The following is a 230686-nucleotide window of genomic DNA, read 5'->3' on the forward strand; positions in this document are numbered from 1 at the left end:
ACGTCGATGGACTCGGCGATGGTCCAACCTTTCATGGCCACGCCGATGGCGAACCCGCCGACGATGTTGACGACGGTGATGATGATGCCGGCGATGGCGTCGCCTCGGACGAACTTGGCTGCACCGTCCATGGCCCCGTAGAAGTCGGCTTCCTGAGAGATGGTGTCGCGTCTGTCGCGGGCTTGTTGTTCGGTGATGAGTCCTGCGTTGAGGTCGGCATCGATGGCCATCTGCTTGCCCGGCATGGCGTCGAGGGTGAATCGTGCGGCGACCTCGGAGATTCGGGTGGCACCTTTGGTGATCACGACGAACTGCACGATGACGAGGATGACGAAGAGGATGGTCCCGACGACGGGTGAGGAGCCGGCGACGAACTCGGCGAAGGCCTGGATGACTTTGCCGGCGGCCCCGGAGGCTTCTTCAGCGGTGGTGGCGTCGCTGCCGAGGATGAGTCGGGTGGTGGCGATGTTGAGGACGAGTCGGAGCAGGGTGGTGCCCAGGAGCAGCGAGGGGAAGACGGAGAAGTCGAGAGGTTTCTCGACGAAGATGGTGGTCATGAGGATGAGCGAGGCGATGGCGAGGTTGGCGGCGAGCAGGAGGTCCATGACCGCGGGCGGCAACGGAACAACGATCACTGCGAGGAGTGAGATGAACCCGATAGGGACGAGGAATGTCTGGTAGGCCTTGAGGCCGAGGACCCATGCGGGCACGACGGATTGTGCAGCGGGTTGTTTCGCCATCCTTGGCTCTTGCTTGGCAGGCGCATCCATGCACCCGGGTCGGTAGACCTTACAGGGTCATCGGCGGTTGTGGGCTGTGGGTTTGATTTTGGTGGTGGATGAGTTGTGGAGAGGTGAGTCAGGCGGTTTGTTTGGCGAGTCGATAGACGTAGGCGAGGATTTCGGCGACGGCGGTGTAGTGTTCGGCGGGGATTTCCATACCAGGTTCGACATCGCGGTAGAGGGCTCTGGCGAGTTCTTTGCGTTCGAGGATGGGGACGCCGTGGATGGCGGCGAGTTGCCTGATGCGCATGGCGAGGAGATCGGCGCCTTTGGCGATGACTTTGGGGGCTTTCATGGTATCGGCGTCGTAGCGGAGGGCGACGGCGTAGTGGGTGGGGTTGGTGACGATGACGTCGGCACCGGGGATGGCTTGGCCGATACGTTGCATGGCGAGTTGTCTGGCGACGCGGGCGCGGCGCTGTTTCATCATGGGATCGCCGTCCATGGAACGCATTTCCTCTTTGACGTCCTGTTTGGACATTTTGAGGTCTTCTTCGTGCTGCCACTTCTGGTAGGTGTAGTCGAGGATTCCGAGGACCAGTAGCATGATGGCGAGTTTGAGAGCGAGGTCGAAGGCGAGTTCGGAGGCGGCGAGGAAGGCGGGTGCGACTTCGAGATGGGCGAGGTGCTGGAGCTGTTCGAGGTCGAGGTAGACGAGGATTCCGCCAAGGCCCAGGAGTGCGATGACCTTAGCCATGCTCTGGATGAGTCGGACGAAGGCGCGGAGGTTGACCATCTGCTGCGCGCCTTTGATCAGATTGAAGCGGCTGAGTTTGGGTTCGAGAACTTTGGTGGTGAGGAGGGGACCAACCTGATAGAGGGTTGAGACCAAGGCGACGAAGGCGAGTCCGGCCATGAAGGGCGTGATGAGCCAGAGGAGGACGTAGATGCCGTCGAGGAGCATGGCGGGGAGGTCCCCGGTGCGCGCGGGGTTGTTGCTGAAGGCCTGATTGAGTGAGCGTTCGACGTGGTCAATGAGGCCGGTGAAGATCTGTCGGCCGAGGATATAGAGCAGGACGATGCCGAGGAGAAGGGCGACGGCGGCGGTGAGGTCCATGGACTTGGCGATGTTGCCGTCTTCGCGGGCTTTTTGGCGCTTCTTGGGTGTTGCGGGTTCGGTTCGTTCGGCGGCGCTCTCGGCCATGGTTCAGGTCCTGTGGGTTGGCTTTAGAGGGCGACGAAGGTCATGAGCTTCTTGAGGATGAGTTCCGCGGTTTCCTGGTAGACAGCGGCCATGGTGCCGACGATCAGGGCGATGAAGACGAGACCGACGACGATCCGGAGGGCGAAACCGACGGAGAGGATGTTCATCTGGGGGACGGTGCGGGCAACGAAGCCCATGGCGATGGTTTCCAGGAAGATGAGGCAGAGAAGCGGAGCGGCGACGCGCATGGTGAGCTCGGTGATGAGGATGACGCAGGCGGCGGCGAGTTCGAAGATGGCCTGGAAGCTCGTGAACCCGCCTGGTGGGAACTTGTCGAAGCTGCCGGCGAGGATGGAGATCAGGACGAGATGCCCGCCCATGAGCAGAAAGAGGGCGAGTGCCATGACGAAGAGGAACTCGCCGAGGACGCCTGACTGTTCGCCGAGTTCGGGGTTGAGGACCTGCGCGAGTCCCATGCCGAGTTGCTGGTCCATGGTGTGGCCGGCCATCTGGACGCCTATGAGCGGGAGACTGGCGCACCAACCGACGACGTAGCCGACGAGGAGTTCGAGAAAAATGAGGGGGAGGAGGACCCAGAGGTCGAGGCCGTTGTCGATGACGGGATTGAGGAAGCTGGCGGCGCTGCGGCCGGGGGCGAGGAGCATAGGATAGATGGCGAGGGTGAAGGAGAAGGCGAAGAAGACGCGGATGCTTCTGGGGACTGCGTTGGAGCCGAACATGGGTGCGAAGATGAAGAGCCCGGTCATCCTGGCGAGGACGAGGACGAAGGCGGGAACGTGGATCAGGAGCCAGGTGAGGTCGATCATGTCTTGTGATCAGAGGGTGGAGATCAGCCCTGTCCGGAGAACATTCTGGCGGAGAACTCCATGATTTTGAGGGCCATCCAGGGCATGGCCATGATGGTGACGGCGCCCATGGCGAGGATTTTGGGGACAAAGGTGAGGGTCTGTTCCTGGATCTGTGTCATGGCCTGGAGGATGGAGATGGAGAGGCCGACGATCAGGGCGATGGCGAGGACCGGCAGGCTCAGGAGAAGCGTGAGCATGAGGGCTTCGCGGACGACATCAATGGCGTATTCGGAGGTCATCGGGCTGGTCCTTGGGCGTTACATAAAGCCGGTGAGGTCGTAACTGTTGAGGAGACTCCCCGCGACGAGCATCCAGCCATCGACCATGACGAAGAGCAGAAGCTTGAAGGGCAGAGAGATCAGGACGGGCGGGAGCATGAGCATGCCCATGGAGATCAGGACGGAGGCGACAACCATGTCGATGATGAGGAAGGGGAGATAGAGTCGGAATCCGATGAGGAAGGCGACTTTGAGTTCCGAGAGCATGAAGGCGGGGATGAGGGATAGGGTGTCGACGTCGGCGCGGGTGAGTGAGGAGGGGTCGGAAGTATCGACGCCCCGGTAGTTGAGGATCATGTAGACGTGGGACCAGTTGTCGGCGTATTCGATCTGGTCGAACATGAACTGCCGGACGGGGGCTTTGCCGCGTTCCCAGGCCTGCCATTGATCGACGTCGCCGGTTTGATAGGGAACAACCGCGTCGGTCCAGATGCGTTCAAAGACGGGGGCCATGGTCATCAGGGTGAAGAAGAGGGCGAGTCCCGTGATGACTTGGGAGGGCGGTAGCTGCTGGGTGCCAAGGGCTTGTCGGAGGAGTGCGAAGACGACAACGGCCCTCGTGAAGCTCGTGCACATGATGAGAAACGATGGCGCGAGGGAGATGAGGGTGAGCAGGAGGATGATGGAGAGCGAGGCGGAGAGGTCGCCTCGGGGCGCATCGTCCGAGGGGTCGGAGCGGTTGGCTGGGATCGCGCGGCTGGCGTCTTCGAGCAACTGGAGAGGGTTGAACTGGTCGATGCCGGGCGGAGAGTCGGGAGAAGATTGCGCGTGGATGGGCGCGGGAAGGATGAGCGTGAAGAGAATGGTCAGGATGAATGTCAGACGCTTCATGCCACCCACCCCCCCACTCCCCCCGCGGCTTTGCTGCTTGGCTTGGACGGTTGATGGCGGTTGCGGACGCGACTGAGGAGCCTTGAGAGGTCTTCGCGGGCACGGTCGAGGGAAAGTTCCTGCGTGGTTTGATCGTCGTCGTCGTTTTCGAGTTCGGCGAGGACATGATTGAAGGTGTTGGAGGGTTGGAGGTCGGGGTCGCGGGCGGAGCGGCCGAGGAGTTGGGCGACTTCGCTGGGGTCTGAGATCTCGGAGAGGCAGTTCATGCCTTGGGGCGAGTCGGCGCAGACGAGGACGCGACCGGCGATGCGGAGGAGGAGGACCTGTGAGCGAGGCGCGACGGTGGTGCGGGAGAGGACTTCGACAGTGGCGGTGGAGCGGGTTGGTGAGAAGCTCTGGCCAGAGATTTTCTGATAGCCCCATCGCGCGATGAAGATGAGGGCGATGACGCAGCCCAAGGCGGCGGCGGTTTCGAGGAGCCACCAGGAGGACTGGCCAGCGTCGGTTGTCGGGAGGGGTTGCTGTTGCTCGGAGGTTGTACCGAGCGGCTGATCGTCAGAGCGGAGTGACTCGGTGGGAGCCAGGAGCGTGGCTTCGGGCTGGGCGGATGCTGCTTGATCGCGTGATGGCGATTCGCTGGTCCCGGGCTCGGTGAGTTGGATGGCGAGGGTGGCCAGCCGATCGGCGGAGGCTGGCGCGGAGAGCGCAGTCAGCAGAGTGAGTGCTGCTGTGGCAAGGGCGAGGGTTTTGTTGCGGCTCCGCCGCATGCGTGGTCCTCCGTGACCGATGAACGCCGGCTCCGCCGGCGTGTTGGGGCGATGTTGTGGGCGTCAGGCTTCTGCGGGCTGGGTTTCCTCCTGATCCTGACGCTGGGTGAGTTCGACGGCGGCTTCCTGCGCTTCTTCGGCGAGGTTGGCGACGATTTCGCTGATGCGGATACAGAAGTTGTCGTTGAGGACGAGGACTTCGCCGCGGGCGACGAGTCGACCGTTGACGAAGACATCGACGGGGTCGCCAGCGAGTTTGTCGAGTTCGACGACGGAGCCTTCGGCGAGTCGGAGGACGTCTTCGACGAGCATCTCGGTGCGGCCGAGTTCGATGGAGCACTCGAGGTCGACGTCGCCAAGGAGTTCGATCGCGTGGCCTGTGGCGGGATCGATTTCGGTGTCGAAGTCTGGTGTTTGGGGCTGGACGATGTCGGCGATTTCATCGACCGAGGCCTGGGCCTGGGCGAGGGCGTCCTGAACGTCGTCTGCGGGATTGTTGGTTTGATCGTTGGCCATGGCGTCCTTGCCGGGGCTTGGTGTGACCGGGATGTTACCCGTCGGACCGGAACTGTGTGCACTTGGGGATGAGGACCTGCTGGATGTATGACTTTCCGGTTTCCTCATCGTTGCCGAAGCGCTCGTCGAGGGCAGCGTGGATCTGTCGTCGGAGGGTGGAGAGGTCGGGTTCGAGGAGGAAGGAGGGTTCGGCGCGTCGGAAGATGGTGGCGAGGGCGGTGCCGATCTGGGCGCGGAAGGTGTCGATTTTGTCTTCGATGATGCCCACATCGCGGGCTTTGATGACGACGTAGACCTCGGTGTCGTAGAGGTAGGCTCTGCCGGTGCGGGTGTTCTGGAACTTTTCGGAGATGACGAGCACTTCGGTGGGAAGTTCGGCCATCGCGGCGGCGTCGGCGGCCCGGATGTCGGCCTCGACGGTCTGCGGACCGGAGTTGAACCAGAAGACGCCGATGATGACGACGGCTTCGATGACCAGGACGGCGGCGACAGCGATGAGGGTCTTGATGGGCAGACCCTTTTTCGGTGTTTCCTGCTGATTGGCTTCTTCGGCCATGAGTGAACTCGGTTCTTGCTTGATGAAGTCGGGCTACGGGCCAGCGACGGCTTCTGGCTTGAGGTAATCATCGACAATTGAAGAAGAGACGATCACTTCGACTCGTCGATTGGATTGCTGGTCTTCGAGGGAGTAGGCGCGCTGGACGACGGGTTCCATGTCGGCGACACCTACGAGCCGGAAGCGATCTTTTCGGAGCTTGCCTTCATCGATGAGATAATCGAAGACGGACTTAGCCCTAGCGTAACTCAGTTGCCATAGGTCATCGTATTCGGTGTGGACGCCGGTGAGCTCGAGTCGGGCGGCGTGGCCGCGGACCATGATGAGGTTGTTGTAGCCGTGGACCTGATCGATAACGGGCTGGAGGGCGCGTTTGGCCTCATCGGAGAGCGTGGCGGAGCCGGGTTCGAAGGTGATTCGCCCGCCAACGGCGTAGAGCTCGCCATCGCGGATGGTTTTGACCGCGGGTTCCTTGCCTTCGATGCCGGGGTCATCGACTTGGGCTCGGGTGGGGGTTTTGACCTGGAAGAGCTCGATGGTTTCGAGCTTCTGGATGAGTGAGAGTTCGGGGTCGTCGTCGGTGGGGAGTTTACCGCCCCCGCCCTTCATGCCGAAGGCTTTTTTGATTTCCTCGACGACGGCCTGGAACGCGTCTTCGCGTTTGATTTCCGAGAAGGAGACGATGAGCACGAAGAAGCAGAGGAGAAGAGTGACCATGTCGCCGTAGGTCACCATCCATTCGGGGGCGCCAGCGGCTTGTTTTTTAGGTCGTTTCTTGGGCATGGCTCAGGCTGCCTTCTCTTCGTCATCGCTCATCTTGCGGAGGTGCGGCGGGAGGAAGGTTTTGAGCTTTTGTTCGACGATTCTGGGGTTATCGCCAGACTGGATGGCCATGACGCCCTTGATGATGATGGTCTTGTAAATGACTTCCTCGGCGGACCGTGTGCCGAGACGGTCTGCCATGGGTAGGGCGAAGGCGTTGGCGACGACGGAGCCGTAGAGCGTGGTGAGCAGGGCGACAGCGAGTCCAGCTCCGATGGAGGCGGGGTCGGAGAGGTCGTTGAGCATGGCGACAAGGCCGATGAGGGTGCCAATCATGCCCATGGCGGGTGCGTACTTACCCATGGCCTCGAACATGGCCTTGTTGCTCTCGTGTCGCTCCATGAGGGATTCGAGTTCGGTATCCATGATCTGTTCGATGAGTTCGGGGTCGGTGCCATCGACGGCCATCTGGATTCCGCGGACGATGAAGGGGTCATCGACGTCACGGATGGAGTTTTCGAGGGAGAGGATGCCATCGCGTCGGGCGACCTCGGCGAAGGCGACCATCTGATCGATGACGCCATCGACGGGTGGGGCCTTGTAAAAGAAGAGCCTCTTCATGGAGGGGAAGAGACTTTTGAGCCTGCTGGCAGGGGCGACGAAGAAGAGGACGGTGAGGGAGGCACCGACGACGAGTACAACGGAAGGGATATTGACGTAGGTGAGGAGGCTGCCGCCCAGGACGAGCGTCCAGAAGATCAGCAGCCATGTGCCGATAAGACCGAAGATGATGCCTAAATCCATGTCATACCCCTGGGCGCGGAGCGTCCGTCGTGATATTTATCGGAGGGTTGGGGTTGGGGAGTTGAGAGGAAGCTGAGTTCAGCTCGGGGGGAGGAGTCTACGGAGGCTGCGGCCGTATTCTACGGCGAGTTCGATGACGCGATCGAGCGACTCCTGGACGATGACGTGATCGCCGTTGATGAGCTTGATGGTGGTGTCGGGATTGGCCTCGATGGTGCGGATGAGGTCGGCGTTGACGACCATGGCTTGTCCGTTGAGTCGTGTGACCTTGATCATGGGCGTTCACCTGGTGGCGGAACGGTGTTCTCAGACTTTCTCTTTATCGGATAATGCTGAGCAGTTCGTCGAGAAGCTGGTTGGACGTGGTGATGACCCGGGAGTTGGCGGAGAACCCGGTGGAAGCGGCGATGATGTTGACGAACTCCTCGGTGAGCTCGACGTTGGAGGTTTCGAGTTGGCGTCCCATGATCTGGCCGGAACCCGCCGTGCCAGCGGTGACGATGTTGGCCGTGCCGGAGTTGTTGGAGGCTCTGAACAGCGATCCGCCTAGTTCTTCGAGCCCCTCATTGTTGGAGAACATGGCGAGGGGGACTCTTCCGAGGGTGCGGAGCAAGCCGTTGGAGAAGATCCCCTCGATGGTTCCATCGGTCGAGAGGTTGAAATCCTGGAGGGTGCCGATGGCGATGCCGTCCTGGCTGATTGATGAAAGCGAAGAGATGCCATCATTAAAGAAGCTATTGGTTGAAGAGAAGTCCAGCTCGACCTGAAGGGGCGTGCCAGCGCCGGTAAGGTCGCGATCAATGCTAATGGTGGCATTGTTGGCTGCGATGAACCTGCCATCGTTATCGAACTGGAGGAGACCTGACCCGACTCTGCGATCGAGGGATGTGTCATCTTCGGATTCAGCGAAGAAGCGCCAGGTGGTGCCACCGTTGTCTGAGTTTTCGTAGACGACGTTAAGGTTGACGGTGAGGGGTGTACCAAGGCTGTCGTAGACGACGAAGGTGGTCTGTATGGATTCGCCAATGGGCGGGTTGTTGATGTTGTCAGTGGTGAAGCTCAGGGGCGAAACGGGGGTGGCTGTTCCGTCGCCGACGACGAGGTTGGAGAGTTGCAGGTCGATGGCGTTGCCTGTGCCGTAGTTGGCGTCGATGCGTATTTCGCCTGCGGGGGTGATGGAAAGGGCTCCGCCGGGCTGGGTGGTGTCGATGCCCATAATGTCTTCGAGGAAGTCGAGGAAGTCCTGGACGGTGGTGCCGTTGTCGTCGGCGGCAGGGTCGAGGGCGGTGGTGACCTCGAAGGATTTGTCGCCGATGAGCACGCCGCCCTTACGAGCCTCGGTGATGGTCACGATGTCGGAGTCGGCGAAGATGGGTGTTCCGCCAGCAGCGGTGAACAGGGAGTTGAGCGGGGTGGCTCCGGTGATCGGCGTGGTGCCAGCGGCATCGGAGAAGAGGGGCTCTGAGAAGGTGAGCGAGCCTTGGGAGGCGATGTCGCCGCCAGCGTTGAAGTTGCCGGAGAACCGCACGTTGTCGGTCGCTTGAGCAATCGTGAGGATTCCGATGGGGATGTTGATGTTGTTGAGTTGTCCTTCGACGACCTGGAAATCGTTATCGACGGGGAAGCCTTGGACGCGAGCGCCCGAGGAGTTCACGAGATTGAACTGTTCGTCGAGGGTGAAGTTTCCAGCGCGGGTATAGAGTTGCTGGCCGTCGATATCGACAACAAAGAAGCCATTGTTCTGGATGGCCATGTCGGTGGCGACACCGGTGGGTTGGAGGGCACCGGAGTTGAAATCGCGGGTAATGGCCCCGATGCGGACGCCGAGGCCGATCTGAGCGGGATTGGACCCGCCCCGAGAGGCATTGGGCGAGGTAGCGTTTTTGAGGGTGTCCTGGATCTGAGTCTCGAACTGGAGGCGTGATCGCTTGAAGGCGGTGGTGTTGACGTTGGCGATGTTGTTACCGGTGACGTCGAGCATTCGCGACGAGCCGTTCATGCCGGAAAGGCCGGTGAAGAGGGAGTGTGTGAGGGGCATGATGAACCTCCTGGCGGGATTAACCCGGTTGTTCTTCGTTGGTCAGGCGGTGGATGGCCGCGGGTTGGTCGGTGCTTCCATCAGACGGCGTACGGAAGCGTTCTCGGTGGTGCTTAGTGCCTCAAGGAGGCGCTGGGCTGTTGGTTTGGTGGCTTGTTCTGCTTGATCCTGCTCGTTGGTTTGAGCTGCCTGCTGGAGGAGTTGGTCGAAGCTCTGGTTCTCGAAGGTCGGCGTACCAGCAGGCTTTGGGGCCTGGGTCTGACCAGGGCGGACGGCTGGTTCGAGCATCCGTAGCAGGTTGTGGCTGTCGGTGGTCACGGTGGGTGTCCGGTCGGTTTAGCTGTAACTGTTGACGTACGACGCGGGATAGGCCTTGGTGTTGCCGCCGCCAAGATCGACGTTGAGCATGAGGCCGAACTCGTTCATGAGGACGGACTCGACGGTGCCTGCGAAGCTGTTGCCTTCGGCATCGACGCCCGTGACCTCCTTGCCAGCGAGGGAAGCGCCGTTGATGGCAACAAGGTCGAGCAGCAGTGACGGGACGAGGGCCGGGTCGATGCTGCCGGGGTCCTCGATGCCCTGGATCAGGCTGCTGGAGATCTTCTCACCCGATGCGAGTGTGAAGGTGGAGACTCCATCGGCTTGCTTGACTGACGAGACTCGTCCGGTGACGACTTGTCCGTTGGCAGCGACCCCCGTGATGGTCTTCCCGATCAGGGCCGAGGCGGAGCTGAAGCTGTTCTGGTTCACAAGTGCCTGGAGGCTGTCCTGGAGCTGGTTTTGCGATTCGATGTTCTGGAGTCCGGAGAGCTGGTCGATGATGGCGGCGGAATCATTGGGCTGGAAGGGGTCCTGATTGCTCAGCTCTTCGATCATGATCTTGATGAAGTCTTCGCTCTTGAGTTCGGCGAACTGGTTGTTCTGAGTTGTGCTAGCGGCGGAGACCCCGCCTAGGCTGGCTGCTGACATCACAAGCTCCTGAGTGATGGGCGTGGTTGGGGTTCCGAGGATTCAAAGACGTTCTGGAAATCGTCGGGTGCGTTGTTGTTCTGCTGATCGTTGCGTGATCGGTTCTGGCTCTGCTGTTGCTGTCCGGGGTCGCGGGCATCGCGCTGATTCAGCGGGTCTTCGCTGGTGTTGGAGGCGTTGGACTGACTCATGCCTTGGACGGACAGGCGATCGACAGAGAGGCCTTGAGATTCGAGACCAGCGCGGAGTCGGCTGATGTCCTGGGCGAGCACCTGCCGACCGGCATCGGTTTCGGCGTGGAGCGTGGCGGAGACGGTGGTTCCGCGGAGTTCCATCTGGATGCGGACGGTGCCGAGTTCAGGTGGTGTGAGTCTGAGGGTGACGTTACCCCCCTGCTGGTTGACGGCGGAGCGCAATCCACGGTTGAGTCGAGCCTCGTTAACGCCTTGCTCGGGCTCAGCATTGAGTCGCTGGGGCGTGGAAGCGTCGATCTGCTTGGATGAAGAGGGTGCGTCGGCAAGTTTTTTGAGGAGTTGATCGGCGAGATCAGCGGCTTTGGTGGTGGGCTGCGGGGTCTCCGCGTCGGTGCGCGCTGCGGACCTCTCTGCCGCCGCGAATGAGCGGAAGCGGCCGTCTTTACCGTTGTTCTGATCGGCGTCGCCTTCGTCGCTGGCTTGCTGGTTAGTGCTCGTAGCCGTGGCGGCAAGCTGAGTATTGTCAGTTGTGGTGCTGCTGAGGTTTGTTGTGGTTGCGTTGGTCTGCTGGGTCACGGGCGCTGGTTGCTGCTGCGCCTCGGTGGGTGTGGCTGACTGAAGTTGCTGTGCGGATTGTAGTTGCGTGGCTGTAGCTAGTGCTGCGGGCTCAGTCGCTAGGGTCGCCGTCGTGCTGAGGCTTGGTGTGTTCTGGCTGACTGCGACGTTGGGAGTCTGTTGGTTGGTCGCTTGAACAGTTTGCTGTTCTTGTGTGGCGGCCAGAGCCTGGGCTGCGGTGGCGAGAACCTGTGGTGTGGATGAAGTGGCTGGTGGGGCGACGCTGATGTCTGTGCCCTTGGTCGGCTGCGCGTTCGATTCGTTTTCACTGGCTTTCTTGTCAGGCGCAGCCGTGTCCTGGGTTGTGTTCTGCGTTTCGGGTTCGGGGGTATCTTCACTGTGAGACGCTTTAGGCTGGGTGTCGGCGGTTTTGGTTTCGGCGGGTCGTTGGCTCTGCGCCTCGGGGAGCGCGAAGCTCTCGGCATCATGCTCGGTCGATCGCGTGGGGCGATCGGGGCGCGTGGGTGGGGGCAGGATGGAGGTGATCGTGCTCATGGTGATTGGGCTTAGAGGGCCGCTCCGGGTTGCGAGTTTCCGGCCATGAGGTCGGGGTCATCGACGCCGCGGTCTCGGAGTCCTCGGAGCAGATCGGTGAGTTGTGGGATATCGCCTGGGTCTTTGAACTCGCGGAGTACGGCACCGGCTTTGCGGGGTTGCATGGCGGCGAGGATGTCGATGGCCTCTTCGTTCTTGCCTTCACGGGCCATCTGATCGATGACGGACTTGACCTGCTTGGGCTGAATGGCCTCGAACATGGCAACGGCTTGTTGAAAATCGGCTTCTTCGGTGGTGCTTCGTTGTGAGAACTTGTATTGCTCGAAGGCGGCTCGCTCTTCGGTGAGCCTGGATTGCTCCCGCGCGAGCAGGCCTTTGAGTCGAGAGATCTGGTTACGAAGGTCATCGGTTTCGGTCTGGAGACGCTCGAGGCGGTGCATGGAAACGTCGTCGGCCATCTGCCTCGTGGCGAGACGTTCAGAGAGTGAGACGGGTCCGTCGGCGATGGCTTCAAGTCGGGCGGCTTGCTGCGCAAGACGGAGGGATTCCTCGGCCGCCTGAGCTTCCTCGGCTGCCTGCACCGCGGCTTCGGCGATGGTGGGCGTGAAGAGGTCGATGACCTGGTTGATCCGGTCCTCGTTGATCCGGCCGGAGGCGTAGAGCCATGCACCGGCTGCGGCAATGCCGGCGAGGTGGAGGAGGATCAGCAGAACGAATCCAAACCAGAGTGTTCTCATGACGCTGCCCTCGCTGCCATGTGCATCTGGATAGCGGCCTCATCGAGAGCGTTGTTTTCACGCAGTCGCTGGGTTCGTTTCCAATCGGCGAGGTCTTTGTCGTGAAGGTGCTGGAGGGCTTTTCTCTCGCGGGTAGCGTTGTTGAGACGACGGCGGGCCGCGTCAATGTGAGGCTGGAGTTGGGCCAGTCGCCCGACGAGTCGTTGCCCGTCGATCAGGGAGTGCGCGTTGTAGCGGCCGAACTGCGCGACGGACGAGAGATCAACACGGCCGGTGAGGCTCTCGCGAAGGTCCTGCTTGCCGCGGGTGATCTTGTGCTGCGTGCCCGTGAGCTGTTCCTGAAGGTTCTGCTGCTGTCCCACGATGTCGGCAAGGTCGCGCTGAGCCTGCTGTTCGGCCCGGCAACGCTGGTCGAGGAGGGTTTGGTAGCGGAACTCAAAGCGTGGCATGGCGGGTGCGGTTTCCTTTGACTAGGTCAGCGGCGGATGGGCGGATTGGGTGTCATGCCCGGTCGGCTGCGCCGTTGGCGGGCATGTTCGATGAGCTGGGCTAGGGCGAGAAGCTGGGCGGCGGTGGTCTTGAAATCGCCCGAGCCTTTGTTCTCGTTGAGTCCCTGTTGAAGGAGAACATCAATGTTTGGTTTGAGTTCGATAGCGAGATCGAAGTCCTGATTGTTACCGGAGGTGTAGGCACCGATGGTCAGGAGGTCTTCGACCTGCTGGTAGGCCGCGAGGAGTTTGATGACCTCGCGGCGGGCAGACTCGTGCTCACGGGAGATGACATCGATGGAGACACGGCTGACGGAACGGAGAACATCAATGGCGGGGTAGTGGCCGCGCTCAGCGAGATTGCGTGAGAGCACAATGTGCCCGTCGAGGACGCCACGGCACGCTTCGGAGACGGGGTCATCGAGTTCGTCGCCTTCGACGAGAACGGAGTAGATACCGGTGATGGAGCCGTTTTTCGAGCGTCCCGAGCGCTCGAGGAGTTTGGGCAGGTTCGCGAAGACCGAAGGCGGGAAGCCTTTGGTCGCCGGCGGTTCGCCTGCGGCAAGTCCGATCTGGCGAAGGGCCTGGCAGTACCGGGTGACCGAGTCCATGATGAACAGGACATCGGTGCCGTCGGCACGGAACCACTCGGCGATGGCGGTGGCTGCTTCGGCGGCACGGACACGCATGGGCGGGGGCTGGTCGCCAGTGGCGACGACGACGACAGATCGTGCGAGGCCTTCGGGGCCGAGCACGGCTTCGACGTAGTCTTTGACTTCGCGGCCGCGCTCGCCGACGAGGGCAATGACCGACACTTCGGCGGCGGTCTGTCTGGCCATGGTCCCAAGGAGGGTGGATTTGCCGAGTCCTGGTGGGGCGAAAACACCGATTCGTTGCCCACGGCCCAGAGGAAGCATGGCATCGACGGCGCGGACGCCTGTCGCGAGAGGTTGGTTGATGCGTGGGCGTTCCATGGCCTGTTCGGGGCTTCGTCGGAGTGGCCAGGTGCCGGAGGTATCGATGGGTCCGCGGCCATCGAGGGGTCGTCCCATCGCGTCGATGACGCGGCCCAGCAGGGCGTGGCCGACCCGGACGGTTGGACGGTGCTGGAGCGCGATGGCGTGGTCGCCAGCGCGGATTCCGCCTGAGTCGGCAAGAGGCATGGCCAGAGCGCTGGAGCGCTCAAAGCCGATGATCTCGGCGGGGATAGGCCGAGTGGAGGTGGAACGCGGCTGGATCGAGAGAAGGGTGCCAATCGGAGCGGCGAGGTCCTCGACCCTGAGGGTCAGACCGCGCAACTCTGACACGGTGCCGCGCAGTTCCTGCGGGGTGGCCTCGTCGACCAGCTTGAGTTGCTCAGCGAGAAGCGTCATCACCCCGTCTCCCTGCGAATGGCGTGCCGTGGCGTAAAAGGATCAGGATTCAGTCGAATCAGCAGGTCTCTTGTCGTCCCGATCATCAGTTGATGTTGCTGGCGCGGCGGCCTGCGTCGGGTCGAGGTCAGGAGTCTGTTCTGGGGCGTTTCCCGCTTCAAGGCCGTCATCGTGGAGTGGCGGGAGGATGGCCTCAACCATGCGAGCGACCTGCTTGTCGATGGTGGCGTCGATCTGGCCGTGGCCGAAGCGAGCGACACACCCGCCTCGGGTGATCTGCTCATCGTCGATGAGCTCGACGTGGCGGAGGTGGTTGAAGCGAGCGATAAGGTCCGGGAGGGCCGTTTCGAGCGTGGGTCGGTCGGCTGGGTTCACACTGACACTGACACGGAGGGGGCGGAGGATCTGGCTCAGGACCTCGGCGAGCTGATCCGTGATGACTTCGTCATCAACTTCGATCACGCGATGGACAAGCCTTTCAGCAAAGCGGAGCGCGAAGCCGAGCACGCTCTCGCGGGCTTCAGCCAGGAGCGTTTCGAGTTCAGAATCCCATCGTTTGCTGAGGTCGAGCCAGGATTCCTGGATGAGGGCGAGCTCTTCCTGGGCCGCGTCGAAGGCTTCACGGCGTCCTTGTTCGAGGCCGTCGGCGTGCCCGCGTTCGAGGCCATCCTGATAACCCGCCTCGACGCCCTGCTCTTCGGCCCCGCGAAGCATCTCGGCGGCCTGGATCTCGGCTTTCCGGATGATCTCGGCGGCTTTGGCTTCGGCGGCCTGGCGCAGACGGGCGGCCTGAGCGCCGATGTCGCCAAAGTCCAGGACGATGGCTTCCTTGATGGCCGGTGCCGATTGACTGCTTCTGACCACGGGCATCGGGGAACTCCTTCCGGCGTGGAGCCGGGGTGGTTTGGGTTAGACGATCAGGTCCTTGTCGCCGCCGCGGCCGGAGATGATGATCTCGCCAGCGTCTTCCAGGCGTCGGACGATGTCGACAATTCGTTGCTGCGAGGCTTCGACATCGGTGATGCGCACGGGGCCCATGTATTCCATGTCCTCCTTGATGAGCGCCGCGGCCCGGGCAGACATGTTGCCGAAGATCTTCTCTTTGAGACCTTCGCTGGCGGTGCGTAGGGCGAGGGCGAGTTCGTCGTTATCGACTTCCTTGAGCACGGCCTGGATGCCCTTTTCGTCAACGTGGAGGATGTCCTCGAAGACGAACATCAGACGCCGGATCTCTTCCACGAGGTCGGGGTCTTCGGCTTCGAGTCCTTCCATGATGCCCTTCTCGGTGGTGCGATCGACGAGGTTGAGCATCTCGGCGACCGTATCGACGCCACCGATTTTGGCAAAAGACTGGTTGAGGAGATTAGCGAGTCGCGCTTCGAGCCCGCGTTCGACTTCGGAGATGACCTCGGGGTTGGTCTGCTCCATGTTGGCGACACGCTTGACGACCTCGATCTGCTTGGCCGTCGGCAGACCAGCGAGGATCTCGGAGGCTTTGTTGTAATGGAGATGAGAGACAATCAGAGCAATCGTCTGGGGATGTTCGTCCTGAATGAAGGTCAGAAGGTTCTGGGATTCGGCCTTCTGGAGGAAGGCGAAGGGTGTCTTGCGAACCTGCTGCGAGATCTGCTGGATGATGCGGTTGGCTTCGGCAGGGTCGAGTGATTTAAGCAGCAGGTTTCGGGCGTACTCGAGTCCGCCTTCGCGGGCCCATGTGTTGGCGACAGCGAGATCGTAGAACTGCCTGAGAACACCATCACGAACCTTCGGCGGGATGTCGCCTACCGAAGCGAGTTCACGGGTGACTTCCTCAACGCCTTTGGGCGTGAGTTGCTGGAGAAGGATGCTCGAGGCTTCTTCATCGAGCGCGAGCAGCAGGATCGCGGCTTTCTTGAAGCCGTCGAGGTCTTCGATCGTTTCGATTTTTGGCTGCTGCAGCGGCATCAGAAGGTTAGCTCTTGTGGGTTACTCGTCGGTCTGGACCCATTTGTTGATGATGTGTCCGGCCTCATTGGGGTTGGCTTTAATCAGTTGACTGATCTGCTGAGCAATGCGCCGGCTGGTGAGTTCTTCCTCGTTCAGCTCGACACCGGCGAGAGCGTCTTCGGCCTCGTCGACTTCACCCACGAGATCGTCGTCATCGGGGAGATCCGGTGGGACGCCAGCAAGCTCTTCAACAGACGGCAGGACCTCGGGCTGCGTTGCCTTGCGGACCATCAGGAACATCATGAGCAGAGCCGCCCCCGAGAGCCCGACCACGCCAATGGGCCCTGCCCACTCAGCAGCCGTTGAGGCAAGAGTGAGACCCGAGTCGGCGTTGTTGAGGTTGTTCTGCGGGATCAGCGTCTCGTCGGGGATCCAGGTGACGTTGAGCAGAGGTTGCTCGGTCGCATCAATCAGCGGGCGGACCATCTGCTCGATGCGGGTGAGGTGTTCGTCAATGAGACCCTGGAGTTCTTCGGGCGCTGGAACGGTCGCTGTCTCACCTTCTGCGGGTGGGTTCTGGCTCCGGTGGAGATTGACGAAATATCCGTAAGGCACGCCGATGGCAACATTGACCTGCTCGACTTCGTAGCCGGTGAGCTGTTCCTCGAGGGTCTGGAGGAGCGGTTTCGAGTCAAACTCCGAGCGTTGAAAAGAGCGAGTGGTCTCCGTTCCGGTCCCGCCAGCCCCGTCGATTTCGAGTCCGACGTTGGACCGCGGACCGGGTTCTCCGCCAGAGGCAAAGTCACGGGAGTTGGATTCCTCGGTCTCCTGGGAGCGAAGCGGCTCGGTCTTGTCGTACTGGTTCTGGATGCGCCGGCCTTTGTGGACTTCTGAGGTTTCGACGTTGACCTCGACGATGACGCCGGTGATGTAGGCCAGGGCCCGTTCGATTTTCTCTCGGAAGCGATTGTCGTGATGCTGGCGGATTTCCAGAGCATCGGTGGCGAGGACCTCGTCATCGGCCGGGACGCGCCAGCGTTTAAGTGTGTTGCCATCGACAACGACAACCTTGTCGGTATCGAGTTCCGCAAGCGTTCCAGAGACGAACCCAGCGATGGCCGAGACGATCTCCTTGTTGACCGAGCGGCCAGCTTGCATCCAGACGGTGACGGCGGCGGAAGGCTCATCGAAGGTCTTGTCGAAGCCACGCCGCTCGGGTTGTGAGATGACGACCGAGGCACGCTGGACACCGGTCATCTTGCCGATGATCGCCCCGGCGACGCTTTGACGAGCGATGTTGAAGGCTCGTTCACCCTGCTTGTCGGTGACCCAAGGCGACTGGTTGGCCACGAGTTGGTCGAAGGCGGCGGAGACGTCGTCCGCAGTCAGATCGTTCTGGACGATAACGGCCAGAGCGTGATCGACATCGGTCTGCGCGACAAGCACTCGGTCGCCATCGATCTCGGCCTGAACCCCTGCGGCGCGGAGAGAGCGGAAGACTCGATCGGTCTGACCGGGCGCGAAGTCGAGAGCGTACTGATCAGGTGTGCCCGCGACGATAACGAGCAGCCCACTGACAACCAGCCCAAGAGTGAGCACCGTGGCGATGAGCCACCGCTGACTGGCGGTCATACCCTCGGATTGGGCGCGAATCTGCAACCAGTATCGTTTAAGGAAATCCACGAGTCGGCCTCCATGCCGAGGGCCTTAGGTCAGCCCGTTGTTGCGACGCCCTCCGGGCGTCGTGTGTGGTTCGTCTGAACCGATGCGGCTCCGCCGCGGATCAGACTCGGATCTGTTTCACCTCTTCGTAGGCGTCCATCATCTTGTTACGCACCTGCAGCAGAAGCTGGAACGCGATGTCGGCCTGATTCTTGGCGATGAGCACACGATCAACATCGTCTCGCCGGCCTGCGGTGAGGTCTTCGATCGCCTGCTCAGCGTCTTTCTGCAAGCGGTTGACCTGCTCGATCTCCTTCATCATCGCATCGCGGAACGACGAACCTGCCTCGGTTTTCGGCGCACTGGTTGACGAGATGCCGCCGCCGGGGGCTTGAGCGTTCGGGATTAGTCCGAGTGGATCGGTCATCTCACTGGGTCTCTATCGCGATCAGGCGAGGAGCCTGAGGCTGTTGCGGATCATGGATTTGGTGGCTTCGGCTGCGGTAATGTTGGCCTCGTAGGCACGGCTGGCTTCGAGAGCATTGATCTGCTCGACCGACGAGTTGATGTTGGGGTAGTAGACGTTGCCCTGACTGTCAGCGTTGGGGTGATCGGGTTGATGCCGCGCCTGGAGAGGTGACTTGTCGAGCATGATCTTGTGAACGTGCACGCCCTTGCCGGATTGGGTGGACGGGTCTCCGGGAGCAAAGACAGCGATGCGACGTCGGTAGGGATCGTACTCGCCCTGGGCGTTGTAGATCGCACCGGAGTTGGCGATGTTCGCAGCGATGACCTCAAGGCGGGTCCGCTGGGCTACGAGCGCCGAGGCCGAGGTGTTGAGTGCTCCGAACACGGGTCAAGCTCCTGGATTAAGGCCGTTCACGGATGGCGGCGCGGAGGAGGTCGAACTCACTCTTGAGCAGATCGATCGAGAGGTTGTGCGTCAGGTTGTTCTCAGCGAGCGACTGCATGGTGCGTTCGAGATCGCGGTTGTTGCGGTCGTGATAGAGGATGCCCTGATTGGACTCTGCGGCATCAAAAGAGAGACGACCGTGGCGTTCCTCGACTTGACGCGTCGAGCGGAGATTGAGGTCGCCATCGAGTGGCTTCCGAGACCGCCGACGATGATCGATGGCTCGGCCAAGCTGCTCCTGAAACATATCGGGGTCGAGATCGATGGGGCGGAAGTTGGGGGTCGAGAGATTGGCGATGTTGTGGGTCAACACCTTCTGGCGGTGTGCCGTGAACACAATCATGCGTTCGAGCGCAGGCATCGCGCCGTGGTCGAGGACGCCTTTGATCATGGACCTGGTGTTCATCACCTGGGGGGTTCTGCAACTCGTGTGCCCTGCTGCATAAGGGGCTGGCAGGCTATCGGCGTGGTCCCGCGATAACCCAGAGCGCAGGGTTTGCGCGGGGAGCGCAGTTGTTGCGCTACGCCGATTGCGCGATGAGTTGCTGCTCCTTCCACTTCTTGAGTTTGAGGCCAAGGGTGCGAACGCCTATACCCAGAGCCCGGGCGGTTTTCTGCCGGTTCCCGCCGAAGTACTGCAGGGCGTGGACAATCTGCTCACGTTCCACTTCTTCGAGGCAGCGGACGGCACTGGCACCAGGCGTCGGCATCGAGCTTGGCGGCATCGAGAAAGGGGGTGCCTCACGTGGATCGGCAGGCGTGTGGGGAGGCACGATCCGGGGCGCTGCAGGCCCAGGCGTCGATAGCCAGGGCTGGATCAGATCGGCCTTGACGACCCCGCCTCGGGTAAGCACAGAGGCCCGCTCGCAGATGTTCTGCAGTTCACGAACATTGCCGGGCCACGGGTAGTCGCGGAGGACGGACATGGCAGCCGGGTCGAGGCGTTTGGGTTCGCGGCCTTCGCGCAAAGCCACTTGCGCAAGAAAATGCTCGGCCAGCAGGGGGACATCCTCGAGCCGATGCCGCATCGGCGGAATTTCGATGGGCAAAACATTGAGCCGGTAATACAGGTCCTGGCGAAACTGGCCGGAGGCGACGGAGTGACGCAGGTCCCGGTTGGTTGTCGCGAGCACACGAACATCGACGTGCAGTGAGGTGCTCGAACCAACGCGCTCGAACTGGCCTTCCTGAAGAACACGGAGCAGTTTGGCCTGAAGCGTCGGAGAGATCTCGGAGATCTCGTCGAGAAGTAATGTCCCGCCATCGGCAAGCTCGAACCGCCCTTTACGAAGCTGCTCAGCACCCGTGAAGGCTCCTCGCTCGTGCCCAAACAGTTCGCTCTCGAGCAAGCTGCTGGAGAGGGCGGCGCAGTTCACGCAGAGCATGACCCGATCACGACGCGGGCTGTGGGCGTGGATCGTTCGAGCAACAACCTCCTTGCCGGTACCCGATTCACCCGAAATCAGCACGGTCCCGCTTGAGTTGGCGACCTGATGGATCTGCTGGGCGAGACGTCGCATCTCGGTGGACTTCCCCACGAGTGAAGGAGCGAAGTCGGCTCGCGTGTCAGACATGCTCCGCAGGGCTTCGTTCTCGGAGGCGAGTTGACGGTGCTGGACGGCGCGACGCATGACCATGACGAGCTGATCGCCTTCAAACGGCTTCTGGATGAAGTCGAACGCACCCTCGTGCATGGCGGCAACAGCGTCGGAGACGGTGCCATAGGCGGTCATCAGGACCACCGGCAGGCCAGGCTCGACGCGACGCAGTTCGCCCAGGAGAGCGAGCCCGTCCATCTCAGGCATCTTGAGGTCGGTGATGACGGCAGAGGGGCGGTGCTTGCCGACCTGAGTGATGGCAGCCTGCCCGTCGTTGGCGGTCACGACCGCGTAGCCAGCCCGCTGAAGCGTGGCGGCAACCGAGTCGCGCATGATCTGTTTGTCGTCGACGACGAGGATTTTCTGGGTCATGCCGCTTCAGCCCCCAGTCCCTGGGCGGTTTCGGCAGGCCTCGGGATCGTGCAGGTAAAGACAGCGCCATTGTCGTTGTGCACAGTGATGGACCCGTTGTGGGCATCAATAATGCGGTGGACGATGGCGAGCCCCAGGCCGGTGCCGGTGTGTCTGGTGGTGAAGAAGGGGTTGAAGATACGGTCAATCAGTTCACGATCGATGCCGGGACCAGTGTCACGAATCGTGATCCGGTCGTCGCCCCCAAGCGTGCGGACCTTGATCGTCAGGTGTCTTGGGACTTCAGACTTGGCCATCGCTTCGGTAGCGTTGCGGACAAGGTTAAGCAGCGCCTGCTGGAGCAGAGCGCAGTCGGCGAAGACTTCGCCAGCGCATGGCTGATCACAATCGATGTCTACGGTGATGTCGGCGGCCTTGATCTCGTGACGATGGGTGTTGATGGCCTGATTAATGAGCGATTCGATATCGACCCAGGTCTTGCGGGCCTGGATGTCACGGGCAAAATGCAGGACATCGTGAACGATGCCGTCGAGTGAGCGGACCGCGTCGGCGATGCGGGTCACATTCTGCTGAACGCCCTCAAGGTTCTGATGACCCCCCTGCTGGAGGTCTTCAAGCGCCATGTTCGCGTAAAGGCCGATCCCGCCAAGCGGGTTGCGGATTTCGTGCGCGATGCCAGCGGCCATCTCGCCCAGCGCCGAGAGCCGGCGGCTGCGCTGGAGTTGGGCATTGGTGCTGGCGAGTTCACGGCGAAGGCGTGTGACCTCGGATTCAAGCCGAGCGTGGCTCTCGGCGACCTTGTCGGTCACCTCGTTGTAGGCGCGGATGATCTGCGCAAGGTCATCAGGAAGGATGGGCTTGTCGACCTGCTGCTGGTTCTGGAGGGTCGCCTGGTCACGCATCGAGGTTATCCCTGCTTGTCAGTAAAACGGCTGCTGGACGGAAGATTGGCGGGCGGCCGCTGGCTGGTGCCCTGATAGGCACGTGTGGCCTGAGTGGCCATGCTGTTGCGACCGAGTTGCTTGGAGACGCGACCCCTCGCCTGTTGAAGCCTGTCGCCATCGGCTCGGTCACGGGCCATGATGCTCCGCATCAACTCATCGGTTTCGTCAAGCAGGCCACGAAGACGCTCGCGATCGTCCTGCTCGAGCGAGGCTCGGACGTCATCCCACGACTCACGGAACGGCCGAAGCGACTCGGCGATGATGCGAAGGTCATCGAGGATCGTCTGGCGGCGCGAGAGCACCATCAGCAACTTGGCGGTGTCGCCAGCGTCGATGAAACGCTGCTGCTGCTCAGACAGCGACCCCAAAGACTGGTAGAGATCCCGCTGCCGCACCACTAGATCTAGTAGTGCTTGCGGGTCTTGGGTGTCGAGATGGGGTGTCTTCGTGGTCATCCTGACCGTTCCAATCCATAACGCGGGCGTCCTGCCCGTGATCTTCTTCGGTTGATGAAGGTCCGATAGCTGAAGAATTTATGGATGCAGGCTCTGGCGTGAACGCGATTTACGCTAACGCGCGCTGGCCTGCCCGCCAAGGAGCTCGAGTTCGGAGGTCCACCGGAGCCAGTCTTCCCAGTGCTCGCGGGTCATCGGGAGCGAAGGATCATCGAAAGCGTCATCGGGCATGCGCTCGAGTTGCCAGCGGGCCTGATCGTTGGCGACCCGGGCCTCCTGGAACTGACCGAGTTCGCACCGGGCGTTGAAGATCTGGACCAACGCAACCAGCGACGCCGGATGATTCTCCCACCGTCGGGCGGCTTCCCCATAGAGCGCGATTGCGGTCTCGAACTGCCGACGATCAAAAGCGCAATCCGCCTGATAGAAATAGGCGTTGCGGAGATAAAGCCGTTCAATAGGAGAGAGAACCTGATCCACGCGGGACTCCAGGTCCTCGATCACCATGTTGTACAGATTCTGGGCGGCTTCGAGTCGCCGGTTGCGTTCAGCGTGCTGCGCGACCTTCTCACGCTGGGTGACGGGCCCGAGGTCCTCTTCGAGGGCAATGACCGATTTTCGGTAGCTGTCGGCGAGAAGATACCGGAGTCGTGCGCCCTCAAGGCTGCTGCCGTAACGTTCAACAGCGGCTTCAAGCTGCTCGATAGCGTCGACATAGTGATCGGGCTCGTTCTGACCAAGTCGGTAGTAGAGCGAGCCGAGCTCGATAAGCGCTTCGCGGTACTGATCACTCTCGGGCGTGATCGCTTCGTGGTCTTCAAGGACCGAGCGCAGGGTCCGCAAAGCAGCATCGTTGCTACCCACAGCCGTGTAGGCCTGGGCCAGTGGCACAAGGACTCCAAACGTCTGAAAACCGGTCGGATGCTGCTCAGAGAGGTTTAGGAACTGATCGATCGCGGCCTGATACTCGCCCGCAGCCATGAGAGAGCGACCAAGACGAGCCATAGCCTGGTGCCGGCGTGCGTCTTCGGGTCGGGTATCGACGTACTCGGCGTAAACAGAGATGGCTTCGGTCCAAAGTTGCGCACGGTCGTAGCAGATGCCCGCTCGCCAGAGACTCACGCCATGGGCCTGGTTGTCCGAGATCGTGACGAGCCGAGCGTGCTGGTGGTAGTTGGCCGCGGCGTTGGCAAAGTGCTGAGCCGCCTTCTGATTGGCAAGCCGAGCGGCATCAGGCGTAGGCCCGGCGGTCAGGGTATCAGCGTAGGGATCAAGCGATTCGGCGTAGGCGCGTTGCTGCTCGCCAATCCGTTCGTGCGTGACGGCGAGGTCGAGAACGATCGGAGCGGGCATGACCTCCCCGTAGAGCGGAGCCATCAGCATGAGGAAGTCGAGTACGGTGTCGTACTCATCAAGGTCAGCAAGGTAATCGACATGCGAGCGCACGACATCAACGAGCTGGGTTCTTCGCGGGTCATACGGCTGGCCGTACTCGGCGAGCCACGCCACGGCCTGGCCGAGAATCTCAAGGGCCTCAGGGTAGGCCCCCATGCGGGCTTCGACATCACCCCGACCGATGAGCGCGTCAACGAACACCGGCTCGGAGGGAAACTCACGGATGACGGTGGAAAACGACGCCATCGCGGTCTGGAGGGCGTCGGGTCCGCCTTCGATCAGAGCTATTTCGCCTAGGCGTAGGTGGATCTCGGCATTGAGCGGGTCGCTCTCGTCAATACGTTGCTGCGCAAACCGATAGAGGCGATCAGCACGCTCAAACTCGGGGGGTGATTTAGACTGATAAGCTCGAGCAAGCTTGATGATGATGGGCGCGAGGTCCTCATCGCCACCCGTAGCCATGAGCCGCTGATAGTGACGCAGTAGGAAATCAATCGCCGCAAGAGCGTCGCCGGTTTCGAGCAGAAGCTCGGCTTCGACTGAAGTAACCCAGATCTCCGCAGCGCGTCGCTGTGCCGTGTCGAGTTCCTGACGCGCTTCCTCACGATAGCGATTGATCAAGGACACCATCGCGGCTTCCCGGCGGGCAGTCTCGCTCGCCATCCGTCGTTCGATAAGCCTCCGGACCTGTTCGAGGCGCTGCTCAACCGGTGCCTCGGTCATCCGATCGATGGTGGTCAGTGCATCGGACTCCCGGCCAAGCGCGGCGTAGGCGTGGGTGAGTCGTCGAAGCGTTCCCATCGTCAGAGGTTGGCCGAGCTGCTCAGCGTCACGATAGTGACCAATGATGCGCCGCCACGTTGCACGCGTCTGCTCAGTATCGACCTGTATCGGGGTCGCCGAGCGCAGGTGCTGATAAAGCAGATCGCCGTTGTATTGATCGATGCGAGCGCGTTCGACGGCGGTAGCGCTCTGAGGCGCAACCTGCTCGATCTCCGCGAGGAGCTTCTCGGCTTCGTCCAGATTCTCGGCAACGAGATAGTCGCGCGTCGAGTCAAGGGCGGCAGCAAGATCATGATCGACCTCTTCGGGCAGCGCAAGGTAGACGCTGAGCGCCAGCAGACCCATACCCAGAAGCAGTGCAGGGAGTTGCCAGACCTGAGACCAACCCACCGGCTCCGGGACCGATTCGTCGATCGCGTCGGGCCCCGCCTCTTCGGCCCGAGTCTCGGGCTCGTCCTCGGCGAACTCGTCTTCCAGGTTGAGGTCGTCATCGGGTTCTGGCATGGCGTGCTCAATCGGAGGGATCGCGCCCCGCGACCATCGCGGACAGGTAGATTATCGGCCGTTGACGCGTAAGCCTTGAGGAAACAAGGGGTAATGTTCAGATTGGACCATCGAGCGCAAAGCCACGGCGCATCGGTCACAACCCATTGCGGATCAAGCTGTTAAGTAGCCGAGCCAGTCGCCTGCTTGGCGCGGCGGCGGAGTTCAGCGTCAATGAAGCCCTGGAGCCGTCCATCGAGAACGTGCTGGGGGTTCGGCTCCTCGTAGCTCGTTCGATGGTCCTTCACGCGGTTGTCGTAGAAGACGTAACTGCGGATCTGAGTGCCCCAGCCCATCTCGACCGCCCCGCCAGTGGCCTGCTCCAGCTGTGCAGCACGCTTCTCCTCAGCAAGCACCTCGAGCTTGCCACGCAGGATCGACATCGCCTGCTTCTTGTTCTGTTCGAGCTTGCGCTCCGCTGAGGTAACGATCATGATGCCGGTAGGCTTGTGGACTAGGCGAACGGCGGTGGCGAGTTTATTGACGTTCTGACCGCCGGGGCCGGAACTCCGGGCGAAAGGCGTGATCTCCAGGTCGTTGTCCGGAATTTCGACGCCGCCAGTGTCAGGAAACTCGGGAATCACATCGACCATCGCGAAGCTGGTCTGCCGCTTGCCCTGGGAGTTGAACGGCGAGACCCGCGCAAGTCGGTGAGTCCCTCGCTCGGCAGAGAGATAACCGTAAACCAGAGGCCCTTTGATGTAGAGCGTGACATCCTTGAGGCCGGCTTCCTCCCCATGAGTCTTGCCGACTTCGGTGATATCCCAACCCTGCTGCTCAGCGTAGTAGACATACATCCGCATGAGCATCTCGGTCCAGTCCTGAGCCTCGGTCCCGCCTTCGCGGGAGTACACACTCAGGTAGCAGTTACGGCTGTCGTGCTTCCCGGACAAGAGCGACGTGAGTTCGAGTTTCTCAAGACGCTTCTCCATCGCATCGATCTGGCCATCGACTTCGCCCTTGGCGTCCTGATCGCCTTCATCAACCGCCATGTCCCAGAGAAGCCCCATCTCCTCGATGTCGTCAGCCGCATTATTAAGAGGTTCGATCTGGGCCTTGATAGCCTTCAGTTCAGTGACGACCTCGTTCGCCTTGTCAGGCTTGTCCCAGAAGGTGGCCTCACCCATCATGGCTTCGAGTTCGCCAAGCCGCTTGGTCTTGGCGTCGGCGGAGAGCGAATCGCGGATGGATGCGATGCGCTCTCGAAAGTCCTGGATAATGCTGGGGATATTGTCGTGCTGCAAAGGGAAAAATCCTCAGGCGATCGCCTGGCTGGTGACGGCGGCGATCGCATCGCAGAGCCGATCGACGTTCTGTTCGGTAATGCCCGCGACGTTGATCCGCCCCGAGCCAACCATGTAAATGGCGTGCTCAGCACGAAGCCGCTGGACATGCTCTTTGCTGAGCCCAGAAAACGAGAACATGCCCTTCTGGGTCGTCAGGAAGCCGTTGCCAGAGGCCGCGAGTTGCGTGCCTCGCTCCTCGAGACCCCGGCTCAGTAGCTCACGCATCTTGTTGATACGTTCGCCCATGGCAGAAAGCTCGCGATTCCACTGGGCTTCGAGTCCCGGGTCGCCAAGCACAGTGCTGACGATCGCAGCACCATGGCCCGGCGGGTTGGAGTACATCCTCCGAACGATGACCTTGAGCTGCGAAAGCACAGCCCGAGCTGACTCACTGTTCTGAGCTACAGCCGTCAGCGCACCGACACGCTCGTTGTACAGGCCGAAGTTCTTGGAATAACTAGAGCAGATGAGCATCTCAGGGCAACGCTCAGCAACCGCAAGCAGCCCCGCATTGTCCTCATCAAGGCCATCTCCAAAACCCTGATAGGCGAAGTCAAACAGCGGCAGCGCACCGCGCTCGGCGACGAGATCGGCGATGACTTTCCAATGTTCAAGAGTGGGATCAACCCCGGTGGGATTGTGGCAACAGCCGTGCAGCAGGATCGCGTCGCCGGGTCGTGCTTTGGCAAGAGCCGAGGTCATCGCGTCGAGGTCGAGCCGCTGATGCTCAGCGTCGTAATAAGGATAGATCACCTGTTCAAGGCCAGCCGCATCAAAGATCGGACCGTGGTTGGGCCAAGTGGGGTCAGACAACCAGAGCCGGCTACCAGGATGAACCGTGCGCAGATACTCACCAGCAATGCGCAAAGCCCCGGTACCGCCCGGGGTATGGAGCGTCGCGGCCCGGCGGTCGGTGTGGATGGGGCTCTCGGCAGGGAACAGCAAACCCTTTACTGCGGCAGCGAACGACGGACTGCCATCGATCGGGAGATAACTCTTGGTCTTTTCGGTGTCCAGGAGAGACTTCTCCGCGGCCTTGACTGAGGCCAGCACCGGCGTCTGGCCCGAGGCATCCTGATAAACACCCACGCCCAGATTGATCTTGGCGGGGTTGGGATCGGCCTTGAAGGCGTCGGTCAGGCCCAGGATGAGGTCGGGCGGGGCGGCCTCGACATGCTCGAACATCACTTGTGCTCCGTATCTGGGGGCGCTGAAAATCGCTGGACGCGATCAGAATCGATCATCGTATCCGCTGCGCGATGATCCTGTCAGCCGGGCCCTCGGCAGAATCCTTGCCACGATCGTGCAACTTTGGGGGTTGGGCTGCGTCAGTAAAGGAGTATGATATTGGAAGTTTATGACCCTTCTTTAGGGGGATCGATGATGTTCCGCCAACCCAATCGACAAACCGGTTTCACCCTGATCGAGCTGCTGGTCGTGATCTCCATCATCGCGATCCTGATGGGGATGCTGCTGCCGGCCCTCGGCTCCGCCCGCGACTCCGCCAAGGCCATGACCTGCATGAGCGACATGCGCCAACTGGCCGTGATGGTCAACGTCTTCGCCGTGGACTACCGCGACAAACTCCCCGCAAACAGGGTGATCACAGGCAACGGTGAGCACGTCACATGGCGCCAGTGGATGGTTCGGCTGGGCTACGCCTCCGACGAGGAAGCGTGGGTCTGTCCGGCGCCCGCACCACTCGGCGCGACGAATGAAATAGGCAACACAGACCAGTTTACGACCTGTGTCGAGGACATCACGAGCAACTACGCCTACAACGGCTCGGCGTTCTGGGGAACCAAGTCATCAAGCCCCGGGACCGACAAATCGCTCGTCCAGATCGAGCGCCCCTCGCACACGATCCTGCTGATCGAGACCCAGGCAATCTTCCCCGACCTGGGCATCTGGATGGCGAGCTACCGGACCGATGAGTTCGGCAACCGGGATTTCGGCGGGCCACTCGGCGCCTTCGGCTACTGGCACAACGGGCTGGGAAACTGGATGCGCGTCGATGGCTCGGGCTTCCGCATGAGCTTCCGCGACACGCTGATCGGCGACTGCATGTGGCACAACGGCCAGGAGCGCGTCGCACTCGAAGACCCCGACGGTGACGGTGTCGATAACTCAGTTCCACGGATCCACGACCACCCGGAGTGGGTCACACAACTCGCCCCGGTCTACGCAGGCAACTGGAACTAGAACCAGCCCAACCTCACACCCGAATCACCCGCTTCTCAGTCACCAGAATCCTGACCGGATGGTCCGTCGATTCAGTCGGCAAGGTGTCAAGAACCTGAGCCTCGAAGGCGACCCCGATGGCCAGAGTGTCCGGGTGACCAGCGAGAAAGCGATCGTAGTAACCCCCGCCACGGCCCAGACGTTCACCCGCAGGACTAAAGGCAAGGCCCGGCACAAGCGTGATGTCGGGCTCGACATCAAGGGGAATCCGCGTCTGCGGCGCAGGAACCCCGAAACGGTCCGGGTAGAGGTCATCCAGATCGTGCAGAAGATGCGGGATCAACTCTTCACCCGCGACGACCGGCACAGCGACCGTCTTGCCCTGCTCCAGAAGCTGGTCGAGCAGCCGGTGAGTCGCAACCTCTTCCTGGAACGAGACATAGGCAAAAACCGTGTCGGCTTCAGCTAACTCGGGCAGTTCGAGCAGCCGCCGGCGGATGGCGGCAGAGGCGTCCAGCCTCGCGACGGGATCAAGGCCACTGAGGGTCTGGCGGGCGCTGCGTCGGAGCTGGGCCTTCGGGATCGGAGCACTCATGGTGGTCAAGGTTATCGCCTCGGTAGGACTGCGGGTTGGTCAGGAATGACGGGCTTGGGAGGTTTGGGGTAATCGAAGCGGCCTGACAGGGTTACGAGTCCCTCAGGCCATGGTGCTCGACGCGCGGGTCGAGACGGAGGTAGCGGCTCAGGATCGCACTGGCCGCGTAGATAAGTGGCGTATCGATCGCGGCAATCGCTAACTTAAAGACATACCCCGTCGCGATGAGCAGCCAGAGTTGGGGCCAGATGGGCTGGTCGTTCTGGACCGGTAGGGCGTGGGCGTAAAAATGGGTGATCGTGATCACCGCGAACGTGTCAACCATCTGGGAAACCATGGTCGAGGCATTATTCCGCAACCACAGATGCCGACCCCGGGTCAACCGCTTCCAAAAGTGAAACAGATAAACGTCCACGAACTGAGCCGCCATATAAGCCACCATCGACGCGAAAACCGCCCCATACGTCAGCGTCTGGACGTGAAAGAACGTCCAGCCCCCGCCATCCTGATACGACCCTTTATCAGCGTTCCACAAGGGCAGAGGAGGGTACCCCGTGGCCGGATCGATCGGCTCAAACCCTGGCAGCGAAGCCCCGATCCAGAGCACCGCCAGCACCCACAAATTAAGAATAAAGCCCACCATCACCACCGCGTTCGCGCGGGCCCGGCCATAAAACTCCGAAATCAGGTCGGTGCAGAGAAACGTCAGGGGGTAGGGAAGGACGCCGACAGCGACCGCAAACGGGATCTCCCCAGGAATACCCCAGCTTAACCCCGTGCCCTCAGTCCACGAAGCAAGCACAATAAACCGGGTGATCCCCAGAAGATTGAGCATCGTCAGCGTGCCCAGGAAGAGCCCCGCAAGCACAAGAAACACCATCTCCCTCCGCTCACGCAACGCAGGATCAAGAACCTGACCATGACCAGGGCTTACGGATGTCATATGCCCGGATCGTAGACGCAACGCCGTCCTGGGACCATCGTCTTGGGAGGAACCCGCTTAGGCCCATGACGTTTTTGGGGCTATACTGTTCATCTGCCCATTGGGTGGCCGATTCGATAGATGTGAACGGATCGACAGCCTCGCAGGTATCCCCACTATGCCGTCAACGGACCTGATCTCGATCGCTCGCAGTTCTCGCTACAGCCTCGAAGCCTTCATCTTCGTGCAGCGCGGACTCGACTACACGGTGCGTCAGCATCACGGTCAGCCAGAAACCGAAGACGACCTGACCGACCCGATGCAGTCGACCCGGCACGTCAGCGGGCAGCAGTTGTGCTTGGGATTGCGCGACTTCGCCCTCAAGGAGTACGGCCTCCTCTCGCGGACCGTGCTCCGCCAGTGGGGAATCACCTCGACCGGGGACTTTGGCAACATCGTCTTCGAAATGGTCGAGTCGGGAAACATGCACAAGACCGATGAGGACAATATCGAGGACTTCGTGGATGTCTACCGCTTCACCGAAGCCTTCGCACCAACCCTCGAACTCACCCGCACCGTCTGACCCTGCCCACAAAGCAAACACCGTCCGATGTAGTGCCCGAGTGGCACATTGCACGCCAAAGGCGTGCTGTGTGAGATCACCAAAACCCGTAGTCAGCACATCGACAACCCACCTCGTCTGAAATGAGAACGCGCTGAACTCCGGGCCGCTGATCGCAACCCTCTGGACCCGCGATCGCACACATCAACAGGCTCACATGACCCCGAAGCGCCCACGGCGTTATTCTTGAGGGCATGAATGACCGCACGACTGCGCGTTCCCTGTGGAGAGAACCCCTCGTAGCAACGCTGGTGGTGCTCCTGGCCCTCGCAGCCCTGATCGCACTGACCGTGGGACCGATCGGCTGGATTTACGACCGGCTCGAACCGGTACTGGTGCCGGTAGCAATTGCCCTGGCGCTGGCGTACATCCTCAATCCGCTGGTGAGCTGGGTCGATAAGCGATCTTCGGTGCCCAGAGTCGTCACCGTATCCGGGATGCTGGCAGCGGTCAGCGTACTGGTGCTGACAGCTTTTCTGTACATGATCCCGCTGGTGCTCCGCCAGTTGTCGGACCTGATCGGAGCACTGCCCGGTTATGCCGAACGAGGCGCGAACTGGACCGCTGAGCGACTCGGGACCGACGTAGCCTCGTTGCAGCAGCGCCTCGTCGAGGCGACCAGAGAGACGATCGATTCGTTCCGCGATGGCGAGCCCGGCACCGCGACGGCCGGCATCGATATCGGCGCCGTGGCCTCAGCAGTTTTTCAGAGCGCAGGCGTCGGCTTCGAGGTCATCGGCTCGACCATCGGGCTGCTGACCTATCTCGCAATCGCACTCGGCGTCTGCCTGTTTAGCCTGTTCGTGTTCCTGTGGCGGTTTGATGAAGTGGTGGCACGAGTCCCGCCCCTGGTTCCAGCCTCATCTCGACCCAGATTCCTGGAACTGGTCGGGAAGATGGACCTCGCCGTCTCCGCCGTGATTCGCGGTCGTGTGGTCCAGTCGCTGATCTATGGCTGCGTGTTGTCAGCCGGCTGGGCGATCGTCGGCGTCCCCTACTGGCTGCTGCTCGGCGTCGCCGGCGGGGTGCTGAATCTCGTACCGTTCCTGGGAGCTGCGGTCTGGCCGCTGGCCGTGATCCTCGCTCTGGCCGACAGCGGGGCCGACGCCGGAATCCTGGGCCCGCTGCTCTGGCCAACACTGGTATACCTCATCGCACAGGGTCTCGATGGCTGGGTCGTCGAGCCCTGGGTGCAAGGCTCTGCGACGAACCTGGGCCCGCTGACGATCATGCTCGTCGTGCTCATCGGCGCCTCGCTCGCAGGCATTGTCGGGATGCTGCTCGCCATCCCGGTCGCCGCATGCGCACGCGTCCTGCTCGTCGAAGAGATCGTTCCGCGACTACGCGACTGGGCGGAATCCAGCTAGGTCGATCGGGGGTCTCGTGGGGGCCTTAGTGATCGTGCCCGCTGTGGTCTTCGTGATCGTGGTCGCCAGCCTCTTCGTGATCCGCATGGGCATCGTGATCCTCAGCGTGCTCCGCATGATCGTGGTGATGCCCCGAGTGATCATGACCCGAATGATCATCATGGCTCATGTCATCGCCAGCAGCAGACAGATCCAGCTCAGTGCCCTCAGGCAGTTCCATGATGGAGCTGACGGTGTAGTCCGCGGACTGCCAGTTCACACTAAAAACCAGCTCGATCACGTCACCCTCGCCGATGCCATCAAGGGAGACCGCGTCGGTCACTGGGAAGGGCATCGTCATGGTCGCCATACCGACGACCTCGCCCGCCTTATTCTTGAAATCGGGAATGGCCTCGTGAGCGACCTGGACCTGGCGATTCGTCTCAGTCGGAAGCGTGACGACCTCCCCCCGAACGGTGTAGGTGTCGATACGGGCCGCTTCGGCGTCAGCCGCCAGGACAGCGGGTTGTTCGCTGCTGGCTTGATCGCAGGCGGTCAGGCCAAGGGGCAGAGCGATCAGGGCGGTCAAAACAAGCGGGCGGCAGACGAGAAACATGGCGTAACACTCCGTAAGTGGTGATGAGAGTCGTGATGAGCACGACACACTAGACGCAGCCAAGGCAGTTGTCGCCTGTGGAAAGCGTGTGAATGCCCAATGTGAAAAACACAGCCAAACTTTTTCCCACCCGTGGGAGATCGGGATAACCACCGTTTTCAGCGACACTAACGTAACCTGCACAATGCCCAGAGCTTGCAATCAGGGCCGGAAGTCGAGCCAAGCCCGGCTGGCTGGCTTGACACGTCACTTGGGGCAGGTACAGTATGCGGCTCGCCCAGCGGTGGACTCAAGGGTCCAACGCCGGGTCAAAAGGGCTCATTCAGCCCTGAAAAGACAGGTCTTTGACAAGTGGACAGTCGGATACGTCGCGAGGATGTGCCTCGCCGGGATTGGGTCGACACCCGAGCCCGAGCGAGGAACCAAAAACTCGATGACCCTCCAAGGTCATCGGGGTGGTTTACATCCTCGTCGTGTTTTTCAGGTGGACTTGTCCACCTGAGGAGCAGGACGTGAGCCACAACAATTCCAAAATAGCATCTCCGGTTAGCCGCCGGGGATGTCCCGAGCTTCGGCTCGGGTGACCGGCTCGATGGCCCGCTTCGGCGGGAGGCATCGGGTGCCGGATCGACTCATCGAAGACCATCGACGGGCTTGCCCGTCGGTCAACGATAATCAACTGAAGAGTTTGATCCTGGCTCAGATTGAACGCTGGCGGCATGGCTAAAACATGCAAGTCGAACGATTAAAGCCCTTCGGGGTGCATAAAGTGGCGAAAGGGCGAGTAACGCGTATCTAACGTACCCTCGGGTGAGGGATAGCTAGGGGAAACCCTGGGTAATACCTCATAAACCCGACAGATCGTATGGTCTGTCGGGCAAAGGCTTGCCGCCCGAGGCTCGGGATACGTCCTATCAGCTTGTTGGTGAGGTAAAAGCTCACCAAGGCTAAGACGGGTAGCTGGTGTGAGAGCACGACCAGCCGCATCGGGACTGAGACACTGCCCGGACTCCTACGGGAGGCTGCAGTAACGAATATTCCGCAATGCGCGAAAGCGTGACGGAGCAATGCCGCGTGCAGGATGAATCCCCTCGGGGTGTAAACTGCTGTCAGGGACTAGGAATTAATGACCATTCCCAGAGGAAGAACCGGCTAACTCTGTGCCAGCAGCCGCGGTAATACAGAGGGTTCGAGCGTTAATCGGAATCACTGGGCTTAAAGCGTGCGTAGGCGGCTCTGCAAGTATCTTGTGAAAGCCCACGGCTCAACCGTGGAACTGCTTGGTAGACTGCAGAGCTTGAGCCCGACAGAGGTCGTCGGAACTCTAGGTGGAGCGGTGAAATGCGTAGATATCTAGGGGAACGCCAAAGGTGAAGACAGGCGACTGGGTCGGAGCTGACGCTGAGGCACGAAAGCGTGGGTAGCGAACGGGATTAGATACCCCGGTAGTCCACGCCCTAAACGATGTGCACTAGATCGAGGAGGTTTTGACGCCATCTCGGTCGTAGCGAAAGCGTTAAGTGCACCGCCTGGGGAGTACGGTCGCAAGGCTAAAACTCAAAGGAATTGACGGGGGCTCACACAAGCGGTGGAGCATGTGGCTTAATTCGAAGCAACGCGAAGAACCTTATCCTGGGCTTGACATGTATGGATTAGCTTGCCGAAAGGTGAGTAACGCGGTTTCCGTGGAACATACACAGGTGCTGCATGGCTGTCGTCAGCTCGTGCTGTGAAGTGTCGGGTTAAGTCCCTTAACGAGCGAAACCCCTGCCGTTAGTTGCCAGCGAGTAAAGTCGGGGACTCTAACGGGACCGCCGGTGTCAAACCGGAGGAAGGTGGGGATGACGTCAAGTCCTCATGGCCTTTATGCCCAGGGCTGCACACGTGCTACAATGGCGTATACAGAGCGAAGCGATACCGTAAGGTGGAGCAAATCGCACAAAGTACGCCCCAGTTCGGATTGTGGTCTGCAACTCGACCACATGAAGTTGGAATCGCTAGTAATCGCGTATCAGCAATGACGCGGTGAATAAGTTCCTGAGCCTTGTACACACCGCCCGTCACGTCATGGGAGCCGGGAGCACCCGAAGTCGCGGAGATTCATCCGTGCCTACGGTGAGCTCGGTGACTGGGACGAAGTCGTAACAAGGTAGCCGTAGGGGAACCTGCGGCTGGATCACCTCCTTTCTAAGGGATTGACTTAGAACACGGTTCAAGTGTCATTGGAGTGACGCAACAAGGCTGGTTCGCCAGCAGCGGAGTGATCCGCCCGTGATAGTCAACACCGCCTCGCCCGGTCTAACCACCGGATAACACCAGGGTAACCTAGTGTGAAGACCTCCGACTGTTCACTTGTCAGGGACCCGTCCCTACTCGACCAGTGAAACCCACCGCTCGCGGTGGGTTTTTCTTGCGCGCTACCCATACCCCACATAAAAAAAACAGCCGGGCTCACGCCCGGCTGCTCATCACATGATCTGATTGAATAAGCCCAAGTGCGATCAGGCCGACGCCATCCGCGCATTCCGCCTCGCCGAAGCGTCACGCTTCTTGTTGATCGCACGCTTGACGTTCCGCTTGATCCGGTCGGCCGCCTGGTCCACAGCGTGGTAAACATCCGTATCCGTCTGCTCAACAATCAACAGCCCACACCCCATTACATCAACCTGCATCTGGCAATACATATCGTGCCCGCCTCGGGGCCCATTAAGATCAGAAAGCCGAACGATCACCTTGCGTACCCGCTTCCCAAAGCGTTCAAGAGCCGTCGAGATCCGACTCTGCACGTGATTCTTGAGGGTTTCGCTGTGATCAATGTTGAGCGCGTGGACATGAACATTCATGGAGTCACCTCGTATGGGGTTAATGATTCCTTGAGACAGGCCACTAGCAAGCCTCTGCATTATCGCACATACCCCCTCTACGACCAAGACCCTGTTGCGAGATCGATAACCAAAATCTGGACGTTCCCGGAGCTGCTAGAAACGATGCGTTAGATGCCTTCAAACCGCCTGAACGCCGTTAACACCACCGTATGGCCGTGAACCAGCGCCTGCCCACCCACCGGACCGATCTCCCCCGCCGCAAAACACCCCACCAGCGGGCCCTGATCCCCCAGAGCCGCCGCAGCCAGACCAGCATCGACATCGGGTCGCTCATACAGATTGGTCCCCCGACCGCTGCAGGTAAACAGCAGCCCCCCCGCCGCCGGACCATGAAGACGCTGGGTCTCAAGCAGCAGATCAAAATCCTCGTAAGCCGCCCGCTGATCACGCACATGAAACTGAACCGTCTGACCGACACTCACCTGCGGATCACCGACCGCGACGTACCCCGCATCCTGATCCACACCCACCAGACCACGAATCACAAAATCACCCGGCCCGAATCGGCCCTTGTACTCATCAATCACGCGCCCGATCAGCAGCCCACTGCCCTCAACCAGTTTCTGGTCCGAAGGCGTAAGCTCCCCCACCATGCCCTTGATCACCGCCAACGCATTCTGCCCGCTCAGTTCCTGCACGATGTGCCGCTTCGACTTGGTGATCACATAAGGCCGCCCCACCGGACGACAACCCTGGCTCACCGTCGTCTTCACACCTAAGTGCCCCGAAATAATGCAGCCCAACGCCCCCTCATTGAAGACCTGGTCGTTCAGCAGCAAACGATTCTTCCTCGGCCGCCGAGCCCCACTCGCCAACCCACCAACAACATCACCTGGCGACATCAGCATCTGCAACGCCGGCAGGGTCTTGATAAGCGGGGTGCTAAACGGATCAGCAAGGAGCATCGAAAACTGCTGACTCCCATCGATATCCAGTTCAAGCTCGTCCGCAAGCACATCCGGATCACCCTGGTCATCGCCCCACCCGATCTGCTGGAAACTAAACGACTGCACCCGCGCTCGCGGCAAGTGAGCCGCGAGAACCGCGACCCCAGGCTCTTCCTCAATCTCGATCCCACCAAAGACCACCCCGCAAGCCGACATCCCGATCAGCGTCTCCGGCTCCAACGCATCCCGAAGGGCATCGCGAATAATGTCAATCTCTGCCGTGTGATGAGTCGTAAAAAAAAGCGTCAACAGCTGAGTCGACGGCAGGTCCGCTGCGGCAAGCTGGTCAACCAATTCCTCCGCCACCTGTCGGGCATCGCTCGCCCGGCTCATGCCGCCAGCGAACCGTGGATCGAGTTGCGTGTTTCCACCATCCATCGAGTTAACCTCTGTGGACGATCATACGCCCCAAACACAGCCAAGCCGGTCAAGTCGTGAGCTACCCAAACGACCCAACGGCCCACAACAGGCCAATGCCTGCAAAAAGGGGTTCCGCATCCCCCATCTTTACATGGGCTTCCGCTCAATCGTCGCGTCATACACCGCAAGCAACTTCTGCTTATCGAAAATCATCTCCTGACGCGATAAACCCACAATGTCGTAGACATGCGTCAACTCGATCGCATCCACAGGGCAGGCCTCTTCGCACATCCCGCAGTAGATGCACCGCAGCTCATCAATCTCAAACTTCACCGGGTACTTCTCCCGGTCGTCCCAGGGCGACTCCTCGCCCACAATATGGATGCAGTTCGCCGGGCACGCCGTAGCGCACATAAAACACGCAACACAGCGAACCCGACCCTGCTCATCCCGATTCAGCCGGTGCACGCCACGGAAGTTATCAACGTGAATCCCCCCCTCTTCAAGCGGCAGATCCTCCCGACGCTCCTCAGGGTACTGCATCGTCCGATTGCCCTTGCCCCCACCCACAGCACCAAAAAAGTGGCGTAGCGTCGTCCCCAGCCCCTTAAAAACCTCGGGCAGGTACATGCCCTCAGATGCACTCAGCGCGGGCAGATCGACATTCACAACATCTTCATCACGGATGGCCATCAAGGGCTCCAAAGTTAGGTCAATACGTGGATTGTTCTCGTCCCGAGCAATCAGGTCAAGCCGAGCGCAACGACAATCAATCACGCACCCAAAAGCGCGGCCAAGCAAGAGCCAGCAACGCGTAGATCTCCAGCCGCCCAAGGGCCATCAGCAGACTCAGCAAAACCAACGACCCGTCAGAGAACCACCCGTAGTTCTGCGTAGGCCCCACAGCGTGGAAGCCCGGCCCCACATTCGCCAGCGTCGAAATCGCCGCCGACGTCGCCGTCAGCGTGTCGCAACGCCCCCCCTCCTCCTCAAGAGCCAGCAAGCCCGCGGTCCCCAGGACCAGCAGCGTAATAAACAGCAACACGTAAATCAGCGAACCCAGCTTCATGTCCTGGTCCACCACACTCGCCCCCAGCCGAAGCGGGCGAACAACCGCTGGCCGATACGCCCGCTCAATCGCCTCGCCGATAATCTTCACCACAATCCAGAAACGAATAACCTTGATCCCACCAGCCGTCGAGCCGGCGCAGCCGCCAATAACAAACATCGTCAACAGCAGCGATTTCGACTCCACCGGCCACAAAGCGAAATCAGCCGTACAAAAACCCGTACCCGTCTGCAGCGCAACGACCTGAAAGCCCGCAAAACGCAGCGCCTCGCCGAACGTGCCGTCAACAACCTTGCCCGCAGTGGTCACGATCTGCGTGCCGTAGATGTTGTACACCACCACCACCATCGCAAGCGCCTTGATCGCGAGATAAACCTTCAGCTCCGTATCCGTCCACAACACCGACCATCGCTTCTGCATGAGAATATAAAAGATCGCAAAGTTTACCCCTGCCAGCAGCATGAAAACCATGCACCAGATGTCGAGCATGACCGAGTCGTAGGCACCGATCGAAGCATCCCGCGTGGACAGCCCGCCCGTCGACATCACCGACATCGCGTGACAGATGCTGTCAAACCAGCCCATCGCACCCGTTGACCAGAACGCCACTGTCGCCGCCACCGTGAGCCCAAAATAAATAATCCAAAGCGTCCGGGCTGTCTCACCAATCCGCGGCCGGACACCCTGCTGCTGAGGCCCCGGGGCCTCAGCGAAAAACAGCCGCCTCCCGCCAGAACCCAGGTTGGGCAACACCGCGACGAAGAGCACAACAATCCCCAGACCGCCCAGCCAGTGAGTCAGAGCACGCCACAGCAGAATCGACGCCGGCAGTTGCTCAATAGCCCCCACCACCGTGGCCCCGGTGGTCGTCAGACCCGACATCGCCTCAAAATAACTCGCCGCAACAGAGCCAAAAACGTGATCAGGCTCGGACCCACCAAAATAGACCCACAGCCAGTACGGCAGCCCCGCCAGACCAGCCCCCAGAAGCCACGACAGCGACGTCAGCAGCAACGCATCACGCCGAGTGAACTTGTCAATCGAAATCCCGCGACCGCCCACATAAGCAATCCCGCCCACCACGATCCCGATCGCCATCGTCGTCGTAAATGCCAGCATCGCCGCCCGGTGGTGCGTCTCCTCCTCAAGAATCGGCAGCACCTCCAGCATCAGCGGGAAGACCATGCTCGCGGCAAGAATCATCACAACGAGACCGAGTTGCCGGATAACCGCAAGAAAGTTCATGACGCCTCAGGGAGTTACCTGCCCAGGAAAAGTTTCCGCAGGGCTTTTTCGTGCTGCTCGGGCGTGATCAGGACCGCGATATCGCCAGACTCAAAGGAGTCGCCAGCACCCGGAACAAATACATGGTCAGCTCGCTGGATCGCCACCACCAGCGACGAAGGAGGCAACGCCAACGCACTCAGCGGCTTACCCAACACCGACTCGGCTCGCCTCGTGACATGGATCTCGAACACCGACGCCACATCCCCAGCAATCTGCGCCAGCGGACGAATCGGCGCCGTGTCAATTAGACGCAAAATCTCCTCCACCGCGTTCGCCCTCGGCGAAAACGCACGGTCAATCCCAACGTGACGCAGCAGATGCAGATAAGTCGCTCGCTGCTGCACCGCCACCGCCGTCTTGGCACCCAGCGATTTCGCCTGTGCCGCGGCAAGGATGTTGTTCTCATCATCATCCGTCACCGCCACAAACGCGTCCGCCTGATCCACCCGCTCCTCCATCAACGCCTCGGAACGGATCGGATCATCATTCAGAACCGTCACCCAGTCGAGCTTCTCAGCAAGCTCCTCCGCACGCTTGCGATCCGGCTCAAACAAACGCACCGAAAACCGGCGATTCCGTAGCTCCCGACAGATCCACACCGCCTGCGAAGTCCCCCCCATCAGAATCACACTCCGCGACTTACCCGCCGTGGTATCAAAATGCTTCCGCACCGCCGTCATACTCCCGGTCTCACCGATCACCGTCACCACGTCACCTGGCAGAATGCTGCTGTCACCCGTAGGCAGAAAAACCGTCCCGCCCCGACCAATACTCACCAGTCGCGCAGGCCCCGACAGCTTAAGCGTCTTTAGCGTCGTGTTCGCCGCCTTCGCGTCCTCACGTACCACCAGACTCTGCATCTCGATCTCACCCTGCGCAAACCGCTCAATCGCCATCGCACCAGGCGATCGCAGCACCGAAGCGATCGCCTGAGCCGTCGCATGCTCAGGACAGACCAGATGATCAATCCCCAGATGCCGACCGTAATCAAGCCCTCGAAGCTCAAAATACGCCGAGTGATGCACCCGGGCGATGCAACGCTTCACACCCACTCCCTTGGCGATCGAAGCCGACAGCAGATTGATCTCATCCACATTCGTCGCCGCGATGAACAGGTCCGCCGTCGCAACCCCAGCCTCCGACAGCACATCCGCCTGGGTCCCGCTCCCGATCATCATGCGCGAGTCCAGTCGCTCCTCAAGCTCATCGAGGACCGCCATCGACTTGTCGATCAGAGTCACGTTGTGCTTACGGCCCGTAAGAACCTCAGCCGCGTAACGCCCGACCTCACCGCCTCCGCAGATGACGATATTCATCGGGTCACACTCCTAAGCACAATCCGCATCGCGGAAGTGTAACCGTGTGGCCAAGGATCATCGAACCCCGGCACCCCAGCGATCCACTAATCTGTTGATCCAGCAGGAGACCTCGCCATGCAACGAGTCATCGTCAAAGCCTTTGGTGGCACCGATCAACTCCAGGTCGAAAACCCCCCAACCCCGGAACCAAAATCGGGTGAAGTCCGGGTCCGCGTCACATCCATAGGCATGAACCACGCCGAACTGATGGGCCGTCGCGGTGAGTACAAGCTCTCAACCGGCGAACCACCCTTCACCCCGGGACTCGAAGCCGGCGGGATCATCGAAGCCGTCGGCGAAGCCGTCACCACCCGAAAAATAGGCGAACGCGTCATCATCGCACCCTCCGCCCCCCGCGTCGGAGCAGGCGGCTATGGCGGGACCTACCGCAGCCACTACCTCGTCGATGCCTCCCTCGTCATCCCCGCTCCCGACGCCATCCCCGATGACCAACTCGGCGCCATCTGGCTCCCCTACCTCACCGCCTGGGGATGCCTCTGCTGGCTGCACCAACTCAAACAAGGACAGACCGTCGCCCTGCCCGCCGCCTCCAGCTCCGTCGCCCTCGCCGCCTCTCAGATCGCCAAACAAGCCGGAGCCATTCCGATCGGCCTCACCCGATCCGAGAAAAAAGCCAAAGCCCTCAAAGACCACCGGACCGCTGCCTACGCCCACATCATCGCCACCAACAACGACGACGGCTCCATGAAGCCCTGGCACCGCGATCTCAAATCCCTCACCGATGGCCGTGGCATCGACGTCTTCTTCGACCCCGTCGCCTCAGGCGAGTACCTCAACACCGAAATCCGCGCCCTCGCCGACGACGGCATCATCTACGTCTACGGACTCCTCGGCGCAACAGACACCGTCGATGTCACCCCCCTCATCCGCAAGCGAGCCGCCATCCGCGGCTGGGGCATGACCGAAATCGTCCAGGCCGGCGAAACCGCATGGCGAGCCGGATGCGAGGCCGTTCTCAATGGATTCGAGCAAGGCGCCTATCGTCAGGAAATCGATCACACCTTCCCCCTCAGCCAGGTCCGCTCCGCCCACGAAGCCATGGAACGAGCCCAACACCTCGGGAAGCTGGTCCTCATCCCCGACCCGAAAGACGTTTGACCGGAGAAAACAACACATGACGACCACAGCCGCCACTCAGATGAGGTACCGACGATTCGGTCGCACCGAACTACCTATGCCCCTGTTCTCCACCGGCGGGATGCGCTACCAGGACGGCTGGAAGGACAAACCACTCGATCAAATCCCCACCGATATCCAGGACAACCTCAACAACACCATCCGACGCGGATGGGAACTCGGCATCACCCACATCGAAACCGCCCGCGGCTACGGCCCCAGCGAACGACAACTCGGCGCTATCCTCCCCGAACTCGACCGCGACAAACTCATCCTCCAGACCAAAATCGGTCCCACCGAAGACGCCGACGAGTTCCTCGCCCACTTCGACGAATCCCTCGAACGACTCCAGGTCGACTACGTCGACCTCCTCTCAATCCACGGCATCAACGACAGCACCGACATCGTCAAAAGCCTCCGCCCAGGCGGATGCCTCCAGGCCGCCCGCAAACTCCAGGCCCAGGGCAAAGTCCGCTGGGTCGGCTTCTCCACCCACGGCTACAACGACATCATCTGCCGCGCCATCAACACCGACCAGTACGGCGGCTTCGATTACATCAACCTCCACTGGTACTACATCCTCAACACCAACTGGCCCGCCATCGAAGCCGCTCACGCCCGAGACATGGGCGTCTTCATCATCAGCCCCTCCGACAAAGGCGGGAAACTCTACGACCCTCCCGACAAGCTCCGCGAACTCTGCCAACCCCTCGACCCCATGGTCTTCAACGACCTCTACTGCCTCGCACGATCCAAAGTCCACACCCTCAGCCTCGGCGCCGCCCGACCATCCGACTACGAAGCCCACATGCAGGCCCTCGAACACCTCGACCGCGCCGACCAACTCCTCCCTCCCATCATCAAACGCCTCGAAGACGCCATGGAAGCCGCCACTGGCGTCCGCCGACCCGACGCCTGGTCGAACACCGTTCCGGATGACCGACTCGCACCCAGCGGGCTCAACCTCCCCATCATCCTCTGGCTACGCAACCTCGCCGTCGGCTGGGACATGCTCGAATACGGCAAGATGCGCTTCAACCTCTTCGGCTCTGGAGGGGCCTGGTTCCCCGGCTACCGCCCCGCCGAAGCACTACCCACCATCAAAGACCACGAACTCATCGACGCCTGCCCCGATTGCCCGGTCGCCCAACAGCTCCCCGCCATGATCAAACAAGCCCTCGACCTCCTAGGCGGAGAAGCCGCCAAACGCCAAAGCGCCTCATGATCACGACCCCACTGGCCCCGCCAAGCCACGCGGGATATTCTCGTGCCTCACCCAACACCAAACGCCCCCAGGAGTGAACCCCCTTGTCCGTTCCGCTCATTGACCTTGGCCGCCAGCACAAACCACTGAAAGCCAAGATCCGCGAGGCCTTCGATCGTGTCCTCAACAACAGCTCCTTCATCCTCGGCGAAGAAGTCGAGAAGTTCGAGCAGCAACTCGCCGCCTACGTCGGGGCAAAACACGCCATAGGCGTCACCTCCGGCACCGACGCCCTCCTCATGGCCCTCATGGCACTCGACATCGGCCCAGGCGACGAAGTCATCACCACACCCTTCACCTTCTTCTCCACCGCAGGCTGCATCGCTCGCGTCGGAGCCAAACCCGTCTTCATCGACATCAACCCACGCACCTACAACCTCCAGTGGGAACAGATCGAAGGCGCCATCACCAACAACACCAAAGCCATCATGCCCGTCCACCTCTTCGGACAGTCCGCGCAGATGGACCAGATCATGGCCATCGCCAGCCGCCATAACCTCCGAGTCATCGAGGACGCCGCCCAGGCCCTCGGCGCACGCTTTGGCGAACGCATGGTCGGAACCATCGGCGACGTCGGCTGCTACAGCTTCTACCCCACCAAAAACCTCGCCGCCCCAGGCGACGCCGGAGCCCTCGTCACCAACGATGGCGAACTCGCCTGCCGACTCAAACGCATCCGGGCCCACGGCATGGACGGCGTCGATCACTTCTCCGAAATAGGCGGAAACTTCCGACTCGATGCCATCAAAGCAGCCATCCTCTCCGTCAAACTCCCACACCTCGACAGCTACGCCGACGCCCGACGAGCCCACGCAGACCGCTACGCACAGCAACTCGAATCTCTCCCCATCGGAACTCCCTTCGAGGCCGAAACCCGCTACCACGTCTACAACCAGTACACCGTCCGCGTCCATGGAGGGGCCCGTGAACCGCTCCGACACCACCTCAACGCCTGCGGGATCGGAAACCGTATCTACTACTCCAGAGCACTCCACCTACAACCCTGTTTCGAGCACCTCGAACAAGGCCAAGGCTCACTCCCCAACGCAGAAGACGCCGCCAACGAGGTACTCAGCCTCCCCGTCTTCCCCGAGTTGACACACGCCGAGCAGCAAAAAGTCATCGACGCCATCCGGGAGTTCTGTCGGGCCGAGTAGACTACAGGGGCCCGCTATGAACCAGCCCACCACCGAGAAACAACCACTCGTGCCGCCTCCCATCGCACCCATGCCCTGGGAACGCCCGCCCACCGAAGAAGTCGGCGTCACCTGCACCCCCGACGGCCTACGCATCCGACGCTCAGGCGGGCAACCCGTCATCCGACTCGTCGATGTCTCCAAAAGCTTCGGCAACCAGCACGTCATCCGACGCCTGAGCCTCGACATCCACCTCGGACAATCCACCGTCATCATCGGACCCTCCGGCACCGGCAAAAGCGTCCTCCTCAAACTCATCGTCGGACTCCTCAAACCCGACGAAGGCGAAGTCCACTTCCACAACCAACGCGTCGACCAACTCGACCCTTACGAACTCGTCGAAGTACGAAAAAAAATCGGCTTCCTCTTCCAGATGTCCGCCCTCTTCGATTCCCTAAGCGTCGGCGACAACGTCGCCTTCCCACTCATCGAACACACCAAACTCAAACGATCCCAACGCGATGAACTCGTCGACCGCGTCCTCCGCATGGTCGGACTCTCAGGCATCCAGAAAAAAATGCCCATGGAACTCTCAGGCGGGCAACGCAAACGCGTCGCACTCGCACGCTCCATCGTCCTCGAACCCGAAATGGTCCTCTACGACGAACCCACCACCGGACTCGACCCCATCCGATCAGACCTCATCAACGAACTCATCGTCGGTCTCTCCACCAGACTCGGCATCACCTCCATCGTCGTCACCCACGACATGATCAGCGCCTGCAAAATCGCCGACAGAATGATCCTCCTCTACGACGGCGAAATCGTCCACGATGGCGTCCCCGAATCCTTCTGGAAGACCGACAACGTCCTCGTCCAGCGATTCGTCCAGGGACAGGCAGATGCCGGCGAACTCGACATGATCCGACAGGGACTTCACGACTCAAACGGCAAAAAAACACGCCAATAGACACGACCCCAGGGAGCCCGACCCCATGCCCGATGAACAACACAAACGCAACATCGCCGTCGGACTCACCGCCGCCGCCGGCCTCATCGGCCTCGCCGGACTCCTCGCACTGTTCGGCTACGTCCCAGGATTTCTCGAAGACGGCTACACCTACCAGGTCGAGATACCCGAGTCCGGCGGGCTCTACCCCGACTCACGAGTCACCTTCTACGGCATCGACGTCGGCAAAGTCACCGAGGTCAACCTCCGAACCGACGACAACCCAGGCGTCATCGCCACCATCCTCATCGACCTCGAACTACCCAAAACCATCAAGGCCGAAGTCAAAGCAACCTCGCTTCTGGGCGGAGGATCAGCAATCAACTTCACCCGCAACGATGACATCGTTGAAACCAACATGCTCCCCACCGATGGCACCGGCACCATCAAAGCCCGCATCGCCTCGCCCATCGACGGACTCACCTCCGCCCTCGAAGAACCCATGCAACGCTTCGACGACATCAGCCAAGACCTCAACCGACTGCTCATCGCATGGAGTGACCTCGGCGAAAACCTCAACAAACTCGTCGAACCCCGACCCGCCGGATCACAGGACGCCACAGGCAACCTCGCCGCCGTCCTCGCCGAAACTGAAGCCTCCCTCGCCGAAGCACGACACACCCTCAGCAGCTTCCGCGAACTCGTCGATGACCCACAACTCATCGATGACCTCAAGTCCACCGCCGCCAACACCCGCAAACTCACCGACCGCGCCGAAGGCACACTCCAGGCCATCGAAGACACCGCCGCCTCCCTCGAACGCCGCATGGCCGCCGTCGCCGATGACCTGTCCGGCGCCATCGCCTCAGCCTCCGGACTCCTCACCAAAGTCCACGAAGGCGCAGGCACCGCAGGCAAGCTGATCTCCGACCCCGCCCTCTACGACAACCTCAACGACGCCGCCGAACGACTCAAAACCACCCTCCTCGAACTCCGACTCCTCGTCGAAAAAATCCAGGCCGAAGGCGTACTCTCGTCGCTCTAACGCTGAGCCCGTAGAATCCAGTCCATGCGCTACGTCATCATCATCCCCGACGGCGGGGCCGACTACCCACTCGAAGACCTCGACGGCAAAACCGCCCTCGAAGCCGCCAACATCCCCAACACCGACCGACTCGCCGCCACCGGACGACTCGGCACCGCCGTCACCACACCCGACGGCATGCCCTGCGGGTCCGACACCTGCTCCATGTCACTCCTCGGATACAGCCCAAAGAAATACCACACCGGCAGAGCACCCCTCGAAGCCGCCGCCCTAGGCATCGAACTCGCGCCCACCGACTGGATCTTCCGCGTCAACCTCGTCACCGTCATCGACGGACTCATGCAGGACCACTCCGCCGGCGCCATCCGCTCCGACGAAGGACGCCAACTCCTCGACACCATCGCCCAGGTCGCCGAACTTCCGGGGGTGACCTTCCACCCGGGCGTCAGCTACCGCAACATCATGGTCGACCGCTCCAACCAGCGCGACTGGTCCAAGCTCAAAACCACCCCACCTCACGACATCCCCGGCGAACCGATCGATAAACACCTCCCCAAAGGCTCACCCCACGCCAGCGACCTCCTCGACCTCATCGCCGCCTCCGCCATCGCCTTTGCCGACCACGACGTCAACCTCACCCGCCAGGAAATGGGCGAAGCCCCCGCCACCCACGTCTGGCCCTGGGGCCAGGGCATCAAACCCGACATGCCCGCCTTCGCCGACCTCTACCGCCGCAAGGGCGCCATGATCACCGCCGTCGACCTCCTCGCCGGCATCGCCCAACTCATCGGCTGGGACCGCCTCGACGTCCCCGGCCAGACCAGCTACCACGATAACGACTACGCCGCTGCCGGACAGCACGCCATCAAAGCCCTCGACCAATACGAAGTCGTCTGCGTCCACATCGAAGCCCCCGACGAAGCCTCACACGCCGGCGACGCCGCCACCAAAGTCGCCGCCCTCGAAGCCATCGACCAGCACGTCGTCGGTCCCATCCACAACGCCCTCCAACAACGCGATGAGCCCTGGCGAATCCTCATCATGCCCGACCACTACACCCGCGTCGAAACCCGTAAACACGACCCCACCCCAGTCCCCTTCCTCATCGCCGGACACAAAATGCAAGGCGTCGTCCCTCGAGCCTACACCGAAGAAACCGCCAACAACGCCGACCTCAAAATCACCCACGGACACGAACTCATGGAGTTCTTCCTCGACAGCGGCCTCCGCTAGGCTCCTCGAACAAAGCGAGCCCCACCCGGAAGGGTGGGGGCCTCCACGATGAGATAGCCGGCTGCCGGGTGCCACACGTTGCCACCGCGAAGCGCAGGCAACGTGTGTCGACCACCCAACACCACCGCGCGCACAACACAATAACGCGCGCACAAACCACCGCCGTTCAAGCCGTTTCGCGGTCGTTAACGACCGTTTCAAGTCGTCTCAACGTCGCAAACCACCCGAAAACATCACCTCAAAACCCCGCCCCAACCGCGACCACCAACCCCAAAACCCCACCCACACCCCACCACAAGGGTCCACCCCCTCAACGAACCCCAAAAACCACACCCCGCATGCGCACAACCCCCATGCGCACACCTCAAAAAAAGCAAGCCCTCGCTAGATCGCGTGCACATGCCCGTGCCACTCAAGCTGTACGTGCTCATCCGCCAGCCGCTTCTGAAAATCACCCAGCAGAGCCCGATCCCCATGCACCTCATGCGGCTCCACCCCCCGACTCAAACAAAAACTCGCCAGCAGCCCCGCCGACTCACCAATGTTCCACTCCACCGGATGCAGCCGAAACGCCCCGTTCGTGATATGCGTCGTCCCAATGTTCTTACACGCCGGCAGCAGATTCTTCATCCGCACCGGAATCAGCGCCCCCAACGGAATCTGAAACGGATAAGACGCCAGATCCAGACAGTGATCCCCGCCCGTCGAGATGTGCAGGTCAATCCGGTACGCCCCCACACCCACCGAATCATGCACCGGCAACGGCCGATTCCGCTGCACGCTCTCCGACCCCGGGCTGCCCCAGGGCGGGTTCTCACCACACCGCTGCAACACCCCAACATCCCCCTCCGTCACCGTCCGCACCGCCTTGATCCGCCGCGCCTCCCGGATGTAAACCGCCTGCGCCAACCCATCATCACTCCCCATGATATCCGGCCGCAGGTACAGCCTCGGCAGCCCCTTACGCCCGGTCGACCAGTCCTCCGCCTCCGTCTGTAACCAATAAACCAGACAGTTCGTCAGCTCCCGCGCCTCGTTGAGCCGCTCTCGCCGCACGTCCTTCGGCACATCAATAATCGACCCACCGACATAATCATTCATCACCCAGTTCACCAGCGACACGTCATCCACATGCTTCGGATGACGCCACCGCGTCGCATCGATCACCTTCCGGTAATCGAAATACGGAATCCCCCGCCCGTTATTCGCGCCGCGATGCTCCGGCCGCAGAAACGACACTCGCGACTCATGAGGACGATCCCCAAAAGGCTCCCGCCACGACAACAACGGCCCCGGCCAAGGCGGGTCAACCTCCGGCGCATAAGCCTTCCAACGCTCATACCCCCGAGGCATATCGATCACATGATTCGCCGCCGGATCACGATCCCACCCCAGCGCCGCCACCCAGGTGATCGCCTGCTCGTTGTCCGGCTCGGCCTTCGCCTTCGCGTGCATCTCCCCCGTCTCCGACTGCGCCTCCGCCCCCGTCACATACTCCACCTCCGCCAACGGCAGCAGGTCACCCAACTCCGAAGCATCCAGGAACATCGTCGCCGTCACCGTCACATCCGCATCGATCCGCCGCCGATACACCGTCACCGACCGCACCCGATCCCCCTCCACGTCCGCCGCCTTGGGAAACGTGTTCCGCCACACCCGCAGCCGCCCCGCCGCCTCATAAGGCATCAGCATCGACCGCAACGCCGTAAACGCCGCCCGCGGCTCGCAACACAACCGCGACACAAAACCCGACCCCGGATTCAACTCCGGGTCCAGCAACGCATCCCGACTCAGCGGGTAATGCCGCCGATACAACCCCCGAATCGCCTCCCGCAGCGTCCGGTACCGCCCCGTACACCCCTGCGCCTCAATCCACGGATGCTCATCCGGCGGAACCGCCTGCGCCGTCAACTGCCCCCCCACCCAAACCGTCGGCTCCGTCATGATCACCGAATGCCCCGCCTCACAAGCCGCCAACGCCGCCGCACACCCACCCAAACCTCCGCCCACAATCAAAATGTCACACCGCTCATCACGCATAACCAGCAGAATAGCGTCTTATGAAACTCTATCTGGACATGTCGGTGCATTATGCTTCCGGGCAATGATCCGCTACCTCCTCGGCAACAACCGCCTCCCTAAGCTGTGGCTTGCCATGGCCATGCTGCTTTCGGTCCCCGCGTTCTACGGTTGGCTAGATCTGAAGTACCTGAATGCACCTGCTCCTCCAGAATGGATCACCCCCTATCTAGGATGGATGATCGCCTTCCAGCTAGCCACGGGCCTGCTGACAGGGCTGGCAGCAGTGCATGCTTGGAGGATGAAACGACTCACCATCCCCCTTCTCGTAGCGGCAGCACTCGGATCCGCCTATGTCTTCACCCTAACGATCCTACTTGATCAGACGGTACCCGAAGAACTAAGAGAGAATCGTGGTGTGAACCTGACAATCGCTCTACTCCTCTCTTTGATCGTGATGACGACACTGAGCACGCTCACTGTTTTAGCCTTCCTTAGCCAGACCAAAGCGTCAGCCCGCTCTTGATTCACCTCCCCCACCCGCGCCCTTGATCTCCCGGGACCACCGCCCCCGCCTCGTCCAGCACAATCAGTCCCGGGCTGATGGCGCGCAGCTCCTCGAGCAGTCGCCCGCCGAGGCGGGCGTCGATCTGCACGCGGTCGCCCTCGTACCGCCGATCGAGCACCGTCGCCCGCGTCTCCAGGATCGACAGCGCCCGCCCGTCGATCACCGGCAGGTCCAGCGTGGTCGTGATCTGACGCCCGCGAACACCCTCCCGCAGCACCTCGATGACGCGCTCCATTCCCAAGCCCGACCGCGCCGAGATTGCCAGCGCATCCGGGTGCGCCGCCTGCTGGATCAGCAGCTCGGCGTTGCTGTGCATCTTGTCGATCTTGTTGAGCAGCAGCACCCGATGCGGCCGCGTCGCGCCGATCTCGTCGAGCACGTGATTCACCGTCTCGAGCTGCTCCCGCGCCCTCGGGTCCGCGGCATCCAGCACCACCAGCAGCACGTCGGCGTGGATCGCCTCCTCCAGCGTCGCTCGGAACGACGCCACCAGATGGTGCGGCAGGTCGCGCACAAACCCGACCGTGTCCGACAGCATCACCTGATCGCCATCGCCCAGGTCCCACCGCCGGGTCCGCGTGCTCAGCGTCGCGAACAGCTTGTCGTCCGCATACGCCCCGCCCTCGGTCACCGTGTTGAACAGCGTCGACTTCCCCGCATTGGTGTACCCCACGAGCCCGACCGTGAAGTGGTCCTGCCGCCTTGCCGCCACCTCGCGCTGCCGCCGGGCCAAGACCTCAGCGATCTCGCGCTTGAGCTGTGTCTTCTTGCGCTGCACGATCCGCCGGTCGATCTCGAGCTGCTGTTCACCCGGGCCACGGGTCCCGATCCCCGCCGGCGACCCGCCGGCGATCCGTTCGAGGTGCGTCCACATCGCCTTGAGCCGCGGGTAGGTGTACTCGAGCTGCGCCAGTTCCACCTGCAACCGCGCCTCGTGCGTCCGCGCCCGGCTGGCAAAAATATCCAGGATCAACTCCGACCGATCCAGCACCTTCCGCTCGACAACCTTCTCGATCTTCCCGATCTGCGAAGGCGACAGATCGTTCTCGAACAGAATCACCTCCGCCCCCTCGGCGTCCGCCATGACCTTCAGTTCCTCGATCTTCCCCTTGCCCATGAACGTCGCCGGGTCGGGCGTCTGCCGCTTCTGCAGCAGCTCACCCACCGGCACCGCCCCCGCCGTCTCCGCCAGAGATCGCAGTTCATCCAGCGGGTCGTGCGGGTTCACCTGCAGGCCCGGGAGCAGGCAACCAGCGAGAATCGCCTTCTCGTGCTCCACAGCGAGTTGTTCACGACGTAAATCTTGCATTAATCAACACTAACGAATATCAGAAAGAGCATTTCCGCCAGAAATGCCAAAAACCACCATTCAGCGTACCCGCCAGACCGCCCCGCCGCTCGCCAAATCCCCCTCGCAACCGCCTCTTCAACATGCTATGGTACCTGGCTCGGCCTCGATCACCCCCGAGGCCATCCACCCGCCCTCTCCGGACATGCGTCCCGGACTGTTGGAGACGACCATGCCACGCGTCTGTCAGATCACCGGCAAAAGAACCACCACCGGCCACAAGTACACCCTCCGCGGTAAAGCCAAGTACCTCGGCGGCGTCGGGACCAAGGTCACCGGCAAGACCAAGCGCACCTTCAAGCCCAACCTCCAGAAGGTCACCGCCCTGGTGGATGGCGTCCCCACCCGGATCCGCGTGTCGACCAAGGCCATCAAGTCCGGCCTCATCGTCAAGCCCGTCAAGCGGAAATACGCCTACAAGCCTGACGCCAACTGACTTTTCCCATCAGCTTTCCCACCAACATCAACCGTTTTACCCACACCGCCTTGCCACCAGCCCATTCGCAAGGCATGCTCGGGTTGGTTCGGCCTGTTGTTTTCAAGTGATTGTTGTTCATCGCGTTGTCGCGCCCTCCAGAGGGTGAACCACGGAAGACCCTCGGCTCACGGATGAGACGCACCTTCCTTGGAGGGGAGGAGCGTTGGACACCTCGACCACGATGCCCGCCAACACACGATCCTTCACATCCCACACCGGCGACGACGACAAGCAGCGCGTCCTGGATGCCAGCGACATCGTCGCCGTGGTCAGCGAACAACTCGCCATCAAGCCCAAGGGCCGCGAGTACGTCTGCGTCTGCCCGTTTCACGATGACCGCAACCCCTCCATGTGCGTTGTCCCCGAAAAGCAGATCTACCACTGCTTCGTCTGCGGCGCTGGCGGAGATGTCTTCTCGTTCATCATGCGTTACCACCGCCTGAGCTTCCCTGAGGCCCTCAAGCACCTCGCCGAACGCTCGGGGATCGAACTCACCGGCCGCAGAGATCGCCGGGACGATGGCGGCAAGTCGCTGCGTCAACGCGTGTCCGAGGCCAATCAACTGGCCCTCAAGTTCTTCCGCTCCCGCTACAACGACGAGACCATCGGCCGCACCGCCCGTGATTACGCCGAACACCGCGGCATCTCCACTGAGATGATCGAGCGCTTCGAGCTTGGCTACGCACCCGATGCCTGGGACGAGCTCGCCGAAGCCGTCACCCGTAAACAACTCGATCGTGAGGCCTTCATCGCCGCCGGCCTGATCGCCAAGCGCGATCGTGGCGAAGGCCACTTTGACCGGCTGCGCCACCGGTTGGTGTTCCCCATCTCCGATGGCCTGGGCCGCACGGTCGCCTTTGGCGGGCGACGCCTGCGCGAGGAAGACAACCCCAAGTACTGGAACAGCCCCGAGACCGAACTCTTCCACAAAAGCTCGACCCTCTACGGGCTCCATCAGGCCAAGCGGGCCATCATCGCCAGCAAAACCGCGGTCATCGTCGAGGGCTACACCGACGTGATCGCCGCCCACCAGGCCGGTCGCGAGAACGTCGTGGCCACCCTCGGCACCGCCCTGACCCCGGAGCACGTCAAAGCCCTCCGCCGCTTCGCCGAACGCATCGTCCTCGTCTTCGATGGCGACGAGGCCGGCCAGCGTGCCGCTGACCGTGCTGTCGAGGCCTTCCTCACCGAAGAGGTCGATACCGCCGTGGCCATCCTCCCTGGCGGGCAGGACCCCGCGGACCTCCTTGCCACCAGCGAAGGCGTGGAAACCTGGGACGACCTGATCGCCCGGGCTCCCGACGCCCTCGACTTCGGGCTGGGCCGGCTAGCCGCCGAGATCGACGGCGTCACCACCCTCACCGGGCGCCAGAAACTCGCCGAGCGATACGCCGAGAAAATCATCCGGCTGGGTCTCGATCGAGCCTCGGCGACCCGCCGATCCCTGATCACAGGCCGCATCGGGCAGTTGCTCGGGCTCGACGGTCAGGCGACCGAAAGGCTGCTTTCAGAGGCCAGGCGGGCAGCGAAACCGGTCCATACCCCCCCACCAGCGTCTGATAACGCTTACGTCGAGGGATTTGACGCATCTGAAGATGCTAAAAGACTGGCCTTCGCCCTAACCGGGCGTAAACTTAGACTGGCCCTAGCGGCCGAGCGGCAGGCCCTAGCATGCCTGATCCGCCACAACTTCCTGTTCACTAGGTCCTTGGATCAAGGCAGAGCGATCGATGAGTCGCTCATGCCCGGTGATCTCATCGACACGGTGCACCGGAAGCTCTACGCCCTCCTCTACGGGGCGTTGGAGGCTGGCGGATCGATCATGCTGGATCATCTGCTCTCGGACGCGGCCGAGGCCGAGGACCACGAGCTGGCAGGTTTGCTGGCTTCCCTCGGTCGAGACATCCAGGACCTGGGTCTTGACGACCCGGAGGCCGCCGAGCGCGTGCTCGAATCGGCCATGAGGTCTTGGCGGAGCGTCGCCACGCCCCGCCTCGACACACAGGAGGAAGAGAGTGTCACCGCCGATCAGATGCTCAGGGACAAGCTCGAACGAGGTCGAGCCGCAACTGGCCCAGGGCGAATTGGCGGGCAGCGTCGGGTAACGGCCCCTTAAGTTCAGGGCCTCCCGGGTATCCAAGGACACGGGCTCGGTTCACGCCGAGCCAGACACGGAAGACAAGGACGAAACGACCTCATGCTCAACCCACACCTACATCCCGCCGTGACCGAGCTGATGGCCTGCGGCCGAGCCCGCGGTTTCATCACGTTCGATCAGCTCAATGCGCTGCTGCCGGATGAGTACGTCGATCAGAACAAGCTCGCCGAACTGCTGCAGCGGATGCGCCAGGAAAGCATGCTGCTCATCGACGAGGCCCAGATCCCCAACAGCTGGCGCGGCACCGTCGGACTCGTGGCCCCGCCTCAGGACGCCCCCGGACCCACCGGTGCCGACATGATCCCTCAGGAGGAGGAGGCTCCCCCCGAGGGCGCCGCCGCCGCGGCAACCGCTCAGCCCCAGCAGCAACAGCAGGAGAGCGACTCCGAAGAGACCGAAGAGGTCGACGAGGCCACCAAGGCTGAACTCGAAAAAGCCCTTGGCGAAGCAGGCGGGAAGCGCATCGATGACCCGGTCCGCATGTACCTCACCCAGATGGGCGAGATCAGCCTGCTGACCCGCGACGAGGAAATCCGCCTGGCCAAGAAGATCGAGACCACCCGGATGATCTTCCGACGGCTGGTCCTCGAAAACGACTACTCGGTCGCTCAGTCCGTCGAGATCCTCGAGATGGTCGATGCCGGCGACCTGCCCTTCGACCGCACCATGAAGATTTCGACCGCTGAAGAGGACGCCAAGGGCAAGATCGCCGCACGGATCCCCTTCAACCTCAAGACCATCAAGCGGTTGCTCGACCTCAACCGCGAGGACTGGGAACAACTCGAAAAGCCCGGCCGCAAGAGCAAGACCGAGATCCTTCGCCTGCGTCTGCAGATCGAGACCCGGCGGATGAAGATGGCCCGCCTCATCGAAGAGCTCTCGCTGCGGACCTCCAAGATCCAGCCGCTCCTCAAGAAGCTCACCTCGATCTCCAACAAGATGAACCACCTGGTCCGGACCCTCGCCGACGCCGAGAAACACCCGGATCGCTACGACGTTGAAGACGTGATGGTGATGCGCGAGGAACTGGTCGGGCTCCGCTCCCTGATCATCGAAGACCCCGAAGATCTTACCGCCCGCGTCGCCGAGATCCGCTGCGTCTTCGACGAGTACGAGCAGGCTAAACGTGATCTCTCAGGCGGCAACCTCCGTCTGGTGGTCTCGATCGCCAAAAAATATCGCAACCGCGGCCTCTCGTTCCTGGACATCATCCAGGAAGGCAACACCGGCCTGATGCGCGCGGTCGACAAGTACGAGTACAAGCGTGGTTACAAGTTCTCCACGTACGCTACTTGGTGGATCCGTCAGGCCATCACTCGCGCCATCGCCGACCACGCCCGCACCATCCGTATCCCGGTGCACATGATCGAGACGATGAGCAAGCTGCGCAACATCGCCAAGAACCTGCTGCAGGAGCTTAAGCGCGAGCCCACCATCGAAGAGATCGCCGAGGCCGCCAAGATGCCGATCGTTGAGGCTCGCCGTGTGATGAAGATCAGCCGGCACCCCATCAGCCTCGATCGCCCCGTCGGCGAGAGCGAAGACTCCTACTTCGGCGACTTCATCGAGGACGAGCACGCGACCAACCCGTCCGAGACGGCGACCAGCGACATGCTCCGCTCCCGCATCGAGCAGGTGCTCAAGACCCTCACCTACCGGGAGCGCGAGATCATCAAGCTCCGCTACGGTATCGGCGACGGCTACACCTACACCCTCGAAGAGGTTGGCCGCATCTTCAAGGTCACCCGCGAGCGTGTCCGCCAGGTCGAAGCCAAGGCGATCCGCAAGCTCCAGCACCCGGTCCGCAGCCGCAAGCTCGTCGGCTTCCTCTCCGGCGACGAGAACGATGACGACATGCTCGAGTAGTTCAGACCCAGCACCCCTGATACAGCAAAGCCTCGGGCCACGGCCCGAGGCTTTTTCTTGCGTGTTTATTGGTCTTGGCCGCTCAGGCCGCGAGGCGGTACGAGGCCGCTGGCTCGGCAGGCGCCGCCGCGGCAATGAGTTGCTCGCGATAAACCGGATCGCTCACCCACCAGGGCTGGCGACGTGCCTCATCCCAGAGGTAGCGACTGGCGCTGCTCGGGTCGAGCTCGGCCAGGGCCAGGGCGTAGATCTTTGAACGATCATCACAGCTCTTCCAGACGGCGTAGCGATCTCGTGGATCGATCTCGCCAAGATACCGCCGACCAACCGCGACACGTTCCTGGCCCTTGCGCACGGAGCGCATGACCGAAGCGTTTTCGTTGACACGGATCGCTGATAGACCTCGACCGATGATGCTCGGCTCGAAGCCCTGCGCGAGCAGCCGGGCGTGCAGTTCAAACGTCCAGGCAAAGCGGAGGCGTGGGTCAAGCGGGCCGGCCTGATCCAGCAGACTCCGCTTGTAGAAGACCGCGCCGCGGACCGGGTCGCCTTGGGTGTGCCGGAGGAAAGACGAGAGTCGGAGCCCGCGTACCGGGAGGAGCGGGTCAGCCAGTTGCCCACACTCGTCAAGGCCAACCGCTTGTCCGATCAGCCAGGAAGCGCCATCGGAATCGCCCATCCGTCTGGCGACTTCGCTGAGCACCTGCGGCATCAGCAGCGCGTCGGCGTCGAGGAAGCCGATGATTGATCCGGTGGCGACTTCCATCGCACGATTGATCGCCTCGGCGGGTCCGGTGTCGGTGTGGGAGTCGAACCAGTTGATCTGGGCCTCGTAGCGATCCAGGACATCGAGGGTCTGATCACGCGACCCGCCATCGACGACGAGGATTTCGAGGTCGGCATAACCCTGGTCCAGCACCGAGCATAGGGTGCTTTCGAGGGTGTCCCCGGCGTGGAAGCAGGGGATGATGATCGAGACCCGCGGTCGCTGGGCGGAACTGATCTTCCGGGCGGGATTGAGCGCCTGTCGGCGACGTGCTTTGGGTCGTGGTGTTTCCATACTCAGGTTCCATCGGCGAGTCGGCGGGGTGGCGGCAAGGTCTTGGGATTACCGGGCTTAGGCGACGCGGGTGTGGGGTGGTCCATGCCAGAGGTGTGCGCGCACCTGTTGTGAGAGGAGCCACCATGGGTGGGTCAGAATCTCGATCCAGGGCCTGCGGGGCAGGGTTTCGAGGTAAGCGGCGCGCTGCTGGTAGGCTGTGCGCCGGAATACGGAAACGCGCTCGGACCAGCTTAAATCACGCGCAAAAGCGCGCTCAACGGTGACGTGATCCCCGATAAATCCGCTCGGATGCGCGCACGTTTTACTCTGCGGATGCATGCGGTAAGTGGCGAGAGGCTGGTCGATGATGACCGGGTGGTGGCCTTCTTTGAGGAGGGTAAGCCACCAGGCGAAGTCCATGGCGTAGTGGAGAGACTCGTCGAGGTAGCCGTGTTGGTGGTGGAGTTTGGGGTCCCACCAGACGCCGGGTTGGGGGAAGTGAAAGGGGCGGGTGGGTGTTCGGAGTAGCGCGGTGCGGAGGGATATGTCGCGGGAACGGGGTTCGATGAGGATGGGTTCGCCGTGCTGATCGATCTGCTGGCAGCGTCCGGCGACCCAGCGTGCCTGGGGTTGTGCTTGCTTGAGGTTGGCAACGGCGTCGAGTGAACCGGGGAGGAGGGTGTCATCGGAGCAGACCCAGGTGACGAGGTCGCCGTCGGCGTGGCGGAGTCCTTTGTTGATGGCGTGGGTCTGGCCGTTGTCGGGTTCGGAGATGGCGAGGTCGAGGTGCGGGGCGTAGTGGCGGATGATGTCTGTCGAGCCGTCGGTGGAGCCGCCATCGATCACCATGAGTTGGAGGTTGGGGTAGCGCTGATCCAGCACGCTGTCGAGGGTGGCGGCGAGGTAGTCAGCCTGGTTGAAGCTGGGGATGACGACGCTGAGGCGTGGGGCGGTCATGGTGTGTCCTCAGGCGGCGCGGCGGGTTGGTGTTGCTTGATCCGGTCTTAGCTCGGGGAGGTTCTGAGCTTCGCTGTGCTCGGTGGGTTTGGCGGCTCCCTGGTAACGGAGGACCAGCCACTCGCTGGCGAGGGTGTAGAGGAAGTAGATCGCGGAGAGGAGGAAGCCGCGGGGACCGATGCGCCAGCCGTCAAAGTCGCGGAGGCTGCGGTAGATCTCGATGAAGGGTCGGGTCAGGGCGCGGCGGAATGTGAAGCGCAGGCCGTTGCCTGCGAGGGCTTTGGCCTCGGTGTGGGCGTAGCGGGTGAGGTGGCGGCGGAGGAGTTCGGTGTAGCTGTCGGACCAGAAGTGCTGCATCGGGTTGTGGTCGTCGGCGGGGACCCGTCTGTCCTCGAAGCCGTCACGGATACGTGTGAGACGGTTGGCCCAGGGCAACACAGCGCATCGATCACGGTGGATGAGACGCTGCTTCCAGGTGAGGGTTCCCCAGACGGTGCCGTCGAGTCGCTTGCCTTTGAAGTAGAACTTCATGGGTAACGAGAACGCGCCGGCGCCGGGTTCGGCTTCGAGCATCATTCGCATCTGGGCTGCGAGCTGCTCGGGGATGGTTTCATCGGGATCAACCAAGAGGATCCAGTCGTGGCGAGCGATCTTTGCCGCAGCGGCGCGGGTGGGTTCGGCGATAGGTGCGGGGTCGACGTGGAAGACGTGGTCGGCGAAGCGGCGAGCGGTGTCGATTGAGCCATCGCTCGAGCCCATGTCGATGACGATCAGTTCATCGACGAAGGCGAGCGCGGGCAGGCATCGTTCGAGATGGTCTCGCTCGTTGCGGGCGATGACGATAGCGGAGATGGGCGTGGGCATGGGTGACCTCACGCCGCCAGTTTCAGGCGATTGCGTACCTTGTGACGGATTCGCTGGTGCCAGGGCATCCACTGTTGACGGACCCAGTCGAGGTGCTTGAGCAGTCCGGGGGGCGGGTCGGTGTTGAGGGTCGGGTCGATGCCGCGGAAGGGGAGGAACTTCAGGTTCCTGGCGCGCCAGCCGGAGGTGTGGACCTGCGGCTGGTAGTTGATGGAGTGTTCGGCGGTGGAGGGGTGCCAGGGATGAAAGAGCTTGATATCGGGGTTCCAGCGGGCCATGACGCCTTGGGCCTTGAGGCGGGTGTAGACGTCGAGACAGTTGGCGTGGAAGCCGGTGGCGAAGATGGGATGGGTGTCGTAGCCGTTGATGGCGAGCAGGTGTTTCTTGCGGATGGAGAGGCAGGCGCCGTGGTTGGAGGGGTTGGTGATGGTGCAGACGGATCGGAGATGCTCGATATCAACCTGCTCGCGGTGATCCTCTCTGGCCTCGTTGTAGCGGTAGCAATAGACGGCGAGGTTGTCGGTCCGTTGGTGGTCCTGCCATAGCCTGCTGAGGAAGTCGGGTTCGACGATCACGTCGGCGTCGATGATGACGAGGACTTCGCCACGGGCTTCGGTGATGCCGCGGTTAAAGCAGCGGGAGGCGTGGTAGGTGTCGTTGCGGCCCAGAGTGATGGCGCGGAAGTTGGGGTGCTGACTGAGGCGGTTCTGGAGGTCGGTGTGGATGGCGCCGCCGTACTCGACCCAGAGGAGTTCGACGTCCTCATGCGGCAGGTCTTGAGCTGCCATGAAGTCGATGGCGTGGAACTGTTCGCGGAATCCGCCGTCGACCATGAGGACCGTGATCTTGGGTTCCGTGGTGTTGTGGCTCATGCTCCGGATCACTCTCAACAGGCGGCGGGTCGCCAGAGGGGGTCATCGGGTTGGGTGGAGTGGGTGATGCAGCGATGTTCCCTGCTAGTCTTATGGGGCTTGTCAGGCGGCGACGGGTCTTGCGTGAGATGCGATGACCTGCATCAGCGATCGTTCCCAGCCATCCGAGTTCTCGGACGCGGTTGAGCAAGGTGAGGTTATGGCGAGCCCATGATGAGCGGATCGCTGGGTCGCGGGCGAGCAGATCGCTAAGTGATGTTGTCGTAATCCGCTGGGACCAGTTCGGGCGATGGGCCTCGATGGGGATTCGTAGTTGATCGCGGCGGTATCCGAGTGTTGAGAGGGTGTGGTCGCTGAGTTCGTCAAGGTAGTCCCTCGCACATCGCCAGAGCTGAGCATCCGAGAGCGAATAGGACCAGCGATCTGCGTGTGCGGCATCGGGTGAGAGTTTCTGATGCGCGTTGGTGGGGTCGCCGAGGGCCCATGGGAGTGAGCCTGACCGGGCGTAGTTGAGCACGCTGTCGTCCCAGGGGATGTCGAGATTCGCTAGGAGTTTCCTGAGTGTTTCCTGGGGTGAAGCAACGAGGCTTTCATAGTGCAAGATCTGGTCGACGACGCCCGGTGTCTGAATGGCTTCTGCGAGCAGGTTGGGCGCAGCGAGCAGGTCGTCAGCGGAGTCATAGAGGTGATACCAGCGATCACCGACCCAGGTGTTGACGATCGAACAGAGGACAGCGAGAGGATTTCGGATGAGCAGGATGATTCTTGCTTCGGGGAAGAGTTCTCGGAGTTCTCTGAGAACGAGGTAGTACCTCGGTGTCTTGTCCATGAAGACCGAGGCGTTCTGTTGATCGCACCATGCGTTGTAGCGTGCCATGAGTCCGTGTCGGGCGGTCTCGATGTATGCAAGTCGTCCTTCGGGGAGAGCATCGAAGGCTCTCGTAAAGGTGGCGGTCTTAAATCGGGCATCCCAGAGGTCCGGTCGTATGGGGAGTAGGGCGTGGAGCGCGAGCCAGGGTTCGCCGACGGTGGCAATGTCGGGATGAGTACCGAGCATGCGTTGTAGTAGTGTTGAGCCGGCGCGAGGCTGGGAGACGAGGAAGATCAGTCGATGTTCGGGTTTTTCGGGTGTTGTGCTGGTCATGTCAGGCAGCCTGTCTCGACCATGCTCTCAAACTGAAGCGGAGGGCATCTTTGAATCTGAGTTGCCGGAATGATCGTTGTGCTGCACGTTTGGCGAAGGCCTGTTCGAGCCGGTCGAAGCAGAGGTTTGCGGCTATTCGCTGAGAGGTCTGGAGTGAGTCGATCGTGCTCTGATGCTTACGGCGGATGTGATTGACCGCATCCAGATGTCTTTCGGGATTCTGCCGGGAGATGCCCGCGGGATGCAGGCGGTATTCAGAGCCGAGGTGAGCGCAGAAATGGCTGGTGGCGCCGGCGGTGGCCATGCGGATGCGGAGATCCCAATCCTCATAGAGATTTAGCTTCTGGTCGTATCCTCCGACTTGCTTGAAGAGATCTCTGGGCATCAACTCGTTGCGGTAGACGATGCCTTTGGGATAGTCGCGGGCGAGTAGTTTGTCGAGAGTGTTGCCCTGCGGCAGAGCAGTTCCCTCTGCCCAGTCTGCGATGATGTGCCCATCCGAGTCGATCGTCCGGAAATCTGAGAAGACAATCGTCTGGACTGGCAGTGCCCTGAGTAGCTGGAGTTCGGTCTCCAGGCGTGTGGGGAGCATGCGATCGTCGCCGTCGAGGTAGGTCATGAGGTCGCTGGTGCAGAGAGAGGCGGCATGGGATTTGGTGGCGGAGACGCCTTGGTTGTTGTCGTGGAGGGCGTAATCGATGAGGCCGGGGTGCTCGGAAGCGTAGGCCTGGATGAGCTGCTGGGAGTTATCGGAGGAAGCATCATCGATGATGACGATCTGGTCGGGCCGTCGGGTCTGCGCGAGGACGGAGTCGATGGCCTCGCGGAGGTAGTCACACTGGTTATAGGAAGTAATGAAGAGGCTTAGCGTGGGCGGCATGGCGGACCCTCGGTGTGACGTGACTTGATGGTCATCGATCTGTCGGCTCAGGCGGCGGCAGCCTCTTGGTGGTGGCGGATGATCGGACGCTGGTCCTGGCTGAGGTCGGACTCGCGGTGGGTCTGGACCAGGTGGTCGCGGGTGTGGTGGAGGAGGTCTGCGGTGATGCGGACGATCTCGCTGACGGTGACGGAAGCGGGGATGGCCCGGCAGCGGTAGAGCTCGCGTCGTGGGTCATCGTCGCGGAGCAGGAGGTCTTGGCCGAGGTTCTGCCAGCGGGTGCGCGGCATGAGGTCGATGACGGCCCCGGCGTGGGCGGAGGGCAGGAGCATGTTGGAGCCGTGGACGCCTATGACGACGTGGCTCGATGCGTAGCGCTGGCACCACTGGCGTTCGATGGCTGGTGTGATGCGGGGTTCGCGGAGGTCGTTGATGCGCGCGTTCCATGACTCAGGTTCGCCGGGGCCGACGATGGCGAAGTCGAGGGCGGGGAAGCGTTTGGTGAGTTGAGCAGCGAGGGCTTCGATGTGCTGTTTCTGGGTCATTCGTGGGTCTGGTGTGGTCGCCAGACCGATGCGATTGAGCCATGTGTTGACCTTTGCGCGTCTGCGTCCTGCTGGGATGGGTTCGGGCCAGGTGCGGTCGTCGCGCCAGATGAAGGTGATGATGGGTTTCGTGCTGGCGTGCTGCCAGTTGGACTGGGGAAACGGAGCAACACTGGTGAATCGCTCGATGGTGACATCGCGGGGTGCTGGGTGGGGTGTGGCGTGGCTGAGTTTTGCATCGTCGAAGAGGCTGAGCTTGTCGTGGACCCAGTGGTCGAGTTTGGCGGACCATCGGGAGCCTGTGGCTTGGGGCCAGTCGACGGACCAGATTTCAGCGACGCCTGGGGGCACCATCCAGCGGAGGTAGCTGGGGACGAGGGCGATGATGTCGTGATCGGGGTGCTGTTCGAGGTCGCGTTGCAGGCTGAGGAGTTTGAGCAGGCCGTGGCCGTAGAGCCGGTCGAGGGCGTTGACGAGGAGTGGTCGTTGGAGGGTTCGGAACTTCTCGACCTTGATGGAGGGGAGGGTATCGAGGTGGTGTTGGCTGTAGCTGTCGGCGAGCCAGGTGGCAAACCAGGGTGCGGTGTCGGCGTTGAAGACTTCGCCTGTGTCGGCATCGAGTGTCATGGGGGTGAGCAGGCCGTTGCCAGCGGGGAGATCGACGTAATAGCGCCGGTTGCACTCGGGGCATGAGGCTTCGGCGAGGCATCTCATGCCGGGTATCGCCCAGCCGTGCGCGTGGAGGCCCGACCCGTCGTGGGGACAGGCGGCGTCGAGCGGCGGGCTCGGCGTGAGGCGGATCACGCAGCGGCCTTGTCCTGCCCGGTGAGGCGGAGCATGCCGGCGAGTCGGCGTGGCAGTGACTCGGAGGGTCGGGCGTTCTGACGGGCGCATCGAGCCATCCAGGCGTGGGTGTTGGCTTCCTGGCAGTAGCGAGCGACAAGGTTTTTCGCTTTCTGCGGGACGGCGATAATCACATCATCGTGAACGACGATGTAGGGATTGCTGGCGGTGCGCAGGGCGTCGATGACCTGGGTGATCGTCGGCCAACTGGCGATGCGATGAGGCCGCTGGGGTGGGGAGAGGAACAGGCGAGCACCTTCGATGAGGATGACGTGATCGCGGGCGTCTGAGCGGATCATGGCGAGTTCGTCAAGGAGAGGACACTCGTCCTGCGCGGCCTCGCCGAAGGTGTCTCCGCCAGACCAGTGGGCGTCGAGCCAGAAGATGGCGTCGCTATCGAGTTGGTCAAGGACTTTAGGCAGAGCGGATCGCGTGTCGCCGAGGGTCCAGTGGATGTTGCCATCGGGCCATCGCCTGCGGGCGGCCTGGTAGATAGCCTCCTGGGCTTCGATGGTCCAGACGTTGTCGAATCGTTGTCCGGCCCAGAGGGCGGTGTCGCCCTGGAAGGTTCCGGTTTCGATGAAGCTTCGGTAACCGAAGGCGTATTGGAGTTGGAGGATGAGGTCGCGGGGCGCTCCCATTTGAACGATGCCCATGGTGTGCCTCCTTAGGCGCTGCGTCTGAAATGGAAACATCCGACGCAGTTGTGGGTGGGTGGTTCGTCGACGAGTTGGTTGCCGACAATAAACTTGGTTTCGATGACCTCGAAGGGTGCAAAGAGTTCGGTGAAGGTGTCGATGGTGAAGGCGCGGTGGGCGTTGAAGTAGGTGCGGTTGCGTTTTTCGATCGGTACGGAGACATAGATGTTTCCGCCTGGCGCGGTGATGCGCTGAATCTCGGCGATGGCTTTTTCTGAGCCTTGTGGATCGAGGGGGTCGCCGTAGCGACCAAGACCGATGTGCTCGATGACACAAATCGACGAGATGGATTCGACGGTGCCGTCTTCGAAGGGCATCTCGAGGATGCTGCCTTCGACGAAGTCGAGATTAGGCAGTGAGACGGGGAGGGGTCGGATATCGACCATGGTGACGGGTAGGACGCGGCTCATGAAGCCATTGAAGTGGTGGCTGGATCCGACATCGACGTGCCTGGCGGGCTGGGCCTGGAAGATGCGGTGGAAGGCCCAGGTGTCCTGGTAGAAGTAGACGGGCTCGACGGGGGTTTGGTCGGTGGCGTCGGTGACGCAGGGGTAGAGGGTGTAGGCGTTGGGTTGGCGGTCGGCGGGAGCCATCTGCCGGTAGGTCTGGTACTGGCCCCAGAAGGTTCGCCATTGGCGCAGGGTGTCCGGGATGGTCGCGATATCGCGGCCAATCCGGCTTGCCTGGCGGTTCACCATCCATCGGGTTTCGCGGATCATGCTTCGGGTCTCGCGAGGAGCATGGAGAACCTGGCGGTTTGTGGGCTTTCGCCGCCTGGGAAGAGGGGGTCGCCTGGGACGACGTTTTCGAGTCGATACCCGCAGGCGGCGAGGTACTCGGCGATGGCTTCAGGGGAGTTGCCCATGTCGAAGGTGGTCTGGCCGAACTCGAAGACGATGGCGCCGATCGCGCGGTGACGTAGGAGTCTTCGTGCACCCTGAAGGGCTTGAAGCTCGGCGCCTTCGATGTCGATCTTGAGCAGGTCGATGCGCTTGATGTCGCGGCCAGCGCAGAAGGTGTCAAGGGTGGTGACGGGGACGGATTCGGTGCGCTGGGGCTTGATGTCGATGCCGTATTTTTCCAGTGGCCGGACTGCGAGGGTGTTCCACTTGTCGTGGTCATCGTCGTAGACGTGGAGGTCGGCGGTGCCCTCGGCGGCGCTGACGGCGAGTTGGTGGGTTTCGACGGGTGGCCGGCTGAAGCGTTCGGCGAGGCACTGGTAGGTAGCGGGTGTGGGCTCGAAAGCGTGGACATACCCGCCGGTGCCTACGAGTTGCGCGAAGACAGAGGTCAGGTCGCCACAGTTGGCACCGACATCGAAGGCGGTCATGCAGGGCTTGAGGTAGGCGTGGTAGAAGGCTTGTTCGGCGACTTCGACCTGATCGGGTGTGGCGCAGACGACGGGCTCGGGGCGTTGAGTGGGAATCAGCTTGCCTAAGAGCGACTGAATCATCAGGCGGCCCTCCTGTTGTCGTTGGTGTGTGGCTCGACAGACCAGTCGGCGTCGATGAGGACGCTGCCATGGCTGGGTGGCGGAAGTTCGGTGCCCTGGTAGAAGGCGCCGGCGATGACGGTCAGGGTCGAGGCGTTGGCGAGGAAGTCGATGTAGGCGGAGTCGCTGCGATCAGAGCTGAGGCTGAAGGACAGCGGATAGCTGCCGGGCACGAGAGGGATGCGTGGGATCCGACAGATGAGTCGTCCGCGTTCGGGGAGGTCGTCGAAGACGGTGTCGGTCAGTCTGCTGTGGTGAAGGAAGACGGGCACGTCCGAGCCGGTGCGGACGCCGAGACCGACGACAACAGGACCGGGCAGAGTGCGACCGTCTCGTTGATAGTCAAGAACGATATTGACATCCTGGCCGGAGCGGACGCTGTCGATCTCGTGGCCTTCGGTGTCGCGCAGGCTGATCCGGTGGATCCTCACCTCCCCGGAGCCCTCGCGGTCGTCTCGATCGAGAAGCCCATCGTCATCGCCGCGCATGGAGCGGAGGTATTCGCCGACGGCTTCGGTGGGCGCCCCGTCGAAGACGGTCTGACCGTCGCGGAGGACAATCGCCCGGTCGCAGAGGTTCTCGACGGCGGCCATGTTGTGGCTGATGAAGAGAATGGTACGGCCGGACTTGGCGACATCGGACATCTTGCCGAGGCATCGTTTCTGGAACTGGGCGTCGCCGACGGCGAGGACCTCGTCGATGAGTAGGATCTCGGGTTCGAGGTGGGCGGCGACGGCGAAGGCGAGTCGGACGGTCATGCCGGAGGAGTAGCGTTTGACGGGGGTTTCGAGGAAGGCCTCGACGCCCGAGAAGTCAACGATCTCGTCAAATCGTCGGGCGATCTCGTGTCGGCTCATGCCGAGGATTGCGCCGTTGAGGTAGATGTTCTCGCGGCCGGTGAGTTCGGGGTGGAAGCCGGTGCCGACTTCGAGCAGGGAGCCGACGCGGCCGGCGAGTCGAGCGGACCCTGAGGTGGGCTCGGTGATCTGGGCGAGGACTTTGAGGAGAGTGGACTTGCCGGCGCCGTTGCGGCCGATGATGCCGAGGCATTGCCCGGGTTCGGCGGAGAAGCTGATGTCGCGGAGGGCCCAGAACTCGGAGCGGTCGCGCTTCTGCTTTCGGCCTGAGATGGCTTCGCGCAGTGACCCACCAAACGCCTGCATCGCGCCGAGCTTGTAGCGTTTGGAGAGTTGTTCAGCGTGGATCGCCGGTCGTGTCACGGGGTCGTTACTCCGGGTCAGATGACGTCGGCGAACCGACGCTCAGTCCGCAGGAAGAGGTACCCGCCGATGGCCGTCAGGATGATCCCGATGGCGATGGGCAGGAGGAGGGTGGTTGGGCTGAGGTCGTTGCCGAGGATGGCGGCGCGGAAGGCCTCGATGACGCCTGTCATCGGGTTGAGGTGCAGCCAGCCGCGGTAGGCCTCGGGGATGATGGAGGGCGGGTAGATGACCGGCGAGATAAAGAACCAGGTCTGGAGGATAAAGGGCAGGAGGTGGCGGACATCGCGGTACCAGACGGTGATGGCGGAGAGGCCGAGCCCGACGCCTATGGCCGAGAGACAGGCCCCGAGGAGGGCGAGGGGGAGGGCCAGCAGGGACCAGGAGAAAGCGACGCCCAGGGCGACCATGAGGCCAAAGAGGACCAGCAGGGCCAGGGCGAAGTCGACCAGCGGGACGGCGGCGGCGGAGACCGGCAGCACGACCCGGGGGAAGTAGACCTTGGTGAGGATGTGGCGGTTGGCGATGAGGCTCTGGGTGGCGGCGGTGACCGTCGAGGTGAACAGCGTCCAGGGCAGGAGCCCGGCGAAGAGGAAGACAGGATAAGCCGCCCCGCCAACCTTGTCTTCGAGACCCATGGCCTTTCCGAAGAAGAGGTGAAGGACGATCATGCTGACCAGGGGCTGGATAACGGCCCAAGCGACGCCCAGGACGGTCTGGCGGTATCGGACGGAGAAATCGCGTTTGGCGAGCACCCAGGCCAGTTCCCGGTAACGCCAGAGGGTCGCCGGCCCGAGTCCTCGAAGGGCCTGGCCGGGGGCAATGAGGGTTTCCTGGACCTCAGTCGGGGTGACCGAGGCAGGGGATGTCACGGGGACGGTGGACAAGACGGACCTTCCGCTTCGGAGGCCGGCAGCAAGGTGCAGCGCGGCTCATGCCCCTGCGGTATCGATCGGGGGGGATCGCCGGGGTGAGCGGATGGGGCGGGATGGGGTGTGTCCGATAGGGAGAGGGGGGGATCTGACTGTGGTTCATCCAAGTGGCGAGATCAGTCCACTTTGAGACCGGTCGAGCCGTCGAAGAAGACGCCGTTGATGCTCTCGCCACCGTTGTGGGGTCGGATGTTGTCTCCCCCTCGGCCTGGGCTGCTGTTTTGGGCGGCGGCCGAGATACTGACGGAGGCAGGCGTGGCGGCGGCCTGGTTGAAGTTGTCCTGCATCCACTGAAGGGCTTGACCCGCCTCCTGCTGATTCTCGTAGGCGATGTCTTCGTAGGGGGTGTAGCCAACATCGCGACGGAGGACGTCCTCGTCGAAAGTCGCGATGGATGGACCTCGTGAGTTCAAGAAAACGTAGGTGTTGCCGTTGGCGATCATCTCGTCGAGTTGGGAAGGACATTCCCAGAGTTTGCCTTCGCTGGGGGCGTAGTTGCCATAGCCCAGGGCCTCGCCGAGACCGATCGTTTCAGGGCCTAAACCACGGTTGAACTCTTCGGGAATGTCGTTGACGTTGAAACCGGGTGCAGCGCGGTAGGGGGCGAAGCCCGCCCAGCCTCGCGCATTAGGGTATTTAGCAACATCAGCAGGTCCCCAGATGCCGCCACAAGGGAAGAATCCCTTGTAATCAGCTGCATAGGAGGCTGAGGCTAGGTGAAGCTGTCTCAGATTCGAGGCACAGGAGATCTGCTGAGCGACGGCCCGGGCCCGTCCGAGGGCTGGTAAGAGGATGCCAATCAGCAAGGCGATGATCGAGATCACGACAAGGAGTTCGATCAGGGTGAACCCTGAACGTCGGTCTTGTGGGAGATTCGACGGATGAGGAGTCGGAAATGTTTGCCGGTCTATGAACATGGGTCTAACCTCATAGGAGAGCATACGGCGAAAACGCCCGCTGTCACCTGCCAGCCCCCCCTTTTGTCCTCAACTCTCGGGAGACCATGATGTTGATCCGCCAGTTTGGCACCCAGACCGCCTCGCTTGCCGTGCTTCTTGCCGCCTCATTGGCGAGTCAGGCAGCAGCGAATACCCCGACTGTGCTCATTAAGACTGGGGATCTCCATGTTCAGGGGGAGCCGATTCAACGGATGACCACATTGGAGGGAACGCCTGACGGTGGCTACGTCACGCGAATTAAGAGCGATATATTTGATTTCACCCAGTTTTTTTCGAACGTCGAGGTTGAGTCCTTTTACGGGGCTACGCCGGGTAACGCTGGCGCGATCTTCCGGACAGAAAACAATATCGATGCCGTCATCGACATTGGAGGGCGGGGTAGTTTTGTTCATCTGGACTACGGCACGCCGAGGATGAATGACGCTGGTCAGCTCGCCTACAGCACGCGCATCGCAGCGGCTCCTCAAGCGAGTGCCCTCTTCACCGACTTCTCCATGTGGGTCGACGACCGGATGCTGGTGCGTGAGGGGGACGCAACAGACCCTTCGCTGGGGCTGTCGGGTTCGATCTGGACACGCACAACACCGATCGGGATCGCGTCAGACGGGCGGGTCACGTTTTATGGCGACTACACCAACGACGGGGAAGCGATCGTCAACCAGGGCATCTTCTCGGTTGCGGCCGATGGCACCGGGTGGCAGACGCTGTTGAAGTCTGGTGATGTGCTGGGGGTGTCCGGGAGTGTGGTGCCGGTGTCGGAGACGGCGAGCCAGGACTTCATCTCGGACCTGAGTAACGCCGCGGTCTCGACGGATGGCACACGGTATCTGAGTTCGGTGGATGTGGAGACGGGGACGACGACGCCCACATCGATCACGGAGCTGGTCGTGGATGGCAACGCGCAGGTGTGGGACGGGACGGCGACGCTGGTGAAGAGTTTTGTGACGATCCCGGCGTCGGTGGGCGGGCTGCCGGGCGAGTCGTTGGGGACGGCAAGCCAGATTATCGACGGCTTTGACCAGGTGGATGTGAACGACAGCGGGTCGTACATCTTCGGCGGGTTCACGAATCTCGACGATGACCTGATCGTGCTTGACGGGCAGATCATTCATCGCGAGGGGGACGAGTTGCCGCGGTTTGGTGGCGAGGGCGGCACGGTCACGCTCGGGAGTGATGCCAAGACGGTGGCGATCAACAATGACGGCGACTACGCCTTCTCGATAGGCGGGACGGGCAACAGCCAACTCGTGCTCAATGGCGAGGTGGTGATGGCCTCCGGCGACCTGCTGGCGACCGAGAACACGCTGGGCATCATCAACAATGTGATCCTGTCGGATCGGGATGAGAACGATCAGGTGATCGTGCGCTTCCTCGGGCGGGAGACGGGGCAGAGCAGTTTCTCGACGCAGCTCTACGAGCTTGTTTTACAGCTTGATGCCTCGGGGCTACTGGGTGACTACGACCTCAGTGGCGTTCTCGACATCGCGGACGTGGACCTTCTAGTCGCGGCGATCATCGGTGGCTCGACCGACCCAGAGTTTGATCTCGATGGATCGAATGTCGCTGATTCGGGGGACCTGGCCGAGTGGGTCGAGGTGCTGTTCGGCTCGGCGTTGGGTGACAGCAATCTGGATGGGTCGGTGGACCTGATCGACCTGTCGGCGCTGGCGTCGAACTTTGGCGGATCGGGGACCTACGGGCAAGGTGACTTCAACGCCGATGGCGTCGTGGACCTTATTGATCTGTCGACGCTGGCCACGAGCTTTGGTTTCTCGGCGGCGGTGCCGGAGCCGGCGAGTGCGGCGCTGCTAGGGCTGGGATTGCTCGGTGCGGGTCGGCGGCGTTCGGCTTAGTAGTTGGGATAGAGCCCATCGGTCTCGGCGAGCCAGTCGGCGATGCGATCAACGGCGGCGGGGACGTTGTCATCCGAGATATCGACTTCCAGAAGCGGGAGTCGACTCTGCCGGGCGACTTTGAGCATGGCTTGCTGCTCGTGGATGAAAACGGAGAGGTCGTCGTACTGCCCGGGGTTGCCGGAGACCTTGAGGCGCTCGGTGCGGGCGGACTCGAAGCTGGCGGGGTTGCGCTTGCAGACGATCAGCCGGAATCCGATGGCCACCAGACGCTGTTCGAGCCAGTCGAAGTCGATGGTGCTGGCGTGCTCGCGCTGCTGATAGACGCGGGTGGCGATGTGGAAGCGATCGACGAACCAGGCGTAGTAGCGGAGCTGCTCGAAGAGGGTGATCCACGTCTGGTAGGTCGCCATGGCGAGGTCGTGCTCGTCGGGGTTGAAGTTGATGAGCCCGCGGCCCCAAGGCGTGTTGGTGAACCCGCACCACTCGCCTGAGACGACCGGCGTGTGGTAGCGGTACTTGCGGTCGCCGACGAGCCGGGGGGCTTCGCTGAGGGCAAACGCGAGGTCAGTCTTGTGCGTCAGGCGGGTGCCTTCGAGGATCACTTTGGGGCAGAGCTTGGTCGAGCGGGGTTTGCTGGCAGGTTGGCTGGCGGTCATCAGATCAAGCTATCCCTTTTGACTGGTTCCTGCGAGGCTGACATATTCTATTTTTAGAATATATTAGATCACTGATGTTGCCTGACCCGGTTGATCCATTTTCTGCGGTAGCCGACCCGCGTCGGCGGGCGATCCTGGAGATGCTCACCGAGCGTGAGCGGCCAGTGAACGAGATCGTGGAGCATCTGGGCGTTGATCAGCCGTCGGTGTCGAAGGCGCTCAGGGTGCTGCGTGACCACGGGCTGGTGGAGTCGCTCAAGCGGGGACGGTTTCGGGTGTACCGGATCAACGCGCAGAGGATCAAGGCGGTGCATGACTGGACACTGATCTTCGAGCCTTTCTGGGCTCATCAACTCAGCCGTATCAAGGCCAAAGCCGAGCGCAGGGTGCGCTCAAAAAAGTCAGCTACTGACAGACCGATCACGATTAAGGAGAACGAACCATGACGACCGCAACCGACACCGCCAGCATCGCCCGGCAGCTCACCGACCTGTGCGCGAAGGGGGAGTTTATGACGGCGATCGAGACCCTTTTTAGTGATGATGCCGAGAGCGTCGAGGCGATGGCGATGCCGGGCATGGAGCAGACGATCAAGGGGCTGGAGAAGATCAAGGGCAAGAATCAGTGGTGGATGGAGAATCACGAGGTTCACGGCTTCGAGATCAAGGGGCCGTTCCCGCACGGCGATCGGTTCGCGGTGCTGATGAAGATCGATGTGACCGCCAAGGCCGGCCCGCAGGCGGGGCAACGGAGTGAGATGGAAGAGGTCTGCCTGTACACCGTCAAGAACGGGAAGATCGCGAAGGAAGAGTTCTTCTACGATCAGTGATGAGCCGCCGGGCGCATCTGAAAGGGTGTGCACGGTTTTTTTGTTCGATTAACTCATCCTGGAGTCGGCTATGAATCAGCAGACCTCCCCGCTTGATCCTGTTCTTGAGGTGCATCAGTCGATCGAGATCGACGCGACGGCAGAGGCTGCGTTTGATGCGGTTCTCGAGGAGTTTGGTCCGCTGAGCACTGGCGACGACGGGCGCAGTATGAACCTGAAGATCGAGCCGTGGCCGGGAGGACGGTGGTATCGGGACCTCGGTCACCACAACGGGCATCTGTGGGGTTTTGTTCAGGTGATCAAGCGGCCGATGCTGCTTGAGCTGTACGGGCCGATGTTCATGTCGGATGCGGCGCTCAATCACGTTCAGATCAGGATCACACCACGGGAGCCTGCAGGGGTAACGCTGACGCTGCTGCATCGAGGGGTGGGGATGATTGCGCAGCCGTTTATTGAAGGGACGCAGCGCGGCTGGCGTGAGTCGATCGAGCGGATCAAGCAGATCAGCGAGAGTAGTAACGTCGCCTGATCAGGGCGAGGCCGCCTAGCAGTAATCCGGCGGAGGCTGGTTCAGGCACGCTGTCCATGTCGAGGTAGACCAGGACGCGGTGGGTGTTGTTGTTCTCGTTGGTCTCAGCGACGTAGTTGGACGGATCGACGACGACTTCGAGCCAGTAGGTGCCGGTGTCGAGGCCGGTGACGTCGATCCATTGGGTTGGGATCGAGCGGTGGTAGAGATCGAGCCAGCCGACGGACACGCCGAGGATAACCGCGTCTGTGCTGTTGTAGACACGGCTCTTGGGTGCGCCGGGCAGCGTGAGATCCCAAGTGGTCGAGTCGACTAGGGCATGGCTGGTCTTGAGGTTGCTGGCGACGATGCCGCCGAGGCCATCATTGGGTCCGCCCGGGATGGCCTCGCGGAGGTTGTATTGCGCAAGCCCGACGAGGTTGAGATGGCCGAAAGGCGGGTCGGCGTTCTCAAAGACACCCAGGAGTTGAGACTCGATCGATCCATCGGTCTGATGAATGCGCTGGTAGACGGTCTGGGTCATGTTGACATCGGTGATCTCAACGACCTCGAAGGGCCCGTCGCCGATGTTGGGTATGGCTGCGGAGAAGCGGTAGATCACGCGCCCAGGAATCACGTCGAGGTCGAAGACGCCGTCGTACATGAACCCGCGTGACACGGAAGAAACTGCGGTAAGGTCAGGCAGCAATGGTCCGGCGTGAGCCGAAGCGGCCATCATCCCTATCGCTCCGATCATCATGATGCCAGTCCGCCGCATGTGCATATCTCCTCGTCTTCCTGGTTCACCATAGTATGCCCCCTGTCTCACGAGAGGTCGGTGATTCCTCAAGGTTCTGATATCAGGGCTGGTTCTCTGGGCAGGCTGGAGGGAATAGACTGCCCATCAGACCTGTTTCACGTCAGCCCGACTCGAACACCAAGGAACCGAGCCCATGATCAACTGCCCGGATACGGAGACCTTTATGGAAGGTCTGGTCAAGCGTAACCCTCACGAGGAGGAGTTTCATCAGGCGGTTCGGGAGGTCGCTGAGTCGGTGGTGCCGTTTGTTCTTGATCACGATGAGTACCGCAAGGCGCAGATTCTCGAGCGGATGACCGAGCCGGATCGGATCATCATCTTCCGGGTGACCTGGGTGGACGATGAGGGAAACTTCCGGGCCAATCGGGCCTGGCGGGTTCAGTTCAACAACTCGATCGGTCCGTACAAGGGCGGGCTTCGCTTCCATCCGACGGTGACGCTGAGTGTGCTCAAGTTCCTCGGCTTCGAGCAGGTCTTCAAGAACAGCCTCACCGGCCTGCCGATGGGCGGGGCCAAAGGCGGGTCGAACTTCAATCCCAAGGGCAAGTCGGACCAGGAGGTCATGCGGTTCTGCCACTCGCTGATGATCGAGCTGCACCGGCACATTGGTGAAGACACCGATGTGCCCGCGGGTGACATCGGCGTTGGCGGGCGAGAAGTGTCCTATCTGTTCGGCCAGTACAAACGGCTGGCCAATCGATTCGTCGGAACACTCACGGGCAAGGGTCTTTCGTTTGGCGGGAGTCTGGTACGCACCGAAGCGACAGGTTTTGGCTGTGTCTACTTCTGCGACAACATGCTCCAGCACGCAGGCGAGTCGTTGGATGGCAAGACGGTCGCCATCTCAGGCTCAGGCAACGTCGCGATCTACGCGGCACAGAAAGCTGCCGAACTAGGCGCGAAGGTCGTAACCCTGTCTGACTCCGGCGGATTCATCCACGATCCCGATGGCATCGATGCTGACAAACTCGATTTCATCAAGGATCTCAAGGAGGTCCGGCGCGGGCGTATCAGCGAGTACGCCGAGAAATACAAGAAGGCTGAGTTCACCGCCGACCAGCGGCCATGGTCGGTGCCGGTGGATATCGCCATGCCGTGCGCCACTCAGAACGAGCTGAATCTTGAAGAGGCCAATCGGCTCATCAGCAACGGCGTGGTCGCCGTGAGCGAGGGTGCGAACATGCCGACCGAGTACGACGCGGCCCACGCGTTTCTTAAGAAGAAGGTGCTCTTTGCCCCTGCCAAGGCGGCGAACGCGGGCGGAGTGGCGGTCTCGGGTCTCGAACAGAGTCAGAATGCGCTGCGACTGCAGTGGTCTCACGAAGAGGTCGATTCGCGACTAAAGACGATCATGAAGGACATCCATGGTAAGTGCGTGAACTACGGCGAGGAGAAGTCCATGCCGGTGAACTACGTCAAGGGAGCGAACATCGCGGGTTTCGTTAAGGTCGCCGATGCGATGCTGGCCTACGGTGCTGTCTGATGATTCATCCGGTAACCCCTGGAAGGGACTCTTATGAAGGCCTCTGACCTCTTTATCGCAGCGCTCGAAAGCGAGGGGGTTGAGTACGTCTTCGGTATCCCGGGCGAAGAGAACCTCGATTTTCTCGACTCGCTCTCGCGTTCGTCGATCAGACTCATCCTGACTCGCCACGAGCAAGCCGCGGGCTTCATGGCCGCGACCTACGGTCGACTCACGGGTAAGGCCGGCGTCTGCCTCTCGACGCTCGGACCGGGCGCAACGAATCTCGTGACGCCAGCTGCGTATGCCCAGCTTGGCGGGTTACCGATGGTGATGATTACCGGCCAGAAGCCGGTCAAGACCTCCAAGCAGGGTCAGTTTCAGATCATCGATGTGGTGGACATGATGACGCCGCTGACCAAGTACACGCGCCAGCTCGTCGCGGGGGCGAACATCCCGTCGCGTGTGCGCGAGGCGTTCCGGCTGGCGCAGGAAGAGAAGCCAGGAGCGACTCACCTCGAGCTTCCCGAGGATATCGCCGCCGAACAAACCGACGAACCGGTGATTCCAGCGAGTCTGGTGCGCCGACCGCTGGCTGAACATAAATCGATTGCTGCAGCGCACGACCTGATCGCCAAGGCGAAGACCCCTCTACTGCTGATTGGCGCTGGCGCCAATCGCAAACTCACCTGCAAGATGCTCCGTCGATTCGTGGCGAAACTCGGTATCCCGTATGTCACGACACAGATGGGTAAGGGCGTGGTCGATGAGCGCGACCCGCTCTTTCTTGGGAATGCGGCGCTGTCCACGGGTGACTTCGTGCACCGCGCGATCGAAGCCGCGGACCTGATCATCAACATCGGCCACGATGTCGTGGAGAAGCCTCCGTTCTTCATGCACCCGGGCGGGGTCAAGGTCGTTCACATCAGCTTTAACTCAGCGGAGGTCGATCCGGTTTACTTCCCGCAGGTCGAGGTCATCGGCGATATCGCCAACTCGATCTGGCAACTCGCCGAGCAGCTATCGCCACAGAAACACTGGGATTTTGGACGGCTGCTCACGGTCCGAGAGGCCGGTCAGGAACATCTCGCAGAGGGTGCGGAGGACGATCGCTTTCCTGTATACCCCCAGCGCCTCGTCGCCGACACCCGCGCCGTGATGTCGTCCGATGGCATCATCGCGCTCGACAACGGCGTCTACAAGATCTGGTTTGCTCGCAACTACCCGGCTCATGAGCCCAACACCGTCCTACTGGATAACGCGCTAGCGACGATGGGGGCGGGTCTGCCCTCAGCGATGGCGGCGCGCATCGTCTTCCCTGAGCGAAAGATCATGGCGATCTGCGGCGATGGCGGGTTCATGATGAACTCCGCAGAGCTCGAAACCGCCGTCCGATTGAAAATGCAGCTCGTGGTGCTGATCCTGCGCGATAACGCCTACGGCATGATCAAGTGGAAACAGGCCCACATGGGTCTGGCCAACTTCGGTCTCGATTATGGTAACCCTGATTTCGTCAAGTACGCCGAGAGCTACGGCGCGAAGGGCTACCGTGTCGAGTCCACAGATCAGCTAAGGCCCCTCCTGGAACGCTGCCACCAGGAGCCAGGCGTGCATGTCATCGACATACCGGTCGATTACAGCGACAATGACCGCATCCTGAACCACGAGATCCAGGAACGCAGCGCAGCCATCTGACCGAATGACCCGTTACTTACGGAACCGCCGATGCTCGAGAAGTCCTACCCGTTCTATCTCGCCAACAAGGCCGAGTCACCCAATGCCGACCTGATCGTGACCGACAAGTACACCGGCGAACCGGCCACGCGGGTCGCGATGGCTTCGCCGGAGGATATTGACCGCGCGATCACCGCCGCGGAGAAGGCCACGCGGCCGATGCAGGAGTTCCTGCCTTATCAGCGTCAGGCCGTGCTCGATCACGCGGTCAAGCGTTTTGCCGAGCGATCTGACGAACTCGCCGAAGCGCTCTGCATCGAAGCTGGCAAGCCGATCAAGGACTCGCGGGGCGAAGTCTCCCGCTTGATCGACACCTTCCGTATCGCCGCCGAGGAGTCGGTGCGCATCAACGGCGAGGTCCAGGAACTACAGATCTCGGCGCGAGCCAAGGGTTACACCGGGATGTGGAAGCGCGTGCCGATCGGCCCCTGCTCATTCATCTCGCCATTCAACTTCCCGCTGAACCTCGCCGCTCACAAAGTCGCACCGGCCATCGCCGCGGGCTGCCCGTTTGTACTCAAGCCAGCCAGCCTGACGCCAATCGGTGCCCTGATCATCGGCGAGGTACTCGCTGAGACCGATCTGCCGGAAGGCGCTTTCTCGATTCTTCCCTGTCGACGTGACGGGGCGGACCTGTTCACGACGGATGAACGCTTTAAGCTCCTGAGTTTCACCGGCTCGCCCGATGTCGGCTGGGCCCTGAAAGCCAAAGCCGGGAAGAAACCAGTCATCCTCGAGCTTGGCGGGAACGCCGCCTGTGTGGTCGATCACGATGCCGACTTGAAAGACGCCGTCGAACGGATCGTCTTTGGTGCGTTCTACCAGTCCGGTCAGAGCTGCATCGGCGTCCAACGCATCCTGATCCATGCGAATATCTACGACGCCTTCAAGGCACTGCTCATCGAGAAAACCAAGGCTCTGGTCGCAGGCAACCCACGAGACGAAAAGACCTTTATCGGCCCGATGATCTCCGAGAAGGAGGCCACACGACTCGATACCTGGGTCCAGAGCGCAGTCAAAGCCGGGGCCACGCTTCTCTGTGGCGGGCAGCGCGAGGGAGCGATGCTCCAGGCCACGCTGCTTGAAAATGTCCCGAAGGATGAAGCGGTCTGCACCGAGGAAGCCTTCGGGCCTGTCGCGGTGCTGAGTCGGTTTACCGATTTCGATCAAGCCCTCGATACGGTCAACGACTCGGCCTTTGGGCTCCAGGCCGGCATCTTCACTACAGACATCCACAAGGCACTCAAAGCCTGGAACACGCTCGATGTCGGCGGCGTCGTCATCGGCGACGTCCCGTCCTGGCGCGTCGATCACATGCCTTACGGCGGGGTCAAAGACTCCGGACTGGGACGCGAGGGCATCCGCTTTGCCATCGACGACATGACCGAGATCCGCAACCTCATCATCCGAACCCCGCCAAGGTAATCCGCCACGCTCGCTACAATGGCGGCATGGGCGAACTCGGGATCGAACAACTCACCACCATCGGGTGGCGTGAACGCGTGGCATTGCCCGCGTGGGGGGTTCGCTCGCTCCGGGCAAAGATCGACACCGGGGCACGCACCTCCGCCATCGACGTCCCCGAGATCATCGAGCTGCCCGATGGCCGGGTGCGCTTCGAGATCGTCCTGCGCACCAGCCCGGATCGGATCACCCGCTGGGTCGAAGCCGAAGTCGCTCGCACCTCAGTGGTCAAGCCATCCTCAGGCGAAAAACAGGAACGCCTGGTCTGCCGGACGCCGCTGAGGCTCGCCGGGCGAGAGCACGAGATCGAGATCTCATTGGTCTGCCGCAGGGGCATGCTGTGCCGGATGCTCATCGGTCGAACAGCCATCGCCGGCTACTACGCCGTGGACGCTGCGAGTAAGTATTTGCACCCCCTCCCTAAGCGAAGGAAATCCTCATGAAGCTTGGCATACTCTCAATGGCTCCTCGTGCTTACAGCACCCGGCGACTCAAGCAGGCCGCGCTTGACCGCGGTCACGAGGCCAAGATTCTCAGCACGCTGCGCTTCGCCATCGAACTGCAACACGGCAGGCCCGATCTCTATCTGCGTTCCAAGCCCTTAGGCGACTACGACGCGATCCTGCCTCGGGTCGGAGCTTCGATCACCTACTTCGGGACCGCAGTCGTCCGGCAGTTCGAGCAGATGGATGTCTACACGCCCAACACCGCGACCGGCATCACCAACTCGCGCGACAAGCTCCGCTCTCTCCAGATCCTCTCACGGCACGATGTCGGCATCCCGCACACCACCTTCGTCCGCGATCGTTCGGACGTGCTGCCCGCGATCGAACGTCTCGGCGGGGCCCCGGTCATCATCAAGATCCTCGAAGGCACCCAGGGCATCGGCGTGATCCTCGCCGACACCACCAAGGTCGCTGAGGCCATCATCGAAACGCTCCAGTCGGCGAAGCAGAACGTGCTGATCCAGCGTTTCGTCAAGGAAAGCAAGGGCCGCGATCTCCGCGCCTTCGTTGTCGGCGATCGCGTGGTCGGGGCGATGCGCCGGGTCGCTCAGGGCGATGAGTTCCGCTCGAATGTGCACCGCGGGGGACGCGCCGAGGCCGTAACTCTTGAGCCCGAGTACGAGGAAACCGCCGTCCGCGCGGCCCAGATCATGGGACTGCGCGTGGGTGGCGTCGATATGCTCGAAACCAACGATGGCCCGCAGGTCATGGAGGTCAACTCGTCACCAGGCCTTGAAGGGATCGAGACAGCGACCGGACTTGACATCGCCGGGGCCGTGATCGATTACATGGCCAATCAGGTCAACTTCCCCGAGCTGGACATCCGCCAACGACTGACAGTCTCCAAAGGCTATGGCGTCGCCGAACTCGTGCTCCCCGAAGGATCGACGCTGGTGGGCACGGCGATTCAGGATTCCGGGCTCCGCGACAAGGACATCGTCGTGCTCAACCTCCATCGTGGCACCTCGGTCATCTCAAACCCGAAGGTCTCGAGAGTGCTCGAAGCCGGCGATCGACTGCTCTGCTACGGAAAACTCGAATCGATGCGCGACCTGGTCCCAGAGCGAAAGAAGCGCAAGCACCGCATCAAGGTCCAGCAGCTCTCGGCTGAAACACTGGATCAACTGGAACCTCGCTGATGGGTAAGTCCTCCGCTGAGTCCTGGGGCGACGGGCGTGTGAACCTCGGACAACGGGCCCAGGTCTCCCTCACCGTTTCCGAGAGCTACTCCGGGGCCGACGTCAAGATCCCACTGGTCGTCTGGCGTGGTCGGGAGGAGGGCCCGAAGGTCTTTGTCACCGCAGCGGTTCACGGCGACGAGATCAACGGCACCGGCATCATCCGACACCTCCTCCGAGAAGCGCCCTTCGAGGTTCTGCGAGGGACGCTCATCCTCGCTCCGGTCGTCAACATGTTCGGTTTCGAGCGTCACTCGCGCTATCTGCCCGACCGACGCGACCTCAACCGCTCGTTCCCCGGCAGCAAAGAAGGCAGTCTGGCGAGTCGTCTGGCTCGCATGTTCTTCGATAACGTCGTCAAGAAATGCGACTACGGCATCGACCTCCACACCGCAGCGGTCCGCAGGACCAACTTCCCCAACGTCCGGGCCGATCTCACCAACCCGAAGCTCGCCAGCTTTGCCAGGTCGTTCGGTGCCGAACTCATCGTCAGCGGGCAAGGCCCCGCAGGCTCGCTGCGCGCCTCGGCGTGCAAAGCCGGGGTGCCGACGATCATTCTCGAAGCCGGCGAGGTCTGGAAAGTCGAACCGTCTGTGCTCAGCTACGCCGTCGGAGGCATCAGCTCCTGCCTGGCCTACCTCAAGATGATCGATCAGCCAATGCGCAAACCCCCGTATCGCATCGAGACCGATGCCACCAAGTGGGTCCGTGCCAAACGCGGAGGCTTTCTCGAGTTTCACGTCGCGCCCGGCGTGATCGTCAGCAAGGGCCAGGCGCTGGCAACTAACACCAGCCTCACGGGTGTCGAACACAGCCAGATCACCGCGCCACGCTCCGGCGTCGTGCTCGGGATGACCACCATCCCCTCGGTCGCGCCCGGCGACCCGGTCTGCCACATCGCTTTCCCGCAGAAAGGTTCACTGCAACGCATCGAACGCATCGTCGAAGGCTTTAGCCAGGAGAGCACCCACACCCAACTACGCGATGATCTTGCCTCGGCCTTCACCGTCAAACCATCCGAACAAGACCCCGCAAACCCCTCTAAAACCCCATAAATCCTTGATTGAGACGCTCATAGCCGATAGCCTATGCGGGCCTGCAGGATGAACCTGGCCGAGACCCGGCCCTACAGAGAGACCCATTTAGGGGTCTACACCATGACACAGCCAAGCACCGGCTCCACCGTCGTCACCGGCGGCGACGAAGCCGCTCCCAACCCGATCTTCAACGACTACGCCCCCCTTCCGCGCTGCTTCGACGAGTTCATCGACCAGCGCGGAAAGCCCCGTCCAGTCGCCGCCGACGTCTGCGGACTTTTCGATGCCCTCGGGCGAGAAGAACTCGCCGACCGTCATCGCCTCTCCGAGCACATGCTCATGCGCTCCGGCGTCACGTTCTCGGTCTACGCAGACAACCAGGGCACCGAAAAAATCTTCCCCGTTGACATCATCCCGCGTGTCATTGGCGGCGATGACTGGAGCCAGCTAGAAAAAGGCCTGGTTCAGCGCGTGACCGCGCTCAACCTGTTCCTCGACGACATCTACACCGACCAGCGCATCCTCAAGGATGGCATCATCCCAAGAGCCTGCATCGAGCGGTGCCCCGCCTTCGAGCCCAAAGCCGTGGGGTTCCGCCCCCCCGGCAAGACAAGAGTTCACATCGCTGGCATCGACCTGATCCGCGATGGCGAAGGCACCTTCCGCGTCCTCGAAGACAACCTGCGCACCCCCTCAGGCGTTTCCTATGTGCTCGAAAACCGCGAGTTGATGAAGCGTGCTCTGCCCCGAGTCTTCGCCTCGTCCCATGTCCGGGCCGTCTCGGATTACCCTCAGCAACTCCGCGAGGCCATGCGCCAGACCGCCCCCGAAGGCATCGAGAACCCCAACCTGGTCGTGCTCACGCCCGGCCCGTTTAACTCCGCCTATTTTGAGCACTCCTTCCTCGCTCGCATGATGGGGATCGAGCTCGTGCAGAACTCCGACCTCTTCGTCAAAGACGGACAGGTCTGGATGCACACCACCCACGGTCCCGAAGTGGTCCACGTCATCTACAAACGCATCGATGACGACTACCTCGACCCGGAAATCTTCAACCCCAAGAGCATGCTCGGCGTCCCGGGCCTCTACAACGTCTACCGCGAGGGCCGTGTCACCCTCGTCAACGCCATCGGAAACGGCGTCGCAGACGACAAGGGCATCTACCCCTACGTCCCGCGCATTATCAAGTACTACCTCGATGAAGAAGCGATCATCGGCCAGGTCGAAACCCTCATCTGTGCAGAACGCGATGATGTCAGGAAAGTCCTCGACAAACTCGATCAGTATGTCGTTAAGAAAGTCGATGGTGCTGGCGGATACGGCATGCTCATGGGACCGTCCGCGACCAAAGCCGAGCTCAACGACTTCCGCAAGATCCTCAAGCAATCGCCCGAACGCTACATCGCGCAGCCACTGGTCGAACTGTCGGCCTGCCCGACGTGGATCGACGGCAAGGCAGCCCCACGCCGTGTGGACCTGCGACCCTTCATCATTACGGGCCAATCCAGTTGGGTCCTTCCCGGCGGGCTCACCCGAGTCGCCCTCCGCGAGGGCTCCTACGTCGTGAACTCAAGCCAGGGCGGCGGGTCCAAAGACACCTGGGTCCTTCAGGGAGCCGATGAGGCATGATTTCCCGTGTCGCCGAGTGCTGTTACTGGCTGTTCCGCTACGTCGAACGCGTCGAGTCGACCTCGCGCCTGCTGCGCGTCAACCGCAGCTTCGCCCTCGACGCCCAGCTCCCGAGCCTCGAACGATTCCGCCCCCTCATCATCGTCTCCGGCGAAGAGAAACGCTTCACCAAACTCCTGGGTGCCGACGCAGCTAATGACCGCGAACGCGTCCACCACTTCCTCGCCTGGGACAACGAGTGCCCCGTCTCGATCATCAGCTCCATCCGCTGGGCACGCGAGAACGCCCGCACCATCCGCGAAGTCATCTCCGTCGATATGTGGGAATCCCTCAACGGCTTCTGGCACTGGATGGCCACCGGCGAAGGCAAGGGCCTCTACTACAGCAACCCCGACGACTTCTACCGCTGGGCGCGCGACTGGCCGCACGAGTTCTACGGCATCGCCCACTCCACCCTGCTCCACGATGAAGCCTTCGACTTCATGCGTCTGGGAATGCACCTTGAGCGCGTCGGGCAGACGGCCCGACTCCTCGACGTCAAGCACCACATGCTCGCCGCCGCGGATGATACCCCCTCGATCAAACCACTCGAGAACGCCGTGCTGATCGAACTGCTCCACGGCCTCTCCGCCCACGACGCCTACCGACGGCACACCGGCGGACTCTCGGCCCGGGGCGTCATGGACTTCGTCCTCCTGGAACCCGCCTTCCCCAGATCCGTTGTGCACAACCTCGAACAGGCCTGGACCATCCTTCACCGGCTCAGCGGCTTCGCCAACGCCCCCGACTCCCCCGCCAACCCCTACCAGCTCATCGAAGACCTCCGCGACCGGGTCCGCGCCTATCGTGGTGCCGAACTCAATCGCGACCAGCTCCACGCCGAGCTGACCGACGTGGTCGATCAGACCACCGCCATCGGCATCGCCATCGGCGAACGCTACTTCGCCCGCGAAACCCCAAAAAAACAGAGCCAGAGTCAGACTCAGACCGCAGGCTCCGGCGTCAGCGCCTGAGCCCGGCCAGTTAGGGGTTTCCGCCCTTGACCCACGAGACCGTTTCTCGATAAAGTGTGCAACGACAAAAGATAATCTTATCGAAAGATCATAAATGATTCGCCACCGCCTGATCGTCGCCTACATCCTCTGCTCCTCCTACGACGAGGACGGCTACCCACGCCGGTACCTCCGCGGGATCTTCCCCTCCAACACCCTCGGCTGCCTGACCACCCTCACCGAATCCCTCAACGGCTCCGGGCTCCTCACCCCCGACACCGACATCGAGGTCCGTTGCTACGACGACACCCTCGAATCGCCACCCATCCGGCAACTCGCCGCCGAAGCCGACGCCAACACCACCGTCCTGATCGGCCTCGCCGGCGTCCAGAGCTGCCAGTTCGCCCGCGCAACCGACCTCGCCCTCCAGTGCCGGGATCTCGGCATGCCCGTACTCGTAGGCGGATTCCACGTCAGCGGATCACTCGCCATGCTCGACCACACACCCTTCGAGTTGCAGCGACTCACCAACGCAGGCGTCTCGCTGATTAGCGGCGAAGCCGAGTCACCCAACGCCCTTGCTGCCATCTTCAACGATGCCTGCGCAGGCCAACTTCAACCCGTTTACACCATGCCAACGGCTCCTTGCCTAACACCAGCACCCCTTCCACGCACCACCGGCAAGTACAAGCGCCGGTTCTTCAGCGGCCGGGTCGCTCCCCTTGACACCAGCCGAGGCTGCCCCTTCAACTGCTCCTTCTGCACCGTCATCAACGTCCTGGGCCGATCGATGCGCCACCGCCCCGTGGACCGCATCCTCGCCGAAGTCGAACGCGCTTACGACGAAGGGATCCGCATGTGGTTCTTCGTCGATGACAACCTCGCCCGCAGCCCCATCTGGGAAGAACTCTTCGACGGGCTCATCGCCTTCAGGAAACGCTACCCGAAGATCACCTTCATCATGCAGATCGATACGCTCGCCTACAAACTCCCAAACTTCGCGGAGAAAGCGCGTGATGCCGGCTGCATCGCCGCCTTCATCGGCATGGAGAGCATCGATCCGGAGAATCTCAAAGAGGTCGGCAAGCGGCAAAACCATGTCGATGACTACGCCCACATGGTCGAGACGTGGCACAAGGCTGGCATCTTCGTCGAGGTCGGTTACATCACGGGCATGAGCCACGACACGCCAGAGTCCATCGACGACGCCGTGACAACACTCATCGAAAAAGTAGGCGTCGACTTGGTCGCCTTCTTCATGCTCACCCCGCTGCCGGGTTCCAAAGATCACCAGCAGCTCATCAACGATGGCACCATCCTCGACGCCGACCTCAACAACTACGACTCGATCCACACCACCTTCCGACACAAACGCATGACCGGTACCGACTGGGACGCCGCGTACCGCCGCGCTTGGGAACGCTTCTACTCCACCGAAAACATCACCCGCGTCCTGCTCCGCGCCCCCAAGCGCGTCTACTGGTCAATCTTCTGGATGATGCTCTGGTACCGACACGCCGTGCTCAGTCAGGAGCACCCCATGTTCAGCGGGTACGTCCGCTCCAAAAAACGCACCGAGCGACGACCCGAGCTCCAACGCGAATCCATCCCGCGATTCCTCCTCCGACGACTAGGCGACTCCTGCCGAGGCATCGGCCGATCCATCCAGCTCTACTTCGAGTTCCAGGAAATCTGGCTGATCACTCGCAAGCGCGATGACCCCCGCCGACAAACACTCGCCGACCTCCGCTACCGACTCGCCGTGGCGACACGCCAACTCGACGCCGCTGTCGATCCGCTGATGACCGCCATGCGCCAAGGCGTCCGCGACACGCTCTCCGCAGTCGATGGCTCGCGCCAACGCACCCGCCGCAGAGCCCTCCGCGCCCTCCGCAGCCTCCACGCCTGGAAAATCGCCGCGTCCAAGAGCGCCCCCAACGTCACCGCGCTCCGCGAGCACGCGATGCACGCCTACGAGTCCGTTGTCTGTCGCGACCTTAGCCTCCGACGCCGGGTCACCGCACAGTGGTGTCAGCTCGGGAGTGAACTCCGCCACGGCCTGCCCAGTCTCCGACGCCTGGCCTGGACACCCATCAACATCACCCTCGAACTGGTGATGGGCCTGCGCTTCGTCACCGCCTTCATCTTCAAACCCCCCGTCCCCGGCAACTAACCCGCGCTCGCATCCAAAAAACGATTAACCTGTACTCACGCACCACTCAGGAGCCGCGTGATGTCCACCACCGCGATCGTTCTCATCGTGCTAGCCGTCCTCGCCGTCCTCCTCCTCGCCATCATCATCTGGCTCGTCGGCATCTACAACCGACTCGTCACCCTCCGCAACCGCAACGAGAACGCCTTCGCCCAGATCGACGTCCAGCTCAAACGCCGCTACGACCTCATCCCCAACCTCGTCGAGACCGCCAAGGGCTACATGGCCCACGAACGCGAGACCCTTGATGCCGTCATCAGCGCTCGTAATCAGGCCATGAAGATCGAGGCCAACATCGGCGGGCCAGGCGGCATTGACGCCGCCGCCATCGGCCAACTCGCCTCCGCCGAAGGTGCCCTCACCGGAGCCCTTGGCCGACTCATGGCCGTCATGGAAGCCTACCCCGACCTCAAGGCCAACCAGAACATGCTCGCCATCCAGGAAGAACTCACCACCACCGAGAACAAGATCGCCTTCTCCCGCCAGGCCTTCAACGATTCAGTCACCGTCTACGAATCCTACCGAGAGTCTTTCCCACCCGTGATCTTCGCCGGCATGTTCGGCTTCAAAGAAGCTACCGTCTGGGAACTCGACGAACCCGAAGCCAAGTCCGCCCCCAGGGTCAGCTTCTAAAGATCCGCCTCAACCCAACGCTGACCGCCCATGGCCATGGACTTCTTCGAGCACCAGGAACAGGCCAGACGCCAGACCACCTGGCTCGTCGTGCTCTTCATCCTCGCCGTCCTCGCGATCATCGCCGCCGTGTACGGCAGCGTCGTCGCCGGACTCATGCTCGCCAACAGCAACACGATTTCCTGGAACGACCCCCGTCTGATCCTCGGGGTCACCACTGTCGTCGGCCTCGTCGTCCTGATGGGCACCCTCTACAAACTCGCCTCACTCTCCGCTGGCGGAGCCGCCGTGGCAGAATCACTCGGCGGCCGCCTGATTCAACGCAACACCCACGATCCCGACGAACAAAAGGCCCTCAACATCGTCGACGAAATGGCCATCGCCGCCGGCATGGCCGTCCCACCCATCTACGTCGTCCAGGGCTCGGGCATCAACGCCTTCGCCGCCGGATTCTCCACCGACGACGCCGTCGTCGGCATCACCCAGGGGGCCATCAGAAGACTCTCCCGCGACGAGCTCCAAGGCGTCATCGCCCACGAGTTCTCCCACATCCTCAACGGCGACATGCGCCTCAACCTCCGACTTGTCGGCGTCCTCCACGGCATCCTCATCATCGGACTCATCGGCGTCTCACTCATCCGCAGCCTCCGATACATGTCCCACTCACGCTCCAGCAGCAACCGAAAAGGCGGCGGCGGACAGATCATCCTTCTCATCCTCGCCCTCGGTGTGATCCTGTCAGTCATCGGGTACGTCGGCGTCTTCTTCGGCAACGTCATCAAGTCGGCCGTCTCCAGACAACGCGAATACCTCGCCGACGCCGCAGCCGTCCAGTTCACGCGCAACCCCGACGGCATCGCCGGAGCCCTTAAAAAACTCGGCTCCACCGGCGGGTCCATCGACCACCCCCGCGCCTCCGAACTCTCCCACCTCTACTTCGCTCCCGGCGTCTTCATCCTCTTCGGCAACCTCCTCGACTCACACCCGCCTCTTCCCAAACGCATCCTCCGCATCAACCCTTCCTGGGACGGCGTCTTCCCGGCCGCCGAGAAAGTCGAACTCATCCCCAGCACCAAAGATGACTTCGCCGCTGAACAAAACCGCCGACGTGAGCACCAGCAACAACGCTCCCAACAGATGATCGCCATCCTCACCGGTGCTGGCGCCGCCGAACTCGCCACCGTCGGTATCCTCGGCGACAGCGCGATCCGCAACGTCAGCCAGGTGCGACAGGACAAGGTCGCCTACGCCAGCCTCCTCCGAAACGCCATCCCCCCCAACATTACCGAGGCCGCCAGCGATCCCTACGGCAGCCGCGCTATCCTCTACAGCTTCCTCCTCGCCAAAGAGGCCAGACTCCGCGAGCATCAACTCGATCTCATCACACGCCTCGCCGACGAAACCGTCGCCGGACTCACCCACCACCTCGCCGATACGATCCCCACACTGCCTACCGAGCTGCGCCTGCCGATCGTCGAGATCAGCCTCCCCAGCCTCCGCCAACTCTCAAAACCGCAGTTCGACCGCGTCCTCCGCGTCATCGACCAGCTCATCACCGCTGACAACCAAACCACCCTCCGCGAATGGGCCCTCAAACGCATGGTCCGCAGGCAGTACGACATCGTCCACGCCCACCACCAGGACCCGTGGGGCAACGCACGCCTCACCGATCACCCCAGCGAAGTCACCCGCCTGCTCTCCCTCATCGCCCACGCCGGCTCCTCCAACCCCGCCCAGGCCGCCCAGGCCTTCTCCCACGGGGCACCCCTCCTCGACCTCACCGTCAACCAGCCCCTCCCCGCCAACCTCTGCCGCCTCGACCAGTTCGACACGACCATCGAGCCTCTATCCCAACTCCGCCCCCTCGAAAAACGCCGCCTCCTCGAAGCCGCCGCCAAGATCATCGCCGCCGACCGCGTCGCCACCGCCGAAGAAGCCGAACTCCTCCGCGTCATCGCCGACACCCTCGCCGTCCCCATGCCACCCATCCTCCCCGGCCAGAAACTCACCTGACCCCCCACCCTACGGTGAGTGCCACGCAGCAGTTCCACCCAAAGGGCCGGGTGCCACACTTTGCGCAGCAACGTGTGCCCGACCACCAACAAGCCCGGGTGGCCGGGGTCTGGCGCAGCCAGACTCCGGAACCAAAAATCAAACCCCCTTCGAGCCGCGTCGTATCGACGCGACCATCCGCGCTTAAACGAGGCACCTCAGCGCGACGACCTCACCCCCGCCGCACCACCAACCCCGCCATCCCCAAAGCCAACACCCCCAACACCCCAGGCTCCGGAACCACCAGCGTGACCAGACTCGGATCACTCGCCGTTAACGCAGTAAAATACTCATCACTGGGAAAAAGTCTGATGCCACCAGCACCCAACGGCTCATTATCGCTGTTCTGAAAGGATCCACTTCCGTGATGGGCTACTCCGATCACAGGGGGATGGAAACGTCCAGTCCCCTCTTCACGGGCGTCGAAGTAAAACCCCGAACTGAAACCAGGCTGACCGCTCACCAATAAAGTCTCATTCAGTTGCAGTCCATCAGATAGGACAGCATCAGTTGAAACAAAGAACCTAAAACCCCGTCCATCCCCATAAAACTCCACCCCATCCATCTCCCGTACCAGATCAAACGCCGAAAAAACCCGAAGGCGTCCCCAGCTCCAACGTCCCACTCACCCCGTAACGCACACTCACCAGCGACGGATTGTCATACACCCGTCCCGCCTCCAGCACATCATCCACCACGATCTCAACATAGAAATCCTCCACCTCACTAAACACAGGCGTCGTGATAAAATCCCCGCTGTCAAAAGCAATCGTAAACGCCCCCAACGCCACCGACGACAACCCCAAACCCAAACCCACCCCGCCCATCAACAGGTCGCTTCGCACACGCATCTCAAACCTCCTCAAGCCATCCCGGACCGCAACATCCCGGCACCCCTGTCAGCAGGATAACCATCGCCTCCCCTTACTCACGAAAAAACCGGCTCAGACCGCCGCCAGCGGCTTCTCGCCCTGATTCAGCACCGGCAGGGCAACCAACGACCCATCCCGACGCGCCATCAGCGCCCCCTCACGAGCCTTCGACGCATGCCCCGGCGACCGATCCAGCGCCGCCGCCGGGTCCGCCGCGTGCTCCACCTCATCGAACGTCGTGAACGACAACCCAAGATCCCGCAACATCTGATGATCCTGCTTCGGCGTCCGCCCAAACGTCGTCAGGTAGTTCCCGATCAGGAAACTCGACCCGCCAGCGAAGAAAATCCACGACTGCATATCCCGCAGAATCTTCTCCCGACCCCCCGCGATCTTCAGCTCACGATCCGGCAACAGGAACCGGTACACCGCGATGATCTGCAGCGCCTCCATCGGCTCCAGAGGCGTCACCTCGCCGTACATCGGCGTCCCCTGAATCGCATTGAGAAAGTTGATCGGCACCACATCCGCGCCCAGGTCCCGCAGCGCCAACGCCATATCGATCCGATCGTCCCAATCCTCACCCATCCCGAAAATCCCGCCAGAACAGATCGACAACCCCGCCGCCTTCGCGTTCTGAATTGTCCGCACACGATCCTGATAGCTGTGCGTCGATACGATCTGATCAAAATGACGCGCCGACGTCTCCAGATTGTGATTGACCCGCTGCACACCCATGTCCTTGAGTCGCTTCGCCTGCTCAGGCGTCAACTCCCCCAGCGTCGCGCACGGCCGGATCTTCCCCTCCTCCGCGGTCTTGCGGAAAAACGGCTCCATCCAGTCCAGCTCACGCTCCGTAGGACCCCGCCCCGAGTTCACAATCCCCATCGACGACGCACCGTTCGCCATCGCCTCATCCGAAGCATTGAGCATGTCTTCCACGCTCATCTTGTCAGGCGTCACATGCGTCTTGTAATGCTTCGACTGCGAGCAATACGAACAATCCTCCGAACAAGCCCCCGTCTTGCCCGTCACGATCGAACAGAACTTCACCTGACGACCCACGAACCGGATCCGGATCTTGTTCGCCCAGTAAAACAGGTCGTAAAGATCATCCCCCTCCAGCGTCGCGAGAAAACGAGCCTGCTCACGATCAAGCTGACCACCGCCCAGCACCAAAAGGGCCAGCGTCGCGATCTGCTCACTACGATCAGGGTGGTTCGGCGAAATCATCACAGCCTCTTCCATCAGGTCAGGGTCAACGAACTCTTCTCAACGACGCCGCGGCTCTTCCGCAGGGGTCGAAAACATCTCGGGAAGACTCAGCACACCAGCCGGAGCCATCTGGCGACGATTCACATCCAGCCGATACACAAACAGACGCTCCGTCCGGTTGTCCAGCACAAACAACGACTCCTCGCCGTTGCGCGTCTGCGCCGTCATCAGCGTGATGTCATCACGATTCACCAGCAACGCCGCCTCCGCACGATTCTCCAGCCACCCACGCGACTGCGACAACAGCAACCCGCTCAGCACGAACGCCGAAGCGATCAGCACATAACAAGCCAGCCGCGTCACCAGGCCGTTCGAGTCCATCTTGCTCTCAGAGTGCGTCATCTCAAGGTCTTCCGTTACAGGTCAGTTCTTCAAAAGATAAAGGCGATAAAGGTGGAGTCGTGGGTGGGTCAGCGTCGCGAGCGATCGCTATCGGCCTCAGCCAGATCACGCGTCAAGTCACGAGACGCGATGAACTCAAACCGGTTGGTCGACGCATTGAAAAACCCCGAGATCACCCGCGAGTTGGTCAGGTTCACCACATAGATCGCCGCTTGATTCGACCGCCCCGTTGCCTCCCCCGCGATCATCAGGTAGTTGCCCCGTGCCATCCCGCCCTGCGCCAGCGCCATCTCAGGAACAGGCCCCAGCGACGTGAACGCCACCCCGAACAACAGCACAGCATTAACAACCAGCAGCGAGGCAAGAGTGCGCGGGCCCATCGTGACTCCTCCGAACAGAACAAACAGGACGCCAAGACGCCCGCTCCGATCAATCCTGGTGTGTACGCTTCGAGTTCTTGAAGCTCCCCCAGAGCATCAACGCGACCAGCAGCCCCGCCACCACCATCACGATCCAGTCCGGCACCGCCGGATCCTTCAAATCACTCACCCCTTGGGCAAGCACCAACACCGTCTCAGGCAGGATCGTCATCATGCCGTCAATATAGACCCATCCTCCCCCATCGGCAATGATCAAGAGACCGTAAGGTACGAACGATGACCCTCACCCTCTGGATGCTCGCCGCCTACCTCGCCGGATCCATCCCCTTCGGACTGCTCATCGGTCGCGCCAGGGGTATCGACATCCGTCACCACGGCAGCAAGAACATCGGGGCCACCAACGTCGGCCGCGTCCTCGGACGCCCCCTCGGGCTCCTCTGCTTCGCCCTCGACCTCGCCAAGGGACTGACCCCCGTTCTCCTCTACTGCACCCTCGGTCCCGGCGTCGCTCCCGGCTCCGGCCTCCTCGCCGCCCTCTCGGGACTCGCCGTAGCCGTCGCCGCCATGGCCGGACACATCCTCCCCATCTGGCTCAAGTTCAAAGGCGGCAAAGGCGTCGCCACCGGCCTCGGCATCACCCTCGGCCTCTACCCCATCCTCACCCTCCCCGCCGTCGCCGTCGGACTCCTCTGGCTCGCCACCACCTGGATCACCGGCTACGTCTCCCTCGCCTCCGTCATCGCCTCCGCCCTACTCCCACCTCTCGCCCTCGTCAGCTCCCTCGTCCAAGGCGGAACCCCCGCCGAAGCCGCCACCTACACCACCATCACCACCGCCCTCGCCGCCATGATCATCATCCGACACCGCGCCAACCTCCAACGACTCCGCCAAGGCACCGAAGCCCGAGTCAAATGGGCCCGCACCAAATAAACTCAGGGTGGCCGGGGTCCGGCAAAGCCGGCCCCCGGATCCATCACCTCTCGCCAACCCTGCGTAGCCTTGGCGAAGCAGGGCCCTCTTCCCATACCATAACCCTCCCGGCGCACCCCGCGCCCTCTCAACATCCCAACCCTCGGAGCCTCCCATGCCCGACACGCCAAAACCCGTGGTCGTCATCGTCCGCGACGGCTGGGGACGAAACCCCAACCCGCAGCACGACGCCTTCAACGCCATCAAACTCGCCAACACCCCACGCTGCGACGCCCTCCTCGACCGCTACCCCCACACCCTCATTCACACCTCTGGCGAAGACGTAGGCCTCCCCGAAGACACCATGGGCAACTCCGAAGTCGGCCACCAGAACATCGGTGCCGGCCGCGTCGTCGACCAGGAATCCGTCCGCATCACCAAAGCCATCCGCGACCAATCCTTCTTCGAGATCCCCGCCCTCGTCAACGCCGTCAAACGCACCAAAACCGGCGCACGACGCTTCGTCCACCTCATGGGCATCGCCTCCGACGCCGGCGTCCACGGACTCATGGACCACCTCTACGCCTGCCTCGAACTCTGCAAACGACTCGGACAGCAACGCGTCGCCCTCCACCTCTTCACCGATGGCCGCGACACCGGACCCTTCACCGGCAAAGACTTCATCCAGCAGATCGAAGCCAAATGCAAAGAGATAGGCGTCGGACAGATCGCCTCCATCGCCGGACGATACTACGCCATGGACCGCGATAACCGTTGGGAGCGCGTCGAACAGGCCTACGCCTGCCTCACCGGGATCCACGGCCGCAAACTCGAACTCCCCATAGCACCCTCCGCACAACAGGCCATCCAGAACTACTACGACCAACCCGCCAACGACTCCCAGCAGGGCGACGAGTTCATCGTCCCCACCATGATCGGCGACTCCATCGACGACGCCCTCGCCACCCGCATCTCCGCCGACGACACCGTCATCTTCTACAACTACCGCGGCGACCGCCCCCGCGAGATCGTCAAAGCCTTCGTCCTCCCCAACGACCAGTGGGACAACGTCCCCCCCTCACCCGACACCGGCACCCGCGGCTTCAACCGCACCCGCCGCCTGGGCGTCGAGATGGTCACCCTCACCGCCTACGAACAAGGACTACCCGTCAAAGTCGCCTTCCCCAAGCCTCCCAAGATGACCGACATCGCCGGACAGTTCCTCGCCGAAAACAACAAAACCCAGTTCCGCTGCGCCGAAACCGAAAAGTTCCCCCACGTCACCTTCTTCTTCAACGACTACCGCGAAGAACCCTTCCCAGGCGAAACCCGCGGCATGGCCCAGTCACCCAAAGTCCCCACCTACGACCTCCAGCCCGAGATGTCCGCACCCGAAATCACCCGACTCGTCCTAGAACAGGTCAACAACAACTCCCAGGACTTCATCCTCGTCAACTTCGCCAATGGCGACATGGTCGGACACACCGGCAAACTCGACGCCGCCATCAAAGCCGTCGAAACCGTCGACCACGCCGTCGGACAACTCGTCGACGCCGTCCTCGCCCAAGGCGGAAAACTCATCGTCACCGCCGACCACGGCAACGCAGAACAGATGTTCGACCCCAACACCGGCAGCCCACACACCGCCCACACCACCTACGACGTCGAAGCCATCATCGTCGACCCCGCCCTCAACAAAGACACCCCCCTCCGCCAAGGCGGACGCCTCGCCGACATCCTCCCAACCGCCCTCCACCTCATGAACCTCACCCCACCCAAAGCCATGACCGGCACCTCCCTCCTCAAACCCTGAGCATCCCACAACAGAATCCAGCGTGTCATGAACCACAGGCGCCAGCCTGTGGGCCCATCCCCTCTTAAATGACCACCCCCCTACCAAACACAAGCCGCGTCTTCCTCCTCAAATCGGGTGCTCGCATGCCACACTTTGCCACCGTGCAGCGCAGGCAAAGTGTGCCCGCAATGAACAACACCAGGTGGCTGGAGTCCGGCGCAGCCAACCCTTACCCCAAACCCCTCTGATAAACCTGCAACAGCATCCCCCCATACTTCACCGCCACCGGACCCTCCAACCCATCCACCTCCGCCGCCTCTCCGTACGCCGTAGGCGTCCGCAGACACACCACCCCGCCCTCCTCCAACCGACCCCCCAACCGCCCAATCACCCCCATCATCCGCTCCACCGCACCCCCATCGCCCATCAACTTGTAAGGCGGGTCCATGAACACCAACGCCAACGGTTCCGACTCCAACTGATCCAGCCACATCGGCAGCAACGCACTCCCCGACACGATCCGCGACCGATCCATCAGCCCCAACGACTCCAGATTCGTCCGCAAGACCCGCTGGATCGTCCGGTCCGACTCCACAAACGTGCAGAATCGAGACCCCCGCGACAACGCCTCGATCCCCAGCCCCCCCGTCCCCGCAAACAAGTCCAGCGTCGGCCCGAACGGGTCCTCCATCCGCTCCCCCAGCATCCCACGAGCCGTCAGACGATCAAACAACGCCTGCTTCACACGATCCGTGATCGGCCGCGTCGTCTCAGCATCTGGCGGGCCAACCAGCTTCCGGTGTCGATGGGTCCCTGCAATCACACGCATACTCCCATCCTACGCCACAACCCCGCTAGAAAACCCAGCCCCGGTTCGGTACGGTGCCCCATGTAACACCTCCCCCCGCCGCCCCCTTGAAGCAATATCCAATCCCATGACCACCAAACAGAAAAAACGCGACGATAAAAAGAAGAAAAAGAACAAGCCCGACGGCCCCACCAAGGCCCAGCGCGCCGACAAATACGACCTCTATCAGAAAGCCGTCCAGGACCCCGAGCACGAGGTCGACTTCTTCGAACTCGCCTACCGCGAAGCCAACGATGGCGCCTCACCCACCACACTCCGCGAAGACTTCTGCGGAACCTTCGCCATCTGCTGCACCTGGGCCGCCTCCAAACCCGACCGCAGGTCCCTGGGCGTCGACCTCGACCCCGAACCCCTCGACTGGGGCATGGCCCACAACCTCACCAAACTCAACCCCGAACAACAGTCCCGCGTCACCCTCCTCAAAGACGACGTCCGCAAAATCACCCAGGCCAAAGCCGATGTCCTCTCCGCCCAGAACTTCTCCTTCTACCTCTTCACTGAACGCAAAGACCTCGTCAACTACTTCAAGGCCGCACGCGAAAACCTCGCCCCAGGCGGGGTCATGGTCCTCGATATGATGGGCGGGCCCGAATGCCTCAAAGAAGACAACGATGAACCCCGCAAATGCGACGGCTTCCACTACACCTGGCGCACCGAAAGCGTCAACCCCATCACCAACATCTCAAGCCACACCATCTCCTTCAAGTTCAAGGACGGCAGCAAACTCCGCAATGCCTTCACCTACCAGTGGCGCATGTACTCCATCCCCGAAGTCCGCGATGCCCTGCTCGATGCCGGATTCCCCAGAGTCGATGTCTACTGGGAAGGCGCCACCGAAGACGGTGACGGCGACGGCGACTGGAAAATCACCACCGAAGCCGAGATGGACCCCTCTTGGCTCTGCTACATGGTCGCCCGCCGCGACCTCCAACCCGTCGGAAAGCTCAACGGAAAGACCGCCCGATGAAACTCCAGGGACCCCGCGGAACCCGCGACTTCTACCCCGACGACATGGCCTGGCGGCGACGACTCGAAGACGCCTGGCGCACCGTCTCCGTCCGACACGGATTCGAAGAAGTCGATGGACCCATCTTCGAAACCCAGGAACTCTACAAAATAAAATCAGGCGACGGCATCCTCTCCGAAATCTTCCACGTCAAACACCCTCAGGGCGATGCCGAGTTCGCACTCCGCCCCGAGTTCACACCCACCCTCGCCCGTATGGTCGCCGCCCGCGCCAACGGACTCCCTAAACCCATCAAGTGGTTCGCCACCCCCAACTTCTGCCGCGCCGAGCGACCCCAACGAGGAAGACTCCGAGAGTTCTGGCAGTGGAACGCCGACATCCTCGGCTCCGAATCCGCCCTCGCCGACGCCGAATGCATCCTCGTCGCCATCGACCTGCTCCGCGAGTTCGGACTCAGCAACCAGCACATCGTCGTCCGCATCTCACACCGCGAAGTCGTCCGCCACATCCTCGAACGCCTAGGCGTCACCGACGACAAAATGGTCAACGCCTTCGAACTCCTCGATCGACGTGAAAAACTTGAACACGATGACTTCGTCAAACAGGCCACCGAACTAGGTCTCGACGGACCCAAGGTCGAACGATTCCTGCAGATGACCCGCCGCCGATACCCCGTTGGCGAAATCGATCACCTCGTCCGCTCTGTCGGCATGGATGGCGGATTCGAAAAACTCCGCGAACTCGACGAGCAACTCGTCGCCTTCGGCATCGCCGACTGGTGCGCCTACGACCTCGGCATCGTCCGCGGACTCGCCTACTACACCGGCACCGTCTTCGAACTCCACGAAGCCTCCGGCATGGAACGCGCCGTCGCCGGCGGAGGACGATACGACAAACTCATCGAACTCTTCGGCGGCCCCGCCATGCCCGCCGTCGGCTTCGGTATGGGCGACGTCGTCCTCACCAACGTCCTCCAGGACAAAGGACTCCTCCCCGAAGACGTCACCCCACGACCCGACGTGTTCGTCCTACCCGCCTCCGAAACCGGCAACACCCAGCTCCGCAGCGTCGTCGCCAACCTCCGCGAACAAGGCATCCACGCACGCTTCTCCTACAAAACCACCACCAACCTCGGCAAACTCCTCAAAGACGCCAACCAATCCCGCGCCCGCTTCGCACTCCTCCTCGGCGACGACACCCCATCAGGACAAGCCGAACTCAAAGACCTCGACTCCGGCGACCAGGCCATCATCCAACTCACCGACCTCCCCAATCACCTCGCCACACCCACCGACTGATCCAAACAACACACATCCCCTCAAAACCACCCACAACCAAAAAAACAAAACAAGCGTGTCACGAGCCGCAGGCGCAAGCCTGCCGGGCCCATCCCCTCACAAACACGCCATCACCCACCCACAATCCAAGCGCAAACCCCTCACCCCCCGACCTTCTCCCCAACGCCCTCAGGCAGCCGAAACGAACACCGCCCCGTCCCCGCACACGACTCACACTCCGGCGCCGTACCCGCCATATGACTGATGCAATGCTCGATCCGATTCTCGATCACCTGTTTCATCATCGGGTGCAGCCCGATCGGTGCCGTCACCACAAAAGGCACCCCCGGATGCCGCCCCGCTGCCTCCGCCGCCAACTCCGGAATGTCCTGATCCCAGTGCTTCCCAGGCAGCAAAAAATAAGGACAGATCAATACCTTCGTCGCCCCGCGCTCCACACAACGATCAAACGCCGTCCCGATCGACGGCTCCGCCAGCTCCATGTGCGCCGGCTCCACAATCTCAAACCCCGCCTCCGGCGCAAACGCCCCCACAAAACGCTCCAGCATCTCATTCGACGCCGCCCGCCGAGACCCATGGTCCACAATCACAATACCCAGCTTCTCAGGTGCTTTACTCATACCCCAAATATAGGCTACCTCACCCGACACGGCTCACACAGAACCCCGATCACACCCCTGCCCTTAGCCTTGACCCCCCCCGCGACCCCAGCGACACTACACGGCTACCCAGAACCACTCGGAGCCCAGCCATGTCCCTCAACCTCGCCATCATCGCCGGCGATGGAACCGGCCAGGAAGTCACCAACCAGGCCCTCCGCGTCCTCCAGCAGGTCGCCACCGACGCCAACTTCACCGTCACCACCACCGACCTCCCCTACGGCGGAGACCGCTACCTCAAAACCGGAACCGTCCTCACCGACGACGAACTCAACGAACTCAAGCAGTACGACGCCATCCTCCTCGGCGCCGTCGGACACCCCGACGTACCCCCAGGCGTCCTCGAAAAAGGCATCCTCCTCAAACTCCGTTTCGAACTCGACCAGTACATCAACCTCCGACCCGTCAAACTCTACCCCGGCATCGAAACACCTCTCGCCAACAAAACACCCGACGATATCGACCTCGTCGTCGTCCGCGAAAATACCGAAGACCTCTACGGCGGCAACGGCGGCGTCATCCGACAAAACACACCCAACGAACTCTCCACACAGGAAATGATCGCCACACGCTTCGGCGTCGAACGTTGCCTCCGCTACGCCTTCGACCTCGCACGAACCCGAAAAGCTGGCGGTTACCCCGGCAAACTCACCCTCGTTCACAAAACCAACGTCCTCACCCACTGCGGCGGCACATGGTTCCGAGCCTTCAACGAGATCGGCGACGCCGACTACAAAGACATCCAACGCGACTACCACCACGTCGACGCCTGCTGCATGTACCTCGCCACCAAACCCGAAATCTACGACACCGTCGTCGTCCCCAACATGTTCGGCGACATCATCACCGACCTCGGTGCCGCCATCGCCGGCGGAATGGGCATCGCCGCCTCCGGCAACCTTAACCCCGACCCCAACAACCCCAACCCCTCCATGTTCGAACCCGTCCACGGCTCCTCACCCGACATCGCCGGCCAGAACAAAGCCAACCCACTCGCCGCCATCGACTCCCTCGCCATGCTCCTCCAGGAAACCGGACGCACCCAGAACAAACCCCACCTCACCACCGCCGGCGACCGCGTCGCACAAGCCGTCCAGGCCGTCACCCCCAACTTCACCGGCAAAAAACTCGACCGCTCCGGCTACTCAACCTCCGACATAGGCGACATGGTCCTCAATGCCCTAGCTCAATCCCCCACCCCCGCCAACGCCTGACGAGACACCCACCCATGCGAAACATCACCCTCCTCATCCTCCTGACCACCCTCGCCGCCTGCCAAACCACGCAACCGCCCACACCGCCACCAACCACAACAACCCACGCAGCCCCCGCGCCCACCAAAATCCTCAATGGCGTCGACATCCTCCAACGCGACAACTTCCGACTCCTCGAAAACCAACGCGTCGCCATCGTCACCAACCACACCGGCCTCACCCGCGATGGCCAGCACATCGTCGACCTCCTCCACCACGCACCCAACGTCAACCTCGTCAAAATCTTCTCACCCGAACACGGCCTCTACGGAAAACTCGACGAAAAAGTAGGCCACTCCGTCCACCCCGAATACGACCTCAAGGTCTACTCCCTATACGGCGAAACCCGTAAACCAACACCCGACATGCTCGAAGACATCGACACCATCGTCTTCGACATCCAGGACATCGGCACACGCTTCTACACCTACATCTCCACCATGGGCCTCTGCATGGAGGCAGCCTCCGAACACAACCTCCGCATCGTCGTCCTCGACCGACCCAATCCCATCAACGGCATCGACGTCGCCGGACCCATCGCCGACGAAAAACACTTCGGCTTCACCGCCTACGGACCCATCCCTCTCCGACACGGTATGACCGTCGGCGAACTCGCCCACCTCTTCAACACCGAATACGACATCAACGCCAACCTCACCGTCGTACCCGTCGAAGGATGGTCCCGCGAACAGTTCTTCGACCACACAGGCCTCCTCTGGACCAACCCCTCACCCAACATGCGCAACCTCACCCAGGCCATCCTCTACCCCGGCATCGGCCTCCTCGAATCAGGAAAACAAATCTCCGTCGGCCGCGGAACCGACCAACCCTTCGAAGTCTTCGGCGCCCCCTTCATCAACCCCCAACAACTCACCGCCGCCCTCAACAACCGCAACATCCCCGGACTCTCCTTCATCCCCATCCGCTTCACACCCACCGTCCGACACTACAAAGACCAGGACTGTGGCGGGGTCTACATCATGATCACCGACCGCCACGCCCTCGAACCCATCTCCGCAGGACTCACCATCGCCTGGACCATCGAACACCTCTACCCCGACGCCTACGACCTCGACTCCGTCGCCCGAATGATCCAAGACGACGACGCCATGAACGCCCTCAAATCAGCCACAGACCCCACCACCATCCCCAACATCTGGCAAGCCGAACTCAACACCTTCAAACAAACCCGACTCCACCACCTCATCTACTAACCCAGGAACACGCCCATCACGCCAGAGGCTGGCCACCCCAAACAACAAAAATAATCACCAGTGATACGAGCCCCAGACACCAAGCCTGGGGTCCACCAACCACGAATCCCACCTCCACCAACACCACAACGCACGGCCTCACTCACCTCCCCCGCAACAACCTCCCCCACCGCACCCAAGCCTCCTCCCTCGCCACCCGATTCGCCTCCGACGCCCCCGCCATCTCCCCCGCCCGCAAAAACCCGTGCCCCGCACCCTCATACACCACCGGCTCATACCGCTTGCCCGCCGCCGCCATCGCCTGCGCCACCTCCGGCACCGCCGACGTGATCCGAGCATCATTCCCGCCATAAAACCCATACACCGGCACCGCAATCCGCTCCATCACCCCCGCCTCCGGCGCACTCCCATAAAACACATACACGCCCGCCAGCCGCGCATCCTCCGCCGCAAAACCAAACGCCTGCGACCCGCCCCAGCAGAAACCCGCCACCGACACCCGACCATCCCCCGCGTCCATCGTCCGCCCATACCGAACCACCGCCTTCAGATCCTCCGTCACCATCGCCTGATCCAACCCATAAATCCCCGTCCGCGCCTCATCCGGCGACCCAAAAGCCTCCGTCCCCCCGCCCCCCGGCCCCATCCCCGACAACAGATCCGGTGCAATCGCGATATACCCCAACTCCGCCACCTGATCCGCCACGCTCCGCGCCCAATCATTCAACCCCCGATTCTCATGAATCACCACCACCACCCCCGCCTTCTCCGCCACCTCCGGATAAACCACAAACGCCCGCACCGACCGACCACGCCCCGACCCCAACACCACCCACTCATGATGCCGTGGCGACGACTCCAGCCGCTCCAACGCATCCATCCCCTCCGGCACCTCGACACCCTCCACCCCCCGCTCCGCCCCACGTTCACCTACGTTCTCAACCTCAACCCCCTCCGACACCACCACACAACCAGCGACCAACAAACCCACCATCATCAGCAAGACTACACGCATCATCATGATCTCTAGCCTTTCTTAAATCTCAAACTCTAGCCTAACCAGCATGACGACACACTAAGAAAACGATCGAGCAAAATGATGCTGGGAATCTTCTGGTTTACCGTCGTCAAAGTAGGCCTCTAACAATATGCGATACATCAGTGTGATTTAGCCCCACCTCTGTCTATCTCTCTCATCGATCATCATCTGGAGAAAATCACGTGATGAAGCTTCGCTTAGGACTTGCTGACACAAAGAGTCCACTTCATTCCAGTTCGATATAAGGAAGTCAACTTCATGATCAATGTCATGATCGCTAAGGCTGTAGTGCCCCTTGATGCAAGCTCGAAGCAGATCAGATGTATATTCACCCGGCAAACCGACAAACCTGAAAACGATATGCATCACTGTTCTTTCTCTCTGAACAATCAAGTAACAACCTTGCTGTTTATACTCAACAAAAAAATCACCTTTACCCTGACCCCCTGGCTGAGCCTTGTTGACCACATAACCGCCAACATCAACCAGATGCTTATGAAGGCTCAGAACAGAATGATTGTCTGTCAGATTATCGATAGTCGGAAACATAAAGCATCAAGGTTTATGGTTCATGATGAGCTAAGAGCTGCATTAGATTGATCGCAGCCTGCAAAGTTTATCTTAGGCCGATCTTCAAGTTGCCAAAGCCACACCCGGCCTTGCGATGCCCGCGAGTGCACGAAAAGCCCCAGCAGCCCCGCATGGCCCGGCAATCACTCAACGTCATGTAGATTCGCCCTCGGGGTGCCATGCACCTTCAGGTGCATGCCTTTCCTCCGCCCAACCACCCCGTGCGCACAAACGACCGCATCCCGGGGCCCATCGGTCACGTTTGATTGACGAGCAAGGCCCCGTGCGCACAACTTCCCTGTCGTTTCCCGCCCCTTCTCACCCATACCGCCGCCCCTTCCACCGGTTCCCGCCCAGGTAATAATCCCGGATGCTCGCCAGCACGATCACCCCATACACCGCACTCCCCGCCGCCAGCGACCACGCATACAACCCGTTAAGACCACAAAACTTACGCGCGGCATCCATCGCCCGCGCCCCCATCACCGCTCCCACCCCCGCCAACACCCCCGGCAGCCACCCGTAAACACTGCTCAGATCAACACTTCCCACCACCACAGCCACGCCCCACACCAGCAGACTCACCGTCGGCAGCACATTAAACATCGCCACCCCCGTCAGCATCCCCAGTGCCTTCAATGGGTTATAGTCGATCCCCGCATACGCGTTCTTCGTCAGACCCTCCCACTGATCCGCCCACCCCTCGTACATCCGGCACCAGAACAACTCACTCGCCATCGCCACCCGCACCCGCGCCCCATTCGCCTTCAACGCCTTCCCAAGCGCAAGGTCTTCCACCACAAGACCTTGCACCGCCCGATGCCCACCGATCGCATCGTAATGCGACCGCCGCACCAGCATAAAAGCTCCCCCCGTCAGCGTGTCCTCATGCCCCGGATCCATCGCCCGCTCCACCGGATACAGAACCCCAAGCGCCAGCACGAGTTGCACCTGCACCAACGCCTCCACCCAAGACCCGAACCACAGCTCGGGATACAGCCCCACCAGGTCCGCCCCCGTCTCCAACCCATGACGCACCGCCGACCGTAAACACTGCGGATGCCAATGGATATCTGCATCCGTAAAACACACCCACTCCGCCCGCCAGCCCGTCCGCCTCTCCTCCGCCACCAGCGCCTCATACCCCCGCCACACCGCATGCGGCTTCCCCACCCAACCCGCCGGCGGACTCGCCTCGTTCCGCACCACCCTCAGATGCTCGTAACACCCTGCCATCTCTCGGGTTATCCCAGGCGTCCCATCCCCCGAAGCATCATCCACGAACACCACCCGGTAGTCCGGGTAGTCCTGAGCGCACAACCCCCGCAACGTCTCCGGCAGATGCTCCGCCTCATCCCGCCCCGGCACAATGATCGCCACGCTCGGCAGCCCCGCATCCGATCTAACCTCCGTCTCTGCCAGCACATAACCCAGCGTCGCCCGATGCGTCCGCGACAGATTCAACCACCCCCACACCCCCGCTCCACCCGCCAACGCCACCACCCAGAACCACCACAACACCAAAGCCATCAGCCGCACTCCTGCACCCATCCCACATGCCCGTAAGCCCCTCAAAGTTTAGGAGATAGCGCAACCCCCCACCTCATCCGCCACACCCTTCACGCAAAAAAGAACACACCCCGCCGTCACGGGCGGGGTGTGCTGCTCGCAAACCATGAAACTGCAAGTGCTTACGCAGCCCCGTGCAGATACTGATGCAGGTACTCAATCATCACCGCCTGACCCTCAAGCCGAAACGCGTTGAGGTCACCCAGCGACACCACCCCGAGAATCTGTCCCTCACCCCCAACTACCGGCAAGTGCCTGATCCGCCGGTCCTTAAACACATCCGAGATGTCCTCCAGCGACGTATCCGGCGTGCACGTCCACACGTTCGCCGTCATCGCGTCCCGCACCACCGTCGCCGTAGGATCGAGCTGCCGCGCGATCACCTTCCGCAGCACGTCCCGCTCCGTAATAATCCCCAGCAACCCTGTGCGCCCAACCACCAGCAGCGACCCGATGTTGTGCTCCGTCATCGACTCCGCAGCACGAGACACCGACGTCTCCGGTGACACGCTGTAGACCTGATTGCCCTTCCGGTCGAGGATCTGGTGGACGGTCGCCATATTGATGGACTCCTATGAAGCTCGTGAAGAAACACGGGCGATGTGACGCAGGCCGAGATGAGCGAGCCTAAGACAAGACATGAGCGGAACCGTCGTCGATTCCACCCCTTCAACATACCACCGAGACCACGGGTTTCCCAAGGAAAAAACCGCCGTATCCAGCCTTTTTCGCAGACCCGCGACCAACGGGCCGCAGCGGCGGCATTATCGGAAGAGCTTGCCCTGTCCGGGGGTCTTGCGGCCCGAGGCTTCTATAACCTCCCGAACCTCATCCAGCAGCTCGTCAAGATCACGAAACTGCTTATAAACCGAAGCAAACCGAACATAAGCCACCTGATCGATGTCACGCAGCCGTTCAGCGAGCAAGCGCCCAATGTCCATGGCATCAACCTCCCGTTCGCCAGAACGCCGAAGCTGCTCGGCGACATGCTTGACGGCTTCCTGCAGGACCTTAGTGGGCACCGGCCGTTTGTAGCAGGCCGATTCCAGACCCGCGAGCATCTTGGCCGGATCAAACGGGACCCGGGTTCCATCGCGTTTGACGACGACCAGCTTGGTGGTCTGCTCGACGGTCTCGTAGGTGGTAAAACGCTTCTTGCAGCCCTCGCACTCACGCCGCCTGCGGATGGCCTGGCCATCCTCAGCGGGGCGTGAGTCGATCACGCGGTCATTATTGGTTCCGCAGTAAGGGCATTGCATGACTGTGGCCGTATCATCCCTTGTAAGTCCGGCTGACGCCAGAGGCTTGGAGGTTTTCGGTGAGTGTACGGATTGCGTTGCTGGGCGACATTGTCGGGACGCCGGGGCGGCAGGTGGTGACCCAAGCGGTGCCGATTCTGCGCGAACAACACGGAGTAGCGCTGGTCGTGGCGAACGCCGAGAACGCAGCCAATGGCTCGGGATTGACACCCGAGATGCACGCCAAGCTGATCGCTGCAGGGGTCGACGGCATGACACTGGGGGATCACGCCTACCGCAAAAAACAGATCGTGGGCACGCTCGAGCGCGAGACGACGCTGATCCGCCCGGCGAATCTGTCGCAGAAGGCAAAGGGCAAAGTCTGCCTCCGCCTGCTGGCCGAGGTGGGCCGTGAAAAGTTGCCGGTCTATATCTTCACAGTCATCGGCCGGCTGTTTATGAACACCATGCAGGGCAGCGACCCGTTCGCAGTGGTCGATCAGATGCTCGCCCAGATCCACGAGCGCCCCTGCGCGATCCTCGTCGAGGTCCACGCCGAGGCGACCAGCGAGAAGGTCGCGATGGGCTGGTATCTCAACGAACGGGCCACCGCGGTCTACGGCACCCACACCCACATCCAGACCGCAGATGCCCGGGTGCTGCCGACACAGATCGAAGGCGCGCGCAGCCCCGCGGCAGCGCTGGCGGCGGGCGCGGGCGGCACGGCCTACATCACCGACCTGGGCATGAGTGGCCCGCAGGACTCAGTCCTTGGTCGGCGAGTCGATCGCGTCGTCCATCAGATGACCACGGCCATGCCCGCAGCGTTTGACGTCGCGGAGGGCAACCCCGAGGTTCGCGGGGTGATCGTCGAGGTCGACACCGCGACAGGCCGAGCGCTCGCCATCGAAACAATCGCGATCCCCGCCGACCTCAAGAAGAAGCCGTTCCTGGCGAGCTGATCCGAGGCCCGCGGTCACTCGGACCTGTCCAGATAGCCTGATCATCACGACCGTCAAAGTCGATGGCGGGGAGTGGATGGACGCTGTGGTTGGTAGGGGAGCAGAATCAACGATGTGGCGGGCCGTCGTGGCCATAGAGCGAACCGATTCGGCTGCGTTCCGATAAGGAAGGCATGCGACGCGAACCCGCTGGCCGTGCGATGGATGAGATGCTCGACGGGCTGAGCTTCCCGGGCGGCGATGAGCCAATCGAATCGCCGCTGTCGGATACACGCTGGCCGCGGCTGGGGCTCAGCATGATCATGCGCGCCTTGCAACTGGGCGGCCTCAGCCTCGCGGGTGTCGGCGCGGTCGCCGCCACCGTCTGGATCGGCCCCGGAGTAGCCCTGGCATTCCTGGCGGTCATCGTGATCGCCACGTACCAGCTGCACACGCGGCTGGTGACACGATCGCTGGAGCGATTGATCGATCAACTGGAGTTGACCGCCTGCAACCCGACGCCCGAACTGGTCGAACACCTCCCGCTGGGCCGTCAGGACGAGATCGGACACATCTCCAGGGCGATGGCCCGTGTCTGTCGGAACTCAATCCGCAAGGGTCACGAGGCCAAGCAACTCCGCCGAACCATGGACGAGCGCGTACGCCTGGCGACACGACAGGCGACCGGCAAGCTGCACAAGCAGACCCTGCGCGACCCGCTGACGGACCTGGGCAACCGCCGCTTCCTCGATGAACAGGGCACCGCGGTCTTCGAGGCCACCGCGGGGAGCGACACCCCCCTGCTCTGCTTGGCCCTCGACCTCGACCACTTCAAGGAACTCAACGACACCCTCGGCCACGCGGTGGGCGATGACGTGCTGGTGTTCCTCGGGTCGCTCATCAAGGCGACGCTGCGCGATGGCGACCTCGCCGTGCGGACCGGCGGCGACGAGTTCCTGATCCTGATGCCCGGAGCCGAGACCGAGCGTGGCGTGAGCTGGGCAACCCAACTCCGCGCCCTGTTCACCCAGCAGACCACCCTGCTGACCCGCGGCGGACCACGACCTGACCTGTCCATAGGCGTCGCCGAGCGAAAAGTAGATGGCACGGAAGACCTGGCAGCCCTGATGAAGCTCGCCGATGAACGGCTCTACACCGCCAAACGCAACGGACGCGGTCGGACCGAGGCGGCGTAAACTCAGATCCGACACTGTGGCTACACCTACGGCGCGATCACAGCTACCAAAGCCTAGATTGTCTCATCTGACTCACGCGTGATCCAGCATCGAACTCAGTCCCGGCCGGAAAACGACCTTGTCATCGACGACGACCAGCTTCTGGTCGAGAAACATCTGCACCGCGTCGGCGAGGATCCGGCCTTCGAGCCGCTGGCCCTTGCTGCGCACGTCCTCTGCGGTGTGGCGACCGACGTCAATATGAAAAACGTCCTGCAGGATGATCGGGCCCTCGTCGAGGTCATCGGTCACGAAGTGGGCCGTGCAGCCGGCGACCCGCACGCCGGCTTCCCAGGCGGCGTGGTACGGCTTGGCCCCGGGGAAGTGCGGCAGCAGCGACGGGTGGATGTTGATGATCTTGTAGGGGTAGGCCTGCACCATCTCCGGCGGGACGATCTGCATGTACCGGGCCAGCACAATCAGGTCGGGCTCGACGGCGGCGAGCTGCTCCATCATCCACTTGAAGTGAGCCGGCTTGTCCGGCTTCGCAGGAAAATGAGCGAAAGGCAGACCCGCAGCCGTGGCGACCGGTTCAAGATCGGGGTGATTCCCAAGGACCGTCACGAGGTCGCCCCTGAACTTGCCGGCCTTCCAGTCCTCGATCAGCGTGCTGAGACAGTGGGCTTCTTTCGAGACCAGCACGGCGACCCGGCGAGGCTTGCGCTGCTGCAGGGCGACACGGACCTCCATGCCGATGTCGCAACCGAGGTCGAGCAAGCCGGTGATCAGCTCGTCGAGCGAAGGCGACATGTCCGCGAGATCGACGAGCATGTCCATGATGAACTGCCCGTGGACCACCTGCTGCTTGAGGTCAAGGATGTTGACGCTTCGCTCTGCGAGATAGGTCGCAAACCTAGCGACGACGCCCTTCTGGTCGCGACCTATGACGGAAACAACGGCTCTGATCTCGGGCATGGGACAAAGACTCCTGCGGGCCACGGGGCTGGAGAGATCGATTAGAGCCGAGAACCGGCTCCGACGCATCCGTGACGGGGTACTACAATCGTCGGTCTGAGGACAGACGATTGTAAGCCGTCCTCACAGTTTCCCGCTGGTTATCCCGGCCCACGCTCACCAGGGCGCGGCCGGCCTTCACGAAAGAGCATCATGGCTGAGACGGCAAAGTTTGATCTGGTGGTCGTTGGCGGCGGTCCGGGGGGCTATGTCGGAGCGATCCGGGCGGCCCAACTGGGGATGAAGGTCGCCTGCGTTGAGCGCGACAAGCTCGGCGGGGTGTGCCTGAACTGGGGATGCATCCCGACCAAGGCGCTGCTGGCCGGCGCGGAGTTCTACCACCGGCTCAAGCACGAGGCAGCGGACTGGGGGATCAAGACCGAGGGTGTCGGCCACGACTGGGACAAGGTCATCGGCCGGTCCCGGAACGTCGCGGGCCAACTCAACAAGGGCGTGGGCTTTTTGTTCAAAAAGAACAAGGTCACGCACATCCAGGGCCACGCGTTCATCCCGAAAGCCGGGACCGTCGAGGTGTACGCCGAAGACGATGTGGAGCACAAGGGGGATGTGAAACAGGTACTCGAAGCAAAAAGCATCCTGGTGGCGACCGGAGCACGCCCCAGGCCGCTGGCGGGCGCTGCGTTTGATGGCGAGCGGATCATCGCGGCGAAAGAGGCGATGACTATGAAGACCCAGCCCAAGAAGATGCTGATCGTCGGGGCAGGCGCAATTGGGATGGAGTTTGCCTACTTCTACAACGCCTTCGGCACCGAATGCACGGTGGTGGAGATGCAGGAGCGCCTGCTGCCGATCGAGGATGACGAGGTCTCCGCCGCGATCGAGCGATCGTTCAAGAAGGCGGGCGTGGGCATCCGGTCGGGACACATAACGCTGTCGCTGGAGAAGACGAGCAATGGCGTGAAGGCAACCATCGCGCCGGTCGGCGATGAGAAAAAAGTCGAGACGATCGAGGCCGATGTCGCGCTGGTCGCGATCGGCGTCATGGGTCGGTACGACGGTTTATTCAGCGACTCCCTGGGGCTGGAGACCTTCAAGGACCACATCAAGGTCGACTATAAGCGAGAGGGAGCCGACTACCAGACCTCGGTCAAGGGGATCTACGCCATCGGCGATGTCATCGGCCCGCCCTGGCTGGCCCACGTGTCGTCGGAAGAGGCGATCGTCTGCGTCGAGCGCATGGCCGGTCACCACGCACCGGACATCGACTACAACGGCATCCCGGGCTGCACCTACTGCCAGCCGCAGGTCGCTTCGGTCGGCCTGACCGAGCGCGCAGCCAAGGAGCAGGGCATCGAATACGTCGCGAGCAAGTTCCCGTTTCAGGCCTCCGGCAAGGCTCAGGCGCTCGGTGCCACCGAGGGCTTCTCCAAGCTGATCACGGGCAAGAAGCACGGCGAGATCCTCGGCGCGCACATGATCGGCGAAGGCGTCACCGAACTGATCGCCGAGATCTGCCTGGCGATGCGACTCGAAGCCACGGCGGACGAGGTGATCGGCACCATCCACGCCCACCCGACCATGTCGGAAGCGACCCACGAGGCGGCCTTGGGTGCGCAGAACCGGATGATCCACTTTTAACACCACCACCCCCCCCCCCCGCAGCACCCGGCACTCATCTTTGTTCAGCCGTTCGCTGGTTGGGTGCCTAAACTGCTGTTGAACCTACGTTTTTGGAGATGACACCATGGTGATGACGGCTTCAACGATGCTTGAACTTGGCACGGCCGCACCGGACTTTACGCTGGCAGATACCGATGGATCGCTGGTGACCAAGCGTGATTTTGAGGGTCAGCCGTTGCTGGTGATGTTCATCTGCAACCACTGCCCGTTTGTGAAGCACATCGCCAAACAGCTCAAGGCACTAGGGGACGACTACGGGCCAAAGGGCGTGGGGATCGTGGCGATCAGCGCCAGCGACGCTCAAGCGTTCCCGGATGATTCGCCTGAAAAAATCAGGGACGAAAAGGCGGCTCGGGGATACCCGTTCCCTTACCTGTACGACGAGGATCAGGCCGTGGCCAAGGCCTACACCGCCGCTTGCACACCCGACCTGTTCTTGTTCGATGCCGAGCACAAGCTGGCGTACCGGGGACAGTTGGATGACTCACGCCCCAAACGGATCGAATCGGGCGTGTACGACTTCGACACCGACCCGAGCACCGGCAAGGACCTCCGAGCGGCCCTGGACGCGGTGCTCGCCGGGAAGAAGCCCGCAGTAAAGCAGGTGCCGTCGATCGGCTGCAACATCAAATGGAAGCCGGGCAACGAGCCAGCGTATTTCCAGGGCTGACTTACTGAGATCAACCTGATGACTCAAGCAGGTCGACAAGGGCGTCGGCCTGTTTTTGTTTCGCCCGATCAAGCGGTGTGAGGTCGTCTCGGGGATCGGCGAGTTTTGGGTTCGCGGTTGCTCTCAGAAGAGCTTGGGTGATGGTCACGCAGGTCTCGGGGTCATCGCTCCAGAGCGTGACGGCTCGGTGAAGCGGCGTGAAAGCTTCGGGCTCTTTGGGGCAGGGGTGATCAACCTTCACACCAGCGGCGAGAAGAAGATCGGTGCAGGCGATCGAGCCGGCGCGGATGGCGTGATGGAGAGGCGTGCGTCCGGTGAGATCGACAGGATCAGGATTGATCTTGTGCTGGAGGAGCAGGTTGAGGGTCTCGGGGTGGTCGTGGGCGGCGGCTTCGGTGAGCGGGGCACGGCTGTCGGCGTCACGGACCTCAGGATCGCCAGCGTTATTCAGCAGGCGTTCCAGGATGGCCGGGTCGCCGCGGCGGGCGGCGAGGTGCACGGCGGTCCGACGGGCGTGGAGCGGGGTCTGATAACGCGTCCGACTGTCAGGGACGGCGCCAAGTTCGAGCAGCAGCGTCACCATCTCGGGGCTGCTGTGTTCTACGCCGGCATGCAGGGGCAGGCACAGCTCGTCGCCCCAGTCACGCGAGGTCGCGACGTGGGTGTGCAGGGCCTTGGGGTTGGCCTGGATAAGGGCTCGGGCGGCATCGAGGTCGTTGGCGTGGATGGCGGCGAACAGGTCAGCGGGTCGGACCATCGCAGGGTCTCCGAAAGATTGATGAGGAGGAGATGGTACGCGGAGAGCGAGGGTCGGGCGGGGGCTTTACAATCCAATCTCGGTTCGGTCTTGGACTAACGAGGATGTTTCATGCCTGCAGATGTAGCCGGTTCTTCGCGTGCGAGCGCGGCGTCGGATTCAAAGGAGTCGGAGGGTCGTCGCGGCCGTCGGGCTGAGCCGTTTTTACTCGAGTGCGCATGGGAGGTGTGCAATCAGGTCGGAGGGATCTACACGGTGCTGCGCTCGAAGGTGCCGAGCATGGTCAGCCGGTGGAGCAATCGCTACTGCCTCATCGGGCCGTATCTGCCGGACAAGTCACAGGTGGAGTTCGAGCCGCGGCCGCTGATCGGAGCGTTCGGCCAGGCGGTCAAGGCGCTCAATGAGGCAGGCATCGAGGCACACTTCGGGCGGTGGCTGGTGACCGGGCGGCCGAATGTGGTGCTGATCAATCATCTGTCGGTGTTTCGGTATCTCTACGACGTCAAGGCACGGATGTGGCGCGACCACCATATCCCGACGCCCAGTGACAGCGAAGAGATCAACAACGTCGTGGCGTTCGGCGAGGGCGTGCGCGTGTTCCTCCAACTGCTGGCCCAGCAGGAATCGGAGAGGCGCCCGATGGTGGCCCATTTTCACGAGTGGCAAGCGGGGACTGCAATCCCGATGCTGCGGCAGGAGCAGTGGCCGGGGGCAGTCGTATTCACCACCCATGCGACGCGTCTCGGACGCGTACTGGCCATGCAACATCCTGAGTTCTATGGGCAGATGTCGCTGCTCGACTCGGATGCAGAGGCCAAACGCTACAACCTCGAATCCCAGCACGGGATCGAGAAGGCAGCGGCCCACGGTTCGCATGTGTTCACCACGGTCTCGGACATCACGGGGGATGAGTGCCGGTATCTGCTGGGCCGATCGCCGGACGTGCTGCTGCCGAATGGATTGAACATCCAGCGATTCGCGGCATTGCACGAGTTCCAGAACCTGCACGCCGCCTATAAGGACAAGATCCACGAGTTCACGATCGGGCACTTCTTCCCGTCGTACTCGTTTGATCTCGACACGACGCTCTACTTCTTCACCTCCGGGCGATACGAGTACCGCAACAAAGGGATGGACGTCACGATCGAGGCCTTGGCCCGGCTCAATCACCGGCTGCGGGCGAGCGGGTCGCCGGTGACCGTCGTCTTCTTCATCATCACCAAGGCGCCGGTGCGATCGATCAACGTGCAGACGCTCGAGACCCGTTCGATGCTCAGCGAGTTCCACGATGTCGCCGACGCCATCAAGGACCAGGTCGGCAAGGGACTCGTGCTCGCGGCGGCCGAGGGGCGTGTGCCGGACCTCAACGAGCTGGTGGATGAGTATTGGCGGCTGAGGCTTAGGCGTGCGCTACACGCCTGGCGCAGGCATCACCCCCCGCCGATTGTGACCCACGACCTGCTGGACGACCAGACCGATGACGTGCTCAATCAGCTCCGCGGCTGCCGGCTGTTTAATCACCAGAACGACCCGGTCAAGGTGATCTATCACCCGGCGTTTATCACCACCAGCAACCCGCTTTTCGGCATGGATTACGAGCAGTTCGTGCGCGGATGCCACCTCGGCGTCTTCCCGTCGTACTACGAACCGTGGGGCTACACGCCCCTGGAGTCGATCGCACTCGGCGTGCCGGCGTTGACCTCGGACCTGTCAGGCTTCGGGTCGTATCTGATGCAGCTCATGGCAGACCACGAGGAAAAAGGCGTGTCGATCGTCGAGCGTCGATACCGCGACTTCAACGCCACCGCCGACCAGATCGCCGAGCAGATGTTCCGGATGTGCCAACTCTCACGCCGTGAACGGATCACCCTAAGGAACTCGGTCGAGTCCTTCTCCGAACACTTCGACTGGCACAACCTCGGCCGGCGCTACCACGAAGCCCACGCCCTGGCGCTGGATCGGGTGGGCTGAGAAGCTATAGGTTGCGTGTATGAGTTGGTCGATCTGTGGACAGCACTTCGGACTGACCTCAGCCACCTGCCGTGGCCCTCAGACCTGGGCACAGTTCATTTAGTTCGGCGTGATCCCGCCCTCAGGCCGGTTGCGCGATGCGTTGTCACCCAGGTCGTTCTCGGCAAGTAGCGTAAAGAGCTTCTTACGCAGCAGCTGCGCCGTGAAGAGCGTGTCATCGGTCTGGAGGACCAAAACAGGCAGCCCACGCGGACGCACCAGCAGAGGATACGCAAACAGGATGTTGACCTCCGCGGCAACGCACTGCTCGCACAGGTCCTGAAGCGAGCGTCCTTCGGAGATCTCGACCGCCAGAACATTGGATTCGGCGAAGGGAATGTCGTGCCGCTGGAGCAGCCTGCGGGTAAGGTCGGCGTTCGAGGTGAGCAGACGCACCACGGCGTGGTCGGCCGAGTCAACCACGGACAGCCCCGCGAGCGTGAGGCTCTGGCCGGTAAAGCACTGGGTGACATCGAGGAGCTGGCCCACGCGGTTGTCGATGAAGACGGAGAACTGCACGTTTCGCGGGGGCTGATACCCGCTATGGGTGGGCGTTTCGACGGGTGCCTGGGTCATGATGGGAGCTTACGCGAAGGGGTGAGCGAGGTCTATGGTTTTTTCCGGATCACGCCGTCGCGGCGTTGGCCTGTTCGATATACCACGCACAAGTGCGCGCAAGCCCGGTGTCGAAATCGACCAGCGGTTCGTAACCGAGAACTTGTCGAGCCCGGTCAATCGAAGCGCGCGAGTGCTTGACGTCGCCCGCACGTTCGGGGGCGTAGCGGGGTTCGAGGTCGAGGCCGAACCGCTGGATCATCCCCGTGGCGAGTCGGTTGACCGTGATGGCCTCGCCGGTAGCGATGTTGAGGCTCTGGCCGTCCAGGGCGTCGGGATGGGTCAACCCGAGGATGACAGCGTGGGCGACGTTAGCGACATCGCAAAAATCGCGGGACTGCTCGCCGTCGCCAAAGATGGTGGGCGCTTCGCCGCGCGTGAGTCGTGACGCAAAGGCGGCAATGGCCGCGGCGTAAGCGGAGTTCGCGTTCTGCCCGGGTCCGAAGATGTTGAAGAAGCGGAGATTGACGGTATCGAGTGGCGGGTACGAGCGAGCCCAGGCTTTGAGCATGGCTTCGCCAGCCGCTTTGTTGGCCGCATACGGGCTCGCCGGGTCAGGCGGCATCCCCTCGTGCTTGGGAAGTTCGGGACTGTTGCCGTAGATCGCGGCACTCGACGCAAGGAGCACCCGTCGGAGGCCGGCCGCGCGGGCGGCTTCGAGAACGCACAGCGTGCCGTGCTCGTTGACCCGGTGGTAACGCAAGGGCTCAGCGACAGACTGGGGCACCGATCCAAGCGCGGCGAGGTGGGCGACGGCGTCGCAGCTCGCCGCAGCATCGGCAAGAACCTTGTCATCCAGAATCGAGCCCTCGACAAAGCGGTAGCGCTCGGAAGAAGTGCGGAGGTTCGCGCGGTCGCCTGTGGATAGATCATCGAGGACGGTGACGGACCCACCAGCGGCGAGAATGGAATCGACCAGGTGAGACCCGATAAACCCAGCGCCGCCCGTGATGAGGATGCGTCGTCCGGCAAGGCGATCGGCGTACCGGGAGGCGGCCTGGATGAGTTGGGGCGTGTCACTCATGGGATAGGAATAGCCGCTGCATCGGCTCGATCAGGTGGGGTCGTTGGGGTTAATACCTGGGGATCGTGGGGTCAACAGTTCGCGACCAGGCGTCAATCCCGCCCGCGATGGAAGCGAGGTCCTCAAACCCATGCTGAGCGAGGAAGTGAGCTACGTTCAATGACCTGAATCCCACATGGCACAGGGTGAGGATGGTGGCCTCATCGTGCTGCTGGAGCTCATAGAGCCGGGCGGGGATCTCACCCACCGGGATGTTCAGGCTTCCCGGGATGGCCGCGAGCGCGATCTCCTCGGGTTCGCGGACGTCCAGCAGGATGACGTTGTCGTCTGTCTTAAGAAGGTCGCGGGCCTCTTGAGGGGTGATCTCGCGGACCTGCTCGGCGGCGGGGTCGGTCATGGGGTCTGCGCTCGATTCAGGAGGTTTGGGCCGAGGCTGGCTCGATGTGAGTGTAACGGTCAAGGTTCATGGTGACCTGCTCGCCATCGGCCTTGCGGATGACCAGGCGGTCGATCCAGAGCTTGTCGTCCTTGGCGTGGGCGAACCACGACCCGGTTTTGGACTGCTCGTAGCGGACCACGGTGCCGGTAACCGACTCGGTCCAGACCTCATCACGTTGCGGGATCTGCTGGGTCACGGTGACCCGCGTCCCAGGGTCGAAAACCGCTGCTGGATTGCTCATGGGCGTCGTCTCCTGAGCCGACAAGGGGTTGACGGACGCACGCCTGGAGGGGTTGTGCGTCTGCGAAGGTCGTGCCGGGATCTGCTATGTTAGCGACTCGCTCGCGGTGGCCCCGAAAGGGGCGGTCTCGACCCTGGACGGGTGTCCGAGCGGCTGAAGGAGCTGGTTTCGAAAACCAGTGTACGGGTTACCCGTACCGTGGGTTCGAATCCCACCCCGTCCGTTTGTCTGCGATACTCAGGCGCTAACGGCAACCAGCCCATGGAGCATGCTACTTATTACAAGTACATAGATGCTTACGGGGCCTTTCAACTCCTATTAAACAGACAACTATTCTTTAGACGTCCACTGGATTACGAGAAGAACGATTGCAGGATCGATCTGCTCCATGATTTCGACAGCAAGGCCACGGCCAAGGAAATCATCCGTCTTATCACACTGGCAGCTAATGGTGACTTAGAGATCGACTGCGATTACAAAGGCTTCAGAGAGGCCCTCAAGCTTGTTAGCCAACAACTAAAAAGTCGACTACCCGAAGACATATTCCAAGATGCATACTCAGACAAAGACTGCTCGAACGCTGATGCGGCAGCAAAGAAAGTCAGACAGGATATTTTGTCAAAAGCTTCTACGCCGAGAATTCTCTGCCTCACCAAAAATGGGTCATCAAAATACATGTGGCAAAAATATGCCAAAGAAGGCTCTGGCTGTATGATTGGCTTTGCGGAGTTATAAGATCTCAATAGTCTCTTTTTTGCTGCCAAGCCAGTCAAATATATTGGTGGATCGCCTAGCGTTGGAAGCCGACAGATTGGGCTCGCCACGTGCTGGGCATACAGAAGATTAATTTTGGCGAACTTCAAATGGATTCATACTTTATGAAAGATCGCTCTTTTGAAAAAGAAGAAGAGTAGCGGGTACTGTATCATGTCCAGAATCCAGACTTCGACAATGAGGGCGTATACAAGGTTTTACTTGATCCGCGTGAGATACAATCTGTAACACTTGGCCCCAATATCAGTACATTATTTAAAGGTTCTATCGCAACTCTTTGCTCTGCCTGCTACCCAGGCACAGATTTGTATCAAGCCTGATTCTGAATCTGAATGATATTTGCCTCAAGGCCAGGACTGCACAACGGCGAGACCCGCACGACGACCTCCCGAGACCCCAAAAAATCCCTAAAACAATGCCTCCAGAGATCGGTTGCTGGCAACTCACAACCCAACGCACCCCAACACCCCCCGCTACCTCACTAGACTACCCGCAGCCCAACCGTAGCGTCTGGGTGGCACACTGCGGCGCAGCCGCTGTGTGAAATCACCAAAAAACCGTAGCCAACACATCCATGACCCGCTACGAACGAGATGAGAACGCTCTCGACCCCCCGTGCGCACAAACAACCGCATTCCGGGGGCCATCAACCACGTTTGATCGACGACTTGGCCCCTCAAACCAACCATTCCACGCCCGAAAACACCCCCGTCATAACCCCCGTGCGCACAAACAACCACCGCCCAAACCACCACAACCCCACCCCAAGCACCAGAAACACCTTCACCCGGGAACAAACCAAGCCCCTGTCACCCAAAAACGCCATGCGCACAACCCTCACAACGAACCAGCCAGCCAATCTCTCGAAATCACAAAACCAAAGTTCCGCGGGATGGCATCAACCTGACCAGGCAACCGACGTACGCTGAGGCCAACGTGACCTGCGCGATCAGCTGCTGGCTCGGTTGAATCCCGAAGCGATCACCCTCGTTACAGGGCAGATTCAGTGGAACCTAAGGTTCATCGATCGGCGTTCGACTAAGAAAAGAGACCGGAGCCTTGAAAACCTTTACCAACCCCATCCTCCCCATCGGTCCTGACCCCTTTGCCCTCTGGCACGACGGGGCTTACTACGCCATGGTCACGGAGCAGACCCGGATTCGGCTGATGAAGACCACGGACATCACCCGGCTATCAGAGGCAGAGAGCACCGTCGTGTTCGAGCCACCCATCAATACGGGTGAGGACTTCCCCGCGGCGTGTTGTCTCTGGGCGCCCGAGATTCATTCGGTCATGGGGCGTTGGCATATCTACTTCACAGCGACGTCAGCGGATGGTGATGATCTGCGCCGCCGGATTTTCGTGTTGTGCGGCCCGCAGGCTGATCGTGACCCCATGGACGGGCCGTGGGCGTATGCGGGCCAGTTGGAGATCCCGGTTGAGCGCTACGCGATCGACGGGACGGTGCTGGAGGACGCCGGGCGGACGTACTTCCTCTGGAGCAGCAAGCTGACGATGACGGATGGGTGGTGGCAGCACCTGATGATCGCCGAGATGCTGGACCCGTTGACGCTGGGGGATCGCGAGGTCGTGCTGTCCGCACCAACGCAGGCATGGGAGCGTGACCTCCAGCCAACGAACGAAGGCCCCCAGGTTCTCAGGCACGGGTCCGAGGTCTGGTTGGGGTATTCGGGCAGTGCGTTCTGGTCGACGAACTACGCAATCGGCTTTCTGCGGGCCAGGTCGGGTGATGATCTGATGGACCCGGCTTCGTGGACCAAGATGGGCCGTGCATTTTTCAGACAGAAGCCCGAGGCAGGGGTTTATGGCCCGGGGCACGCGAGTTTCGTGCGTTCGCCGGACGGTCGCGAGGACTGGCTGCTGTACCACGCCTGGGCGACAGCGGAGCCCGAGATCCGGGTTGAGGGGCGCAGCCCGCGGCTCCAGCGGATCGAGTGGACGGCATCAGGTGAGCCCGACCTCGGCGAGCCGGTGGGATTGAAGACGCCGTTGCCAGTGCCAAGCGGAACGGCTTAGACCCCGTTCAGGCCGGCCACGCATGCACCACGGCGAGCCCTGCCGCCAGCGAGATCACGCTGGCCAGCGTCGTCGTCGCGATGATCGAGGCCGCGAGCCCCTCGTCGCCGCCGATCTGGGTGACCAGGACGTAGCTGGCCACCGCGGTAGGAACGGCGGCAAGCATGATCAGGGCGAAGGCCTGCTGACTATCAAGGTTCAGCGCCCAGGCGAGCAGGACCGCCAGCGCAGGGCAGACCGCGAGCTTGATCGTCGTGATGACCGACGCGAGCGCCAGGTGGGAACGCACTCGATAGATCGTCAGAGCCCCGCCCAGGCTGATCAGGGCAAGCGGCGCGGCCGGTTGTCCGACGAGGCCAAGGGTGGTCATCAGGGTCTCCGGCGGCGTGAGCGGAGACGCCCCCATGGCGAGGCCGACGAGGCAAGCGATGATAAAGGGATTGGTGACGATAGATCGCAGAAGGTCGATGGCGGGATGAACCGCTGTTGCATCGAGGCTGGCGTTATGCCTTGTGCCAGCGGAGAGCACCGGAACGGCCAGAAGGTTGTAAAGAGCGATCGTCGGCGCAAGGGTCAGCGCGGCAATGGCAAGTGTGCGGTCGTCGGCTCCGGCCAGCTTGATGACGGGCAGACCAACGAAGGCGAGGTTACCGCGGAAGCCCGCCTGGATCATCACGCCAAAGGTCGCGGGTTCTCGACTCAGGAAATACCACGCTGCTGCGGAGAGTCCGGCAGCGGCGAGCGTGACAAGGGCCATGGCGAGGATCACCCAGCCAATCGAGGGGTCGATCGTGCCCGCTTCGGCGATCTTGACCACCAGCAGCGAAGGCAGGCAGACCCAGTAGACCAGGCGGTCCAGGATGGAGCGGTCCGCGGGTTGCAGGAAGCTCGCTTTGAAGAGGGCAGCACCAAGGGCAACCAGCAGGATGATCGGCAGCAGGGTCTCGGCAATGCGCAGCAGGAGCATCGGGAGATGGTAACGGGTCCTTGACGGCATGAAACCGGCGAGAAGTGCGTGGCTTAACAGATAGAAGCTCTTGACTCCGGTGCCGCAGGGTTCATGCTTGGGATGTCTGGCATGGAGCGATAGACTCCAAGACTGCACCAGCACAGTGGAGATGTGATGCGATTGAGTTCAGGCCGATGGCTGTCCGGGGTAGTGGGGTTGCTGTTTGCTTGCACACCCGGGCTCGGCCAGGTCCTGCCATCGGTCTCGGGGCGGACGCTGACGCTGTCGACCGACTCGCGACACAAGCTGTTTGTCCCGGACGATCTGGTGATCGACAGCGGCATGGTGGACGTGCTGGTGCACTTCCACGGGGACCCGGCGACGGTGAACAACAACGCGGGCTACGCGGGGTTGAATGCGGTGATCGTGAACGTGAGCTACAGCGGGTTCTCGTCGGCGTACTCGACGCCTTTCAGTAACCCAACGCTGTTTGGTGATGTCCTTGACAGTGCATTGGTGTCGCTGCGCTCCTTGCCGGAGTTTGGGACGAACGCATCCTGGGACGATGTTTCGGTCTCATCGTTCAGTGCAGGGTACGGGGCGGTGCGTGAGATCCTCAAGCAGCCGGCTTACTTCGCCCAGATCGACGGGCTGCTGCTCGCTGACTCGTTGTACGCGTCGTTCACCAGCTCGACCAACACGACGCCGTCGGCGTCTCAGATGGCTCCGTTTGTGGCTTTCGCGCAGGCGGCGGCGGCTGGAACCAAGACGATGGTGGTGTCACACTCGCAGGTCCAGACCTATACCTACGCAAACACGGCCGAGACCGCCGACGCATTGATCCAGGCCGTTGGTACGCGTGCGATCGGCACGAACCAGACCGGGCTGGGCTCACTGAGCTTCTACCGAACCGCATCGAAGGGACACTTCGAGGTCTGGGGAGCGACCGGTGCCAGCGCATCGGCGCACACCGAGCATCTTCGGTTCATGGCGGAGTGGCTGGACGATCTGCCTTTTGATGTTGCTCCGAACCCTTCGAGCATCACGCTGGCGGACTTCGAGAGCGGAGAGGGAGTATTTAACTACTCACCTTTGTACTCGGGCAGCAATCTCGGGATCGCGACGGCAATCGCGGACCGGGTGACCGATGAGGCGCACGAGGGTGTGGGGTCGCAGCGACTTGAGGTGGTGCAGGAACCGGGTGCGGAGGGATGGTTTCTGCGACATGTCGCCGGCGGGGCGACGCCGGTGAACAACGTGGCGTTTGCCTCCGAGGGCTGGATCGGGGTGTGGGTCAACACGCAGACGCAGGGGCTGACCGTTCGGATCGGGCTGGATGATCCAGACAGTGCCGACCTGTCGCTTGCCCAGCAGGTGGTCCCAGACGGCGCGTGGCACCTCTATCAGTGGGACCTCGATAATCCGGCATTGTGGGAGGCCTGGGCCTTTGGGGATGGCGAGATCGACGGCCCCACATCAACGCTCGATGCGCTGTTCTTCGAGGGCACCTCGGACGCTGAGTTCTATATCGACGACCTCTACGTTGGCGATGCGTTCGTCGCTCCAGGCTTACCCGGGGATGCTGACCTGGATCAGATCGTGAGTCTGACTGACCTGTCGGCGTTGGCGAGCCACTTCGGCATGTATGGCGGGTGGGCCGAGGGCAACTTCAACGGCGACAGCGTGATCGATCTGGTGGACCTCTCGATTCTGGCCGCTCAGTTCGGGGGCGATGGGCCTGTCGTGCCGGAACCCGCTGGCGTCTTGGTCATGATGCTCGGGGCGGCGCTGACAAGACGGGTGTCCTGAGTCGACATGAATCAGGCTTGCGGCGCTTGCTGATCGATCTGCTGGTTGAGGGGGACTTGGTTGACGCCGGTGGAGACGCGGATGGCTTTCTGGAAGAAGAGGTTGTTGGGGATGCGGATGACGCCCCCTTCCTCGTGCTGCAAGACGGTGTAGAGCAGCGTAAAGTCGATGACCCTGCCTTTCATCGGTTCACCCATGAGTTCGATGGTGTCGCCGACCATGAAAGGTCGTGTAAACAGCAGGATGAAGCAGCACAGGAGGTTCGACAGGACCGACCAGACCGCGACAAAACCGATGGCGACCAGAGCGATCATGGCGGTGAGCGTGGTCCACGCATCCTGAAGAACGCCAAGCACCTGAAGGGTATAGAAGATGACGATGATGATCGTCATCCACCAAGTCAGTCGGTTCACGATCAGGGCAAGGCCGGGCGAGAGCCGGTGCTGGGTGACAAGCAGGCTGACCGATCGGCGCGTGATGCCGAACAGCACCACCGCGATCAGCAGAACCAGACCGATCCGAGCGAGTTCGGGAGTGACGTTACTGATCATGGCGATAAAATCATCCGCGACGCCTTGACTTGCAGGAGGCTGCTGGGCGGGTGCTGGTGTTGCCTGAGCGAGAAGAAGGTTCGTGTGCATGGCTTGGGGTTGTCTCTATAAGGTCTTCGTGTTTGTGGCTTAGTCATCATTGTATAGGGTGAGAAGTCTGATTCCATGGCGGGTGACTGACTGTCGCGTTGCGAAAATTCTGCGATATTGATGACCCTCTCGGGCTAGGGGTCGGCCCATGTTGTTCAGCGTCATCGATGACGGTGAAAGGAGCCGGCATGAGCATCGTGAATGAATCGGTCCGAGTCGGGTTGTTTGGCATCGGACTGGAAGCGTACTGGTCGCAGTTCGAGGGGCTGGAGCAGAAGCTCAAGGGCTATCTCGGTGTCACCGCGTCACGACTCGAGCGACCGGGCGTCGAGGTCGTGAACCTCGGGTTGATCGACACCGTGGAGAAGGCGTTTGAAGCCAGCCATCGTTTCCGCCGTGAAGATGTGGACCTGATCGTGCTTCATGTCACGACGTATGCGTTGTCGTCGACGGTCCTGCCGGTGGTGCGTCGCGCTGGCGTCCCGGTGATTGTCCTCAACGTCCAGCCGGAACGGGCGATCGACTACGCCAGCTTCAACAAGCTGGGCGATCGAACGAAAATGACCGGCACCTGGCTGGCGTCGTGCGGGGCGTGTCCGGTTCCCGAGATCGCCAACGTGTTCAACCGGGCAGGGGTGTCGTTTCATCAGGTCACGGGCGTGCTGGAAGCCTCGGATGCGTGCTGGACCGAGCTGGGGGCGTGGGTCGAGGCGGCCAGGGTCAAGCACGTCATGGAGCACAACCGGCTGGGCGTCATGGGGCATTACTACAACGGGATGCTCGACATCTACTCGGACATGACCCAGCAGCTCGCAGCCTTCGGCGGGCACGTCGAGATCGTCGAGATCGACGAGCTGGCAGAGCTTCGACGTGAGGTCAGCGACGGGGAAGCACGCGAGCGGGTCGATGTGTTTCGAGAGGTGTTCGAGGTGCAGGCGGATTGCGCCGAGGATGAGTTGGTCCGAGCCGCCGGCACGAGTGTGGCGCTCGATCGGCTGGTAGACGAGCGGAAGCTGGGGTCGATGGCGTACTTCTATCACTCGGTGCCCGGGCACGAGCACGAGGACGTGATCTCGTCGATCATCCTGGGCACATCGCTGCTGACAGGTCGAGGCGTTCCCGTGGCTGGTGAATACGAGATCAAGAACGCGCAGGCGATGAAGATTCTTGACAGCTTCGGTGTGGGCGGTTCCTTCACCGAGTACTACGCGATGGACTTCGATGATGATGTCGTACTCATGGGTCACGATGGGCCGGGGCATCTGCGGATCGCTGAGGGCAAGACAAAGGTGCGCCCGCTGGAGGTCTATCACGGCAAGGTGGGTCGCGGTCTGTCAGTCGAGATGAGCGTGAAGCACGGCGACGTCACCCTGCTGTCGGCCGTGCAGCGAAAAGACGGGACGCTGGCGTTGCTGGTCGCGGAGGGGCAGTCGGTGCCAGGCCCGATCCTGGAGATCGGGAATACCAACAGCCGGTATCGCTTTAGCATCGGCGCGAAGGCCTTTGTCGAAGCGTGGAACCAGCAGGGGCCGGCGCACCACTGCGCCATTGGCGTAGGTCGCGTGGCCGATCGGATCGACAAGCTCGGTAAGTTGTTGGGGCTTGAGGTGGTCCGGGTGTGCTAGCACAAGCCCGCATCGTGAGCTAGATTTCGATTCGTGCGACGCTTTCGCTGGTACCCGATTCTGCTGACCGGTACGCGGCATCCATGACAGCGACCTCGTTGAGGCAGGCGGCAAGGTCTTCTTTGACTTCAGCGGGGTCGAGTCGTTGCTCGACGATGGCCAGGAGACGCTCTATCCGATCCGGCAGCGCCTCGGCTTTGGGCAGAGGCGTTGGCTTCTGGTTGTTGGACACGGCGTGTGGTTGACCATCGATAAAAGTGAGGGCGGCTTCGGCGCCCCAGAGCTCGAGGCCGGAGTTGGACGAGTGCTGGACCCACGAGGCTTCGGCGCGGCCGATGATGTTGTCAGCGAGTTTCATGTGGATCACGCCATAGTCATCGACATCGGGGTAGATCGAAGTGACGTTGCTGATGTCGGCCCAGACGCTGACGACCGGGCCGCAGAGACGCAGCAGCCAGTGGACAGCATGAGCCCCCATATCCATGAGGGCGCCACCCCCAGAGAGTTCTGGCTGCGTGAACCACTGGAGGTCGGGGCTGTCGAACCAGCGGCCATAGCAGGCGTGGTGGCTGTTGCGCACAAAAGCGTGGGTGATGCGGCCAAAGGTCCCGGCATGAACAGCTTGCTGGACGGCCTGATTCTCAGCGAAAAACGGGAAGAAGTAGCCGGAGCACAGCGGGGTTTTGTGCTGCTTGATGAGCCGGGCGATGCGCTGCGCATCGGCGAGCGAGGTGCTGATGGGCTTCTCACAGAAAACAGGCTTGCCGACCGGCAGAGCCTTCTCCAGCAACGCCGTGTGGCGTGTGTTGGCATCACAGATGACAAAGGCATCGATCTGATCATCGGCGAGCAGGTTGTCGATGTTGTCGATGAACGTGGCATCGGCCTGATCGGCATATTTTTGGCCGCGCTGCGGGGTGTCATCCCAGATCGCCTTGATGGTCGCGTCCACATCGGATGATGTGAGGTGCTTGATGAAGGCGTCGGTGTGGATGTGCGCGGTGGACAAGAAGGCGATGCGTGCAGTCATGGTCGGCGCTCCAAGGTGAGGAGCCGTAGTCTACTCTTCAGTGGTCGAAGCCTCGGTGCGATCGTATCGCCCGAGGAGCCGGTTGAAGATTGTGAGGGTGCGCTTGGCGATACCGGTCCAGCCAAACTGCCGGCGGGCGAAGCGGGCCCCCTCAATCGAGAGGCGCTGACCGAGTTGCGGGTAGAGCATCGGCGAGGCAAGCGCGGCGGCGTACATGTAGGGTTGTTTGGGGTCGGCGTACAGGGCGTGGGTGCCGTAGTTGATGACCTCATGGAGACCGCCATGAACGGTGACAACGGTCGGTGTCCCGCAGGCCATGGCCTCGATCGCGGTCATCCCGAAGGGTTCGTACCGGGAGCACATGGCGAAGACCGAGGCGGCGCGGTAGTGATCGGCCAGCTCACCATCAGGGACATAGCCCCGCCACTTGATATGTCGAGCCACACCTTCACCCTTGGCGATCTCCTTGAGCTGATTGACTTTCTTGCGGTCACGCTCGGAGTTGGCCCCCGCAGCGATCACAACCCGGGCTTTAGGCAGAACCTGGCGAAGGTAAGGAAGCGAGCGGATGAGCAGGTCGTAGCCTTTGTTGGTGGCGACCCGGCCCACGGCGTAGACGTCGTGCTCGTTGAAGCCGAGTCGCTTACGGATGGCGGCAAGTCGGGCGGGTTGGGCGGGCATAAAGCGAGCCTCATCGATGCCCGGAGGAATCATGGTCATGTGCTCGTTGGGGACGGCGTAATCGGCTTCCAGGATGTCGACCTGCTGGTCGGTCGTCGCAATGACATGGTCACAGTTGCGATAGACGAGAAACTCCTTGTCGATGCGCTCGTCGAAGCGATAGCCGTCATCAACTTTCTGTCCGGCGTCCTTCATGCCCTTACGTTTCCAGGAGCCGAGCGAGTGTGGCGTGTGGACGTGGGGGACCTCGAGTTCCTCAGCGATCCGCTGACCGGACCAGCCAGCATCCCAGTAGTGGCTGTTGACGACCTCGTACTGGAGCTTGTTCTCACGGACCCAGGCCAGCGTGTTGGTGACGAAGTCGGCGATGTGATCGTGCATGTCCTCTTTGCGGATGAACTTCGGCCCGCCAAAGGGAATCCGAACGACGCGCAGACCGTCCGAGATCCGGTCAACGGCAGGCTGGCGCTCAAACCGGCGGGTGAGGAGGTCAACTTTGTAGCCGAGACGGCGGAAGCGCTTGGCGAGTTCGAGGACAAACACGACCTGCCCGCCCGTGTCGGGCGTGCCGAGTTGTGGGGTGCCCGCGACGTAGCCATGAACCGAGATCATCAGAATGGAACCGGCATACTTTTCAGACTTGGCCATGCAGAGTCTCCGTCGTGTTTACGCGCATAAGGCACCATAAGCGATCAGGCCTTCGATGATGCCAGCGGCGAAGTTTTTTTGCGCGATGTGAACTCGGGCTGGATCGATGTGCTGCCGCAGTTCCTCTCGGGCGTTCCCGACAACGACCCCTTTGAGAGCGATGTCGAACATCGCGCGATCGTTAGCCGAGTCGCCCGCGACAACGACGCGATCGAGCGGGACCCCGAGTTGACTGGCGAGGTACAGGGTCGCGGTGCCCTTGCCCGCGTCAGGCGGGAGGATGTCGAGATCACAGTGCCCTGAGATGACGATCATCGCAGGGCCGACGCCGCGGATCACCTGTTGAACCCGCTCGTGATCAGCATGTTCAGGAATTGCGAAGCTGGCCTTATAGGGCGTCTGCATGATCGGGTCGTGCGGCGTCCACCCCCGCTCGGAGGCCAGCTTGTCGAAGGGTTCACGAGACCAGGAGCCGAACCGCCGGGCCCAGTCGGGATCGTCCTGGTCACCAACACGAACCTGAGTGCCCATCGCGGTAATCGTCGCCGCCGGCCGCCAGGGACCACGACCTTCGAGCGTCGGCCGAACACTCGCCCACGGGCGGCTTGAATTCAGGGCGATGGGGACCTTGTTCTCAGCTGCCAGCCGGATCAGGCGCTCGGTGGCGCGATCGTCGCCCAGAAATGTGTCGTCGATGTCGCTGACGAGAAGCCAGGGGGTCGTGTCGGTCATGAGTGGCTCAAGCCTCGATCAGTTCATCGGGCAGTTTAGGGGTCGCACCAACCCGTGTGGCAACGTAAGCGCCGACGCGGTTCATGTGGGTGGCGATACGGCGCGGGTCTCGGCTGCGGAGCAGACCCGCGATGAGGGCGGCGTTGGTCGAGTCGCCAGCGCCCACAGTGTCGGCACCTCGCTCGGGCTCGAACGATGCGGGCGCACCCTCGAAGCGCCCTGACGGTGTGAAGAGGATGCAGCCGTGCTCGCCGCGCGTAAGCGAGAGCAGTTGGAGGTCGTACTTCCGGAGCATGGCTACTGCCCGATCATCGTCCCCATCGCCAGCCTTGATGCCGAGCGATTGGTCGAGCTCAGCAAGCTCTTCCTGATTGACCTTAGCGTGGCTAGCAAGGGTCAGGCTCTGATGAATAAGTTCGCTTGTGTAATGGTTCTGCCGCAGGTTGACGTCAAAAAGTCGGATACCCGGGCAGGCAGCGACGATCGCCTGGATGCTCGATCGGCTGGGCTCGGCCCGTTGGGCGAGAGAGCCGAAGAGCACAGCGGAGGCTCTCGCCGCCTGCTCAAGGGCGCTGTCGTTGGCTTCGATAGCATCCCAGGCGGCATCTTGCTCGATCTCGAACGTGGCATGGCCCGCAGAATCCAGCGTGACCACGGCGCGTCCGGTGCGACGAGAAGCGTCCGTCTGAAGCAGGTCCAGGGCCAGACCTCTGGCCAGAACCTGCTCGGCCAAGAGACCGCCCAGGCGATCCCGGCCGACTCGAGAGACGATGCTCACTTCGGTTTCGACGCCCGGGAGGAGTTGCCGGGTGTGGACGGCCGCGTTGACGGGTGCTCCGCCCAGCACTTCGTGGTCCTCGAACACGTCAAAGAGGGCTTCGCCTACGGCGAGCACGAGGCTGTGGTTCGGGTTAAGGTCCATCTCCCGAAGTTAGCAGCCAGGCACGAGAGCACAAGCGCAGGTATGTACAGCAGCAACGGATTCATCCGATCAGACATTGGCGATGTGGACGTGGTCTATCACGACGGCGTCTATCATCTTTTTCACCTGGTATTGCCCAACCACGACATCATCGCCCACGCGATCAGCAGCGACGGGATGCAGTGGCGACGCGTGCCCAACGCCATGTTCGTCGGCGACCCGGGGGCATGGGACGATGACATGCTCTGGACGATGCATGTGACCCGGGACCCGGGTGACGCGAGCCGATGGAGGATGCTCTACACCGGGCTCCGCAGGCAGGAGGAGGGGCGGATCCAGCGAATCGGGGCGGCTCGATCGAATGATTTAGTCCACTGGGAGCGGCAGGAGTGCGAGACTCACGAGCCCGTCGCGGGGGGCAATCGCTACCCGCTCGCGGTACCGGGGACGTGGTACGAGTCGCGCATGGACGAGGGGAGACACTGGGTAAGTTTCCGAGACCCTTTTATATTCGAGCACGAAGGGCAGCGGCGTCTCTTGTTCTCGGCCCGGGTCAAGGACGGACCGGTGGTCAGACGCGGGTGCGTGGGGCAGGCGATCGAAATCGCGCCCGATGTCTTTGAGTTCCGCCAACCCCTCTATCAGCCGGGGTTATACGACGATGTCGAAGTCCCCGGTCTGTATGAGCTCGACGGTCGGTTTTTCCTGATGGGCTCGATCCGAGAAGACGTGAAGGTTCATTACTGGTTCGCCGACAACCCCGATGGACCGTTCCAGAACTACTCGGACAACGTACTGCTCCCCAAAGGCAACTACGCCGCCCGCTGCTGCTACGACGGCCACGGCTGGTTGGTATTCAACTTCTTCACACAACAGTTGGGGGGTGGGCATCGAAAGAACTTCCTTCCCCCGCCAAAGCGTCTGGCGGTCAACCAGAACGGCCGGCTGGTGCTGCGGTCATACGAACACTTCAACAACCTGGCGATAGAAAAACTTGAGGGCGACAAGCTCCCCGCATATCGACGCGTCTTTGGCAACAAGCACGCGAGTATCGAAGAGGATGCTGCAGGTTCTGCGCTGGCTTGCCGCAGTGGCTATGAGACCTTCGTGCTGGGTCGCAAAGAGTTCGGCGATTTTCGACTGCGCTGCAAGCTGCGAATTGAAGGATCCGGGAAATGCGGGCTCGTGCTCCGGATGGATGACGAGGCGAACGGGTACTACCTGAGCCTTGATCTGTTCAAGGGCGTCGCACAGCTGCGCGCGTGGGGGCGAAGCGAGCGCGCCGAGGGCGAGGAGGCGTTCCAATACCGCCAGCTCCAGGCAGGTTATTTCGTGCCGCGGGCCGATCACCTGGCCAACCTCGAAGTCATTGCCTATGGGCAGTACCTGGAGTGCTCGCTGGACGGCGAGGTCCTCCTCACACTGGTGGACGACACCTTCCCCACAGGCGTCCTCGGCTTCTACGCCGAAAGCGCGCTCCTCCGCGTCGAAGACCTGACGGTCGAGCCGCTCGAGGCACCGGAATCCGAGCTATTCTAGATCTGGATTTGTATTGACAAGTGAGACCAGACTTGTCAGATTCTGTGGATGAACAATGTCATTCCTAGAGCTTTTCTTTGCCTTTCGCTGCTGATGACTGGTATCGCCCAGGCTCAGGGCTGGAGGCCTCTACCGCTGGTCTCCGAGGTGACGGAGGTCTCCCCAATGACCGGGCTGGTGTTCTGGGCTGACAGCCCGCAGGCGGCCACCGACGCCATCCAACTCGAGTTCTCCTACATGCTCTATCGCGATGTGGTGAACGCTGAGGGCCAGTACGACTGGTCCGAGGTCGATGCCCTGCTCCAGCGAATCGCCGGCCGGCGGCATCAGGCCATCCTCCGCTTCCGATTCATCTATCCCGGCGACACCACCACCGCCGTGCCGGACTCGATCCGCAACCTGCCGGACTACCGGGAAGTCCTCGCCGAGAGCGAGGGGCGACCCACGGCGTTCTGCGACTGGTCCCATCCAGCGCTGCGCGCTTTCGCCAAGGAGTTTCACGCTCGGTTCGCTGAACGCTACGACGATGACCCTCGACTGGCGTTCGTCCAGACCGGCTTTGGTCTCTGGGCCGAGTACCACATCTACGACGGCCCGATGGAACTGGGAAAGACCTTCCCGAGCAAGGCGTATCAGGCTGAGTATCTGACTCATCTCGACAGCGTGTATCAAAAGACGCCCTGGAGCATCTCCATCGATGCAGCGGAACAGGTCCGAACACCTTTCGCGGAGCAACCCGAGCTAAAGCGGCTCAGATTCGGGCTCTTCGATGACTCGTTCATGCACGAGACACATCACGAGTACAACCTGCGCTGCTGGACGTTCTTCGCTCGTGACCGGTATCTGAGTCATCCCGCAGGGGGAGAGTTTAGCTACTACAACGCACACGATCAGCGGACATCGCTCGCACCAACCGGGCCCCACGGCGAACGCTTCGAGGACGCCGCCAAACGATTCGGCCTAACTTACATCATGGCTAACGACCAGCCGAGATATCAGCCGATCGAGCGCATCCGCGAGGCCGGGATGGCGATGGGATACCGGTTCCGCGTCGTGGCATTCGAAACCAACGGCACTCAGTCGCGATTGACCATCGAAAACGCAGGCATCGCCCCGATCTACTACGACGCCTATCCGGCGATCGGCGGCGTGCGCTCTCCCGATTCCCTCAAGGGACTGAATCCAGGTCATCGGGCAGTTTTTGAGGTGGCGACTGATGGCGAAGGCGGCCAGGTCACGATCGCCTGCGACCGACTGGTACCCGGCCAGGAGATCGGGTTTGAAGCGGACCTGACCACGCCGTGATCGGCACGATTTGTCCCGCTATGATTAGCCATGCGAAGTCTGCCCACTGATCGGTTCCGAGTTGTTGGCGCTGTCTTGCTCCTTGGATGTTGCGGGGTCTTGAATGGTTGTATCGCTGCGGCCGCCGCTGTCCCGGTGTTCTCGATCGCAGCAGCGTCGATGTCCACGGCCGACAAAGGCTACGGATTCTGGAAGGGCAGCAAGCTCCGCTACGTCGATGAAACGAACATGGCCGCTATGCGCTGGGCCGTCGAAAAAACCATCGATCGACTCGGGCTCACCATCGACAAGTACAAGCAGGACGAGGACAAGCCCTACTACCGTTGGGTGTTGCACCATGACGAGGGCGATGAACTGGCGACCATCACCCTGGAACGCGTCTCCAGGCGCATGATGGCCGTCACGATCGACGTCGGGATGTTCGGCGACAAGGCCTCCGGCCGCTTGATCGCCAGCCGCATGCAGACCTACCTCAACGAATACAGCCAGGCAACCGGTGAAATGCCCAGCAATCTCGAACCTCCTCCAGCATTCTGAGAACACAAGACAACCTCGAGACCGGGCGGTAGGCTTAGGGCATGAACCACCTCCGGATGCCGCTGCTGCTGTCGTTGATCTTGATGTTTTTCGCCATCACCCTTGTCGGATGCGGTTCCTCCGACCCAGGTGGCGAGGCCGATGCCGACGGCAAACGCCGGCTGGTGTTTATCTCCAATGAAGAGCACAACAGTCGCGACCCCCAGCGAATCACATGGACCCAGGACATCCGGCTGGCGGATTGTCTTTTTGAGCCTCTGGTCGTCGCCGACTACGCAACCATGACGCTGCTGCCCGGCGTCGCCGAGCGCTGGGAGCAGAGCGAGGACGGGCTGACCTACACCTTCCACCTCCGTGAGAACGCACGATGGAGCAACGGCGATCCGGTCACGTCGAGAGACTTCGTGTACGCCTGGCGGCGTGCGATGCTCCCCGACGTCGCGGCGGGTTACGCACAGTTACTCTTCGTGATCCGCGGCGCTGAAGACTTCTTCAACTTCCGCGCCAGCCAGATCGACCAATACGCCAAAGAACAAGCTGCAGGGAGCGCTGAGGCACCGACTGCTGAGGCGTTATGGGCAGAGGCGCAGGCAAGGTTTACCGCGACCGTTGGCTTGGAGACCCCCGACGGTCGGACGCTGGTGGTTCATCTCAAGGAACCAACACCCTTCTTCCTCGATCTCGCCGCGTTCGGCACCTTCATGCCCGTGCACCAAACCAGCGTCGACGCGGCCACTTCGATGGTTGAAGCAACAGGCTCCCTCACGATGGATACCGCATACTGGTCGGACCCCGAACGACTCATCGTCAACGGGCCTTACGTGCTCAAAGAAGCCGCCTTCCGCCAGCACAATGATCTTGAGCCCAACCCCATGTACTGGGATGCCGCGTCGGTCCGCAACAACGGCATCCGCGAGCGCATCATCGACGACACCGGCTCGGCGCTGTTCGCTTATCAAAGCGGAGAGGTCCACTACTGGCCACGCGTGCCAACCGGCTCACCAGTGACAGCCGACCTCGCTTCGAGCGCCGATCGGGATGACGTTCACGTGCAGTCGATGGCGGGGACGTTTTTTGTGAACATCAACACGCTCCCAAAGCTATGGGACGGCCGCGATAATCCGCTCGCGGATGCACGAGTCCGCCAGGCTCTGTCGATGACCATCGATCGCAAGGAACTCGTCGAGCGCGTTACCCGCATGAACGAACCGGTAGCCCGGACGTTCGTCCCCCCAGGCGTGGTCGCCGGGTACGACCCGCCCACCGAAGCCGCCCCCGGATACGACCCCGAGACAGCCAAAACGCTCCTGGCAGAAGCAGGCTATCCAAACGCTCAAGGACTCACCGGCCTCTCGATCCTCTATCGCGCGGGCACAGGTGAAGAACAGATCGTTCAAGCGATCCGGCGGATGTGGGAAGAGAAACTCGGCCTCAGCGTGAAACTCGAAGGTCTTGAAAATCGTGTCGTGGTCGATCGGGTCATCAACCGGGAGTTCACCATCGCACGCGGCTCGTGGTATGGCGACTACCCCGATCCCACCACCTGGCTCGACCGCCTGCGCAAGCCCGTAGGCAAGTCCGGCAACAACGCCAGTGGCTGGGATCATCCCCCCTTCGATGCCCTGCTGAATCAAGCAGCAACCGAACTCGACCCCACTAAGCGACTGGCTATGCTCCGCGATGCAGAAGCCATGATGATCGAGCAGCAGCCACTGATCGTGCTGTTTCACTACGTCAGCGTGAACCTCTTCGACCCCGATCGCGTCGAGGGGATCGCCAACAACCCCTGGTTCCGCGAGCGACTGCACCTAGTGAGGGTCAAACCCTGACTTTTTTTGCTCTTGTGCTGGCGTAAAGCCTGCGAGGTTGTAGGCTTGCAATATCGGCACCAACCGGTGGGCTTCGGGGATTTGGGAGATCTCCTGGTGAACTACACCCCTCTGACGGCGGCGATCGTTGCGCTGGGCTCTGCGCTCCCAGCCATGGCGATCAGCACCCGTCACGATGTCTCCGAGTTGGGCTACATCCAACTCGCATCCAACAGCGCGTTTGATCCCGTAGGCGCGATGTACGCCACGATAGGCGGGGTCGGTTCAATCGCCTGCTCAGGCACGCTCATCGATGAGCAGTGGGTCCTCACTGCAGCTCACTGCATCGATGACGTCGACTTCCAAGGCGACGGCGTCGAAAACCTGCGCGTCGTGATCGACGGCCAACTCCGCTACATCAAACAGTGGATCCCGCATCCAGGGTGGGCTGAGAGTGAAGGCGACTTCATTGAGGGTTTTGACATCGGACTGATGCAGCTCTCAACGCCCATCACAAACGTCGAGCCAGCGCAGATGTTCGAGGAGCGCGGCACACCCGGACAGGAAGCCGTCATCGTCGGACTGGGAATCCCCGGCGACGGAATCAAAGGTCGCTTCAGCAGCGGGAGTTTCGGCACCAAACGCGCCGCACGCAACACGCTCGATGGCATGGGGGCAGATGATTTCCCCTTCCCACCCGGTTTCACACTGGTCGAGGGCTGGTCCAAGAACATCATCGTCACCGATTTCGACGAGCCCGGGAACGAAGATTCATCCTCCATCGGCGAGCCAACCCCCCTGTCTCTCGAAGGCTCGCTCACCAGCGGAGACTCGGGTGGTGGCCTCTTTGTCGAAACCGAAACGGGCTACCAGATCGCCGGCGTCAACTCCTTCCTGGCGAGCTTCGATGGCGATCCGAACGGGAGCTACAGCGACCTGTCAAGCTTCACCCGCTTGTGGCCACACCTCGACTGGTTGCTCTACACCATGGCCACCGAAACCGAAGCACTCGGCGACTACACACAGGATGGCCTGATCGATGCCGCCGACATCGACTTTCTCTTCGCCGCCTTGGACGATCCCTATCTCGATGGTCAGTCCCCCGTACCGAATCTCGACATGATCCGGGGCACCATTGCGCACCCCATGTTTGACATCACCGGCGACAACCAAGCCAATCTCGCCGACCTGGTGTTTCTCATCGAGGGCATCCTCGGGACCCAGTTTGGCGATGCCGACCTCAGCGGGACCGTCGGCCTGTTCGACCTGTCCACACTCGCGAGCAACTTCGGGCTGGAGAGCGTCGGCTGGACTGGCGGGGACTTCGATGGCTCAGGCGTCGTCGATCTGATCGACCTCTCCTTACTCGCCGAGTCATTTGGCAACGCCCCCCTCAGCCTGCCCGAGCCGAACACAGCAGGCATCCTCGGCCTCGGATGGCTCGTGCTGCGACGCCAGAAGCAGTCGCTGTAACCGGCTTGATTACCTGACCAGTTGCCGCTCAGCCGAACCCGTGTAGATCTGCCGCGGGCGGTAGATCTTGGAATCACGGTCGTTGACTTCCTTCCAGTGCGCCACCCAGCCAGGCATCCGCCCAATGGCAAACATCACCGTAAACATGTTCACAGGGATGCCCATCGCCCGCATGATGATGCCCGAGTAGAAGTCGACGTTCGGGTATAGGTTGCGCGAAACAAAGTAGTCATCAGCGAGCGCCGTCTCCTCCAGCCTCCGAGCCAACCCGAGGAGCGGATCGTTAACGCCCAGCTTGGCCAGCACCTTGTCCGCCGAGGCCTTGAGAATCTTCGCTCTCGGATCGAAGTTGCGATAGACCGGGTGACCAAAGCCAAACAGCCTGTATTCCTTGCGCTTCACACCTTCGATGAACTCATCCACGGGCGTGCCCGAAGCATGAATCTCCTGAAGCTGATTCATGATCGCGACATTCGCCCCGCCATGCAGCGGACCCCACAGGGCACACACGCCAGCCGCACAGCTCGCAAACAGATTCGCCTGCGAAGAGGCAACCAGACGCACCGTGGACGTCGAACAGTTCTGCTCATGATCTGCGTGCAGGATAAAGATCAGATTCAGCGCATCGACCACATCCTGATCTGGGATGTGCGGCTTCTTTGGCACCGAGAACATCATGTGCAGGAAGTTGGCACAGTAAGTCAGCTTCGGATCGGGGTACATGATCGGATGGCCGATTGAAGTCTTGTACGCCGCCGCCGCCATCGTGCGGACTTTCGAGAGCAGCTTGGCCGATGCGATCTCAAAACTATGCTCGTCTCCAGAGTCCATCACCTCGGCCTGATAACAGGACACCGTATTGATCATCGCCGAGAGTACGGCCATCGGGTGAGCATTGGAAGGAAAGCCATCGAAGGACTGACGCATCCCCTCGTGCAGCATCTGATGCTCAGTCAGCAGCGATCGAAAACGATCGAGTCGATCCTGAGTCGGTACCTCACCCTCAATCAGCAGCAAAGAAGTCTCGACAAACGTGAGCTTCTCCGCAATCTGCTCGATCGGGTAGCCGCGATAACGCAGGATGCCCTTCTCCGGATCAATGAACGTAATGTCCGATTCACACGCCCCCGTGTTGCGGTAACCCTCATCAAGCGTGATCACGCCGGTCTCGGACCGGAGTCTGCTGATGTCGATACCGACCTCACCCTCAGTCCCAACAGTCAGCGGGGCCTCGTAGGTCTTGTCACCAAGCTGAATCCGTGCGGTCCGAGAGGGATTAGTCTGCGTGCTCATGAATCTTCCTCGTGAGTCCCCCGAGAACAAAAGCGGCCGAGTCTGGACAGTTTACGGGGGCTGGCCACGCCGTGCCACGACCCGTCCTCAAGGCCACGGTCCCGAAAACTCATCCCTAAGCGTCAATACAAAAAAGCCGGGCCTTTGAGCCCGGCTTCGTGAAGTCATTCATGGGCTCGAAGGGTTTAGCTCCCCTGCCAGCCCGTTCGGAACGTCTCAATCGCCTTGCTAAACTCCTCGCCAAGACCCTTCTTGAAGGTTTTCTCGGCGACCAGGCGATCACGCAGTCCCTTGCCGGGCCCACGGAAGTGCTGGACCAGCCCTTCAGCGAAGGCAGCGACCTGGTTGATCGGCAGCGTGTCGAGATAACCCTTCGTGCCCGCGAAGATCTGGATCACCTCGTCGATCACGTCCATAGGCTTGTACTGAGGCTGCTTGAGCAACTCCACCATCCGGGCCCCACGATCGAGCTGGCGCTGCGTAGACTTATCAAGCTCGGTGCCAAGCTGAGCAAAAGCCTCGAGTTCACGATAAGCCGCCAAGTCCAGCCGAAGCGAACCCGCGACCTCCTTCATGGCCTTGATCTGAGCGTTACCGCCCACGCGAGACACCGAGATGCCCACGTTCACAGCAGGACGAACTCCTGCGAAAAACAGCTCCGGCTCAAGATAGATCTGACCATCGGTAATCGAAATCACGTTCGTCGGGATGTACGCCGAAACGTCACCCTCCATCGTCTCGATGATCGGCAACGCCGTCAGCGAGCCGCCGCCATTCTCATCCGACAGCTTGGTGGCACGCTCCAGCAGACGCGAGTGCAGATAGAACACGTCGCCGGGATAGGCCTCGCGTCCAGGCGGACGCCGAAGCAGCAGTGAGAGCTGGCGATACGCCGTCGCCTGCTTCGAGAGGTCGTCGTAAACGCAAAGCGAGTGCTGACCCTTCCACATGAAGTACTCGCCCATGGCACACCCGGTGTAGGGGGCGATGTACTGAATCGGCGCCGGATCGGAAGCCGAAGCAGCCACTACGATCGAGTACTCCATCGCTCCATTCTGACGAAGAGCTTCCACCACCGCGGCAACGGTCGATTCCTTCTGGCCGACAGCGATGTAGATGCAGTAGACCGGACCATCGCCTTCGGTTTCCTGATGGGTGTACTTCTGGTTGATGATCGCGTCGATGGCCACAGCCGTCTTGCCGGTCTTACGATCGCCGATGATCAGCTCTCGCTGGCCACGACCCACAGGAATCATCGCATCGACCGCCTTGACACCAAACTGCATCGGCTGAGTCACCGGCTGACGCGCGGCGATGCCGGGGGCAATGATGTCCACCTTCCGCATCTCGACGTTCTGCAACGGGCCCTTGCCGTCAATCGGTTCGCCAAGGCCGTTGACCACCCGCCCCAGCAGGCCCGGCCCAACGGGCACCGACAGCAGCCGTCCGGTCGAACGAACCGTCATGCCCTCTTTGATCTTCAGGTAATCACCAAAAATGATCGCGCCGACAATATCCTGCTCCAGGTTCATCGCCTGGCCAAGGACGGTCGTGCCGTCGCCGACGTCGAACTCGAGCATCTCAGCCGCCTTGACCTCAGAGAGCCCATAGACCCGGGCGATACCGTCACCCACCTCGACCACCTGCCCCACCTGGGAGACATCAAGCTCCGTGGCGTAGCGATCGACTTCCTGCTTAATGACGCTCGTGATCTCGTCGGTATTGATCTTCATCGTGTTGCGTTTCTTTCTGGTCGTGTCGTCAGGCGTTGACGGTCTGCCGAGCCTTCGCCCGGCCAGCGTCGATCATCTGGTTCTGCAGTCGGCGTAGCCGGCCAACCACAGAGGTATCAATCTGTCGATCCCCAATACGGGTGACCATGCCCCCAAGCAGCGATGGGTCCACATGCGTGGTCAACGCGACCTGACGGCCCAGCGACTCTTCAAGACGCTTCTTGAGGTGATCCTTGGCAGCATCATCAGGCTCACTGGCAAGCGTCACCGAAACATCAGCAACGCCCTGCGACTCCCGATACAGCAGGTTCAATGCGGTAATGATGCCAGGCAACTCACTGAGACGATCCTTCCGGTTGATCACCTGAAAAAACCGGAACAACAGCTCGTGCACCCGCGGTTTGAGCACGCGCTCGATAACACCGGCTCGCTCAGCCTTGGGAAGAGCACGCGGGTCAAGCAGCTTCTGGAAGCCACCGTCGCTCGCAAGCAGACCACCAATCTGGTTCATCTGATCGAGAACCATCTCAGCCTGACCCGCTTCAACAGCCATCTCCAGAAGAGCGCGGGCGTAAACCCGAGAGGCGGCGTTCATCCTGTTGTGGTTCGATCCAGCCACGCGGGCGATCTCCCATAGCGGCCCTCAGGCCGCCAGATAGCTGTCAGTTACGTCTAGCCTGCTCGGCGAGCTGGCTCAGCGACTCATCAATGAGCTGACGCTGATCGTCAGGCGAGATCTCACGCTGAAGAATCTTACTGGCTACCTGAGTCGCCAGAACAGCCGTCTTCTCGTAAATCTCAGCCACCGCCTGCTGGCGAGCCGCCTGGATATCAGCCTCGGCACGCGTCTTGGCCTGCGTGATCTCCGCATCAGCCGACGCCTTGATCTCAGCGACCGCTCGCTGAGCCTCGACCCGACTCTGATCAATGATCTTCTGGGCCTCACGATTCGCCTCAGCCAGACGCGTCCGCAGCTCTTCAGTCCGCTGCGCCGCTTCCTTTGCGGCGTTTTCCGCCTTGAGAAGGTCGTCACGCATCTTGACCTCGCGGGCTCGCAGGCCGTTGAGAACATTCGGCCAGACGAACTTGTAGAGGATCGAGGCCAACAGCAGAAAGACCACCAGATTCCAGACCGCCGACCCAAGGTCAACGTTCAGGAGAAAAGGCTGCTCGCTGTGGCCTTTAGCCGCATCGTGAGCACCATCAACGGCATGAGCCGGGTCCGCGGCCAATGCCGCGCTCCAACTCATCGCCGTGACGAGCAGTCCTGCCGGGATGTGCTTGCGCAGGGTCATCGTGGACTCCACAGGGGGCGGGGCTGCCGATCGATCAAACGAACGAGAGAACCAGCGCCAGAACCAGCGCGATGACCGTGACGCCTTCAATCAGAGCGGCGGCAAGAATCATGTTGGTGAAGATGTCACCCTTGGCCTCGGGCTGACGGGCAATCGCCTCAACAGCACTGCCGCCGATACGACCAATGCCGATGCCGGCACCAATGATCGCAAGGCCCATGCCGATGGCCTGGCCCATCGCCGCAAAACCCGGGTCTGCTGCCTCTGCCTGGGCGAGGAGGTTGGTCAGTTCAAGCATCGTCGAATCGCTCCTTGTCTGCTTCGTGTCCGGGTGCTCAGACCCGGCGTTGGGGTGGTACTAAGTAAATGATCAGGGAATCAGCGCCGCCTTCGCGGCCTCAGTCTCTTCACGAGAGACCTCATGTTCGTGCTCAAGTTCATCATGCTCACCGTGATCCGTCACAGCCGTCAACGCAATGAACAAAGTAGTCAGATAAGTAAAAATAAACGCCTGCAGAAAGGCGATAAACAGCTCCAGAATCGACAAGACCGTGTTGAGCAGGATCACCCCAAGGCCGACCCCGTAACCAACGACCGCGTACATCTCACCGAAGATGAAAATCATCCCCACCAAAGCCGCCAGCACCAGGTGACCCGCCAGCATCGTCCCGAACAAACGCACAGCGAGAACAATGCACTTGATCACCAGCCCCAGCCACTCAAGAAAAAACAGCATGATGCCGATCGGCAGCATCTTCGGATCACCCCACCCCAGCGGGTTGAAGTGCATCACAAAATGCTTGAAACCCGTCTCTTTGATGCCGATGTAAAGCACCGCAATGAACGAACACAGCGCCAACGGGGCGTTCAGCGACAGATTGCTCGTCGCCGTGCCACCAAAATGCCCCCAGTAACTCGCGTTCTCAGACCCCACCAGTTGAGCGACCAACTTGAAGAAATAGCCAAACGGGATCATCCCCAGCAGGTTGCAGGTCAGGATGAAGAAAAACACCGTCCAGATATACGGGATGTACTTCTCGGTCAGGTGCTTGAGGTTCGGCCGGGCGACGTTCTCGAGAATGAACTCGCACATCGTCTCGAGCAGCTGCGTGAACGTGCCCTTGGTCACAAAGCTCTCCGCATCACTCCCCGTCCGCTTCATCCGCCCGGCGAACCAGACGAACGTCAGCAGCACAAGCCCCGCGGCCACCGTACCCATCACCAGATGATTGGTCACAGCAAAGCCACCGACCTCAAAGACCGTGTGCGGGAGCACGTGGTCGAGGGGATTGGCGGCCGCGATCAGCATCGAGGGGGTCATCGCTGGGTGGTCTCCGGGGCGGGCCCGCGTTCTCCGAATGCGGGGGCGGTAAGGTACATCAAGAACGCCTCGGTTGCCATCAGCACCAGATAAGCCACCAGGGTCGTGAAGATCAGCGGCAGCGGCGGGAGCGACGAAGCCGCCAGCAGGATCGCCACCCCAGCAATCACCACCCCCAGCCGCACCACCGTCGCCATGATCGGGGCCATCACCGGCATCTGCCCCGCTGGATGCAGCCGCATCGGCAACGCCACGACCAACCACGCCATCAAAGCAGAACACCCCCCCGCCGCCCAACCACAGCCCACCGCGACCGCCCACTCACCTCGCCCAAGCACAGCAACCAGCCCCACGCCCAGCAGCCCGCCGAGCACAGCCACACCCAACAGCACAAGAACCCCCGACTCCAGGCTGATGACCGGGCGGGGAACAGCAGGCGTCGGGCTAGGGCTCTCTAGGGTCATCTCGATCATCCCGGGAGGGTTCGGGTAGGGTCGGGTGGGGGGGGTGGGACCGGTTGGCTTCGATCCGCGCCTTCTGGATGGTCTTGATCAGGCTCGCAGTCCCAAGGATCAACCCGAGCCCCACACCAATGAGCAGACCCCAAGGCAGCGTATCCTGCCAGCGGTCATAACCGATGCCCGCGATGATCGGGACTACCACAGCACCAGCGAGTTCAGTGCCCGCCGCAGCGAACTTCATCGAACCAGGGGTCAGACCCGGCATCGCGAGCCCCCTTGGGTGAACCTTCGGATTAATCCAGCGCCGCTGCGCCGCTGATGATCTCCGACAACTCGGTCGTGATCTGCGTCTGCCGCGCACGGTTGAACATCCGCTTGAGGCTCTTGCTCATCTTGCCCGCAGCATCGGTCGCCGACTTCATCGCCACCATCCGCGCCAACTGCTCACTCACCACGGCCTCATTCAGCCGCTGAAACAACGCCGTCCGAACCGTCACCGGCAACAACTCAGCCAGCAACCGCTCAGGATCAGGCGAATACTCGTAAACCGCACCAGAACCAGCCGGTTCGTCCCCCGTTTCGACGCGAGCAATCGGCAGCAGTTGACTGATGTGCGGGGCCTGCCGCGACATCGTCTCAAACCGCATCGAAGCCACCGAGACCCGGTCATAAGCACCATCGGTGAACAAACCCATAAACCGGTCCGCCAACCCCTCGACCGTCTGGTACTCAGGCGTGTCAGCGATCTGGTCATTGAACCGGGCCACATCGATGCGGTTGAACCGGCAGTACGCCTGACCCTTCTTGCCAATCAACTCAACATCAATCGGCTTGGTCGCCGACCGCAGATAGCCGTGAGCCTTCCGCAGGACGCTCGCGTTGTACCCGCCACAAAGTCCTCGGTTCGAGCTGACGATCAGCAGCAACTCACGCCCAGCCGGGGAAGCCGGAGCCGAGAGCAGCGGGTGGCTGATCTCGCCCGAAGCCTCCACACTGCTGGCAAGGTTGCCGACCATCGACTCGATGTGCTGGGTATACGCCCTCGCCTCCACCGCCCGCCGCTGCAGCGACTGGAAGCGAGCCGTGGCGATCATCTGCATCGTCTTGGTGATCCGCTGGATGTTGCGGACCGCCTTGATGCGACCTTTGATTTCGCGACTGTTGGTGGCCATGGGCGGGATACCATAGCGGGGTTACAGGGTCGGGCCAAATGACGCCAGTCATCGGCCATCCAGCAGGACCCTTCGATCCCGCCTGATCGGGCACGAAATCTACCGCCGTCGCCGGAATCGAGACCCCAGACTCTGCACCGGCTTGCCCTTGGGCACGACACCACCAGGGAACATCACCGCGATCTGCTCAGGCGACAAGGCATTGGGGTCGGCCGGGCCACGATCAACCTTCTCCTTAGGCCGCGACGCCTGCTCACGCTCCGCCCGGACCCCCGAAGGAATCGGACCCGGCTCAAAATCGTCGTAGCTCACCGCCTCGATCAACGCCCCCGACAGCTTCTCAATATCCGTTAGCCGCTGGCCCTCCTCAGGCGTCACAAACGACCACGCACGACCACGCCGACCCGCCCGCGCCGTCCGTCCGATCCGGTGAATATAAACCTCAGGGTCCTCCGGCAGATCGTAGTTCACCACATCCGTGATGTGATCGATATCCAGCCCCCGCGCCGCCAGGTCCGAGGCAATCAGCACATCGACCTCCTTCTGCCGCAGCGAGTTCATCACCTTCGTCCGCTTCGTCTGATGAAGATCGCCGTGGATCTCCCGGACACTGATCCCCTTCTCCCGCAAATACTGCGTGACCTTATGCACCGTCGCCTTGGTCTTGCAGAAAACCACCGTCGTCTCAGGCTTCTCCTGACGAAACAAATAAAGCAGCAGCGTCCGCTTATCCCACGGCTCCACCGAAATATACTTCTGATCGACCATACTCACGGTCAGCGAGCTGCCAACCGTCACGATCTTCTCAGCATCCTCTCGCATGAACCGCCGGCCCAGACGCTCGATGTCCTCAGAAATCGTCGCCGAGACAAAAATCGTCTGCCGCTCGTCAGGACACTTCTTGAGAATCTGCCGGATGTCATCACGGAAGCCGATGTCCAGCATCCGATCGACCTCATCCAGCACCGCAAACCGAACCCGATCAAACCGAATCTCACCCCGACCCTGCAAATCCATGATCCGACCAGGCGTCCCCACCAGGATGTGCCCCCCAGCCTCCACCGACTGCTTCTGCTTCCGCATCGACTCCCCGCCAATGATGCACGACACCTTGATCGGCGTATCCTCCGCCAGCTTCTCGATCTCCCCCGCAACCTGAACCGCCAGCTCCCGCGTCGGCGCCAGAATCAACGCCTGCATCGAGACATCCGGGTCCGCCATCTGAATCACCGGCAACGCAAACGCCGCCGTCTTACCCGACCCCGTCTTCGCCTGACCCATCACGTCCTTGCCCTTGAGGATGGGCGGGATCAACTGCGCCTGGATCAGCGTCGGGTGCTCAAAACCCCGCCGCGCCAGCGACGCCAGTAGACCGTCGCCAAGGCCCAGGTCCGCAAAGCGCACCGATTCGTCAAACAAGTCACTCATAAGATTCTGCAGTCCCAAAGGTTCAGCCGGCGATCAGGCTGCTCCACAGGGCGTGCCTTCTCTTCAACATCCTAGCGTCTGCCCGCCCCGTGGTACAAAACCGACGTGAAAAACGCCGATCGCCACACCATCCTGAACGACGGGCCCACCGCAAGCCGACTCGAAGTCAACCTCATCGCCATCTCACAGAATCTCCGCACCTTCCGCCACCTCGTCGGCCATCAATCCAAAATCTGCGCCGTCGTCAAGAAAAACGCCTACGGCCTGGGCGTCCATCACATCGCCCCCCACCTCAAACAACAAGGCGTCGACCGACTCGGCGTCTACAGCCAGGCCGAAGCCGAAGAACTCCTCGCCCTCAACCTCAGCCTCCCCGTCATCACCCTCGGACCCATCGACCGCCTGCCCCCGGACTCCGCCCTCCTCGAAGCCGCCCGCCAGGGCCTGCTCGAACCCACGCTTCACACGCTCGATCAGCTCCACGCCCTCAACCAAGCCGCTTCGCAGGCCTCCCTCCGCCTGCCCCTGCACCTCTACATCGACACCGGCATGAGCCGATCCGGCTTCGCCCCCGAAGAACTCCCCAACCTCCTCCACGCCCTCGACAAAGCCCCAAACCTCCACATCCTCGGCGTCCACACCCATCTCGCCACCGCCGACACCGACCCCAACTTCGCCCAGACCCAACTCAACCGATACCTCGCCTGCCTCGAAACCAACCGCCCCGCCCTCTCCAACAACATCATCCGCCACGCCGCCAACTCCTACGCCACCCTCCGACACAAAGCCTTCCACCTCGACATGATCCGACCCGGCCTCGGACTCTACGGCTGCGGCTTCGATGACCTCACCGATGAACCCAGACTGCTCAACAAAGACCCCTTCCAGCCCGTCGTCCGCTGGCTCACCACCATCAACCACATCGCCCACTACCCCGCCAACACCCCCGTCGGCTACGGCTCCACCTGGACCACCCCCCGCGACGTAACCCTCGCCGTCGTACCCATCGGCTATGGCGACGGCTACCCCGTCGCCCTCTCCAACAAAGCCACCATGCGCGTCCTTCTACACGGGGGGGGGCACCTCGACGCCCCCGTCCGCGGCCGCGTCAACATGGACCAGGTCGTCCTCGACCTGACCGATGCCGGCCTGCCGGTTGAAGGTTTCAAGGGAGCTATCGTCGAAGTCATCTCCGCCGACCCCGATGCCCCTAACACCGTCCCCCGCCTCGCCAGACTTGCTAGCACCCACAGCTACGAAATCCTCTGCCGCCTCTCACCAAGAATCAGCCGTAAACACTTGAACTAGACCCGCTCGGGTGCCACAGGGCATCTCGGCGCAGCCGAGTGCTCTGTGCCCGCCACCAACAACCGAGCCGGGCTCTCTCATCCGTCTGATGCGGGGGGGGTATAGCGCCCCAAAAACTCCGCCACCTTTCGATCCACACTCGGCCACACCCGCCGACAGATCATGAAGTGATTTGCCCACGGCACCCGCAGCGTCTCCACCGGCCCGTACTTCTTTAGCGACACCAACTTCTGACTGTGCTCCGCCGCCGGCAACGCCGAATCCAAACCACCCTCGATCATCAGCAGCGGCGCACACAGCTCCCCGATCACCGCCGCCGGACTCGCCGAATCAACATCAAAACCCACCTCCTCAGCAACCCGCTCAAACGCCTGCCGCGCACCCTCCGCCGAGATCGCCGGCATCCGCCTCCGAAACGTCTCGATCGCCATCGCCAGATCCGAATACGGCGCAATCGCCACCACCGCCGCAACCCGCGGATCGGTCACCGCATGCCGGATCGCCACCGCCGCACCCATCGAAAAACCCCACAGGCAATACCGATCGCCAAGCCAGCCCCGCCGCTCCGCCTCCGCAAGAACCATCGGCACATCGCCCACCTCCACCGACCCGATCGTCGATGCCGCCCGCGTCGACCGCCCGTGCCCCCGCTGATCAATCAGCAGCACATCGTGCCCCTGCTTCGCCATCGCCCGCGCATGCGGCAGGTGCATCTCCTTCAGCTCCATCCACCCATGCAGCACCACCACAGGCGGGCGCCTCACCGTCCCCGCCACCGCAGGCACACGCATCACCTGCGTCCGCACCCCATCCCCAAGCGTCACCTCCACCACCTCCGCCCCCCGCCACCGCGCCAACCAGTGTGCCGGCGTACTAAGCAGCTTCCGCCCCGGATACGACGGCCCATACACCGCCATCCGCAACACCTGCCGCGCCAAAAAAGACCCCCGCGGCTGACCGTCTGCATCTGCCATGGCAAGAGTTTAGGGCCGCCAAAAACCCACGCGCCCCAAGCACAATAAGGGTGGCTGTGGTCACCCAAAGCCTTCCCACAGAACCAACCCGTGCGCCCATCAGTGACCCGTGCGCACAAACCACCGCCGTTCACCCCCCTTTGACGCCGTTTCACCGTCGTTTACCACCACTTCACCTCGCTTTACAGCCCAAAACCACCCCTCAAAAACCCCTCAAAACACCCCCAAACCGCCACCTCACCCCAAAAACCCCGCAAAAACCCCGCCACAGCCACCCGTGGCTGTGCTCAGCCCAAGGCTGCCCACAGAATCACCCATGCGCACACCCCGCCCCACCTAAACGTGCTTCTCCAGCAGCTCCAGCGCCGCCTCCACATACACCGGCGCCCCCTCCTGCTGCAGCCGAAGCGGGACCATCATCGCCGTCAACGCCCGATACGCCTCGGCCCACTCAGCCCAGTCCTCCTCGACCTCAACGCCCTGCTGCCGCATCGCCTTGACCAGTTGATTGCACAGCTTGCGCCCATCCAAAAGCTCCGGCGACGCCCAATACAAATGCTCAAAATAAATCGCGTCCCGCAACCAGTGCCCAGCATGAACCCGCGCGTAATCGAACAATAACGCCGGCCCCCCAGGCGGAGCCGACCGCGTCATCGCATTCCCCAGGTGCAGATCGCCATGGCACCAATGATTCCTCGGCCGCTGCGCCCAAGTCTCCGCCCAGCCATCCACCCGCTTCCGCGCACTCTTAAGCGCCGCCTTCCACCGCTTGGCCTCCGTGATATCAATATCCCGAACCTTCTTCCGCGCACGCTCCAGCAGCGCATGCCAGTCCCACTCCGGCTCGGGCTCAGGCGTCTCAAACACCGACGCCGCCTTGTAAAACCGCGCCGCCGCCTCAATCAACAGATCAAACTCCACGCCACCCCACGCCGTGCCCAGCGGACCATGCTCGATCCGCTCCATCACCACCCACGCCAGGTCATACCCCCCCACCTCGTCGCCATCAGCCAGCAGCCGCGGCGCAACATCCTCAGCCCCCTGCAGCACCTTGAGCCACAACCGCTCCCGGGGCGGAACCGGCAGCTTCACCACCACAGGCAGCGCCTCACCCCCCTCCTCCCAGATCGCATACCCCGTCAACGCCCCACCCCGCTGCCAATCCGTCCGAAACCAACTCAGATCACGCAGCCTCCCCTCCGACTGCTCGATCAGCCGCCGACCAAACTCAGAACTAAGCGGCAGCCAACTCATCCCGCCGGATGACTCAGCAGGTGGACCAGCCGCCGCAGCGACCAGCTTCGTCTCAAGGTTCTCTTCGGAACCCGAACCGTCAGCCATACTGCCAACCTACGCCCCCGCACCCCCAGCCGCAAGGCTTTTCTCCAACCACCCGGGTACGATCCACCCTCACCTCCAGGCTGCAAGGAGCCCGCCGTGCGCGACCCCCGACTCGACAAACTCGCCGAAGTCCTCGTCCACTACTCCACCGAGGTCAAAGCCAAACAGATCGTCCGCATCTCCGCCGACCCCATCGGCCTCCCCCTCGTGGAAGCCATCTACGAGCACTGCCTCAAAGCAGGGGCCTACCCCTACGTCAAACTCACCCCCGGCTCGGTCGATGACCTGTTCTTCGCCCACGCCACCGAAGAACAGCTCGGCTACGTTAGCCCACTCGCCCTCCACGAGATCGAGACCATCGACGTCTCCATCGGCCTCTGGGCCGACACCAACACCCGCTCACGCAGCCGCGTCGACCCCAAACGCCTGGGCAAGGCCTCCTCTGCCCGCAAACCCGTCTTCGAGACCTTCCTCAGACGCGCCGCCGCCCACGACAAGCCTCAGGACTACCCGGGCGTCAAACCCCTCCGCTGGGTCGGCACCCAGTACCCCACCCTCGCCTCCGCCCAGGACGCCGAGATGTCGCTCCGCGAGTACGAAGACTTCGTCTTCTCCGCCGGCCACCTCGACGCCCCCAGCCCCGCCGCCGTCTGGAACCAGATCAAGACCCGCCAGCAGAAACTCGCCGACTACCTCACCGGCAAGAAAAAACTCCACTTTCAGGCCGCCAACGGCACCGACCTCCACGTCAACGTCGACGGCATGACCTGGGTCAACTGCTGCGGCGAATCCAACTTCCCCGATGGCGAGGTCTTCACCGGACCCAACCTCAACGCCCCCGATGGCGGGGTCAACGGCGTCGTCCGCTACTCCTTCCCCGCCGTCTACCAGGGCCGCGCCGCCGAAGGCGTCGAACTGACCTTCGAGAAGGGCCGCGTCGTCAAGGCCACCGCCGACAAGGGCGAGGACTTCCTCCTGGCCATGCTCGACCAGGACGAAGGCGCCCGCGGCCTCGGCGAAATCGCCATCGGCACCAACTACTCCATCACCGAGTTCTCCCGCAACACCCTCTTCGACGAGAAAATCGGCGGGACCTTTCACGCCGCCGTCGGCGAGGGCTACCCCGAGACCGGCAACCACAACAAATCCGGCCTGCACTGGGACATGGTCTGCGACCTCCGCTCCCCCGAAAACGACGGCGTCGAATCCGCCGGCGGGACCATCACCGTCGACGGCGAAGTCATCTCCAAAGACGGACGCTTCGCCTTCGAAGGCTGGCCGGGGCCCGCGTAGACCTTCAAGACAACTCGGAGACTTGATCACGCCTGGGGTGCAGCACACGAAGGATGCTCAGCGAAGCGCCTTGACGCTGGTAGTAGATCAGGTGCCCAAACCGTGCGATTCTCCACCGACGAAGCCCCGCGAGTCGTGACGAACTCACCCGAACGATCGCCTCGGCTTCGGGGTGGGCACGCAACAGCCTGATGGCCACCTCAAAACGCAGAACGAAGTCCTCTGCCACATCCTCACCAGCATGAACCGTCAAATAATCGACGACATCAAGCAGATCCCGTTCTGACGCCGGGAAGATGACATGACGCATGCCTTAGCCGATCGACGATGCGCGGCTTCGCGGATACGCTCACGCATCCGACGGGTTAAGTCACTCAGATGAGCATCATCCAACATCTTGGGCTCACCCGAGTCCAGCCCCTGATGGAGTTCCTGCTCAAGAACCGCCTGCACCTGAGTCGATTTAAACGCTCTCTGCTCCAGCAACTCGCGGATCACGGCCTGAGCATCGTCACGCCCCTCGGCTTGCAGGATCAGATCAAGAATGAGACGACTGGGCTCCTCGAGATGAATGGGTTCATGCATAGCTATATGTTGACGCGCATCGAATCAGAAATCAAGAAAAAATATACGATTGGAAGATTTATTGCTGGACTGGAAGCGTATCTTCCCGCGAAACGAACAAGTGTCGTTAAAGAATGTTCAGTTCGCCTGAATTTCTCACCCCTCCCCCTGCAGCTTCGCCAGGATGCTTACGTCCTCCAGCGTCGTCATGTCCTGGGTGATCTCCTTGCCCGCGGCGATGTCGCGGAGCAGCCGGCGCATGATCTTGCCCGAACGGGTCTTGGGCAGGGCATCGGTAAACCGCACCAGGTCCGGCTTTGAGATCGGGCCTAGTTCCTTGGCGACGTGGTTGCGGATCTCCTCGATGAGCGCGTCGGACCCCTCGTGCCCGCCACGGAGCGTCACGAAGCTCGCGATGCCGGTGCCCTTGATCTCGTGGGGGAAGCCCACCACCGCCGCCTCAGCGACGGCAGGATGCGACACCAACGCCGACTCGACCTCCATGGTGCCCAGGTTATGGCCGGCGACCACGATCACGTCGTCGGTCCGGCCCATGATCCAGAAGTTGCCGTCCTCGTCCTTCCGCGCCCCATCGCCCGCCGTGTAGTAGCCCTCGACCTTGCTCCAGTAGGTCTCGATGAAGCGTTCGCGGTTGCCGTAGATCCCCCGGAGCATCGACGGCCAGGGCTTGCGGATCACCAGGATCCCGCCAGCGTTGGTCGGCATCTCATCCCCCTCGGAGTTCACCACCGCCGCATCGATCCCGAAGAACGGCCGCGTGCACGAGCCGGGCACGGTGGTCGTCGCGCCCGGGATGGGCGTGAGCATGTGCCCGCCCGTCTCGGTCTGCCACCAGGTGTCCACGATCGGGCACTTCTCCCCGCCAATGACCCGGTGGTACCACATCCACGCCTCGGGATTGATCGGCTCGCCAACTGTCCCGAGCACCTGAAGCGATGACAGGTCGTGCTTCTCGACGTGCTCGCTGCCCCACTTCATGAACGCACGGATCGCCGTCGGCGCGGTGTAGAACTTCGTGACCTTGTGACGCTCGATGATGTCCCAGAAACGATCCTTGTCCGGCGCATCGGGAGCGCCCTCGTACATCAGCGTCGGCACGCGGTTGGGTAGCAAACCGTAGATGATGTAGGAGTGCCCGGTGATCCAGCCGATGTCCGCTGTGCACCAGTAAACATCAGGCGATTCGGCCTCCGCCGTGGCCGGCTTGAGGTCAAACGTCACCTGCGAGGTGGCGTAGGTGTAGACCATGTACCCCGCCGTCGTGTGCATGATTCCCTTGGGCTTACCCGTCGAGCCCGAGGTGTAGAGGATGAACATCAGGTCCTCTGCGTCCAGCTCCTCGGCAGGGCACGTCGCCTCGGCGTCCTTGGCCAGGTCGTGCCACCAGTAATCGCGGCCCTCGGTCATGGTCACGTCGTTCTTGCAACGCTCGAGCACGACCACCTTCTCGACCCGATCGGTCATGGTCAGCGCTTCGTCAACATTGGCCTTAAGCGGGACCGGCTTACCCCGACGCCAGCCGCCATCGGCTGTGATGACGATGCGGGACTTGCCATCCTCCACACGATCCTTGATCGCCGAGGCCGAGAAACCGCCAAAGATGATCGAGTGCGGGGCCCCGATGCGGGCGCAGGCCAGCATCGCCACCGCCAGCTCCGGCACCATCGGCATGTAGATGGTGACGACGTCGCCCTTCTCGACCCCCAGGTTCTTGAGCACATTGGCAAAGCGGCTGACATCCGCCAGCAACTGCTTGTAGTTAATCCGTCGAACCTCGGGTTTGCCACCCGGCGTCGGCTCGCCCTCCCAGATGATCGCCGTGCGATCCCCCAGCCCCGCCTCGACCTGCCGATCCAGGCAGTTGTACGACATGTTGGTCTTCGCCCCGACAAACCACTTGGCGTCCGGTAGCTCCCACTCCAGCACCCGAGACCACTTCTTGAACCAGTGCAGGTCCGCCGCCTTTTCCGCCCAGAACTTCTCGGGGTTCTCAATCGATGCCTTGTGAAGCTCCTCGTACGCCTCGAGGCTCTTGACCCGCGCCTGAGCCGAGAAAGCCGGGGGTGGCGGGAACTTCCGCTCCTCGTGAAGCACCGACTCCATCGCACTCGAATCACCTGAAGGTGTCTGGGCCATGAGACATTCCTCTAAAAACAGGGGAAAAATCGAAAAGAATCAGGATGACCATACAACCGACAGCCACTCGACGCTCGGCATCGAACCGATCAGAGTAAAACCAGCACGGAAACGGATCAAGAACACCCCGCTGGACCTGCTCCCACCGTTTGACCCTGGCCCTCACCCCGGCTTCAATGCCCGCGAGCCCCACCACGACCACGCCCGCAGGCACCAGCACCATGAACGCAACTCCCTCCGCCGCATCGGCTTCCGATCCCTCCCCGCGCTACCGCAGGGTCCTCCTCAAACTCTCGGGCGAATCACTCTGCAAACCCGGTGCCTCCGGCATCGACCCCGAAGAGCTGAGGATCATCGGCCGCGAGATCGTCCAGGCCGCCCAGGTCGGCACCCAACTCGCCGTGGTCGTTGGCGGGGGCAACATGATCCGCGGGGCGACCCTCGCCTCGCAGGGCCTCATCGACCAGGCCACCGCTGACTACATGGGCATGCTCGGCACGGTCATCAACGCCCTCGCCCTCAAAGAGGCCCTCGAACACCTCGGCCAGCCGGCTCGGGTGCTCAGCGCCATCAATCTCTCGTCCGTCGCCGAGACCTTCATCCGGGGCAGGGCCATCCGCCACCTCGAAAAAGGCCGCGTCGTCATCTTCGCAGCCGGCACCGGTAACCCCTTCTTCACCACCGACTCGGCCGCCGCCCTCCGGGCCACCGAGATCGGTGCCGAGCTGGTCCTCAAGGCCACCAAGGTCGATGGCGTCTACGACAAAGACCCCGTCAAATACCCCGACGCCGTCCGCTACGAGAATCTCTCCTTCGACGAGGCCATTGACCAACGCCTCGCCGTGATGGACTTGGCCGCCTTCACCATGTGCCAGACCAACAACATCCCTATAACCGTCTTCAACATGAAAACCCCCGGCCACATTGCGGCCGTTGTGCGCGGCGAGCGCGTCGGCACCCTCGTTACCCCCTGAGCATGCCCACCAGCGATCGTAAGACTCCGCGATCCGTTAAACTCACCGGTCCGGCGACGCCGAAACCCGCCACCTCATGCCCCCTTCTGCTCGCCGAGAAAGGACCCGCCATGGACCTCAACAAGATCGAAAAACAGTGCCAGGAGACGATGGACAAGTCCCTGGACTACCTCCACAACGAGCTCAAAGGCGTCCGCACCGGCCGCGCCTCCACCGGACTCGTCGAATACGTCAAGGTCCAGGTCTACGGTTCCGAAACCGACCTGCGCAGCGTCGCCCTCATCAACGCCCCGGAACCTTCTCAGATCATCGTTAAACCCTACGACGCCTCGACGGTTCAGGAGATCGCCAAGGGCATCGGAGCCGCCGGGCTGGGCCTCAACCCGATCGTGGATGGCAAGCAGATCCGCATCAACATCCCGCCCCTCTCAGGCGACCGCCGCAAGGAACTCGCCGCCTCCGTCAAGCAGATGGGCGAACAGGCCAAAGTCGCCATGCGCAACGCCCGCCGCGACGCCAACAAACACATCGACCAGCTCGCCAAGGACAAGACCCAGCACATCAGCGAAGACTCGATCGAAGAGGCCAAGAACAAGATCCAGGAACTGCTGAAAAAGCACGAGTCCAAAGCCGAAGAAGAGGTCACCCGCAAGGCCAAGGAAATCCAGGAAATCTGAACCCAGCCTCACACTGAGCCTCTGACAGCTCGCCACCTGCGCCCTAGCATTCAGCATGCCGAATCCCAACCCCCGATTGGGTGAAGAACTCCAGATCGACGCCGTCATCGCCGGCGAACGACGCCTCACCCGCGCAGAAGCTCTGCGCCTCTACCACGAGGCCTCGCTTCACGATCTTGGCCAGTGGTCCTCCGCTGTCTGTGACCGCATCCACGGAGCGATGATCGGCCCCGATGGCCAGCGTGCGCTGCGCACCTACGTCATCGACCGCAACATCAACTACACCAACGTCTGCTCAGCGCACTGCACCTTCTGCGCCTTCCGTAGAGACGAAGAAGACCACGACAGCTACATCCTCACCGATGATCAGCTCCACCAGAAAATCCAGGAACTCGTCGACATAGGCGGGACCCAGATCCTCCTCCAGGGCGGGATGCACCCCGGCCTCAAACTCGACTGGTACGAGGACATGCTCCGCGGCATCAAAACCCGGTTCCCGCAGGTCCATGTCCACGGTTTCTCACCCCCGGAGTTCGTCGAGTTCGTCGCCGTTCTCGATATCGAGGGCTTCCCCTCGACCGACCCCAAGAAGAGCCACGAACTGCCCAACGACGTCTGGCAGGCCAAACTCGAAGCCGTGATGCGCCGACTCATGGCCGCCGGTCTTGACTCGCTCCCGGGCGGAGGCGGAGAGATTTTCGCCCCGCACGTCCGCCGACGCATCGGCCTGGGCAAAGCCACCGACACCCAGTGGCTCGACGTGATGTCCTGCGCCCACCGCCTAGGGATGCGCACCTCCGCCACCATGATGTTCGGGCACATCGAGGGCATCGCCGACCGCATCGACCACATGGCCCGCGTCCGCGACCGCCAAGATACCGCCATCGCCGACAACGACCCCGGCCGCTACGTCTCCTTCATCGCCTGGCCGTTCCAACGCGAGAACACCCCCCTGGGCCGTGTCCCCGATTTCGACCGCGAAGCCGGCGACCCCTTCCCAGGCGACACCCTCGCCGACCTCGTCTATTCCAACCAACTCGACCCCAACGACAAGAAAGCCTGCGACGCCGCCGTCCCCGACGCCGGCAAAGTCGTCCGCATGGCGGGGTCCACCGACTACCTCCGCACCCAAGCCATCGCGCGCCTGTTCCTCGACAACATCCACTCGATCGGCTCCTCGTGGGTCACCATGGGCCCCAAGGTCGGCCAGATCGCCTTGTTCTACGGCGCCAACGACATGGGCTCGGTGATGATGGAAGAGAACGTCGTCTCCGCCGCCGGCACCACCTACTGCCTCACCGAACCCTACCTCTGCCACCTCATCCGCACCGCAGGCTTCACGCCCGCGCAGCGCGACAACTACTACAACATCCTCAAAGTCCACGGCGGCGGTGATGGTCAGGCCCCCGACCAGCAAGTCACCGACTGGTCCACCCAACGCGAATCCAAGCTCCACACCGAGTCCGAAGGCACCCCCCGCCCCGCCAGCCCCCAGACACCGGTGACGCTGACGATTGGCGAGGTGTGAAACGGATGAATCCTTCACAAAATTCTCATCGGATTCAGACCCCCAGCAGGTATACTGGAGCAGTGTGAGGAAAATAAGAATCAGGAGAAAGTGATGAAACGCTCAATTCTGACCGTATGCGCTCTGACCACTCTGCTCACCAGCCCCCTCACGGCCTTCGCCGGCGTAGCACCCATCGAGGCGGGCTCACTCTTCTTCCTCTTGGGCCGCAGCGGCGAAACCGACCCCTTTGCCGCCCAAATCTCTGCCAACGTCACCGGGGCCGACGCCATCACCCTCATCGCTCCCGACGGCTCACCCATCCCGCTGGACATGATCGACACCGATAACGGCGACCTCTTCGCCGAAACCAACGCGCCCACCGTGTCAGACCTCCTCGACGGCACCGGCTCCCCCGGCGAATCGACCTGGCAGGTCCTCGTCGAGTTCCCCGGCAGCGTTGTGAGCACCTACACCTTCCAGGCGCTCTTCGAGTCCTCCCTCACGGAGACCGACTTCCCCCAACGCGCCACCATAACCAACCCCACGCCGGGCCCGACTTCGATCGCCCCCACCTCCATCGACTGGACCGAACCCCCCGATGCCGCCCTCGCCGACGCCGTGATCGTTAGCCTCAACTCCGATGCCGTCGGTGACTTCTTCGAGCAGAGCACCCTAGAGGGCACCCTTACCCTCAACCCCGGCTCAGCCAACGAATCGGTCGCGATCCCAGCCGCCACCGACCCCGGCGAGTACCAACTCGATATCGAGTACGCCCGCATCGGCGACCCTACCGCCGTCGGACTATCCACCCTCACCCGCGTTTCCGGACCGATCATCGACTGGGGCCTGCCCGCCGTGGTCGCCAGCCTCCCCTACCCCGACGACACCCCCTTCTACGCCATCACCGCCAACACCGAAGTCCGCTACACCCTCATCGACGTCGATGGCGACTTCAACGACGACTCACTGGTCAACGCCACCGACGCCGACATCCTCTACCAGAACATCGGCCTGACCTTCAGCCCGGAACTCGACCTCAGCCTCAACGGCATCGTCGACGGAGATGACTTCAACCTCTGGCTCGACCACTTCGGCACCCTCCCCGGCGACTTCAACTACGACCGCCGCGTCGACCTCATCGACCTCTCCACCCTCGCCACCAACTTCGGACTCCCCGCCTTCAACGCCTTCCAAGGCGACGCCAACGCCGACGGCATCGTCGACCTCATCGACCTCTCGATCCTCGCCACCAACTTCGGCTTCGACGGCACCTCAGTACCCGAGCCGGCCGCAGCGACGCTTGGGCTAATGAGCCTGGTGCTGATGCGTAGACGCTGACTTCCTACTCCCGGATCTCCACCGTGCTCTCGCCCGACGCCAGCATAAAGTAGACCAGCTCGATGTCCTCATCCAGCAGCCGCACGCAGCCCATTGACGCCTGCGAGCCGATCGACTCGGGCTCGATGGTGCCGTGGATGCCGTAGCCGCGCTTGCCCGCGGTGTTCGCGTCCGCTCCCTCCAGCGCGATCCAGTAGTTGCCGATGGGGTTGCGCGGGTCATCCCGCTGGTAGTACTCACCCGTCCGCGGGTTCCGCCAGTCCGGGTTGACCACCTTGCGCCCAGGCTCGACCACCCACAGCCCATCGGGCGTCGAATCGTTCTCACCGAGCCCCACCGGGAACGAGATCACGTGGATCGCCCCGCCCTGCGGGTCCTTGCCAAACACGTCCATCACATAATGACTCCGCACCACGCGAGCGTGCAGCGGGCCCCGCAAAACCTTGAGATATTGACCCGCACGGATGCGATTCGCGTCCACGCCGTTGATCCGCTCGATGAGCTGATACGGGATATCAAACCGTGGGCCGATCCGTGACAGATAATCCCCCGACTGGATCCGGTACCGCTCGGCGAGATCATCACCGGGCGCGACCTGATCGGAAAACACCAGCGCCGCGTTCACGTCCGCCAGCTGCGCCCGCAGCGCATCCGCAATCGGCTTCGCCGGCATATCACCGCCATACAGTGCCCCGCTCATCACCCGCCGCGCCTCAACCAGCTGGCCCTGCGAGATCAACTCCGCACCACGCTGCACCGAAGCGTCCAATGAAGCATCGACCTGCGCCCAGGTTTGGACCCGAGAGCTCTGCGCCTGCTGCGCCACCAGTTGCTCCGCTGATCGCTCAAGCTCTTCCGAGCCCACGGGCGCCATCGCCTCATCAGCCTGTGCTGGATCACGACCCGGCCGCGTTGCCGAGTTCACGGCAGCCTGCGCCGGACGAGTAGTCGTCGCCACAGCACCCGACCCCGACTCGAACCGGATCGTCGGCGTGCTCAGGCTCTCGACGGGACGCGAGATCGTTGTATTGGGATTAGTCCCCGCGCCCGAGTCCGCTTGAGCCGACTCCGGCGACCCATCACCAAACCCACCCAAGACGTACACCAGCCCAGCAACCAGAACAATCACCAGCAGCAACGCCAACCAACGCTTCCCGCCCCCGCCTCGGCGACGACCCGAAACCCGATACAGCCGGTCCATCCCCGGCCGAGGTGATTGTGATGAAAGAACCATGGGCTGTCCTCCGTGAAACGCCCTTCACGGGCGATCAGGCGGGCGACGGCGTGTCACCCTCTTCCTGATTCGGCGATGTGACGCTTCCTGCGCCACCTCCGGATAGCGTAGCACCCCCACCCCCGCTTTCCGAGACCTCGCCCTCATCAACCCCCGGGACGCTCCGGGAAGCCACCCACGCCAGAAAACGCCCGATCCGCTCCTCGTAACCCCGGTTCGTCGGCGTGTAATAGGTCTTGTCCACCCCCAGATACGCCTGAGCCACATGCCCCTCCGCATCATCGTGCGCGTACCGATAACCCACGCCCCGCCCCAGCTTCTTCGCCCCCGCATAATGCCCGTCCTTGAGATGCTTGGGCACCGGCTGCGTCCGCTGCGCCTTGGCATCACTCATCGCCGACCAGATCGCCGTCGCCGAGGCATTCGACTTCGGGGCCGTCGCCATATAAATGGCCGCCTGCGCCAGCGTCAGTTGGCACTCCGGCATCCCAACTCTGTGCGTGATCTCATAGGCCGCTGCCGCCACCTGAATCGCCTGCGGGTCCGCATTACCCACGTCCTCAGAGGCCAGGATCGCGATCCGCCGGGCAATGAACATCGGGTCCTCCCCTGCATGAAGCATCCGCGCCAGCCAATACACCGCCGCATCCGGGTCAGAGCCCCGCATCGACTTGATGAACGCCGAGATCGTGTCGTAATGCTCATCCCCCGTCCCGTCATAAACGACCGCCTTCTGCTGGATCGACTGCTCGGCCAGCGCCAGATCGATCACCAGCGTCTCAGCCCCCTTCACCACCCCTTCGCTGAGAACCGCGACCTCCAACGCCGTCAGCACCCGCCTCGCGTCCCCATCCGACGCCATCGCCCAGTGCTCCACCGCCTCGGGCGTCAACTCGATCGGCAGCCCACCAAACCCACGCTCCACATCTTCTAAGACCCGACGCAGCAGCGTCTCGATCGCCACCTCATCCAACGGCTGAAACTCGAACACATGCGACCGGCTCACCAGCGGGGCATTGACCGCAAAAAACGGGTTCTCCGTCGTCGCCCCGATCAGCGTGATCACCCCCGACTCCACATCCCCCAGCAGCACATCCTGCTGCGCCCGATTAAACCGATGGATCTCATCCAAAAACAGAATCGTCCGCTGACCATGCAACTCCAGATGGCTCCGCGCACGATCCAGGATCTCTCGAACCTGCTTCACGCCCACCGTCGTCGCGTTCGTCTGCTCAAACCGGCGCTTGGTATGCGCCGCCAGCAGCGTCGCCAGACTCGTCTTCCCCGTGCCGGGCGGCCCACAAAACAGCGCCGACGACAAACGATCCGCCTCCAGCAACCGCCGCAGCAGCTTCCCCTCACCCAGAAAGTGCTCCTGCCCCACAAACTCCCCCAATGATCGCGGACGCATCCGCGCCGCCAACGGCTCCGCCGCCCGCCGACGCTCCGCCCGCTGATCCGACCACAAATCGTCCGAGCTCTTGCTCCGTTCCATCACCAAACCTTATGCCACATCCCATCTGACCCCAACGATACCGCACACTGGGCAGGTTAACCCCAAAACGGCTAACTGAATGTTTCGGCTGTATCTCCACTTCCAAGCCTTTGGAGTGATCTTGGTTTTCACCTGAGTCGATCTTCTGAGCACATGCCCTGGCGGCTCCTTATCCCATGGAGAACATCATGCTCAGCCTCTTCCACTCGCTCAAGCTCAGCACCCGGATCCTCGCCGTCTCGGTCACCATTCTGGTGGCGGTCGTCGCGGTCAACTACGTCCTGGTCGCCAGCAAGTACCAGGCTTCCGCCGAGAAGGCGATGGTCGAGAAAGCCGCCGCCTTCACCGCCGTCGCCGACTCAGCCAAGAACCACACCTCACTCCTTGCCGAGCAGGGTGCCTTCGACCGCGAGAAGCTCCGCGCTGAACTAGAAGCCGATATCGCCGCCGGGAAGCCCTACACCGAATCCAAAGCCTTCAACACCATCCCCGTCGTCGCCGGATGGAAGGCCGCTGAGCAAGCCGCTACCAAAGAAAACATCGAGTTCCGCGTCACCGCCTTCGAGGCCCGTAACCCCAAGAACGAGCCTCAGCCAGGAACCTTCGAGCACCAGTTGTTTGCTGACCTCGAAGACTCTTTTGCTACCGCCACAGATGAGAACATCTATCGCATCAACGAAGAGACCAACGAACTCCACTACCTCCGCGCGATCAAACTCACCGCCGACTGCATGACCTGCCACGGCGACCCCGCCACCTCAAATACCGGTGACGGCAAAGACCCTCTCGGATTCCCCATGGAGAACTGGAAGGTCGGCGACATGCACGGCGCTTTCCATGTCGTCATGCCCATGGCACCCGTTGATACTCAGGTCGCCGGGTTCATCACTTCGGGACTCCTCTTCACCGTGCCCATGACCATCGGCGGAGCCCTCATCATCTTCCTCATGCTCCGGTTTGCATTCGCCAAGCCCATCGCGGCCTTGGTTGAAAGACTCGCTGACATTGCTGAAGGTGATGGCGACCTCACCAAGCGCGTCGAAGATCGACGCTCCGATGAACTGGGACAGCTTGGCAAGGCATTTAATAAGTTCGTCCAGAAGGTGCACGACCTCGTCGCATCCGTCCAGGGTGCCTCTTCCGAAGTTGCCGCCGCATCCACCGAGATCGCCGCCTCATCCGAACAAATCTCCCGCGGGCTCGACGACCAGCAGCAGCAGACCGCCGTGATCGCTGCCTCCGCCGAAGAAATGTCGTCGTCCGTCAACGAGGTCGCCAACCGTGCCGCAGAATCACTCGGCAAGGCCGAAGAAGCAGGCAAGATGGCCGCCCAAGGCGGTGAAGTGGTCCGCCAAACCATCGAAGACATGCAGGAGATCGCCGACGCCGTCAAAGCCACCGCCGCCTGCGTCGAGGACCTCGGCAAACGCGGCGAACAGATCGGTGCGATCATCGAGGTCATCAACGACATTGCCGACCAGACCAACCTCCTCGCACTGAACGCAGCCATCGAAGCAGCTCGCGCCGGTGAGCACGGCAGAGGCTTCGCTGTCGTCGCCGATGAGGTCCGCAAACTCGCCGACCGCACCACCAAAGCCACCGAAGAAATCGCCGAATCCATTGAAGCGATCCAGACCGGCACCGGACAGGCCGTCGAACGTATGCAGTCGGGAACACAGCGAGTCACCCAAGGCGTCGAACGCGCCGGACAAGCCGGAAGCAGCCTGGAGTCCATCGTCGCCGGATCGCGCGAGGTCTACGACCTGGTCCAGAGCATCGCTACCTCGTCACGCGAACAATCGACGGCGAGCCAGAGCGTTACTGAGAGCGTCACCTCGATGTCCTCCGTGATCTCTGAATCTGCCGAAGGCTCACGCCAAGCCTCAGAAGCCGTCAACATGCTCTCTCAAAAGGCCGAGCAGCTCGCCTCGCTCATCGGCAAGTTCAAACTCCAAGCTCCCGATCGCCGCAAAGACGAAGGACCGGTCCCAAAGCACATCAGCGATCAACGAATCGATGTCGTTGCTAGCGGCCGAAAGCTCAACCAGTAAAGCAGACGTGACGAGAAAATCGCCATGGAACAACCCAAACCATGGCAACAGCAAGACCGATATTCCCATCACCGATAACCCAGCGACGGAACCTCCCAAGCCGCTGAGGCCGCCCAGCAGCTCTCCCTCCAGTCCGAACAGCTCATGTCCCTCATCGAGCAGTTCAAGACCAACAAGGACTAAGCCCAGCTGGGGCATGAAGGACACGACCAACACACTCCGCGCCGCGGGTCTCCTGAAAAGGAGGCCCGCGGTTTTATTCCACGGCTACACTGCCCTCATGGCTGGCGTTGTCGTTCAATGGGAGATGTCCGGGCTTGACTGCCTGGTGATCGGGGCCGGACCCACCGGCCGCCGACGGGCTGCGCTCATGACCGACCTCGGTGCCCATGTCACCGTCGTCGCACCCGACGCCAACCCCTCCGATCTCCCCGCCTCCGTCACCGTCTTCAACCGCCTTGCCGCCCCCGCCGACCTCCACGGCCGCCACCTGGTCATCCTCGCCACGGACAACCCCGACACACAGCACAGCCTCATGCAGGCCGCACAAGCCTTGCGCATCCCGGTCAACCGAGCCGACGACGGCGACGCGGGCGACCTCACCTTCCTCGCCACCCGATCTGCCGGCCCCCTGACCCTGAGCGTCTCCACCGCAGGGGCGTCCGCTTCCGCCGCCGTGACCATCGCCGAGGAGGCCCTCGCCGCCGTCGCGCCCGACTGGACCGCCCTGCTCGAAAAAGCCGCCGCCGAACGCGATCGCATCCAGCAACAAATCCCTCCGGGCCCCGCTCGACAGCAAATCCTCCGCCAGCTTGTCAATGAAGATTCACGAGCCGCCGCACGAGAAAGCGATCAGGCCCTAAGAGACCACTGGGATCAGCTCATCAGTCAAGCCCAAACCTCCGCGACCACGCAGAAGCCCAAGCCATGAACCCCAACGCCATCACACCCCTCATCCTTGGCGTACTCACCGCTGCCGCCCTGACGGCGTGGCTCATGGACACGCGCAACCTCATCAGCAAGTCACCTCAGACCCCCGCGACCACCCTCCTTGGCTGGATCACCACCCTCGCCACCGCCGCCCTTGGCATCACCCGATGGCTCTCCACCGACGACTGGCAACCCCTTCACAGCCATCTCGACGGCCTCGTTTTCATCGCCACGCTCCTGGGCATCGCCATCCTCTATCTCGCCAGCCGACCCCGACTCGGCCGCGTTGGCGTCATCGGCTGGCCCGTCATGGCCTTCCTCCTCGCCTGGGCGCTCTGCGCTTCAGCCTGGACCTACCGCCCCTTCCGACTCGATTCCATCGAACCGGTCTGGCGCATCGTCCACCTCGCCTGTGTCTACCTCGGCACCCTCTTCGCCCTGCTCGGCGCGATCGCAGGCGTCACCTACCTGCTGGTCTACCGCTCCATCAAACACCACAGCCTCGCCGCTCGACCCGGACTCCCCAGTCTCGAGTGGACCGAATCCGCCGTCATCCGCGCCACCACCCTTGGCTTTGCCATGCTCACCGTCGGCCTGATCTCGGGCGTCGTCGTCGTCACCGCAGAACCCGGCCGACTCGGTCCCGACTGGTGGTTCAGCCCCAAAGTCCTCCTCGCCGCCATCACCTGGCTGGTCTTCGCCCTGGCCATGAACGTCCGCCATATGAGCCTCTTTCGCGGCAAACGCGCCGCATGGCTCGCCATCACCGGGCTCATTCTCCTCCTCACCGTCCACGGCCTGGTCACCGCATGGCCCGCCTACTCCGACGCCGACAACAACTCGCCGACTCAAGACGCGGAGGCGGCACCATGAGCCTTGGCGTCATCGCCCTCGACTACCGCCAGGCCGGCGTTGATCGCCGCGAATCCATCGCGAGGCGCATCGCCCGCACCCCCGATGCGCTCGCACAACTCCGCTCCGCCGCCAACCTCGACGAATGCGTCCTCATCTCCACCTGCAACCGCGTCGAGGTCTACTGGTCCGCCGACCACACCGTCGAACCACGCCACGTCGCCGCCTGGCTCGAACCCGAACAATCCCTCGGACACTGGCAACCGCTCGCTGGCCGCGACACCATCGCCCACCTCATGCGCGTCGCCGCTGGCCTCGAATCCATGGTCCTCGGCGAACCCCAGATCCTCGGCCAGGTCCGCCTGTCCTACACCGAGGCCAACGAAGCCGGCAGCGTTGGCCCCCACCTCCACGCCCTCTTCCAGAAAGCCCTCGCCGTCGGCAAGAGCGCCCGCCAGTCCACCGCCATCGGTGAAGGCCGCACCTCGGTCGCCAGCATCGCCGTCACCCACGTCCGTGGCGTCTTCGACAAGCTCAGCGAGAAGACCATCCTCTCCGTCGGTGCCGGGCACATGTGCAAAGCCATGCTCCGCAGCCTGGAGAACGAGCGTCCGGCTCGCATTCTCATCGCCAATCGCTCCACCCAGCGTGCTACGGCACTCGCCGAGTCCCTCGGCACCGACGCCACCGTTTGCGTCTGGGACAACATCGCCGAAGCCCTGAGCCAGGCCGACATCGTCCTCTGCGGGACCGGCTCCTCAGAACCCGTGCTCACCGCTGAACTCTGCAAGACGGCGATGCACCATCGCAAGCAGCAACCCCAGGTGATCGTCGATGTCGCCGTCCCCCGTGATGTCGAACCTGAAGTCGGCCAGCTCCCCAACGTCTTCCTGGTCAATGTCGATCAGCTCCAGGACCTCGCTTCGCGCAACCTCGGCAAGCGCGCCGACGCCGTGACCGCCTGCGAACAGATCATCGAAGCCGAAGCCGATGCGCTCATCCAGATGCTCGCCCGCCAGGAAGCCGGACACGTCATCCGCAAACTCCGCCAACGAATCCAGGCCATCGCAGATGACGAACTCGCCCGCACACGCCAACGCATCGCCTGCCTGGATGGGAGCGCTGACGAAACCGAAATCATCATCCAGGAGCACACCCGCCGACTCCTCAACAAGATCCTCCACCTCCCAGTCTCACGGCTGGGCACCTCGCATCGCGTCAACCTCCTGAGCCAGATCCAGGTCCTCGAAGACGCCTTCCTGCTCGACGAACCCCTGCCAAACCGCCCGCCGACACCCGAGCCCGTGGACACCCCCGCCGACCAGCGGTAGCGTGCCCGCGTGACCCAAGCCCCCACCCCATCAAGCCTGCCTACCACGCTCACCGCTTGTCTTGCCCTCACCGCAGTCAGCTCGTGGGTCGTTGTCCAGCAGGGCATGCTCCCGATCAACGCGTGGGCGAGCATCGAGCAACTCCTCATCCTTCTGACATCCGGCCTCTGGGTCACCATGATCTGGATCGCTGGCTACGGCCTGGGCATCGAAGGAGCGCGTGCCCTCGATCCACAAAGGACATCACCTGTCGATCCACTCGCCGCGTCAATCCTTGGCGTCGGTGCGATCCTGCTCGGCCACTGGGTCAACGCCGCCACCATCGGCCTCGCCGCCTGGGCCGCCTGGCTGCTGGTCGGGCCGCTCGCGGCACTCGGCCTCTGGCACATCACCAAACGCATCCGATCCGGAGCGCTTCAAACCCTCAACCCACACCCGCTGATGGCCGCGCTGGGCTTGCCGCTGGGACTGCTCCTCGCCGCCGCCGCGTGCCCACCCGGGACGCTCTGGCGCGTCGAGGCTTATGGCTACGACGTGCTCTCCTACCACCTCCAGCTCCCGCGCGACTGGCAGACCATCGACGCCCTCTACGGCCTTGACCACAACGTCTACAGCTTCTTTCCGAGCCTGATCGAAGCCGGCTACAGCCTGCTGCTGACACTCTCGGGCAGTAAAAACACGATGATCGAGGCCGCGTCGCTGCTGCACGCCTCGCTCGCGGTCGCCGCTGCGCTCGTCATCGCGCGCATCGCAGGCCGCCGATCCAAAGCGGTCGGGTGGATCGCCGCCACCGCGTTCCTGGCGATGCCCTGGGTCCTGGTCACGGGGTCACTCGCCTACAACGAGATGGCCGTGCTCGCCTTTGCCGCCCTGGCACTCGACCGCTCCGTGCGTCCGGGCAGGATCAATGCTGACGACGGCATCGTGATCGGATTACTCCTGGGCTTCGCCACCGCCAGCAAACTCACCGCAGGCCCGATGCTCGCGATCCCGATCACCGCGATCGCGCTGCGGCGGGTCTTTAGTGAGAGCAAAACCCACAAGCCACGCGCGACCTTCGACCTCGCGCTCACGATCGTGATCGCAGGAACGATGGTTCTCGCACCCTACTTCATCCGCAACACGGTCCAGACCGGCAACCCGGTGTTCCCCTTCGCGACCTCGGTCTTCGGCACCGGGCACTGGTCCGCCGACGAGGTCGATCGCTGGGATCGTGCCCACCTGGCCGGAGCAAAAGAGGGTGAATCATGGCTCGGATCACTCGACCGACAGTGGCTGCGCAACACCGGCTACGGCGCGATCGGCGGGTGGACCGTCCCTATCGAAACCCGCAACATCGCACGCTTCAACCAAGAAGGCGGATTCCCGCTCCTCGGCATCGTCGCGCTGGCGGGCCTGATCATCGGACTGCGATCCAGAGACCACCGCCCTCTGACCTTCGTGCTGATGACCATGCTCCTCTGGCAGATATTCTTCTGGAGCGTAACCACGCACCTGCAAAGCCGATTCCTCATCCCGACATTGCTGCCCATGGTGTTGCTCACAGCGCTGGCCGTTGAGACGACGCTCCGCGGGCTAAAGACCGTCAAGCCTGTCTTCTACGGCGTGACATGCCTCTGGCTGTTCCTGATCTACGGCGTATCGACCACGACCTTCTGGAAGCAGACGCTGCCGATCCGCCCCGATGGCTTTGAACGATCGTTCCCAGCCCCCCCGGCGCTGCTCGTCGGCGCCCTCGAATCAGGCGGGGCCAACGACCACCCCATCAATCAGTTACCACCCGAGTCAAAAACCTACCTCGTCGCGGACACCTCGAGACTGCTATATCTCGATCGGCCGTTCGTCTACGAGAGCGCGTTCGACCGTTCCCGACTCGGCGACTGGATGCGCTCCGCCAACGGCGACCATCAGCAACTCCTCACCACGCTGCGCGGAGAGGGCATCACCCACCTCTGGGTGCACTGGAGCGAGCTGGATCGGCTGCACGCCACCTACGGCTACGATCCCGATGTGACACGCGAGAGCTTGATGAGGCTGATGCAAGGCTGGTTCGTCATCGACAATCAGGGCTACGCAGCGCTGATCCGCATCCCACCCAAGCCAGCCACCGATGAGTAACCACAACAGGACGACGATGATGAAGCACCTGATCGGCAGCCACCTCTCCATCGCCGGCGGACTCGAAAACGCAGCGATCGAAGCCAAAGCCCTGGGCATGCGCTGCGTGCAGGTCTTCACGAAAAATCAGCGCCAGTGGTCGGCCCCGCCTCTCAAGGACGAGACGGTCGAAAAATGGCACGCCGCCGTCAAGGATGCCAAGCTCAAAACAACCGTCAGCCACGACAGCTACCTGATCAACCCCGGCTCCACTGACGCAGGGACACGGAAAAAATCGATCGACCTCCTGGTCGTCGAGATCGAGAACTGCGCGACACTCAAGATCCCCTACCTGGTCATGCACCCGGGTGCCCATCTGGGCGACGGCGAGGAAAAAGGCATCGACCGGATCGCCAAGGGGATCGATCAGGCGCACGAGCGCACCAGCGATGCCGACGTGCTGACCTGCTTGGAGGTCACTGCAGGACAAGGCACGAACCTCGGTTACAAGCTCGAGCACCTCGCGGCGATCATCGACCGCTGCGACTCCGCCGAGCGCCTCGGGGTCTGTCTGGACACCGCACACCTCATCGCAGCCGGGTACGACCTGACCTCGGGGGACGGCATGGCGTCGGTCATCAAAGAGATCAAGCAAGTCCTGACCTTTGATCGCATCAAGGTCATCCACGTCAACGACTCGAAAGTCGAGCGCGGCAAGCGGGTCGATCGGCACGAGCACATCGGCATGGGACATGTCTCGCCCGAGGCCTTCGGCGTGCTCCTGAATCACAAGGTGCTGGGCAAGCTCCCGTTGATCCTGGAGACGCCCAAGGGCGAAGCCCCGGACGGCCGCTCATGGGACCTGGTGAACATCGAAGCACTCGAAGCCATGGCAGAGACAAACTCATAACAGTGGCTAAATATTGTGCCTGTGTGGGGGGGGGGGCGGGGGTGGGGTAAAAAGTCTTGACCGGGCAATGTTTAGACGTCATTCTTGGGTTGGTTCAGAGGGCATTTGAACCTTTGCGAAAGGAGTGGCCAGCCAGCAAGACGATTCGCTTCTCATCCTGGGCCGCGCGTGCAGCACGTTGATTTCGCTATTTTTCTTCCGATTCATTCCGCACGCCGGCCTTTTTTGTTACCTGAGCCGAGGGTGATAGCGTGACGCGGAGCGCAGTCGTGCTGGTAAAGTCCGGGGATGAGTGATCCCAACCTTCACGTTCTCGATCATCCGGTCGCCGGGGACGCGCTGCGGCAGCTCCGTGACGAGCGGACCGAACCACCCGCGTTCCGGGGGGCCATGCACCGCCTGACGACGCTGCTCGGCGCCCAGGCGCTGCGCGATGCCCCGGTTCGTCAACTGTCCGTGCGCACTCCGCTCGAGAAAACCCAGGCGGTCACCTTCGCCAAGAGGGTGCTGATCTCGCCGGTGCTGCGCGCCGGCCTGGGGATGGTCGATCCGATCCTGGCACTCGTTCCCGAGGCGGTGGTCGGCTGTCTTGGGTTCTACCGCGACGAGACATCGCTCGAACCGGTGCCGTATTACGAGAAGCTGCCGACGCCAGCCGAGGACTGGCTGACGCTGCTGGTCGATCCGATGCTCGCCACCGGCGGAACCGCCGTGGCGGCGATCGACCTGCTCAAGGCCAACGGCTTCACCGACCTGCGCTTGGTCTGCGCGCTAGCCGCACCCGAGGGCGTGGCAGCAGTAAGGTCTAAACACCCGGAACTACCGATTCACGCCGGCGCGCTCGACCGGCAACTCAACGAGAAAGGCTACATCCTTCCCGGCCTCGGCGACGCAGGCGATCGACAGCTGGGGACGTTGTGAGATGCCTGGTCTTGGTTGACTATGCAAGTACAAGATCGATAAAGGCCATGAGGATGATGAAGCAAGTTGTGCTTATTAACGCGTAAAGCAGAGTCTGCTTCCAAGTCGGCGGCGTATTGGATGACAGGAAACGGATGGCCCATGGCCATGACAAGAACTGAAACGTGAAGAAGAAAATCGCCAAGAAAATATAGTAGGCAAGTGGTTTCATCATCTGACTCTGAGACTTCCGCGTTGCCCAAACCGGATATGCTTCAAACCATCAATCCCTGTCTATACGGGTCAAGTAGATAGGTAACCGTGCGTCCCGAGATAGTGAAACGATGCACCATCGATTGCTGAGATCACACAGGCCAGAATAACCCTCCGCCATTGCTTTAGATGGCGTTCAGAATAAAACAGCATCAGCGCTGCTAGCGGCACGGTCACGAAAAAGCCTAAACCGATTGACCACCAGATGCTGTGCATCGCTTAGAACTCCTTAGCCCAACGCAGTATTCATATTAGCAGATACATGAGAAACACCTAGTGTCTTCTGGTGCCTGTTCAGGTTGCTGGCTGTAGCTATCAGTGCTGCACATGGCCCAGGACAGTCCTAGCTACTTCCTGCCATCCAGAATCGCCTCAATCCCGTCCACGATCTCATCGGGAGTTTGGGTGCTCACGTCGAGGGTGTGGTGAGCGAGTTGCCGATAGGTGGGTTCGCGTTGGGCGAGGACAGCAGCGACTTCATCGGCGGCGGAGGCCCGGCCGGTGAGCGATGGACGGTCGGCACCGTCGGTGGTGTCGGCGGCGATGCGCTCGGCAAGGACCTCGGCCGGAGCGTGGAGGTAGAGGATCACGCCGGTGGTGTAGGTGAGCAGGCGCTCGGTGACGGCGGGCTGGACAGGCGTTCCCCCGCCCAGGGCGGCGACAAAGCCCGTGCCCTGCAGGAGTTCGAGGGCGATCTGGGTCTCGACCTTCCGGAAAGCGGGTTCGCCATGGGTCGCGAAGATGCTGGAGACCTCAGCTCCCTGAAAACAGTCACGGACCAGCTTGTCAGTGTCGATCAGACGCAGGCAGCGTCGCTCGGCGAGGAGTCTGCCGATGGTGGTCTTGCCCGACCCGCGGTAGCCGATGAGGACGATATCCATGAGGGTGATTGTAGGGCCAGGCGCGGGCGGCTAGGGTGAAGCAATGGACCGACGTGAACAGATCGCCGGATTACGACTGGAGAAGACACGCAAACGGCTCAGCCGTGGCGAGAGAGACCTCACCCTCGGGTTCATGCAGAAGCAGTTTCAGGTGGGCATCGAGCGGCCGTGGAAGCGGCTCAGTGAGATCATTGATGTCTGGGGTGCGGTCATGCCAGCGGAGGTCGTCGAGCGAACAAGGCTGCAGGGACTCCAACGAGGCGTGCTGCGAGTCGGCGTCTCCGACAGTGCGATGCTTTACGAAGTCGACCGGCTGCTGCGATCAGGGTTGCAGCGCGAGCTGGTGCAGCAGGTCAAGGGTGGCGGAGCGACGCTCCGAAAAGTCCGGCTGTCTGTCGACCTGATCGCGGCCCCGACGAGTGATGACGGCTCTGGAGACTATGCATGACTGCAATGCGACCGTTGACCGCCATGATGCTGACTGCAGGCATGCTCCTGAGCGCAGGCTGCGTGATGTCACCCGCAGCGACCGGCCAAGGCCGGTCAGGCCAGGCGACAGCAGAGCCCATTCAGATCGCATCGGTCGCGATGAAGCCAGGGCAGACGATTGATGTTGAGCTGGACCCCGCCCAAGCGGGGCTCAGTAAGACGCAGCGGAGCGTCGAGACCGATACCGAAGGGAAAAGCACGATTATCCTCAAGGGGGTCCGTGAATCGACGTGGGTTCGAGGTGGTGATGGCGGGTGGGCGTTGGCCGAAGATGTGGATCACGCCGAAAAGGTCCGGCTGGAGTATGAACCACCGCTGGCCGTAGTGCCCCCTGAACTCAGCCCGGGGCAGCAGTTGAAAGCCGAGGGACGCGTGCGCATCCTCCGCCTGGAAGATGGGAGCCAGCGAGAGGCGGGGTCCTACACGAGTGTGTTATCGGTGGAGCCGACAGCGAGCGGGTTCACGCTCAAGGAAGAGCGAACGCTGGACCTGAATCTGGCAAACGTGGATATCAACCTTGAGACCGTTTATGACGGTCGTAACGGTTTTATCAATCAGATAACGCTGGTCAAAACCTCGGTCTTCGGGGTGGGTGGGAACGCCGAGAAAAAGGTAATCCGTCGGGTGGATTGATCAGCTTTAGGGACAGCCCAAGGCGCATGAACCTAAAGGATGGCTGGCGGGTGCTCGATACCTAAGCAAGAGGGTCGAGTCCCGGGTCTTCAGGAGCCATCGTGAAAGCCATCCGCATGATCTGCCCAAACCTCAGGTGCCGCGCGGTGCTGTCCGTGCCGGAGACGGCCCGCGGCAAGAAAGTGCGATGCAAGGCGTGCAGCGCCCGGATCTCGGTACCGTTACCCGCCGCCGAGCCTGTCGAAGCCGGAGAGCAGGCCAAGCCGCCGAAGGCCTAGACGCATACTCGCCATAAAACGTCTCGCCTCCGCCCGATCGACATCCAGTTGCCATCTCGACTCAGCCCATCCGCCTCCACATCCTCAGCAATCACCCCGCATAGCTCTCAGAACGAACCCCATGATCCCCTTGAGTCAAGCTGCAGGTCCACCCACAGACTCAAGCGGAGACCACTCGGCAGCGGGCCAACCGACCCCTCCACGCCACGCTCACCCCTCAACTCCCTAACCTATTCCCCATGCCTCCCTCCACCACCCCCGCCACCCTCGCCCGCCAGGTCCTCGCCGCCGAAGCCGACGCCATCCGCGCCATCCCCCTCGACGACGACACCTTCAACCAAGCCACACAACTCATCGCTGACCGATGCACCCACAAGGCCGCAGGGGCAGGGGGCTCGCTCGTCGTCTCCGGACTCGGCAAGTCCGGACTCATCGCCCAGAAACTCGCCGCCACCTTCGCCTCCACCGGAACACCCGCCCACTTCCTCCACCCCGCCGAAGCCATGCACGGCGACCTCGGCCGCGTCCGCTCACACGACACCGTCCTCCTCCTCTCCTACTCCGGCAACACCGACGAACTCGTCAACCTCGCCTCCATCCTCAAACAAGACAACGTCCCCACCATCGCCATCGTCGGACCCCAAAACTCCGACCTCCAACGACTCGCCAACCTCACCCTCCACGTCGGCGACATCACCGAAGCCTGCCCCAACAACCTCGCCCCCACCGCCTCCACCACCGCCATGCTCGCCCTGGGCGACGCCCTCGCCCTCGCCGTCTCACAACAACTCGCCTTCTCACCCGAAGACTTCCACAAAGTCCATCCCGGAGGGGGCTTGGGCCGACAGCTCATGCCCGTCGCCGAAGCCATGCGCTTCCGCACCGGACCCGATGGCAACCTCCCCCTCATCCCCGAATCCACCACCCTCGCCGACGCCTTCGCCGCCGCCACCGAAGCCGCCACCCGCACAGGCGTCCGACGCGCTGGCGCCCTCCTCGCCATCCACTCCGACGGCACACTCGCCGGAATCTTCACCGACGGCGACCTCCGACGACTCCTCGCCCACCCCCCCAACACCACAACCAACCCCTCCTCCGCAACCAGCATCCTCAACACCCCCCTCGCCAACATCCTCACCCGCAACCCCACCACCCTCAACCACACCCAAACCGTTCGCGACGCCGTCCGCATCATGCGCGAACTGAGAATCGATGAAATCCCCGTCCTCGACAACCACAACAAACCCCTCGGCATGATCGACGTCCAGGACCTCGTCGCCCTCAAAGTCATTCAGGGCTGACCTCCAACCCAAAACAACAATCAACCCAACGATACGAGCGCCAAGCGCCAAGCCTGGGGTCCACGCACAAAACCTCAGCAGCAAGCAACAAGCTCGCCACCCTCCGGTCATCATCAACGAGCAAACCATCGCCAAGAGCCCACGGGCACCTCCACCACCCGGTACCCAACAAACGCATAATTTCTCTGGTCACTGACGTGAGGCCGGTTACACTAAAACTGACGCTTTCCGGCACCTGCTCCAACCCAGCAAGACAATCCCTGGAGAAGCACCGTGATCAGACCCTTCGCAGCCCTGATAGCACTCCTTGCCATCAACGCCGCAGCTCTGGCCGAGTTCGGCGGTCTGGTCAATACCATCACCCGCACCGACGCAGACCGCTTCGGCCAGCAGGTCGAGGTCCTCGACAACCACCTCGTCGTCTCAGCCCCGGGCCCGGACCACACCAGCGCTATCACCGGGACCATCTACCTCTACGAACACGCCAACAACACCCTCACGCTCCGCGACACCCGCACCGAACACAATCCCATCGGTGCCGCCTACGGACTCGGCCTCGACACCCACGGCGACTTCATCGTCGCAGCCTCACGAGCCTCCGCCGACCTCTACACCATCGACCAGGGCGCGTTCGTCCACCTCTCCAGCCACAACCTCCAGGTCGACTTCGAACCCATAGGCGGCCAGTACGTCGCCGCCACAAACAACCTGCTCATCACCGGGTCACCCGACCTCGACGGCGGCCGCGTCAACGTCATCAACCTCAACACCTCATCCACAACCACACTCGCCCTCCCACAGGACGACTGGTTCGGTGGACAGCGCGGCGGCCCATGGCCCGGCAGAGCCCGGTTCGGCTTCGCGGTCGATGCCTCAAATGACTACGTCGTCGTCGGTGCCCCGCTGGCCGAGGTCGATGGACTCACAAACGCCGGACGAGCCTACGTCTACAGCGCCACCTCCGCCGAACTCCTCTACGAGTTGGAGACAGGCACTCCTCGCTCCGGCCGGGATCACATCGGCCTGAGCACCGTGATCCATGATCGCAGCGTATTCCTCCCCGATCTTGACGCTGAGGCGGTCTATCAGTTTGATCTGGATACTGGCAGTATCACCAATGTCTTCCACACGCGAAACGTCTTGGGATCCTATCTCATAGGCCGCGAACTGGCGGTCACCGACAACCTCCTCGCCGTGGCTGATCTGGTGACCTACGGAGTCGCTCTGTTTGATATCAGAACCGGCCTTCACCTCACCACGCTCAGACAACCGGCTGGCTATGACGCGTCGCAATTTGGCTTCGGACTCGCCTTCTCCGACCAACACCTCTACGTCGGCGACCCCGCCGCCAACTCGGTCTTCATCTACGACATCACCTCACCCCCTCTGGCCGGAGACCTGGATGACTCAGGCGTACTCGACGAGAACGATCTGAACATCCTGTCATGGGGCGTCTTCTCCGGCCAGAACGACTACGACCTTGACGAATCCGGGATCACCGACGCCGACGACCTCAGGTTCTGGATCGAAAGGGTCTACGACTCCGTCGTCGGCGACGCCAACCTCGACCACGCCGTAGACCTCATCGATCTCAGCATCCTCGCATCAAACTTCGGCAGCCTCTCGCTCCGCTGGGATCACGGCAACTTCGACGGTTCAAGAGCCATCGATCTAATCGATCTCAGCCTGCTCGCCGCCAACTTCGGCATAGCCCCTCCGATCCCGGAACCCACAGCCATCTCCCTGATACTCGCCAGCTGGCTCACTATAGCGCACCGCACGCCGCGCACCTTCAGACGCACACCCGACCACCAACCCCCGCAAAGCTAGCACTGCAATCAAAGTCCCCCCGTGCGCACAAACCACCGTCAAAAACACCCCATCGGTCACGTTTGATTGACGCGTGCGCACAGATTCCGGCCCAAAAGCCGTAGAATACGGTCGCTCAAGACCCCTCTGGAACGCCGAATGACCACCTCCCACCAGACCACACCCGACATCAACGCCGGCTATCGCGTCGACCTCGACGCCTTCCACGGACCCCTCGACCTCCTCCTGCACCTGGTCAAACGCCAGGAAGTCGACCTCCACGACATCTCCATGTCCCGCCTCGCCGCCCAGTATCTCGACCAACTCGAAGGCCTCGACCGCGTCGATGTCGAACGCGCAGGCGAGTTTCTCGTTGTCGCCGCAACACTTATAGAGCTCAAGTCCCGCACCCTCGTCCCCGCCGAACAGTCCGGCGACCTCGAAACCGACGGCACCGACGGGGCAGATGGCGGGGGGACCGACCCTCGTGCCGACCTCATCCGCGCCCTGCTCGCCTACAAACGCTATCGCGACGCCGCCCAGAACCTAGGCGAAATGGCCGAAAACGCCGCCAAACGCTTCCCCGTCAACCTGCGCACACCCCGACCCGCCCAGGATGAAGCCACCGCCGAACCCATCGAAATCGACCTCGAAGAGGCCGACGCCCTCACCCTCGCCGCCACCTACGAACGCGTCCTCGAATCCATAGGCGGGCCCTCCACCCACGACATCGGCTCCGACGAAACACCCCTCTCACTCCACATGGAGGACATGCGCGACCTCGTCTCCCGCTCAGGTCTCACCGGCATCCGACTCCGCCAGATCTTCGACGAACGCACCGACCGCATGGAGCAGGTCGGCCTCTTCCTCGCCGTCCTCGAACTCGTCCGCCAACGCGAACTCCTCGTCGAAGAAGGCGCCGACCTCCGCGACCTCATCCTCCGCCCCGCCGACGAAGCCCACCGCACCCTCATCGAATCCGACCTCATCACCCAACCGCCACAAGTCGAGGACCTGGATGCCTTTGCGTGGCCCGATGAAAAATCCCGCCGCCGCGCCGAACGCCGCATCCTCCGCCGCCAGCAGGGCAAGTTCATGGACGCCGACGACGACTCGGATGATGATTCACCAACGTCCACATAACCCATCCCCTGATTCAATCATCACTTATGATCGCCCCGCGATCGCGCCGATGATCCCAGCATGACCGAGATCAGTGCCGCCACCATCTCCGCTCAGGCTCAGGGCCAGCTCATGCAGGAGGTCAGCCTCCGCACCATGCGCCTCGCCCTCGATCAGCAGCAGCAATCAGGCGACGCCGCCATCCAGCTCCTCCAGCAAGCCGCCGAGGTCGCCAAAACCGCACCCACCTCCGCCAGCGACGGCGTCGGCCAGAACCTCAACCTCCTAGCCTGACAACAACTTACATCCCACCTCCCCACCACCCGCATCGCGATCCCCGCGCCCTCACCGCCTGCTCCGCCTCACGCCCTCGCCCCTTCCTCTCTCGCCCGCAACTTCTGAACCCACCAACAAAATTTCCACCGAGCCACCCCCTCAGCGCTTGGCTTGCATCGCGTTTGAGCCTATATTAAAAGAATAAGAGGTCTGATGATCGTCTCACAGTCGGAGACTCAAAGCCATGTCTCATGATTCCCACGATCCTGCCCGGCACCAGGCGTGCCGGAGCCCGGTCATCGCGTTCTACGAGGTCACCCAGGCCTGCGACCTCACTTGTCGCCATTGCAGGGCGTGCGCACAGGTCCACGCCCATCCCGAGGAGCTGTCCACCGACACCGCCCTCGCCCTGCTCGACGACCTGGCCAGTTTCGAGACCCCACCCATGGTCGTCTTCACAGGCGGGGACCCCATGCGCCGGGCCGACCTGCCCCAACTCGTCCGCCACGCCACCAGCTTACGCCTGCGCACCTCCGCAGCCCTGTCCGCCACGCCCCGCGTGAAGCCCGACCGCCTCGCGGAACTCCGCGACGCCGGGCTGACCACCATCGCTGTCAGCGTCGATGGCGTCGACGAACCGACCCACCGCGCCCTCCGCCAGGTCCCCAAGACGCTGGAACGCGCCATCCGCATCCTCCGCGATGCCAAAGCCCTCGGACTCAAGACGCAGGTCAACACCACCATCACCCGCGGCAACGTCGAGCAGATCACGCCATGGGACTACGAAGCCGTCTTCGAGCGACTGCTGCACCACCAGCGGATTCAACCATTCGCTATCAAAACAACCGAAGCGCCGTTCTTCAGGCGCTACGCCATCGAGCACGCCGCTTCACCCATGCTCAACGGTTCGCGGATGACCATGGGCGTCAACGACGGCCGGGGCGTGGTGTTCATCGGCCACACCGGCAAGATCGAGCCGTCCGGTTTCCTGCCGATCGAGTGCGGACGCTTCCCCGCGGACTCGGTGGTGAACGTCTATGAGAATCACCCGGTTTTCCGCGACCTGCAGGACCCGGATCGACTCAGAGGCAAGTGCGGGGTGTGTCCCTACCGGCGGGTGTGTGGCGGGAGCCGAGCCCGAGCGTATGCGGTCAGCCGTGATTACCTCGCGGAGGAGCCGGACTGCGCCTACCGGCCGCCTCTGGCGAGTCTGTCGGCAATCAAGGAGCCTGCGACATGTTCAGCGTGAGCAACATCCTCTGTGGCGTGACCTCGGGTAACGAGCGCCTGCGCTACGGGCACAAGAAAAATAGCGACAAAGAGCGCGATGGCCTTCTCAAGCCCGTCCTGCGTGACCCCTATCCCCGAGCACCGAAGCCGGTGGTGGCCTGGGCGGTGACCGGGGTGTGCAACCTGACGTGCAAGCACTGCTACGCGGCGGCGGGGATAACGCCCCGGCCCAACGAGCTGTCAACGCTCGAAGGCTTTGCGCTGATCGAGAATCTGCGCGCGTTTGGTGTGCCCGCGCTGCTGTTCTCCGGCGGAGAGCCGTTGATGCGCCCGGACCTGCTGGCCCTGGTGGACCACGCCGTGGCGCTGGGCATCAGTTGCACGCTGTCGACCAACGGGCTGCTGATCGATGACTATGTGGCCCAACGCCTAAAACGCGCGGGACTTAAATACGTCGGCGTCTCAATCGACGGGATGCGGAAGACCCACGACAAGCTGCGCGGCAAGGTCGGCGCCTTCGATAAGGCTCTGGCAGCGATCGAGCGATGCCAGGCGGTCGGTCTGCGCGTCGGCGCACGGTTCACGGTGCACAAGCTCAACGAGCCGGAACTCGAGGACCTGCTCGACCTCTGTGTCGAGAAGAAAATTCATCGCATCTGTGTCTATCACCTGGCCTACGCGGGGCGCGGCAAGGCCCTGCGTGACGTGGACTTGTCACCTGAGGAGACGCGCAAGGTCGTCGATCGGGTTTTCGCATGGACCGAGCGAGCGCACGCGCGCGGCGAGGATGTCGAGGTGCTGACAGTGGGGAACCACTGCGATCAGGCTTATGCGTTGCTCCGACTCGAACGTGATGACCCCAGGCGTGCGGACAAGGCGTGGGCCATGCTCCGGCACAATGGCGGGAACCGCAGCGGCCAGAACATCGCCTCGATCGGGCCGACGGGCGATGTCTTCATCGATCAGTTCTCATGGCACTATCCGTGTGGCAACATCCGCCAGCAGACCTTCGGCGAGATCTGGGGCGACCCGATGGCTCCCCGCTTACGCACGCTCCGACGCCGACCCGAGGGCTTGCCGGAGCAGTGCCAGTCGTGCCGGTTCGTGAGCGTGTGCAACGGCAACCTGCGCACACGCGCCGAGGTGGCCACGGGTGATTTCATGGGCATGGACCCACAGTGCTACCTGACGGACCAGGAACGTACTCCGACGAAGCGGGCAGCCATGGGCCTCAGTCGGTAGCGACTCAGAAGCTGGAGCCTGTGGCGAGGTTGTTGAAGCGCGTGGTTGCGCCGTTGAACTGGAGGCGGACCGTACCCGTCGGGCCGTTACGCTGCTTGGCGATGATGACCTCGGCGACGTTGGTTTCCTGATAGTCCTCATCGCCGCGGTGGTAGTAGTCCTCACGGTGGAGCATCATCACGACGTCGGCGTCCTGCTCGATCGAGCCGGATTCACGCAGATCAGACATACGCGGGCGGTGGCCTTCGCGTTGTTCGGCGGCACGATTGAGCTGGGAAAGACAGATGACCGGGACTTCCAGCTCGCGGGCGAGTGCTTTGATCCCGCGAGACAGCGCGGAGACTTCCTGCTCACGGGAAGCGGCCCCCGAGGCAGACATGAGCTGGAGGTAGTCGATCACGACAGCCTGCACATCGTGCCGAGCCTTGAGCCGGCGGGCCTTGGCGCGAAGCGAGAGGAGCGTGAGCCCCGGGGTGTCATCGATGAACATGGGGGCTTCGGAGAGTTCGCCTACGGTGAGGGAGAGCTGGGCGAAGTCTTCGCGGGAGAGCATGTTCCTACGGAGTCGGTGAGAGTCGACGCCTGAGCGTGAGCAGAGCAGCCGCTGAGCGAGTTGCTGCTTGCCCATTTCGAGGGAGAAGACGGCGACGCCCTGATGATTGGTCGCGGCGACGTGCTCGGCCATGTTCAGCGCGAAGGCGGTTTTTCCCATCGAGGGTCGAGCGGCGATGATGATCATCTCGCCGGGCTGAAGGCCGTTGGTCATCTCGTCGAGTTCGTAGAAGCCGGTGGCGAGCCCGGTGACGGCGCGGCCTTCCTGAGCTTCGAGTTTCTCGTAGGTCTCCTGGAGGAGAACCTTGAGTTCGGCGATGTCGGTGTCGGTCTTGGCTTCGGCCAGCTCGAAGATCTTCTGCTCGGCTCGGTCGAGGATGTTCGCTGCGTCTTCATCGTTGTTGTAGCAGTCGTGGAGGATCTGCCCTGCGGTGTCGATCATCCGGCGGACCGTACCCTTGTCGCGGACGATGCGGGCCCAGTGTTTGGCGCCAGCGGCGGAGGGGACGGACTCGGCGAGTTCGACGAGGTAATCGGTTCCGCCAACGTGCTCGAGCTGCTGGCGGTCGGTGAGCTTCTGGTTGAGCTGAACGATATCGACCGACTGGGTCTGGTCAAAGAGTTCGACGATGGCGGCGTAGACGACTGAGTTGGGCTGATGGCCAAAGTCCTCGGGTCCGCGGACGATCTCGATGATGTCGGCGGTGACGCTGGGGTCGTGGAGGAGCGAACCGAGGAGGGCGGCTTCGGCCTCGCGGGGGACCGGGGGGAGTTTGCCAAAGAGCTTGCCGATCTCGATGGGCGGCTGGAAGTCGCGGCGGAACGGTCGGCTCTGCTGTGGCGTGAAGGCAGTCATGCTCAAAGGATACGGGGGATTCGGCGTTTCGCGTGGAGATTTTGGGTTTGCGTCAGCCTGTCCACGGCTGGTCCGCGTTCAGTTGGGCTGTATAGTGCCGAGCCTGAAGGAGGTCTCTCGATGGCAGTGTATCTGAGCCGAAACTTGTTCATGCTGATGGTGCTGTCGGTGGCTCTGGTGGGTTGCGTGGGGGGCGCACAGCCGGTTCTCAAGCCCAAGGCACTGGTTCCGGGGGATACGATCGCGTTTGTGGCGCCAGCGGGTGAGTTGGATCAGGTGCGGGTCGAGCGGGCGCGCGATCGCCTGCTGGCCATGGGCTTCGAGGTGATCATCCCGGAAAATCTTTACCGGCAGCACGGGTATCTGGCGGGGAGCGATGAGGAACGCGCTGCGGAGTTGATGGCGATGTTCGCCGACCCGGAGGTGGACGCGATTTTTCCCGGCACCGGCGGGTACGGCACGACGCGGATCCTCGAGCTGCTGGACTACGAGGTGATCCGGGCCAACCCGAAGGTGTTTATCGGGTTTAGTGACATCACGGGGCTGCACGCGGCGTTCCATGAGAAGACGGGGCTGGTGACGTTCCACTCGCCCAACCCGATGTGGGGACTGGGCAGCGAGGACAACCTGCGGCCGTTCTCGGCGGATTATTTCTGGCGTGCGATCCTGCGTGATAGTTATGTCGATGGGAAGGGGAATCCGCGACCGAAGGGTTATGTGATCCGTTCGGACCAGCGGGTGGAGGCTCCGGTCGAGACGATGACGGGCGGCGTAGCGCGGGGCGTGATCGTGGGCGGAAACCTGTCGCTGGTGCAGGCGATCACGGGCACGGCGTACCAACTCGATACGCGGGGGAAGATTCTTTATCTGGAAGATGTCGGCGAGGCGCCGTACCGCGTGGACCGGATGCTCCGACAGATGAAGGACTCGGGGCAGCTCGACGGCATCAGCGGGGCGATTCTGGGTCGGTTCACCCGGCGGCGGAATGAGGACACGTCGAACGAGACGACCTCGATGCGTGAGGTCCTGGAGGATTACTTCAAGGGGTTGGGCGTGCCGGTGCTGGTTGATTTCCCCGCTGGGCATGTGTCGGACAACGCGACCTTGCCGCTGGGCGTGATGGTCGAGCTGGACGCGGATGCACAGACGATCACGGTGCTGGAGAACCCGGTGCTGGTGGATTGAGGTCAGGCCACGGCGTCGAGTGGCTCCGGCACGTTGGGGAGGTTCAGGAAGTTGGCCAGGAGGCGGTGGCCTTCGGTGGTGAGGAAGGATTCGGGGTGGAACTGTACGGACTCGACGGGGACTTTGTTGAAGTGCTCGGGTTTGCCGCGGAGACCCATGACTTCGCCATCGTCGGTCCAGGCGGAGACGGTGAAGCGTTCTTGATCAACCGTCTCGGGGGTGACGACGAGGGAGTGGTAGCGGGTGGCGATGAAGGGGTTGGTTAGGCCCTTGAAGACGCCTTGGTTGTCGTGGTGGATGGGTGACGTCTTGCCGTGCATGACGTGGGTGTTGCGGGCGACGGTCATGCCGTATGCCTGGCCGATGGACTGGTGGCCGAGGCAGACGCCGAAGAGTGGGGTCTTTCCGGCGAAGGTTTCGGCGACGGCGCAGGAGACGCCGGCCTCGTTGGGGGTGCAGGGCCCGGGGGAAATGATGATGGCCTCGGGAGCGAGTTCGGCGATCTGGGCGGTGGTGATCTTGTCGTTGCGGACCACGCGGAGATCTGCCTCGGCCTGCTCGGCGGAGCGGCCGTTGGCGATGAGGACCTCGCCAATCCGCTGGACGAGGTTGTAGGTGAAGGAGTCGTAGTTGTCGATGAGGAGGATCACCCCCGGAATATAGCATGCGAATCGTTGGGAACATCTGGATCCAAGGGCTCGCTGCGCTGGACCTACCAGGTCCGGGCTAGTTGGCCACGATGTTGATCAGCTTGTTGGGGATGACGATGACCTTGCGGATGGTCTTGCCTTCGAGGTGGGTGTTGACGTTGGGGTCGGCTTTGGCGGCGGCTTCGACGGCGGGCTGGTCGGCGTCGGCGGGGAGGGTGATCTTGCCGCGGAGTTTGCCGTTGACCTGTACGGGCATCTCGATGGTGTCTTCGACCAGCATGGCGGGGTCAAAGGTGGGCCAGTTGGCATCGGCGACTGAGTGGGGGTGGCCGAGGGCGTGCCAGAGTTCTTCAGCGGCGTGAGGGGCGAGTGGGGCGAGCATACGGACGAGGCGGTCGGCGATGGATTTAGACAGGGTTGGTTCGGGGACGAGTTTGTTGTTGAGTTCGATGAGGGCAGCGATGGCGACGTTGAAGGCCATGTCGTTCATGGCGTCGGTGACGCGGGCGATGGTTATGTGGGTCGCGCGTTCGAGGTCATTGGAGGGTGGATCGTTGATGATGAGGGAGTCGCCGGTCTCGGGGTCGAAGACGTTGCGCCAGATGCGGTTGAGGAAGCGGTGGACGCCGGTGATGTCCTTGGTGTTCCAGGGCTTGGATTGGTCGAGTGGGCCCATGAACATTTCGTAGAGGCGGAGGGTGTCGGCGCCGTACTGGTTGCAGATGTCATCGGGAGCGACGGCGTTTTTGAGGGACTTGCCCATCTTGCCGTAGCGTTCGGTGACGGGTTCACCCTGGTAGAGGAAGTTGATGCCGGGCTGCCCCTGGACCTCGTAGGCGGGTCGGCCGTCGTCAGTGGTGACTTCGGTCGCCTCGACTCGGGTGCCGTTAGCTTTTTCGTAGTAGTAGGCCTGGATGTAGCCCTGGTTGAAGAGGCGGCCGAAGGGTTCGGGGGTGGAGATGTGGCCGAGGTCGAAGAGGACTTTGTGCCAGAAGCGGGCGTAGAGGAGATGGAGTACGGCGTGCTCGGCCCCGCCGACGTAGAGATCGACCCCACCGAGGTAAGTGGGTTTAATCTGGTCGGAGCGGGTCATCCAGTACTTCTCGGCCTCGTCGCTAACGAAGTGGTTGAGGTTGGCGGGGTCAAGGAAGCGGAGGTAATACCAGCAGGAGCCAGCCCACTGGGGCATGGTGTTGAACTCCCGCTGGTAGCGTTTGCCGTCGAGGGTGGCGTATTTCCAGTCATCCGGGGCGCGGCCGAGAGGTGGGCGTGGGGGTGCGTTGGGGTCATCGACGGCATCGGGTCGGAAGTCTTCGAGGTGGGGGTGTTCGACGGGGAGTTGGTCGGCGGGGACAGCGCGGATAACGCCTGTGGGCTGACCGTTGTCATCGAGTTCGTGGAGGATGGGGAAGGGTTCGCCCCAGTAGCGTTGGCGGGAGAAGAGCCAGTCGCGGAGTTTGTACTGGACCTTGGGCTGGCCAAGACGTTTGGACTGGAGCCATTCGATGATTCGGGCTTTGGCTTCGGGCACGTCGAGGCCGCTGAGGGAGACCTCGTCGTTTTCTGAGTTGGTGAGTTTGCCGGTTCCGGTGAAGGCTTGTTCTTCGATAGGCACCGATCCGCCGGTGACAACCTGGATGATGTCGATATCGAACTTCCTGGCGAAGGCGTGGTCGCGGGTGTCGTGGGCGGGGACAGCCATGATGGCGCCGGTTCCGTAGCCCATCATGACATAGTCGGCGATCCAGACGGGGATGGGGCGACCGGTGACAGGGTTGACGGCGTATCCGCCTGTGAAGACGCCGGTTTTCTCTTTGCCTTCGGCAGCGCGGTCGATTTCGGTCTTGCGGGCGGCTTCGGCCTGGTAATCATCGACGGCTTTGCGGTGTTCTGTAGTGGTGACGACCTCGACGAGGGGGTGTTCGGGGGCGAGGACCATGTAGGTCGCGCCGAAGAGGGTGTCTGGACGGGTCGTGAAGACACGGATGGATTCGTCCGAGTTTTCGATGGCGAAGTCGACCTCGGCGCCGGTCGAGCGGCCGATCCAGTTTCGCTGGTGGAGCTTGATGGGCTCGGGCCAGTCGACGATATCGAGCTCATCGATCAGGCGGTCGGCGTAGGCGGTGATGCGGAGCATCCACTGCTTGAGGGGTCGTTTGTAGACGGGGTGATTGCCGCGTTCGGAGCGGCCATCGTTGGTGACTTCCTCGTTGGCGAGCACGGTGCCGAGGGCGGGACACCAGTTGACATCGACTTCGGCGAGGAAAGCGAGGCGGTACTCATCGATCAGGCGGAGGCGCTGGTCGGCTTCGAGCTCCTGCCACTTGTGGATGTTGGGGTTGCCGATGCCGGCGAGGGACTCCATGTTCTCGGCATCGGCGGAGAGGATGAGCTCGCCGTCGATGCCGACGTAGTAGTCTTCGTCCTCGAGTTTTTTGATGAGTTGGGCGATGGGTCGGGCAGCGTTGTCGATGGGGTCGAAGTAGCTCTCGAAGAGCTGGAGGAAGACCCACTGGGTCCAGCGGTAGTAGTCGGTGTCGGTGGTGGCGAGTTGGCGGGACCAGTCGTAGCCGAGACCGAGTCGCTTGAGCTGGCGGATCATGTTCTGGATGTTGCGGTCGGTGGTCTCGCGGGGGTGGACTCCTGTTTCGACAGCGTACTGTTCAGCGGGGAGACCGAAGGCGTCGAAGCCCATGGGGTGAAGGACGTTGAAGCCCTGCATGCGTTTGTAGCGGCCGACGATGTCGGTGGCGATGTAGCCGAGGGGGTGTCCGACGTGGAGGCCGACCCCCGAGGGATAGGGGAACATGTCGAGGACATAGAACTTGGGTTTGCGGGGATCGAAGCCATCGTCGCCTGGGCTGGGCGTGTGGAAGGTGTGATGCTCGGCCCAATAGTGCTGCCAGCGGGCTTCGATGGCGGTGAAGTCGTAGGTGGTGTGGGGGGTGGGGTTGGTCATGGGATCGTTAAGGATAAGCGATTGAGAGGCTTAGCCGGAACCGAGGAAGCGGTAGTACCCCAGGGCCTGGAGCCAGGCGGATCGGCGTAGTTTTGCCTGATGCTTTGCCGCAGGGAATGGGACGAAGGGCCGGATAGGTGAGGGGCGTGTGAGGGTGGGGTCCGGACGGGTGGGCTCGGCGGGGTTGGCCTGAACCAGCCAGTGTTTGGCTTGCCCGCCGGCGTGGAAAGCTTTGACGGAGCTGAGGGGTTCGCAGCGGAGGATGGTGGTTCCAGGGATACGGAGTTTGAGGGCAGCCCGTTTCCACTGGGCGCTGCGGTAGCACCACCACCGGTCGGGGTCGAGGTACCCGCCGCCGATGCGCATGGCTAGAGCGGCCCAGATGATGGACTCGACGTGCATCGAGCGAGGGAGCTGGGTTCCGCCAAGGTTATGGATGTAGTTATCGAGCCAGCCCCAGTCGATGGGTGCGCGGGCGTGGGCAACGCCGATGTCGGTGTGGTCGGCGAGAGGTCCGAGTTGGAAGGCGCGTTCGACTGTCTCTGGCGGGAGGAGACAGTTAGGGGACTGCCACATGAGGAGCAGTCCGTGCTGTGGAGTGGGCTCAAAGGTGAAGGGGCTGGGGAAGTAGACATCAGGATCGAGAATGATGGTTTCTTCATCATCGTTAGCCATGAGGAGTGGATCAGTGATTTTCCTCCAGCAGGGGTGGCCGTGCATGAACGCGCGAACGTGCTGATGGTTGGGGATCTTCGAAGCGGCGAGATCGTTTAGTTCTTCGAAGCCGTGAGTGGACCATTGGTGGCGATCGGGCGGGTCGAGTTGCTTGACGGCTTCGGCGAGTTGACTCGCATCGTGAGCGTTGTCGGTGATGAGACGGAGCTGCAGCGGTTCGATGGCGTTGTTCAGGAGACTGCTCAGACAAAGACGGGCGTAGCTGAGAGAGTTGACGCCAAGGACTATGTAGACGTTTCGTCGGGCGGAGTCTGTCATAGTTTTGTAGGCTTCCCGGCGTTGATAGCCTGCTGGTAGATGTCGAGGATGCGGTCGATCTTGACCTGCCAGTCGTAGTGGGTTTCTACTTTGGCGCGTCCGGCTCGGCCAAGGGTGGTGCGGAGGATGGGGTCGGTAGCGAGCCGATTCATCGCGCTAGCCAGATCGTGGATGAAGGACTCACGGCTGGTTGGCGGGATCAGGATGCCACAGGAGTCATCGAGGTAGTCGGCGGGCCCGCCCCAGTCAGTGGCGATGACGGGTTTGGACATAGCCATGGCTTCGAGGACGACGGCCCCGCCACACTCGTAAAGACTCGGGAGGACAAGGGCGTCGCAGTCAGCGAGTTTCCTGGCACAATCAGCCTGAGGGAGGAAGCCATGGAAAGTGACCAATGGGCGTATCTGGAGCTGATCGGTGAGTTGTTCGAGATGAGTTCGTTGATCACCATCGCCGAGAAGATCGAGGTGGACGTCGGGGTGTTCGGCTTGTGCTCGAAGTTGTGCGAGGGCGTGAAGGAGGAGATCGATGGCTTTCCAGTCGACCATCCGTCCCATGTAGAGGAAGCGTGTGGTGTTGTCAGTTGGTGGTGAGACCGGGGGTGGCTGCCAGAGTTTGAGATCAACGCCGTTCTCAACGAGTTCGATCACCGGCGTCCGGATCCCAGGTGGTAGGGCTTTGGCGGTACGCTGATTCGCGACGAGGAGAGCGGCGGCACGGCGTTTGCCGGGGATGAGCCAGTTGGCTAGGCCTGAGGTGGCCCGTCCGGAGCCGATCAGGAGCCGCTCGATACTCGACTCGAGATTTCGGAAGCCGGTCGGGTAGATCATCCCACCGTTCATGGGCCCGATGATGGTGGGCACGCCTAGGCTGTGCATGAGCGACGGGGTTTTGGGCGAGACGGGGATGGGTTCGTGAACGATGTTGAGGCCATGCTGCCGGATCAAGTCTCTCGCAGCACGCCTTTGGAGGTACTGCGTCAGCAGGTGCATCGGCATACCGGTGAACATGTTGCCCAGGCGGTGTGGGAGCTTAGAGCCAATGGCCCAGAGCCAGCGTTGCGCCACGAGGTCGGGGACGAAGTGCAGTCTGGAGTGGTCGGCGGGCTCGATAACGTCCAGGAGTTCATCTCGTGTGCGTTCGTGAACCAGCAAATGTGCTTCGATGTTTCTGGCGCGGAGAAATCGGAAATAGTGCAGGGGGAGGATGGCTTCCCCGCCGAAGCGGGCGGAGGCGTTCTCGGCGACAATGAGGACTCGAGGGTGGTTGGAGGCAGAGGTGGTCATGTCTAGAAGGTATCGACGGTGTTACGGGGTGCTGGCCAGTGGAAATCGCGGGGAACAGGGGACTAAAAAGCCTTATACTAAGGACTCGGGTTCTTGATGATTGGAGTGCGTTTAAGCGATGCCTGCAGGACGTGTGAATCTGATTGATTGTTCGCTCCGGGATGGGCATCAGTCGCTGTTGGCGACGCGGATGTCGCTGGAGCAGTCTTTGCGGGTTTTGCCGTTGCTGCGGGATTCGGGGTACTCGATTCTGGAGCTTTGGGGCGGGGCAGTTTTGGATTCTTCGCTGCGATTTACGGGGGATGATCCGTTCGAGCGTTTGGAGACGCTGCGGCGGGTGCTCGATGAGGCTGGACGGGAGATCGAGATCCGATCGCTTTGTCGGGGTCAGAACCTGTTTGGGTACAACCCTTACCCGGACAACGTGGTTTACGAGTTTCTCAAGGAAGCGATCCGGACGGGTGGCGGGAAGTTGCACCGGATGCGGATCTTTGATGCGCTCAACGATCACCGGAATCTGACCACGGCGATCATGGCGACCAAGACATTTAATGGTCACGCGGAGGCGGCGCTGAGTTATACGGTGTCGCCGGTGCACGACACGGACCATTTTCTGGGATTCGCGCAGCGGGTCGTGGACGCGGGGGCGGATTCACTGGCGATCAAGGACATGGCGGGGTTGCTGCACCCGGCGGATGCGTGGGCGTTGGTGGAGCGGATCAAGGCGGCGTTCCCGCATCTTGAGTTGACGCTTCATGCGCACTGCACCAACGGGTTGGCGACGGCGAGTTATGTCGTCGCGATGCTGGCGGGGGTGGATCACCTGGACGTGTGCCATGGTCCGATGGCTCATGGGACGGCTCAGCCGCCAGCGGAGTTGATGGGGTATTTCGCCAAGGAACTGGGCATCGAACTGAATGTCAGTTTTGAGCATGCTCCGGCGATTGATCGTGAGTTAAGGAAGGTCCGGGAAGAGCTGGCGAGCGTCGATAAGGACCCGGAGCATTTCGGGAACCCGTGGCCTGCTGAGCCGACTGCGGCGATGGTGGATGTGATGCGGAAGGCGATAGCGCTGCTCAAGAAGCGTGATCGGGCATCGTGTGATGAGGCGGTGGACCTGATCGAGCAGAAGATCATGGAACCGCAGGGATATCCGGCGATTGATAAGGCGCAGCTGGCTTCGCAGATCCCGGGGGGGATGATCTCGAATCTGCACAATCAGTTGAAGGAGCAGGGCAAGCTGGATGCGATGCCCCAGATTCTTGAGGAGATCCCGAGGGTGCGTGCTGCGGCGGGGTACCTACCGCTGGTGACGCCTACGAGTCAGATCGTGGGGACGCAGGCGGCGTTTAATGTGATTCAGGGCGAGCCGTATGGGTTTGTCTCGGAGCCGTTTCGGGATGTGATGCTTGGGAAGTATGGCAAACTGCCGGGGCCGGCGGACCCTGAGGTGCTCAAGAAGGTGGCGGAGGGTCGTGAGCTGTTTACGGGTCGGCCGGCGCAGTATGTGCCAAGGGTCGATCTGGCGAAAGTGTTTGCGGAACACGGTGAGCTGATTAAGAGTCACCGGGATTTATTGCTAATGCTGTTGTTCCCGGCTCCGGCGAAGGCGTTTTTGAAGAAGCGCGCGGAGGCTGCCCGGGAGACGGTGGGGGCGTGAGTCACCAGTTGGCGTAGCGGGTGGCGCGGGCGACCCGGGAGAGGGCATAGGTGAACCAGGCGAAGACACCGATCGCCCAGAGCACGAGGGTCAGGAGGGGGATGGTTTCGGCAAGTTCGAGCAGTGATTCGGGGATCGTCGCCTCGGTGTTGTCGATCGCGGTGAGGGTGATGGCTATCGGATTAAGCCAGAGAAACGTCAGGCTGAGGCTGTGCCAGAGGGTGAGCCCAACGGCGACGATGATGGCGAGAGCCCAATGAGCGGGCAGGCAGTGGATGGCCTGACGGACGGGGGCGAAGCCACGGTTTCCGCCTGCGCGTTCGGCGACGAGGGCGGAGAAGTTGATGATGAGGAGTAAGGCGGCGGCGTAGAACCATGCGAAGGCGGACATCACGATGAGCATCTGGTTGCGTTGTGTTCCTGTGGACCAGTCTCGGAGCAGGAGGGTATGAATGAGCGCGCGGGGTGAGGTGTCTGCATCGATCGAGGTTGCTGAAAATGATGATTGGATCACGAGCATGCCGTAGAGACAGGCGAGCCAGACACTGGCGAACGCGATGAACCAGCCGAGGATGGGGAAGGGTTCGGGGCCACGGGTCGTGACGAATAAACCGAGTCGAGAGGGCTTGAGGAGGACAAGCCATCCGCGCCGCCAGCGAGAGGGAGCGGCATGGGTGACACCTGCGCGGAGGCTGCGGGCGAGGGAGTCTGCTGAGGGACGGCCGCACTCGGGGCAGGTGGCGTTGGGCGGGAGGCCGAGGAGTGTGTAGTTGCAGTTTTCGCAGCCGGGAGGCCATCGACAGGTCCAGCCGGGGCGGCCAGCGCGGACGGTGGCGATCAGGGCGGTGATGATGCCGGCGAAGCTGGAGATGATGGTGATCAACACGATGAAACTGATCACGCGGAGTTCGCCGGCGGAGGCGTTCTCGGAGATCTCATAGAGAAACTCACCCCAGAAGGTGAGCAGCCAGGCCACGGCTGCGATGAAGGGCGATGCGAAGTAGAGACGCTGGGTGGCGAGGAGGTAGGTGTGGAGGGATTTGCCGTCGATGAACGCGAAGACCTGGAGGGCCCCGGCGAAGGCGATGGCGATCAACTCGAAGAGGACCAGGAGGTAGATCACGCGGGTCTGGTCGAAATCAAAGTCGATGTTGCCGATGTACCAGAGAGGTAGCGCGGCGAGGCCGATGAGGTGGGCGGGCACGGCGGCTGCCCAGGACCAGTTGTAAACCCCGCGATTGACAGCGATCCAGGGAGCGAGGGGGAGGGTCAGGAGAAGGGCAGGGATGGTCCAGCGGGGGTGCGTGGAGGGGTAGGCGTGGGGGGAGGGGGCATCGGCCATGGGCTGTCTCGGTTGCCACATGCTACGACAGAGTGGCTGACGGGGATCTGCTAAGCTTTGCGGCTCGCATGACTTGAAGGAGTTTTGGGATGTCGGATCGGAAGGCGATTGCTGAAGCTACGGCGGCGGGTCTGCGGGATTACGCGGCGCGTGGGGCCGGGGCGCGGGCGGTGGTGGGTTTTGACGGGTTTATTGATTCGATCATCCGGGTGGTGGATCGGCGGTACGACGCGACTCGGTTTGACGCGATGCCGACGATGGACGTGCTGGGGAGCCGGATCGTGGCGGCGGCGGGGAAGAGTGCGAACTTTGAGTTTGTGACGACGCTCCAGAAGCTCGGCGGCAACGGGCCGATCATGGCCAACGCGATGGCGGCGGGTGAGATCGAGGTGACGTATCTGGGGGCGGTGGGTTATCCGAATCCGGACCCGATCTTTGGTGAACTGGTCGAGCGGGCGAAGGTGATCCCGCTCGCGGAGGCGGGGAAGACCGATGCGCTGGAGTTTGATGATGGCAAGCTGATGCTGGGCAAGTACGCGCACCTGCTGACGTTTGGTGCCGAGCAGGTCCGCGAGACGATCGGGGTCGGTCGTTTCGCGGAGGTGGTGTCGAGGGCGGACCTGGTGGCGATGATCAACTGGACGATGATGCCGGGGACGCAGACGATCTGGGAGCTGATGGCGGATGAAGTGCTGCCCGAGTTGGGGGCTCGTGAGAAGCGGTTGGTGCTGTTTTTTGATCTGTGCGACCCGGCGAAGCGGACGCTGGAGGACCTGCAAGGAGCCCTCGAGATCATGAAGCGGGTGCAGGAGCACGCGGATGTGATCCTAGGGATGAACCTGGCGGAGTCGGGTTTTGTGTCCGAGGCCTTGGGACTGCCCGAGGTGTCGGATGCTGAGGGATCGATCGAGGCGACAGCGGCGGCGATCCGAGAATCGATGGGGATTCACGCGACGGTGGTGCATCCACGGAGTGGGGCTGCTGCGTGTCGAGTGCAGGGGGAAGGTATCGAGACGGCGCGATTTTCGGGCCCGTTTGTGAAGCAGCCAAAGCTGTCGACAGGAGCCGGGGATAACTTCAACGCGGGGTTCTGTCTGGGGCTACTCGCGGGCTTGAGTCTGGAGCAGAGCCTGTGTGCGGGGACGGGGACCAGTGGATTTTATGTGCGGAATGCCAAGAGCCCGACGCTTGCGGAGTTAGCGGGGTTCTGCGACGAACTGCCGGCTCCTGAGGGCGGGTGAGATTCAGTTTTTTTGATGAGGGTGGGTCCGGGACGAACGATGTGTCATTCTTGCGCGGGGGGCGCAGAAAACGACCCGGCCGAGGCCGGGTCGTCAGGAGCGTTGTGATTAGGGGTTGTCCTCGACTGGGTTTACTGCAGGAGGGAGAGGACTGACTGGGCGGTGTTGTTAGCCAGCGAGAGGGTCTGAGTACCGGCCTGCTGGAGGATCTGAGCGCGGGTGAGTGCGGCGGTTTCCTCGGCGAAATCGGTGTCACGGATGCGTGACTCGGAGGCGGTCAGGTTTTCGAGCGCGACCTGAGCCGACCGTGCGGTGGTGTCGAGGGTGTTACGTTCGAAAGCACCGAGTCGTCCGCGGAGGATGGAGACCTGGTCGATGGCGGCGTCGAGGATGTCGGACGCCTGGCGTTGCTGGCCTTTGACCAGGGAGAAGTCGCCATCGGAGATGATGTCGGAGAGAAAGCCAGCGGTGGAGTTGCCGAGGTTGGAGGCTGCGACCGACTGGATGCCAAAGCCGACCTGCTGGGCGGAGTTCACGCCCGGTCCGATCTGGTAGATGGCTCCGCCGCCAGTGATGTCGAACGTGTACTCGGTTCCGAGCCCGCTGGTCGCTGTGGCGTCGGTGAGTTGGAGTTCGAGTTGCAGCGAGGATGTGTTGAGCGAGACGAGTGAGCCTCGACCGAGCGCGAGGTTGCCGTTGACGATGGCGAGGACATCCTGGCCGGTGTCACGAACGATAGCGGTTCCACCTGGTGCGTCGAGGGTGTTAAAGAAGTCGCCATCGCGTTGTCTTTCGACCGAGACGAAGGCATCGGAGCCAAACTCGGTGGAACTGAGCACGATACCTGAGGAGGGATCGGCTCCAGAGACGAGTGAGGCGGAGACGCCAGTGGCGTCAGAACGAGAGTTGATCTGGTTGATGGCCTGGGCCATCGTGGTACCGGAGATGAACTGGAACGATTCGGTTCCCCGTGTTCCGGCGACCGTGAAGGTGACGGAGGAGAGGAAGGTTCCGGGTACACCAGGGTTGGAGTTCCCGCCGATGAAGAGTTGCGCGTTCTGGGCTGATGCGAGGACCTCGACGGTGACGGGGATGGAGGTGTTGGTACCGAAGTTGGCACCGAAGATGGAGATGTCGGAGATCTGCGAGGCGGTGGCGTTCTCGACGATGTAGTCGAGTGAGCCGTTGAGCATCTTGAGCCCTGCGAAGGAAGCGGTGTTCGAGATACGGGTGATCGACTGGACGGCCGAATCGATCTGGAGCTGGTTGGCACGGATTTCCTCTTTGGAGAAGGCGCCGGTGTTGGCGGCTTCAACAACGAGGCTCTTCATGGAGATGAGCAGGTCGTTGATTTCCTGGAGGGCGGATTCGGTGGTGGCGATGACGTTGGAGGCGCGTTCGATGTTATCGACGGCCTGCCCGACAGCCTGGATCTCGTTGCGCAAGCGCTCGGAGACGATGAGGCCAGCGGGGTTGTCGGCGCCACGATTGATCTTGAGACCTGTGCTCAGGCGTTGGAGCCGAACGGCGAGATCGTCGTTGGTCCTGGCGAGCTGGTTCCTCGCGATCATCGAGGAGACGTTGCTGTTAATGCGTGTCATGGACAATCCTCCTTGATTGTCAGGCTCTTGTGCGCCGTTAGGCGAGCCGTTGCCGTGGCGTGGTGACGGCGGGTTATCCGCCGGCGCCGGCCGCGCGGCGCTTGAGTTGACCTTCCAGGCGCGTCAGATCGGTGATCTGGACGTTGGCGCTGTCGGTGTTTTCCCTCTTGATGGCTTCGTAGACTTCCTTTCGGTGCACCTGCACCGAACGTGGGGCGTTGATCCCGAGACGAACTTTGTCTCCTCGGATGTCGACGACCGTGATCTCGATCTCGTCGCCGATCATGATGGTTTCGTCCCGCTGACGGGATAGCACGAGCATGGGGTTGGGCTCCTTCCTTGGGCCTCGGGCCGTTGTCCATGCATCCCTGCATCGGCGCGGCGCTCGTGATGGATGGGTGGGTGGTGTTCACGGTTGGGTCCTGAGCGCTAGGCGCTCATGGCCTCGGCTGGTGTTCGTAGTTCGACCAGAGGAACGCGGGTGGTAAAGCGTCGATCAGAGAGGACCATCTGTTCGCCGAGTCGTTTTTCGACGTGGATGATCAGAGGTCCCTGGAGGTTTCCGGTGAGCATGGTCTCGTGCTTATTGACGATGACGAAGACCTGGGCTTCTTCGGGTTTGCTGATGCCCAGGTCGCCGAGTTGATCGCGGCGCAGAGGCACCTGGTAGGTGGGTACGAAGAGAGCGGGGTCGGTGACGATAAAGGCGAGTTCGGGGAGATCGACGGACTGGAGCCACCAGAAGGTGGATTCTTCGCCGGCCTCGATGAGGACGTAGCGGTCGTAGTTGGGGAATCCGAGGAGTCCCTTGGGGAAGTGGATGACACGGGTGTCGTCCACTTCGATCTCGCCGAATCGCGACGTCTGGATGATCATCGCTGGTTACCTCTGCGGCCTGTTCCATCCTGGTTCGGTTGCCGCCCGTTGTGTTGGGCGGTGGACGGCATCCTGCCGTCGCCTGGGTTCGGGAGAGGTCCGGCCGAGTGGACCCGTTCCCGCGCGTCTTTTGCGCGTCTAGCGCAAGAAGTTCAGTAGGGTGAGTTGCTGGATCTGCGCTCCTGCGGCCATGGAGGCCTGGAGTTGCTGTTGGAGTTGGGTAAAGCGTGTGATGACCTCGGTGAGGTCAGCGTCCTGAAGATCGGAGAGGAGGATTTGCTCGGTGAGTTTCATGTCCTCGATCCTTTGGGTCTGTTGAGCGACCCTGCTGGCGGCTGAGGCGACGGTGGCTCTGGAAGCATCGAGCCGGTCGAGATCGCCGTTCAACTTATCCATAGCAAGGGCGATGCCAGAGGTGTCATTCCCGGCCAGTGCGTCTCTTAAATCCATCAAATGGGTGAAAACATTCTGGGCCCGGATGGTGTTGGTGTCGGTGCCGGTGAGTGTGTTGGCTGCCCCCGCGTTTCCAGCGATGCCCAAGTGTTCTGCGGTCAGCTCGGGGCCGAGGCTGGAGACGATGAAGTCGTTGGCTCCGGCGGTGTTGTCGGTGATCTCGAGGCCGTTGCCGGTCGCTTTGAGTCCGATGGCGAAGTCGGCTCCAAGGGTGAGGCCTGCGGTGGTGGCTTCGGTCTCGATGGCGGTGACGACCTCGCCGATGGTGCTCAGGCCGTCGAGGTTGACGCGAAAGGCGGTGCCATCGTGGAGCTGAAACTCGAGCTCGTGCTTGATCTCGTTGGTCTGATCCTTGACGCCCTCGTTGATGCCGACGCCTAGGCCGTTGCGAAGGTCTTCGAGTCGGGTGTTGAGGGTGAAGGTTCGGAGCCCGAGATCGGCGGCGGTGGTCCCGCCGTTCTCTCCGATCGAGAACTCGGGGCCGGAGACTTCGGAGAAGAAGTTGAGCCCCGTGGCATCGTTATTGATCTCAAGGCGTAGGCCGAGATCAAGGGCGTTGATGCGGTTCTGCAGGTCTTCGATGGTATCGACACCATTTAGATCGACGACCTCAGTGCGAGGCCCCTGGCTGATGATCATCCCGGAGGTGGTGTCGAGGGCGATACCGAGGTCTGCGATGCGCGTGGCCTTGGTCAGGCGAGCACCGAGATCCGCACCCACAGTGGGTGGTCCGCCTGCGTTGGTGAGGTTGATCCCAAGGTCGACGCCGACGTTTCCGCCCTGGAGGTCCGTGATGGTGACCGGATCAACGCCCGTGGCCTGGAGGGCAAAGCCATCGTTGGTCAGGGTGACCGATGCGGAGCCGGGTGTGATGGCGTCGAAGGCGGCGGTGAGTCGCGTGACGATGTCATCAACGGTTTCGGCTCCAGTGAGATCGACGACGGCGGAGGTCGCTCCGACCGAGACCTGGAGTTCGCCAAGGCGAACGCCCTGCCCGATGGCTCCGTTGAGATCACTCAGGCGGCTCTGGCCATTGATGTCGGGGTCGAGGTCGGCGGTTCCGGTGACGCGCGTGGTCAGGGCTCCGAAGGCATCGACACCGTTGGAGGCGATATCGCTGCGGTCGATCTGACCTGTATCGAGCTGGAGGTTGGTCGCGGAGCCTCGGTAGCGGATTCCGCCAAGAAACTCCTCGAAGACTTGGTCGGTCTGCCCGTAGCTGCGTCCACCGAAGAGCGGGACGCCGAGGACGTCACGGTTGGCGATTCCGAGCAGTGCATCGAGTTGTTCAGCGACGACGAGCGCCTGGGCCGAGCGAGCCTCGGCGGAGGTCCCACCATATTCGTTAGCCGCTTCCTGCGCGAGGGTTCGGGCTTCAAGTGTGATGTCTTTGAAGTCCTTAAGGGCCTGATCGCCAGCGTTGAGGAGCGTGTCACTCTGAGCGAGGTTGGTGAGTTGCTGGTCGCGCTCGAGGAGTCGCTTTCTAAGGAAGAGAATGGAGGAAGACTCGCCAGGCGCATCGGACGGGGCTGCGTACTTGAGCCCGGTGGAGATCTGTCGCTGCTGATCGAGCATCGAGAGCTGGGTTCGCCGGAGTTGTTCGACCAGTTGGTCACGGCTGAGGATGCTGGTGACACGACCGGTGACGGAGCCTACGCCTGACATGCGGTGCTCCTTTCATCGAAGGTCGAGATGGTCGAGGTTGATGGGTTCATGGGAGTCTTAGACGAGTCCAAGGAGGGTCTGGAGGAGTTCGTCGACGACGTTGATAAAGCGGGCGCTAGCCTGGAAGGAACGCTGGTACTGAATGAGGTCGATGGCTTCTTCGTCGATGTTGACGCCTGAGAGTTCCTGGCGTTGGGCTTCGAGTGACGACTTCACGATGGTGTCCGCCTCGGCCTGCTGCTTGGTGGAACTGAGTTTGGATGCGTTCTCAGAGATATGGTCGGACCAGAAGTCGGTGAGTGATCGTCCTGCGAGCGCCTCGAGTCCCTGGTTGGCGAGGTCGGCGATGCTCAGGGCGTTCTCGTTGGTGCCGAGGGATTGACCGGTGACTGAAACATCACGAGCGGCTGCGACGTTTCGAGGGTCGGATCGGAGTGCCTGGTTAACCGTGATATCGATGGCATTGGAGCCAGCAAAGAAGCTGTTGACACCAAAGGAGGCGAGAACGCCTGAGGTGTCATCGGAGAACGTCAACGAAGCAGAGCTGGAGGTCGCGGCGATGTTCAGGCGGCCATCGGTGGTGACGGCGGCGCTGACGAGGCCAGCGAGTCTCGGACTGGTGTTGATCTGCGCGACAAGGCTGTCGAGCGTGGTGTCGTTGGCGTTGAGTCCGTCGAGATCGATGTTGATCTGCTGGGTCGTCGTTACGTTGTTCTGAGTGATGTGGATCTGGAATGAGCCATGGGTCGGCAGGTGGTCAAGACCCGAAGCGGCATCGGTGAGGACTGCGGTGCTGTCATCGACCCGGTTAAGCCCGGTCACCGTGCTCTGAGCGGTGAGGCCCTGACCGGTGCTGTGAACTCGGTTGACCTGGAAGATCAACTCTGACGCGAGGTTATCGATCGTGTCGAGAGCCTGCTGCCAGTCGTTCTGGCGGAATGCGATCTGGGCACCGAGCTTGCCTGTGCTTGAGTTCACAGTCTGGCCGTCGTCACGAATCACGAGGCTGATCGACGAACCGGACTGGCCGATACCCTCTGCAAGTGCGACGCCACGGGAGTCGCCATTGAGAACCAGGGGCGTCGAGCCGACAAAGACATCGACCTCGCCGTTGGTCAGCTCATTAGTGGAGATATCCAGATAGGTAGCCAGTTCGTTGAGGACAACATCCCGCTGATCGCGGAGGCTTGATGCGCCCTCGCCCTGACCGGATTCCGCGATCGCGATGCGGTTGTTGAGTTCCTCGACACGAGAGAGAAGGCTATCGACAGCGCGAACCGAATCGATGATGGCCTCATCGGTCTGCTCACGGGTTGCAATCACCTCGAGTCGTAGGTCGCGGAGGTGGTCGGCGATCGTCTGCCCCTGATTGATGACATCGCTACGCAGCGCCGTGGAGGGATCGGATGGCGTGCCGGGGTTGCCGGCAAGGGAGCTCCAGGACTGGAAGAACTCGGAGAGTCGCGTGGTGACATTGACCTCGGCGAGCTCGTTCTGGATCGATTCGATCTGCGTGAGGAGCTTTTGTCGTTCGAGAGAACCGGACTGGTTGGCGATCGATCCGCGCAGACGGGTCTGGAGGGCTTCATCGACGAGTCTCGTGATGGCTTCGAGCTGGACGCCACGGCCGACGAAAATGCCCTGCCCGATTTGCTGATCGCCGACGGGGCTGAGACTGACACGCTGGCGGTTGTAGCCATCAGTCCCAACATTGGACATGTTGTTACCGACCACCTGGAGCGCCGATTGGGCGGCGAGGATGCCTGACTTGCCGATCTGTAGTGCGTTGGTGAGGCCCATGGTTCGGCTCTTGGTCGCGAGTGATCAGGCGCTAAGGCTAAAAGTGCTCAGGTTGGCTTTAGCCGGTTGCGGGAGAGACCCACTGCGGCTGTAGACGTTATTGCCGGTCGCAGCGGCGACCACCGAAGTAACCACGCCGTTGACGTGGCGCAGCAGGGATTCGGAGGCCTGCCGGGCCGAGGTCAGACGCGAGCGGAATCGTTCGATCTCGGTTCGGAGTTCTGCACGCAGGTCCAGAAGGCGCTGGCTAATCGTCTCAGGCAAAAGCTGAGCCAACGCAGTGAGTCGCAGAGGCTCAGATGCTTGCGGATCAAGGGCCTGGGTGATGTCGGCGAGGAGGTGAAGCCGCCGCTTTTCCATCTCGGTCATGGCTTGGAGGTGATCGTTTTCCTGCGAGGAGAGTGCGGCCATAAGGTTGTGGTCAGCGCTACGGAGTGCTGTGGTCTTCTGCTCGAAGACCGCGAGCCATAAGCGCTGGCGCTCGATCATGTCGATGAGGAGAGATTCGAGTTCGTTGACGAGTCGCTGGGTACGGTCATCCATGCTGATCGACTCCCTTGGTTGCCGCTTGGTTGTCGGGCTGGCGATAAGCGGCCATTAGCTGATCGACAAGCGACTGCGTCAGCGGCCATTGGGCTGATTTGGACATGCCGGAAGAGAGTTCGGCGTCGAGGTGTGGCGCAAAGACATCCTCCGCCATGCCACCGGAGAACAGGTCCGACTTGAAGGGTCCGGAGCGGGCCTGAGCCATCAAGGGCTGGATGAAGAGGTCAGCGATCAGTTTCTCGGCGGCCTCGGTCACCTGCGCCTCGATAGCGTCGAAATCGGTGAGTTTGCCAGCGCGTTCGAGTTTGTCGAGGAACGACGTGCCTCGATCATTCGTGCTAGATGCGCTGACGCGCGCACTATGCTGAGCACTGGAAGGGTCCATAATGGCGGCGAGTTGGTTCATTCGTAGACCACCCTGGCGTGGAGCCGCTTGGCCTTGTCGAGAGCCTTGATGATGGCGATGCGATCCTCAGCAGAGACCTTGAGCTGATTGAAGGCTTCGATCAGGTCTGCGAGCTTGGGGTTCGGACGATTCGATGGGTCGAGAGCGATCACATCGAGTTCTTCGATCAGCGGCTCGCCTGGAACCGGGATTGGCTCCGGGGTGATGCGCTGGATCGTGAGTCCGCGGTGCGAGATGCCGACCGGTGAGATCTCGACTTCATCGGAGAAGATGATGGTCCCGGTCTTTTCGTTGACCACGACCATGGCACCGGAGGTAATAAACTCGGGCGAAATGAAGGGGTCGAGGATGCGGGCGAGGAAGCCGACGATGTTCTCGCGGTCGGCGCGAGGGACATTCACGATGATGGATTTGCCGTCGATCGCGTCCGCGACCGGGTCTGAGTCTGGCGCGATGAGTCCGTTGATGATGTTGGCGATGTTATTGGCGAGCTGGATTGAGGCGTGGTCAGGGTCAAGAATGAGTGTGACTCTCCCGAAGCGATCGAGGTACTGTGGGCGGAGTGTGGCGGCTGCGATCGCGCCCTTGGTGATGGTGCCAGTAGTGGGATTCTCGAGGTCCGAAACGGTGATCGGCCCTTCGGCGTAGGCGAGGGCTTCGGTCACGACATCTCGGCGAGGACCAACGAGCGGGACCATAAAGAGACGCCCGCCAACGAGGCTGGTGGCCTGACCGATGCAAGCGACATGAACGTCGAGCCTGTCACCTTCGCGGATTCCGGTCTCGGGGACCTCGGCGGTGAGCGACACGAGCGCGACATTGTTGGCATTGCGTAGGTCAGTGGCCACGGTGTTCGGGTCCATGAGGTTGCCGATGATCTCGGCCAGCGGACGCGCCATCGGCCCGAATCGCCCGCCATCGCCTGTGCCGTTGAGGCCAACGACCAGACCCAGGCCGGTGATCTTGGAAGACTCGGCTCCACGGATGCGAACGAGGTCGCCGATCTGCGTGGCCTGCGCCGGCAGCGCGAGGAACAAAAAGATCGCGAGCGCGAGTCGGCCTATCGGGGATTTAGAAATCGAAAACTGCATCGAGTGTCCTCGTAATCCAGCCTTTTTTGTTGGCTTTGCGGAGTTCGCCGGAGTGTTCTTTACGGACGTGGAGACCGTAGAGCTGGTCGGATTCGATCGAGTTCTGAGTGGTGATGTCCTGAGCCCGTGCTGTTCCGGAGACGATGATGGAGAGCGTCTCGTCATCGGTGTGGATCTCATCACGGGCTTCGAGAACCAGAGTGGCGTTGGGCTTGACGTCAACGACGCGAGCCATCACACGACCAGCCATGGTGTCGGTCCGGCTGGTCGAGCCTTCTCCCTCGAAAGTCTTCTCGAAGTCGTAGTTGACGCCCGGTTGGACGCCAAAGGAGTTCATCCGCATCTGAAGATTCAGTAGGTCTGACGCCCGGAGGTCGGGGAGCTGCGAGATTTCAGCGTCGGTCGTGACAGACTTTTCTGTGTCGATGGACTGCTCGGCGGAGTTGGTGAACGACTCGCGGACGATGATCATCACAAGATCGTTGACCTGGAACCGGCGGATGTCGGGTTGCTCGACGGCGGCAAAGCTGACGCTGGCCACACCCTGGTGCAGATGCTTGCGGCCATCGGATCGCTGAGCACTATCCGTCTCTTCGATCGGCACAGGGGCGGGGCCATAGAGGAACGTCCCGCCTTGTTGTTCATCGATGGACACAACATCCTGTGCATTCACGGGCAGTGCGAGGATCAGGGCTGCGGTGAGGGTCAGGGTGATTCTCATCGGCTGTCTCCCATAGCGAGGATGCCGGGGGTATCAACGCGTGCCTGACGATCGCCAGTGACGACGCCATAGAAGGTTCTTCCCGAGCTGTTGGACCTGAGCGCGACGGTGTCACCAATGGCACCGTTGTCGCGTGCCGTGGCGATGGTGCGGACCTGCATGGAGCCGATGACGCAGGTGACGTGGATCAGGTCTCCGCGTTTCACGACTTCCTCAGCGAGCAGATCGGAAGGTGCGATGGGTTCGCCCGCTCCGATGGAACGTCCGATGAGGAGGCCCCCGACCTGATCGAACGAGCGGTAGTAACCGGTTTGATCGAGGGGGAGTTCGAGGGAGCGAACTTCGAGATCACGGGCACGAAGCACGTCGCCACGGCGAAGCGGGGTGCGTGCGACAAGGACTTGATCCTTGCGGAAAACGCGCAGCCGGGCACGCCGTGGGGTCTCGTCTATGGCCGCTGAAACCCGCGAGAGAATCGCAACGTAACCTGCACCCTGAGGTCCCAACTCGATCGCGTAGCGTTCACCGAATAGAGGACGATCGAGTAGCGAGCGATCGCGAGGGTCAGCGTGCAGGACCAGGTCCTGTAGATCGACTCCGGTCTGCTGCGAGAGCTGTCTAAGAATCTGCTGTCTGAGCGTTCGCGGGGTCCCGACACTGATGGGCTGATCCGGGTTACTCGCCGCCATGCCGGGTTCAACGGCAACAGGCAGTGGTGCTTGTTGGAATGACTCGGTCTCAGCCGACTCGATGCGCTCGACGATGACGCTCGCGAAGCCCATCAACGACAGGTCGGCCCAGTTGGCGCCTGATTCTGTGAGATTCTGTCGGAGCAGCTCTGCTGATAGCTCGATGCTCATCTGCCCTGAGCTAAACGTGGCCACCGTTGCATCGGCCAATCGCACCGCAGCGGTGCCATCGAGTTCTGCGACGTCGGCGAGTCGTATCTCCGGCCCAGCAGACTCTGCACTGCGATGCAGGCGGATGCTGTCTGCGACAGCAAAGGTCGTGACAAGCAGCATGATCGCCAGTGGAGTCAGGCATCGAGTTGTGCTGCGGGTGGTGCTCATGTCTGCATCGTTCCGTGGTCAGGCTTCATCAGAACCGGCGGAGGTTGCCAACAACCTCAAGGGCCCGGTCGGCAGCCTGGATTGTCTGTGAGTTAAGCTCGAAGGCACGCTGGGTTTTGATCAGCGAGACGAGTTCGCGAACCATGTTGACGTTGGAGTTCTCGATGAATCCCTGCTGGATCGTCCCGAGGTTGCCTTCGCCGGGATTGCCCTGCACAGGTGGGCCCGATGCAGGCGTTTCGACGTAGACATTCCCGCCGATGGATTTGAGCCCAGCGGGGTTGATGAAGTTAGTGAGTTGGATCTGGCCAATTTCCTGAGAGTTACCTTCACGATCGAACGCCTGCACTGTGCCATCGGAGGCAATGTCGATCGAGACGGTTTCACCGGGGATCTGGAGACCGGGTACCAATCGATAGCCATCACGTGTGCCCAGGACGACCTCGCCGTCTGAGTTGACGTTGAAGTTCCCGGCACGGGTGTAGCCGATGCCGCCACCATCTTCAGTGACGATCTCGACTTCAAAGAATCCCGAGCCAGCGATCATCATGTCGAGCTCTTCGCCGGTTTCGATCGGTGATCCGGGCGAGAAGTCGTACTGCGTGTTGGAGACCTTGACACCCAAGCCGACCTGAAGGCCAGCAGGGCGCTGATCGCCCGCAGCGTTCTCGACGCCTGGCTGTTCTTTGTGCTGATAGATGAGGTCCTCGAAGTTCACACGAGAGGTCTTGAAGCCTGGCGTGTTGACGTTCGCGAGGTTGTTGGAGATCACGTCTAGATTGGTCGAAAGACTCGACAGGCCAGTAGCAGCGGAATGAAGGGCGATGACTGCCATGGTTGCGTAACTCCTAAGTCCTTCAGGCGACTCGGCCGAAGGTGTTGATAGCCCGGTCCATGACCAAGTCGTGGTACTGAATCATGCGTGCGTTGCCGGAGACCCCGCTGGTGGCCTTCGTGATATCCATCAAGGCAAGCCATGAGTTGACACCAGAGCCTTCGAGATAGCCCGCTTTGACCAGTGGATCGGCGACGCGCTCTCGCAGCTCGGGATCGGCGATGTTGAGCAGGTTTCCGCCGTGGAGCGTGATCGCGGTTCGATCCTCAACCCGAGTGACCTGGATCTGGGAGACAACCTCACCATCCTGATAGATCTCCCCGGTATCAGAGATCAGCGTATCGGGGGATTCGGAGAGATAGATGGGGCGATCGTTGTCATCGAGAACGCGTCGTCCAGCGGCGTTCACCAGTTCACCCCGGTTGTTGATTGCAAAGTTGCCATCTCGGGTGAGCAGGATGCCCGGGTCGCCGGTCTCTGGATCGATATCTTCGATCACAAAGAACTGGTCGTCCTGAGTGAGCATCACATCGAGATGTCGGCCTGTTTCCTTGGGTTGCCCGGTGCCAAAGCCGATGCGTTGAGGTGCAGCAAGCACCCCGCCACCGAGTTGTTCGAGGAGTTTGTTGGCGACACTCGGGCCGAAACCGTCTTCGATTCGCTCGGGATCGCGCTGCTGAACCTCAGGGATGACTGGCTTGAATCCGGTGGTCTCGGAGTTCGCCAGGTTGTTGCTAAAGACGTCCTGACGGTACATCGAGGTCAGGACGCCTGAGGCAGAGAGATACAGGCCGTAGTTCATCGGATCACCTCCGTGCGAACCGACCCGCTCGCGATCGAGCGGACTACGGGCCTGAAGGCCCCTCCGTGGGCCTTGTGCGCTGCGGGGAGAGAAACCTTGCTTTGCCGATCTGCGGATTCGAGAAGACCCGCGAGCGTCTTGATGCCGCGTGCCAGATCACCCTGTCCCAGGCGCAAGGCGAGGGAGAGTGTGCTCGGTGCTTCGGCGTGGGATTCAAGAGCTTTCATAGTCAACAACCTCAAAACGGGAGCTCCGCTGTCATGCGCACTCACGCAAGAGGTGTGCCATCAGCCAGTGCCAGATACGAATGAAGGTCGTTCTGCTCACTGAGGACCCGAAAAGCCCGGTGAAGCTGGGGAAGCGCGGTTTGTCGATAACCCGCTATCTCCGAGGACCACCACGCTTCTTGACGGCAACATGACCGTCAGAGCGCAGGCCCTGCGGGTGGAGCGCAAGGCCTGCGCTTCGGCAAGGGTTGCGCGAGGCGCAAGCCATGAGCGCAAAGCAGGCCCACATCAGCTAGCCAACGCGGCGTGCGAGGCGGCCTGATACAACGTGGCCATGGCTCAGCAAGAAGCAGCACTGGAAGCGGAGAATCTGCAGATCTCAGTCGATGGCTATCGCCTGCTCGACGGCGTGAGCCTCCGACTCGACCGCGGGCAGACCGGCGTTCTGCTCGGACCCAATGGCTGCGGAAAGACCACGCTGGCCAAAGTCGTCATGGGATTCCTGCCGATCCGGGACGGACGGCTCACTGTCCTGGGCGAAACCATCGGCGCGACACATGTTCACGCGCTGCGGGAGCGGCTTCGGCTGGTGAGTTCGACCCAGGCGCTGGGGAGTCAAGCTGGAACCCTCAGCGGGCTCGATCCATCAATGTCGCCCAGAGATGCGGTGCTGACCGGGATCGACGGGACGCTGATGCTCACCACCGCGCCGGTGAAAACTGATATCGATCACGCGATGCACCTGCTCGGCGTCGTCGGACTTCTAAATAAAGAAGCAAACGCCATCGGATCGCTATCGACGGGCGAGCAACGGCGTCTGCTGCTGGCTCGGGCGATGATGAAACCTCCCGAGTTGCTGATCCTGGATGAGGCGGCCGCCGGGCTGGATGTTGCCGGCCGGGAGCAGATGCTCCTGACCCTGCGGCTGCTCACGAGTGCCGAGCACCGCCCTGCCGTGCTGATGATCACCCATCACGTCGAGGAGATGCCCCCGAACACCGACCGCGTCTTCCTGATGAACCGTGGTCGGATTCTCGCGGAGGGAACGCCCAAAGAGGTCATGACCCCAGAACTGCTCACCCGGACCTTCGGCTGCAGGGTCTACGTCCGCCGGGCGAGCGGGCGCTATCTCCTGGAGGTCCTGCCGGAGGCGTGGCTGGACCTGCTTCCCGAGATTGATCGGGGAACACTCCAGCCCGGCCCGCTATGATGCAGACATGAAGAAGCTCAACCCCCTGCTGCTGATTTTCTCGTCCCCTGCGGTTGCCCTGGCTCATCCGGGTCAGCACAGCGGGTCCGACGCCTCACTCTTTGTTCACTGGCTGACTCAGCCCGACCACCTGCTCCTGACCCTCGCGGGCGTGGCAGTAGTGATCGGTCTCTGCATGGCCGTGGCCAAGATCGCGTGCAAGCAGCGACGCTAAGTGATGCTAGGCACCGACGAAACCCTGACACTGGCTGACTTTCAAAAGCACATCAGGGCGAGGTACCACGCCCAGGATTCGGCGCGTGGGACGCCAGGGACGTTCATGTGGCTCATCGAGGAGATCGGGGAGTTGGCCACCACGCTACAGAAGGTCCGTGGTGAAGGCGGGGCGACATCGGGCGGATCGACTCAGAAGGAGCTGGAGGGTGAGTTCGCGGACGTTCTCGCCTGGCTCTGCACGCTGGCCAATATTAATGACGTGGACTTGGCCAAGGCCGTTCGCGAGAAGTATCTGACCGAAGATGGCGGGCCGACTGGCGCCAAGTAGCTTGAATCACCCTCGTGCGGCGATCACTTCTTCAAGCTTGCGCGCATTGCCGTTCTTCGGCTTGCATTCGAGAATGTGGTGCTTGGCGGCCTTTAACAGAGACGCCGGATCGAGCTCGGCCTCGGCGAGCTGATTCTTCCGAGAATCCTGATAGACCCACTTCTGCGGCATCCCACAGACCTGGAGGAGGTGCGTGGGCAGTCTTCGGGCATGAGCTTCGCAGAGTACCGCGTCGCCGAACCCCCCCACCACCGAGTGATCCTCGATCGTCAAGGTGGGGACCCCTGCGGCCAACAGTTGCTCGATCAGTTCACCATCAACCGGAGCCGCGAAGCGTCCGTCGTAGACAGCGCTATCGATTCCTTCGGCGTCAAGATGTTCAGCGACTTCGAGAGCTGTATACGCCATGATGCCGTAGGCGATCAATGCGACATCGGGCTTCTCGGTGCGTGATGCACGGATGAGGTTGGCCTTGCCCAGTTCAAACACTGGCGGGTTGGCCTGAACCGGCTGCTTGGCAACATTGTCACGCGGGTAGCGGATCGCCGAAGCCCCCTCGTCATATTGATTCATAAACGCGAGCCCGGCCTTGAGGGTCGGCTCGTCGATCGGTGCCAACTGCACGAGTCCGGGCAAGGCTCGGAACATGGCGATGTCCATAAAGCCGTGGTGCACGGCACCATCTCCGCCGACGAATCCGGCCCGGTCCATGCAGATACGGACCGGAAGATTCTGGAGCGTGACTTCCTGGAAGACCTGATCGAGCGCACGCTGGGCGAACGTCGAATAGACCGCAAAGAAGGGTCGGACGCCCGATTTAGCCATCCCGGCGCACATATCCATCGCGTGAGATTCGCAGATCCCTGTGTCGAGGGTGCGATCGGGAAACGTCTTCATCACCTTGGAGAGCCCGGTCCCATCGGGCATGGCGGCGGTGACGGCGACGATAAAGGGATCGGCCTCCATCCGCTCGATCATGGCGTCGGCGAACGCGGCGGTGAATCCGCGACCCGAACCGGATAACTCAGCTCGACAACCATTGACAACAAACGGCTTAGGCGAGTGAAACGTGGTCGGGTCGCCGGCGGAAAAGTCAAAACCCTTGCCCTTGATCGTCTTGGCGTGCAGGAGCACCGGGCGATCGATCGCCTTGAGTTCTTCGAGCATCTCGATGAGGTCGGGGAGGTTGTGGCCGTCGATCGGACCGACACAGACCAGCCCGAAGTGCTCGAAAAGGTGATCGGTGGCGATGGCGGCCTTGAGCATGTCGCCGCCACGGTGATAGATCTCCTCGACGATTGACCCGCCGGGCAGGTGATCGAGGACTTTCTTACCGGCGCGCTTGATCTCGCTGTACGTCGTGGAAACGCGGATGCGGTCGAAGTACGAGGCCATCGCGCCCTGAGGCTTGGCGATGGACATGCCGTTGTCGTTGAGGACAACCAGGAACTGACGCTGAAGCGTCCCGGCGTTGTTGAGCCCCTCAAGAGCAACGCCATTGACGATCGACGCGTCACCGACGAGTGCCACGGACTTGCGATCCGATTGACCGGTCCCGCCAGCGGCAAAGTCATCGCCACGAGCAAGACCAACGGCCGTCGAGATCGCGGTGCCCGCGTGACCGACTGAAAACAGGTCGTAGTCTGACTCGCGGGGTTCGGGGAAGCCCGCCATGCCTTCGCGCGTCCGGAGCTTGGCAAACTTGCCGTATCGACCCGTGATCAGCTTGTGCGGGTAGCACTGATGACCCACATCAAAAAGAAGCCGGTCGTGAGAAAAATCGAAGACCCGGTGCAGCGCTAGCGTCAGCTCCACCACGCCCAGGTTGGGTGCCAGGTGACCGCCAGTCTGGGCGACCTGGTCGCAGATCGCTTGTCGGATTTCCTGCGCGAGCTTGTCAAGCTCCAGAGGGGTGAGTCCGTGGAGGTCAGCGGGCGTGCGGATGGCTTCAAGCATAGAGTTAACCTGGGTCTCACCTCGGTGATGATTCGAGCCTTACAGCGAACTTCCCGTACCTCAATACTACAGGCGATGGGCGATCAAGTCCCACATGGACTTCGACTTAACTCGTTCGGACGGCCATGTACTCGCAGAGTTCGCGAAGGGGGTTGGCCGAATCGCCAAAGACTTCCAGAGCGTGCATGGCCTCGGATCGCAGCCGCTTGACCTCATTCTTCGAGGCCTCCACGCCAATGATCCCGGGGTAAGTGAGCTTCCCGGCCTCGATATCTTTGCCCGCCGCTTTGCCCAGATCTTCGGTATTTCCGGTGGCGTCGAGCAGGTCATCAACCACTTGGAACATCAGTCCGACATGCTCGGCGTAGTGGGTCAGGGCATCGAGCTGAGCGGCGTTGGCCCCGCCACAGATCGCCCCCATCCGGCAGGCTGATCGGAGCAAGGCACCGGTTTTGTGCTCGTGGATGATCTCGAGTTTCTCGCGGTCCGAAACCTCAGAATCGAAATCGGGTATCGAGTCGTAAACCTGACCCGCGACCATGTTGTTGGAAGCCACGGCGAGTTCCCGGGTAATGGTCCCGATCACGGAGGCATCCTTGAGTCGACAAGCCAGCAGCTCAAAAGCCAGAGCCAGCAGGGCGTCGCCAGCCAGAATGGCCATCGCCTCGGAGGTGTGTTTGTGAAGCGTGGGCCTGCCCCTGCGTAGATCGTCATCATCCATCGCGGGCAGGTCATCGTGAACCAGCGAGAATGCATGGATCATCTCGATCGCGGCCGCCGGAGCGAGAGCCTGCTCATGCTTGCCACCGACCGCCTGGCACGACAACAAGGTCAACAACGGGCGCAGCCGTTTACCTCCGCCCAGCAGGGCGTACTCGATCGCATCGCGAAGGTTCCCGGGGAATGGCCGGTTCGCGAGGAACTCGGCCATGTATTGCTCGACTTTCGCCGTGGGAGCCATCAGCGCTTCTAGATCGAAGGCGACGGCGGCCTGGGGCTGACCCATCGGTGGTGCTCCTGGTGGGAAACCCCCACTATAGAAAGGAACTCAGTCAGAGGCGGCAACCGGGCTGCTCAAGCACCCACCGAACGACCCGGTCAGCTCCATCCGCTGGCGTGGATCGGCCCAAAGCCTGACGCATCGCGGGAAGCTGGTCTGAGGTGCTAACTAACTTATAAACTGATTCAGACAAAGGGATAGCATTCTTTTCGGACAGAATCTGATCGCGTAATAAAACCGCGCCACCAGCGTCCACCATGGGCTGAGCGTTGTGCCTCTGGTGCTCGTCAGCGTGGTAGGGGTAGGGCATAAAGATCGCGGGAACCTGATTCGCCCAGGCCTCTGCAACCGAGCTCGCGCCTGGACGAGCGATGGTCAAGCTCGCCGCCCGCCAGGCGAGTCCCATGGCGTCCTCATAGTTGCGGATCAGGGCATGCAACCCGGAACGGGCATAGGCACGGGTCAGCTCCGCGACATCCTTCCCGCCAGTGAGATGCAGCAACTGCCAACCAGCCAGCGTCTTGGTCAGGTCGGTGTGCTCCAGGGCGTGCGCCACGGCATGATTGATGGTCGATGCCCCTTGGGACCCCGCAGTGACCAAAAGCGTCGGCAGGTCTGGCATCAATCCGAGTTGCTCACGAGCTTCTTCTGCATCGATATCGGGAACTGCCTCCCGCCGGAGTGGGAAGCCAATCACCTCTGCCTCGGGCAGTTCGCTGGTCGGATAGGTCGAGAAGACTCGGTCCACACGCGGGGCAAGTTGGCGGATGGCCCTGCCGGGCGTCGCATCGAGGCTGACCAACGCCGTCGGAATGCCCAATGACCGAGCCGCGAGAATCTCCGGAGCTGAAACAAACCCACCCGTGGCAACGACCGCCAGCGGGGCTCGCTCCTGCAAGCGACGACGAGCACGGAGCGTCGCCTTCCGCCAGCCGATGGCAAACCGAACCAGACCCATCGGCGAACGGGCCAGAGGACGCGCTGGAGATGGGATCCAATCAGCATTCGACAGCTCGATACCCTCGCGCACCCGCTGATCTACCTGACGATCCGAGATCACAAAGTCCAACTCGATGTCTGGATGGTGACTCAGAAAACGCTGAGCAATCGCGATGTTGGGGTAGATGTGCCCGCCGGTACCGCCGCCGGCAAGAACCACACTCCGGGTCATCGGCTGGCCTCTGCCGATTCGACCTGCCGGGCAGCAATCACGCCAGCCAGCAATCCGCCTATCGCGGCGCGATCCCGACCGGTTCGGCGCGCTCGCATCGGCACCCGACGCCTGGAGACCGATGCTGTCTCTGCAAGATCAAAAGACGCCGTGTGCGTCTGGCGATCCAGCCCGGCCACAAGCCCCAGCGCAAACGCCGTCATGATCCAACCAGTCCCGCCCGCAGAAATCAGCGGGAGCGCAATCCCCTTCGTCGGCACCAGGCTGGTCACCACCGCGAGGTTCATCAGTGCCTGAAGACCAAAGGTCAACAAGACACCAAGCGCAAAAAGCCGACTAAACAGGTCCGTACTGCTACGGATCACGGCCCAACCGGACCATAGGACGGCAATGATCAGAACGACCACCGTCGCCGCGCCCAGCATCCCCAACTCTTCGGTCAGGATCGGGAAGAGAAAATCCGTGGTGTCCTCGGGCAGGTAGTACTTACGAACCGAGTTGCCCAGCCCGGTGCCCCACGGCCCGCCATGCGCAAACGCCGTCATCGCCTCGATCGGGTGGTAGCCCGCGCCCGCAGGGTCGGCCCAGGGGTCGAGAAAAGCGGTCAGTCTGCGGAATCGATAAGGCGTGGTGACAGCGAGGGCAGTAACCGCTCCGACGCCGGCCAGACAGAGAACGCCGACCTGCCACACCCGCGCGCCTGCCGCAAGCAGCAGGCACAGGGCGACCATCCCGATCAGGGCCGCTGAACCAAGGTCCTGCGGAGCGATCAGCCCACAGCACAGACCGATGAGAATCAAGGGCGGAAGCAGGCCAAGTCGCAGGTCCGACAGAACCGCTGACCTCCGGGCTCCCCACCAGGCCAACGCCCCAACCAGCGACCACTTCACCAACTCAGACGGCTGGAACTGCACCCCGAACTCTGCGTTCCCGAGCCGGAGCCAGCGTGTCGCCCCGTTTACCTGGACCCCCAGCCCCGGAACCATCGTCAAGGCCACCAGACCCAGCGAAACGATCACGACCCAGAACAGCGGGTTCCGCCAGGAGTGATGGTGATACATCGCACGGACATCGATCCGCGACGCCAGCAGCAGCGTGATCGCCGCCAGCAAGGCATAAAGCGTGTGCCGACTGGTCATCCAGCCAACCCCAGCGGTCTGCGCGCTAGCACCATCCAGACTCACACCGGCCGAGTGAACCATCACCCAGCCGATCGCGAGCAGACCCAGTGCAGCACCCTGAAGAACCTGACCGTTGCGCAGCATGACTAGGGTTATCGGCGGGGAAGCGGGTCAATCCCCAATCCCGGGCTAGACTGCCACCAATCAGCCCTATCACGAAGGAGGCGTGTTCATGGCCAAAGGCCAGCATCTCAGCAGGCATCAAAAGGGCATCGTCAAGCGCTACTACGAGCACAAGGACACGATCGCCCTCGACAAGCTCCAGGAGGTCGTCTCCGAACTCTACCTGGCAGAATCCGACGCCAAACGAAAAAAACTCTGGGCAGCCGCCGCCATCGCCCTGAAAAACGCAGGTGCCACCCCGGCAGACATCGAACGCGTGACCACGCACGACGACCCGGCCAAGCTGGCTTCCCTCGTGACACGACTCGGAAAAGCCTGAATCCATCCACCACCACGCAAGGCCCCGGCCCGGGGAGAGGCCCGAGCCGGGGCGCGTGGGGGAGAGAAGACAAATCAACGAGGGATCGGGATCGCTAAATGCCCACAGACCCGAGCGACGGTTTCTGGCCGCACGGTTCTGCCGGTTTCAAAGGCCGAGACCCGATCCCTGCGGGTCACCAGGACCTTGCCGCGAAACTCCGAGATCTCACACTCCTGCTCAACGAGATAAGCAAAAAACGTCTTTCGGGCCATGGTCGGGAGCTCCTTTCTTCGGGTTGTGCTCGTGCCTGTTGACATGGCCCGAAGGTAAACGCACCCGACCAACCCCCGGTGACAACTGCATGTCACCGAACGCGATCCCCAGTCACTTTTTTTCATCCGGCTCAGCCGCTGGCCTGTAGCGCCCGGTCGATCCAGCCCCCGCCCAGCACCATCTCATCGCGATAGCAAACCAAGGCCTGTCCGGGTGTTACAGCATCCACAGGCCGCCCAAACCGGACCTCAATCCGGGGCTTCTCATCCTCTACCCCCGCACGCACGCGTGCTGCCACCGGCTCCGAGTTGTAGCGCACCTTCGCCTGGCATGGCAACCAGTCCCTCGGCAGCGTCGGCTCGTGCCAGGTGACCTGGGACGCCACAGCGCCCTCCGCGAGCAGATGCTCTCGGGTCCCCACTGTCACGGCGTTGGCCTGAGCATCCTTGTTCACAACATAGATCGGATACCCCAGCGCGAGATTCAGACCACGCCGCTGACCGATCGTGAAGTGCTGCTGCCCAGGGTGTTCGCCGAGCGTGTTCCCATCGGTATCCAGAATCGGCCCAGGCGAAACCTGTCCCGGTTCGGATCGTCGGGTCACCAGCCGGGCGTAGTCGTTGTCCGGGACAAAACAGATCTCCTGAGAGTCCGGCTTGTTGAACACCGGCAGCTTTGCCTGCTCAGCGATCCGGCGAGTCTCGTCTTTGGTCAGCCCGCCAACCGGAAGAAGCATCTGCTCACGCCGTTCTTGTGAGGCCCCAAACAGGACGTAGCTCTGATCCTTGTGGTGATCCAACCCACGCAGCAGCCGCGAGCTGCCCGCGTGCCTTTCGATGCGGGCGTAGTGACCCGATGCGACGTAGTCCGCATCGATCGAACGCGCATAGTCGTGCAGCTTGCCGAACTTCAGCCAGTCGTTGCAGCGCACGCACGGGTTGGGCGTCCGGCCCGCGTGGTACTCATCAACGAAGTAATCGATGATCCGGCCAAAATCCGCTTTGAAGTTCAGCACATAGAACGGGATGTCCAGCATCGCCGCCACCAGACGAGCGTCCGAAGCGTCGTTGACCGAGCAGCACCCCTGCTTACCAATACGGATTTTCCCCACCTCCGGCTCGCACGCTTCCTGGAGATTGTCGTACTCGATCTCGTTGTCGCGATCCGAGCCCAGCCGCATAAAACAGCCCACGACCTCGTAGCCGTCGTCACGCAGCAGCGTCGCGGCGACCGAGCTATCGACGCCGCCGGACATCGCCAGCACAACCTTCTTTCCACGACCTGAGGGCATCCTCTCATGGTATGCCGGACACCGTTCCGCGTCGCACTGTTAAGATGGACAGCGGTTCCGACCCCCTCGCAACAATTGCAAGCGGGGAACGACGAACCTGATGATCGCCCCTGCGTAGGAGGCTGGAAGCCCACGATCGACCCGCCCCGCCAGCACCCCTGCTGGCTTTGACCCCCAGGAACACAACCATGTCCGCACACCGCATTTCATCGTTTTCGACCACAGCCCTCCTCGTCGCCATGCTCTGCCCAGCGACGACCGTCCTCGCGCAGAACAGCACCCAGCAACTCGTCCCCAGGAACACCCAGATCGCCGTCATCGTTCCGGGTCTAGACGACATGCAGGCCGGCTTCGAGACCCTCCAGCAGGCCATCCCCATGCTGCCCCTCGACGACGCGATCGAAGGCATCGACACCATGGCCGACCAGTTCGGGCCCTCCTACGATGGCAGCCGCGCTATCGTCGCGGTCGTCCCGAACGTCATGATGCTCATGACCACAGCCCAGGCCGGTCAACCCGCTGTCGTACTGCTGGTCCCCGTCAACAACTACACCGCCTTCGTCGAGAACCTCGGCGGATCAGCCTCCGACGCCATCACCGAGATCTTCCCGCCCGATGGGGCCGCGATGTTCGCCAAACGCGAAGGCGACTACGCAGCCGTCAGCCAGAATCAGGTCAGCCTCCAGCAGTACAAGCCGGGCGGAAACAACACGCCCGTCACCAACCAGCTCTCCGATGACCTCGAAGCAAAAACCGATGGCTCCGCCCTCGCGATCTACGTCAACCTCGAAGCCCTCAGCCCCGTCGTCCTGCCCTTCCTTGACATGGGGATCGCTCAAGGCGTCAACCAGATGGAGATGCAACTGAGCATGACCGACATGGACGATGCCGCGATCGATCAGCAGATCGCGGGTTTCAAGATGGTCGGCGAAAGCGTCAAAACCATGTTCCGCGACTGCACCGCGGCCCTCATCGCTGTTGACCTCAACGACACCGCCGCCGACATCGACGTCGCCTTCCAGATGAAGCCGGGCTCGACCATGAGCAAGCACTTCCCAGGCGGCGGAAACCTGACCGGCACCATCGGTAAGCTCCCCGATGAGCCGTTCATGGTCGCTGGCGGGTTCGACGCTAAAGCCATCCGACTCTCGGACCTCATGGAGGCGATGGTCACCACGGCACCAGCCATGAAAAACTCGATGCCCGGCTATGACCAGTGGGGTCCGCTGATGGACGACATGAAGCGTTACAGCTACGCGCTGTACGAGCCCAAAGACAGCGGAACCGACGGAATGCTCAGGTCCGTGGGTCGTATCGAGTACGGCAACCCCGCCGCCGCACGCAACGCCATGCCCGACATCATGGCGGCCATGAATCAGTTCCAGGCACCCGTCGGACCCAATGGCGACATGATGACCTACAACACATCGACGCAGAAGAATGCCGGACAGGTCGACGGGCAGTCCTATGACACTTACACCTACCGACTGGACATGCCCCCGCAAGTCACTCAGCAGATGGGGCCTGTCGCTGGCCTCATCAGCATGGTGTCGAACTACAGCGGGATGGTCACCAACACCGAAAACACGCTGATCGCCACCACCGTCCAGGACGAAGCCCTCCTCGCCGCCGCCATCAAGGCCGACCGCGGGAACGCCAGCGATCCTGCGATGGTCGCCGATGCCCGCTCATCCGCCCTGCCCGAGGGGCTCGCCGCCGAGATGTACTTCAACATCGACGGCATCGTCTCGGCCGCCAGCGGGGCCATCTCAGCCATGGGCATGCCCGAGATCACCGCCCCCGGCGACCTCCCGCCCATCGCCATCGGCCTAGGCATCAAAGACAACGCCATGATCCACCGCGTCCACCTCCCATTTGAATCCATCAGCTTCCTCGCGGAAGAAGGCCAGAAACTCATGGGCGGGATGATGGGAGCGGGCATGCAACCCCAAACCGCTCCGCAAACCGGACCACGGGCTCCGTTCTAAATCATCCGATCCATCCATTCCTCAAACCCAATCAAGTAACGCGATCACGACGTAGTCCGATAAGAACCAACTCTCTAGCCCGCTAGGGCACCTTGACGGCTGAGGTGACTTCCCCAAAAAACAACCGAAACGCCTGCCGGGTTAACCTCTTGGCCTTCTTAGCCGATCTTCTCAACGCAAACCGGGACACAGTGGTGCACGGCGCACCGCCCCTGAGGCAGAGGAGCAAGGCATGGGACAACTCTCAAAAAACGTTGGCCGTTCACTCCAGTTTTTACTTTTTGGGCTCGTCATCCTGATCACAGGCTCACCTCTATGGGCAGCCACGAATCTAACCGAGAACAAGACCCTCGATCTGTACAAGGCCGAACTGGGGGCCACCGGTCAGTTCATCGCTCCGACCCTTGAGGTCGTCCAGCGGGAAGCCTTCGGCATCGCGGCCGCAGCCACCCAAAGTCCCGCCCTCGAAGTTGCCGAGTCAGGAGGATTCAACGCCGTCTTCCTGACCTGGGCCTTGACTCTGCTCACCGTCGCAGCCACCGTCTTTGCCGCCTGGTACCTCTCGACCTACACCGACACCGATGGAAACCGCCATCGCGGATGGACGCTGGGCAGCAAGCTCTCCCTCTCCATGGGAAGCCTGGCCATCCTCTTGATGGTGGTGACAAGCGTGACGCTGACCGGCCTTGCGGCATACAAAACCAATGACAAGCAGCTTCAGCGTCTGAGCAAGAACGCCCTGACGATCAACCACATCGAGACCGAGCTCCAGCAGATGCGGCTCGCCAGCAACAAGTTCCTCAGGGAAAACAACCAGGAAAGCCTCTCACAGTTCACCACCGCCATCGGTAACGTGCTCAACTACATCGATGAGGTCCGACCCCATCTCTCCGCCGAGGAAATCGAGTCGCTTGATCTGATCCAGCAAAAAATACAGGCTTACGATCGTGGCGTGAGTGAAGTCGTGATCGCCATCGACCAGCGCAATGGCATCCTCCACAGCCAACTCAACATCACCGGACCCCGCCTGGTCGAGTTGCTTATGGCCGTCAAGAAGACGGCCTGGGCCGACAACGATCAGATCGCATCGCTAATCGCAGCCGAAACATTAAACGAACTCTCGCTTGCCCGGGTTAGCGTGATGCGCTATCTCCGTACCTTCGCCGAGAAAGACGTGGCCGACGCCATCTCCCGGCTTTCCAACGCTGCAGAAACCACAACTGATCTCTCCGCAGAGCTACAGAACCCCGTCCGCAGGGCCTGGTTGGCCGAAATCGAATCAGGATTCGCCTTCTACGCCAAGCGCCTCAGGAAAATGAGTGAGCACATCGCCGACCGGGAGCGAATCGTTAATCAACAGTTGGACGTCTATGGCCCTCAGATCACCAAGGCAGGTAAAGACCTCATCGCCAGTGTGGAGCAGAAGCAAGCCACACTGGCCAGCAATAACGCCTCATTGTGGGTCTGGGTAACCACGATCACGCTGACTGCAGGCACCATCTCACTGCTCCTCGCCTTCTCAATCACCTTCATCCTCGTTCGCGGTATCAACCTCATCGCCAACAAGGTCCTCGGAGCCATGAACGCCGTGGCCGATGGCAACCTGTCGGTCCCTCTGCTCAATGCCAAAGGCACGGACGAGCTGGCCATGCTCGCTCACGCCACCGACCAAATGAACACCTCACTCCGCGACGTCATCCAGCAGGTGCGTGATTCAGCGAGCTCCGTCACCCAGGGCGCGACCCAGATCGCAGCTGCCTCCGAAGAGATCTCCAGCGGGATGACTGACCAATCCGCTCAGGTCACCCAGGTCTCCGCCGCCATCGAAGAGATGTCGTCTTCCATCGTCGAGGTCGCCCGAAAATCCGCCGACGCTTCCAACGCAGCCAGTGACGCCGGGTCCGTCGCCGACTCGGGCGGGCAGGTCGTCCGCGAAACGGTCGAGGGCATGAACGCCATCAACAACGCCGTCAGCGATTCTTCCCGGAGCGTTGCCGAACTCGGTAAACGAGGAGAACAGATCGGCGAGATCATCTCAGTCATCAACGACATCGCCGACCAGACCAACCTCCTCGCCCTCAACGCAGCCATCGAAGCCGCCCGCGCCGGAGAGCACGGCAGAGGCTTCGCCGTCGTCGCCGATGAGGTCCGCAAACTCGCCGACCGCACCACCAAGGCCACCGAGGAAATCGCCGAGTCCATTGAAGCGATCCAGACCGAGACCGGCTCGGCGGTCAGCAAGATGGAACGGGGCACCGAACAGGTCGCCAAGGGCGTCGAGCAGGCCACCTCCGCAGGCAAGAGCCTCGAACAGATCGTGGTTTCCACCCGTGACGTCGCCTCGATGATCCAGTCCATCGCTGCCGCCGCCGAAGAGCAGTCCTCGGCCAGCGAGCAGGTCTCTCGGAGCATCAGCTCCATCCAGGTCATCACCGAGGAGTCCACCAAAGGCGCCCAGTCGGCCGCGCAGGCCGCCACCAGCCTCGCCGACAAAGCCGAACGCCTCAACCAGTTGGTGGCCAGGTTCAAACTGGACAAAGCAGGCTAAGCCACACACAACAGGAACACTCCCATCAGCGGTCGAGAGCCTATGTGCTCCGACCGCTTTTTCGTAGGCCGCACGCGGTCTGATACCTTGTACCGATGCGGACCAACGTACTGATCATCGGCGGCGGAGGGCGCGAGCACGCCCTGGGCTGGAAACTCTCGCAATCCAAACGCTGCGGAGAACTCTACTTCGCGCCTGGCAATGGCGGGACCGCTTCCCTGGGTAAAAACCTCGACTGGCAAGTCGAACGGGTCGACACCAAACTCGCCGACCAGATCGACTACTTCTGCCGAAAAAACAAGATCTCACTGATCATCATCGGCCCCGAGGACCCCCTCGCCGCTGGCCTCACCGATCGTCTGCTCAAGACCCCCGGAGCCAAAGAACGCCGCATCTTCGGCCCCACCGCCGAGGCCGCGAAACTCGAAGCCGACAAAGCCTGGTCCAAGCAGCTCATGCGCGGCTGCTCCATCCCCACCGCTGACGCCAAAACCTTCACCGACCACAAAGCCGCCCGTGCCTACTGCGCCGCCCGAGAGCTACCCGTTGTCGTCAAAGCCTCGGGCTTAGCCAAAGGTAAGGGCGTCATCGTCTGCAGCGACGCCGACGAAGCCGTCGCCGCCGTCGATACCATCATGAAGGACAAGACCTTTGGCGACGCTGGCACCACCGTCGTCGTCGAAGAACGCCTCGTCGGCCAGGAAGTCTCCATCCTCGCTATGGTCGATGGCAAGAGCATCTACGTCCTCGAACCCGCTCAGGACCACAAACCCGTCGGCGAAGGCGACACCGGGCCCAACACCGGCGGAATGGGGGCCTACACACCCACGCCCATCATCGACGACAAGACCATGCACCTCATCGAAGCCGAAGTGCTCGTGCCCATCGTCGATGCCCTGCGCCGCAGCGAGATCGACTATCGCGGGGTCCTCTACGCTGGCCTCATGCTCACCGCTGGCGGGCCCAAAGTCCTCGAGTTCAACTGCCGCTTCGGCGATCCCGAAACCCAGCCCCTGATGATGCGCCTCAAAGGCGACCTCCTCGACCTCATCGAAGCCACCTGCGATGGCGAACTCGATCGCATCCAGATCGACTGGGACCGCAGGCACTGCACCAGTGTCGTCATGGCCTCAGCCGGATACCCCGGCGATTACCCCAAAGCACTACCCATCACCGGCATCGAGGAAGCCGAAGCCGACCCCGATGTCAAAGTCTTCCACGGCGGAACCGCCATCAAACACGGCGAACTCGTCACCGCTGGCGGGCGCGTGCTTAGTGTCTGCGCCCTGGCCAACTCCATCGAAGAAGCCCAGGCCAAAGCCAACGCAGCCTGCGCCAAGATCCACTTCGACGGCGCCCACTACCGCAAAGATATCGGCTCCCGCGTCCTCAAGAACAACCCCGCGACTGTCTGATTCAGCTTGACAGCCGCAGCGCATCATCACCGAAGACCAGCACCCCCACGACCAGCGCCGCGATCGACGCCAACAGCACACCCGCTGCCGCGACATCCTTCGCACGACCGATCATCTCGTGATGCTCCGGGCTGATCGCATCCCCCATCGCCTCGATCGCGGTGTTCATCGCCTCAGCGACCAGCACCAGACCACTCGCCAGCAAAACCGCCAACCACTCACCCTTGGTGATTCCGCACAACACACCCAGCACGATCACAAGCAACAAGCCGGCCAGATGCCATCGCGCATTCGGCTCACCAGCGATGAGTGATCCAAGCCCTCTCAAGGCGTGGGCAAAGCTCGCCCGCCACCCGGTTCGCCAGCGGGAACCCCGGTTCATGAGTCTTCGCTGGATTTACCCGCCTTCTCAGAAGCCGAAGGCTTGGTGAGCACTTCATCCACCAGGCCATAAGCCTTGGCCTCTTCAGCCGAGAAGAACCGGTCACGCTCGGAATCCTCTTCGATCTGCGCCACCGGCTGACCGGTGCGCTCCGCAAGCATCTCATTCAACTCCGCTTTGGTCTTGAGGATCTCCTCAGCCTGGATCTGAACATCCGTGGTCTGCCCATAGATGCCGCCGTAAGGCTGGTGGATCATCACCTTGGAGTGCGGTAAGCAGTACCGCTTGCCCTTCGCCCCACAGGCCAGCGTCAACGCTCCGCCCGACATCGCCTTGCCGATGCAGTACGTCGCCACCTCCGAATCAATGTGATTCATCGTGTCGATCATCGCCAGCGTGTCGTCAACCGCCCCGCCCGGCGAGTTGATGTACAGATTGATATCCACACCCGGCTTGGAGTTGTGCAGGTGCAACAAACGCATGATCACACCCGTCGCCGAAGCGTGGTTGATCTCGCCAACCAGAAAAATGACCCTGTTCTCGAGCAGCAGCTCGTCAATGGTCATCTCTCGATAACGCTGATACGACGCCAGCCGTGTCCCGGGCATCACCGGATCGACGGCGGCGTTAGAACCAAAAGGGGAAAAGTGAGCAAGGTTGCTGGAAGGGTCTACGTTCATCGGCGAGATCACTCCGTGGGCTACTGCGGTCAGGGAATCCGTTCGGTAACGGATTGTAAGACGTGACCGCCCGAGATGTTGGCCCACGAAGTGGCGGAGATCATTCTGAGTCAGATTCGTCCGACTGAGTCTCCAGAAGGGACCGCAGATAGCTGTTCTCACGACGGGTCGCCTCGAGGTCAAAGACCAGATACTTCAGCGACAACCGCAGGTAATCCAGCGACTCGTGCAGCTCCCCGATGCTCTTCTTGAGCCGGACGTGCCGCGACTGAGTCTGCTCGGCAAGACGCGTGAGCTTCTCACGCTCCGCCTCGGGCAGCGAGGAAATCTGGTTCATCAGCTCGGTGAGCTTCGTCTGGAAGGTGCTTTCATCCATCACGGTCCTCCTGGTCTTCTCTTTTCCATCCGGGCAGCGGGGGTGGGGTGGGGGCGGACTCTCTCTTTTCCGCCGGGCGGGGGTGGGGTGCGGGGGGGTCACATTGCCGCAACGCTAAGAGATAGAACGAAACCCGTGCCAAAGACCGAAACCCGCCCGAATGAACTAAGATCAAATTTTAACATATTGATATCATTGAACTTAGACAACCAATCAAGCAGCCGCCCACCTGCAGAGCTTATACCGCTTACGCCGCCCCGCCTCCAAAGCACGACGCTGCATCAGGCGATTCCCCTGTTAAATCAAGATATCAAAGGCACTTACCGCACCTGTTGCCGCCACGCAACACCCAAAGCGGTTGTCGCCTCGTGCAACCCGCCCGACTCAACCCTTGAACCGCACCTTGCCACGACCTCGCGTCACCCGCCCAATCCGATACACCCGCTCCCCGAGTCGCTCAAGGCGCTCAGCGATCGCCTCCGCGAAATGCGGACGCACCACCAGGCAATACCCGATGCCCATGTTGAACACCCGCAGCATCTCCTCGTCATCCACATCACCCCACCGCTGCAGCGCTGTGAAAATAGGCGGAACATCCCATGTCGTCCGATCAAGCACCGCATCCAGGTCCTTGGGCAACGCACGATTCAGGTTCCCAGGCAGCCCGCCGCCTGTGATATGCGCCATCGCCGACACCGGACGCTTCACCGTATACCCCCGCAGCAGCCGCGTGATCGACGTCGCGTACAGCCGTGTCGGCTCCAGCAGCACACGCCCGATCGGCTCGTCCACCCCCAGGTCTCGCAACTCCGAATAGGCTTTCTCCAACTTGAGCTTCTTACGCTTGAGAATCGCCCGCACCAGCGAATACCCGTTGGAATGCACCCCCGAAGACCCCAATCCGAGAATCACATCCCCCGCCTCGACCCGCATCGGGTCAATCGCCCGCTTGAGTTCCATCACGCCCACCGCAAAGCCCGCCAGGTCGTAGTGCCCCGGCTCATAAAGGTCCGGCATCTCCGCCGTCTCCCCGCCCAGCAGCGCCGCCCCACACGTCCTGCAAGCCTCCGCGACCCCCGCCACGATCTTCTCCACCAGCACCGGGTCCACCCGATGCGTCGCGATGTAATCCAGAAAAAACAGCGGCTCGGCCCCCTGTACCACCATGTCATTCACACTCATCGCCACCAGATCCTGCCCGATCGTCGCGTGGTGATCCATCTGAATCGCCAGCAGCACCTTGGTCCCCACACCATCCGTCGATGACACCAACACCGGGTCCCGGTAGTTCCGCTGAAACAGCTTCTCGTTGTAATCCAGCCGGAACAGCCCCGCAAAACCCCCATCGTTGGCCAGAACTCGCTGCGTATGGGTCTTCTTCAGATGCCCGAGAATCCGCTCCACCGCCCGGTCCCCAGCGTCAATATCCACGCCCGACTCCGCGTAGGAGAGCCCGCTCTTGCCAGCTTTCGCAGGAGGTTTCTTGTCCATCAGGGCGGTCTCGGGCTTTCGGGCTGGGGTAGGCATGCCCCCAGTGTACGAAACCACGCTGCCCCACTTCACTCCCGCGATCAGCCCGCTACAGTTAGCTGGACAGAAGGGACACTCATCTCGATCCCCGCCCTACGAACCGGCATCCCTTCGGGACCGTGTCCTGCCGGTTCACAGGCGAAAGACTGACCCCATCTCATGATTGACATGGCCCGGATCAAGATGTCCTCCTGCGGGATGCGCTGCACCCATCAGCGAGCCGTCGTCTACTCAACCCTCGCCTCCAGCTCTGAGCACCCCACCGCCGAAGAAATCTACCGCCTCGTCCTCGCCGACCACCCCGACCTCAACGTCAGCATGGCGACCGTCTACAACACCCTCGAAGCCCTCTGCTCCTTCGGTCTCGCCCGAAAATACCCCGGCCTCGGCCGCAACGGCTCGGCCCGCTACGACGCCGACTGCTGGTGCCACCCCCACCTCCGCGATCACGACACAGGACGAATCGTCGATCTCCCCGAAGAACTCGGCCGCGAACTCCTGCAATCGCTCCCCAAGGAAATGATCAAAAAAATCGAAGCCCGCACCGGCTTCACCATCGAACGCATCTGCCTCGAACTCATCGGCACCTACGAATCCAAAGCCGACGCCAACGGACAAACCCAGGCGACCTCCAACGGTCACACCCGCGTCCGCCAGGCGTAAAGCACCCACTCCAGCATCAACAACCCAAGCCCCGCCGACAACAGCCACGGCCACACCTCCATCGGCACCGTGATCTCCGCCGTCTGCCTCGCCTCTCCCCCAGCCTCTGCATCGCCTGCGGGCAAGCTCAGATCACTCTCCGCCGGGTCAAGCAGGTTCACCGCCAGCAAGCGATAAGCCGGATCAACCTCCGCCTCCGTTCGATACAGCCCCACGCGCTGCGCAGGTGGGAGCACCAAGCCGCCCCCCTCAACCACGGCTCTTAACGCCTGCGGGCCGTCGTACACCACCTCACCCCCCTGCACCCGAGAGACCGGCACCGTCCACGCCTGCCCTGTCCGCGTCGCCAACTCCCCCGTCCCCTCCGCACCCAACGCGAGATACCGCAGCGCATTATCAAAAAAGACCGGGAACCCAATCGACTGAGGCCAGCTCGACCGCAACGGATCAAAACCCACCAACACATGCCTCTGACCCGCTACACGCAGCTCCGCCATCAGCGGACCCGAAGGCGAGGTCGCCAGCACCGATGCACCCTGCGGCAACACCAGCCGCCCGGCGTTCCGCAGCACGACATCATCCAGACTCACATGCCGCAGCAGTGGATGACCGCGCCGCCAGTCGAGCACCCGCGTCGATGACGGCTCCGCGGCCTCAGGTTCCACCAGGTCCAACCCCGTCACCCCAGGCACCACCCCAAAGAACACACTCGGCCGCCTCGGAACACCTCCCGGTACCAGCCCGTCAAAGACCCAGACATCCGCCTCCAGCGCCGCAGGCGTTTCCAATAAATCGAGACCACCGACCGTCAGCCGCTCAACCCCCGCCGCCTCGATCGCATGACGCATCAGCGCATTACCCTCGGTGACCAGCAGCACCGACGTGTTCCTCGCCGCCGTCAGCACCAGCCGCGCCCGATCATCCGCAGACAACGCGTCGCGCGCATCGTGCTCAACACTTACCATCGCCAACTCAGGCAACTCCAGACTCAGACTCACCGCCTCACGGCCCGGCCGATCCCCCACCACCGCAGCCAGCACCACCGGCTGAGCCCGCCGCACCTCATCACCCACCCGAAACCGCACCGTTGCCCGCCTCTCGTGATCGCTGAAGTTCACGATCTCGGCAAACAACGCCACCCGCTGCGGGCGCTCCGGGTCCCGCCGCGCCGAAAACGCTGTGATCGCCACGTTCCCCAGCGGCTGCGCGCCGTCTGGGTCCACCGGAACAAAGACCACCCGCGCCCCCTTCAGATCGATCTGATTCACCGCCTCAGCCTGATCCGACCCACCATCACTCACGATGTAGATCGTCATCGTGGTCCCCGCCGCCGCAGCCTGCTCCGCCAACGGCTGCACCAAACGCAGCGCCGGCAGCAACGAGGTCGGCTCATCCGTCGGCTCGATCCGATCCACCGCCTCCTTGAGAAGCGACTTCTGCCCCGTCATCGTCTGCAACACCGCAGGCCGCGCCGCATACTGCAAGACCATCGCTCGCCCCGACTGATCCTCCACATCAAGCCGGTCAACCAACTCCTTCGCGATCGTCCGCGCCCGGTCCAGCCGGACCTGTGCCCCCGCGTCCCGTGCACTCATCGACGCCGAGTGATCCACCAGAATCACCGCCCTGCCGGTCTCGATCGCCGAAGCATCCAGCACCGGCCGCGCCAGCGCCATAAGCAACACCAACAACAACAGCAACTGAACCCACAGCAGCCAGGAGTTCCGCAGCCTCTGAAACGGCGCGTTGACCTGCAGGTCCTCGATCGCCTTCTGCCACAGCAGCGTCGATGCAATATCCCTCCGCTGCCGCCTCAGCTTCAGAAAATACAACACCAGCAGCGACGGGATCGCCACCGCCGCCACGATCCCCGCGAGCAGAGGAGCCAGCAACGTCATCGGCGTTCAACTCCTCTCATCCGAGCATCCCCTGCCGTCGCAGCGGATCAAGCAAAACCCGATCAACCGGCTCGCTCGACCCCGCAAAGAGATAAGCCACATCACGAGCCAGGCACGCAGAGCGCACCGACTCACGAAACCCTGCGAGCCGCTCCTGATACCGCCTGAGCAACCCAGGCGTGATCGACACCTCCGCCATCGCACCATCCTCGGCATCCCGCAGCCGCAGGTCACCCGCAATCCCGTGCGCCGTCGGATCAAGCTCCTCGGGACTCAGTACCTGGATCGCCAACGTGTCCCACCGCGGGTGCGCGATGTACCTCAGCGTGTCCGCCACATCACCCTTCTCCAGAAAATCAGAGATCACCACCAGCACCCCAGGCGTCCGATGGGTCGCCGCCAACAACCGCATCGCCCCCGCCAGATCACTCGTCACAGGCTCCGACAAACGCTCCGGCCGCTCCTCCGCCAACGGCTCCAGAAACTCAATAAGTCTCGGCAACGATCGATGACCCCGCAGCCCACTGACCCGCTCCATCCCCCCTTCGCCTCCGATCGAGAAGACCGATAGCCGATTCTGATGAGTCAACGTGATATACCCCAGCGCCGCCGCCGCCCGCGCCGCAAACACCAACTTGCTCGGGTCGCCGTACCGCATCGACGCCGACCGATCGATCACCACCGACACCGACAGGTCCTCCTCCTCCAGAAACACCCTCAGGAACAACCGATCCAGGCGCGCGTAGAGGTTCCAGTCGATAAACCGCAGATCATCGCCCATCACATAAGGCCGATAGTCCGCGAACTCCACCGACTGACCGCGCCGCTTCGACCGCCGCTCGCCCGGCAGCAACCCGCGCAACAACTTGCGCGACCGCACATCCAGCCGGTCAAGCCGAGCCATTAAATCTGCAGGGAGTAGTTCGGTCGTCAGCGCCAAGAGTTCACACCACGCCGGGCACGCCGGCGGCCTCCGCAGAAAGTGATTGCGTCAGGTCCTGAACCACCAGGTCCGCTGTGATCCCCTCTGCTGTCCCCTCGAAGTTCATCAACACCCGGTGTCGAAGCGCCTCAGCCAGCATCAACCGAAGGTCCTCGACCGCCACGTGCGCCCGCCCTTCCAGGAGCGCCCTGGCCTTGCCCGCGAGGATCAGTGCCTGCGCGGCGCGAGGCGAGGCGCCAAACCGCACAAACTGCCGCACCATCTTCGTCGCATACTCACTGTCCGGGTGCGTTGCCAGCACCGCGCGGACCGCGTAATCACGCACGCTCGGGGCGACGATCACCGACCGCACCAGCTTCTGATGGGCCATGATCGTCGCCGCATCCAGCACCGGCTGCACCGTCGCCTCAACCGCACCCGTCGTCCGCTCCAGAATCTCGTGCAACTCCCCGCGACTCACAAACCCGACCTCGAGCTTGAACAGAAAACGATCCAGCTGCGCCTCCGGCAGCGGGTACGTCCCCTCCTGCTCGATCGGGTTCTGCGTCGCCATCACCAAAAACGGCTTGTCCAACGCATACGTCCCGCCCGCCCCGCCCGAGATCGTCACCGATCGCTCCTGCATCGCTTCGAGCATCGCCGACTGCGTCTTAGGCGTAGCCCGGTTGATCTCGTCCGCCAGCACGATCTGAGCAAAGATCGGACCCTTGCGAAAACTGAAATCTCGCACCGTCTGACCCTGCTCATCCCGACCCTCCACCACGATCGTCGTCCCCGTGATGTCCGCTGGCATCAGGTCAGGCGTGAACTGAATCCTCGAAAAACTCAGCGAAAGGGCCTGCGCCAGCGTCCGCACCAGCAGCGTCTTGCCCAACCCCGGAACACCCTCCAGCAGAACGTGCCCGCCGACAAACAGCGCCGTCAGCACGCCATCAATCACTTCGCTCTGCCCGACGATCACCCGCGTGACCTGCTCCCGAACCCGCTGGTAGTCCTCTCGGAACTTCTGCGCCTGCTCGATCGTCGATTCTGCCGCCTTCGGATCACGCTCACTCATCACATACTTCCTCTTGAATAGAAGTTCCTACTGATCATCCCGATGCTGACGCTTGCGCGCCGCGAGCAACCGCCCGGTCGTTGACTTCGGCGTCTCCGCCGCCTGGTCCTCCAAAGCCACCGGTCGAACCGGCCTCTTCGTCTCTTGCTTGGCTTCTGCTGATTCCGCCTGCTGACCACCGGCAGGCTGGCCTTCAGGCTCATTCGCAACCACTTCTTGTGCCTTCGTCCCATCAACCCGCGTGGCCACCTCTCGCGCCGCCGCATCCGAACGCCCGGCCTTCGACTGCCGCACCCGCTTTAGGCTCTCCAGCGTCTCCCGACTCCGCCCCCGACGCTCTCGACCGACCCGTGACCACATCTGACCCGCCGACGCCACCAACGCCTCGCCATCCCAAGCAATCCGCCGACACGCCACATCCAGCAAAAGCAACGGCAACGCCGCCAGCAACAACCACGGCCACAGCGGCCTCGACCACTCGACCGAGAAAGCCCGATCCCGCGCAAACAGCACCGGCTCCTCCACCCTTTCGGGCTCGATCCAGCGACCACCCGTGATCTCCGCCACCTGCCGGAGCAAGTTGTCATTCGACGTAAAACTCGACAACTCCGCACCCACCGGCCGCGTCGCCCCGCCCACCACCAGCCGCGAATCACCCGATGGATCATCCACCCGCAGCGAAACGATGTAGCTGCCCTGCTGCTGCGCGACCGCCTCACCCTCGTACAACCCAGGGCCGATCTGCCGAAGCTCCAAGGCCTGCGGCTCCTGATCCGGCCCGATCACCGCCCCGTAAGCCTCCATGAAGTTCGCAAACGTCCCACTTGGCCCCGCCCCCGCAGCGTCGAGGCGCACAATCAACCGATCGCCCTCACGCCGAGTCGTCAACTCCAACTCCCGCGACGCCGATGGCCTTGCGATCAGCCGAACCAGCCGCGACCAGAAATCCGCATACCCCGACCAGCCCAACCAGCTCACCGCCCAACGATTGTGCGCATCCGACGTAAACGCCGCCGACCGACCCAAGCCTACCTGCCAGTGCGCCAGCAGCGGCTCGCCCTCACTACCGACCAGCGTATTCACCACCCGCGGGTCCTCCCTCGGGCCCGTGAGCACCAACCCCCGCAGCGGCGGGAATACCGAGATACCCCGGATCACCGGCGACGACGCCATCGCGATCCCTGGCGTAAACAACTCCTCCTTCACCAGGTTCCGGCGGATCGTCGTCGCTTCCTTGATGAAGATCTCCGGCAGCCGATTCGCATCCGTCACCGGGTAATAGGTCCCGCCACCAGCTCGCGCCAAGGTCCCCAGCAAGTCCGCATCGTGACCATCCCCCACGCCGATCGTCGAGAGCGTGATCCCCGCCCGCTCCATCTCCTCAACCAGCCCGCGATAACTCCCGCCCATGGGCGGCGTCGATTGACCATCGGTCAACAAAATCACGTGCTTGATCGACGTGTCCTGCACCGTCAGCGGGGCAAGCTGACGATGCGCCATCTCCAGCCCCGTGTAGATATTTGTCCCACCATTCGGCTGAATCGCCCGCACGCGATTCGACACCACACTCGGATCTCGATTCAACTGCAGCGGGACCACTGCCGTCGCCACCGAGTCAAACGCCACCACCCCCACCATGTCCTGTGGGTAAAGCGTCGACAGCGCCAGCACCGCCGCCTCATTCGCCAGCTCCTGCTGCGTGTACCCCGACTGACCCACCGGACTCGACATCGACCCCGACCGATCGATCACGATCACCAACGCCCCCGTTGGCAGAATCGTCTGCGAGGGGATCTCGCACTGCACCGGATAAATCGACCGATCCAGGATCGAGTGCGTCCACCCGCCCGCACCAAAGCTGTTGGGCCCGCCCACCACGATCAACCCGCCACCGGTGTCGTGCACATACCGCGCCAGCGTTCTCTGCTGCGCCACACTCACCTGATCCGCCGGCACATCCTGAAGAATCACCGCGTCGTAACGCTGAAATGCATCCAGCCGCGTCGGCATCCCCCTCGGATCAACCACCTCGGTCTCGATCCCGTGCTCCGCCAGCGTCTCCGGCAGCACCAAACCCGACGGGGCCCCCACATAATCCACCACCAGAATCCGCCCCTGACCCTGCACCAGCGTGACCGCCTCCGCCCGATTGTTCGCCACCACCGTGTCACCGCGAACACCCGGCTCAAAGATCGCCTCGAACCGCGCCGCCCCCGCATCCTCCAACGGGACATCCACCTGCCGGACCAGCACATACCGCGCTCCGCCCTCACCCCGCTGATCGTCAGCGACCTCCGCCGTCCACTGCCCCGCCGTCACCGGCAAGCCGATGCCCTCTTGCGCCCCATTGAGGTCCAGGGTCTCGCCCGCCTGCCGCAGCACGATCTGACCCGCCGCCGGCCGCGTCGCCCGCAGCACCACGCGCACGGGGATCGTCTGACCTCGCCGCGCTTCCGCAGGCGTAATGAGCGCATCCACACGAACCTCATCACGAACCTCGTACCGCACCGGCACCACATCAATCGGGATCCCCAGCCCGCGCGCCTCACGCGCCGCCGCCAGCACCGCCGCCCCGCTGCTCACGACATCCGACCCCGCATCCTCCGTGTGATGACCGTCACTCACCAGCACAATCCGCCGCCCGCTGTCAGGCGGGAACAACGCAATCGCCGACCGTACCGCTGCCGCCAGATCACTGCCCGGTTCCGTCACCGTGAACACATCATCACGCACCGCCGACACCGCCATCGGAATCCGCCGCACCGTTGGCTGTCGATCAAACGTCACCACCGCCAGACGATCATCCGCCCGACGATCATTCGACAACCGCGACAACGAATCCACCACCCACCCCTCGTAGCCTCGTGCCAGCTCGCCAGAACTCGCAGGCATGGGGGGCGTCGCAAACGTCCGCACCGAATCCGATTGATCGATCACTGCCACCACCGTCAGCGTGTCCTGGCCCCACACCGACCGCGCCCCCGATAAGGCCCCCACCAGCAACAGCAATACGATCACCCGCAACCCGATCGCCACCCCACGACGAACACGATCAAACCCCGTCATCCCCAGCACACCCAACCAGATCACCGGCACGGCGAGCAGCAACAACATCAATCGTTCAGGGTAGTCAAAGCTCAAGGCGTCGACGCCTCACCCTCACCAGACGCCTCGGGCAACTGCTCGAAGTACCGCTGAATCGACCTGTGATACCGCCTGGGCACACGATCCTCCGCGATCGCCCGCTCCGCAGCGTCCCGCGCCTCTCTCACCGTCGTGTCATGCCGCACCCGCGACTCCGCCTCCGTCGGACCCCCACCCGGACCCCACGACGTGATCACACGACCCGGCCGCACGTCCCGCAGATCCTCGGTCAACTCGGGCGTATACCCCGCCACCTCGCTCTGGGAATCACCCAGCACCTCACTCCCCTCGCCGTAGCCCGCCTCTCGCCCGCCGGTCCCGCTCAACTCACCCGGCTCCATACCACCCTCACCCTCGCCCTGAGCCAGTTGATCCAGAGCATTCAGTGCCCGCTGACGATCTTGAGCCAACTGCTCAGCGCTCTGCTGCGAGCCACCCATCTGCCGCAAACGCTCTTGCGCTGCCGCCGAAGCCCCGCCCTCACCCTGCCCCTGACGGATCGCCTCACTGAGCCGCCGCATCGCTTGCGACATCCCCTCCGTGCTCTCGCCATTCTCCCCCTGCTGCTGGCCCTGCTCCATCTGCTCCTGCGCGGCCTCGGCAAGCTGCTCGGCCATCTGCCGAGCCCGCTCGCGCGCCTGCTCCATCGACTCGCCATCACGCTGAATTTCCCGAGCCAGTTGCTCCGTCGCCATGCGCTGCATCATCTCGGGGTCATACCCCTGCTCACGCATCTGATCGACCTGCTCCTGGCTAAACCCTGCCTCCTTAAGCATCTGATCCACCGCCGCTTCTGCGGTCTCCGATCGCTCCACCTGCTCCTGCGCGATCTCCTCGAGCTGCTCCGACAGCTCCTCCATCTGCTGCGCCAGCTGCTCGCGCTGACCCTCACTCAGGTCCTCGGTCGCCAGCGACTCCTCCATCTCCCGCAGCGCCTTGGCGGCCTCCTCGAAATCACCTCGCCGCAGCGCCTCAGCCAACTCCGTCGCCGCGCCCGCCTCCGGCAGGTCCAGCCGAGACAGATCGTTCTGCAACGACTCCGCCTGCTCGGCCGATCGCTCCTGCGCCGCAGCCAGGTCCTGCTCAAGGTCCGAGACCACCGCCTCGGCCTCTTCACGAAGCTCCGGGCGCTCCAGCCCGGCCTCCGCCAACTCCGCCACCCTCCGCAGCAGATCATCCCGCGTCGTCACATCCTTGAGGTCGCGTTCCTCGCTGCGCAGCTCACTGAGCAGTTGAGCCGCCTCCGCCTCTTCCGCTTCGGCCTCAGGCGTGTTCGCCACCGCCGACGCCTCCGCCTGCGCCTCCGTCTCGAACTCAGCTCCGGGCAGCAGCCAGAACGTCAACCCCACCGCGACCAGCACGCCAGCCAGCCAGCGCCACCCCAGGCCCAGCCCCTGCCGCACCGGCAGCGCACGAGCCAGCGACTGCCCCGCCGCCATCCCCTCAGCCTCATCCATCACCTGCCTCGCAAAAGCATCATCACCCCGACCCAACGCCGACAGATACCGGGCCGTCGACAGTCGGTCCTGCAGCCCCAGCCGATCATCCAGCACCGCAGCCAGCGTGCCAGCGCCCGGCCGCGTCATCCACGCCCACACGCCAGCCAGCACCAGCGCCCCCATCGGGGCAATCGCATGAATCCAGGGCACAATCTCAACCCGCGTCCGCCGATCCACCACCACCACCAGCAGACTCACCAACCCCGCCAAGACCAGCAGCCCCCCGAGACGCCGAAGCGACTCGATCATCCAGACTCGGCGCCGGGCGCGACCCAGCAATCGTTGGACCCTCGACATCCCGGGGTACTCCTACCCCCCATCTTATGACGCCCAGCCCCCCAAAGTTCAATGATCCCGAGATCGGCTCTCTACGAACCCGAAACCGCCGCATGCAGCCGGGCCAGATCATCCAGCAGCCTCAGCGCATCCTCAAGAACCAGCATCGACGACCCATCGGACAACGCCTGCTTGGGATTCGGGTGCGTTTCCACAAATACCGCATGAGCCCCCGCCGCCACCGCCGCCTTCGCCAGCGTCCCGGCTCGCTCCGGTCGCCCCCCCGACGCCTGCCCCTGACCGCCCGGCTGCTGCGTCGAGTGCGTCGCATCAAAACACACAGGCGGGCCCAGCTCCATCATGTCCGCGAACCCGGCAAAATCATTCACCAAGCGGTGGTAACCAAAAAACGTCCCCCGCTCGGTCAACAGAATCTGGTCCTCGCCCGCGCCGGACTCCCGCAGTTTAGTGACCACGTTCGCCATCTCCCCAGGCGACATGAACTGGCCCTTCTTCGCATTCACCGCACGCCCGGTCCCCGCAGCGGCAACCAGCAGGTCCGTCTGACGACACAAAAACGCCGGGATCTGCAGCAGGTCCACCACCCGGCCTGCCGGGGCCACCTGACTGACCTCGTGAATATCCGTCGTCGCAGGAACATTAAGCGCCGCCTTAACCGCAGCCAGAATCTCAAGCCCCTTCTCCAGCCCCGGCCCCCTTGGTGTGTGAATCGACGACCGATTCGCCTTATCAAACGACGCCTTAAAAATGTAACCCAGCCCCAGCGCTCGGCAGCGCTCCGCCACCGCCCCACCCACGTCCTGACAGAGCTGCAGACTCTCCGCCATGCACGGCCCCGAGATGATCGCCAGCGGGCACCCCGGGCCCACCTCAACGCCGGGAAGCCTCAGCACGCCACTCATACCGAACCCGCCGCTTCGGCCTGCCCCAGAATCGCCACCGAAGCCGAGGCCCCGATCCGGTCGGCCCCCGCTTCAATCATCCGAACCGCGTCCTCATACGTCCGGACCCCGCCAGCGGCCTTGATCTTGAGCTGGCCGCCGTGCTTCCGCATCAGCCGGAGCGCCTCCACACTCGCGCCGCCCGCAGGGTGCTTGCCCGTCGAGGTCTTGATGAAGTCCGCCCCCGCCTCTCGACACGCGGTGCACGCCGCCTCGATCCGCTTCTCCGCCGTCGCCTCATCGGTATCCTTCATCAGATACGCCGACTCGACGATCACCTTCACCACGACCGACCCCCGCACCGCCCGGGCTGCGCCGATCACCTCGGCCAACTCCACCCGGGCCGACTCGGCGTCGGCCTTCATCAGGTGCGGGATGTACGCCACGATATCGATCTCATCCGCCCCATCCTTCGCGGCCACCGTCGCCTCGATCGCTGCCACACTGACCTTGCACAACCCGCTCGGGAAGTTGGCCACCGCGCAGGTCATCGGCGTCTTTCCCGACAGCCGCTCGGCCACCCGGGCCACATAACGCCCTGAGACGCACGCCGAAGCGAACCCGTGCTCGATCGTCTCGTTCACCAGCCGCTCGATCGCCGCGGGCTCCGCCTCAGGGTTCAGGTTCGTGTGATCAATCAGCGACGCGAACTGCAACGGCAGACTCCTCATCAAAGGTCGTAAAAAACGATTCGAGCACCGCATGGTATCGCTCGGGGTTCACTACGGCCAAGTCCAGATGCCCCCCGCCCTCAAACACCTCCAGCCGCCCGCACTTCGCCGCCTCCGCCAACTCTCGACCGGCCTCCACCGGGCAAACCCCGTCGTCATCGCCGTGCATCACCAGCACCGGGACATCAAGCCGAGCCACATCCCGGGCATTCTCGATCTCCGTGACACCCGGACACAGCAGCGGCCGGAGCACCCGCGCCAAAAAAACAATCGAGTTCGCCGGATACCCCATCACCTGCAGCATCCCGTACATCGGCTGCCACCACAGACGATAAGGACCATCCAAAACCAGCCCCCGCACCCAACCACGGACCGATGGCAGCAGCGACGCCCGCACACTCACCGTCCCACCCATCGAGTATCCGGCGAGCACCAATCCACGTCCCTTGATCGCCTCCGGCAGCTGAGCGATGATCTCCGCCAGGTCATCCGTTTCCCGCAAGGCGAAACCCAGCTTGTGATCCGTCGAGTCGCCGTGCGCCGCCAGGTCGTAGACCACCACCGCCGAGGCGTGGGGCGCATACACCATGGAAAACATCATCGAACCGAACCGGCTGTCCCCAAAACCGTGCGTGATCACCACCGCCGGACGATCGGGACGACCACCCTTGATAATCCAGCCCGGCGTCTCGGTGCCTCGCGCAAACCGGAACACCACCCCGTCGCCGTGCAACCCGTAATCCCCGAGCTCCACAGGTATACCCTGCGCGATCGCCATCGCCCTCCGCCACCGGGGCGGATGCCGCAGGCGCCAGAACACGTACAACGTCGTACCCACCCATAACACCAGCAGGCCGGTGGCCAGCAGGATCAAAAGGCCAATCATGCCCCTAGCATAGAGAACCACCCCGCCTGGAGCACCTCATGCATCAGCAAGCCGCCACCTGGCTCAACCACGCCATCGACCAGGCCATGAAAAGCCGCGACGAAGGCGGGATCCCCATCGGATCGGTCCTCGTCGATACCAAAGGCGACATCGTCGCCGCGGGACACAACCTCCGCGTCCAGACCGGCGACCCCACCGCCCACGCCGAAGTCGCCTGCATCCGTAGCGCCGGGAGACGACGCGACTGGAACACCCTCACCCTCGTCTCCACCCTCAGCCCCTGCATCATGTGCTCAGGCACCGCGATCCTGTTCCGGATCCCCCGGGTCGTCATCGGCGAAAACACCACCTTCGTCGGTGCCGAAGAACTCATGCGCTGGAAAGGCGTCGAACTGATCACCCTCCACGATGACCGCTGCATCGACCTGATGCGCACCTTCATCGACACTCAACCCGACCTCTGGAACGAGGACATCGGCGACTGAGAACAGGTCTAAAGCAGAAACCCGAGGACCAGACCAGCATTTCATCCTCCCCGGGGATTTCCACTGGCACATCTAGATCCATCGTATAACCTTGCAAAAGACTCGGCCTGTCGGAAATCAATACCCATTCACGTCAACGCTGGTGTCTCTTTTTATGCCCTCCAAGCGCCATGCCTTTACCCTGATCGAGTTGCTGGTGGTGATCTCCATCATTGCCCTGCTCATCGGTATCCTTCTCCCGGCCCTTGGTCAGGCGAGGAAGACCGCTCTCGACGTCCAGTGCAAGGTCAATGGCCGCTCGCTGATGCAGGCCTACGCCGTTTATCTGGTCGATTTCGACGACTACATGCCCCTCTACGGCATCTACGCTGATCGCTACCAGGCACTCCCGGTAGCCAGCCTCCAGAACTTCGAGTACGGCATTTTTCCGGGTGATTTCGACTTCTCCCCAACCGATC

The 230686-nt window shown here is 62.0% G+C and carries 218 protein-coding genes, 1 tRNA gene and 1 rRNA gene (2 of these 220 running past the window's edge); 85 read left to right on the forward strand and 135 right to left on the reverse strand.

Annotation, left to right across the window (positions count from 1 at the left end; all coding sequences use genetic code 11):
* The 30 genes from flhA to RIG82_01385 form a co-directional block, all read right to left on the reverse strand.
* On the reverse strand, positions 1 to 740 hold the 5' portion of the coding sequence (gene flhA, locus RIG82_01240; GenBank protein ID MEQ9459562.1) for a flagellar biosynthesis protein FlhA. 1468 nt of this gene lie to the left of the window's left edge; the window shows 740 of its 2208 coding nt (coding positions 1–740); it begins with the start codon at positions 738 to 740; its stop codon lies beyond the left edge, outside the window.
* Between the two features lie 118 nt (positions 741 to 858).
* Positions 859 to 1926, reverse strand: coding sequence for a flagellar biosynthesis protein FlhB (gene flhB / locus RIG82_01245; protein ID MEQ9459563.1), 1068 nt, complete (start codon positions 1924 to 1926; stop codon positions 859 to 861).
* Positions 1927 to 1949: 23 nt separating this feature from the next.
* Positions 1950 to 2753, reverse strand: a complete 804-nt coding sequence (locus tag RIG82_01250; GenBank protein ID MEQ9459564.1) for a flagellar biosynthetic protein FliR — start codon at positions 2751 to 2753, stop codon at positions 1950 to 1952.
* A 23-nt stretch (positions 2754 to 2776) separates the two neighbouring features.
* Entirely contained in the window at positions 2777 to 3034 is a 258-nt protein-coding gene (fliQ, locus tag RIG82_01255; GenBank protein ID MEQ9459565.1) for a flagellar biosynthesis protein FliQ, read from the reverse strand.
* A gap of 18 nt (positions 3035 to 3052) precedes the next feature.
* Positions 3053 to 3904 carry a flagellar type III secretion system pore protein FliP gene (fliP, locus tag RIG82_01260; protein MEQ9459566.1) on the reverse strand — a complete coding sequence of 284 codons (852 nt, stop codon included), beginning with the start codon at positions 3902 to 3904 and terminating at the stop codon, positions 3053 to 3055.
* Positions 3901 to 4671, reverse strand: a complete 771-nt coding sequence (locus tag RIG82_01265) for a flagellar biosynthetic protein FliO (GenBank protein MEQ9459567.1) — start codon at positions 4669 to 4671, stop codon at positions 3901 to 3903. Before RIG82_01265 ends, fliP begins: the two co-directional genes overlap by 4 nt.
* 63 nt (positions 4672 to 4734) lie before the next feature.
* A complete protein-coding gene (gene fliN / locus RIG82_01270; GenBank protein MEQ9459568.1) occupies positions 4735 to 5187 on the reverse strand; it encodes a flagellar motor switch protein FliN in 453 nt (150 codons plus the stop codon).
* Positions 5188 to 5221: 34 nt separating this feature from the next.
* Positions 5222 to 5743 carry a hypothetical protein gene (locus tag RIG82_01275; protein ID MEQ9459569.1) on the reverse strand — a complete coding sequence of 174 codons (522 nt, stop codon included), beginning with the start codon at positions 5741 to 5743 and terminating at the stop codon, positions 5222 to 5224.
* A gap of 33 nt (positions 5744 to 5776) precedes the next feature.
* Complete coding sequence (locus RIG82_01280) at positions 5777 to 6526, reverse strand: flagellar motor protein MotB (protein ID MEQ9459570.1); 750 nt, start codon at positions 6524 to 6526, stop codon at positions 5777 to 5779.
* A gap of 3 nt (positions 6527 to 6529) precedes the next feature.
* A complete protein-coding gene (locus RIG82_01285) occupies positions 6530 to 7309 on the reverse strand; it encodes a motility protein A (GenBank protein MEQ9459571.1) in 780 nt (259 codons plus the stop codon).
* Between the two features lie 78 nt (positions 7310 to 7387).
* Positions 7388 to 7585, reverse strand: coding sequence for a flagellar FlbD family protein (locus RIG82_01290; protein MEQ9459572.1), 198 nt, complete (start codon positions 7583 to 7585; stop codon positions 7388 to 7390).
* A gap of 43 nt (positions 7586 to 7628) precedes the next feature.
* Entirely contained in the window at positions 7629 to 9347 is a 1719-nt protein-coding gene (locus tag RIG82_01295; GenBank protein MEQ9459573.1) for a flagellar hook-basal body complex protein, read from the reverse strand.
* Positions 9348 to 9389: 42 nt separating this feature from the next.
* On the reverse strand, positions 9390 to 9665 hold the full coding sequence (locus RIG82_01300) for a hypothetical protein (protein MEQ9459574.1): 276 nt from the start codon (positions 9663 to 9665) through the stop codon (positions 9390 to 9392).
* An 18-nt stretch (positions 9666 to 9683) separates the two neighbouring features.
* Positions 9684 to 10316 (reverse strand): flagellar hook capping FlgD N-terminal domain-containing protein, encoded by a 633-nt coding sequence (locus RIG82_01305; GenBank protein ID MEQ9459575.1) that lies wholly within the window; start codon positions 10314 to 10316, stop codon positions 9684 to 9686.
* On the reverse strand, positions 10316 to 11620 hold the full coding sequence (locus tag RIG82_01310) for a flagellar hook-length control protein FliK (protein ID MEQ9459576.1): 1305 nt from the start codon (positions 11618 to 11620) through the stop codon (positions 10316 to 10318). The genes RIG82_01305 and RIG82_01310 overlap by 1 nt, the downstream gene beginning before the upstream one ends.
* An 11-nt stretch (positions 11621 to 11631) precedes the next feature.
* Positions 11632 to 12357, reverse strand: a complete 726-nt coding sequence (locus RIG82_01315; protein MEQ9459577.1) for a hypothetical protein — start codon at positions 12355 to 12357, stop codon at positions 11632 to 11634.
* Positions 12354 to 12806, reverse strand: a complete 453-nt coding sequence (gene fliJ, locus RIG82_01320) for a flagellar export protein FliJ (GenBank protein MEQ9459578.1) — start codon at positions 12804 to 12806, stop codon at positions 12354 to 12356. Before fliJ ends, RIG82_01315 begins: the two co-directional genes overlap by 4 nt.
* A gap of 26 nt (positions 12807 to 12832) precedes the next feature.
* A complete protein-coding gene (locus RIG82_01325; GenBank protein MEQ9459579.1) occupies positions 12833 to 14218 on the reverse strand; it encodes a FliI/YscN family ATPase in 1386 nt (461 codons plus the stop codon).
* A gap of 42 nt (positions 14219 to 14260) precedes the next feature.
* Positions 14261 to 15088 (reverse strand): FliH/SctL family protein, encoded by an 828-nt coding sequence (locus RIG82_01330; protein MEQ9459580.1) that lies wholly within the window; start codon positions 15086 to 15088, stop codon positions 14261 to 14263.
* 39 nt (positions 15089 to 15127) lie between these two features.
* Complete coding sequence (fliG, locus tag RIG82_01335) at positions 15128 to 16162, reverse strand: flagellar motor switch protein FliG (protein ID MEQ9459581.1); 1035 nt, start codon at positions 16160 to 16162, stop codon at positions 15128 to 15130.
* 21 nt (positions 16163 to 16183) lie between these two features.
* Entirely contained in the window at positions 16184 to 17827 is a 1644-nt protein-coding gene (locus RIG82_01340) for a hypothetical protein (GenBank protein ID MEQ9459582.1), read from the reverse strand.
* Between the two features lie 100 nt (positions 17828 to 17927).
* The gene (fliE, locus tag RIG82_01345) at positions 17928 to 18233 is read right to left on the reverse strand and encodes a flagellar hook-basal body complex protein FliE (protein ID MEQ9459583.1); all 306 of its coding nucleotides are present in this window, start codon (positions 18231 to 18233) and stop codon (positions 17928 to 17930) included.
* A gap of 21 nt (positions 18234 to 18254) precedes the next feature.
* Positions 18255 to 18659 carry a flagellar basal body rod protein FlgC gene (gene flgC, locus RIG82_01350; protein MEQ9459584.1) on the reverse strand — a complete coding sequence of 135 codons (405 nt, stop codon included), beginning with the start codon at positions 18657 to 18659 and terminating at the stop codon, positions 18255 to 18257.
* Between the two features lie 16 nt (positions 18660 to 18675).
* A complete protein-coding gene (gene flgB, locus RIG82_01355) occupies positions 18676 to 19125 on the reverse strand; it encodes a flagellar basal body rod protein FlgB (protein MEQ9459585.1) in 450 nt (149 codons plus the stop codon).
* 115 nt (positions 19126 to 19240) lie between these two features.
* Positions 19241 to 20689 carry a sigma-54 dependent transcriptional regulator gene (locus RIG82_01360; protein MEQ9459586.1) on the reverse strand — a complete coding sequence of 483 codons (1449 nt, stop codon included), beginning with the start codon at positions 20687 to 20689 and terminating at the stop codon, positions 19241 to 19243.
* Positions 20686 to 21591 (reverse strand): ATP-binding protein, encoded by a 906-nt coding sequence (locus RIG82_01365; protein MEQ9459587.1) that lies wholly within the window; start codon positions 21589 to 21591, stop codon positions 20686 to 20688. The genes RIG82_01360 and RIG82_01365 overlap by 4 nt, the downstream gene beginning before the upstream one ends.
* 5 nt (positions 21592 to 21596) lie before the next feature.
* Positions 21597 to 22088, reverse strand: coding sequence for a flagellar export chaperone FlgN (flgN, locus tag RIG82_01370; protein ID MEQ9459588.1), 492 nt, complete (start codon positions 22086 to 22088; stop codon positions 21597 to 21599).
* 114 nt (positions 22089 to 22202) lie between these two features.
* The gene (locus RIG82_01375; GenBank protein ID MEQ9459589.1) at positions 22203 to 24770 is read right to left on the reverse strand and encodes a tetratricopeptide repeat protein; all 2568 of its coding nucleotides are present in this window, start codon (positions 24768 to 24770) and stop codon (positions 22203 to 22205) included.
* A 161-nt stretch (positions 24771 to 24931) separates the two neighbouring features.
* A complete protein-coding gene (prfB, locus tag RIG82_01380; GenBank protein ID MEQ9459590.1) occupies positions 24932 to 26053 on the reverse strand; it encodes a peptide chain release factor 2 in 1122 nt (373 codons plus the stop codon).
* A 12-nt stretch (positions 26054 to 26065) separates the two neighbouring features.
* Complete coding sequence (locus RIG82_01385; protein ID MEQ9459591.1) at positions 26066 to 27280, reverse strand: amino acid aminotransferase; 1215 nt, start codon at positions 27278 to 27280, stop codon at positions 26066 to 26068.
* A gap of 195 nt (positions 27281 to 27475) precedes the next feature.
* Here RIG82_01385 and RIG82_01390 point away from each other — a divergent pair, with 195 nt between their 5' ends.
* Positions 27476 to 28297 carry a prepilin-type N-terminal cleavage/methylation domain-containing protein gene (locus RIG82_01390; GenBank protein ID MEQ9459592.1) on the forward strand — a complete coding sequence of 274 codons (822 nt, stop codon included), beginning with the start codon at positions 27476 to 27478 and terminating at the stop codon, positions 28295 to 28297.
* A 13-nt stretch (positions 28298 to 28310) separates the two neighbouring features.
* On the opposite strand, the gene RIG82_01395 is transcribed toward RIG82_01390, so the two are convergent.
* Both RIG82_01395 and RIG82_01400 read right to left on the reverse strand, forming a co-directional pair.
* Positions 28311 to 28871: a 5-formyltetrahydrofolate cyclo-ligase gene (locus RIG82_01395; GenBank protein MEQ9459593.1), complete on the reverse strand. Its 561-nt coding sequence runs from the start codon at positions 28869 to 28871 to the stop codon at positions 28311 to 28313.
* Positions 28872 to 28962: 91 nt separating this feature from the next.
* Complete coding sequence (locus RIG82_01400) at positions 28963 to 29814, reverse strand: queuosine precursor transporter (GenBank protein MEQ9459594.1); 852 nt, start codon at positions 29812 to 29814, stop codon at positions 28963 to 28965.
* A gap of 157 nt (positions 29815 to 29971) precedes the next feature.
* On the opposite strand from RIG82_01400, the gene RIG82_01405 reads away from it, so the two are divergent.
* Both RIG82_01405 and RIG82_01410 read left to right on the forward strand, forming a co-directional pair.
* Positions 29972 to 30376, forward strand: a complete 405-nt coding sequence (locus RIG82_01405) for a hypothetical protein (GenBank protein MEQ9459595.1) — start codon at positions 29972 to 29974, stop codon at positions 30374 to 30376.
* Between the two features lie 233 nt (positions 30377 to 30609).
* Positions 30610 to 31782 (forward strand): AI-2E family transporter, encoded by a 1173-nt coding sequence (locus RIG82_01410; GenBank protein MEQ9459596.1) that lies wholly within the window; start codon positions 30610 to 30612, stop codon positions 31780 to 31782.
* Positions 31783 to 31807: 25 nt separating this feature from the next.
* Here RIG82_01410 and RIG82_01415 read toward each other — a convergent pair whose 3' ends face one another.
* Positions 31808 to 32377, reverse strand: a complete 570-nt coding sequence (locus tag RIG82_01415; protein MEQ9459597.1) for a copper-binding protein — start codon at positions 32375 to 32377, stop codon at positions 31808 to 31810.
* A gap of 676 nt (positions 32378 to 33053) precedes the next feature.
* On the opposite strand from RIG82_01415, the gene RIG82_01420 reads away from it, so the two are divergent.
* Positions 33054 to 34564: ribosomal RNA gene (locus RIG82_01420) — 16S ribosomal RNA — on the forward strand.
* A gap of 314 nt (positions 34565 to 34878) precedes the next feature.
* Here the strand turns inward: RIG82_01420 and RIG82_01425 are convergent.
* From RIG82_01425 to trkA, 5 genes are all read right to left on the reverse strand, one after another.
* Complete coding sequence (locus tag RIG82_01425; protein ID MEQ9459598.1) at positions 34879 to 35220, reverse strand: HPF/RaiA family ribosome-associated protein; 342 nt, start codon at positions 35218 to 35220, stop codon at positions 34879 to 34881.
* A 149-nt stretch (positions 35221 to 35369) separates the two neighbouring features.
* Positions 35370 to 36587 (reverse strand): FIST N-terminal domain-containing protein, encoded by a 1218-nt coding sequence (locus tag RIG82_01430; GenBank protein ID MEQ9459599.1) that lies wholly within the window; start codon positions 36585 to 36587, stop codon positions 35370 to 35372.
* 129 nt (positions 36588 to 36716) lie between these two features.
* Complete coding sequence (locus tag RIG82_01435; protein ID MEQ9459600.1) at positions 36717 to 37262, reverse strand: NADH-quinone oxidoreductase subunit I; 546 nt, start codon at positions 37260 to 37262, stop codon at positions 36717 to 36719.
* A 76-nt stretch (positions 37263 to 37338) separates the two neighbouring features.
* Complete coding sequence (locus RIG82_01440) at positions 37339 to 38883, reverse strand: TrkH family potassium uptake protein (protein MEQ9459601.1); 1545 nt, start codon at positions 38881 to 38883, stop codon at positions 37339 to 37341.
* 14 nt (positions 38884 to 38897) lie between these two features.
* A complete protein-coding gene (gene trkA / locus RIG82_01445; protein ID MEQ9459602.1) occupies positions 38898 to 40241 on the reverse strand; it encodes a Trk system potassium transporter TrkA in 1344 nt (447 codons plus the stop codon).
* Positions 40242 to 40358: 117 nt separating this feature from the next.
* On the opposite strand from trkA, the gene RIG82_01450 reads away from it, so the two are divergent.
* The 6 genes from RIG82_01450 to RIG82_01475 all read left to right on the forward strand — a co-directional run bounded on the left by RIG82_01450 (position 40359) and on the right by RIG82_01475 (position 47047).
* On the forward strand, positions 40359 to 41402 hold the full coding sequence (locus RIG82_01450; GenBank protein ID MEQ9459603.1) for a zinc-binding dehydrogenase: 1044 nt from the start codon (positions 40359 to 40361) through the stop codon (positions 41400 to 41402).
* A 16-nt stretch (positions 41403 to 41418) separates the two neighbouring features.
* Positions 41419 to 42645 carry an aldo/keto reductase gene (locus RIG82_01455; GenBank protein ID MEQ9459604.1) on the forward strand — a complete coding sequence of 409 codons (1227 nt, stop codon included), beginning with the start codon at positions 41419 to 41421 and terminating at the stop codon, positions 42643 to 42645.
* Positions 42646 to 42728: 83 nt separating this feature from the next.
* Positions 42729 to 43841, forward strand: coding sequence for a DegT/DnrJ/EryC1/StrS family aminotransferase (locus RIG82_01460; protein MEQ9459605.1), 1113 nt, complete (start codon positions 42729 to 42731; stop codon positions 43839 to 43841).
* Between the two features lie 16 nt (positions 43842 to 43857).
* Entirely contained in the window at positions 43858 to 44790 is a 933-nt protein-coding gene (locus tag RIG82_01465; GenBank protein ID MEQ9459606.1) for an ATP-binding cassette domain-containing protein, read from the forward strand.
* 25 nt (positions 44791 to 44815) lie between these two features.
* The gene (locus RIG82_01470; protein ID MEQ9459607.1) at positions 44816 to 45814 is read left to right on the forward strand and encodes an MlaD family protein; all 999 of its coding nucleotides are present in this window, start codon (positions 44816 to 44818) and stop codon (positions 45812 to 45814) included.
* Between the two features lie 24 nt (positions 45815 to 45838).
* Positions 45839 to 47047, forward strand: a complete 1209-nt coding sequence (locus RIG82_01475; protein MEQ9459608.1) for a cofactor-independent phosphoglycerate mutase — start codon at positions 45839 to 45841, stop codon at positions 47045 to 47047.
* Between the two features lie 384 nt (positions 47048 to 47431).
* Here RIG82_01475 and RIG82_01480 read toward each other — a convergent pair whose 3' ends face one another.
* Positions 47432 to 49087, reverse strand: coding sequence for an FAD-dependent oxidoreductase (locus tag RIG82_01480; protein MEQ9459609.1), 1656 nt, complete (start codon positions 49085 to 49087; stop codon positions 47432 to 47434).
* Positions 49088 to 49151: 64 nt separating this feature from the next.
* On the opposite strand from RIG82_01480, the gene RIG82_01485 reads away from it, so the two are divergent.
* On the forward strand, positions 49152 to 49592 hold the full coding sequence (locus RIG82_01485; protein MEQ9459610.1) for a hypothetical protein: 441 nt from the start codon (positions 49152 to 49154) through the stop codon (positions 49590 to 49592).
* A gap of 1 nt (position 49593) precedes the next feature.
* Here RIG82_01485 and hflX read toward each other — a convergent pair whose 3' ends face one another.
* Positions 49594 to 50943, reverse strand: coding sequence for a GTPase HflX (gene hflX, locus RIG82_01490; protein MEQ9459611.1), 1350 nt, complete (start codon positions 50941 to 50943; stop codon positions 49594 to 49596).
* 211 nt (positions 50944 to 51154) lie between these two features.
* Between hflX and rpmB the strand changes: the two genes are divergently transcribed.
* The 3 genes from rpmB to rpoD all read left to right on the forward strand — a co-directional run bounded on the left by rpmB (position 51155) and on the right by rpoD (position 55484).
* Positions 51155 to 51418 (forward strand): 50S ribosomal protein L28, encoded by a 264-nt coding sequence (gene rpmB / locus RIG82_01495; GenBank protein MEQ9459612.1) that lies wholly within the window; start codon positions 51155 to 51157, stop codon positions 51416 to 51418.
* Between the two features lie 205 nt (positions 51419 to 51623).
* Entirely contained in the window at positions 51624 to 53576 is a 1953-nt protein-coding gene (gene dnaG, locus RIG82_01500; protein ID MEQ9459613.1) for a DNA primase, read from the forward strand.
* 81 nt (positions 53577 to 53657) lie between these two features.
* Positions 53658 to 55484: an RNA polymerase sigma factor RpoD gene (rpoD, locus tag RIG82_01505; GenBank protein ID MEQ9459614.1), complete on the forward strand. Its 1827-nt coding sequence runs from the start codon at positions 53658 to 53660 to the stop codon at positions 55482 to 55484.
* Between the two features lie 82 nt (positions 55485 to 55566).
* Here rpoD and RIG82_01510 read toward each other — a convergent pair whose 3' ends face one another.
* From RIG82_01510 to RIG82_01570, 13 genes are all read right to left on the reverse strand, one after another.
* Entirely contained in the window at positions 55567 to 56544 is a 978-nt protein-coding gene (locus RIG82_01510; protein MEQ9459615.1) for a glycosyltransferase, read from the reverse strand.
* A gap of 57 nt (positions 56545 to 56601) precedes the next feature.
* Positions 56602 to 57483 (reverse strand): glycosyltransferase family 2 protein, encoded by an 882-nt coding sequence (locus RIG82_01515; protein ID MEQ9459616.1) that lies wholly within the window; start codon positions 57481 to 57483, stop codon positions 56602 to 56604.
* 9 nt (positions 57484 to 57492) lie between these two features.
* A complete protein-coding gene (locus RIG82_01520) occupies positions 57493 to 58347 on the reverse strand; it encodes a glycosyltransferase family 2 protein (GenBank protein ID MEQ9459617.1) in 855 nt (284 codons plus the stop codon).
* A gap of 8 nt (positions 58348 to 58355) precedes the next feature.
* The gene (locus RIG82_01525; GenBank protein MEQ9459618.1) at positions 58356 to 59180 is read right to left on the reverse strand and encodes a glycosyltransferase; all 825 of its coding nucleotides are present in this window, start codon (positions 59178 to 59180) and stop codon (positions 58356 to 58358) included.
* Positions 59110 to 60363: a sulfotransferase gene (locus RIG82_01530; GenBank protein ID MEQ9459619.1), complete on the reverse strand. Its 1254-nt coding sequence runs from the start codon at positions 60361 to 60363 to the stop codon at positions 59110 to 59112. Before RIG82_01530 ends, RIG82_01525 begins: the two co-directional genes overlap by 71 nt.
* Position 60364: 1 nt before the next feature.
* Entirely contained in the window at positions 60365 to 61243 is an 879-nt protein-coding gene (locus tag RIG82_01535; GenBank protein MEQ9459620.1) for a glycosyltransferase, read from the reverse strand.
* 47 nt (positions 61244 to 61290) lie between these two features.
* On the reverse strand, positions 61291 to 62592 hold the full coding sequence (locus RIG82_01540) for a hypothetical protein (protein MEQ9459621.1): 1302 nt from the start codon (positions 62590 to 62592) through the stop codon (positions 61291 to 61293).
* Positions 62589 to 63287, reverse strand: a complete 699-nt coding sequence (locus RIG82_01545; GenBank protein MEQ9459622.1) for a hypothetical protein — start codon at positions 63285 to 63287, stop codon at positions 62589 to 62591. Before RIG82_01545 ends, RIG82_01540 begins: the two co-directional genes overlap by 4 nt.
* A gap of 11 nt (positions 63288 to 63298) precedes the next feature.
* Entirely contained in the window at positions 63299 to 64048 is a 750-nt protein-coding gene (locus RIG82_01550; protein MEQ9459623.1) for a DUF268 domain-containing protein, read from the reverse strand.
* Positions 64045 to 64782, reverse strand: coding sequence for an FkbM family methyltransferase (locus tag RIG82_01555; GenBank protein MEQ9459624.1), 738 nt, complete (start codon positions 64780 to 64782; stop codon positions 64045 to 64047). The genes RIG82_01550 and RIG82_01555 overlap by 4 nt, the downstream gene beginning before the upstream one ends.
* Positions 64782 to 66041 carry an ABC transporter ATP-binding protein gene (locus tag RIG82_01560; protein MEQ9459625.1) on the reverse strand — a complete coding sequence of 420 codons (1260 nt, stop codon included), beginning with the start codon at positions 66039 to 66041 and terminating at the stop codon, positions 64782 to 64784. The genes RIG82_01555 and RIG82_01560 overlap by 1 nt, the downstream gene beginning before the upstream one ends.
* A gap of 17 nt (positions 66042 to 66058) precedes the next feature.
* Positions 66059 to 66913: an ABC transporter permease gene (locus tag RIG82_01565; GenBank protein MEQ9459626.1), complete on the reverse strand. Its 855-nt coding sequence runs from the start codon at positions 66911 to 66913 to the stop codon at positions 66059 to 66061.
* 176 nt (positions 66914 to 67089) lie between these two features.
* Entirely contained in the window at positions 67090 to 67914 is an 825-nt protein-coding gene (locus RIG82_01570; GenBank protein ID MEQ9459627.1) for a prepilin-type N-terminal cleavage/methylation domain-containing protein, read from the reverse strand.
* A 209-nt stretch (positions 67915 to 68123) separates the two neighbouring features.
* On the opposite strand from RIG82_01570, the gene RIG82_01575 reads away from it, so the two are divergent.
* The gene (locus RIG82_01575; GenBank protein ID MEQ9459628.1) at positions 68124 to 69785 is read left to right on the forward strand and encodes a PEP-CTERM sorting domain-containing protein; all 1662 of its coding nucleotides are present in this window, start codon (positions 68124 to 68126) and stop codon (positions 69783 to 69785) included.
* On the opposite strand, the gene RIG82_01580 is transcribed toward RIG82_01575, so the two are convergent.
* On the reverse strand, positions 69782 to 70444 hold the full coding sequence (locus tag RIG82_01580) for a hypothetical protein (GenBank protein MEQ9459629.1): 663 nt from the start codon (positions 70442 to 70444) through the stop codon (positions 69782 to 69784). The genes RIG82_01575 and RIG82_01580 overlap by 4 nt on opposite strands.
* A gap of 74 nt (positions 70445 to 70518) precedes the next feature.
* On the opposite strand from RIG82_01580, the gene RIG82_01585 reads away from it, so the two are divergent.
* The 3 genes from RIG82_01585 to RIG82_01595 all read left to right on the forward strand — a co-directional run bounded on the left by RIG82_01585 (position 70519) and on the right by RIG82_01595 (position 71802).
* Positions 70519 to 70890 carry a metalloregulator ArsR/SmtB family transcription factor gene (locus RIG82_01585; GenBank protein MEQ9459630.1) on the forward strand — a complete coding sequence of 124 codons (372 nt, stop codon included), beginning with the start codon at positions 70519 to 70521 and terminating at the stop codon, positions 70888 to 70890.
* Positions 70887 to 71273, forward strand: coding sequence for a nuclear transport factor 2 family protein (locus RIG82_01590; protein ID MEQ9459631.1), 387 nt, complete (start codon positions 70887 to 70889; stop codon positions 71271 to 71273). Before RIG82_01585 ends, RIG82_01590 begins: the two co-directional genes overlap by 4 nt.
* A 70-nt stretch (positions 71274 to 71343) precedes the next feature.
* Entirely contained in the window at positions 71344 to 71802 is a 459-nt protein-coding gene (locus RIG82_01595; protein ID MEQ9459632.1) for a hypothetical protein, read from the forward strand.
* Here RIG82_01595 and RIG82_01600 read toward each other — a convergent pair.
* Complete coding sequence (locus RIG82_01600) at positions 71777 to 72559, reverse strand: lysyl oxidase family protein (GenBank protein MEQ9459633.1); 783 nt, start codon at positions 72557 to 72559, stop codon at positions 71777 to 71779. The genes RIG82_01595 and RIG82_01600 overlap by 26 nt on opposite strands.
* A 175-nt stretch (positions 72560 to 72734) precedes the next feature.
* Between RIG82_01600 and gdhA the strand changes: the two genes are divergently transcribed.
* The 11 genes from gdhA (at position 72735) to RIG82_01655 (ending at position 87461) form a co-directional block, all read left to right on the forward strand.
* The gene (gene gdhA / locus RIG82_01605) at positions 72735 to 74084 is read left to right on the forward strand and encodes an NADP-specific glutamate dehydrogenase (protein MEQ9459634.1); all 1350 of its coding nucleotides are present in this window, start codon (positions 72735 to 72737) and stop codon (positions 74082 to 74084) included.
* A gap of 33 nt (positions 74085 to 74117) precedes the next feature.
* Complete coding sequence (locus RIG82_01610) at positions 74118 to 75758, forward strand: acetolactate synthase large subunit (protein MEQ9459635.1); 1641 nt, start codon at positions 74118 to 74120, stop codon at positions 75756 to 75758.
* A gap of 30 nt (positions 75759 to 75788) precedes the next feature.
* Positions 75789 to 77222, forward strand: a complete 1434-nt coding sequence (locus tag RIG82_01615) for an aldehyde dehydrogenase family protein (protein ID MEQ9459636.1) — start codon at positions 75789 to 75791, stop codon at positions 77220 to 77222.
* 26 nt (positions 77223 to 77248) lie between these two features.
* A complete protein-coding gene (locus tag RIG82_01620; GenBank protein ID MEQ9459637.1) occupies positions 77249 to 77704 on the forward strand; it encodes a RimK/LysX family protein in 456 nt (151 codons plus the stop codon).
* Positions 77701 to 78906 (forward strand): RimK family alpha-L-glutamate ligase, encoded by a 1206-nt coding sequence (locus RIG82_01625; protein MEQ9459638.1) that lies wholly within the window; start codon positions 77701 to 77703, stop codon positions 78904 to 78906. The genes RIG82_01620 and RIG82_01625 overlap by 4 nt, the downstream gene beginning before the upstream one ends.
* Positions 78906 to 80000 carry a M14 family metallopeptidase gene (locus RIG82_01630; GenBank protein MEQ9459639.1) on the forward strand — a complete coding sequence of 365 codons (1095 nt, stop codon included), beginning with the start codon at positions 78906 to 78908 and terminating at the stop codon, positions 79998 to 80000. The genes RIG82_01625 and RIG82_01630 overlap by 1 nt, the downstream gene beginning before the upstream one ends.
* A gap of 102 nt (positions 80001 to 80102) precedes the next feature.
* Positions 80103 to 81611, forward strand: a complete 1509-nt coding sequence (locus RIG82_01635) for a circularly permuted type 2 ATP-grasp protein (protein ID MEQ9459640.1) — start codon at positions 80103 to 80105, stop codon at positions 81609 to 81611.
* Positions 81608 to 82624 (forward strand): alpha-E domain-containing protein, encoded by a 1017-nt coding sequence (locus RIG82_01640; GenBank protein ID MEQ9459641.1) that lies wholly within the window; start codon positions 81608 to 81610, stop codon positions 82622 to 82624. Before RIG82_01635 ends, RIG82_01640 begins: the two co-directional genes overlap by 4 nt.
* 94 nt (positions 82625 to 82718) lie before the next feature.
* Complete coding sequence (locus RIG82_01645) at positions 82719 to 84776, forward strand: radical SAM protein (GenBank protein ID MEQ9459642.1); 2058 nt, start codon at positions 82719 to 82721, stop codon at positions 84774 to 84776.
* Positions 84777 to 84836: 60 nt separating this feature from the next.
* Positions 84837 to 85448, forward strand: a complete 612-nt coding sequence (locus RIG82_01650; protein MEQ9459643.1) for a LemA family protein — start codon at positions 84837 to 84839, stop codon at positions 85446 to 85448.
* A 30-nt stretch (positions 85449 to 85478) separates the two neighbouring features.
* Complete coding sequence (locus RIG82_01655; protein MEQ9459644.1) at positions 85479 to 87461, forward strand: M48 family metallopeptidase; 1983 nt, start codon at positions 85479 to 85481, stop codon at positions 87459 to 87461.
* Positions 87462 to 87672: 211 nt separating this feature from the next.
* Here RIG82_01655 and RIG82_01660 read toward each other — a convergent pair whose 3' ends face one another.
* The 6 genes from RIG82_01660 to RIG82_01685 form a co-directional block, all read right to left on the reverse strand.
* The gene (locus RIG82_01660; protein ID MEQ9459645.1) at positions 87673 to 87828 is read right to left on the reverse strand and encodes a PEP-CTERM sorting domain-containing protein; all 156 of its coding nucleotides are present in this window, start codon (positions 87826 to 87828) and stop codon (positions 87673 to 87675) included.
* Between the two features lie 250 nt (positions 87829 to 88078).
* Complete coding sequence (locus RIG82_01665) at positions 88079 to 88351, reverse strand: hypothetical protein (protein MEQ9459646.1); 273 nt, start codon at positions 88349 to 88351, stop codon at positions 88079 to 88081.
* 93 nt (positions 88352 to 88444) lie between these two features.
* On the reverse strand, positions 88445 to 89620 hold the full coding sequence (bioB, locus tag RIG82_01670; protein ID MEQ9459647.1) for a biotin synthase BioB: 1176 nt from the start codon (positions 89618 to 89620) through the stop codon (positions 88445 to 88447).
* A gap of 24 nt (positions 89621 to 89644) precedes the next feature.
* A complete protein-coding gene (locus tag RIG82_01675; protein MEQ9459648.1) occupies positions 89645 to 89989 on the reverse strand; it encodes a hypothetical protein in 345 nt (114 codons plus the stop codon).
* 68 nt (positions 89990 to 90057) lie between these two features.
* Complete coding sequence (locus tag RIG82_01680; GenBank protein MEQ9459649.1) at positions 90058 to 90369, reverse strand: hypothetical protein; 312 nt, start codon at positions 90367 to 90369, stop codon at positions 90058 to 90060.
* A gap of 49 nt (positions 90370 to 90418) precedes the next feature.
* Positions 90419 to 90583 carry a hypothetical protein gene (locus RIG82_01685; GenBank protein ID MEQ9459650.1) on the reverse strand — a complete coding sequence of 55 codons (165 nt, stop codon included), beginning with the start codon at positions 90581 to 90583 and terminating at the stop codon, positions 90419 to 90421.
* Positions 90584 to 90645: 62 nt separating this feature from the next.
* Between RIG82_01685 and plsY the strand changes: the two genes are divergently transcribed.
* Together plsY and gpmI are read left to right on the forward strand one after the other, a co-directional pair.
* The gene (plsY, locus tag RIG82_01690; protein MEQ9459651.1) at positions 90646 to 91299 is read left to right on the forward strand and encodes a glycerol-3-phosphate 1-O-acyltransferase PlsY; all 654 of its coding nucleotides are present in this window, start codon (positions 90646 to 90648) and stop codon (positions 91297 to 91299) included.
* Positions 91300 to 91453: 154 nt separating this feature from the next.
* A complete protein-coding gene (gene gpmI / locus RIG82_01695; protein ID MEQ9459652.1) occupies positions 91454 to 93091 on the forward strand; it encodes a 2,3-bisphosphoglycerate-independent phosphoglycerate mutase in 1638 nt (545 codons plus the stop codon).
* A gap of 211 nt (positions 93092 to 93302) precedes the next feature.
* On the opposite strand, the gene RIG82_01700 is transcribed toward gpmI, so the two are convergent.
* Entirely contained in the window at positions 93303 to 93902 is a 600-nt protein-coding gene (locus RIG82_01700) for an RsmD family RNA methyltransferase (GenBank protein ID MEQ9459653.1), read from the reverse strand.
* Positions 93903 to 94008: 106 nt separating this feature from the next.
* On the opposite strand from RIG82_01700, the gene RIG82_01705 reads away from it, so the two are divergent.
* Together RIG82_01705 and hisS are read left to right on the forward strand one after the other, a co-directional pair.
* Positions 94009 to 94908: a hypothetical protein gene (locus RIG82_01705; GenBank protein ID MEQ9459654.1), complete on the forward strand. Its 900-nt coding sequence runs from the start codon at positions 94009 to 94011 to the stop codon at positions 94906 to 94908.
* On the forward strand, positions 94905 to 96206 hold the full coding sequence (hisS, locus tag RIG82_01710) for a histidine--tRNA ligase (protein MEQ9459655.1): 1302 nt from the start codon (positions 94905 to 94907) through the stop codon (positions 96204 to 96206). Before RIG82_01705 ends, hisS begins: the two co-directional genes overlap by 4 nt.
* 140 nt (positions 96207 to 96346) lie before the next feature.
* On the opposite strand, the gene RIG82_01715 is transcribed toward hisS, so the two are convergent.
* Positions 96347 to 96826: a CbiX/SirB N-terminal domain-containing protein gene (locus RIG82_01715; protein ID MEQ9459656.1), complete on the reverse strand. Its 480-nt coding sequence runs from the start codon at positions 96824 to 96826 to the stop codon at positions 96347 to 96349.
* Positions 96827 to 96957: 131 nt separating this feature from the next.
* Between RIG82_01715 and RIG82_01720 the strand changes: the two genes are divergently transcribed.
* Together RIG82_01720 and RIG82_01725 are read left to right on the forward strand one after the other, a co-directional pair.
* Positions 96958 to 98079, forward strand: coding sequence for a 3-isopropylmalate dehydrogenase (locus tag RIG82_01720; protein ID MEQ9459657.1), 1122 nt, complete (start codon positions 96958 to 96960; stop codon positions 98077 to 98079).
* A 14-nt stretch (positions 98080 to 98093) separates the two neighbouring features.
* Positions 98094 to 99332 carry a DUF1343 domain-containing protein gene (locus RIG82_01725; GenBank protein ID MEQ9459658.1) on the forward strand — a complete coding sequence of 413 codons (1239 nt, stop codon included), beginning with the start codon at positions 98094 to 98096 and terminating at the stop codon, positions 99330 to 99332.
* 142 nt (positions 99333 to 99474) lie between these two features.
* On the opposite strand, the gene RIG82_01730 is transcribed toward RIG82_01725, so the two are convergent.
* Complete coding sequence (locus RIG82_01730) at positions 99475 to 100353, reverse strand: dienelactone hydrolase family protein (GenBank protein MEQ9459659.1); 879 nt, start codon at positions 100351 to 100353, stop codon at positions 99475 to 99477.
* 276 nt (positions 100354 to 100629) lie between these two features.
* Between RIG82_01730 and RIG82_01735 the strand changes: the two genes are divergently transcribed.
* Positions 100630 to 100971 carry a hypothetical protein gene (locus RIG82_01735; protein ID MEQ9459660.1) on the forward strand — a complete coding sequence of 114 codons (342 nt, stop codon included), beginning with the start codon at positions 100630 to 100632 and terminating at the stop codon, positions 100969 to 100971.
* A 288-nt stretch (positions 100972 to 101259) separates the two neighbouring features.
* On the opposite strand, the gene RIG82_01740 is transcribed toward RIG82_01735, so the two are convergent.
* From RIG82_01740 to nrdR, 3 genes are all read right to left on the reverse strand, one after another.
* Complete coding sequence (locus RIG82_01740) at positions 101260 to 102471, reverse strand: glycosyltransferase family A protein (protein ID MEQ9459661.1); 1212 nt, start codon at positions 102469 to 102471, stop codon at positions 101260 to 101262.
* A 161-nt stretch (positions 102472 to 102632) separates the two neighbouring features.
* Positions 102633 to 103070 (reverse strand): CBS domain-containing protein, encoded by a 438-nt coding sequence (locus tag RIG82_01745; protein MEQ9459662.1) that lies wholly within the window; start codon positions 103068 to 103070, stop codon positions 102633 to 102635.
* 204 nt (positions 103071 to 103274) lie between these two features.
* Positions 103275 to 103769 carry a transcriptional regulator NrdR gene (nrdR, locus tag RIG82_01750; GenBank protein ID MEQ9459663.1) on the reverse strand — a complete coding sequence of 165 codons (495 nt, stop codon included), beginning with the start codon at positions 103767 to 103769 and terminating at the stop codon, positions 103275 to 103277.
* A 59-nt stretch (positions 103770 to 103828) separates the two neighbouring features.
* Here nrdR and RIG82_01755 point away from each other — a divergent pair, with 59 nt between their 5' ends.
* Positions 103829 to 104710 carry a TIGR00282 family metallophosphoesterase gene (locus RIG82_01755; protein ID MEQ9459664.1) on the forward strand — a complete coding sequence of 294 codons (882 nt, stop codon included), beginning with the start codon at positions 103829 to 103831 and terminating at the stop codon, positions 104708 to 104710.
* A 173-nt stretch (positions 104711 to 104883) separates the two neighbouring features.
* The gene (locus RIG82_01760; GenBank protein MEQ9459665.1) at positions 104884 to 105885 is read left to right on the forward strand and encodes a diguanylate cyclase; all 1002 of its coding nucleotides are present in this window, start codon (positions 104884 to 104886) and stop codon (positions 105883 to 105885) included.
* A 72-nt stretch (positions 105886 to 105957) separates the two neighbouring features.
* On the opposite strand, the gene RIG82_01765 is transcribed toward RIG82_01760, so the two are convergent.
* Positions 105958 to 106839, reverse strand: coding sequence for a formyltetrahydrofolate deformylase (locus RIG82_01765; protein ID MEQ9459666.1), 882 nt, complete (start codon positions 106837 to 106839; stop codon positions 105958 to 105960).
* Between the two features lie 192 nt (positions 106840 to 107031).
* On the opposite strand from RIG82_01765, the gene lpdA reads away from it, so the two are divergent.
* Together lpdA and RIG82_01775 are read left to right on the forward strand one after the other, a co-directional pair.
* Complete coding sequence (lpdA, locus tag RIG82_01770; protein ID MEQ9459667.1) at positions 107032 to 108477, forward strand: dihydrolipoyl dehydrogenase; 1446 nt, start codon at positions 107032 to 107034, stop codon at positions 108475 to 108477.
* A gap of 106 nt (positions 108478 to 108583) precedes the next feature.
* Positions 108584 to 109189, forward strand: a complete 606-nt coding sequence (locus tag RIG82_01775) for a thioredoxin family protein (protein ID MEQ9459668.1) — start codon at positions 108584 to 108586, stop codon at positions 109187 to 109189.
* Between the two features lie 10 nt (positions 109190 to 109199).
* Here RIG82_01775 and RIG82_01780 read toward each other — a convergent pair whose 3' ends face one another.
* Positions 109200 to 109946 carry an ankyrin repeat domain-containing protein gene (locus RIG82_01780; protein MEQ9459669.1) on the reverse strand — a complete coding sequence of 249 codons (747 nt, stop codon included), beginning with the start codon at positions 109944 to 109946 and terminating at the stop codon, positions 109200 to 109202.
* Positions 109947 to 110057: 111 nt separating this feature from the next.
* On the opposite strand from RIG82_01780, the gene RIG82_01785 reads away from it, so the two are divergent.
* A complete protein-coding gene (locus RIG82_01785) occupies positions 110058 to 111917 on the forward strand; it encodes a glycosyltransferase (GenBank protein MEQ9459670.1) in 1860 nt (619 codons plus the stop codon).
* 99 nt (positions 111918 to 112016) lie between these two features.
* Here RIG82_01785 and RIG82_01790 read toward each other — a convergent pair whose 3' ends face one another.
* The 4 genes from RIG82_01790 to RIG82_01805 are packed head-to-tail and all read right to left on the reverse strand — an operon-like array spanning position 112017 to position 114275.
* Positions 112017 to 112532, reverse strand: coding sequence for a hypothetical protein (locus tag RIG82_01790; protein MEQ9459671.1), 516 nt, complete (start codon positions 112530 to 112532; stop codon positions 112017 to 112019).
* A gap of 49 nt (positions 112533 to 112581) precedes the next feature.
* On the reverse strand, positions 112582 to 113595 hold the full coding sequence (locus RIG82_01795; GenBank protein MEQ9459672.1) for an NAD-dependent epimerase/dehydratase family protein: 1014 nt from the start codon (positions 113593 to 113595) through the stop codon (positions 112582 to 112584).
* A 49-nt stretch (positions 113596 to 113644) separates the two neighbouring features.
* The gene (locus tag RIG82_01800) at positions 113645 to 113992 is read right to left on the reverse strand and encodes a rhodanese-like domain-containing protein (protein MEQ9459673.1); all 348 of its coding nucleotides are present in this window, start codon (positions 113990 to 113992) and stop codon (positions 113645 to 113647) included.
* Between the two features lie 16 nt (positions 113993 to 114008).
* The gene (locus tag RIG82_01805) at positions 114009 to 114275 is read right to left on the reverse strand and encodes a hypothetical protein (GenBank protein MEQ9459674.1); all 267 of its coding nucleotides are present in this window, start codon (positions 114273 to 114275) and stop codon (positions 114009 to 114011) included.
* A 135-nt stretch (positions 114276 to 114410) separates the two neighbouring features.
* Here RIG82_01805 and RIG82_01810 point away from each other — a divergent pair.
* The 3 genes from RIG82_01810 to RIG82_01820 all read left to right on the forward strand — a co-directional run bounded on the left by RIG82_01810 (position 114411) and on the right by RIG82_01820 (position 117086).
* A tRNA-Ser gene (locus RIG82_01810) sits at positions 114411 to 114498 on the forward strand.
* Between the two features lie 38 nt (positions 114499 to 114536).
* Entirely contained in the window at positions 114537 to 115010 is a 474-nt protein-coding gene (locus RIG82_01815) for a hypothetical protein (GenBank protein ID MEQ9459675.1), read from the forward strand.
* Positions 115011 to 116108: 1098 nt separating this feature from the next.
* On the forward strand, positions 116109 to 117086 hold the full coding sequence (locus RIG82_01820) for a glycoside hydrolase family 43 protein (GenBank protein MEQ9459676.1): 978 nt from the start codon (positions 116109 to 116111) through the stop codon (positions 117084 to 117086).
* 7 nt (positions 117087 to 117093) lie between these two features.
* Here the strand turns inward: RIG82_01820 and RIG82_01825 are convergent, their stop codons facing one another.
* A complete protein-coding gene (locus RIG82_01825; GenBank protein MEQ9459677.1) occupies positions 117094 to 118053 on the reverse strand; it encodes an AEC family transporter in 960 nt (319 codons plus the stop codon).
* Positions 118054 to 118209: 156 nt separating this feature from the next.
* Here RIG82_01825 and RIG82_01830 point away from each other — a divergent pair, with 156 nt between their 5' ends.
* Positions 118210 to 119844, forward strand: coding sequence for a hypothetical protein (locus tag RIG82_01830; GenBank protein ID MEQ9459678.1), 1635 nt, complete (start codon positions 118210 to 118212; stop codon positions 119842 to 119844).
* 11 nt (positions 119845 to 119855) lie between these two features.
* Here the strand turns inward: RIG82_01830 and RIG82_01835 are convergent, their stop codons facing one another.
* Complete coding sequence (locus RIG82_01835; protein ID MEQ9459679.1) at positions 119856 to 120485, reverse strand: mechanosensitive ion channel family protein; 630 nt, start codon at positions 120483 to 120485, stop codon at positions 119856 to 119858.
* Positions 120486 to 120673: 188 nt separating this feature from the next.
* Here RIG82_01835 and RIG82_01840 point away from each other — a divergent pair, with 188 nt between their 5' ends.
* Positions 120674 to 122110, forward strand: a complete 1437-nt coding sequence (locus RIG82_01840; GenBank protein MEQ9459680.1) for an arabinose isomerase — start codon at positions 120674 to 120676, stop codon at positions 122108 to 122110.
* A gap of 19 nt (positions 122111 to 122129) precedes the next feature.
* Here RIG82_01840 and RIG82_01845 read toward each other — a convergent pair whose 3' ends face one another.
* Genes RIG82_01845 through RIG82_01860 form a run of 4 tightly spaced genes read right to left on the reverse strand, consistent with a single transcriptional unit; the run spans position 122130 to position 126123 of the window.
* Positions 122130 to 123140 carry a Gfo/Idh/MocA family oxidoreductase gene (locus RIG82_01845; protein ID MEQ9459681.1) on the reverse strand — a complete coding sequence of 337 codons (1011 nt, stop codon included), beginning with the start codon at positions 123138 to 123140 and terminating at the stop codon, positions 122130 to 122132.
* A 30-nt stretch (positions 123141 to 123170) separates the two neighbouring features.
* Positions 123171 to 124469, reverse strand: coding sequence for a glycosyltransferase (locus RIG82_01850; protein MEQ9459682.1), 1299 nt, complete (start codon positions 124467 to 124469; stop codon positions 123171 to 123173).
* Between the two features lie 18 nt (positions 124470 to 124487).
* A complete protein-coding gene (locus RIG82_01855) occupies positions 124488 to 125201 on the reverse strand; it encodes an HAD family hydrolase (GenBank protein ID MEQ9459683.1) in 714 nt (237 codons plus the stop codon).
* Positions 125202 to 125208: 7 nt separating this feature from the next.
* Complete coding sequence (locus tag RIG82_01860) at positions 125209 to 126123, reverse strand: PfkB family carbohydrate kinase (GenBank protein ID MEQ9459684.1); 915 nt, start codon at positions 126121 to 126123, stop codon at positions 125209 to 125211.
* A gap of 42 nt (positions 126124 to 126165) precedes the next feature.
* Here RIG82_01860 and RIG82_01865 point away from each other — a divergent pair, with 42 nt between their 5' ends.
* The 5 genes from RIG82_01865 (at position 126166) to RIG82_01885 (ending at position 132785) form a co-directional block, all read left to right on the forward strand.
* Positions 126166 to 127662 (forward strand): glycosyl hydrolase, encoded by a 1497-nt coding sequence (locus RIG82_01865; protein MEQ9459685.1) that lies wholly within the window; start codon positions 126166 to 126168, stop codon positions 127660 to 127662.
* A 93-nt stretch (positions 127663 to 127755) separates the two neighbouring features.
* Positions 127756 to 128967 (forward strand): beta-galactosidase, encoded by a 1212-nt coding sequence (locus tag RIG82_01870; GenBank protein ID MEQ9459686.1) that lies wholly within the window; start codon positions 127756 to 127758, stop codon positions 128965 to 128967.
* Between the two features lie 99 nt (positions 128968 to 129066).
* Complete coding sequence (locus RIG82_01875) at positions 129067 to 129504, forward strand: DUF3568 family protein (protein ID MEQ9459687.1); 438 nt, start codon at positions 129067 to 129069, stop codon at positions 129502 to 129504.
* Between the two features lie 41 nt (positions 129505 to 129545).
* Positions 129546 to 131333 carry a peptide ABC transporter substrate-binding protein gene (locus tag RIG82_01880; protein MEQ9459688.1) on the forward strand — a complete coding sequence of 596 codons (1788 nt, stop codon included), beginning with the start codon at positions 129546 to 129548 and terminating at the stop codon, positions 131331 to 131333.
* Between the two features lie 96 nt (positions 131334 to 131429).
* Entirely contained in the window at positions 131430 to 132785 is a 1356-nt protein-coding gene (locus tag RIG82_01885; GenBank protein MEQ9459689.1) for a trypsin-like serine protease, read from the forward strand.
* Between the two features lie 9 nt (positions 132786 to 132794).
* Here the strand turns inward: RIG82_01885 and RIG82_01890 are convergent, their stop codons facing one another.
* The 10 genes from RIG82_01890 to RIG82_01935 all read right to left on the reverse strand — a co-directional run bounded on the left by RIG82_01890 (position 132795) and on the right by RIG82_01935 (position 141488).
* Positions 132795 to 134078, reverse strand: a complete 1284-nt coding sequence (locus RIG82_01890) for a citrate synthase (protein ID MEQ9459690.1) — start codon at positions 134076 to 134078, stop codon at positions 132795 to 132797.
* Between the two features lie 185 nt (positions 134079 to 134263).
* Positions 134264 to 135811, reverse strand: coding sequence for a F0F1 ATP synthase subunit alpha (gene atpA / locus RIG82_01895; protein MEQ9459691.1), 1548 nt, complete (start codon positions 135809 to 135811; stop codon positions 134264 to 134266).
* Positions 135812 to 135839: 28 nt separating this feature from the next.
* The gene (gene atpH / locus RIG82_01900) at positions 135840 to 136430 is read right to left on the reverse strand and encodes an ATP synthase F1 subunit delta (GenBank protein ID MEQ9459692.1); all 591 of its coding nucleotides are present in this window, start codon (positions 136428 to 136430) and stop codon (positions 135840 to 135842) included.
* Positions 136431 to 136473: 43 nt separating this feature from the next.
* Positions 136474 to 137106 carry a F0F1 ATP synthase subunit B gene (atpF, locus tag RIG82_01905; protein ID MEQ9459693.1) on the reverse strand — a complete coding sequence of 211 codons (633 nt, stop codon included), beginning with the start codon at positions 137104 to 137106 and terminating at the stop codon, positions 136474 to 136476.
* 34 nt (positions 137107 to 137140) lie between these two features.
* The gene (gene atpE, locus RIG82_01910; GenBank protein MEQ9459694.1) at positions 137141 to 137404 is read right to left on the reverse strand and encodes an ATP synthase F0 subunit C; all 264 of its coding nucleotides are present in this window, start codon (positions 137402 to 137404) and stop codon (positions 137141 to 137143) included.
* A gap of 72 nt (positions 137405 to 137476) precedes the next feature.
* On the reverse strand, positions 137477 to 138427 hold the full coding sequence (gene atpB / locus RIG82_01915) for a F0F1 ATP synthase subunit A (protein ID MEQ9459695.1): 951 nt from the start codon (positions 138425 to 138427) through the stop codon (positions 137477 to 137479).
* A complete protein-coding gene (locus tag RIG82_01920; GenBank protein ID MEQ9459696.1) occupies positions 138424 to 138900 on the reverse strand; it encodes a hypothetical protein in 477 nt (158 codons plus the stop codon). The genes atpB and RIG82_01920 overlap by 4 nt, the downstream gene beginning before the upstream one ends.
* Positions 138872 to 139153, reverse strand: coding sequence for an AtpZ/AtpI family protein (locus tag RIG82_01925; GenBank protein ID MEQ9459697.1), 282 nt, complete (start codon positions 139151 to 139153; stop codon positions 138872 to 138874). The genes RIG82_01920 and RIG82_01925 overlap by 29 nt, the downstream gene beginning before the upstream one ends.
* 28 nt (positions 139154 to 139181) lie before the next feature.
* Positions 139182 to 140060, reverse strand: a complete 879-nt coding sequence (gene atpG, locus RIG82_01930) for an ATP synthase F1 subunit gamma (protein ID MEQ9459698.1) — start codon at positions 140058 to 140060, stop codon at positions 139182 to 139184.
* A 99-nt stretch (positions 140061 to 140159) separates the two neighbouring features.
* Positions 140160 to 141488: a DEAD/DEAH box helicase gene (locus RIG82_01935; GenBank protein ID MEQ9459699.1), complete on the reverse strand. Its 1329-nt coding sequence runs from the start codon at positions 141486 to 141488 to the stop codon at positions 140160 to 140162.
* 105 nt (positions 141489 to 141593) lie between these two features.
* Here RIG82_01935 and alr point away from each other — a divergent pair, with 105 nt between their 5' ends.
* Complete coding sequence (alr, locus tag RIG82_01940) at positions 141594 to 142796, forward strand: alanine racemase (GenBank protein ID MEQ9459700.1); 1203 nt, start codon at positions 141594 to 141596, stop codon at positions 142794 to 142796.
* Between the two features lie 77 nt (positions 142797 to 142873).
* Here the strand turns inward: alr and RIG82_01945 are convergent, their stop codons facing one another.
* Together RIG82_01945 and RIG82_01950 are read right to left on the reverse strand one after the other, a co-directional pair.
* Positions 142874 to 143770, reverse strand: a complete 897-nt coding sequence (locus RIG82_01945) for an alpha/beta fold hydrolase (protein MEQ9459701.1) — start codon at positions 143768 to 143770, stop codon at positions 142874 to 142876.
* 336 nt (positions 143771 to 144106) lie between these two features.
* Positions 144107 to 145111: an aminoglycoside phosphotransferase family protein gene (locus RIG82_01950; protein MEQ9459702.1), complete on the reverse strand. Its 1005-nt coding sequence runs from the start codon at positions 145109 to 145111 to the stop codon at positions 144107 to 144109.
* 96 nt (positions 145112 to 145207) lie between these two features.
* On the opposite strand from RIG82_01950, the gene RIG82_01955 reads away from it, so the two are divergent.
* Entirely contained in the window at positions 145208 to 146404 is a 1197-nt protein-coding gene (locus RIG82_01955) for an aminopeptidase (protein ID MEQ9459703.1), read from the forward strand.
* A gap of 4 nt (positions 146405 to 146408) precedes the next feature.
* Here RIG82_01955 and RIG82_01960 read toward each other — a convergent pair whose 3' ends face one another.
* The 3 genes from RIG82_01960 to acs all read right to left on the reverse strand — a co-directional run bounded on the left by RIG82_01960 (position 146409) and on the right by acs (position 149125).
* Positions 146409 to 146657: a type II toxin-antitoxin system RelE/ParE family toxin gene (locus RIG82_01960; GenBank protein ID MEQ9459704.1), complete on the reverse strand. Its 249-nt coding sequence runs from the start codon at positions 146655 to 146657 to the stop codon at positions 146409 to 146411.
* Complete coding sequence (locus RIG82_01965) at positions 146654 to 146989, reverse strand: hypothetical protein (GenBank protein ID MEQ9459705.1); 336 nt, start codon at positions 146987 to 146989, stop codon at positions 146654 to 146656. Before RIG82_01965 ends, RIG82_01960 begins: the two co-directional genes overlap by 4 nt.
* A 135-nt stretch (positions 146990 to 147124) precedes the next feature.
* A complete protein-coding gene (gene acs, locus RIG82_01970; protein ID MEQ9459706.1) occupies positions 147125 to 149125 on the reverse strand; it encodes an acetate--CoA ligase in 2001 nt (666 codons plus the stop codon).
* A gap of 176 nt (positions 149126 to 149301) precedes the next feature.
* Between acs and pyrH the strand changes: the two genes are divergently transcribed.
* The 4 genes from pyrH (at position 149302) to RIG82_01990 (ending at position 153624) form a co-directional block, all read left to right on the forward strand.
* Positions 149302 to 150099 (forward strand): UMP kinase, encoded by a 798-nt coding sequence (gene pyrH / locus RIG82_01975; protein ID MEQ9459707.1) that lies wholly within the window; start codon positions 149302 to 149304, stop codon positions 150097 to 150099.
* Between the two features lie 2 nt (positions 150100 to 150101).
* A complete protein-coding gene (gene frr, locus RIG82_01980; GenBank protein MEQ9459708.1) occupies positions 150102 to 150776 on the forward strand; it encodes a ribosome recycling factor in 675 nt (224 codons plus the stop codon).
* A gap of 55 nt (positions 150777 to 150831) precedes the next feature.
* A complete protein-coding gene (locus RIG82_01985; protein ID MEQ9459709.1) occupies positions 150832 to 152304 on the forward strand; it encodes a radical SAM protein in 1473 nt (490 codons plus the stop codon).
* A 93-nt stretch (positions 152305 to 152397) separates the two neighbouring features.
* Positions 152398 to 153624 carry a hypothetical protein gene (locus RIG82_01990; GenBank protein MEQ9459710.1) on the forward strand — a complete coding sequence of 409 codons (1227 nt, stop codon included), beginning with the start codon at positions 152398 to 152400 and terminating at the stop codon, positions 153622 to 153624.
* Between the two features lie 4 nt (positions 153625 to 153628).
* Here the strand turns inward: RIG82_01990 and RIG82_01995 are convergent, their stop codons facing one another.
* Together RIG82_01995 and RIG82_02000 are read right to left on the reverse strand one after the other, a co-directional pair.
* Positions 153629 to 154858 carry a L,D-transpeptidase family protein gene (locus RIG82_01995; GenBank protein ID MEQ9459711.1) on the reverse strand — a complete coding sequence of 410 codons (1230 nt, stop codon included), beginning with the start codon at positions 154856 to 154858 and terminating at the stop codon, positions 153629 to 153631.
* Positions 154859 to 154892: 34 nt separating this feature from the next.
* Positions 154893 to 156353, reverse strand: a complete 1461-nt coding sequence (locus RIG82_02000; GenBank protein MEQ9459712.1) for a replication-associated recombination protein A — start codon at positions 156351 to 156353, stop codon at positions 154893 to 154895.
* 188 nt (positions 156354 to 156541) lie between these two features.
* Here RIG82_02000 and RIG82_02005 point away from each other — a divergent pair, with 188 nt between their 5' ends.
* The 7 genes from RIG82_02005 (at position 156542) to upp (ending at position 165445) form a co-directional block, all read left to right on the forward strand.
* Positions 156542 to 158404 carry a methyl-accepting chemotaxis protein gene (locus RIG82_02005; GenBank protein MEQ9459713.1) on the forward strand — a complete coding sequence of 621 codons (1863 nt, stop codon included), beginning with the start codon at positions 156542 to 156544 and terminating at the stop codon, positions 158402 to 158404.
* A gap of 280 nt (positions 158405 to 158684) precedes the next feature.
* Entirely contained in the window at positions 158685 to 159335 is a 651-nt protein-coding gene (locus RIG82_02010; protein ID MEQ9459714.1) for an NAD(P)-dependent oxidoreductase, read from the forward strand.
* On the forward strand, positions 159332 to 160207 hold the full coding sequence (gene ccsA, locus RIG82_02015) for a cytochrome c biogenesis protein CcsA (protein MEQ9459715.1): 876 nt from the start codon (positions 159332 to 159334) through the stop codon (positions 160205 to 160207). Before RIG82_02010 ends, ccsA begins: the two co-directional genes overlap by 4 nt.
* The gene (gene hemA / locus RIG82_02020) at positions 160144 to 161517 is read left to right on the forward strand and encodes a glutamyl-tRNA reductase (protein MEQ9459716.1); all 1374 of its coding nucleotides are present in this window, start codon (positions 160144 to 160146) and stop codon (positions 161515 to 161517) included. The genes ccsA and hemA overlap by 64 nt, the downstream gene beginning before the upstream one ends.
* Positions 161518 to 161526: 9 nt before the next feature.
* Positions 161527 to 163635 (forward strand): hypothetical protein, encoded by a 2109-nt coding sequence (locus tag RIG82_02025; protein MEQ9459717.1) that lies wholly within the window; start codon positions 161527 to 161529, stop codon positions 163633 to 163635.
* Entirely contained in the window at positions 163628 to 164524 is an 897-nt protein-coding gene (locus RIG82_02030) for a deoxyribonuclease IV (GenBank protein ID MEQ9459718.1), read from the forward strand. Before RIG82_02025 ends, RIG82_02030 begins: the two co-directional genes overlap by 8 nt.
* 288 nt (positions 164525 to 164812) lie before the next feature.
* Entirely contained in the window at positions 164813 to 165445 is a 633-nt protein-coding gene (gene upp / locus RIG82_02035) for a uracil phosphoribosyltransferase (protein MEQ9459719.1), read from the forward strand.
* 282 nt (positions 165446 to 165727) lie between these two features.
* On the opposite strand, the gene RIG82_02040 is transcribed toward upp, so the two are convergent.
* Both RIG82_02040 and RIG82_02045 read right to left on the reverse strand, forming a co-directional pair.
* The gene (locus RIG82_02040; GenBank protein ID MEQ9459720.1) at positions 165728 to 165913 is read right to left on the reverse strand and encodes a hypothetical protein; all 186 of its coding nucleotides are present in this window, start codon (positions 165911 to 165913) and stop codon (positions 165728 to 165730) included.
* Positions 165914 to 166044: 131 nt separating this feature from the next.
* Complete coding sequence (locus RIG82_02045; protein MEQ9459721.1) at positions 166045 to 166578, reverse strand: shikimate kinase; 534 nt, start codon at positions 166576 to 166578, stop codon at positions 166045 to 166047.
* 43 nt (positions 166579 to 166621) lie between these two features.
* Between RIG82_02045 and RIG82_02050 the strand changes: the two genes are divergently transcribed.
* The 8 genes from RIG82_02050 (at position 166622) to RIG82_02085 (ending at position 174958) form a co-directional block, all read left to right on the forward strand.
* On the forward strand, positions 166622 to 167026 hold the full coding sequence (locus tag RIG82_02050) for a hypothetical protein (protein ID MEQ9459722.1): 405 nt from the start codon (positions 166622 to 166624) through the stop codon (positions 167024 to 167026).
* Positions 167023 to 167700: a hypothetical protein gene (locus RIG82_02055; GenBank protein MEQ9459723.1), complete on the forward strand. Its 678-nt coding sequence runs from the start codon at positions 167023 to 167025 to the stop codon at positions 167698 to 167700. Before RIG82_02050 ends, RIG82_02055 begins: the two co-directional genes overlap by 4 nt.
* 517 nt (positions 167701 to 168217) lie before the next feature.
* Positions 168218 to 169279: a KpsF/GutQ family sugar-phosphate isomerase gene (locus RIG82_02060; protein MEQ9459724.1), complete on the forward strand. Its 1062-nt coding sequence runs from the start codon at positions 168218 to 168220 to the stop codon at positions 169277 to 169279.
* A gap of 273 nt (positions 169280 to 169552) precedes the next feature.
* Complete coding sequence (locus RIG82_02065) at positions 169553 to 171109, forward strand: hypothetical protein (GenBank protein MEQ9459725.1); 1557 nt, start codon at positions 169553 to 169555, stop codon at positions 171107 to 171109.
* A 138-nt stretch (positions 171110 to 171247) separates the two neighbouring features.
* Entirely contained in the window at positions 171248 to 172231 is a 984-nt protein-coding gene (locus tag RIG82_02070; protein MEQ9459726.1) for a segregation/condensation protein A, read from the forward strand.
* A 60-nt stretch (positions 172232 to 172291) separates the two neighbouring features.
* Entirely contained in the window at positions 172292 to 172504 is a 213-nt protein-coding gene (locus RIG82_02075; GenBank protein MEQ9459727.1) for a putative motility protein, read from the forward strand.
* A gap of 226 nt (positions 172505 to 172730) precedes the next feature.
* Positions 172731 to 173735 carry a radical SAM protein gene (locus RIG82_02080; protein ID MEQ9459728.1) on the forward strand — a complete coding sequence of 335 codons (1005 nt, stop codon included), beginning with the start codon at positions 172731 to 172733 and terminating at the stop codon, positions 173733 to 173735.
* Positions 173723 to 174958, forward strand: coding sequence for a radical SAM protein (locus RIG82_02085; protein ID MEQ9459729.1), 1236 nt, complete (start codon positions 173723 to 173725; stop codon positions 174956 to 174958). The genes RIG82_02080 and RIG82_02085 overlap by 13 nt, the downstream gene beginning before the upstream one ends.
* Before the next feature lie 4 nt (positions 174959 to 174962).
* Here RIG82_02085 and dnaB read toward each other — a convergent pair whose 3' ends face one another.
* Positions 174963 to 176366 carry a replicative DNA helicase gene (gene dnaB, locus RIG82_02090; protein ID MEQ9459730.1) on the reverse strand — a complete coding sequence of 468 codons (1404 nt, stop codon included), beginning with the start codon at positions 176364 to 176366 and terminating at the stop codon, positions 174963 to 174965.
* 120 nt (positions 176367 to 176486) lie between these two features.
* On the opposite strand from dnaB, the gene RIG82_02095 reads away from it, so the two are divergent.
* Positions 176487 to 177551 (forward strand): LD-carboxypeptidase, encoded by a 1065-nt coding sequence (locus RIG82_02095; protein ID MEQ9459731.1) that lies wholly within the window; start codon positions 176487 to 176489, stop codon positions 177549 to 177551.
* A 2-nt stretch (positions 177552 to 177553) separates the two neighbouring features.
* Here RIG82_02095 and RIG82_02100 read toward each other — a convergent pair whose 3' ends face one another.
* The 4 genes from RIG82_02100 to RIG82_02115 form a co-directional block, all read right to left on the reverse strand.
* Positions 177554 to 178201, reverse strand: a complete 648-nt coding sequence (locus tag RIG82_02100) for an aminodeoxychorismate/anthranilate synthase component II (protein ID MEQ9459732.1) — start codon at positions 178199 to 178201, stop codon at positions 177554 to 177556.
* Positions 178202 to 178277: 76 nt separating this feature from the next.
* On the reverse strand, positions 178278 to 181160 hold the full coding sequence (leuS, locus tag RIG82_02105; GenBank protein ID MEQ9459733.1) for a leucine--tRNA ligase: 2883 nt from the start codon (positions 181158 to 181160) through the stop codon (positions 178278 to 178280).
* A gap of 30 nt (positions 181161 to 181190) precedes the next feature.
* The gene (locus RIG82_02110) at positions 181191 to 182153 is read right to left on the reverse strand and encodes a hypothetical protein (protein ID MEQ9459734.1); all 963 of its coding nucleotides are present in this window, start codon (positions 182151 to 182153) and stop codon (positions 181191 to 181193) included.
* Positions 182150 to 183439 (reverse strand): glycosyltransferase family 4 protein, encoded by a 1290-nt coding sequence (locus tag RIG82_02115; GenBank protein MEQ9459735.1) that lies wholly within the window; start codon positions 183437 to 183439, stop codon positions 182150 to 182152. Before RIG82_02115 ends, RIG82_02110 begins: the two co-directional genes overlap by 4 nt.
* Before the next feature lie 118 nt (positions 183440 to 183557).
* Between RIG82_02115 and RIG82_02120 the strand changes: the two genes are divergently transcribed.
* Positions 183558 to 185099 (forward strand): hypothetical protein, encoded by a 1542-nt coding sequence (locus RIG82_02120; protein ID MEQ9459736.1) that lies wholly within the window; start codon positions 183558 to 183560, stop codon positions 185097 to 185099.
* A gap of 1 nt (position 185100) precedes the next feature.
* Here RIG82_02120 and RIG82_02125 read toward each other — a convergent pair whose 3' ends face one another.
* The gene (locus RIG82_02125; GenBank protein MEQ9459737.1) at positions 185101 to 186441 is read right to left on the reverse strand and encodes a hypothetical protein; all 1341 of its coding nucleotides are present in this window, start codon (positions 186439 to 186441) and stop codon (positions 185101 to 185103) included.
* A gap of 89 nt (positions 186442 to 186530) precedes the next feature.
* Between RIG82_02125 and RIG82_02130 the strand changes: the two genes are divergently transcribed.
* Positions 186531 to 187682, forward strand: coding sequence for a carbohydrate kinase family protein (locus RIG82_02130; GenBank protein MEQ9459738.1), 1152 nt, complete (start codon positions 186531 to 186533; stop codon positions 187680 to 187682).
* 131 nt (positions 187683 to 187813) lie between these two features.
* Here the strand turns inward: RIG82_02130 and RIG82_02135 are convergent, their stop codons facing one another.
* The 13 genes from RIG82_02135 to RIG82_02195 all read right to left on the reverse strand — a co-directional run bounded on the left by RIG82_02135 (position 187814) and on the right by RIG82_02195 (position 199775).
* Positions 187814 to 189283 (reverse strand): flagellin, encoded by a 1470-nt coding sequence (locus RIG82_02135; protein MEQ9459739.1) that lies wholly within the window; start codon positions 189281 to 189283, stop codon positions 187814 to 187816.
* A 73-nt stretch (positions 189284 to 189356) separates the two neighbouring features.
* The gene (gene csrA / locus RIG82_02140) at positions 189357 to 189605 is read right to left on the reverse strand and encodes a carbon storage regulator CsrA (protein ID MEQ9459740.1); all 249 of its coding nucleotides are present in this window, start codon (positions 189603 to 189605) and stop codon (positions 189357 to 189359) included.
* A gap of 107 nt (positions 189606 to 189712) precedes the next feature.
* Positions 189713 to 190159 carry a flagellar assembly protein FliW gene (locus RIG82_02145; GenBank protein ID MEQ9459741.1) on the reverse strand — a complete coding sequence of 149 codons (447 nt, stop codon included), beginning with the start codon at positions 190157 to 190159 and terminating at the stop codon, positions 189713 to 189715.
* A gap of 138 nt (positions 190160 to 190297) precedes the next feature.
* Positions 190298 to 192277 carry a flagellin gene (locus RIG82_02150; GenBank protein ID MEQ9459742.1) on the reverse strand — a complete coding sequence of 660 codons (1980 nt, stop codon included), beginning with the start codon at positions 192275 to 192277 and terminating at the stop codon, positions 190298 to 190300.
* A 57-nt stretch (positions 192278 to 192334) separates the two neighbouring features.
* Positions 192335 to 194077 carry a flagellar hook-associated protein FlgK gene (gene flgK / locus RIG82_02155; GenBank protein MEQ9459743.1) on the reverse strand — a complete coding sequence of 581 codons (1743 nt, stop codon included), beginning with the start codon at positions 194075 to 194077 and terminating at the stop codon, positions 192335 to 192337.
* A gap of 24 nt (positions 194078 to 194101) precedes the next feature.
* On the reverse strand, positions 194102 to 194620 hold the full coding sequence (gene flgN / locus RIG82_02160; GenBank protein MEQ9459744.1) for a flagellar export chaperone FlgN: 519 nt from the start codon (positions 194618 to 194620) through the stop codon (positions 194102 to 194104).
* On the reverse strand, positions 194613 to 195029 hold the full coding sequence (locus tag RIG82_02165; protein MEQ9459745.1) for a hypothetical protein: 417 nt from the start codon (positions 195027 to 195029) through the stop codon (positions 194613 to 194615). The genes flgN (RIG82_02160) and RIG82_02165 overlap by 8 nt, the downstream gene beginning before the upstream one ends.
* Entirely contained in the window at positions 195026 to 196120 is a 1095-nt protein-coding gene (locus RIG82_02170) for a flagellar basal body P-ring protein FlgI (protein MEQ9459746.1), read from the reverse strand. The genes RIG82_02165 and RIG82_02170 overlap by 4 nt, the downstream gene beginning before the upstream one ends.
* Positions 196101 to 196841: a flagellar basal body L-ring protein FlgH gene (locus RIG82_02175; GenBank protein MEQ9459747.1), complete on the reverse strand. Its 741-nt coding sequence runs from the start codon at positions 196839 to 196841 to the stop codon at positions 196101 to 196103. Before RIG82_02175 ends, RIG82_02170 begins: the two co-directional genes overlap by 20 nt.
* A complete protein-coding gene (flgA, locus tag RIG82_02180; protein MEQ9459748.1) occupies positions 196838 to 197911 on the reverse strand; it encodes a flagellar basal body P-ring formation chaperone FlgA in 1074 nt (357 codons plus the stop codon). Before flgA ends, RIG82_02175 begins: the two co-directional genes overlap by 4 nt.
* A 28-nt stretch (positions 197912 to 197939) precedes the next feature.
* Entirely contained in the window at positions 197940 to 198746 is an 807-nt protein-coding gene (gene flgG / locus RIG82_02185) for a flagellar basal-body rod protein FlgG (GenBank protein ID MEQ9459749.1), read from the reverse strand.
* A gap of 22 nt (positions 198747 to 198768) precedes the next feature.
* Positions 198769 to 199548 (reverse strand): flagellar hook-basal body complex protein, encoded by a 780-nt coding sequence (locus tag RIG82_02190; GenBank protein MEQ9459750.1) that lies wholly within the window; start codon positions 199546 to 199548, stop codon positions 198769 to 198771.
* Positions 199545 to 199775 carry a hypothetical protein gene (locus tag RIG82_02195; GenBank protein MEQ9459751.1) on the reverse strand — a complete coding sequence of 77 codons (231 nt, stop codon included), beginning with the start codon at positions 199773 to 199775 and terminating at the stop codon, positions 199545 to 199547. Before RIG82_02195 ends, RIG82_02190 begins: the two co-directional genes overlap by 4 nt.
* A gap of 334 nt (positions 199776 to 200109) precedes the next feature.
* Between RIG82_02195 and RIG82_02200 the strand changes: the two genes are divergently transcribed.
* The 3 genes from RIG82_02200 to RIG82_02210 are packed head-to-tail and all read left to right on the forward strand — an operon-like array spanning position 200110 to position 201529.
* Positions 200110 to 200985 (forward strand): ATP-binding cassette domain-containing protein, encoded by an 876-nt coding sequence (locus RIG82_02200; GenBank protein MEQ9459752.1) that lies wholly within the window; start codon positions 200110 to 200112, stop codon positions 200983 to 200985.
* A 7-nt stretch (positions 200986 to 200992) separates the two neighbouring features.
* Positions 200993 to 201199, forward strand: a complete 207-nt coding sequence (locus RIG82_02205) for a hypothetical protein (protein ID MEQ9459753.1) — start codon at positions 200993 to 200995, stop codon at positions 201197 to 201199.
* Between the two features lie 3 nt (positions 201200 to 201202).
* Positions 201203 to 201529 (forward strand): MazG nucleotide pyrophosphohydrolase domain-containing protein, encoded by a 327-nt coding sequence (locus tag RIG82_02210; protein ID MEQ9459754.1) that lies wholly within the window; start codon positions 201203 to 201205, stop codon positions 201527 to 201529.
* 6 nt (positions 201530 to 201535) lie between these two features.
* Here RIG82_02210 and dxs read toward each other — a convergent pair whose 3' ends face one another.
* The 4 genes from dxs to RIG82_02230 form a co-directional block, all read right to left on the reverse strand.
* Positions 201536 to 203485 carry a 1-deoxy-D-xylulose-5-phosphate synthase gene (gene dxs / locus RIG82_02215; GenBank protein MEQ9459755.1) on the reverse strand — a complete coding sequence of 650 codons (1950 nt, stop codon included), beginning with the start codon at positions 203483 to 203485 and terminating at the stop codon, positions 201536 to 201538.
* A gap of 106 nt (positions 203486 to 203591) precedes the next feature.
* Positions 203592 to 204491, reverse strand: a complete 900-nt coding sequence (locus tag RIG82_02220; protein ID MEQ9459756.1) for a polyprenyl synthetase family protein — start codon at positions 204489 to 204491, stop codon at positions 203592 to 203594.
* 46 nt (positions 204492 to 204537) lie between these two features.
* Positions 204538 to 205656, reverse strand: a complete 1119-nt coding sequence (locus RIG82_02225) for a UDP-N-acetylglucosamine--N-acetylmuramyl-(pentapeptide) pyrophosphoryl-undecaprenol N-acetylglucosamine transferase (GenBank protein ID MEQ9459757.1) — start codon at positions 205654 to 205656, stop codon at positions 204538 to 204540.
* Positions 205653 to 206921, reverse strand: coding sequence for a putative peptidoglycan glycosyltransferase FtsW (locus RIG82_02230; protein MEQ9459758.1), 1269 nt, complete (start codon positions 206919 to 206921; stop codon positions 205653 to 205655). Before RIG82_02230 ends, RIG82_02225 begins: the two co-directional genes overlap by 4 nt.
* Before the next feature lie 88 nt (positions 206922 to 207009).
* Between RIG82_02230 and RIG82_02235 the strand changes: the two genes are divergently transcribed.
* A complete protein-coding gene (locus tag RIG82_02235) occupies positions 207010 to 207279 on the forward strand; it encodes a hypothetical protein (protein ID MEQ9459759.1) in 270 nt (89 codons plus the stop codon).
* A 74-nt stretch (positions 207280 to 207353) separates the two neighbouring features.
* On the opposite strand, the gene RIG82_02240 is transcribed toward RIG82_02235, so the two are convergent.
* Both RIG82_02240 and mnmA read right to left on the reverse strand, forming a co-directional pair.
* Positions 207354 to 207533: a hypothetical protein gene (locus tag RIG82_02240; protein MEQ9459760.1), complete on the reverse strand. Its 180-nt coding sequence runs from the start codon at positions 207531 to 207533 to the stop codon at positions 207354 to 207356.
* Positions 207534 to 207664: 131 nt separating this feature from the next.
* A complete protein-coding gene (mnmA, locus tag RIG82_02245) occupies positions 207665 to 208825 on the reverse strand; it encodes a tRNA 2-thiouridine(34) synthase MnmA (GenBank protein MEQ9459761.1) in 1161 nt (386 codons plus the stop codon).
* Between the two features lie 188 nt (positions 208826 to 209013).
* Between mnmA and RIG82_02250 the strand changes: the two genes are divergently transcribed.
* The 3 genes from RIG82_02250 to purD all read left to right on the forward strand — a co-directional run bounded on the left by RIG82_02250 (position 209014) and on the right by purD (position 214776).
* Positions 209014 to 210813, forward strand: a complete 1800-nt coding sequence (locus tag RIG82_02250) for a hypothetical protein (GenBank protein MEQ9459762.1) — start codon at positions 209014 to 209016, stop codon at positions 210811 to 210813.
* Between the two features lie 232 nt (positions 210814 to 211045).
* Complete coding sequence (locus RIG82_02255; GenBank protein ID MEQ9459763.1) at positions 211046 to 213361, forward strand: methyl-accepting chemotaxis protein; 2316 nt, start codon at positions 211046 to 211048, stop codon at positions 213359 to 213361.
* A gap of 95 nt (positions 213362 to 213456) precedes the next feature.
* On the forward strand, positions 213457 to 214776 hold the full coding sequence (gene purD, locus RIG82_02260) for a phosphoribosylamine--glycine ligase (protein MEQ9459764.1): 1320 nt from the start codon (positions 213457 to 213459) through the stop codon (positions 214774 to 214776).
* Between the two features lies 1 nt (position 214777).
* Here the strand turns inward: purD and RIG82_02265 are convergent, their stop codons facing one another.
* The 4 genes from RIG82_02265 to purM all read right to left on the reverse strand — a co-directional run bounded on the left by RIG82_02265 (position 214778) and on the right by purM (position 217741).
* Entirely contained in the window at positions 214778 to 215158 is a 381-nt protein-coding gene (locus RIG82_02265) for a diacylglycerol kinase family protein (GenBank protein MEQ9459765.1), read from the reverse strand.
* Entirely contained in the window at positions 215155 to 215838 is a 684-nt protein-coding gene (locus RIG82_02270; protein MEQ9459766.1) for an ATP-dependent Clp protease proteolytic subunit, read from the reverse strand. The genes RIG82_02265 and RIG82_02270 overlap by 4 nt, the downstream gene beginning before the upstream one ends.
* A gap of 100 nt (positions 215839 to 215938) precedes the next feature.
* Complete coding sequence (locus tag RIG82_02275; protein MEQ9459767.1) at positions 215939 to 216214, reverse strand: hypothetical protein; 276 nt, start codon at positions 216212 to 216214, stop codon at positions 215939 to 215941.
* 384 nt (positions 216215 to 216598) lie between these two features.
* Positions 216599 to 217741, reverse strand: coding sequence for a phosphoribosylformylglycinamidine cyclo-ligase (purM, locus tag RIG82_02280; GenBank protein MEQ9459768.1), 1143 nt, complete (start codon positions 217739 to 217741; stop codon positions 216599 to 216601).
* Between the two features lie 171 nt (positions 217742 to 217912).
* Here purM and RIG82_02285 point away from each other — a divergent pair, with 171 nt between their 5' ends.
* Complete coding sequence (locus tag RIG82_02285) at positions 217913 to 218407, forward strand: transcriptional repressor (GenBank protein MEQ9459769.1); 495 nt, start codon at positions 217913 to 217915, stop codon at positions 218405 to 218407.
* Here RIG82_02285 and RIG82_02290 read toward each other — a convergent pair.
* The 8 genes from RIG82_02290 to RIG82_02325 form a co-directional block, all read right to left on the reverse strand.
* Positions 218383 to 220305 (reverse strand): vWA domain-containing protein, encoded by a 1923-nt coding sequence (locus RIG82_02290; protein ID MEQ9459770.1) that lies wholly within the window; start codon positions 220303 to 220305, stop codon positions 218383 to 218385. The two genes, RIG82_02285 and RIG82_02290, sit on opposite strands and share 25 nt — an antisense overlap.
* A gap of 16 nt (positions 220306 to 220321) precedes the next feature.
* Positions 220322 to 221245 carry a DUF58 domain-containing protein gene (locus RIG82_02295; GenBank protein MEQ9459771.1) on the reverse strand — a complete coding sequence of 308 codons (924 nt, stop codon included), beginning with the start codon at positions 221243 to 221245 and terminating at the stop codon, positions 220322 to 220324.
* A 4-nt stretch (positions 221246 to 221249) separates the two neighbouring features.
* Entirely contained in the window at positions 221250 to 222305 is a 1056-nt protein-coding gene (locus RIG82_02300; GenBank protein MEQ9459772.1) for a MoxR family ATPase, read from the reverse strand.
* A 27-nt stretch (positions 222306 to 222332) separates the two neighbouring features.
* Positions 222333 to 225419, reverse strand: coding sequence for a VWA domain-containing protein (locus RIG82_02305; protein MEQ9459773.1), 3087 nt, complete (start codon positions 225417 to 225419; stop codon positions 222333 to 222335).
* A gap of 23 nt (positions 225420 to 225442) precedes the next feature.
* Complete coding sequence (locus RIG82_02310; GenBank protein ID MEQ9459774.1) at positions 225443 to 227245, reverse strand: hypothetical protein; 1803 nt, start codon at positions 227243 to 227245, stop codon at positions 225443 to 225445.
* 71 nt (positions 227246 to 227316) lie between these two features.
* A complete protein-coding gene (gene kdsA, locus RIG82_02315) occupies positions 227317 to 228147 on the reverse strand; it encodes a 3-deoxy-8-phosphooctulonate synthase (protein MEQ9459775.1) in 831 nt (276 codons plus the stop codon).
* Complete coding sequence (deoC, locus tag RIG82_02320; protein MEQ9459776.1) at positions 228144 to 228842, reverse strand: deoxyribose-phosphate aldolase; 699 nt, start codon at positions 228840 to 228842, stop codon at positions 228144 to 228146. The genes kdsA and deoC overlap by 4 nt, the downstream gene beginning before the upstream one ends.
* Entirely contained in the window at positions 228820 to 229743 is a 924-nt protein-coding gene (locus RIG82_02325; GenBank protein MEQ9459777.1) for an alpha/beta fold hydrolase, read from the reverse strand. The genes deoC and RIG82_02325 overlap by 23 nt, the downstream gene beginning before the upstream one ends.
* 38 nt (positions 229744 to 229781) lie before the next feature.
* On the opposite strand from RIG82_02325, the gene RIG82_02330 reads away from it, so the two are divergent.
* The gene (locus RIG82_02330; GenBank protein MEQ9459778.1) at positions 229782 to 230228 is read left to right on the forward strand and encodes a nucleoside deaminase; all 447 of its coding nucleotides are present in this window, start codon (positions 229782 to 229784) and stop codon (positions 230226 to 230228) included.
* 154 nt (positions 230229 to 230382) lie between these two features.
* A protein-coding gene (locus RIG82_02335) for a prepilin-type N-terminal cleavage/methylation domain-containing protein (protein MEQ9459779.1) crosses the window boundary here: on the forward strand, positions 230383 to 230686 show its 5' portion. 623 nt of this gene lie beyond the right edge of the window; 304 of the gene's 927 nt are visible here — the first part of the coding sequence; its start codon is at positions 230383 to 230385; its stop codon lies beyond the right edge, outside the window.

The organism is Phycisphaeraceae bacterium (assembly GCA_040222855.1).
GTDB lineage: Bacteria > Planctomycetota > Phycisphaerae > Phycisphaerales > Phycisphaeraceae > Mucisphaera.

Bases quoted from the DNA above. Each gene is read 5' to 3' on its own strand.
- flhB (MEQ9459563.1), bottom strand. From the start codon at position 1,926: ATGGCCGAGAGCGCCGCCGAACGAACCGAACCCGCAACACCCAAGAAG.
- RIG82_01250 (MEQ9459564.1), bottom strand. From the start codon at position 2,753: ATGATCGACCTCACCTGGCTCCTGATCCACGTTCCCGCCTTCGTCCTC.
- fliQ (MEQ9459565.1), bottom strand. From the start codon at position 3,034: ATGACCTCCGAATACGCCATTGATGTCGTCCGCGAAGCCCTCATGCTC.
- fliP (MEQ9459566.1), bottom strand. From the start codon at position 3,904: ATGAAGCGTCTGACATTCATCCTGACCATTCTCTTCACGCTCATCCTT.
- RIG82_01265 (MEQ9459567.1), bottom strand. From the start codon at position 4,671: ATGCGGCGGAGCCGCAACAAAACCCTCGCCCTTGCCACAGCAGCACTC.
- fliN (MEQ9459568.1), bottom strand. From the start codon at position 5,187: ATGGCCAACGATCAAACCAACAATCCCGCAGACGACGTTCAGGACGCC.
- RIG82_01275 (MEQ9459569.1), bottom strand. From the start codon at position 5,743: ATGGCCGAAGAAGCCAATCAGCAGGAAACACCGAAAAAGGGTCTGCCC.
- RIG82_01280 (MEQ9459570.1), bottom strand. From the start codon at position 6,526: ATGCCCAAGAAACGACCTAAAAAACAAGCCGCTGGCGCCCCCGAATGG.
- RIG82_01285 (MEQ9459571.1), bottom strand. From the start codon at position 7,309: ATGGATTTAGGCATCATCTTCGGTCTTATCGGCACATGGCTGCTGATC.
- RIG82_01290 (MEQ9459572.1), bottom strand. From the start codon at position 7,585: ATGATCAAGGTCACACGACTCAACGGACAAGCCATGGTCGTCAACGCC.
- RIG82_01295 (MEQ9459573.1), bottom strand. From the start codon at position 9,347: ATGCCCCTCACACACTCCCTCTTCACCGGCCTTTCCGGCATGAACGGC.
- RIG82_01305 (MEQ9459575.1), bottom strand. From the start codon at position 10,316: ATGTCAGCAGCCAGCCTAGGCGGGGTCTCCGCCGCTAGCACAACTCAG.
- RIG82_01310 (MEQ9459576.1), bottom strand. From the start codon at position 11,620: ATGAGCACGATCACCTCCATCCTGCCCCCACCCACGCGCCCCGATCGC.
- RIG82_01315 (MEQ9459577.1), bottom strand. From the start codon at position 12,357: ATGAGAACACTCTGGTTTGGATTCGTTCTGCTGATCCTCCTCCACCTC.
- fliJ (MEQ9459578.1), bottom strand. From the start codon at position 12,806: ATGCCACGCTTTGAGTTCCGCTACCAAACCCTCCTCGACCAGCGTTGC.
- RIG82_01325 (MEQ9459579.1), bottom strand. From the start codon at position 14,218: ATGACGCTTCTCGCTGAGCAACTCAAGCTGGTCGACGAGGCCACCCCG.
- RIG82_01330 (MEQ9459580.1), bottom strand. From the start codon at position 15,088: ATGCCCGTGGTCAGAAGCAGTCAATCGGCACCGGCCATCAAGGAAGCC.
- fliG (MEQ9459581.1), bottom strand. From the start codon at position 16,162: ATGCCGCTGCAGCAGCCAAAAATCGAAACGATCGAAGACCTCGACGGC.
- fliE (MEQ9459583.1), bottom strand. From the start codon at position 18,233: ATGACCGATCCACTCGGACTAATCCCGAACGCTCAAGCCCCCGGCGGC.
- flgB (MEQ9459585.1), bottom strand. From the start codon at position 19,125: ATGAACACCAGGTCCATGATCAAAGGCGTCCTCGACCACGGCGCGATG.
- RIG82_01360 (MEQ9459586.1), bottom strand. From the start codon at position 20,689: ATGACCCAGAAAATCCTCGTCGTCGACGACAAACAGATCATGCGCGAC.
- RIG82_01365 (MEQ9459587.1), bottom strand. From the start codon at position 21,591: ATGCGTGACCAGGCGACCCTCCAGAACCAGCAGCAGGTCGACAAGCCC.
- flgN (MEQ9459588.1), bottom strand. From the start codon at position 22,088: ATGACCACGAAGACACCCCATCTCGACACCCAAGACCCGCAAGCACTA.
- RIG82_01375 (MEQ9459589.1), bottom strand. From the start codon at position 24,770: ATGCCAGAACCCGATGACGACCTCAACCTGGAAGACGAGTTCGCCGAG.
- RIG82_01385 (MEQ9459591.1), bottom strand. From the start codon at position 27,280: ATGTTCGAGCATGTCGAGGCCGCCCCGCCCGACCTCATCCTGGGCCTG.
- RIG82_01390 (MEQ9459592.1), top strand. From the start codon at position 27,476: ATGATGTTCCGCCAACCCAATCGACAAACCGGTTTCACCCTGATCGAG.
- RIG82_01395 (MEQ9459593.1), bottom strand. From the start codon at position 28,871: ATGAGTGCTCCGATCCCGAAGGCCCAGCTCCGACGCAGCGCCCGCCAG.
- RIG82_01400 (MEQ9459594.1), bottom strand. From the start codon at position 29,814: ATGACATCCGTAAGCCCTGGTCATGGTCAGGTTCTTGATCCTGCGTTG.
- RIG82_01405 (MEQ9459595.1), top strand. From the start codon at position 29,972: ATGCCGTCAACGGACCTGATCTCGATCGCTCGCAGTTCTCGCTACAGC.
- RIG82_01410 (MEQ9459596.1), top strand. From the start codon at position 30,610: ATGAATGACCGCACGACTGCGCGTTCCCTGTGGAGAGAACCCCTCGTA.
- RIG82_01415 (MEQ9459597.1), bottom strand. From the start codon at position 32,377: ATGTTTCTCGTCTGCCGCCCGCTTGTTTTGACCGCCCTGATCGCTCTG.
- RIG82_01425 (MEQ9459598.1), bottom strand. From the start codon at position 35,220: ATGAATGTTCATGTCCACGCGCTCAACATTGATCACAGCGAAACCCTC.
- RIG82_01430 (MEQ9459599.1), bottom strand. From the start codon at position 36,587: ATGGATGGTGGAAACACGCAACTCGATCCACGGTTCGCTGGCGGCATG.
- RIG82_01435 (MEQ9459600.1), bottom strand. From the start codon at position 37,262: ATGGCCATCCGTGATGAAGATGTTGTGAATGTCGATCTGCCCGCGCTG.
- RIG82_01440 (MEQ9459601.1), bottom strand. From the start codon at position 38,883: ATGAACTTTCTTGCGGTTATCCGGCAACTCGGTCTCGTTGTGATGATT.
- trkA (MEQ9459602.1), bottom strand. From the start codon at position 40,241: ATGAATATCGTCATCTGCGGAGGCGGTGAGGTCGGGCGTTACGCGGCT.
- RIG82_01450 (MEQ9459603.1), top strand. From the start codon at position 40,359: ATGCAACGAGTCATCGTCAAAGCCTTTGGTGGCACCGATCAACTCCAG.
- RIG82_01455 (MEQ9459604.1), top strand. From the start codon at position 41,419: ATGACGACCACAGCCGCCACTCAGATGAGGTACCGACGATTCGGTCGC.
- RIG82_01465 (MEQ9459606.1), top strand. From the start codon at position 43,858: ATGAACCAGCCCACCACCGAGAAACAACCACTCGTGCCGCCTCCCATC.
- RIG82_01470 (MEQ9459607.1), top strand. From the start codon at position 44,816: ATGCCCGATGAACAACACAAACGCAACATCGCCGTCGGACTCACCGCC.
- RIG82_01475 (MEQ9459608.1), top strand. From the start codon at position 45,839: ATGCGCTACGTCATCATCATCCCCGACGGCGGGGCCGACTACCCACTC.
- RIG82_01480 (MEQ9459609.1), bottom strand. From the start codon at position 49,087: ATGCGTGATGAGCGGTGTGACATTTTGATTGTGGGCGGAGGTTTGGGT.
- RIG82_01485 (MEQ9459610.1), top strand. From the start codon at position 49,152: ATGATCCGCTACCTCCTCGGCAACAACCGCCTCCCTAAGCTGTGGCTT.
- hflX (MEQ9459611.1), bottom strand. From the start codon at position 50,943: ATGCAAGATTTACGTCGTGAACAACTCGCTGTGGAGCACGAGAAGGCG.
- rpmB (MEQ9459612.1), top strand. From the start codon at position 51,155: ATGCCACGCGTCTGTCAGATCACCGGCAAAAGAACCACCACCGGCCAC.
- rpoD (MEQ9459614.1), top strand. From the start codon at position 53,658: ATGCTCAACCCACACCTACATCCCGCCGTGACCGAGCTGATGGCCTGC.
- RIG82_01510 (MEQ9459615.1), bottom strand. From the start codon at position 56,544: ATGGAAACACCACGACCCAAAGCACGTCGCCGACAGGCGCTCAATCCC.
- RIG82_01515 (MEQ9459616.1), bottom strand. From the start codon at position 57,483: ATGACCGCCCCACGCCTCAGCGTCGTCATCCCCAGCTTCAACCAGGCT.
- RIG82_01520 (MEQ9459617.1), bottom strand. From the start codon at position 58,347: ATGCCCACGCCCATCTCCGCTATCGTCATCGCCCGCAACGAGCGAGAC.
- RIG82_01525 (MEQ9459618.1), bottom strand. From the start codon at position 59,180: ATGGTCGACGGCGGATTCCGCGAACAGTTCCACGCCATCGACTTCATG.
- RIG82_01530 (MEQ9459619.1), bottom strand. From the start codon at position 60,363: ATGACCAGCACAACACCCGAAAAACCCGAACATCGACTGATCTTCCTC.
- RIG82_01535 (MEQ9459620.1), bottom strand. From the start codon at position 61,243: ATGCCGCCCACGCTAAGCCTCTTCATTACTTCCTATAACCAGTGTGAC.
- RIG82_01545 (MEQ9459622.1), bottom strand. From the start codon at position 63,287: ATGGGCATCGTTCAAATGGGAGCGCCCCGCGACCTCATCCTCCAACTC.
- RIG82_01550 (MEQ9459623.1), bottom strand. From the start codon at position 64,048: ATGATCCGCGAAACCCGATGGATGGTGAACCGCCAGGCAAGCCGGATT.
- RIG82_01555 (MEQ9459624.1), bottom strand. From the start codon at position 64,782: ATGATTCAGTCGCTCTTAGGCAAGCTGATTCCCACTCAACGCCCCGAG.
- RIG82_01570 (MEQ9459627.1), bottom strand. From the start codon at position 67,914: ATGCTCTCCTATGAGGTTAGACCCATGTTCATAGACCGGCAAACATTT.
- RIG82_01575 (MEQ9459628.1), top strand. From the start codon at position 68,124: ATGACCACATTGGAGGGAACGCCTGACGGTGGCTACGTCACGCGAATT.
- RIG82_01580 (MEQ9459629.1), bottom strand. From the start codon at position 70,444: ATGACCGCCAGCCAACCTGCCAGCAAACCCCGCTCGACCAAGCTCTGC.
- RIG82_01585 (MEQ9459630.1), top strand. From the start codon at position 70,519: ATGTTGCCTGACCCGGTTGATCCATTTTCTGCGGTAGCCGACCCGCGT.
- RIG82_01590 (MEQ9459631.1), top strand. From the start codon at position 70,887: ATGACGACCGCAACCGACACCGCCAGCATCGCCCGGCAGCTCACCGAC.
- RIG82_01595 (MEQ9459632.1), top strand. From the start codon at position 71,344: ATGAATCAGCAGACCTCCCCGCTTGATCCTGTTCTTGAGGTGCATCAG.
- RIG82_01600 (MEQ9459633.1), bottom strand. From the start codon at position 72,559: ATGCGGCGGACTGGCATCATGATGATCGGAGCGATAGGGATGATGGCC.
- gdhA (MEQ9459634.1), top strand. From the start codon at position 72,735: ATGATCAACTGCCCGGATACGGAGACCTTTATGGAAGGTCTGGTCAAG.
- RIG82_01610 (MEQ9459635.1), top strand. From the start codon at position 74,118: ATGAAGGCCTCTGACCTCTTTATCGCAGCGCTCGAAAGCGAGGGGGTT.
- RIG82_01615 (MEQ9459636.1), top strand. From the start codon at position 75,789: ATGCTCGAGAAGTCCTACCCGTTCTATCTCGCCAACAAGGCCGAGTCA.
- RIG82_01620 (MEQ9459637.1), top strand. From the start codon at position 77,249: ATGGGCGAACTCGGGATCGAACAACTCACCACCATCGGGTGGCGTGAA.
- RIG82_01625 (MEQ9459638.1), top strand. From the start codon at position 77,701: ATGAAGCTTGGCATACTCTCAATGGCTCCTCGTGCTTACAGCACCCGG.
- RIG82_01630 (MEQ9459639.1), top strand. From the start codon at position 78,906: ATGGGTAAGTCCTCCGCTGAGTCCTGGGGCGACGGGCGTGTGAACCTC.
- RIG82_01635 (MEQ9459640.1), top strand. From the start codon at position 80,103: ATGACACAGCCAAGCACCGGCTCCACCGTCGTCACCGGCGGCGACGAA.
- RIG82_01640 (MEQ9459641.1), top strand. From the start codon at position 81,608: ATGATTTCCCGTGTCGCCGAGTGCTGTTACTGGCTGTTCCGCTACGTC.
- RIG82_01645 (MEQ9459642.1), top strand. From the start codon at position 82,719: ATGATTCGCCACCGCCTGATCGTCGCCTACATCCTCTGCTCCTCCTAC.
- RIG82_01650 (MEQ9459643.1), top strand. From the start codon at position 84,837: ATGTCCACCACCGCGATCGTTCTCATCGTGCTAGCCGTCCTCGCCGTC.
- RIG82_01655 (MEQ9459644.1), top strand. From the start codon at position 85,479: ATGGCCATGGACTTCTTCGAGCACCAGGAACAGGCCAGACGCCAGACC.
- RIG82_01665 (MEQ9459646.1), bottom strand. From the start codon at position 88,351: ATGCGTGTGCGAAGCGACCTGTTGATGGGCGGGGTGGGTTTGGGTTTG.
- bioB (MEQ9459647.1), bottom strand. From the start codon at position 89,620: ATGGAAGAGGCTGTGATGATTTCGCCGAACCACCCTGATCGTAGTGAG.
- RIG82_01675 (MEQ9459648.1), bottom strand. From the start codon at position 89,989: ATGACGCACTCTGAGAGCAAGATGGACTCGAACGGCCTGGTGACGCGG.
- RIG82_01680 (MEQ9459649.1), bottom strand. From the start codon at position 90,369: ATGGGCCCGCGCACTCTTGCCTCGCTGCTGGTTGTTAATGCTGTGCTG.
- RIG82_01685 (MEQ9459650.1), bottom strand. From the start codon at position 90,583: ATGATGACGATCCTGCCTGAGACGGTGTTGGTGCTTGCCCAAGGGGTG.
- plsY (MEQ9459651.1), top strand. From the start codon at position 90,646: ATGACCCTCACCCTCTGGATGCTCGCCGCCTACCTCGCCGGATCCATC.
- gpmI (MEQ9459652.1), top strand. From the start codon at position 91,454: ATGCCCGACACGCCAAAACCCGTGGTCGTCATCGTCCGCGACGGCTGG.
- RIG82_01700 (MEQ9459653.1), bottom strand. From the start codon at position 93,902: ATGCGTGTGATTGCAGGGACCCATCGACACCGGAAGCTGGTTGGCCCG.
- RIG82_01705 (MEQ9459654.1), top strand. From the start codon at position 94,009: ATGACCACCAAACAGAAAAAACGCGACGATAAAAAGAAGAAAAAGAAC.
- hisS (MEQ9459655.1), top strand. From the start codon at position 94,905: ATGAAACTCCAGGGACCCCGCGGAACCCGCGACTTCTACCCCGACGAC.
- RIG82_01715 (MEQ9459656.1), bottom strand. From the start codon at position 96,826: ATGAGTAAAGCACCTGAGAAGCTGGGTATTGTGATTGTGGACCATGGG.
- RIG82_01720 (MEQ9459657.1), top strand. From the start codon at position 96,958: ATGTCCCTCAACCTCGCCATCATCGCCGGCGATGGAACCGGCCAGGAA.
- RIG82_01725 (MEQ9459658.1), top strand. From the start codon at position 98,094: ATGCGAAACATCACCCTCCTCATCCTCCTGACCACCCTCGCCGCCTGC.
- RIG82_01730 (MEQ9459659.1), bottom strand. From the start codon at position 100,353: ATGATGATGCGTGTAGTCTTGCTGATGATGGTGGGTTTGTTGGTCGCT.
- RIG82_01735 (MEQ9459660.1), top strand. From the start codon at position 100,630: ATGATCAATGTCATGATCGCTAAGGCTGTAGTGCCCCTTGATGCAAGC.
- RIG82_01740 (MEQ9459661.1), bottom strand. From the start codon at position 102,471: ATGGCTTTGGTGTTGTGGTGGTTCTGGGTGGTGGCGTTGGCGGGTGGA.
- RIG82_01745 (MEQ9459662.1), bottom strand. From the start codon at position 103,070: ATGGCGACCGTCCACCAGATCCTCGACCGGAAGGGCAATCAGGTCTAC.
- nrdR (MEQ9459663.1), bottom strand. From the start codon at position 103,769: ATGCAATGCCCTTACTGCGGAACCAATAATGACCGCGTGATCGACTCA.
- RIG82_01760 (MEQ9459665.1), top strand. From the start codon at position 104,884: ATGCGACGCGAACCCGCTGGCCGTGCGATGGATGAGATGCTCGACGGG.
- RIG82_01765 (MEQ9459666.1), bottom strand. From the start codon at position 106,839: ATGCCCGAGATCAGAGCCGTTGTTTCCGTCATAGGTCGCGACCAGAAG.
- lpdA (MEQ9459667.1), top strand. From the start codon at position 107,032: ATGGCTGAGACGGCAAAGTTTGATCTGGTGGTCGTTGGCGGCGGTCCG.
- RIG82_01775 (MEQ9459668.1), top strand. From the start codon at position 108,584: ATGGTGATGACGGCTTCAACGATGCTTGAACTTGGCACGGCCGCACCG.
- RIG82_01780 (MEQ9459669.1), bottom strand. From the start codon at position 109,946: ATGGTCCGACCCGCTGACCTGTTCGCCGCCATCCACGCCAACGACCTC.
- RIG82_01785 (MEQ9459670.1), top strand. From the start codon at position 110,058: ATGCCTGCAGATGTAGCCGGTTCTTCGCGTGCGAGCGCGGCGTCGGAT.
- RIG82_01790 (MEQ9459671.1), bottom strand. From the start codon at position 112,532: ATGACCCAGGCACCCGTCGAAACGCCCACCCATAGCGGGTATCAGCCC.
- RIG82_01795 (MEQ9459672.1), bottom strand. From the start codon at position 113,595: ATGAGTGACACGCCCCAACTCATCCAGGCCGCCTCCCGGTACGCCGAT.
- RIG82_01800 (MEQ9459673.1), bottom strand. From the start codon at position 113,992: ATGACCGACCCCGCCGCCGAGCAGGTCCGCGAGATCACCCCTCAAGAG.
- RIG82_01805 (MEQ9459674.1), bottom strand. From the start codon at position 114,275: ATGAGCAATCCAGCAGCGGTTTTCGACCCTGGGACGCGGGTCACCGTG.
- RIG82_01815 (MEQ9459675.1), top strand. From the start codon at position 114,537: ATGGAGCATGCTACTTATTACAAGTACATAGATGCTTACGGGGCCTTT.
- RIG82_01825 (MEQ9459677.1), bottom strand. From the start codon at position 118,053: ATGCTCCTGCTGCGCATTGCCGAGACCCTGCTGCCGATCATCCTGCTG.
- RIG82_01830 (MEQ9459678.1), top strand. From the start codon at position 118,210: ATGCGATTGAGTTCAGGCCGATGGCTGTCCGGGGTAGTGGGGTTGCTG.
- RIG82_01835 (MEQ9459679.1), bottom strand. From the start codon at position 120,485: ATGCACACGAACCTTCTTCTCGCTCAGGCAACACCAGCACCCGCCCAG.
- RIG82_01840 (MEQ9459680.1), top strand. From the start codon at position 120,674: ATGAGCATCGTGAATGAATCGGTCCGAGTCGGGTTGTTTGGCATCGGA.
- RIG82_01845 (MEQ9459681.1), bottom strand. From the start codon at position 123,140: ATGACTGCACGCATCGCCTTCTTGTCCACCGCGCACATCCACACCGAC.
- RIG82_01850 (MEQ9459682.1), bottom strand. From the start codon at position 124,469: ATGGCCAAGTCTGAAAAGTATGCCGGTTCCATTCTGATGATCTCGGTT.
- RIG82_01855 (MEQ9459683.1), bottom strand. From the start codon at position 125,201: ATGACCGACACGACCCCCTGGCTTCTCGTCAGCGACATCGACGACACA.
- RIG82_01860 (MEQ9459684.1), bottom strand. From the start codon at position 126,123: ATGGACCTTAACCCGAACCACAGCCTCGTGCTCGCCGTAGGCGAAGCC.
- RIG82_01865 (MEQ9459685.1), top strand. From the start codon at position 126,166: ATGTACAGCAGCAACGGATTCATCCGATCAGACATTGGCGATGTGGAC.
- RIG82_01870 (MEQ9459686.1), top strand. From the start codon at position 127,756: ATGACTGGTATCGCCCAGGCTCAGGGCTGGAGGCCTCTACCGCTGGTC.
- RIG82_01880 (MEQ9459688.1), top strand. From the start codon at position 129,546: ATGAACCACCTCCGGATGCCGCTGCTGCTGTCGTTGATCTTGATGTTT.
- RIG82_01890 (MEQ9459690.1), bottom strand. From the start codon at position 134,078: ATGAGCACGCAGACTAATCCCTCTCGGACCGCACGGATTCAGCTTGGT.
- atpA (MEQ9459691.1), bottom strand. From the start codon at position 135,811: ATGAAGATCAATACCGACGAGATCACGAGCGTCATTAAGCAGGAAGTC.
- atpF (MEQ9459693.1), bottom strand. From the start codon at position 137,106: ATGACCCTGCGCAAGCACATCCCGGCAGGACTGCTCGTCACGGCGATG.
- atpE (MEQ9459694.1), bottom strand. From the start codon at position 137,404: ATGCTTGAACTGACCAACCTCCTCGCCCAGGCAGAGGCAGCAGACCCG.
- atpB (MEQ9459695.1), bottom strand. From the start codon at position 138,427: ATGACCCCCTCGATGCTGATCGCGGCCGCCAATCCCCTCGACCACGTG.
- RIG82_01920 (MEQ9459696.1), bottom strand. From the start codon at position 138,900: ATGATCGAGATGACCCTAGAGAGCCCTAGCCCGACGCCTGCTGTTCCC.
- RIG82_01925 (MEQ9459697.1), bottom strand. From the start codon at position 139,153: ATGCCGGGTCTGACCCCTGGTTCGATGAAGTTCGCTGCGGCGGGCACT.
- atpG (MEQ9459698.1), bottom strand. From the start codon at position 140,060: ATGGCCACCAACAGTCGCGAAATCAAAGGTCGCATCAAGGCGGTCCGC.
- RIG82_01935 (MEQ9459699.1), bottom strand. From the start codon at position 141,488: ATGAGTGACTTGTTTGACGAATCGGTGCGCTTTGCGGACCTGGGCCTT.
- RIG82_01945 (MEQ9459701.1), bottom strand. From the start codon at position 143,770: ATGGCAGATGCAGACGGTCAGCCGCGGGGGTCTTTTTTGGCGCGGCAG.
- RIG82_01950 (MEQ9459702.1), bottom strand. From the start codon at position 145,111: ATGGCTGACGGTTCGGGTTCCGAAGAGAACCTTGAGACGAAGCTGGTC.
- RIG82_01965 (MEQ9459705.1), bottom strand. From the start codon at position 146,989: ATGCATGAACCCATTCATCTCGAGGAGCCCAGTCGTCTCATTCTTGAT.
- acs (MEQ9459706.1), bottom strand. From the start codon at position 149,125: ATGGCCCAGACACCTTCAGGTGATTCGAGTGCGATGGAGTCGGTGCTT.
- pyrH (MEQ9459707.1), top strand. From the start codon at position 149,302: ATGCCCGCGAGCCCCACCACGACCACGCCCGCAGGCACCAGCACCATG.
- frr (MEQ9459708.1), top strand. From the start codon at position 150,102: ATGCCCACCAGCGATCGTAAGACTCCGCGATCCGTTAAACTCACCGGT.
- RIG82_01985 (MEQ9459709.1), top strand. From the start codon at position 150,832: ATGCCGAATCCCAACCCCCGATTGGGTGAAGAACTCCAGATCGACGCC.
- RIG82_01990 (MEQ9459710.1), top strand. From the start codon at position 152,398: ATGAAACGCTCAATTCTGACCGTATGCGCTCTGACCACTCTGCTCACC.
- RIG82_01995 (MEQ9459711.1), bottom strand. From the start codon at position 154,858: ATGGTTCTTTCATCACAATCACCTCGGCCGGGGATGGACCGGCTGTAT.
- RIG82_02000 (MEQ9459712.1), bottom strand. From the start codon at position 156,353: ATGGAACGGAGCAAGAGCTCGGACGATTTGTGGTCGGATCAGCGGGCG.
- RIG82_02005 (MEQ9459713.1), top strand. From the start codon at position 156,542: ATGCTCAGCCTCTTCCACTCGCTCAAGCTCAGCACCCGGATCCTCGCC.
- RIG82_02010 (MEQ9459714.1), top strand. From the start codon at position 158,685: ATGGCTGGCGTTGTCGTTCAATGGGAGATGTCCGGGCTTGACTGCCTG.
- ccsA (MEQ9459715.1), top strand. From the start codon at position 159,332: ATGAACCCCAACGCCATCACACCCCTCATCCTTGGCGTACTCACCGCT.
- hemA (MEQ9459716.1), top strand. From the start codon at position 160,144: ATGGCCCGCCTACTCCGACGCCGACAACAACTCGCCGACTCAAGACGC.
- RIG82_02030 (MEQ9459718.1), top strand. From the start codon at position 163,628: ATGAGTAACCACAACAGGACGACGATGATGAAGCACCTGATCGGCAGC.
- upp (MEQ9459719.1), top strand. From the start codon at position 164,813: ATGAGTGATCCCAACCTTCACGTTCTCGATCATCCGGTCGCCGGGGAC.
- RIG82_02040 (MEQ9459720.1), bottom strand. From the start codon at position 165,913: ATGCACAGCATCTGGTGGTCAATCGGTTTAGGCTTTTTCGTGACCGTG.
- RIG82_02045 (MEQ9459721.1), bottom strand. From the start codon at position 166,578: ATGGATATCGTCCTCATCGGCTACCGCGGGTCGGGCAAGACCACCATC.
- RIG82_02050 (MEQ9459722.1), top strand. From the start codon at position 166,622: ATGGACCGACGTGAACAGATCGCCGGATTACGACTGGAGAAGACACGC.
- RIG82_02055 (MEQ9459723.1), top strand. From the start codon at position 167,023: ATGACTGCAATGCGACCGTTGACCGCCATGATGCTGACTGCAGGCATG.
- RIG82_02060 (MEQ9459724.1), top strand. From the start codon at position 168,218: ATGCCTCCCTCCACCACCCCCGCCACCCTCGCCCGCCAGGTCCTCGCC.
- RIG82_02070 (MEQ9459726.1), top strand. From the start codon at position 171,248: ATGACCACCTCCCACCAGACCACACCCGACATCAACGCCGGCTATCGC.
- RIG82_02075 (MEQ9459727.1), top strand. From the start codon at position 172,292: ATGACCGAGATCAGTGCCGCCACCATCTCCGCTCAGGCTCAGGGCCAG.
- RIG82_02080 (MEQ9459728.1), top strand. From the start codon at position 172,731: ATGTCTCATGATTCCCACGATCCTGCCCGGCACCAGGCGTGCCGGAGC.
- RIG82_02085 (MEQ9459729.1), top strand. From the start codon at position 173,723: ATGTTCAGCGTGAGCAACATCCTCTGTGGCGTGACCTCGGGTAACGAG.
- dnaB (MEQ9459730.1), bottom strand. From the start codon at position 176,366: ATGACTGCCTTCACGCCACAGCAGAGCCGACCGTTCCGCCGCGACTTC.
- RIG82_02095 (MEQ9459731.1), top strand. From the start codon at position 176,487: ATGGCAGTGTATCTGAGCCGAAACTTGTTCATGCTGATGGTGCTGTCG.
- leuS (MEQ9459733.1), bottom strand. From the start codon at position 181,160: ATGACCAACCCCACCCCCCACACCACCTACGACTTCACCGCCATCGAA.
- RIG82_02110 (MEQ9459734.1), bottom strand. From the start codon at position 182,153: ATGACAGACTCCGCCCGACGAAACGTCTACATAGTCCTTGGCGTCAAC.
- RIG82_02115 (MEQ9459735.1), bottom strand. From the start codon at position 183,439: ATGACCACCTCTGCCTCCAACCACCCTCGAGTCCTCATTGTCGCCGAG.
- RIG82_02120 (MEQ9459736.1), top strand. From the start codon at position 183,558: ATGCCTGCAGGACGTGTGAATCTGATTGATTGTTCGCTCCGGGATGGG.
- RIG82_02125 (MEQ9459737.1), bottom strand. From the start codon at position 186,441: ATGGCCGATGCCCCCTCCCCCCACGCCTACCCCTCCACGCACCCCCGC.
- RIG82_02130 (MEQ9459738.1), top strand. From the start codon at position 186,531: ATGTCGGATCGGAAGGCGATTGCTGAAGCTACGGCGGCGGGTCTGCGG.
- RIG82_02135 (MEQ9459739.1), bottom strand. From the start codon at position 189,283: ATGACACGCATTAACAGCAACGTCTCCTCGATGATCGCGAGGAACCAG.
- csrA (MEQ9459740.1), bottom strand. From the start codon at position 189,605: ATGCTCGTGCTATCCCGTCAGCGGGACGAAACCATCATGATCGGCGAC.
- RIG82_02145 (MEQ9459741.1), bottom strand. From the start codon at position 190,159: ATGATCATCCAGACGTCGCGATTCGGCGAGATCGAAGTGGACGACACC.
- RIG82_02150 (MEQ9459742.1), bottom strand. From the start codon at position 192,277: ATGTCAGGCGTAGGCTCCGTCACCGGTCGTGTCACCAGCATCCTCAGC.
- flgK (MEQ9459743.1), bottom strand. From the start codon at position 194,077: ATGGGCCTCACCAACGCACTACAGATCGGCAAGTCAGGCATCCTCGCC.
- flgN (MEQ9459744.1), bottom strand. From the start codon at position 194,620: ATGGATGACCGTACCCAGCGACTCGTCAACGAACTCGAATCTCTCCTC.
- RIG82_02165 (MEQ9459745.1), bottom strand. From the start codon at position 195,029: ATGAACCAACTCGCCGCCATTATGGACCCTTCCAGTGCTCAGCATAGT.
- RIG82_02170 (MEQ9459746.1), bottom strand. From the start codon at position 196,120: ATGCAGTTTTCGATTTCTAAATCCCCGATAGGCCGACTCGCGCTCGCG.
- RIG82_02175 (MEQ9459747.1), bottom strand. From the start codon at position 196,841: ATGAGAATCACCCTGACCCTCACCGCAGCCCTGATCCTCGCACTGCCC.
- flgA (MEQ9459748.1), bottom strand. From the start codon at position 197,911: ATGAGCACCACCCGCAGCACAACTCGATGCCTGACTCCACTGGCGATC.
- flgG (MEQ9459749.1), bottom strand. From the start codon at position 198,746: ATGGCAGTCATCGCCCTTCATTCCGCTGCTACTGGCCTGTCGAGTCTT.
- RIG82_02190 (MEQ9459750.1), bottom strand. From the start codon at position 199,548: ATGAACTACGGCCTGTATCTCTCTGCCTCAGGCGTCCTGACCTCGATG.
- RIG82_02195 (MEQ9459751.1), bottom strand. From the start codon at position 199,775: ATGAAAGCTCTTGAATCCCACGCCGAAGCACCGAGCACACTCTCCCTC.
- RIG82_02200 (MEQ9459752.1), top strand. From the start codon at position 200,110: ATGGCTCAGCAAGAAGCAGCACTGGAAGCGGAGAATCTGCAGATCTCA.
- RIG82_02205 (MEQ9459753.1), top strand. From the start codon at position 200,993: ATGAAGAAGCTCAACCCCCTGCTGCTGATTTTCTCGTCCCCTGCGGTT.
- RIG82_02210 (MEQ9459754.1), top strand. From the start codon at position 201,203: ATGCTAGGCACCGACGAAACCCTGACACTGGCTGACTTTCAAAAGCAC.
- dxs (MEQ9459755.1), bottom strand. From the start codon at position 203,485: ATGCTTGAAGCCATCCGCACGCCCGCTGACCTCCACGGACTCACCCCT.
- RIG82_02220 (MEQ9459756.1), bottom strand. From the start codon at position 204,491: ATGGGTCAGCCCCAGGCCGCCGTCGCCTTCGATCTAGAAGCGCTGATG.
- RIG82_02225 (MEQ9459757.1), bottom strand. From the start codon at position 205,656: ATGACCCGGAGTGTGGTTCTTGCCGGCGGCGGTACCGGCGGGCACATC.
- RIG82_02230 (MEQ9459758.1), bottom strand. From the start codon at position 206,921: ATGCTGCGCAACGGTCAGGTTCTTCAGGGTGCTGCACTGGGTCTGCTC.
- RIG82_02235 (MEQ9459759.1), top strand. From the start codon at position 207,010: ATGGCCAAAGGCCAGCATCTCAGCAGGCATCAAAAGGGCATCGTCAAG.
- RIG82_02240 (MEQ9459760.1), bottom strand. From the start codon at position 207,533: ATGGCCCGAAAGACGTTTTTTGCTTATCTCGTTGAGCAGGAGTGTGAG.
- mnmA (MEQ9459761.1), bottom strand. From the start codon at position 208,825: ATGCCCTCAGGTCGTGGAAAGAAGGTTGTGCTGGCGATGTCCGGCGGC.
- RIG82_02250 (MEQ9459762.1), top strand. From the start codon at position 209,014: ATGTCCGCACACCGCATTTCATCGTTTTCGACCACAGCCCTCCTCGTC.
- RIG82_02255 (MEQ9459763.1), top strand. From the start codon at position 211,046: ATGGGACAACTCTCAAAAAACGTTGGCCGTTCACTCCAGTTTTTACTT.
- purD (MEQ9459764.1), top strand. From the start codon at position 213,457: ATGCGGACCAACGTACTGATCATCGGCGGCGGAGGGCGCGAGCACGCC.
- RIG82_02265 (MEQ9459765.1), bottom strand. From the start codon at position 215,158: ATGAACCGGGGTTCCCGCTGGCGAACCGGGTGGCGGGCGAGCTTTGCC.
- RIG82_02270 (MEQ9459766.1), bottom strand. From the start codon at position 215,838: ATGAACGTAGACCCTTCCAGCAACCTTGCTCACTTTTCCCCTTTTGGT.
- RIG82_02275 (MEQ9459767.1), bottom strand. From the start codon at position 216,214: ATGGATGAAAGCACCTTCCAGACGAAGCTCACCGAGCTGATGAACCAG.
- purM (MEQ9459768.1), bottom strand. From the start codon at position 217,741: ATGCCTACCCCAGCCCGAAAGCCCGAGACCGCCCTGATGGACAAGAAA.
- RIG82_02285 (MEQ9459769.1), top strand. From the start codon at position 217,913: ATGGCCCGGATCAAGATGTCCTCCTGCGGGATGCGCTGCACCCATCAG.
- RIG82_02290 (MEQ9459770.1), bottom strand. From the start codon at position 220,305: ATGACGTTGCTGGCTCCTCTGCTCGCGGGGATCGTGGCGGCGGTGGCG.
- RIG82_02300 (MEQ9459772.1), bottom strand. From the start codon at position 222,305: ATGAGTGAGCGTGATCCGAAGGCGGCAGAATCGACGATCGAGCAGGCG.
- RIG82_02305 (MEQ9459773.1), bottom strand. From the start codon at position 225,419: ATGTTGTTGCTGCTCGCCGTGCCGGTGATCTGGTTGGGTGTGCTGGGG.
- RIG82_02310 (MEQ9459774.1), bottom strand. From the start codon at position 227,245: ATGTCGAGGGTCCAACGATTGCTGGGTCGCGCCCGGCGCCGAGTCTGG.
- kdsA (MEQ9459775.1), bottom strand. From the start codon at position 228,147: ATGAGTGGCGTGCTGAGGCTTCCCGGCGTTGAGGTGGGCCCGGGGTGC.
- RIG82_02325 (MEQ9459777.1), bottom strand. From the start codon at position 229,743: ATGATTGGCCTTTTGATCCTGCTGGCCACCGGCCTGCTGGTGTTATGG.
- RIG82_02330 (MEQ9459778.1), top strand. From the start codon at position 229,782: ATGCATCAGCAAGCCGCCACCTGGCTCAACCACGCCATCGACCAGGCC.